Source organism: Promicromonospora sp. MEB111, assembly GCF_030209445.1.
Lineage (GTDB): Bacteria > Actinomycetota > Actinomycetes > Actinomycetales > Cellulomonadaceae > Promicromonospora.
In genome coordinates, this window is sequence record NZ_JARVSD010000013.1 from 1 (window position 1) to 227,756 (window position 227,756).

General features: G+C 73.3%; 204 protein-coding genes, 2 pseudogenes and 1 riboswitch (1 of these 207 running past the window's edge). Of the genes and pseudogenes, 78 read left to right on the plus strand and 128 right to left on the minus strand.

Annotated elements, in window-relative coordinates:
* From QRN56_RS16045 to QRN56_RS16070, 6 genes and pseudogenes are all read right to left on the minus strand, one after another.
* Nucleotides 1–379: pseudogene (locus QRN56_RS16045) on the minus strand (hypothetical protein); the annotation flags it as partial.
* A 315-nt stretch (nt 380–694) separates the two neighbouring features.
* Nucleotides 695–1,738 (minus strand): WxL protein peptidoglycan domain-containing protein, encoded by a 1,044-nt coding sequence (locus QRN56_RS16050; RefSeq protein ID WP_285104877.1) that lies wholly within the window; start codon nt 1,736–1,738, stop codon nt 695–697.
* An 87-nt stretch (nt 1,739–1,825) separates the two neighbouring features.
* Nucleotides 1,826–2,461: a hypothetical protein gene (locus tag QRN56_RS16055; protein WP_285104878.1), complete on the minus strand. Its 636-nt coding sequence runs from the start codon at nt 2,459–2,461 to the stop codon at nt 1,826–1,828.
* Between the two features lie 41 nt (nt 2,462–2,502).
* A complete protein-coding gene (locus QRN56_RS16060) occupies nt 2,503–4,464 on the minus strand; it encodes an Ig-like domain-containing protein (protein WP_285104879.1) in 1,962 nt (653 codons plus the stop codon).
* Nucleotides 4,461–6,773: a glycoside hydrolase family 127 protein gene (locus QRN56_RS16065; RefSeq protein ID WP_285104881.1), complete on the minus strand. Its 2,313-nt coding sequence runs from the start codon at nt 6,771–6,773 to the stop codon at nt 4,461–4,463. The genes QRN56_RS16060 and QRN56_RS16065 overlap by 4 nt, the downstream gene beginning before the upstream one ends.
* A gap of 14 nt (nt 6,774–6,787) precedes the next feature.
* Nucleotides 6,788–11,530 (minus strand): galactose-binding domain-containing protein, encoded by a 4,743-nt coding sequence (locus QRN56_RS16070; RefSeq protein WP_285104882.1) that lies wholly within the window; start codon nt 11,528–11,530, stop codon nt 6,788–6,790.
* A gap of 334 nt (nt 11,531–11,864) precedes the next feature.
* On the opposite strand from QRN56_RS16070, the gene QRN56_RS16075 reads away from it, so the two are divergent.
* Complete coding sequence (locus QRN56_RS16075) at nt 11,865–14,999, plus strand: family 43 glycosylhydrolase (RefSeq protein WP_285104884.1); 3,135 nt, start codon at nt 11,865–11,867, stop codon at nt 14,997–14,999.
* Nucleotides 15,000–15,375: 376 nt separating this feature from the next.
* Here the strand turns inward: QRN56_RS16075 and QRN56_RS16080 are convergent, their stop codons facing one another.
* The 4 genes from QRN56_RS16080 to QRN56_RS16095 all read right to left on the minus strand — a co-directional run bounded on the left by QRN56_RS16080 (nt 15,376) and on the right by QRN56_RS16095 (nt 20,642).
* Nucleotides 15,376–17,373: a glycoside hydrolase family 127 protein gene (locus QRN56_RS16080; protein WP_285104886.1), complete on the minus strand. Its 1,998-nt coding sequence runs from the start codon at nt 17,371–17,373 to the stop codon at nt 15,376–15,378.
* 48 nt (nt 17,374–17,421) lie between these two features.
* Nucleotides 17,422–18,315 (minus strand): carbohydrate ABC transporter permease, encoded by an 894-nt coding sequence (locus tag QRN56_RS16085; protein ID WP_285104888.1) that lies wholly within the window; start codon nt 18,313–18,315, stop codon nt 17,422–17,424.
* Nucleotide 18,316: 1 nt separating this feature from the next.
* Nucleotides 18,317–19,246, minus strand: coding sequence for a carbohydrate ABC transporter permease (locus tag QRN56_RS16090; protein WP_285104889.1), 930 nt, complete (start codon nt 19,244–19,246; stop codon nt 18,317–18,319).
* A 91-nt stretch (nt 19,247–19,337) separates the two neighbouring features.
* On the minus strand, nt 19,338–20,642 hold the full coding sequence (locus QRN56_RS16095; RefSeq protein WP_285104891.1) for an ABC transporter substrate-binding protein: 1,305 nt from the start codon (nt 20,640–20,642) through the stop codon (nt 19,338–19,340).
* Nucleotides 20,643–20,829: 187 nt separating this feature from the next.
* On the opposite strand from QRN56_RS16095, the gene QRN56_RS16100 reads away from it, so the two are divergent.
* The 3 genes from QRN56_RS16100 to QRN56_RS16110 all read left to right on the plus strand — a co-directional run bounded on the left by QRN56_RS16100 (nt 20,830) and on the right by QRN56_RS16110 (nt 23,649).
* Entirely contained in the window at nt 20,830–21,852 is a 1,023-nt protein-coding gene (locus QRN56_RS16100) for a LacI family DNA-binding transcriptional regulator (protein WP_285104893.1), read from the plus strand.
* Between the two features lie 27 nt (nt 21,853–21,879).
* Nucleotides 21,880–22,503: a trimeric intracellular cation channel family protein gene (locus QRN56_RS16105; protein WP_285104894.1), complete on the plus strand. Its 624-nt coding sequence runs from the start codon at nt 21,880–21,882 to the stop codon at nt 22,501–22,503.
* A gap of 90 nt (nt 22,504–22,593) precedes the next feature.
* Nucleotides 22,594–23,649, plus strand: coding sequence for a hypothetical protein (locus QRN56_RS16110; protein ID WP_285104896.1), 1,056 nt, complete (start codon nt 22,594–22,596; stop codon nt 23,647–23,649).
* Between the two features lie 19 nt (nt 23,650–23,668).
* Here QRN56_RS16110 and ggt read toward each other — a convergent pair whose 3' ends face one another.
* Nucleotides 23,669–25,531: a gamma-glutamyltransferase gene (ggt, locus tag QRN56_RS16115; protein WP_285104898.1), complete on the minus strand. Its 1,863-nt coding sequence runs from the start codon at nt 25,529–25,531 to the stop codon at nt 23,669–23,671.
* A 100-nt stretch (nt 25,532–25,631) separates the two neighbouring features.
* Nucleotides 25,632–26,492, minus strand: coding sequence for an HAD family hydrolase (locus tag QRN56_RS16120; protein ID WP_285104900.1), 861 nt, complete (start codon nt 26,490–26,492; stop codon nt 25,632–25,634).
* 69 nt (nt 26,493–26,561) lie between these two features.
* Here QRN56_RS16120 and QRN56_RS16125 point away from each other — a divergent pair, with 69 nt between their 5' ends.
* Nucleotides 26,562–26,972, plus strand: a complete 411-nt coding sequence (locus QRN56_RS16125; RefSeq protein WP_285104902.1) for a hypothetical protein — start codon at nt 26,562–26,564, stop codon at nt 26,970–26,972.
* Between the two features lie 23 nt (nt 26,973–26,995).
* On the opposite strand, the gene QRN56_RS16130 is transcribed toward QRN56_RS16125, so the two are convergent.
* The 3 genes from QRN56_RS16130 to QRN56_RS16140 all read right to left on the minus strand — a co-directional run bounded on the left by QRN56_RS16130 (nt 26,996) and on the right by QRN56_RS16140 (nt 30,422).
* Complete coding sequence (locus tag QRN56_RS16130) at nt 26,996–27,946, minus strand: DUF1177 domain-containing protein (protein ID WP_285104903.1); 951 nt, start codon at nt 27,944–27,946, stop codon at nt 26,996–26,998.
* Nucleotides 27,947–28,080: 134 nt separating this feature from the next.
* Nucleotides 28,081–28,782, minus strand: coding sequence for an AroM family protein (locus tag QRN56_RS16135; RefSeq protein ID WP_285104904.1), 702 nt, complete (start codon nt 28,780–28,782; stop codon nt 28,081–28,083).
* The gene (locus QRN56_RS16140; protein WP_285104906.1) at nt 28,779–30,422 is read right to left on the minus strand and encodes an OPT/YSL family transporter; all 1,644 of its coding nucleotides are present in this window, start codon (nt 30,420–30,422) and stop codon (nt 28,779–28,781) included. Before QRN56_RS16140 ends, QRN56_RS16135 begins: the two co-directional genes overlap by 4 nt.
* 176 nt (nt 30,423–30,598) lie before the next feature.
* Between QRN56_RS16140 and QRN56_RS16145 the strand changes: the two genes are divergently transcribed.
* On the plus strand, nt 30,599–31,471 hold the full coding sequence (locus QRN56_RS16145; RefSeq protein WP_285104907.1) for an IclR family transcriptional regulator: 873 nt from the start codon (nt 30,599–30,601) through the stop codon (nt 31,469–31,471).
* A gap of 46 nt (nt 31,472–31,517) precedes the next feature.
* Nucleotides 31,518–32,261, plus strand: a complete 744-nt coding sequence (gene pepE / locus QRN56_RS16150; protein WP_285104908.1) for a dipeptidase PepE — start codon at nt 31,518–31,520, stop codon at nt 32,259–32,261.
* A gap of 22 nt (nt 32,262–32,283) precedes the next feature.
* Here pepE and QRN56_RS16155 read toward each other — a convergent pair whose 3' ends face one another.
* From QRN56_RS16155 to QRN56_RS16175, 5 genes are all read right to left on the minus strand, one after another.
* On the minus strand, nt 32,284–33,339 hold the full coding sequence (locus QRN56_RS16155; protein ID WP_285104909.1) for a sulfate/molybdate ABC transporter ATP-binding protein: 1,056 nt from the start codon (nt 33,337–33,339) through the stop codon (nt 32,284–32,286).
* Complete coding sequence (locus QRN56_RS16160) at nt 33,336–34,127, minus strand: ABC transporter permease (protein WP_285104911.1); 792 nt, start codon at nt 34,125–34,127, stop codon at nt 33,336–33,338. Before QRN56_RS16160 ends, QRN56_RS16155 begins: the two co-directional genes overlap by 4 nt.
* Nucleotide 34,128: 1 nt before the next feature.
* Entirely contained in the window at nt 34,129–34,923 is a 795-nt protein-coding gene (gene modA / locus QRN56_RS16165; RefSeq protein WP_285104912.1) for a molybdate ABC transporter substrate-binding protein, read from the minus strand.
* A complete protein-coding gene (locus QRN56_RS16170; RefSeq protein WP_285104914.1) occupies nt 34,920–35,324 on the minus strand; it encodes a TOBE domain-containing protein in 405 nt (134 codons plus the stop codon). The genes modA and QRN56_RS16170 overlap by 4 nt, the downstream gene beginning before the upstream one ends.
* 82 nt (nt 35,325–35,406) lie before the next feature.
* Nucleotides 35,407–35,922, minus strand: a complete 516-nt coding sequence (locus QRN56_RS16175) for a CGNR zinc finger domain-containing protein (protein WP_285104915.1) — start codon at nt 35,920–35,922, stop codon at nt 35,407–35,409.
* An 84-nt stretch (nt 35,923–36,006) separates the two neighbouring features.
* Between QRN56_RS16175 and QRN56_RS16180 the strand changes: the two genes are divergently transcribed.
* Nucleotides 36,007–36,876 carry an alpha/beta fold hydrolase gene (locus QRN56_RS16180; RefSeq protein WP_285104917.1) on the plus strand — a complete coding sequence of 290 codons (870 nt, stop codon included), beginning with the start codon at nt 36,007–36,009 and terminating at the stop codon, nt 36,874–36,876.
* A gap of 30 nt (nt 36,877–36,906) precedes the next feature.
* Here the strand turns inward: QRN56_RS16180 and QRN56_RS16185 are convergent, their stop codons facing one another.
* Together QRN56_RS16185 and QRN56_RS16190 are read right to left on the minus strand one after the other, a co-directional pair.
* Nucleotides 36,907–37,752, minus strand: a complete 846-nt coding sequence (locus tag QRN56_RS16185) for an MBL fold metallo-hydrolase (protein WP_285104919.1) — start codon at nt 37,750–37,752, stop codon at nt 36,907–36,909.
* A gap of 178 nt (nt 37,753–37,930) precedes the next feature.
* A complete protein-coding gene (locus tag QRN56_RS16190; protein WP_350224578.1) occupies nt 37,931–38,962 on the minus strand; it encodes an oxidoreductase in 1,032 nt (343 codons plus the stop codon).
* 68 nt (nt 38,963–39,030) lie between these two features.
* Between QRN56_RS16190 and QRN56_RS16195 the strand changes: the two genes are divergently transcribed.
* Nucleotides 39,031–39,399: a MerR family transcriptional regulator gene (locus QRN56_RS16195; protein WP_285104920.1), complete on the plus strand. Its 369-nt coding sequence runs from the start codon at nt 39,031–39,033 to the stop codon at nt 39,397–39,399.
* Here QRN56_RS16195 and QRN56_RS16200 read toward each other — a convergent pair.
* Together QRN56_RS16200 and QRN56_RS16205 are read right to left on the minus strand one after the other, a co-directional pair.
* Nucleotides 39,396–40,352 carry an FAD-dependent oxidoreductase gene (locus QRN56_RS16200; RefSeq protein WP_285104922.1) on the minus strand — a complete coding sequence of 319 codons (957 nt, stop codon included), beginning with the start codon at nt 40,350–40,352 and terminating at the stop codon, nt 39,396–39,398. The genes QRN56_RS16195 and QRN56_RS16200 overlap by 4 nt on opposite strands.
* A gap of 345 nt (nt 40,353–40,697) precedes the next feature.
* Entirely contained in the window at nt 40,698–41,501 is an 804-nt protein-coding gene (locus QRN56_RS16205) for a maleylpyruvate isomerase family mycothiol-dependent enzyme (RefSeq protein ID WP_285104924.1), read from the minus strand.
* Between the two features lie 102 nt (nt 41,502–41,603).
* Here QRN56_RS16205 and QRN56_RS16210 point away from each other — a divergent pair, with 102 nt between their 5' ends.
* Nucleotides 41,604–41,762 (plus strand): hypothetical protein, encoded by a 159-nt coding sequence (locus tag QRN56_RS16210; RefSeq protein ID WP_285104926.1) that lies wholly within the window; start codon nt 41,604–41,606, stop codon nt 41,760–41,762.
* A gap of 98 nt (nt 41,763–41,860) precedes the next feature.
* Here the strand turns inward: QRN56_RS16210 and QRN56_RS16215 are convergent, their stop codons facing one another.
* From QRN56_RS16215 to QRN56_RS16225, 3 genes are all read right to left on the minus strand, one after another.
* Nucleotides 41,861–42,088 (minus strand): DUF5302 domain-containing protein, encoded by a 228-nt coding sequence (locus tag QRN56_RS16215; RefSeq protein ID WP_350224579.1) that lies wholly within the window; start codon nt 42,086–42,088, stop codon nt 41,861–41,863.
* A gap of 127 nt (nt 42,089–42,215) precedes the next feature.
* On the minus strand, nt 42,216–42,698 hold the full coding sequence (nrdR, locus tag QRN56_RS16220) for a transcriptional regulator NrdR (RefSeq protein WP_285104929.1): 483 nt from the start codon (nt 42,696–42,698) through the stop codon (nt 42,216–42,218).
* A gap of 162 nt (nt 42,699–42,860) precedes the next feature.
* Entirely contained in the window at nt 42,861–43,355 is a 495-nt protein-coding gene (locus QRN56_RS16225; protein ID WP_285104930.1) for a LysM peptidoglycan-binding domain-containing protein, read from the minus strand.
* 191 nt (nt 43,356–43,546) lie between these two features.
* Here QRN56_RS16225 and lexA point away from each other — a divergent pair, with 191 nt between their 5' ends.
* Nucleotides 43,547–44,362 (plus strand): transcriptional repressor LexA, encoded by an 816-nt coding sequence (gene lexA, locus QRN56_RS16230; protein WP_376770121.1) that lies wholly within the window; start codon nt 43,547–43,549, stop codon nt 44,360–44,362.
* Between the two features lie 86 nt (nt 44,363–44,448).
* On the opposite strand, the gene QRN56_RS16235 is transcribed toward lexA, so the two are convergent.
* The 9 genes from QRN56_RS16235 to QRN56_RS16275 form a co-directional block, all read right to left on the minus strand.
* Entirely contained in the window at nt 44,449–45,438 is a 990-nt protein-coding gene (locus QRN56_RS16235; RefSeq protein WP_285104931.1) for an L-lactate dehydrogenase, read from the minus strand.
* A 9-nt stretch (nt 45,439–45,447) separates the two neighbouring features.
* Complete coding sequence (locus QRN56_RS16240; protein ID WP_285104932.1) at nt 45,448–47,526, minus strand: ATP-dependent DNA helicase; 2,079 nt, start codon at nt 47,524–47,526, stop codon at nt 45,448–45,450.
* Between the two features lie 80 nt (nt 47,527–47,606).
* Complete coding sequence (locus tag QRN56_RS16245; protein ID WP_285104933.1) at nt 47,607–48,521, minus strand: carbohydrate ABC transporter permease; 915 nt, start codon at nt 48,519–48,521, stop codon at nt 47,607–47,609.
* 1 nt (nt 48,522) lies between these two features.
* Nucleotides 48,523–49,494 carry a carbohydrate ABC transporter permease gene (locus QRN56_RS16250; protein ID WP_285104934.1) on the minus strand — a complete coding sequence of 324 codons (972 nt, stop codon included), beginning with the start codon at nt 49,492–49,494 and terminating at the stop codon, nt 48,523–48,525.
* A gap of 7 nt (nt 49,495–49,501) precedes the next feature.
* On the minus strand, nt 49,502–50,875 hold the full coding sequence (locus QRN56_RS16255; RefSeq protein ID WP_285104936.1) for an ABC transporter substrate-binding protein: 1,374 nt from the start codon (nt 50,873–50,875) through the stop codon (nt 49,502–49,504).
* Between the two features lie 74 nt (nt 50,876–50,949).
* Complete coding sequence (locus QRN56_RS16260; protein ID WP_285104939.1) at nt 50,950–52,608, minus strand: glycoside hydrolase family 13 protein; 1,659 nt, start codon at nt 52,606–52,608, stop codon at nt 50,950–50,952.
* A gap of 53 nt (nt 52,609–52,661) precedes the next feature.
* On the minus strand, nt 52,662–53,681 hold the full coding sequence (locus QRN56_RS16265; protein WP_285104940.1) for a LacI family DNA-binding transcriptional regulator: 1,020 nt from the start codon (nt 53,679–53,681) through the stop codon (nt 52,662–52,664).
* 163 nt (nt 53,682–53,844) lie between these two features.
* Nucleotides 53,845–55,386, minus strand: coding sequence for a GTPase HflX (gene hflX / locus QRN56_RS16270; protein ID WP_285104942.1), 1,542 nt, complete (start codon nt 55,384–55,386; stop codon nt 53,845–53,847).
* A gap of 160 nt (nt 55,387–55,546) precedes the next feature.
* Nucleotides 55,547–56,131 (minus strand): GNAT family N-acetyltransferase, encoded by a 585-nt coding sequence (locus QRN56_RS16275; protein ID WP_285104945.1) that lies wholly within the window; start codon nt 56,129–56,131, stop codon nt 55,547–55,549.
* Between the two features lie 52 nt (nt 56,132–56,183).
* Between QRN56_RS16275 and QRN56_RS16280 the strand changes: the two genes are divergently transcribed.
* Nucleotides 56,184–56,783, plus strand: coding sequence for a class I SAM-dependent methyltransferase (locus QRN56_RS16280; RefSeq protein ID WP_285104947.1), 600 nt, complete (start codon nt 56,184–56,186; stop codon nt 56,781–56,783).
* A gap of 4 nt (nt 56,784–56,787) precedes the next feature.
* Here QRN56_RS16280 and dapF read toward each other — a convergent pair whose 3' ends face one another.
* Genes dapF through QRN56_RS16295 form a run of 3 tightly spaced genes read right to left on the minus strand, consistent with a single transcriptional unit; the run spans nt 56,788 to nt 59,369 of the window.
* Complete coding sequence (gene dapF, locus QRN56_RS16285) at nt 56,788–57,753, minus strand: diaminopimelate epimerase (RefSeq protein WP_285104948.1); 966 nt, start codon at nt 57,751–57,753, stop codon at nt 56,788–56,790.
* Nucleotides 57,750–58,742 carry a tRNA (adenosine(37)-N6)-dimethylallyltransferase MiaA gene (gene miaA, locus QRN56_RS16290; RefSeq protein ID WP_285104949.1) on the minus strand — a complete coding sequence of 331 codons (993 nt, stop codon included), beginning with the start codon at nt 58,740–58,742 and terminating at the stop codon, nt 57,750–57,752. The genes dapF and miaA overlap by 4 nt, the downstream gene beginning before the upstream one ends.
* A gap of 9 nt (nt 58,743–58,751) precedes the next feature.
* Nucleotides 58,752–59,369, minus strand: coding sequence for a hypothetical protein (locus QRN56_RS16295; RefSeq protein WP_285104950.1), 618 nt, complete (start codon nt 59,367–59,369; stop codon nt 58,752–58,754).
* Nucleotides 59,370–59,481: 112 nt separating this feature from the next.
* Between QRN56_RS16295 and QRN56_RS16300 the strand changes: the two genes are divergently transcribed.
* Together QRN56_RS16300 and QRN56_RS16305 are read left to right on the plus strand one after the other, a co-directional pair.
* Nucleotides 59,482–60,081 carry a type III secretion system chaperone family protein gene (locus QRN56_RS16300; protein WP_285104952.1) on the plus strand — a complete coding sequence of 200 codons (600 nt, stop codon included), beginning with the start codon at nt 59,482–59,484 and terminating at the stop codon, nt 60,079–60,081.
* Nucleotides 60,078–60,659 (plus strand): type III secretion system chaperone family protein, encoded by a 582-nt coding sequence (locus QRN56_RS16305; protein ID WP_285104954.1) that lies wholly within the window; start codon nt 60,078–60,080, stop codon nt 60,657–60,659. Before QRN56_RS16300 ends, QRN56_RS16305 begins: the two co-directional genes overlap by 4 nt.
* Before the next feature lie 21 nt (nt 60,660–60,680).
* On the opposite strand, the gene miaB is transcribed toward QRN56_RS16305, so the two are convergent.
* A complete protein-coding gene (gene miaB, locus QRN56_RS16310; RefSeq protein ID WP_285104956.1) occupies nt 60,681–62,342 on the minus strand; it encodes a tRNA (N6-isopentenyl adenosine(37)-C2)-methylthiotransferase MiaB in 1,662 nt (553 codons plus the stop codon).
* A gap of 137 nt (nt 62,343–62,479) precedes the next feature.
* Between miaB and QRN56_RS16315 the strand changes: the two genes are divergently transcribed.
* From QRN56_RS16315 to QRN56_RS16330, 4 genes are all read left to right on the plus strand, one after another.
* Nucleotides 62,480–63,295 (plus strand): amino acid ABC transporter ATP-binding protein, encoded by an 816-nt coding sequence (locus QRN56_RS16315; RefSeq protein WP_285104958.1) that lies wholly within the window; start codon nt 62,480–62,482, stop codon nt 63,293–63,295.
* A 62-nt stretch (nt 63,296–63,357) separates the two neighbouring features.
* Complete coding sequence (locus QRN56_RS16320) at nt 63,358–64,212, plus strand: glutamate ABC transporter substrate-binding protein (protein WP_285104959.1); 855 nt, start codon at nt 63,358–63,360, stop codon at nt 64,210–64,212.
* 141 nt (nt 64,213–64,353) lie between these two features.
* Nucleotides 64,354–65,043: an amino acid ABC transporter permease gene (locus tag QRN56_RS16325; protein ID WP_285105303.1), complete on the plus strand. Its 690-nt coding sequence runs from the start codon at nt 64,354–64,356 to the stop codon at nt 65,041–65,043.
* The gene (locus QRN56_RS16330) at nt 65,040–65,954 is read left to right on the plus strand and encodes an amino acid ABC transporter permease (protein WP_285104961.1); all 915 of its coding nucleotides are present in this window, start codon (nt 65,040–65,042) and stop codon (nt 65,952–65,954) included. The genes QRN56_RS16325 and QRN56_RS16330 overlap by 4 nt, the downstream gene beginning before the upstream one ends.
* Nucleotides 65,955–66,060: 106 nt before the next feature.
* On the opposite strand, the gene QRN56_RS16335 is transcribed toward QRN56_RS16330, so the two are convergent.
* The 3 genes from QRN56_RS16335 to QRN56_RS16345 all read right to left on the minus strand — a co-directional run bounded on the left by QRN56_RS16335 (nt 66,061) and on the right by QRN56_RS16345 (nt 68,466).
* Nucleotides 66,061–66,714, minus strand: a complete 654-nt coding sequence (locus QRN56_RS16335; protein ID WP_285104963.1) for a regulatory protein RecX — start codon at nt 66,712–66,714, stop codon at nt 66,061–66,063.
* Between the two features lie 34 nt (nt 66,715–66,748).
* Nucleotides 66,749–67,969 (minus strand): recombinase RecA, encoded by a 1,221-nt coding sequence (recA, locus tag QRN56_RS16340; RefSeq protein WP_285104965.1) that lies wholly within the window; start codon nt 67,967–67,969, stop codon nt 66,749–66,751.
* A gap of 260 nt (nt 67,970–68,229) precedes the next feature.
* Entirely contained in the window at nt 68,230–68,466 is a 237-nt protein-coding gene (locus QRN56_RS16345; RefSeq protein WP_285104967.1) for a DUF3046 domain-containing protein, read from the minus strand.
* Nucleotides 68,467–68,525: 59 nt separating this feature from the next.
* Between QRN56_RS16345 and QRN56_RS16350 the strand changes: the two genes are divergently transcribed.
* A complete protein-coding gene (locus QRN56_RS16350; protein ID WP_285104970.1) occupies nt 68,526–73,610 on the plus strand; it encodes an Lhr family helicase in 5,085 nt (1,694 codons plus the stop codon).
* Here the strand turns inward: QRN56_RS16350 and QRN56_RS16355 are convergent.
* A complete protein-coding gene (locus QRN56_RS16355; RefSeq protein WP_285104972.1) occupies nt 73,576–74,352 on the minus strand; it encodes a DUF998 domain-containing protein in 777 nt (258 codons plus the stop codon). The two genes, QRN56_RS16350 and QRN56_RS16355, sit on opposite strands and share 35 nt — an antisense overlap.
* A gap of 211 nt (nt 74,353–74,563) precedes the next feature.
* Here QRN56_RS16355 and QRN56_RS16360 point away from each other — a divergent pair, with 211 nt between their 5' ends.
* Complete coding sequence (locus QRN56_RS16360; protein WP_285104974.1) at nt 74,564–75,358, plus strand: DNA-formamidopyrimidine glycosylase family protein; 795 nt, start codon at nt 74,564–74,566, stop codon at nt 75,356–75,358.
* Nucleotides 75,359–75,496: 138 nt separating this feature from the next.
* Here QRN56_RS16360 and QRN56_RS16365 read toward each other — a convergent pair whose 3' ends face one another.
* From QRN56_RS16365 to pgsA, 3 genes are all read right to left on the minus strand, one after another.
* The gene (locus tag QRN56_RS16365) at nt 75,497–75,850 is read right to left on the minus strand and encodes a helix-turn-helix domain-containing protein (protein WP_182614568.1); all 354 of its coding nucleotides are present in this window, start codon (nt 75,848–75,850) and stop codon (nt 75,497–75,499) included.
* Between the two features lie 247 nt (nt 75,851–76,097).
* A complete protein-coding gene (locus tag QRN56_RS16370; protein ID WP_285104976.1) occupies nt 76,098–76,619 on the minus strand; it encodes a CinA family protein in 522 nt (173 codons plus the stop codon).
* Complete coding sequence (gene pgsA, locus QRN56_RS16375; protein WP_285104978.1) at nt 76,616–77,206, minus strand: CDP-diacylglycerol--glycerol-3-phosphate 3-phosphatidyltransferase; 591 nt, start codon at nt 77,204–77,206, stop codon at nt 76,616–76,618. The genes QRN56_RS16370 and pgsA overlap by 4 nt, the downstream gene beginning before the upstream one ends.
* Before the next feature lie 92 nt (nt 77,207–77,298).
* Here pgsA and QRN56_RS16380 point away from each other — a divergent pair, with 92 nt between their 5' ends.
* Nucleotides 77,299–78,564 carry a CapA family protein gene (locus QRN56_RS16380; protein WP_285104980.1) on the plus strand — a complete coding sequence of 422 codons (1,266 nt, stop codon included), beginning with the start codon at nt 77,299–77,301 and terminating at the stop codon, nt 78,562–78,564.
* A 21-nt stretch (nt 78,565–78,585) separates the two neighbouring features.
* On the opposite strand, the gene QRN56_RS16385 is transcribed toward QRN56_RS16380, so the two are convergent.
* Both QRN56_RS16385 and QRN56_RS16390 read right to left on the minus strand, forming a co-directional pair.
* Complete coding sequence (locus QRN56_RS16385) at nt 78,586–81,198, minus strand: FtsK/SpoIIIE family DNA translocase (protein ID WP_285104983.1); 2,613 nt, start codon at nt 81,196–81,198, stop codon at nt 78,586–78,588.
* A 263-nt stretch (nt 81,199–81,461) separates the two neighbouring features.
* Nucleotides 81,462–81,872 carry a hypothetical protein gene (locus QRN56_RS16390; protein WP_285104985.1) on the minus strand — a complete coding sequence of 137 codons (411 nt, stop codon included), beginning with the start codon at nt 81,870–81,872 and terminating at the stop codon, nt 81,462–81,464.
* 85 nt (nt 81,873–81,957) lie between these two features.
* Here QRN56_RS16390 and QRN56_RS16395 point away from each other — a divergent pair, with 85 nt between their 5' ends.
* From QRN56_RS16395 to QRN56_RS16405, 3 genes are all read left to right on the plus strand, one after another.
* Complete coding sequence (locus tag QRN56_RS16395; protein ID WP_285104987.1) at nt 81,958–82,545, plus strand: TetR/AcrR family transcriptional regulator; 588 nt, start codon at nt 81,958–81,960, stop codon at nt 82,543–82,545.
* Between the two features lie 64 nt (nt 82,546–82,609).
* Nucleotides 82,610–84,469: an HSP90 family protein gene (locus QRN56_RS16400; RefSeq protein ID WP_285104989.1), complete on the plus strand. Its 1,860-nt coding sequence runs from the start codon at nt 82,610–82,612 to the stop codon at nt 84,467–84,469.
* Complete coding sequence (locus QRN56_RS16405; protein WP_285104991.1) at nt 84,466–86,817, plus strand: hypothetical protein; 2,352 nt, start codon at nt 84,466–84,468, stop codon at nt 86,815–86,817. Before QRN56_RS16400 ends, QRN56_RS16405 begins: the two co-directional genes overlap by 4 nt.
* A gap of 80 nt (nt 86,818–86,897) precedes the next feature.
* On the opposite strand, the gene QRN56_RS16410 is transcribed toward QRN56_RS16405, so the two are convergent.
* The 4 genes from QRN56_RS16410 to dapA all read right to left on the minus strand — a co-directional run bounded on the left by QRN56_RS16410 (nt 86,898) and on the right by dapA (nt 91,267).
* Entirely contained in the window at nt 86,898–87,554 is a 657-nt protein-coding gene (locus tag QRN56_RS16410; RefSeq protein ID WP_285104993.1) for a DUF998 domain-containing protein, read from the minus strand.
* Nucleotides 87,555–87,653: 99 nt separating this feature from the next.
* Complete coding sequence (locus QRN56_RS16415; RefSeq protein ID WP_285104995.1) at nt 87,654–88,364, minus strand: DUF4328 domain-containing protein; 711 nt, start codon at nt 88,362–88,364, stop codon at nt 87,654–87,656.
* Between the two features lie 215 nt (nt 88,365–88,579).
* Complete coding sequence (locus QRN56_RS16420) at nt 88,580–90,265, minus strand: ribonuclease J (RefSeq protein WP_285104997.1); 1,686 nt, start codon at nt 90,263–90,265, stop codon at nt 88,580–88,582.
* A gap of 33 nt (nt 90,266–90,298) precedes the next feature.
* Nucleotides 90,299–91,267, minus strand: a complete 969-nt coding sequence (dapA, locus tag QRN56_RS16425; RefSeq protein WP_285104999.1) for a 4-hydroxy-tetrahydrodipicolinate synthase — start codon at nt 91,265–91,267, stop codon at nt 90,299–90,301.
* 109 nt (nt 91,268–91,376) lie between these two features.
* Between dapA and QRN56_RS16430 the strand changes: the two genes are divergently transcribed.
* From QRN56_RS16430 to QRN56_RS16460, 7 genes are all read left to right on the plus strand, one after another.
* Entirely contained in the window at nt 91,377–92,849 is a 1,473-nt protein-coding gene (locus QRN56_RS16430) for an NAD-dependent succinate-semialdehyde dehydrogenase (RefSeq protein ID WP_285105000.1), read from the plus strand.
* A gap of 127 nt (nt 92,850–92,976) precedes the next feature.
* Nucleotides 92,977–93,789 carry an AzlC family ABC transporter permease gene (locus tag QRN56_RS16435; RefSeq protein ID WP_285105003.1) on the plus strand — a complete coding sequence of 271 codons (813 nt, stop codon included), beginning with the start codon at nt 92,977–92,979 and terminating at the stop codon, nt 93,787–93,789.
* A complete protein-coding gene (locus QRN56_RS16440; protein WP_020016801.1) occupies nt 93,786–94,106 on the plus strand; it encodes an AzlD domain-containing protein in 321 nt (106 codons plus the stop codon). The genes QRN56_RS16435 and QRN56_RS16440 overlap by 4 nt, the downstream gene beginning before the upstream one ends.
* A gap of 123 nt (nt 94,107–94,229) precedes the next feature.
* A complete protein-coding gene (locus QRN56_RS16445) occupies nt 94,230–94,733 on the plus strand; it encodes a GNAT family N-acetyltransferase (RefSeq protein ID WP_285105005.1) in 504 nt (167 codons plus the stop codon).
* 103 nt (nt 94,734–94,836) lie between these two features.
* Nucleotides 94,837–95,304, plus strand: a complete 468-nt coding sequence (locus QRN56_RS16450) for a hypothetical protein (RefSeq protein WP_285105006.1) — start codon at nt 94,837–94,839, stop codon at nt 95,302–95,304.
* Between the two features lie 44 nt (nt 95,305–95,348).
* Entirely contained in the window at nt 95,349–95,897 is a 549-nt protein-coding gene (locus QRN56_RS16455; RefSeq protein ID WP_285105008.1) for a GNAT family N-acetyltransferase, read from the plus strand.
* Nucleotides 95,894–97,192, plus strand: coding sequence for an MFS transporter (locus QRN56_RS16460; RefSeq protein WP_285105010.1), 1,299 nt, complete (start codon nt 95,894–95,896; stop codon nt 97,190–97,192). The genes QRN56_RS16455 and QRN56_RS16460 overlap by 4 nt, the downstream gene beginning before the upstream one ends.
* 9 nt (nt 97,193–97,201) lie before the next feature.
* Here QRN56_RS16460 and QRN56_RS16465 read toward each other — a convergent pair whose 3' ends face one another.
* The 16 genes from QRN56_RS16465 to rimP form a co-directional block, all read right to left on the minus strand.
* On the minus strand, nt 97,202–97,645 hold the full coding sequence (locus tag QRN56_RS16465) for a tetratricopeptide repeat protein (RefSeq protein WP_285105305.1): 444 nt from the start codon (nt 97,643–97,645) through the stop codon (nt 97,202–97,204).
* A 101-nt stretch (nt 97,646–97,746) separates the two neighbouring features.
* On the minus strand, nt 97,747–98,520 hold the full coding sequence (gene dapB, locus QRN56_RS16470; RefSeq protein ID WP_285105011.1) for a 4-hydroxy-tetrahydrodipicolinate reductase: 774 nt from the start codon (nt 98,518–98,520) through the stop codon (nt 97,747–97,749).
* Nucleotides 98,521–98,609: 89 nt separating this feature from the next.
* Nucleotides 98,610–99,938 carry a M16 family metallopeptidase gene (locus QRN56_RS16475; protein ID WP_285105013.1) on the minus strand — a complete coding sequence of 443 codons (1,329 nt, stop codon included), beginning with the start codon at nt 99,936–99,938 and terminating at the stop codon, nt 98,610–98,612.
* Nucleotide 99,939: 1 nt separating this feature from the next.
* On the minus strand, nt 99,940–102,186 hold the full coding sequence (locus QRN56_RS16480) for a polyribonucleotide nucleotidyltransferase (RefSeq protein ID WP_285105015.1): 2,247 nt from the start codon (nt 102,184–102,186) through the stop codon (nt 99,940–99,942).
* Between the two features lie 222 nt (nt 102,187–102,408).
* Nucleotides 102,409–102,678, minus strand: a complete 270-nt coding sequence (gene rpsO, locus QRN56_RS16485; protein ID WP_020016810.1) for a 30S ribosomal protein S15 — start codon at nt 102,676–102,678, stop codon at nt 102,409–102,411.
* Between the two features lie 191 nt (nt 102,679–102,869).
* Nucleotides 102,870–104,795 carry a peroxidase family protein gene (locus QRN56_RS16490; protein WP_285105018.1) on the minus strand — a complete coding sequence of 642 codons (1,926 nt, stop codon included), beginning with the start codon at nt 104,793–104,795 and terminating at the stop codon, nt 102,870–102,872.
* A 117-nt stretch (nt 104,796–104,912) separates the two neighbouring features.
* Nucleotides 104,913–106,481, minus strand: a complete 1,569-nt coding sequence (locus QRN56_RS16495) for a DUF6297 family protein (RefSeq protein ID WP_285105020.1) — start codon at nt 106,479–106,481, stop codon at nt 104,913–104,915.
* Nucleotides 106,478–107,158 carry an ABC transporter ATP-binding protein gene (locus QRN56_RS16500; protein WP_285105022.1) on the minus strand — a complete coding sequence of 227 codons (681 nt, stop codon included), beginning with the start codon at nt 107,156–107,158 and terminating at the stop codon, nt 106,478–106,480. The genes QRN56_RS16495 and QRN56_RS16500 overlap by 4 nt, the downstream gene beginning before the upstream one ends.
* Before the next feature lie 47 nt (nt 107,159–107,205).
* Complete coding sequence (locus tag QRN56_RS16505) at nt 107,206–108,639, minus strand: ATP-binding protein (RefSeq protein ID WP_285105024.1); 1,434 nt, start codon at nt 108,637–108,639, stop codon at nt 107,206–107,208.
* A 68-nt stretch (nt 108,640–108,707) separates the two neighbouring features.
* The gene (locus QRN56_RS16510; RefSeq protein ID WP_285105025.1) at nt 108,708–109,727 is read right to left on the minus strand and encodes a bifunctional riboflavin kinase/FAD synthetase; all 1,020 of its coding nucleotides are present in this window, start codon (nt 109,725–109,727) and stop codon (nt 108,708–108,710) included.
* 114 nt (nt 109,728–109,841) lie between these two features.
* The gene (gene truB, locus QRN56_RS16515; RefSeq protein ID WP_285105028.1) at nt 109,842–110,921 is read right to left on the minus strand and encodes a tRNA pseudouridine(55) synthase TruB; all 1,080 of its coding nucleotides are present in this window, start codon (nt 110,919–110,921) and stop codon (nt 109,842–109,844) included.
* 147 nt (nt 110,922–111,068) lie between these two features.
* Nucleotides 111,069–111,509, minus strand: a complete 441-nt coding sequence (rbfA, locus tag QRN56_RS16520) for a 30S ribosome-binding factor RbfA (RefSeq protein ID WP_285105031.1) — start codon at nt 111,507–111,509, stop codon at nt 111,069–111,071.
* Between the two features lie 105 nt (nt 111,510–111,614).
* Nucleotides 111,615–114,587 (minus strand): translation initiation factor IF-2, encoded by a 2,973-nt coding sequence (gene infB, locus QRN56_RS16525; RefSeq protein ID WP_285105033.1) that lies wholly within the window; start codon nt 114,585–114,587, stop codon nt 111,615–111,617.
* 179 nt (nt 114,588–114,766) lie between these two features.
* Nucleotides 114,767–115,042 carry a YlxR family protein gene (locus QRN56_RS16530; RefSeq protein WP_350224580.1) on the minus strand — a complete coding sequence of 92 codons (276 nt, stop codon included), beginning with the start codon at nt 115,040–115,042 and terminating at the stop codon, nt 114,767–114,769.
* Between the two features lie 78 nt (nt 115,043–115,120).
* Nucleotides 115,121–116,170 (minus strand): transcription termination factor NusA, encoded by a 1,050-nt coding sequence (gene nusA / locus QRN56_RS16535; RefSeq protein ID WP_285105038.1) that lies wholly within the window; start codon nt 116,168–116,170, stop codon nt 115,121–115,123.
* Between the two features lies 1 nt (nt 116,171).
* Nucleotides 116,172–116,756, minus strand: a complete 585-nt coding sequence (gene rimP, locus QRN56_RS16540) for a ribosome maturation factor RimP (RefSeq protein ID WP_285105041.1) — start codon at nt 116,754–116,756, stop codon at nt 116,172–116,174.
* Between the two features lie 177 nt (nt 116,757–116,933).
* Here rimP and QRN56_RS16545 point away from each other — a divergent pair, with 177 nt between their 5' ends.
* The gene (locus QRN56_RS16545) at nt 116,934–118,013 is read left to right on the plus strand and encodes a DUF4439 domain-containing protein (RefSeq protein ID WP_285105043.1); all 1,080 of its coding nucleotides are present in this window, start codon (nt 116,934–116,936) and stop codon (nt 118,011–118,013) included.
* 22 nt (nt 118,014–118,035) lie between these two features.
* Here the strand turns inward: QRN56_RS16545 and QRN56_RS16550 are convergent, their stop codons facing one another.
* Nucleotides 118,036–119,862 (minus strand): proline--tRNA ligase, encoded by a 1,827-nt coding sequence (locus QRN56_RS16550; RefSeq protein WP_285105044.1) that lies wholly within the window; start codon nt 119,860–119,862, stop codon nt 118,036–118,038.
* Between the two features lie 93 nt (nt 119,863–119,955).
* Here QRN56_RS16550 and QRN56_RS16555 point away from each other — a divergent pair, with 93 nt between their 5' ends.
* Nucleotides 119,956–120,882 carry a DNA-formamidopyrimidine glycosylase family protein gene (locus QRN56_RS16555; protein ID WP_285105046.1) on the plus strand — a complete coding sequence of 309 codons (927 nt, stop codon included), beginning with the start codon at nt 119,956–119,958 and terminating at the stop codon, nt 120,880–120,882.
* A gap of 119 nt (nt 120,883–121,001) precedes the next feature.
* Here the strand turns inward: QRN56_RS16555 and QRN56_RS16560 are convergent, their stop codons facing one another.
* From QRN56_RS16560 to QRN56_RS16570, 3 genes are all read right to left on the minus strand, one after another.
* Nucleotides 121,002–121,964, minus strand: coding sequence for a GNAT family N-acetyltransferase (locus QRN56_RS16560; RefSeq protein WP_285105048.1), 963 nt, complete (start codon nt 121,962–121,964; stop codon nt 121,002–121,004).
* Between the two features lie 60 nt (nt 121,965–122,024).
* Nucleotides 122,025–123,167 carry a flavodoxin-dependent (E)-4-hydroxy-3-methylbut-2-enyl-diphosphate synthase gene (gene ispG / locus QRN56_RS16565; RefSeq protein WP_285105307.1) on the minus strand — a complete coding sequence of 381 codons (1,143 nt, stop codon included), beginning with the start codon at nt 123,165–123,167 and terminating at the stop codon, nt 122,025–122,027.
* A gap of 72 nt (nt 123,168–123,239) precedes the next feature.
* Nucleotides 123,240–124,562 (minus strand): M50 family metallopeptidase, encoded by a 1,323-nt coding sequence (locus QRN56_RS16570; RefSeq protein WP_285105051.1) that lies wholly within the window; start codon nt 124,560–124,562, stop codon nt 123,240–123,242.
* A 136-nt stretch (nt 124,563–124,698) separates the two neighbouring features.
* Between QRN56_RS16570 and QRN56_RS16575 the strand changes: the two genes are divergently transcribed.
* Entirely contained in the window at nt 124,699–127,005 is a 2,307-nt protein-coding gene (locus QRN56_RS16575; RefSeq protein WP_285105053.1) for a hypothetical protein, read from the plus strand.
* A gap of 48 nt (nt 127,006–127,053) precedes the next feature.
* On the plus strand, nt 127,054–128,463 hold the full coding sequence (locus tag QRN56_RS16580; RefSeq protein WP_285105055.1) for an aspartate aminotransferase family protein: 1,410 nt from the start codon (nt 127,054–127,056) through the stop codon (nt 128,461–128,463).
* A gap of 155 nt (nt 128,464–128,618) precedes the next feature.
* On the opposite strand, the gene QRN56_RS16585 is transcribed toward QRN56_RS16580, so the two are convergent.
* Entirely contained in the window at nt 128,619–129,617 is a 999-nt protein-coding gene (locus tag QRN56_RS16585) for an SDR family NAD(P)-dependent oxidoreductase (protein WP_285105057.1), read from the minus strand.
* Between the two features lie 34 nt (nt 129,618–129,651).
* Nucleotides 129,652–130,683: an aldo/keto reductase gene (locus tag QRN56_RS16590; RefSeq protein WP_285105058.1), complete on the minus strand. Its 1,032-nt coding sequence runs from the start codon at nt 130,681–130,683 to the stop codon at nt 129,652–129,654.
* 124 nt (nt 130,684–130,807) lie between these two features.
* On the opposite strand from QRN56_RS16590, the gene QRN56_RS16595 reads away from it, so the two are divergent.
* The 4 genes from QRN56_RS16595 (at nt 130,808) to thiD (ending at nt 134,080) form a co-directional block, all read left to right on the plus strand.
* On the plus strand, nt 130,808–131,392 hold the full coding sequence (locus QRN56_RS16595; RefSeq protein WP_285105061.1) for a TetR/AcrR family transcriptional regulator: 585 nt from the start codon (nt 130,808–130,810) through the stop codon (nt 131,390–131,392).
* A gap of 50 nt (nt 131,393–131,442) precedes the next feature.
* Nucleotides 131,443–131,540, plus strand: a riboswitch (TPP riboswitch).
* Nucleotides 131,530–132,369, plus strand: coding sequence for a hydroxyethylthiazole kinase (thiM, locus tag QRN56_RS16600; protein ID WP_285105063.1), 840 nt, complete (start codon nt 131,530–131,532; stop codon nt 132,367–132,369). (Overlaps the previous riboswitch by 11 nt.)
* Nucleotides 132,366–133,070 (plus strand): thiamine phosphate synthase, encoded by a 705-nt coding sequence (gene thiE, locus QRN56_RS16605; protein WP_285105066.1) that lies wholly within the window; start codon nt 132,366–132,368, stop codon nt 133,068–133,070. The genes thiM and thiE overlap by 4 nt, the downstream gene beginning before the upstream one ends.
* A 122-nt stretch (nt 133,071–133,192) precedes the next feature.
* Nucleotides 133,193–134,080, plus strand: coding sequence for a bifunctional hydroxymethylpyrimidine kinase/phosphomethylpyrimidine kinase (gene thiD / locus QRN56_RS16610; RefSeq protein ID WP_285105309.1), 888 nt, complete (start codon nt 133,193–133,195; stop codon nt 134,078–134,080).
* A 92-nt stretch (nt 134,081–134,172) separates the two neighbouring features.
* Here the strand turns inward: thiD and dxr are convergent, their stop codons facing one another.
* Together dxr and QRN56_RS16620 are read right to left on the minus strand one after the other, a co-directional pair.
* Nucleotides 134,173–135,342, minus strand: coding sequence for a 1-deoxy-D-xylulose-5-phosphate reductoisomerase (dxr, locus tag QRN56_RS16615; RefSeq protein WP_285105069.1), 1,170 nt, complete (start codon nt 135,340–135,342; stop codon nt 134,173–134,175).
* 37 nt (nt 135,343–135,379) lie between these two features.
* Complete coding sequence (locus QRN56_RS16620) at nt 135,380–137,176, minus strand: RyR domain-containing protein (protein ID WP_285105072.1); 1,797 nt, start codon at nt 137,174–137,176, stop codon at nt 135,380–135,382.
* Between the two features lie 153 nt (nt 137,177–137,329).
* Between QRN56_RS16620 and QRN56_RS16625 the strand changes: the two genes are divergently transcribed.
* Complete coding sequence (locus tag QRN56_RS16625) at nt 137,330–140,347, plus strand: TIR domain-containing protein (protein WP_285105075.1); 3,018 nt, start codon at nt 137,330–137,332, stop codon at nt 140,345–140,347.
* 85 nt (nt 140,348–140,432) lie between these two features.
* Here QRN56_RS16625 and QRN56_RS16630 read toward each other — a convergent pair whose 3' ends face one another.
* Nucleotides 140,433–141,107, minus strand: coding sequence for a hypothetical protein (locus QRN56_RS16630; RefSeq protein WP_285105076.1), 675 nt, complete (start codon nt 141,105–141,107; stop codon nt 140,433–140,435).
* Between the two features lie 127 nt (nt 141,108–141,234).
* Here QRN56_RS16630 and QRN56_RS16635 point away from each other — a divergent pair, with 127 nt between their 5' ends.
* Nucleotides 141,235–143,385, plus strand: coding sequence for a DEAD/DEAH box helicase (locus QRN56_RS16635; RefSeq protein WP_285105079.1), 2,151 nt, complete (start codon nt 141,235–141,237; stop codon nt 143,383–143,385).
* 43 nt (nt 143,386–143,428) lie between these two features.
* A complete protein-coding gene (locus QRN56_RS16640) occupies nt 143,429–144,703 on the plus strand; it encodes a DUF418 domain-containing protein (RefSeq protein ID WP_285105081.1) in 1,275 nt (424 codons plus the stop codon).
* Nucleotides 144,704–144,728: 25 nt separating this feature from the next.
* Here QRN56_RS16640 and QRN56_RS16645 read toward each other — a convergent pair whose 3' ends face one another.
* On the minus strand, nt 144,729–145,001 hold the full coding sequence (locus tag QRN56_RS16645; protein ID WP_285105083.1) for a thrombospondin type 3 repeat-containing protein: 273 nt from the start codon (nt 144,999–145,001) through the stop codon (nt 144,729–144,731).
* Between the two features lie 197 nt (nt 145,002–145,198).
* Here QRN56_RS16645 and QRN56_RS16650 point away from each other — a divergent pair, with 197 nt between their 5' ends.
* Nucleotides 145,199–146,599 carry a DUF8814 domain-containing protein gene (locus tag QRN56_RS16650; protein ID WP_285105086.1) on the plus strand — a complete coding sequence of 467 codons (1,401 nt, stop codon included), beginning with the start codon at nt 145,199–145,201 and terminating at the stop codon, nt 146,597–146,599.
* 29 nt (nt 146,600–146,628) lie between these two features.
* On the opposite strand, the gene QRN56_RS16655 is transcribed toward QRN56_RS16650, so the two are convergent.
* A complete protein-coding gene (locus tag QRN56_RS16655; RefSeq protein ID WP_285105088.1) occupies nt 146,629–147,915 on the minus strand; it encodes an MFS transporter in 1,287 nt (428 codons plus the stop codon).
* A gap of 60 nt (nt 147,916–147,975) precedes the next feature.
* Between QRN56_RS16655 and QRN56_RS16660 the strand changes: the two genes are divergently transcribed.
* Nucleotides 147,976–148,374 carry a MerR family transcriptional regulator gene (locus QRN56_RS16660; RefSeq protein ID WP_285105091.1) on the plus strand — a complete coding sequence of 133 codons (399 nt, stop codon included), beginning with the start codon at nt 147,976–147,978 and terminating at the stop codon, nt 148,372–148,374.
* Between the two features lie 54 nt (nt 148,375–148,428).
* Here the strand turns inward: QRN56_RS16660 and QRN56_RS16665 are convergent, their stop codons facing one another.
* From QRN56_RS16665 to rpsB, 7 genes are all read right to left on the minus strand, one after another.
* Complete coding sequence (locus QRN56_RS16665; protein ID WP_285105094.1) at nt 148,429–148,971, minus strand: DivIVA domain-containing protein; 543 nt, start codon at nt 148,969–148,971, stop codon at nt 148,429–148,431.
* Nucleotides 148,972–148,976: 5 nt separating this feature from the next.
* Entirely contained in the window at nt 148,977–150,137 is a 1,161-nt protein-coding gene (gene rlmN / locus QRN56_RS16670; protein ID WP_502928813.1) for a dual-specificity RNA methyltransferase RlmN, read from the minus strand.
* A complete protein-coding gene (locus tag QRN56_RS16675; RefSeq protein WP_285105095.1) occupies nt 150,137–150,973 on the minus strand; it encodes a phosphatidate cytidylyltransferase in 837 nt (278 codons plus the stop codon). The genes rlmN and QRN56_RS16675 overlap by 1 nt, the downstream gene beginning before the upstream one ends.
* Before the next feature lie 50 nt (nt 150,974–151,023).
* On the minus strand, nt 151,024–151,581 hold the full coding sequence (gene frr / locus QRN56_RS16680) for a ribosome recycling factor (RefSeq protein WP_285105098.1): 558 nt from the start codon (nt 151,579–151,581) through the stop codon (nt 151,024–151,026).
* A gap of 107 nt (nt 151,582–151,688) precedes the next feature.
* Nucleotides 151,689–152,444 (minus strand): UMP kinase, encoded by a 756-nt coding sequence (gene pyrH, locus QRN56_RS16685; protein WP_182614512.1) that lies wholly within the window; start codon nt 152,442–152,444, stop codon nt 151,689–151,691.
* Between the two features lie 289 nt (nt 152,445–152,733).
* Nucleotides 152,734–153,573, minus strand: a complete 840-nt coding sequence (gene tsf, locus QRN56_RS16690) for a translation elongation factor Ts (RefSeq protein WP_285105101.1) — start codon at nt 153,571–153,573, stop codon at nt 152,734–152,736.
* A 105-nt stretch (nt 153,574–153,678) separates the two neighbouring features.
* Complete coding sequence (gene rpsB / locus QRN56_RS16695) at nt 153,679–154,626, minus strand: 30S ribosomal protein S2 (protein WP_285105104.1); 948 nt, start codon at nt 154,624–154,626, stop codon at nt 153,679–153,681.
* 520 nt (nt 154,627–155,146) lie between these two features.
* On the opposite strand from rpsB, the gene QRN56_RS16700 reads away from it, so the two are divergent.
* Complete coding sequence (locus tag QRN56_RS16700; protein WP_285105107.1) at nt 155,147–155,812, plus strand: murein hydrolase activator EnvC family protein; 666 nt, start codon at nt 155,147–155,149, stop codon at nt 155,810–155,812.
* A gap of 7 nt (nt 155,813–155,819) precedes the next feature.
* Here QRN56_RS16700 and QRN56_RS16705 read toward each other — a convergent pair whose 3' ends face one another.
* Complete coding sequence (locus tag QRN56_RS16705; RefSeq protein WP_285105109.1) at nt 155,820–156,773, minus strand: tyrosine recombinase XerC; 954 nt, start codon at nt 156,771–156,773, stop codon at nt 155,820–155,822.
* Between the two features lie 152 nt (nt 156,774–156,925).
* Here QRN56_RS16705 and QRN56_RS16710 point away from each other — a divergent pair, with 152 nt between their 5' ends.
* Nucleotides 156,926–157,885, plus strand: a complete 960-nt coding sequence (locus tag QRN56_RS16710) for a quinone oxidoreductase family protein (protein WP_285105111.1) — start codon at nt 156,926–156,928, stop codon at nt 157,883–157,885.
* 111 nt (nt 157,886–157,996) lie between these two features.
* Here QRN56_RS16710 and dprA read toward each other — a convergent pair whose 3' ends face one another.
* The 17 genes from dprA to ftsY form a co-directional block, all read right to left on the minus strand.
* Entirely contained in the window at nt 157,997–159,283 is a 1,287-nt protein-coding gene (gene dprA / locus QRN56_RS16715; RefSeq protein WP_285105114.1) for a DNA-processing protein DprA, read from the minus strand.
* Entirely contained in the window at nt 159,276–160,823 is a 1,548-nt protein-coding gene (locus QRN56_RS16720) for a YifB family Mg chelatase-like AAA ATPase (RefSeq protein ID WP_285105118.1), read from the minus strand. Before QRN56_RS16720 ends, dprA begins: the two co-directional genes overlap by 8 nt.
* On the minus strand, nt 160,823–161,269 hold the full coding sequence (locus QRN56_RS16725; RefSeq protein ID WP_285105121.1) for a YraN family protein: 447 nt from the start codon (nt 161,267–161,269) through the stop codon (nt 160,823–160,825). Before QRN56_RS16725 ends, QRN56_RS16720 begins: the two co-directional genes overlap by 1 nt.
* Before the next feature lie 167 nt (nt 161,270–161,436).
* Nucleotides 161,437–161,736: a DUF2469 domain-containing protein gene (locus tag QRN56_RS16730; protein WP_020016858.1), complete on the minus strand. Its 300-nt coding sequence runs from the start codon at nt 161,734–161,736 to the stop codon at nt 161,437–161,439.
* Nucleotides 161,737–161,743: 7 nt separating this feature from the next.
* On the minus strand, nt 161,744–162,433 hold the full coding sequence (rnhB, locus tag QRN56_RS16735; RefSeq protein WP_285105123.1) for a ribonuclease HII: 690 nt from the start codon (nt 162,431–162,433) through the stop codon (nt 161,744–161,746).
* 3 nt (nt 162,434–162,436) lie between these two features.
* A complete protein-coding gene (gene lepB / locus QRN56_RS16740; RefSeq protein WP_350224582.1) occupies nt 162,437–163,105 on the minus strand; it encodes a signal peptidase I in 669 nt (222 codons plus the stop codon).
* Between the two features lie 317 nt (nt 163,106–163,422).
* Complete coding sequence (gene rplS / locus QRN56_RS16745) at nt 163,423–163,770, minus strand: 50S ribosomal protein L19 (RefSeq protein ID WP_182614504.1); 348 nt, start codon at nt 163,768–163,770, stop codon at nt 163,423–163,425.
* Nucleotides 163,771–164,008: 238 nt separating this feature from the next.
* Nucleotides 164,009–164,797, minus strand: a complete 789-nt coding sequence (trmD, locus tag QRN56_RS16750; protein ID WP_285105312.1) for a tRNA (guanosine(37)-N1)-methyltransferase TrmD — start codon at nt 164,795–164,797, stop codon at nt 164,009–164,011.
* Between the two features lies 1 nt (nt 164,798).
* Nucleotides 164,799–165,365 (minus strand): ribosome maturation factor RimM, encoded by a 567-nt coding sequence (gene rimM, locus QRN56_RS16755; protein WP_285105128.1) that lies wholly within the window; start codon nt 165,363–165,365, stop codon nt 164,799–164,801.
* A 79-nt stretch (nt 165,366–165,444) separates the two neighbouring features.
* On the minus strand, nt 165,445–165,684 hold the full coding sequence (locus QRN56_RS16760) for an RNA-binding protein (protein ID WP_020016864.1): 240 nt from the start codon (nt 165,682–165,684) through the stop codon (nt 165,445–165,447).
* Nucleotides 165,684–166,109: a 30S ribosomal protein S16 gene (gene rpsP / locus QRN56_RS16765; RefSeq protein ID WP_285105130.1), complete on the minus strand. Its 426-nt coding sequence runs from the start codon at nt 166,107–166,109 to the stop codon at nt 165,684–165,686. Before rpsP ends, QRN56_RS16760 begins: the two co-directional genes overlap by 1 nt.
* A gap of 178 nt (nt 166,110–166,287) precedes the next feature.
* Nucleotides 166,288–167,409, minus strand: coding sequence for an amidohydrolase family protein (locus QRN56_RS16770; RefSeq protein ID WP_285105132.1), 1,122 nt, complete (start codon nt 167,407–167,409; stop codon nt 166,288–166,290).
* A 157-nt stretch (nt 167,410–167,566) separates the two neighbouring features.
* Nucleotides 167,567–169,207 carry a signal recognition particle protein gene (gene ffh / locus QRN56_RS16775; protein WP_285105135.1) on the minus strand — a complete coding sequence of 547 codons (1,641 nt, stop codon included), beginning with the start codon at nt 169,205–169,207 and terminating at the stop codon, nt 167,567–167,569.
* A 34-nt stretch (nt 169,208–169,241) separates the two neighbouring features.
* The gene (locus QRN56_RS16780) at nt 169,242–171,047 is read right to left on the minus strand and encodes a [protein-PII] uridylyltransferase family protein (RefSeq protein WP_285105136.1); all 1,806 of its coding nucleotides are present in this window, start codon (nt 171,045–171,047) and stop codon (nt 169,242–169,244) included.
* Between the two features lie 21 nt (nt 171,048–171,068).
* Nucleotides 171,069–171,407 (minus strand): P-II family nitrogen regulator, encoded by a 339-nt coding sequence (locus QRN56_RS16785; protein ID WP_182614497.1) that lies wholly within the window; start codon nt 171,405–171,407, stop codon nt 171,069–171,071.
* Between the two features lie 42 nt (nt 171,408–171,449).
* On the minus strand, nt 171,450–172,748 hold the full coding sequence (locus tag QRN56_RS16790) for an ammonium transporter (RefSeq protein WP_285105138.1): 1,299 nt from the start codon (nt 172,746–172,748) through the stop codon (nt 171,450–171,452).
* Nucleotides 172,749–173,038: 290 nt separating this feature from the next.
* Nucleotides 173,039–174,214: a signal recognition particle-docking protein FtsY gene (gene ftsY / locus QRN56_RS16795; RefSeq protein WP_285105139.1), complete on the minus strand. Its 1,176-nt coding sequence runs from the start codon at nt 174,212–174,214 to the stop codon at nt 173,039–173,041.
* Between the two features lie 192 nt (nt 174,215–174,406).
* Between ftsY and QRN56_RS16800 the strand changes: the two genes are divergently transcribed.
* Genes QRN56_RS16800 through QRN56_RS16815 form a run of 4 tightly spaced genes read left to right on the plus strand, consistent with a single transcriptional unit; the run spans nt 174,407 to nt 178,345 of the window.
* Complete coding sequence (locus QRN56_RS16800; protein WP_285105141.1) at nt 174,407–175,456, plus strand: ABC transporter substrate-binding protein; 1,050 nt, start codon at nt 174,407–174,409, stop codon at nt 175,454–175,456.
* Nucleotides 175,453–176,472, plus strand: a complete 1,020-nt coding sequence (locus QRN56_RS16805; protein ID WP_285105142.1) for a FecCD family ABC transporter permease — start codon at nt 175,453–175,455, stop codon at nt 176,470–176,472. The genes QRN56_RS16800 and QRN56_RS16805 overlap by 4 nt, the downstream gene beginning before the upstream one ends.
* Nucleotides 176,469–177,536, plus strand: a complete 1,068-nt coding sequence (locus tag QRN56_RS16810; protein ID WP_285105144.1) for a FecCD family ABC transporter permease — start codon at nt 176,469–176,471, stop codon at nt 177,534–177,536. The genes QRN56_RS16805 and QRN56_RS16810 overlap by 4 nt, the downstream gene beginning before the upstream one ends.
* Entirely contained in the window at nt 177,536–178,345 is an 810-nt protein-coding gene (locus QRN56_RS16815; protein ID WP_285105145.1) for an ABC transporter ATP-binding protein, read from the plus strand. Before QRN56_RS16810 ends, QRN56_RS16815 begins: the two co-directional genes overlap by 1 nt.
* Nucleotides 178,346–178,368: 23 nt before the next feature.
* Here QRN56_RS16815 and QRN56_RS16820 read toward each other — a convergent pair whose 3' ends face one another.
* From QRN56_RS16820 to QRN56_RS16865, 10 genes are all read right to left on the minus strand, one after another.
* Entirely contained in the window at nt 178,369–178,848 is a 480-nt protein-coding gene (locus QRN56_RS16820; protein WP_285105146.1) for a hypothetical protein, read from the minus strand.
* A gap of 235 nt (nt 178,849–179,083) precedes the next feature.
* A complete protein-coding gene (smc, locus tag QRN56_RS16825; protein WP_285105148.1) occupies nt 179,084–182,914 on the minus strand; it encodes a chromosome segregation protein SMC in 3,831 nt (1,276 codons plus the stop codon).
* A 118-nt stretch (nt 182,915–183,032) separates the two neighbouring features.
* Nucleotides 183,033–183,506: a nucleoside-diphosphate kinase gene (gene ndk, locus QRN56_RS16830; protein WP_285105149.1), complete on the minus strand. Its 474-nt coding sequence runs from the start codon at nt 183,504–183,506 to the stop codon at nt 183,033–183,035.
* 87 nt (nt 183,507–183,593) lie between these two features.
* A complete protein-coding gene (locus tag QRN56_RS16835) occupies nt 183,594–184,034 on the minus strand; it encodes a DUF4233 domain-containing protein (protein ID WP_285105151.1) in 441 nt (146 codons plus the stop codon).
* A complete protein-coding gene (locus tag QRN56_RS16840; protein ID WP_285105153.1) occupies nt 184,031–185,728 on the minus strand; it encodes an MDR family MFS transporter in 1,698 nt (565 codons plus the stop codon). Before QRN56_RS16840 ends, QRN56_RS16835 begins: the two co-directional genes overlap by 4 nt.
* 41 nt (nt 185,729–185,769) lie before the next feature.
* On the minus strand, nt 185,770–186,468 hold the full coding sequence (locus QRN56_RS16845) for a TetR/AcrR family transcriptional regulator (RefSeq protein ID WP_285105155.1): 699 nt from the start codon (nt 186,466–186,468) through the stop codon (nt 185,770–185,772).
* Nucleotides 186,469–186,526: 58 nt separating this feature from the next.
* Nucleotides 186,527–187,264, minus strand: coding sequence for an HPr family phosphocarrier protein (locus QRN56_RS16850; RefSeq protein WP_285105156.1), 738 nt, complete (start codon nt 187,262–187,264; stop codon nt 186,527–186,529).
* Nucleotides 187,261–187,944 carry a dihydroxyacetone kinase subunit DhaL gene (gene dhaL / locus QRN56_RS16855; protein WP_285105158.1) on the minus strand — a complete coding sequence of 228 codons (684 nt, stop codon included), beginning with the start codon at nt 187,942–187,944 and terminating at the stop codon, nt 187,261–187,263. The genes QRN56_RS16850 and dhaL overlap by 4 nt, the downstream gene beginning before the upstream one ends.
* Nucleotides 187,945–187,964: 20 nt before the next feature.
* Nucleotides 187,965–188,960, minus strand: a complete 996-nt coding sequence (gene dhaK, locus QRN56_RS16860) for a dihydroxyacetone kinase subunit DhaK (protein WP_285105159.1) — start codon at nt 188,958–188,960, stop codon at nt 187,965–187,967.
* A 202-nt stretch (nt 188,961–189,162) separates the two neighbouring features.
* Nucleotides 189,163–190,434: a bifunctional folylpolyglutamate synthase/dihydrofolate synthase gene (locus QRN56_RS16865; RefSeq protein ID WP_502928814.1), complete on the minus strand. Its 1,272-nt coding sequence runs from the start codon at nt 190,432–190,434 to the stop codon at nt 189,163–189,165.
* A gap of 528 nt (nt 190,435–190,962) precedes the next feature.
* Between QRN56_RS16865 and QRN56_RS16870 the strand changes: the two genes are divergently transcribed.
* A complete protein-coding gene (locus QRN56_RS16870; protein WP_285105160.1) occupies nt 190,963–192,234 on the plus strand; it encodes a chymotrypsin family serine protease in 1,272 nt (423 codons plus the stop codon).
* A gap of 39 nt (nt 192,235–192,273) precedes the next feature.
* Here the strand turns inward: QRN56_RS16870 and ileS are convergent, their stop codons facing one another.
* Entirely contained in the window at nt 192,274–195,582 is a 3,309-nt protein-coding gene (gene ileS, locus QRN56_RS16875; protein ID WP_285105162.1) for an isoleucine--tRNA ligase, read from the minus strand.
* A 327-nt stretch (nt 195,583–195,909) separates the two neighbouring features.
* Here ileS and QRN56_RS16880 point away from each other — a divergent pair, with 327 nt between their 5' ends.
* From QRN56_RS16880 to QRN56_RS16890, 3 genes are all read left to right on the plus strand, one after another.
* The gene (locus QRN56_RS16880) at nt 195,910–196,524 is read left to right on the plus strand and encodes a SigE family RNA polymerase sigma factor (protein ID WP_285105163.1); all 615 of its coding nucleotides are present in this window, start codon (nt 195,910–195,912) and stop codon (nt 196,522–196,524) included.
* Complete coding sequence (locus tag QRN56_RS16885; protein WP_285105164.1) at nt 196,521–197,315, plus strand: hypothetical protein; 795 nt, start codon at nt 196,521–196,523, stop codon at nt 197,313–197,315. The genes QRN56_RS16880 and QRN56_RS16885 overlap by 4 nt, the downstream gene beginning before the upstream one ends.
* A gap of 139 nt (nt 197,316–197,454) precedes the next feature.
* Entirely contained in the window at nt 197,455–198,516 is a 1,062-nt protein-coding gene (locus tag QRN56_RS16890) for a type IV toxin-antitoxin system AbiEi family antitoxin domain-containing protein (RefSeq protein WP_285105166.1), read from the plus strand.
* Here the strand turns inward: QRN56_RS16890 and QRN56_RS16895 are convergent.
* On the minus strand, nt 198,513–199,922 hold the full coding sequence (locus QRN56_RS16895; protein WP_285105168.1) for an MFS transporter: 1,410 nt from the start codon (nt 199,920–199,922) through the stop codon (nt 198,513–198,515). The two genes, QRN56_RS16890 and QRN56_RS16895, sit on opposite strands and share 4 nt — an antisense overlap.
* A 225-nt stretch (nt 199,923–200,147) precedes the next feature.
* On the opposite strand from QRN56_RS16895, the gene QRN56_RS16900 reads away from it, so the two are divergent.
* Complete coding sequence (locus QRN56_RS16900) at nt 200,148–200,795, plus strand: FMN-dependent NADH-azoreductase (RefSeq protein ID WP_285105169.1); 648 nt, start codon at nt 200,148–200,150, stop codon at nt 200,793–200,795.
* Nucleotides 200,796–200,877: 82 nt separating this feature from the next.
* Nucleotides 200,878–201,330: a MarR family winged helix-turn-helix transcriptional regulator gene (locus QRN56_RS16905; protein ID WP_285105170.1), complete on the plus strand. Its 453-nt coding sequence runs from the start codon at nt 200,878–200,880 to the stop codon at nt 201,328–201,330.
* 3 nt (nt 201,331–201,333) lie between these two features.
* On the opposite strand, the gene QRN56_RS16910 is transcribed toward QRN56_RS16905, so the two are convergent.
* Both QRN56_RS16910 and QRN56_RS16915 read right to left on the minus strand, forming a co-directional pair.
* The gene (locus tag QRN56_RS16910) at nt 201,334–202,935 is read right to left on the minus strand and encodes a molybdopterin-dependent oxidoreductase (protein WP_285105172.1); all 1,602 of its coding nucleotides are present in this window, start codon (nt 202,933–202,935) and stop codon (nt 201,334–201,336) included.
* A 104-nt stretch (nt 202,936–203,039) separates the two neighbouring features.
* A complete protein-coding gene (locus QRN56_RS16915; RefSeq protein WP_285105173.1) occupies nt 203,040–203,843 on the minus strand; it encodes an SDR family oxidoreductase in 804 nt (267 codons plus the stop codon).
* A 294-nt stretch (nt 203,844–204,137) separates the two neighbouring features.
* Between QRN56_RS16915 and QRN56_RS16920 the strand changes: the two genes are divergently transcribed.
* The 12 genes and pseudogenes from QRN56_RS16920 to QRN56_RS16970 all read left to right on the plus strand — a co-directional run bounded on the left by QRN56_RS16920 (nt 204,138) and on the right by QRN56_RS16970 (nt 213,348).
* Nucleotides 204,138–205,172 carry a putative F420-0 ABC transporter substrate-binding protein gene (locus tag QRN56_RS16920; protein ID WP_285105175.1) on the plus strand — a complete coding sequence of 345 codons (1,035 nt, stop codon included), beginning with the start codon at nt 204,138–204,140 and terminating at the stop codon, nt 205,170–205,172.
* 56 nt (nt 205,173–205,228) lie between these two features.
* Nucleotides 205,229–206,260: a putative F420-0 ABC transporter permease subunit gene (locus tag QRN56_RS16925; protein ID WP_285105315.1), complete on the plus strand. Its 1,032-nt coding sequence runs from the start codon at nt 205,229–205,231 to the stop codon at nt 206,258–206,260.
* Nucleotides 206,261–206,340: 80 nt separating this feature from the next.
* On the plus strand, nt 206,341–207,126 hold the full coding sequence (locus QRN56_RS16930; RefSeq protein ID WP_285105317.1) for an ATP-binding cassette domain-containing protein: 786 nt from the start codon (nt 206,341–206,343) through the stop codon (nt 207,124–207,126).
* A gap of 58 nt (nt 207,127–207,184) precedes the next feature.
* Entirely contained in the window at nt 207,185–207,580 is a 396-nt protein-coding gene (locus tag QRN56_RS16935) for a PNPOx family protein (protein WP_285105177.1), read from the plus strand.
* A 91-nt stretch (nt 207,581–207,671) separates the two neighbouring features.
* The gene (locus QRN56_RS16940; protein ID WP_285105179.1) at nt 207,672–208,154 is read left to right on the plus strand and encodes a GNAT family N-acetyltransferase; all 483 of its coding nucleotides are present in this window, start codon (nt 207,672–207,674) and stop codon (nt 208,152–208,154) included.
* A gap of 19 nt (nt 208,155–208,173) precedes the next feature.
* Nucleotides 208,174–208,662, plus strand: coding sequence for a GNAT family N-acetyltransferase (locus QRN56_RS16945; RefSeq protein WP_285105181.1), 489 nt, complete (start codon nt 208,174–208,176; stop codon nt 208,660–208,662).
* 96 nt (nt 208,663–208,758) lie between these two features.
* A complete protein-coding gene (locus QRN56_RS16950) occupies nt 208,759–209,769 on the plus strand; it encodes a GNAT family N-acetyltransferase (RefSeq protein ID WP_285105183.1) in 1,011 nt (336 codons plus the stop codon).
* On the plus strand, nt 209,769–210,290 hold the full coding sequence (locus QRN56_RS16955; protein ID WP_285105185.1) for an alpha/beta fold hydrolase: 522 nt from the start codon (nt 209,769–209,771) through the stop codon (nt 210,288–210,290). The genes QRN56_RS16950 and QRN56_RS16955 overlap by 1 nt, the downstream gene beginning before the upstream one ends.
* A 117-nt stretch (nt 210,291–210,407) precedes the next feature.
* Nucleotides 210,408–211,022: pseudogene (locus QRN56_RS27700) on the plus strand (DUF8769 domain-containing protein); the annotation flags it as partial.
* Nucleotides 211,023–211,038: 16 nt separating this feature from the next.
* Nucleotides 211,039–212,013: a DUF8769 domain-containing protein gene (locus QRN56_RS16960; RefSeq protein ID WP_285105187.1), complete on the plus strand. Its 975-nt coding sequence runs from the start codon at nt 211,039–211,041 to the stop codon at nt 212,011–212,013.
* Nucleotides 212,014–212,122: 109 nt separating this feature from the next.
* Complete coding sequence (locus QRN56_RS16965) at nt 212,123–212,764, plus strand: ClpP family protease (RefSeq protein ID WP_285105189.1); 642 nt, start codon at nt 212,123–212,125, stop codon at nt 212,762–212,764.
* Nucleotides 212,761–213,348, plus strand: coding sequence for a ClpP family protease (locus QRN56_RS16970; RefSeq protein ID WP_285105191.1), 588 nt, complete (start codon nt 212,761–212,763; stop codon nt 213,346–213,348). Before QRN56_RS16965 ends, QRN56_RS16970 begins: the two co-directional genes overlap by 4 nt.
* Nucleotides 213,349–213,414: 66 nt before the next feature.
* On the opposite strand, the gene QRN56_RS16975 is transcribed toward QRN56_RS16970, so the two are convergent.
* Complete coding sequence (locus QRN56_RS16975; protein WP_285105193.1) at nt 213,415–213,789, minus strand: helix-turn-helix domain-containing protein; 375 nt, start codon at nt 213,787–213,789, stop codon at nt 213,415–213,417.
* Between the two features lie 99 nt (nt 213,790–213,888).
* Here QRN56_RS16975 and QRN56_RS16980 point away from each other — a divergent pair, with 99 nt between their 5' ends.
* Nucleotides 213,889–214,476 carry an HhH-GPD-type base excision DNA repair protein gene (locus tag QRN56_RS16980; protein ID WP_285105195.1) on the plus strand — a complete coding sequence of 196 codons (588 nt, stop codon included), beginning with the start codon at nt 213,889–213,891 and terminating at the stop codon, nt 214,474–214,476.
* Nucleotides 214,477–214,521: 45 nt separating this feature from the next.
* Here QRN56_RS16980 and QRN56_RS16985 read toward each other — a convergent pair whose 3' ends face one another.
* Nucleotides 214,522–215,598 carry a pentapeptide repeat-containing protein gene (locus tag QRN56_RS16985; RefSeq protein WP_285105197.1) on the minus strand — a complete coding sequence of 359 codons (1,077 nt, stop codon included), beginning with the start codon at nt 215,596–215,598 and terminating at the stop codon, nt 214,522–214,524.
* 190 nt (nt 215,599–215,788) lie between these two features.
* On the opposite strand from QRN56_RS16985, the gene QRN56_RS16990 reads away from it, so the two are divergent.
* The 4 genes from QRN56_RS16990 to QRN56_RS17005 all read left to right on the plus strand — a co-directional run bounded on the left by QRN56_RS16990 (nt 215,789) and on the right by QRN56_RS17005 (nt 218,635).
* A complete protein-coding gene (locus QRN56_RS16990) occupies nt 215,789–216,436 on the plus strand; it encodes a TetR/AcrR family transcriptional regulator (RefSeq protein WP_285105198.1) in 648 nt (215 codons plus the stop codon).
* 32 nt (nt 216,437–216,468) lie between these two features.
* The gene (locus tag QRN56_RS16995; protein ID WP_285105200.1) at nt 216,469–217,755 is read left to right on the plus strand and encodes a glycosyltransferase; all 1,287 of its coding nucleotides are present in this window, start codon (nt 216,469–216,471) and stop codon (nt 217,753–217,755) included.
* A gap of 236 nt (nt 217,756–217,991) precedes the next feature.
* Nucleotides 217,992–218,372, plus strand: a complete 381-nt coding sequence (locus QRN56_RS17000) for a helix-turn-helix domain-containing protein (RefSeq protein WP_285105201.1) — start codon at nt 217,992–217,994, stop codon at nt 218,370–218,372.
* A 53-nt stretch (nt 218,373–218,425) separates the two neighbouring features.
* Nucleotides 218,426–218,635, plus strand: coding sequence for a hypothetical protein (locus QRN56_RS17005; protein ID WP_285105203.1), 210 nt, complete (start codon nt 218,426–218,428; stop codon nt 218,633–218,635).
* Between the two features lie 68 nt (nt 218,636–218,703).
* Here QRN56_RS17005 and QRN56_RS17010 read toward each other — a convergent pair whose 3' ends face one another.
* The 3 genes from QRN56_RS17010 to QRN56_RS17020 are packed head-to-tail and all read right to left on the minus strand — an operon-like array spanning nt 218,704 to nt 221,190.
* Complete coding sequence (locus tag QRN56_RS17010; protein ID WP_285105204.1) at nt 218,704–219,597, minus strand: putative RNA methyltransferase; 894 nt, start codon at nt 219,595–219,597, stop codon at nt 218,704–218,706.
* A gap of 40 nt (nt 219,598–219,637) precedes the next feature.
* A complete protein-coding gene (locus tag QRN56_RS17015; protein WP_285105206.1) occupies nt 219,638–220,693 on the minus strand; it encodes a diaminopropionate ammonia-lyase in 1,056 nt (351 codons plus the stop codon).
* Between the two features lie 41 nt (nt 220,694–220,734).
* Complete coding sequence (locus tag QRN56_RS17020) at nt 220,735–221,190, minus strand: anthrone oxygenase family protein (protein ID WP_285105208.1); 456 nt, start codon at nt 221,188–221,190, stop codon at nt 220,735–220,737.
* 181 nt (nt 221,191–221,371) lie between these two features.
* On the opposite strand from QRN56_RS17020, the gene QRN56_RS17025 reads away from it, so the two are divergent.
* From QRN56_RS17025 to QRN56_RS17035, 3 genes are all read left to right on the plus strand, one after another.
* The gene (locus QRN56_RS17025; RefSeq protein ID WP_285105210.1) at nt 221,372–221,995 is read left to right on the plus strand and encodes a DUF4126 domain-containing protein; all 624 of its coding nucleotides are present in this window, start codon (nt 221,372–221,374) and stop codon (nt 221,993–221,995) included.
* The gene (locus tag QRN56_RS17030) at nt 221,979–223,082 is read left to right on the plus strand and encodes a winged helix DNA-binding domain-containing protein (RefSeq protein WP_285105212.1); all 1,104 of its coding nucleotides are present in this window, start codon (nt 221,979–221,981) and stop codon (nt 223,080–223,082) included. The genes QRN56_RS17025 and QRN56_RS17030 overlap by 17 nt, the downstream gene beginning before the upstream one ends.
* Nucleotides 223,083–223,155: 73 nt before the next feature.
* Nucleotides 223,156–223,839 (plus strand): SIMPL domain-containing protein, encoded by a 684-nt coding sequence (locus QRN56_RS17035; RefSeq protein WP_285105213.1) that lies wholly within the window; start codon nt 223,156–223,158, stop codon nt 223,837–223,839.
* On the opposite strand, the gene QRN56_RS17040 is transcribed toward QRN56_RS17035, so the two are convergent.
* Complete coding sequence (locus QRN56_RS17040; RefSeq protein WP_285105215.1) at nt 223,809–224,909, minus strand: P1 family peptidase; 1,101 nt, start codon at nt 224,907–224,909, stop codon at nt 223,809–223,811. The two genes, QRN56_RS17035 and QRN56_RS17040, sit on opposite strands and share 31 nt — an antisense overlap.
* A gap of 177 nt (nt 224,910–225,086) precedes the next feature.
* On the opposite strand from QRN56_RS17040, the gene QRN56_RS17045 reads away from it, so the two are divergent.
* Nucleotides 225,087–225,536: a TIGR03668 family PPOX class F420-dependent oxidoreductase gene (locus tag QRN56_RS17045; RefSeq protein ID WP_285105216.1), complete on the plus strand. Its 450-nt coding sequence runs from the start codon at nt 225,087–225,089 to the stop codon at nt 225,534–225,536.
* A 118-nt stretch (nt 225,537–225,654) separates the two neighbouring features.
* On the opposite strand, the gene QRN56_RS17050 is transcribed toward QRN56_RS17045, so the two are convergent.
* The gene (locus tag QRN56_RS17050; RefSeq protein ID WP_285105218.1) at nt 225,655–226,032 is read right to left on the minus strand and encodes a VOC family protein; all 378 of its coding nucleotides are present in this window, start codon (nt 226,030–226,032) and stop codon (nt 225,655–225,657) included.
* A gap of 92 nt (nt 226,033–226,124) precedes the next feature.
* Between QRN56_RS17050 and QRN56_RS17055 the strand changes: the two genes are divergently transcribed.
* Nucleotides 226,125–226,847: a TetR/AcrR family transcriptional regulator gene (locus QRN56_RS17055; protein WP_285105219.1), complete on the plus strand. Its 723-nt coding sequence runs from the start codon at nt 226,125–226,127 to the stop codon at nt 226,845–226,847.
* 52 nt (nt 226,848–226,899) lie between these two features.
* On the opposite strand, the gene QRN56_RS17060 is transcribed toward QRN56_RS17055, so the two are convergent.
* Both QRN56_RS17060 and QRN56_RS17065 read right to left on the minus strand, forming a co-directional pair.
* Nucleotides 226,900–227,484, minus strand: coding sequence for a 1-acyl-sn-glycerol-3-phosphate acyltransferase (locus QRN56_RS17060; protein WP_285105221.1), 585 nt, complete (start codon nt 227,482–227,484; stop codon nt 226,900–226,902).
* Nucleotides 227,485–227,599: 115 nt separating this feature from the next.
* A protein-coding gene (locus tag QRN56_RS17065; RefSeq protein ID WP_285105223.1) for an NAD(P)/FAD-dependent oxidoreductase crosses the window boundary here: on the minus strand, nt 227,600–227,756 show its end. Its footprint extends 1,100 nt past the window's final position; 157 of the gene's 1,257 nt are visible here — the last part of the coding sequence; its start codon lies beyond the right edge, outside the window — the gene reads right to left on this strand; it ends in the stop codon at nt 227,600–227,602.

The following is a 227,756-nucleotide window of genomic DNA, read 5'->3' on the forward strand; positions in this document are numbered from 1 at the left end:
ACAGGTGGGAGGTCTCGCGGACCAGGAGCGTGGCCCGCCACGACGACAACACCCCGGCCTGCAGGGCGGCGAAGGTGTGGGGCATCTGCGTGACCCACACCCGGGCCGTGCTCACGAACCCCGCACCGGCGTGCGGGCTCACCCGTAGCGCGGCACCGACCTGGTTCGGCACACCACGACCCTGCCGTTCGGTACGGATGCTCTGCCGGGCCTCCTCGGTCCGGGTCGCCTCGTCCAACGCGACCGTGAGCCGTGCTTGGGTCGCGGTGACCGTGTTCTTCACGGCCTCTAGCTCACCGAGCAGGTCGACCCACTCGGCCTGCACCGCACCGGAGACAAGAACACCGGGCCCGGTGTCAGTGGCACCGGGCAGGATCATGCCGGCCAGCAACTCCCGCACACCCGTGACATCAACGACCCCGCCGAGGGCGGGCGCACCGGACGCCCTGTCGCCATCGGGCAGCACCGAGCGAGCAGGCTGCTCGCCTGCCGCCGTCAGTACCTCACCCGTTCCCGTCATGCCATCAACATATGGCACACCCGTTCGCATCGCTCGCCGAACCGGCCCGATCTGCCGACAGCAGAATCGGCTGCATGTCTCGTGGACTGAACGTCAGCCCCGAACAGGCAGTCGTCTCGTCGATGCGAGCAGACGCTCGTCGCAGGCCCGGAACATCAGGAGCGCCCGGAGCCGTCAGCCGCGCGACGCGAGCACCTCCGCCCGGCCCTCCGCGCGGGCCCGCTCGATGAGCCGGTCCAGCCGCGACCGGCGCGCGCGGAGCGCCCGGCGCACCGCCCAGCCGACCAGCACCAGCGCGAGCAGCACCAGGGCGTGCAGCAGCGGCAGCGCCCAGGCGGTGTCCGTCAGGACGACATCGGCGGGCGCGGGCACGTCGCCGCCGGCCGCACCCTCGGCCACGGTGGCGCCGACGACGGCCTCGACGCCGAACGGCCCGAGCGGCCAGACCCCCGGCACCTCGACGCTGATCTCACGCCGTCCGCCGGGCAGCACCTCCAGCGCCTCGCCGCGCGGCGCGGACGCGTGGGGCCCGCCCAGCGCGCTGTCCGCGCCGACCAGCGCTGTGGTGTTCAGCGCGACCGTCCCGTCGTTCACGACGGCGTACCGCACCACGAGCGACCCGGGCTCGAACAGGCTCGGCCCGTGCAGGAAGGAGACCCCGAGCAGGTCGGCGTCCAGGGCGGCGACCACGTCCCCCGGTACCCGCAGGTTCACGCGGACGCCGACCCTCGACTCCACCTGCATCTCCCCGCCCGAGCGCACCGACGCCGCGACGCCGGCCGGGTGGTCGCCGGGCAGCGCGTCGGCCGGCGCCGCCACCTCGACCGACACCACCTCGGTCTCCCCCGGCCCCACCACGACCTCGTCGGGGACGGCGATCCACGCGCCGCCGTCGACCGGCTCGACCGCGGAGGGCCGCATGTCGAAGCTCCCGCGCTCGGTCAGGTAGCCGTCGTTGGCCGACAGCGCGAACGTCACCTCCTCCGCCGAGTGGTTGCTCACGGCCACGTGCTCCGTCGCCCGCGCGCCGGGGGCGAGCTCCAGGTCGACGACGCGGCGCCCGTCCGGCCCCGCGGCGTCGGCGGGCACGACGGACCAGGTGACCCGGCCGTCGTCGGCGGCGGCAGGAACGGGCGCGGCGAAAGCCGGCGCCGGCCAGGCGGCCGGCACGAGAATGGCGAGGGCGAGGATCGCCGCGACCTTCGTGGGGATGCGCATGCACGGATCTTCCTGGCTCGGTCGGTTCGGACGACGTGCCGGACGCACAGATCACCCGGGTGACCTGCGCGTCCGACACGTCGGGGATCAGCCCTCGAAGAGGGACAGGGTCAGCACGGAGGAGTAGTCGCCCGGGGCCACGTCCGCCGGGGTGCGCAGCGTGAGGTCCGCCGTGACGTCCCAGGGGCCGGCCTCGGAGCCCGCGGCCCACGTGGACAGCAGCAGCTCCTGCCCCTCCAGGCCGACGGCGGCGCCGCCCGACCCGTCCGGGAGCACGCTGGACACGGGCTCGCCCGCGGCCACGTCCCCCGACGGCGACGGCGTCAGCAGGCGCGGCGCCCACCCGAGGTACTCGGGCCCGATCGGGTCCCGGCCCTCCGCGGTGAACTCGCTCGCCTGGCCCACGACGGCCCAGTACGAGCCCTCGGGCACGTCCTCGGCGTCCCGGGTGTCGGCGACCGTGACCGTGGGCAGGGTGCCCAGGAACTGGCGCGCCTCGGCGTCGGAGCCCTCCTCGGCCAGGACGACGCCGTCGTTCGGCGCCACCGAGAGCGTCAGCGCGCCCGGGGTGTTGTCCTCGATGGACACGGACAGGTCGACGCCGGCCTCGTCGCCGTCGGCGGCCGTGGCCGTGCCGGCGGTGGCCGCGAGCGCGCCGACCGTCGCGACGGCCAGGCCCGCGGCGGCCGCCGCGATCCGCTGGGTGGTGCGGTGGTTCTTCATGTCGTCTCTTCTCTTTCGTGGCGGTTCCAGGTCAGGTGCGGTCAGGAGCAGGAGATGGCCGGGACGGTGAGGTCGTGGCGCACGGTGACCTCCTCGCCGTCGACCGTGCCGGTGGCGGTCACCGAGGCGGTGCCCTCGGGCACCGACGCGGCACGCGTGGCGAACGACTGGTACGCGGCATCGCCGGGCTCGACGCCTGCCATGGACCGCGTGCCGTGCTCGGTGGTGAGCACGACGTCGACCGGGACGTCCGAGCCGTTGACAACTCGGACGGCGACGTGCGCTTTGCCCGCCACGCAGCGGGCGGACGCCTCCGCCGTGACGGGCAGGTCCGCCCCGGCGGCCGGGAGCGTCAGCGAGCGGCGCTCCTCGGCGTTGCCCGCCGTGTCGGTGGCCGCGAACTCGATGACCTGCTCGGTCTCCGTCAGCGCGCGGGTGAACGGCCCGGTGTAGGTGCCCCAGAAGGTGCCGGGGCCCTCCCACTGGATGCGGTCGACGCCGGAGCCGGAGCCGGAGCCGTCGGTGGCTGCCAGCGTGATCTCGACGCTCGCGCCGAGGTTCTCCACGGACGCCGTGGTCACGGGCGCGGCCGAGTCGACGCGCAGCTCGCGCTCCGCCTCGCCGGTGTTGCCCGCCGCGTCGGTCGCCGTCGCGCGCACCGTGTGCGTGCCGTCCTCCAGCGTGAACGGCCCGGTGTACGGCTCCGGGTCGCCGCCGTCGAGCGCCACCTCGACGCGCGGGTCCGGGTCTCGGTTGTCGGTCGCCCGCACGGTGACCGTGACGGGCTCCAGGAACCAGCCCGACGGCGCGGCGGCCGGCGCGGTGGTCACCGTGACCGACGGCGGCGCCGTGTCCTCGGCCTCGTCGGGCTCCAGCACGAAGACCACGGCCTCGGCGGGCACGTCCGTGCCCTCGACCGCGCCCGCCACCAGGAACAGGCCGCCGGCCTCCGCGTAGTCGGCGGGGTCGACGTCGGCCCAGGCGACCGGGATGCGGCTGTCGCGCGACCCGTCCTCGTACTCCGCCGTGACGGCGGGCGGCAGCACGGGTGCGACGCCGGCGAGGGTCACCACGGCGACGTTGTCGACCCCGACCACGGCGCCGGGCGCGCCGTCGCGCACGTACACCGTGCCGGTCACGGGCTCCACCAGGTCGGGCGAGGTGCCCGTGACCTCGAACGAGCCGGGCTCGGCCACGGCGTCGGCCGTCACGTCCGCCCAGGTCACCGGGACGCGGACGACCCGGCCGTCCTCGTAGACCGCGTCGAGCCGGTCCGGCAGCTCGGGCAGCTCGCCCACCTGCGTGGGGATGTGCACCGGGGTGTGGTCGATCGGGCCGAACGGGTCCTCCGGCTCCGGCTCGACGGTGCCGCCGGTACCCCAGACCTCCCACTCGGAGACACCGACGGCCGAGTAGGAGTTCTCGGCCCCGCCCCGCAGGGCCTGGAACGTGGCCCGCAGCCGGGTGGTCTCCACGGGTTCGAAGCTGGTCTCGTTGACGCCGAGGCGGTCGGTCGGGAACCCGCTGGGTGCGGGCAGGTCGACGAACTCCCCGGCGTCCTCGTCCCAGTACTGGATGGTCCAGGAGGCGGGGACGCGCACGTTGTCACCGTTGGCGTCCGCGCCGTCGGACCAGAACCGCAGGGCCGACCGGTCGACGCGGACCGGTGCCTCCCACGTGTACTCGAGCCACTGGCTCGCCGGGCGCGGGTCCTCTCCCCAGGTCGCCCACGTGGCGTCGTGGGCGCCGCCCGTGCTGACACCCGCGCCGTCGTTCACCGCGGTGACGCGGTTCCAGGAGGCGGTGTAGCTGGCGGTGGGTACCGCCAGCGGTGCGACGTTGGCGGGTTCCGCGTCCGCGGCCGCGGCGGGCACCAGGCCCGTGGAGGCCGGTACGAGGCCCGCCAGGGCCAGGACGAGCACCCCGACGACGGCGGCGGCACGGCGCGCCCGAGCCCGGCGCCCCAGTGCCCAGCGCCCGGGGGCTGTGCGTGTGGTCGTCATGTCATGTCCGCCTTTCCCGCGGTGAGCAGGACGCGCTGGGCGTCCCGGCGGCTGAGCAGGCCGTCGGCGACGAACCGCTCCGTCGTGCGCTGCACCTGGGCGAGGAAGGCCGCCCGGGTGGCGAACCCGCCGTCGGCCCAGACCGCGTCGAGCAGGGTGGTGCCGTCGGGGCGCGCCGCGTTCGCGACCCCGCTGTCGAGGCCGGCGAACACGACGCGGGGCTCCGCGCGGCGCACGTACATGTGGTAGTTCGTGTGGTCGCCGGACCACGCGGGCTCCAGGACGCGGTCCCCGAGCCGGAAGTAGCCGTCGCCGGTCGCCTCGAACGCGCTGTCGAGCGTGCCGTCCAGGCCCATGTGCCCGTAGAGGGAGATGTCCAGGTAGCTCGTGGCGGCGTCGCGCACGAGCAGCACGGTGGGTCCCCACTCGATGCTCTGCACCGCCGGGTCGTCGATGGTCGGCACGGCCCGGACGCTGAACGGCATGTCGACGTCGACCACGTCGCCGGACGCCCAGGTGCGGGCGACGCTCACGTACGTGCCGGGGATGGCGTCCACGTCCTGGGCGACGCCGTTGACCTTGACGGCGAAGCCCTGGCGCACCCAGCCGGGCACGCGCAGGCGCAGGTCGAGCTCGCCCGTGCCCTCGATGGTCAGGCGGGTCGAACCCGCCTTCGGGTACTGCGTCTCCTGGACCACGCGCAGCCCGCGCTCGGGCCAGTCCAGCGTCGAGGCGAGGTAGAGGTTGACGTGCAGGGCGGCGCCGTCGGCGGACCGCAGGTACACGGTGTCGGCGTACTTGACGTGGTTCTCCAGCCCGGTGCCGCCGCAGCAGGTGCCGGTGTTCCCGTACTCGCGGCGGGTGCCGGGGTTCACGCCGTACATGTAGGTGACGTCGGGGCTGGTGTCCGACCGGGTGTTCCGCTTGGAGCCCACGATGTGGTTGAGCAGGCCGCGCTCGTAGAACTCCATGTACCTGGGGTCGAGCGTGTGCAGGTACAGCAGCCGCGACAGCTTGAGCATGTTGTACGTGCCGCACGTCTCGGCGTTGCGCGCGCCGATGTCGCCCGCGACGGTACCGGGCGGGCCGAACAGCTCGCCCTCCCCGTGGCCGCCGTGGGCGTAGGTACGACCGGGCACGACCATGCCCCAGAAGCCCGTGACGGCGTCCAGGTACCGCTCCTCGCCGGTGTGCTCGTAGGCCTTGAGGTAGCCGGGGAACTGCGGGATGTGCTGGTTGGCGTGCTTGCCGTTGAGCGTGTCCCGCCCCTCGGCGCAGGCGTCGACCAGCGGGGTCAGGTCGAACTTCCGGGCCGTGGCGAGGTACTTGTCCTCCCCCGTGATCGACGTGAGGTCGCAGAGCACCTCGTTCATGCCGCCGTACTCGCCGGCGATGTAGATGCCCCACATCCGTTCGAGCTGGTCGGCGGGCAGCGGGTCGAGGCGGCCGGAGACCCAGTCCGCCATGGCGGCCCAGATCTCCAGCGCCTGGTCGCTGGCGGCGAGCTGGTAGGCGTCCCGCAGGCCCGCCATGATCTTGTGGCACGTGTAGTAAGGCGCCCAGATCTCGCCGTACGGCGCGTAACCCTCCAGCCGGCTGAACTGCCACTCCCCGTACGCGGCGAGGAAGCCCGGGTGGGTGAACCGGCCCATGGCGGCGAGCGCGGCCTGGACCTCGCCCAGGCCGGCGACGACCTGGTCCACCTTGTCCTGGAACACCTGCTCCCCGGTGGACGCCCACGCGAGCGAGAGGGCGGACAGGAAGTGGCCGCCGTAGTGGCCCCGCAGCAGGTTGGCGGTCTGCACGTTGGCCCGGCCGGGGTAGTCGTCCGGACCCCAGGGCTGCTCGTTGGCGTGGCCGAAGCCCTCCCAGCCGCCCGGCGGGTTGGCGCCCCGGGTGTCCAGGCCCGCGTTGCGGCGGAAGACCGCCAGCACCCGGTCCACGGGATAGACCCGCAACAGGTGCAGCAGCTGGTCCTGCGACCGGGTGGCCACGCTGGGCGCGAGGCTCACGTCGGCCAGCGGGAACGGCGTGGCCAGCCAGCGGTCGGACGCCGGCGACCGGTCCAGCAGGCGCAGGTACCGGCGCGGCAGCCGGGCGGCGGCCGCGGCCAGGCCGGTCCCGGCGGGGCCGGCCCCCAGCGGGGCGGCCGCGGCCGCCCCGCCGGCGAGCCCGAGGGCGGCGACGCCCCCGGCGAGGCCGGCCGCCCCGAGACGGAGCAGGGACCGGCGGGAGACGGCCGACGTGCCTGGTGCGGCCCCCGCCGTGCCCGGCGCGGCGTCCGGCGTGCTCTTCGGTTCGCTGTGCATGGTGCTCCCTTCCGTCAGCCGCACGTGAGCGCGGGGTACTCGACGCTGATCTCGGAGGTGCGGCCGGCGCCGTCCGACGCCGTGACCGTGACCGTGCCCGCCGTGACCGACCCGGCCCGCGTGGCGAGCGACTGGTAGGCCGCGGCGCCCGGGGCGACGCCGGAGAACGACTTGTCGCCGAACGCGGTGGCGAACGCGATGTCGAGCGGGCCGTCCTCGTCGTTCACCGCCCGGACCGCGAGCGTGGCGCGGCCCGCGAGGCAGCGCGGCTCGGCGGTGGCGGTGACCACCGGCCCCTCGGCGGGGTCACCGAGCACGGTGAGCGTGAGCGTGGTCTGTGTGGTGCCCGCCTCGCTCACGTAGTCGGGCAGGATCAGCCGCCCGGTGATCACGTGCACGCCCGGCGTCTCGACCAGCGACTCGTCGAAGTCCCACTCGACGCCGATCGCCTGGTTGTCGCGCGACCCGTCGTTGTAGGACACGGCCACCCGGGTGGGCAGGTGCGGCAGCTCGCCCACCTGGACCTCCCGCTCGAACTGCTCCGCGCCCTGGATGGCGATGCCGTCCTGCGCCGTCTCGGGCCGCACGTACACCTGCGCCTGGGCGATCAGCCCGTGCTCGGCGTTGGTGCCGTAGACGGTGAACGGCTCGACGTTGGTCTCGGCGACCATCGCCGGGGTGATCTCCTGCCAGGTGAACGGCAGGGTGCCGCGCGTGCCGCCCGAGTAGACGACGTCGAGCGCGCCGGGCAGGTCGGGCACGACGCCGACGGTGGTCCGCATGACCACCGGGCTCGCGACCGTGTCCACCGTGTCGCCGTTGACCCGCCAGCGCAGCACACCCGTGCCCGCGCCGCCGGACTGCACGCCCGAGATCCGGATGCGCAGCGCGCTGGCCTCCACCGGCTCGAAGGCCAGGTGGTTGTAGGCGTTCCGGGCCAGGGCGCCGGCGTAGGCGGAGCCGTCGGCGAGCGTGACCGGCGTCCACGTGGTGCCGTCCGTCGTGTACTCGACCACGTAGGTGTCGGCCCGCGGGGTGCGGGTGCCACCGTTGTCGTCGTACCAGTAGATGTCCGTCGAGCTGACCAGCACCGGGGCGCTCCACGAGTACCGGATCCAGGCCGCCTGCGCGGGGCTGGTCCCGTTCTGCGCCTGGCCCCAGGTGCCCCAGCCGTTGCCCGCGCCGGGGTTGGAGCTCGCCGGCGTGGACTCCATGTTGACCCGGGCCGGGTTCTCCCACGACGCCGAACCGCTCGTCGTGATGGTGGCCAGGCGCCCGAACTCGGCGGTCGTCTCGCGCTCGGCCAGCGTCACCGTGACGTCGCGCGACGAGCTGAGCGCCCCGTCGGTCGCGGTGAAGCGGAACACGTACTCGCCCTCGGCGGTGCCGGTCACCCGGGTGGTGAGGGCGGCGTCGTCGGCGAAGATCACGCCCGCGCCCTCGGGCGCCGACACGGTCTCCCAGCCGTAGGACAGCTCGCCGTCCTCCGGCACGCCGTCGTCGGCGGCGGTGGCCACCAGCACGGTGGACAGGTTGCCGTCCGCGCCCTCGTCCGACGTCGCGGTGACCGTCGGCGGGTCGTTCTCCACCGGCGGCACGGGCCGTCCGGAGTCGAACACCTGGATCTCGGAGATCGCGGTCCAGCGGCCGGGCGCGTTCGTGAACGCGACCCGCACCCGGTCGGTGGTCGTCTCGGGGAACAGCGCCTCGTTCGCCTTCGGCCCGGGCACCTTGGGCGCCTTGGCCTGCTCGGGCACCGCCGTCCAGCCGCCGGAGCCGTCCGGCACCTGGATGGAGTAGCGGCGCGGCGGGGCATAGCCGCCGGTCTGCCGGTCGTCGACGAACCAGACCTTCACGTTGTCGACCGCCACCGGGTCGCCCAGGTCGAGCTCCACGTACCCGGTGTCACCGTCGGTGCCGTAGTTGCCCCAGTAGGGCTCGTTCACCGTGACGCCGTCGGTCACCGCGTCCAGGGACACGGGCCGCTCGGTGGTCGCGATGGCTCCCGGCGTGTAGTTCATCGAGCTGGTCGAGAACCCGGGGGTGTGGAAGGTGCGCCACGCGGCCGGGCGCGCGCCGTCCTGGGTCGCGGACGAGCTCAGGGTCGCGCCCTGGGCGAGGTTCTCGGCGTCCTGCGTGAGGTCGATGCCCGCGGTCCTCAGGTAGGAGACCACCCGCTCGTCCTCGATCGGGGTGTCGACGGCGGACGGCAGGTCGGTGCCCTCGTCGGCGACCACCGTGACGTCCAGGCCCTCGTCGGCCTCGACCACCTCGTTGGCGGCCGGGTCGTAGACGAAGCCGCCGATCCGGTCGGCCGCGGCCTTGCGCTCCCCGTCGACGAACAGCGAGTAGCCGGCGCCGAGCCCGTAGTGCGTGCCGTCCGGGTCCCAGACGATCGTGACGTCGTGCCCGTGGTAGCGCAGGTTGTTCACCATGAAGTGCTCGTAGCCGAGGTCGATCGGCGCGAGCTCGATCAGGTCGTCGGACCGGGGCTGGAGGCCGCCCATGTCCTCGACGAAGATGTAGCTCATGTTGCCGAGCATCACGTGGTTCGGGTTGTTGCGGTTGAAGGTCTGCGTGGCCGGGTTCCAGCCCGAGTAGTACTCGGCCTGGTTGGCCACCCGCGCGTCACCGTTCGGGTAGATGCTCCATGCCATCCAGTCGAGCAGCTTGGCCGCGTACTCGGGCGTGACGTACCGCTGCTCCGGGTCGTAGTCGCGCAGCGCGGCGCGCACGCCGCGGTACTGCACCGTGAAGTTGATGTTCGAGAAGTTGTTGGAGCCGCCGATCGCGAACTTCGACCGGTCGTACTGGTTGGCCGTGTAGAACGGGAAGACCGGGAAGTTGTCGCCGTAGCGCAGGAACCGGAACCCGTCGACGTAGGTCTCCCACTCGTCCGCGGGGATCAGGTTCTCCGCGTAGACGTCGTACAGGTTGGACTCCTTGGCCGGGATCAGGTCCCGCTCGCCCGCGGGCAGCGGGTTGGCGCTGCCGCCGGACGACGCCGCCGACGTCGCACCGTGCGACGTGCCCGCGAGGAACATCTGCGTCTCCTCGCTCCACAGGCGGTCGAGCACGGCCTCCTGGATGCGGTCGGCCTCGGCGGCCGTGCTGCTCACTCGCTCGGGGTCCGCCCCGGCGATCTCGTAGAGCTTGCTCGCGGCGTCGAAGGCACCCCAGACGTACGCCGACTCGGGCCGCTCGATGGTGCGCGCGCCCGGCGCCCCGCCGTTCGCCTTCGGGTAGCCGAAGCTGATCGCGTCAGCGTCGTTGCCCGGCATGTAGTTGGTGTCGTAGGCGATCAGCCCGTCGTCGTTGCCGTCGTAGTGCTCGAGCTGGCCCACGCCGTCCTGCTCGAAGTAGTAGGCGAACCGTTCGGCGACGTCGGCCCCGCCGCCGTGCACGTTGTAGGCCTCCAGCCCGGCCGTGCCGAGGTACTGGGAGTAGTGGTTGTTCCAGCTCGTGTGGCCCGGGCTGTCCAGGAACGCCGACGAGCCGGACAGCTCACCGACGTTCAGCACCTGGCCGTAGGCGAGGTACGGGTTGCGGATCCACTTGGTGTCCTGCAGGTGCATCGGCTGCGTGAGCACCACCGAGTTCTGGTAGAGGTTCACGCCCTCGATGGTGGTCGGGTACTGGTAGACGTACCCCGGCTCGTTCGCGTCCAGGCTGTTGTACCGCTCGCCCCACCAGCGGTACACGATCGCCTTCTCGATGGCCGGGTCCGGCACGTCGATGTACGGGATGTCGGCGGCCCAGCGCTCGTTGAACGCCGTCACGCCGGTACGGAACGCCTCGTCCGGGGTCAGGGCCGCGTACTCGCGCAGCTGCTCCTGCCCTGCGGGCAGGCTCGCCGAGTACAGGGACCCGACGACGGAGAGGTCCACCGTGCCGCCGGCCGGCACCGTGACCTCGCGGTCCAGGTTGGTGCCGTTACGCGCGAAGCCGTCGGCCTTGAGGCCCACGGTCACGGACGACCACGGGGTGTCGACCAGCCCGTTGTTGGCGCCGCTGGTCAGGGTGCGCGTGCCGGTCAGCTCGTCGTCGGCGTCCGCGGCGCCCCGGGCGGTCGGGGAGGCGGCCCGCACCGTGAAGGTGACGTCGGTGGCGCCCGGGTTGGTGAAGGTGAGCGCGGAGAGCGCGGTGTTGTCGTAGGTGATCAGCTTGCGCAGGTCCGCCGTCACGCCCGTGGACCCGATCGTGTACCGGGCCTTCGCGTGGCTCGGCGCGTTGAACCGGGCGCTGCCCACCTCGGCGACGGTCTGCCCGGGCACGGTGATCGTGTAGAAGGCGCCCAGGTCGTTGGGGCCGCCCGCGAAGGCGTTGCCGCCGAAGCCCATCGTGCTCCAGCTCGCACCGCCGGCGCCGCGCAGGTAGAGGGTGCGCCCGCGGGTCTGGAGCACGTTGTTGCCCGACGCGCCGGTCACGCCCAGCACCCGGTCGAGGTAGAAGTCGGTGCCGCCGGCCGCCACGTCGGCGTCGAAGATCGAGCGGTACATGCTGTCCGCGGTGTACGGGACACCGGGTTCCAGCGCGTCCTGCACCGCGTCCAGGTTGCGGTAGACCGGGTCGCCGATGTCCAGGGAGTCCGTCAGGCCGTCGGTGTAGACGCCGACGTCGTCCTCGTTCCCGGGGAGCACCGGGGACGCCGCGTGGACGGGTCCTGCATGCGCGGGCAGCGCCGCCACGCTCCCGCAGACGACCATCGCGGCCACGGCGGCGGCCGCGACCGCCCCTCTTCGTGTTCGTGCCGACATCACATGTCCTCTCCGTCGACTGCCAGGCACTCGGACGGACGAGGTGTGCCGCACGGGCGGAGGCCGCGCATCGCTGCGCTCCCCACCCTGGCTCGCGACGTGTCCGCCAGGTGGTGGTTCCCGCCGGCCCGCTCACCATCGAGGGGCCCGGCGCCGACCAGTGAAGCATCACCCCTCCGACTCCGGCAATGGTTTTCGGTGTTTTCGGTATGAGATCACCCATTGCGGCCTCATCCATACCGAAAAACACCGAAACCCATTGTTGGGCGCACGGCCGTGTGGCAGGGTCGGCGCGTCAGTGCGCCACGACGAAGTGCCACGACTGGAGGACGACATGAGACAGGTCCGAGCAGGACGGCCGGCCGCGGCCGGCACGCTGGTGGCGGTGCTCGCCGCCGCGCTCTCCGTACCGGCGGCGCCGGCTTCCGCCGCCGACTCGTACGAGTTCACGAGCACGCAGAACCCGATCCTGGCCGACGGGAGCTACTACTCCGCCGACCCCGCCCCGCTGGTCGTCCCGGCCGGCGCCCCCGGCAACGACACCGGGGCCGACCAGCTCTACGTCTACACGGGCCACGACGAGGCCGGCGAGACGCGCAACGACTTCATCATGAACGAGTGGGGCGCCTTCGTGACGGCCGACCCCGACGCGGGGCGGTGGACGCACCACCCGTCCCTGATGCGCCCCGAGGACGTCTTCGACTGGGCGAGCCCCGGCCGCGCGTATGCGGGCGAGGTGCAGGAGGGTCTCGACGGCCGCTACTACTGGTACGTCCCGGTCCACGAGGCGGCCAGCCCGTCGAGCGACAAGTTCGGCATCGGCGTCGCCGTGTCCGACTCCCCCACCGGCCCCTGGACCGACCATGCAGGCGGGCCGATCGTCTCGCAGCGCCTGCCCACGCCCAACACCATCCACAACATCGACCCGACCGTGCTGGTGGACGGCGCCGGCGCCGACGCCCGCGTGTTCATGTACTGGGGCAGCTTCGGCAACCTGCGGCGGGTCGAGCTGGCGCAGGACATGAGGACCCCCGTGGGCGACGTCCGGACCGTCACGGGCCTGACCGGGTTCTTCGAGGCGCCCTGGCTCTTCGAGCGGAACGGCACCTACTACCTGGCCTACGCGGGCAACAACGCCGGACCCACCAGCGCGTGCACCCCGGCGAACTACCACGCCTGCATCGCGTACGCGACGGCGCCGTCGGCCGAGGGGCCGTGGACCTACCGGGGCACCATCCTGCGGCCGGTCTCGTCCACGACGAGCCACCCGGGCATCGTGGAGCTCGACGGCCAGTGGTGGATCGCGTACCACACGGCCGACGCCGAGGGCGGCAACCACTTCCGCCGGTCGGTCGCGATCGACAAGGTCGAGTGGGACGACACGCAGGACCCGCCGCGGATGCTCCCGGTGACCACCACGCCGGTGCGGCAGCCGGACCGCACGCCGCGGGCGAACATCGCGCAGGAGGCCCGCGTCACCGTGTCCAACGACCCCGTGCCGACGCAGTACTGGGTCAAGGCCCTCAACGACGAGGTCGTGCGCCCCAACCCGCTGCCGCCGGACATGTGGGGCACGTGGACCGGCAACAACCCGCCGCAGCAGTGGGTGCAGTACACCTGGGACCAGCCGGTGCGCGTGTCCGGGTCGCAGATCGACTTCTGGAACGACCAGCCGCGGGGCTCGGGCGTCGGCGTGGCCGCGCCGGACGCGTGGCGCATCCAGTTCTGGGACGCCGACGACGGCTCCTGGGCGGACGTGCCCGGCGCCGACGGGTACCCGGCCGGCACCGCGGGCTTCCAGTCCACGTCGTTCGACCCGGTGACCACCACGCAGCTCCGGGCGGTGTTCGACGCGTCGACCAACGGTTCGACGTACTCCGCCGTCGCCGTCGAGGAGTGGGAGGTGCTCGCCGAGCAGGCCGAGACCGTGACGCCGCCGCGGCTGACCGTGGAGGTCGGCGAGACCGACCTGCCCGGCACGGTGCGCGCGGCCTACCCGGGTGGGGAGTCCCTGCAGGTTCCGGCCTACTGGGACGCGCTCACCGCCGACGACGTCGCCGAGCCCGGCTCGTTGACCGTCGAGGGTTCGGTGCTCGGTTACGCCGCGGGCCGCGTGACGGCGACCGTGACCGTCGTCGACCCCGGGGACACCTCGGGGGACGAGACCGCGCCCGAAGTGACCCTCACCCCGAGCGGCAGCACCGGCACGGGCGGCTGGTTCCGCTCGGCGGTGCGCGTCCGGGTCGCGGGCACCGACGACGGCGGCGGCCGGGTCACGCTCGCGACCTCGGTCGACGACGGCGAGCCCGTCGTCACCGACCCCGTCCGGTACACCGACGTCGAGGTCGGGGGCGACGGCGAGCACACGGTCACCGCGACGGCCACGGACCGCGCGGGCAACACGTCGGCCGAGGCCGCGCTGGACGTGCGGATCGACGCGACCGCGCCGCGGAGCACGGCGACCGTCGACGAGCAGGCCCGTTCCGTGGCGGTCACCGCCGCGGACGCCACGTCCGGCGTCGCGCGGATCGAGGTGGCGGTGGACGGCGGCGGGTTCGAGCCGTACTCCGGCGCGGTATCCGCTCCGGACGGGGACCGGCACGACGTGCGGTACCGGGCCGTGGACCGGGCCGGCAACGTCGAGACCGCCCGGACGGTCACGATCTCCGCGGACCTCAGCGGGCCGCTCACCGGCAACGTCGCGGCGCTGGCCACGCCGACGGCGTCGTACACGGCGGGCTGGAACTCGGTGCTCGCGCTCAACGACGGGCTCGACCCCGCGAGCCCGCCGCAGGCGCAGATCTGGGGCACGTGGTCGGGCGACCACCCGGCGACCCAGTGGGTGCAGTACACGTGGCCCCGGCCGATCCGGCTGACCGCCGCGGAGATCAAGTTCTGGGCCGACCAGCCGCAGGGCACCGGCGCGGGTGTGGGCGAGCCCGACTCCTGGGAGCTGTCCTACTGGGACGAGGCCGCACAGGACTGGGCGCCGGTGCCCGAACCGTCGGCGGCCGGCACGAGCACCGCGGCGTTCAACCGCATGACGTTCGGGCCGGTCACGACGTCACGCCTGCGGGCGACGGTCCACGCGAACGGCGACGGTACGCAGTACGCCGCCGTGGCCGCCACCGAGTGGCGGGTGCTCGCCGACGACCCGGGCACGGGCTCGCCCGCGTCTCCCGCCGTGACCGTCACGGCCGAGGTCCGCTGCCTCGCGGGTAGCGCGACCCTCGCCGTGCGCGCCGTGAACGACCACGACGGTCCCGTGGACGTCACGCTCACCACCCCGTACGGCACGCGCTCGTTCACGGACGTCGCGCCGGGGCGGGTCGCGTACCAGTCGTTCGCGGTCCGCGCGGCGCGAGCCGACGCGGGCGCCGCGGTGGTGCGGGTGACGGGCGAGGTCGACGGCGAGCGGGTGACCCGCGAGGTCGAGACGGAGTACCCGGCGGTGAGCTGCGGCGGCTGACCCGCCCGGGGGCCGGTGCGGCGTGTCCGCCGAGAGTGCGCTTCTACCCAGTCAATTGGCCCGGAAACCCTGGTTGATCTCGGCCCGATGACTGGGTAGAAAGCGCACTTCGCCGGCTCGGCTCGGAGGATGTAGATCCCAGAGATTGTTGCTCTGTGTCGACAACGCCTACGCAGCGCAACATGGTCGGCTCGCGAAGACGCTCCCCGCCGGGTCCTGCGCCCGACCGCGCCGGGCAGCGGCGCAACGGAAGTGCGCTTCCACCCAGTCACTGGGCCCGGATCCATGGCGTTTTCGGGCGCGATGACTGGGTAGAAGCGCACTTCGATGCGGTGCCGGACAGCAGCCGCGACGGGCGGGGCGCAGTCGGGTGCTGTCAGAGAGTCGGGAGCCAGACGCGCATCGTGGCCGGGCCGCGGTTGGCCCAGTCGTGGTACGCGACCAGCGGCACGTCGTGCAGCTCGGGGCGGGGCCGCGGTGCGACGTCGTCCGCCGCCGTGTAGGGCCAGCCGGCACCGTTGCTGTCACCAGCACCAGCACCAGCACCGTCACCAGCACCCAGTACGCCCGCGCGGACGTACACCGTGCCGTCCACCTCCCACGGCGGGACCGCGGTGTCGACCACGACGTCGTCCACGCCGCGACCGGTGCCGCCACGAGCACCAGCACCAGCACCCAGCTCGACCGCCGCCAGGTCCACCGACTCCAGGCAGAGCACCTCCGGGCCGCGCTGCACCGCGACGCAGCCGCGGACCGCGTCGATGTGCGGATCGGGCACGACGAACCGCGGGGCGGCGTCGATGTCGAGCACCACCACGCCGCCCGTCCGCGGGCCGGGCACCGCGACGAGCCCGGGACCCACCTCGCGGACGAGCCCGTCGTCCACCCGTACCCGGGCCGACGCCGACCACGCGGGCACCCGCAGGGTGAGCGTCCAGTCCCCCGCGGGCGCGGCCACGACGCGCACCTCGACGCGCCCGTCGGCCGGGTAGTCCGTGACGACGTCGAGCTCCACCCGCTCCCCCGACGGCAGCTCGGCCCGGATCTCGGCGGGGGCGTACTGGTGGAGCTGGACCCCGCCGTCGTCCACCGTGGCGACGTACGCCGCGAGGCTCGCGAACGTGCGCGCCACGTTGGGCGGGCAGCACGAGACCTCGAACCACGGGGCGCGCAGCGACGCCTCGGCGCGCTTGCTCACCACGTCCGTGTCCACGTGCTCGGCCGGGACGCGCTGGTGCAGGGTGTTCGCGTAGAAGAACGACTGACCGTCGTGGGCCGGCGAGGTCGCGACCACGTTGGTCAGGGCCCGCTCGATCGCGTCGGCGTACTCCACACCACCGCGGGCCAGCAGCAGGCGCCACGACACCATGACCGAGCCGACGCTCGCGCACGTCTCCGAGTACGCGCGGTCCGGGGGCAGCACCCAGTCGTCGCCGAACGCCTCGTCCTGGTGGTGCGAGCCCTGCCCGCCGGTCACGTACGTGCGGCGGGCCTGGGCGCGCGCCCACTGGCCGGCGACTGCGTCGAGCAGCTCGGTGTCGCCGGTCTCGACCGCCACGTCGACCGCGCCGGCGGCCAGGTAGTTGGCGCGGACGGCGTGCCCGTGCAGCACCTCGGACTGCCGCACCGGCACGACGTCCTGGTAGTAGGAGCGGCCGAACTCGATGTCGGCGAGCACGCCGTGCCCGTGCCGCTCGACGAACAGCGCCGCCTGCGCGAGGTACCGCGGCTCGCCGAGCGCCCGGCCGAGCTCGGCCAGGCCCACCTCGACCTCGGAGTGCCCGCAGATCCCCTGGTTGCCGTCCGCTCCGAACGTCGCGCACACGTGGTCGGCGCTGCGCCGGGCGACGTCGACCAGGAGGTCGTCGGCCCGGCCGGTACGCGCCCGCGCGGCCGCAGCCTGGAAGAGGTGGCCCTGGCAGTAGAGCTCGTGGCCCCACTCCAGGTCCGTGTAGCGCGGCTGCTGCCCGGGACGGCCGAACCGCGTGCCGAGGTAGCCGTCCGGCTCCTGGGCGGCGGACACCCGGAGCACGATCGCGTCGAACCGGCTCTGCAGGTCCTCGTCCGGCCGTCGCCCGAGCTCCCAGGCCATGGCCTCCAGCAGCTTGTACACCTCGGAGTCGCTGAACTCCCGGCCGCGCCGCTTCTCGGCCAGGCCGCCGGAGACCGCCAGGTCGAAGTTGCCCAGCCAGCCCTCGCGCTCGAGCCAGTGCTCGATGTGCGCGAGGGTGGCGGTCGCGTTCACCTCCTGGCGGCGGGCCCAGGGACCCCCGGTGATGCGCACCTGGTCGAGGCCGAGGGGGGTCAGGCGCCCGGTCGAGGGCACGACGGGCGCGGGCGTGGCGGCGCCACGGTGTCCGGTCGGGAAGAGCATGCGGAGACCTCCGGGAAGTGGTGGACGGGCTGAGCGGCGCACGGGCGGTCAGCCCTTGAGCGCGCCGGACATGAACCCGCGGACGTAGTGCCGCTGGAGCAGGAGGAACAGGACGACGCACGGCAGGGCCATGACGACGACGCCGGCCTCGGTGGCGCCGTAGTCGACGATGCCCATGACCTGCGCCCGGAGGTTCGCCACGGCGAGCGGGAGCGGGATCTTGGTGGAGTCCGAGATGAGGATGAGCGGCGCCACGAAGTCGTTCCACGCCGCCAGGAAGGCGAACAGGCCGACCGTGATGATCCCGGGCTTGACCGCCGGGAGCAGCACGGTGCGCAGCGCGCGGAACGACGAGCAGCCGTCCACGAGCGCGGCCTCGTCCAGCTCGCGCGGGACGGCGTCGAACGAGATGCGCATCATGAACGTCGCGAACGGGAGCTGGAACACCGTGAGCACGAGTGCCAGGCCGACCAGCGTGTTCTGCAGCCCGATCGCGTTGAGCATCACGTACAGCGGGATGAGCAGCGTGGCGTACGGGACCATGAGGATCGCGAGGGTGAGCAGGAACAGCACGTCGCGGCCCGGGAACTTGAACCGGGAGAACGCGTAGCCGCCCAGCACGGACGAGACGAGCGTGAACAGCACCGTCATCCCGGACACCAGCGTGGAGTTGAGGAGGTACTGGGGCAGCCCGGCCTGGTACTCCATGAGGGTGGCGTAGTTGCCCAGCCCCCAGCCGTCGACCTGGCTGCTGCCGGGCTGGGGCGCGACGGACGCGACCCCGGCCCAGATCAGCGGGAAGACGAAGACGAGCGCGAGGGCGCCGGTCAGCACCCAGTACGGGGTGCGCAGGGCGATCCCCGCGAGCCGGGCCCGGGGCGCGCGCGGCCGGCGCCGCACCTGCGGCCGGGGCGGGCTGGCGGGGAGTGCGGTCGTTGTCATGTCAGTCCTCCTGGCCTGCGCGCATGGCGCGCATCTGGGCCACGTTCACGACGACGAGCACGACCAGGACGACGATCGACAGCGCGGCGGCGACGCCGAGGTCGTTCTGGCCCTGGAAGGCCACGTTGTAGATGAGCTGGACGACCGTGAGCGTGCTGTTGTCCGGCCCGCCCTTGGTCAGGATGTAGAACTGGTCGAACGCCAGCAGCGAGCCGGTGACGCACAGCACCGTGCACAGCGCCAGCGACGGGCGCAGCAGCGGCAGGGTCACGCTCACGAAGGTCTGCCAGCGGTTGGCGCCGTCCATGCGAGCGGCCTCGATCACGTCGTGCGGGATGCCCTGCAGCCCCACCATGAGCAGCAGCATGTAGAAGCCGGCGAACCGCCAGACCACCAGGAACACGGTGGACCAGAGCGCGCTCTCGGGGGTGCCGAGGAACGACACCGGCCCGTCGGCCAGCCCCAGGCGCTGCAGCAGCGGGGACAGCGGGCCCACCTGGGGCGAGTACAGCGCGTAGAAGAGCAGCGACGCGGACGCGAGGCCGAGGGCGCTGGGCACCAGGATCGACGTGCGCAGCACCGCGGACCAGCGGCTCGACTCCTGCACCAGGAGCGCGAGCCCCAGGCCGAGCCCGATGAGCAGCACCGTGGCGATCACCGTGTACTTCAGCGTGAAGACCACCGAGTCCCAGAAGAACCGGTGCGTCAGCGCGTCCACGTAGTTCTGCGGGGCGTTGATCCCCTGGTTGCCGGCCAGGAGCGGCCAGTCGGAGAGCGACATCTGACCCACCAGCAGCACGGGCAGCACGAACAGGCCCACCACGAGCAGGGCGGTCGGCGCGGCGTAGGCCCAGCCGTGCAGGGCACGGCGGCGCGCGACGGCGACGACGGCGGGCCGGGTAGGCGGACGGGTGGAGGTTTTCGCGGGCACGGGAGGCTCCTTGTTCACACGGCGAGTTCACGGGCCGCGTGGTCCCGCCGCCCGGTGCGGCGGCGGGACCACGCTGACGTCGGCGGGGCGGCTACTGCCCCAGCACGGCGGTGATCTCCTCGTTGTCCGGCTCCACGGTGCCGCCGGGCCCGAACACCTCGTTGCGGATCATGGTCATCCACGGGCTGCCGGGGGCGTTGAACGCCTGCTGGAAGTTGATCGCCAGCGGGGTGCGGCCCTGCGCCGCGACCTCGTTGACGGCCAGGACCCGCGGGTCCTTCGACGAGTACTCGTTCTCCGCCAGGTCGGCGCGCGAGACCACGTCACCGTTCTTGGCGAGCACCTCGACCTGTGCCTCCTCCGACATCAGCCAGGACATGAAGTTCCAGGCCTGGTCGGCGTTCTCCGAGTCCTTGGAGATGCCGATGCCGTCGCCGCCCACGAAGGTGGACGCCCCGCCGTCGGGCCCCGGGATGGGGGCGACGCCCACCTCGCCCAGCGCCTCGTCCGCGGTGGCGAGCATGGTGGCCGGGAACGGCATCACACCCACCTCGCCCTCCAGGAACGGCCCGGTCCAGGTGGCGCCGGTCTCCTCCTTGGAGCCCTCGCCCACGGCGTCGGAGTCCACGAGGTCCTTCCAGACGCCGTACACCTCCTGGGCCGTCTCGCCCGCGAGGAGCGACTCCGTGCCCTCGGCGTTCATCACGTCCTCTCCCCCGGCCCAGATCTGGGGGAACCACGTGAACACGAGGCAGCCGCCGCAGTTGCCGCCGAAGTAGGTGCCGTTGACGTTGCCGCCCAGCTCGTCGACGGCCTTGGCCTGCTCGGAGAACTCGGCCAGCGTCGTCGGCCCCTGCTCGGGGTCCAGGCCGGCCTGCTCGTAGAGGTCCTTGTTGTAGAACATGACCGAGACGTCGAGCACGAACGGCAGCACGTGCTGCCGGCCGTCCAGCGTGCCCCCGGCCAGGTGCCCCTGGTTGATCTGGTCGGCGTGGTCGAGCTCTGCGATCGCGTCGGTCACGTCGGCGAACAGGCCCTGCTGCACCCAGTTGGGCACGTACACGATGTCGGCGGCGAACAGGTCGGGCAGGCCCCCGCTGCCCGCGGCGGCGCCGACCTTGGCCACGTAGTCGTCGTTCGGCACGACCGTGAGCTCGACCTGGTTCTCGTGCGACGCGTTGTACGCCTCGACCAGCAGGTTCGCCTGCTGCTCCAGCGGGGCGCGGGTCCAGAGCGTGAGCTCGGTGCCGTCGTCGACGCCCTCGGCCGAGACCTGTGCCTCCTGCGTGCCTCCGTCGCCGTCCGACGCGCTGCAGGCGGCGAGCGCCGTGCTCGCCAGGCCGGCCGCGAGGAACGAGGCCACGAGCCTCGCGCTCGCCCTGCGGTGGGTAGCCATCATCCGTCTCCTTGACTTCGTCGTCACTCGGCCGTTCGACGAGGATGAGATACCCGTTGCCGAAACCGTCCGAAAAGGCTTTCTGCGACTGTAGGGTGGGCGTGCCACCGCGTCAAGGACGAACCTTCGTCACGTTTGTGTTACACCTTTTCGGTACTGTTCGACATCGACACTCCAGGAGGAAGCCATGGCCTCGGGCGAAACGCCGCGCAACGCCACGCTGACCGACGTCGCCCGCCTCGCGGGCGTCTCGATCGCCACCGCGTCCAAGGCGATCAACGGTCGCGCCCAGGTGCGCGCCGAGACCCGCACCCGGGTGCTCGAGGCCGCCGAGCAGCTCTCGTTCGCGCCCAACGCGCTGGCGCGCGGGCTGCTCCAGGGCCGCACGGGAACGGTCGGCCTGCTCACGTCCGACCTGGAGGGCCGCTTCTCGATCCCCGTACTGATGGGCGCGGAGGACGCCTTCGGCGCCGGCCAGGTGTCGGTCTTCCTGTGCGACGCGCGGGGGGACGCGATCCGCGAGCAGCACCACATCCGCGCACTGCTGTCCCGCCGCGTCGAGGGGCTGATCGTCGTGGGCTCGCGCACCGACCCGCGCCCGCCGCTGGCCGGCGACCTGCCGGTGCCCGTGGTCTACGCGTACGCGCCGTCCGAGAACCCCGAGGACATCTCCATCACGGCCAACAACGTGGAGGCCGGCGGACTGGCGATCGACCACCTGATGGCGTGCGGACGCCGGAGGATCGCCCACGTGACGGGCGACGCCTCCTACGCGGCGGCGCAGGACCGCAGCCGCGGCGCGGAGCGCGCCATGGCGGAGGCCGGGCTGGAGCTCGTGGGCGGCCGCACGTTCTTCGGGTCGTGGAGCGAGGGCTGGGGCCGTGGGGTGGCGGCCATGATCCTGGACCAGTACCCGGACGTCGACGGCTTCTTCTGCGGCAGCGACCAGATCGCCCGGGGCGTGCTCGACACGCTGCGCGAGTCGGGCCGCGACGTGCCCCGGGACATCTCCGTGATCGGGTTCGACAACTGGGCCGTGCTCACCACGAACACCCGGCCGCAGCTGACGAGCGTCGACATGAACCTGGAGCAGGTGGGCCGCGTGGCCGCGCGGCGGCTGTTCGAGGCGATCGAGGGACAGGCGGCCTCGGGCATCGAGGAGCTACCGTGCCGCATAGTGACCCGGGAGTCGTCGGTCCCGGTCCCGTGACCTCGCCGCCGCCGGAAGGAACCTGACGTGGAGTGGACGCAGCTCGCCGGGGACCTCCTGGGCGTCTTCTTCTTCGCCGTGTCGGGCTCGCTGCTCGCCGCCCAGCGGCAGTTCGACATCGTCGGGTCGCTGCTGCTCGGCACCTGCGTGGGCCTGGGCGGCGGCATCCTGCGCGACGTGATCCTCGACGTCGGCGTGCCCCGGGCCTTCGACTCGCCCGTCTACCTGGTCCCGCCCGTGGTCGCCGCGGTGGTCGTGTACTTCTTCGCACACGTCGTGCGGCGCTTCCACGACCTGCTGATCACCTTCGACGCCGCCGGCATGGCCCTCTTCGCGGTCACCGGCACGCTCGTCTCGCTCGCCGCGGGGATGAACCCGGTGGCGTCCGCGATCCTCGGCCTGGTGACGGCGGTGGGCGGCGGCGTCATCCGCGACGTCATCGCCAACGACGTGCCGCAGATCTTCCGCGCCCGGGGCCTGTACGCCATCCCGGCGCTGCTCGGGGCCGCGCTGACCAGCGCGCTGGTGTGGGCGGGCTGGTTCAACCTCGGCACGGGCTCGGCCGTCGCCGCGCTGGTGTTCGCGCTGCGGATGGTCTCCCTGCGCTACCGCTGGCAGGCGCCGCCGGCGGGCAGCCCCGGCACCGCCTGAGCCCGGCCGGCCTCTGCCCACCGGCCCGCACCGTACGGAAGGATGCACCGTGACGACGGCGCGACCCGTGCCGGGTCGAGGGGAGACGGCATGACGAACGATCGCACGACCGGGACGGGCGGCCTGGCGGGCCGCGGCCACCTGCTGCGGCTCGGGGCGCCGCGCGACACGGCGGCGGTGCGGCACCTGGTGACGTTCCTCGTGGCGAGCGTCGTGACCGTGCTCGCCACCCGGGCGTACCTGGCGGCGACGGGCTACCCGCAGATCGGCGGGGGCGGGCTGCACCTCGCCCACGTGCTGTGGGGCGGGCTCCTCATGGCCCTGGCGATGATGCTCCTGCTGTCGTACGTCGGCCCGGTACCGCGCTCGCTCGGCGCCCTGCTCGGCGGCGTGGGCTTCGGGCTGTTCATCGACGAGGTCGGCAAGTTCGTCACCTCCGACAACGACTACTTCTACGCCCCCACGGCCGCGATCATCTACTTCGTCACGGTGGTGCTCGTGCTGGTCGTCGAGGGCCTGCACGGCCGCCGGGCGCACCACCCGGCCGAGTACCTCGCCGTGGCCGCCGACCGGCTCGCCGCCGGCCTGGCCGGCGGGTTCACGCCCGCGGCCCGGGAGGAGGCGCGCGGGCTCGCCGCGAAGGGCGCCGGGGAGCCCGGCGCCCGCCTGGTCGCCGACCTGGTCGAGACCGTGCCCGCCGACGACGCAGACGTGCCCGACCCGGTCCGCGCCGGGGTGCGGGGCGTGGTCCGGTGGCTGGACGCGCTGGTGGACCGGGCGTGGGCCGCGTGGCTGATCATCGTGCTGCTCCTGCTGGTCGGCGCGGCGGAGGCGACCGTCGGCGTGCGCGTCCTGGCCGGGCAGGTGCCCGGCGTGCCGGCGTGGACGGGCGCCGCGATCCTCGCGGCCGTGGGCGTGTCGGTCGTGCTGCTGGGCGTCGGCGTGGTGGTGGGCCGCCGCAACCACCTCCAGGGCGCCGTCTGGGTGCGCCGCGCAGTGCTCGTGAGCCTGTTGTTCACGCAGCTCCTGGTGTTCCGGGCCGTGCGGTGGACGGCGGCGTTCGGCCTGGTCCTGGACGTGCTGGCGTTCGTTGCGCTGGAGGTCCTGCTCCGCGAGGAGCGCGGGGTGCGGGCCCGCACGGCGTGACCCGCACCCCCCGCTCACGTCACTGCCCGGCGGGCCGCACCACGCGGGCCGAGCCGCCGCCGAGCCGCACCGGCTCCGCCACGGCGGTCAGCAGCCCGTCCGGGCCGATCTCGATGGCGGTCGCCGCCCCGATGGCGTTCGCGGTCGGCACGAGCGTGTGCCCGTACGCGGTCAGGGCGGTGCCGTAGGCGTCGACGAACGCCTGCTCGGCCGTCGTCCGCGTGCCGTTCTGCGGCGCCGCCCGCGGCGCGGCGATCGCCTCCTGGACGGTCATGCCGAGATCGATCCGGTTGACCAGCATCTGGGAGACCGCCGAGATGATGTTCGACCCGCCCGGCGACCCCAGTGCGAGCACGGGGCTCCCGTCCTGCAGCACGATCGTGGGCGCCATGGACGAGCGCGGGCGCTTGCCGGCCTCGATCCGGTTCGGGTCGTCGGCGTCGTACTCGATGCTGAAGTCGGTGAGCTCGTTGTTCAGCAGGAACCCGCGCCCGGGCACCACGACACCCGACCCGCCGATCTGCTCGATCGTCAGGGTGTACTCGACCACGTCGCCCCACTTGTCCACGGCCGTCAGGTTCGTGGTCGACGTGCTCTCGGTGTCCTCGGGCACGGTGCCGGGCGAGGCCGTCCCGTCGCACACGCCGTCGTACGAGCGGGCATCACCCGGGGCGGCCGGCTTGGGCGCCGCGGCCCGGGGGTCGAGCAGGCAGGCGCGCTCCCGCGCGTACGTGTCGTCGAGCAGCCCGGCGACCGGCACGTCGACGAAGTCGCCGTCGCCCAGGTACGCGGCCCGGTCGGCGAACGCCAGCGCGCTCGCCTCGAAGAAGTGGTGCCGTACGGCGGCGTCGTCCAGTGGCGCCAGGTCGAACTGCTCCAGGATGTTCAGCGCCTCGCCCACGGTGGTCCCGCCCGATGCCGGCGGCGCCATCCCGTAGACGTCGTACCCGCGGTAGGAGAAGACGGTCGGGTCACGGTCCACGACCTCGTAGGCCGCGAGGTCCTCCGCCGTCATCGAGCCGGCGGGCACCGGGAGGTCGGTGCCCTCGGCGACCGGCGGGGCCTGCACGGCGCCGGCGATCTCCTGCGCGAGCGCCCCCTCGTAGAACGCGTCGACGCCCCCGGCGGCGATCGTCCGGTAGGTCGCGGCGAGGTCCGGGTTGCGGAACACCGAGCCCACGGCCGGCGCCGCGCCGCCCGGCAGGAACAGGTCGCTCGTGGAGGTGATCGCCTCGAACCGCTCCTGGTTGGCCACGGTCTGGTCGTGGAACAGCTTGTCCACGACGAAGCCCCGCTCCGCGACCGCCGTCGCCGGACGCAGCGCCTGGGCCAGCGTCGTGGTGCCCCACCGCTCCAGCGCACGGTCCCAGGTGGCGGGCGTCCCGGGGACGCCGACGCTGACGCCGCCGGTGACCAGGTCCGGGTAGAACGGGTACGGCTCCCCCGTGGCCGGGTCCACGAAGACGTCGGGCCCGACGCCGGCCGGCGCCGTCTCGCGCCCGTCGATGGTCTCGACCCTGCCGGTGCCGGCGTCGTAGTGCACAAAGAATCCACCGCCGCCGATCCCCGCGCTGTACGGGTCGGTCACGCCGATCGCCGCGGCCATCGCGACCGCGGCGTCGGTGGCGTTGCCGCCCTGGCGCAGCACCTTCAGGCCCACCTCGGAGACGACCGGGTCCAGCGAGCTGACCGCGCCGCCGTAGCCGACCGACGTCGGCACGCGGGGTGGTTCCTGCTGCCCGCCCGCGGCTGCGGGCCCCGCCGGGCCCGCGAGCCCGGCAGGGTCCGCGGCACCGGCCGGGCTCGCGGCGAGCGCCCCGGACAGCGCGAGGGCGAGCGCCCCCGTGACCGCTGAGGAACGAACGACGAGTCTCTTGCGCATAGGGATACGTCCTCCTGAGGAATCCACGTGGCCCGCGACGGGATGGCACAACTCAGACGCACGAACCATCCACAACGGTGCATACCGGAAGGACCATATTTCACCTCAGGGTGCTCAGGACCGCCACCACGCCGTGCTCCTCGATCGGTCCGGTGACCTCGTCCGCGGCATCGATGACGGCGGCCGGCGCGTGCCCCATCGCCACGCCGCGCGCGGCCCAGGTGATCATCTCCAGGTCGTTGACCCCGTCCCCCACCGCGAGGGTCGAGGCCGGATCCACCCCGACCCGCTCGCGGATGCGTTCCAGCGCCGTCGCCTTGCTCAGGGACCGCGGCGTGACGTCGACCCAGTCGGGTCCGGCGGGGGTCGCCGTGACCCCCAGCTCGCGCAGCGGCTCCAGCAGGGTCAGCACACCGTCCCCGCGCAGGATCACGCGGGCGGACGGCACGTTCCACAGCTCCGTGTCCGCGACCCGGCGCTGCTCGCCGTTGACCAGGCCGCGCTCGAAGACGCGGTTGACCCGGTACCCCCAGCCCACCTCCTCCACCCCGACCTGCACCGCGGGCAGGGCGGCGCGCGCGAGGCGGACCACCGGCCCGACGTCGAACGAGTGCATCGTCTCGATCCGGTAGCCGCTGGGCAGGGTGGTGTCGACACGCGCGACCACCGCCCCGTTGGACGCGACGGCCCAGCCCTGGTCGATGCCGAGCTGGCCCGCGACGGGGAGGACCCCCACCAGCGACCGGCCCGAGGCGAGGACCACGTGGTGGCCCGACCTCCGCACCTCCCGGACGGCCCCGACCGTCACGGCCGGGACGATCCCGTCGGGCCCCAGGAGCGTTCCGTCGATGTCGAGAGCGACCAGGGTGCGGGTCACGGTGCTCTCGTGGGGAGCGGCCACAGGGGCCGTCCGCAGGTCGGTGATGGAGGACGACGTCACGGTGCCGGTCGGGTGTGTCATGTACCTCAGACGCGCGCCGCGCCGGGATGTCACAGCACTTCTGTGACCAGTTGTTGGCAGAGTGAAGAGATGACGACACGGAGACCTTCTCTCGCCCTCACCACGCTCGCCCTCGTCGTGCTGACCGTCGCGGCCTGGTGGATCTTCCTGGGCCGGGACACCGTCCGGGACGTCGACCCCGCGACGGGGGCCGTCACCGGACCGTACGAGGCCCCCCAGGTGGTCGCCTGCGCGCTCGTGCTCGTCGCACTGGTGGTGGTCGGCGCGCTGACCGTACCCGCGTGGGTCGCGGTGCTCGCGGTGGCCCTGCCGTTCACGGTCGCGTGGACGGTGCAGGCGGCGTCGGACGACGACTCCGGGCTCTGGGCCGTCGGCGCGCTGCTGGTGCTGGTGGGCACCCTCGCCGGCGGCGCGGTCGTCGCCGCCGTCACGCGGGCCGTGCCACGCGGCCGGGCGTCCCGGGGCGCGACCGCGCCCTAGGCCGGTCGCGCGCCGCGCCTGCGTCAGACGACGGCCGCGGCGCCCACCGTCCGCAGCCCGGCCATGCTCCCGTACAGCTCCTGCAGCCGAGCCACCTCGTCGGCGTCGGCGAACTGCGCGATCCCGCGCCCGAAGTCCTTGGCGGTCTCGATCGCGAAGCGGACGGCGGTCTCGACGTCGTGCAGGTCGGTGGCGCCCGTGGCGGAGCCCGCCACGGCCGTCTCGGTGACGATCGCCAGGCCGACGACCGGCACCGCGGTGGCCGTGGCGGGCTGCACGATCGAGTTCACGTGGAACAGGCCGTTCCCGTAGGGCGTGATGTCCTGCATCGTGATCGGCATGACAGCCGGTGCACGGCCGGTGGTGCGGCTCGCGACGTCGAGCAGCGTCTCGGAGACCCGCACGATCCAGCCGTCGACGATCGTGGGCGTGATCGCGATGCCCTTGTGGTTGCAGACGCGGTTGCCCTTGGTGGTGTCGATGGACAGGATCGCGTCCATCTCGTCCAGCACCTCGTGCCGGTTGCTCGTCTCCTGGTCCACGGCCGAGCTCATGAACGGCACCGGGTCGTGCGGCTGGGTGGGCGCGTCCGGGTCCACGTGCGTCGCGACGATCACGTCGCCGGGCAGGTGCTCGCCGCGGGTCCGCATCGCGGTCAGCTTGGCGGCGACGGTGAGCGCGGTCAGGGCGCCGTCGCCGTCGCTCACGAACCCGATCTGCTCAGGACGCGCGCCCAGGCCGCCGAGGCGGCCGAGCACGCCGAGCGTCGGGGCGCCGCCGCCGGCGCGCTTGCCGTCGGTCCCCGGGATCACGACGCGGACGAAGTCGGTGGTGCCACCGGGCCCGTCCACGACCTCGACCTCGATGGTGTCGGGCGCTGCCCCGAGGCTCGCGAGGTGCTCGGCCACGGCGGCGCCGCGCACGGCAGGGTCGTCGAGCAGGTCGAAGACGGCGATGAGATGGCTCCAGGACATGGGTGTGCCTCCTAGTGGGGTGGTTGGTCCGGGTGTGGGGGGTGGGTGCGCGGGGCCGGGTCAGTCCGGCACGGGCCGGCCGAGCGCCGCGCCCGCCGCGGCGAGGACCGCGTCGACCACGGGGACATCGAGCCTCATGCGCCGAGCACCTCCGCGGCCAGCCGCGCGGCGACCGACCGGGCGACCACGACGGGCAGGCCGCTCGCCTCGGCCACGACGTCGCGCATCGCGGCGGTGTAGCCGAAGCAGTCCAGCGCGATCACCTCCGCGCCGTCGTCGGCCAGCCGTACGGCGGCCGCGCGCAGCGCGGGCTCGCCCTCGGTGTACGGCGAGCTCGCCGCCACGGTGACGCGGGTACCCGCTCCCAGGACCCGGGAGAACTTGCGGACGGTGTCCTGCGCCTGCTCCGCGAGGGGCGCGACGACGCCCACCGTGCCGCCGTCGCCCGCGAACGCCGCGACGGCGTGCGCGATGATGCGGTCCGGCACGAACAGCGGCTTGCTGTGCGCGAGGGCCGGGAACGGCCCGGTGCAGGCCAGGAGCACCGCGTCGACCTCGCGCTCCAGGTCGGCGATCAGGGCGGGCAGCCGCCGCAGCACGGCGGCCTCGCCGATGACGGCGGACCCTCCGCCGGCGAGCCGGGTGGTCAGCACGTGGTCGCCGGGCTCGGGCGCGAAGGACGCGACCTGCTCCGGGGAGCATCCGTCGAGCACGCCGCGCTCGACGAGCGTGACGCCGGGCAGCAGCGGGGCGAGCTCGGGTGTCAGGTCGACGCGGGGCGTCTGCCCGATGGTGACGACGCCGAGCCGGGTCGGCCGTGCGGGGCGCGCCGTCATCGCCAGATCATCCTTCCGACCGAGTACAGGGAGTCGCCGGCGATCAGCCCCGCCCCGACCAGCGCGGTCTCGCGCTCGCCCTCCTCGCCGCGCACGCGGCGCCACACCAGGCGGGCGACGAGGGCGACGAGCACGAGCCAGCCGGCGTTCGGCGTGGCCACCAGCAGGCCGGTGGCCAGGAGCACCCCGAGCTGGCGGCTTGGTCCGCCGACGAGCTGCACGACGGCGCCGGGAACGGCCCAGACGAGCAGGTTGACGAGCACGGCGGGGTCGGTGATCCCGGCCTGGATGGTGTCCACGTAGACCTTCGCGGTGGGCGGCACCTGGCCGCTCTCGAACAGGCTGGGCCAGACCAGCGCGACGATGCCGATGGCCACGACGAAGCCGAGGATCGACGCCTTGAGCTGCTCGCGGCGGCCGTCCAGCTCGAACGCCGTGTACGGGCGGCGGTCGCGGCGCAGCAGCCAGCCCGCCTTGAAGTCGTAGCCCATGTCGGCGAACGCGGGGCCCGTCGAGGCGCAGTAACCCACCAGGAGGGCGAGCGGGACCGTCGGGAACTGCAGCACCAGGCCGAGGATCAGGAAGATCAGCGTCACGGCGAAGGCCGGGAACCAGCCGGCGTGCATGGCGGCCAGGCCCACGATGAGCTCGTGCACGATGGCGGCCACGGCCGCAAAGAGCGCGAACCCGAGGATGCCCCACCACGGCAGCTCGACCCAGACGCCACCGGCGATCGCCAGCACGACGGCGCCCAGGAGGAACATCACGAACCCGGACCCGAGCGCACTGCGCAGCGTGCGCTCGCTCACCGTCGGCACCAGCGACGGGTCGTCCTTGGCGGCCTCCTGGAGCGCGGCCTCCTTCTCCACGGCCCGTCGGGACGGCCGGCCGAAGAGCATGACGCCGATCTGGGCGAGCGCCACGAGGCCCGCGCCGATCATCACTCCGTGCGGCACGTAGAAGGCGTTGAGGTCCAGGCCGGTCAGCGCCGGCACGTACTGCGCCACCAGCAGGCCGACGGCGAACATCAGCAGCGCCCAGACGTTGCCGATCATCGCGATGCCGGCCGCGGACATCGGCAGGCCGAGGAACGACGCGCCGAACCCGACGATCCCGCCGCCCACGAGCAGGGCCGCCTGCTTGCCGCCCCGGTCCCCGGCGCGGATCGTCTCCGCTGCGGCAACGCCCGGCGGCCAGGCCGCGTCGGCGGGCAGGAACCGCGAGCCGTACGCGCGGTAGAGCACGTACACGTCGATCGCCAGGCCGAGGCTCGCGCCGAGCAGCATCGGCCACACCAGGTCGGGCCGCCCGAACAGGAACGGGATGGCCATCGGCGTCAGCAGCGAGTTGGCCGCGGCGAAGGTCGCACCCGAGATCGCCGACTGCACCAGGTTCTGGCGGTTCACGTCGCGCATCCGGTGCAGCCCGGCGAACCCGATGCGGCCGATCAGCATCGCGACGACGGCGCCGATGACGCTGGTGTTCGGGGAGACGCCGAGCGTCGTGATCATGTGGATGCCGATGACCGCGCCGACGACGCTCATCGCGAGGGTGATGATCGCCGTGCGCGGCTCGAACGCCCGCGGGTGCCGCGCCGTCGCCGCGGCCTGCGCGGGATCGCTGACGGGTGAAGCTGCCATGGGGTGAGCCCCTTCGAGGAGTGGTGCTGCGGACGGCGCGGTGGCCGCCCGGTGGAGGACGTTGCCGAGCACCGTGCGCCACGACGGCCCCCACCGACAACCAGGTCCCACTATCTGGGAGTTACATTCATATTTCGGGCCGTCGGTTACGATGCGGTCGACCGAGAGGAGCGACCGTGCCACCAGCAGAGACACCCGATCCCGCGACGTCCGGACCGACACCACCGGCGCCGGAGAGCAGCTCCCCGCTGCAGACCGTCGACCGCGCTCTCCAGGTGCTGCTCTCGTACAGCGAGACGCGCACGGAATGGGGCGTCTTCGAGCTGGCGGAGGAGTTCGGCATCACCAAGTCGACCAGCCAGCGCCTGCTCGCCGCGCTGGCGGCGCAGGGCTTCCTGGCCGCCGACCCCTACACGCGCCGCTACCGGCTCGGCCCCGCGATGTGGCGCATGGCCGCGCTCTGGGAGCGCGGCGGCGGGCTCGCCCGGCTCGCCGAGCAGGTCCTGGCGGAGCTCGCCGCGACGACCGGCCGCACGGCCTCCTTCACGATCCCGGACGGGTTCCACGTGCGCTGCATCGCCGCCGTCGACGGCGAGCACGGGCCCGTCCGCTCGCACCCCCTGGTCGGCGACCTCTACCCGGCCCACGCGGGCGCGACGTCGCGCGCCTACTTCGCGTTCCTCGACCCGCTCGCGCGGCGGAACATGCTCAGCGGGCGGCCGTTCGCCCGATACACCGAGCTCACCGAGGTGGACGAGGCCGGCCTGGACCGCCTCTTCGACGAGACCTACCGCGCCGGCTGGGCCTGGTCGGACGGCGAGTACGACTCGACGACCCGCGCCATCGCGGCGCCCGTGCTGATCGGCTCCAACCCGGTCGGATCGATCTCCGTGGTCGAGCCCAAGGTGTTCGAGTACGACGACGACCTGCGCGAGCAGGTGCCCGCGCTGCTCGACGCCGCGAAGCAGCTCGCCGGCCTGTTGCACCGCCCGCCCACCCCGGCCCAGCGCGACTGGCGGCGCGGCCGGTCGCGCACCGCGCGCCCCTGAGCCCGACGACTGCCAGAGAACCCCACCACCACGAGGTAGGACACCCATGCGACTGCTGCTCCTGTCGAACTCCACGAACCACTCCGCCGGCTACCTCGAGCACGCGCTCGACACCGTGCTGACCTTTCTCGACGGCGCCGCCCTCACGTTCGTCCCCTACGCCCTGGCGGACCACGACGCCTACACCGCGAAGGTCGCGGCGGCGCTGACGCCGCACGGCACGCGCGTGACCGGGCTGCACGAGGCCGCCGACCCGCGGGCCGAGATCGAGCGGGCCGAGGCCGTGTTCGTGGGCGGCGGCAACACGTTCCGCCTGCTCGACACCCTGCAGCGCCTCCACGTGCTGGCCCCGCTCGCGGCCCGGGTCCGCGCGGGCCTGCCCTACATGGGCGCGAGCGCGGGCACCAACATCGCCGGGCCGACCATCCGCACCACGAACGACATGCCGATCACGCAGCCTGCGTCGTTCGAGGCCCTGGGCCTCGTGCCGTTCCAGCTCAACCCGCACTTCCTCGACGCCGACCCGGGCAGCACGCACCGCGGCGAGACCCGCGAGCAGCGGCTGGCGGAGTTCCTGGAGGTCAACGACGTACCCGTGCTCGGCCTGCGGGAGGGCACCTGGCTCTCGGTCCAGGATGATGCCGCCCGCATCGGCGGGACCGCCGTCGGCGCCGCGGCGCCGGGCCCCGCCGTGGTGTTCACGCGCGGCGCCGCACCCCGCGAGGTGAGCGGGGACGTGAGCGAGCTGCTCGGCACCACGCCCCGGTTCGACGCGCCCACGGCGGCCTGACCGCGGCGCGGGCCGGCGGCCGTCAGGTGGCGTAGACCGCGATCTCGGTCGCCTTGACCACGAAGTAGGCCGCTGACCCCGGGGCGAGGTCGAGCTCGGCGGCCGCCTGGGGCGTGACGTCGGCGCTGAGCTCCTCGGTGCGCACCCGGATCTGGCCGCCCTGCGGCTCCAGGTGGGTGATCGTCACCCGGAGCGCGTTGCGCGGGCTGCCGCCGGGATCGTCGAGGAACACGGACACGGCGCGGGGCGGGAACACCGCCACCGCGGGGTCGCCCGTACGGGGCACGGGACCGTCGGGCCGCCCCTCGATCCGGAGGCCGGCCGGGGTCAGCACGGCGCCGTCCCGCCAGGTCCCGGTGATCATGTTCAGCCCGGCGATCTGCGCGGTGAACCGGCTGCGGGGCTGGGCGAGCACCTGGGCGGTCTCCCCCTGGTCGACGATCCTGCCGTCCTCGATGACGGCGACCTCGTCGGCGAGCAGCAGGGCGTCCAGGGCGTCGTGGGTGACCAGCAGGACGGTGCGGTCGGCCAGCACCCGGCGCAGGGTCTGGCGCAGGGCCGGGGTCACGGCGACGTCGAGGGCGGCCATCGGCTCGTCCAGCAGCAGCAGCCGCGGGTCGGCGGCCAGGGCCCGGGCCACGGCCGCGCGCTGCGCCTGCCCGCCGGACACCTGGGCGGGGCGCCGGTCGGCCAGCTCGGCGATGCCGACCTCGCCCAGCCAGCGGCGGGCGACCGTCCGGGACCCGGCCCGGCCCGCGCCGCGGCTGCGCGGTCCGAACGCGACGTTGTCCAGCAGGCTCAGGTGCGGGAAGAGCAGGGGCTCCTGCGCGAGCAGCGAGACCTGCCGGTCGTACGGGGCGACCAGGACGTCCCGCTCGTCGTGACCGGTGACGGTCAGGGGACGCCCGTCCAGCACGACCCGGCCGGTGTCGGGGCGCAGCAGCCCGGCGGCCACGGCCAGGGCGGTGGACTTCCCGGCGCCGTTCGGGCCCAGCAGCGCGAGGGTCCGGCCGGGGGCGATGTCGAAGGTGAGGTCGACGCCCCGGTCGGCCACGGCGGCGTCGTAGTGGAACGTCACAGGCTGCTCCTGCCCTGCCGGGCGAACCCGATGACCAGGATCGCGACCACCACGAGGACCAGCGAGAGGGCCACAGCCGCCTGGGCGTCGGTCTCCCGGCGCAGGTAGATCTCCAGCGGGAGGGTGCGGGTGACGCCCTGCAGGCTGCCGGCGAAGGTGATGGTGGCCCCGAACTCGCCCAGCGACCGGGCGAACGCCAGCACGGCGCCCGAGACCAGGCCGGGCAGCACGAGCGGCAGCGTGACGCGCCGGAACACGGTGGTCGGACGGGCGCCCAGCGTCGCGGCCACGACCTCGTACCTCTGCCCGGCGGTGCGCAGCGCACCCTCGAGGCTGACCACGAGAAAGGGTAGGGCGACGAACGTCTGCGCCAGCACGACCGCGGTGGTGGAGAACGCGACCTGGATACCGAGCACCTCGAACGTCTCGCCGAGCAGCCCGCGCCGCCCGAACGTGTACAGCAGCGCGATGCCGCCGACCACGGGCGGCAGCACCAGGGGCAGCAGCACGAGGGACCGCAGCACGCCCTGCCCGCGAAAGGTCGTGCGGGCCAGGACCAGCGCCATGGGAACGCCGAACAGAACGCACAGCAGGGTGCTGGTGCCGGAGGTGCGCAGGCTCAGCAGCAGCGCCTCGACGGAGGCCGGCGAGACGAGCAGGTCGAGGAACCGGCTCCACGGCGTGCGCAGCACGATCGCCGCCAGCGGGAGCAGCACGAAGGCCGCTCCCGCCGCGGCGGGGACGAAGATCCAGGCCGGGACGCCGACCCGGCCGGACGGGGCCGCCATGTCACGGGGCCGGCGCGAACCCAGCGTCCCGCAGGACGGTCTGCCCGCCCTCGGCCAGGACAAGGTCGACGAACTCCTGGGCCAGGTCGGCGTTCGCACTGTCGGCGACGGGCGCGATCGGGTAGACGTTCACCGCGGCGGCCGCCTCGGGGAACTCGATGCCCTCGACCTCGTCGCCCGCGCCGATCACGTCGGTCACGTACACCAGTCCGGCGTCGGCCTCACCGGTGGTGACCTTGGCGAGCACGTCGGTCACCGACTGCTCCTCGCTCACCGGGGCGAGCTCCACGCCCGCCGACTCGGTGACCTTCCGGGTGGCGGCGCCGCACGGCACCTCCGGGGCGCAGACGACGAGGTTGAGGTCACCGGCCAGGTCGTCGAGGTCCGCGACCCCGGCGGGGTTGCCCGGGGGCACCGCGATCTCCAGGGTGTTGGACGCGAACGCGACCGGCTCGGCGCCCTCCAGCCCGTCCGCGGTCAGCTTCTCCATGTTGGCCTCGTCCGCCGAGGCGAAGACGTCGGCCGGGGCACCCTCCTGGATCTGCGCCACCAGGTCCGAGGAGCCCGCGAAGCTGAACTCGACCTGCACACCCGCGTGCGCCTGCTCGAACTCCTCGCCGATCTGCTCGAACGTCGCGGTCAGCGACGCCGCCGCGTACACGGTCAGGGTCGTCTCCTCGGCAGCGGCAGCGGCACCGTCCGTCGCGCCGGTGTCACCCGACCCGCCGGACCCGCAGCCGGCCACCGCGGCGGCCAGCACCAGCGCGGCGGTCGTGATCGAGAGCGTTCGCCTCATGACTCTCCCTTGGCCGTCTCCACGATCACCGTCGTGGACTTGATGACGGCCACCGCGACCGAGCCCAGCTCCAGGCCCAGGTCGCGTACCGCCTCGCTGCTCATGAGGGACACCACGCGAAACGGCCCGCACTGGAGCTCGACCTGGGCCATCACCGCATCCGTCCGGATGTCGGTGACCAGGCCCACGAACCGGTTGCGCGCCGAGCTCGCGGTCCCGCCGGGCGGGCCGGGCAGGGTGGCCTGCTGGCGCGCGACCAGGGCCACCTCGTACCCGTCCACGACCTTGCGGCCCGACTCGTCGTTGGTCGCGGTCAGCAGGCCCTTGTCGACCCACCGGCGCACGGTGTCGTCGCTCACCCCCAGGTAGGTGGCGGCATCCCGGATCCTCATGTGCGGCACGCGGTCGATCCTAGTGCCGAGAAGTCGGACGCGGGAACACCCTCCGGTCACGATCTGCGGAGGACAGCCGGGCCTGCCAACCCTACTGCTCGGCGACGCGCGTGCGCTGGTAGTGGCGCCGAGCCTTGAACCGGTTGCCACAGAGGGCCATCGAGCACCAGCGAGCGGTGTTCGCGTTGCTGCGGTCGAGCAGGAAACGGCGGCACTCGGGATTCGCGCACGGCCGCAGCCGGCCCGGGTCGCGCTCTCCGATCGCCACCCAGGCGAGCAGCGCGCGTGCCGCGAGCCGCTCCTCCGCGGACGCCTGCAGCTCCCAGCGGACCGCGCCGTCGCGCACCCGGGGACGCAGCACGATCCGCTCGACGTCCTCCGCCAGCGCCTGCGGGCCGGAGCCGTCACGGACGGCGCGCTCGACCACGTCCCGGACGCGCCGGAGCGCCACGGTCTCCTCGGCGGACCCGGCCCCGTCGCGCGCCGTGGCCCAGCTCATCGCGGCCCGCGGGTCCGCGAGCTCGTCGACCCGCTCGCCGTCGACCACGGGTGTCGTGTTCAGCAGGTCCAGCAGCAGGTTCTCGTCGTCCCGGGTGACCAGGTCCATCCCTAACCTCCTTAGTCAGTGTTGACAGGTTAGCACCCGCGATGCTGTCATAACCAGACAACACCGACTGAGAGGGTTAGCACCATGGCGGCCATCCACCACCGGTTCACCGACGTCGACGGTCACCGGATCTTCTACCGCGAGGCCGGACCGGCGGACGCACCCACGGTCGTCCTGCTGCACGGGTACCCGACGAGCTCGCACATGTTCCGCGCCCTGATCCCCCGGCTCGCCGAGGACTACCACGTCGTGGCGCCCGACCACCTCGGCTTCGGACTGTCGGACGCACCTGGCGTCGACGAGTTCGACTACACGTTCGACGCGCTCGCGCGGATCACGGCCGGGCTGCTGTCGAACCTGGGTGTCACCCGGTACGCGATCTACGTCCAGGACTACGGCGCGCCGATCGGCTGGCGTCTCGCACTGGCCGACCCGACCGCGATCACGGCGATCATCAGCCAGAACGGCAACGCCTACGAGGAGGGGTTCGTCGAGAGCTTCTGGACGGACGTGTGGGCGTGGGGGCAGGAGCAGAACGAGCGGACGGAGCCCGGCGTGCGCTTCGCGCTCAGCCGGGAGGCGATCCGGTGGCAGTACCTGCACGGCGTGCCCGACCCCACGCTGGTGGATCCCGGCACCTGGGAGCACGACCTCGCGCTGGTGTCCCGCCCGGGCAACGACCTGGTCCAGCTCCAGCTCTTCCGCGACTACACCACGAACCGGCCGCTGTACCCCGAGGTGCAGAAGTACTTCCGCGACTCCCAGGTCCCGCTGCTGGCCGTGTGGGGACGGAACGACGAGATCTTCGGCCCCGCCGGCGCCCGGGCCTTCGCCAGGGACCTGCCCGGCGCACGGATCGCCCTGCTGGACGGCGGGCACTTCCTGCTCGAGTCCGCCCTCGACGAGACCTCCGCCCTGATCCGCGAGTTCCTCGGGACGGCTCTGGCCCGGTAACGCCCGGCCGGCCGGGGTCGGGCGAGCGGCTCACGCCATGGCCGCTCGCGCGCTGCTCCACAGGGCGCCGGGATTCGCACGGCGCGGATGGAGCGAGAGCATGCGGTCGTACACATCCTCCGGGGTGCGGGACACCTCGACGACGGCGTCGAAGGCGCGCAGGTACTCCGCGGTCTGCGCCAGGACCGCCGGACGGTCCGGTGCGTCCGGCTTCTTGTGGCCCGCGACGACTGCCACCGGATCGAGCCCGGCCAGTCGTTCCGCGGCCCGGGCCCACTGCTCGCGCGTGGCGGCGGTGGTCTCGGCGGTGTGCAGGTGCGTGTCGTTGTAGGCCACGTCCCCGGCCACGACGAGGCGGAGGTCGGGCACCCACAGCGCGGTCGTGTCCCGGGTGTCCGTGAAGCCCGTCTCGACGACCTCCAGCCGGTGCCCCTCGAGCGTGAGGTGGTCGCCGTCGAGAGCAGTCGGGTAGGCGATCTGCGGGATCTGGCCCGGGAAGAGCCTCCCCCAGGCTCCGTCGCGCGCCTCCGCCCGGCCTCGGCCGAGCGCCTCCCTGGCCGTCCCCGCGGAGGCGACCGCCCGGGCGCCCGGGAAGGCGTCCAGGAGCTGCCGGAGCCCGAAGAAGTGGTCACCGTGCCCGTGGGTGACGAAGACATGGGTCAGGTCACGGCCGAAGGACCTGACCCACTCGACCAGCTCGGCGTTCTGGTCGACGGAGAGATACGTGTCGACCAGGACGGCGTCGTGGTCGCCGAGGATCAGCGTGGCGGAGTTCGCGACCCACCGGAGGTCCTCGGGACCGTGCGGCAGGTCCCGCGTGAGCCCCGGCCGCGTCGCGGTGCGCACGGCGTAGTCGAGGCCGGTTCCACCTGACATCCCGGTTCCCTCCGTCGGGTGCGGACGACCGATACCCCCAGCATCGGCGCACGGGTCCGACGGCGCATCCCCGCCGCCTTCCCACCCGAGGTGGGCCGGGCGAGAGCGCCCGATCCCACGGGCGGTGCGGTCCAGCCGGCCGCACCGCCCCGTGGCTCAGGTCGCCGGGGTTCGCCGGTCAGACGTCCGGCCACCGGATGCCGGTGATCTCCTCGGAGCGCTCCCAGAGCCGCTGCCCGAGGGCAGGGTCCTGTGCGTCGGGCGAGAGCGTCGCACGATGCGGGTATCCGGAGCGTCCGCCCCTGCCGTCCGGGCCGACGTAGGCGCCGGCCTCCAGACCGGTCTCGGTCGCGGCGAAGAGCTGCGGGAGCGCCCCCATCTCCGCGCCCTGCCCGAAGAGGTTGCCGGACAGACGCATGGCCACACCCGCCGGCCCGCTTCCCTTCCGCTGCATGGGCGTGTTGCTGTACCCCGGGTGGGCGAGAACGCTCGTGATCGGCCGCGGCGACGTGCGCTCGCGTCGAGCAAGTTCTACTCCGAAGACGGCATTGGCCAGCTTGGATGCCGAGTAGGCGGCGAGCGGCGTGTAGGGCCGACGCACCCAGGCGAGGTCGTCCAGGTCGAGCGTGCCCCGCTCGTGCATGTACGAGGTCACGGTGACGACCCTGGGCGCGGACGCGCGCCGCAACGCCGGCTCCAGCAGCGCCGTCAGTGCGAAGTGGCCGAAGTGGTTGGCCATCAGGTGCGTCTCCGAGCCCTGCGGCGTGACGGCGTGCCCGGCCGACGCGATCCCTGCGTTGTTGATGAGGATGTCGACGGCGGCCTCCTCGGCGATCCGGTCGGCGGCCCGTCGGATCGAGCCCAGGTCCAGGAGATCGACCTGGCGCACCTCGACCTGCGCGCCGGGATGCGCGTGACGCAACGACGACGCGACCGCCTCTCCACGCGCGACGTCGCGCACCGCCAGCAGCACCCGGCCTCCGCGCGCGGCCAGCTCCTGCGCCGTGACCAGACCCAGTCCGCTGGTGGCCCCGGTGACCACGAACGTCCGCCCTTCCTGGCTCGGCATCCGGTCAGCCGTCCAGCCGGGTACTTCCGACCTGCTGCATCTCGTCATAGGACTCATGACGTCGTCATCCTCATCGTCGTCGTGACATGCGGCCGGGATCGACCGACCGCTCAGGAACTGGAAAACCGTAAACATTCTCATTAATGTCAGGGTCAAGCAGCAGGGGGCGGCACGATCGTCCAGGTCATGACAGAACAGGCGAGGTGCTGGTGAAGATCGGAGAACTGGCTGCCCGGACAGGGGTGACCCCACGGCTGCTGCGCTACTACGAGCAGGTCGGCATCCTGCACCCGTTCAGGTCGAGCAACGGGTACAGGACGTACGGGGAACCCGCCGTCGAACGCGTGCTGCAGATCCGCGAGCTCCTGGAAGCCGGGTTCACGACCGAGATGATCCGGGAGGTCCTGCCGTGCCTGGCGGACTCGGATCACCGGGCCCTCGGCGACTGCCCGGTCGTCGCGGACCTGGACGGACTCCGGCACCAGCTGGGCAGCATCGAACGGCGCATCGACACGCTGCAGCGCAACCGCCAGGCGATCAAGGCCTACCTGCGCGCGTGGGAAGACGCCGGCGCCTAGCCCCGGAGGAGATCTCCGAGGAGGGTCGCGACCCGCTCGGCGGTGCCCCACGACAGCGTCACGCCGGCCCCGCCGTGGCCGTACGCGGCCACCACGGGAACCGCGTGGCCCGGCACGGCCTCGATGCGGAGCGTCGGCCGCGCGGGCCGGAGCCCGGCGGCGTGCCCGAGGACCGGCAGCCCTGCGAGCTCGGGGACCAGCCGCGTCGCCCGGGCGAGCATCGCGGCCGCCACGTCGGCGTGGACGGTGGCGTCGGACGAGCCCTCGACGGCGACCCCGCCGACCACGACGTCGGCGTTCCGGGGAAAGACGTACGTGAGCCCGTCCGGGTTGTCGTCGTCGGTGATCCAGTCGGTGAGGCCCGGGTTCGCCAGCCGCACGACCTGCCCGCGCACCGGGACCACGGAGCTGTCGTCACCCAGGAGCTCGCCGGAGCGGAGCCCGGCGGCGACCACCACCGCGTCGGCGGAACCGGTCAGCTCCGCGACGGCGGTGACCGTCCGGCGCTCGAACGCGACCCCGAGACTCTCGAGCCGCCGCACGAGCCAGGGCAGGTACTCCGGGACCGTGATGAACGGGACGGCGACCCGGACACCGGACAGGACCCCCGGAGGGAGCAGGTCCGGCGGCACCGCGGCCGCGTCGGGGAACAGGCGCGCCCAGGAACGGTCCGGGTCCGCCGTCCGCTCCAGGACGGTTCCCGGGCGCCGCGCCACCCCGGCCTCCGGCACGGGGAGCAGCTCCTCGAACCTGGCGAGGGAGCGTTCGAGCAGCAGGTCCGCGGCAGCAGACTGCTCGCTCCGGTACGGGAACCACAGCGCGGCGGACACCGCGGAGACGGTGTCGGCCGTGTCCGCGTCGGCCACGACCCGCACCTGGTGACCCGCCCGCGCGAGCTCGTGCGCGGCCGAGAGCCCGACGACTCCCGCGCCGACGACGATCACCTGAGGCATTCCGGTCTCCTTCTCTTCCCGCGAGCCTTCCCCGCAGGACGACGAGGGCCGCCGACCAGGTCTGACAACCGGTCGGCGGCCTCGGTCGAGCAGACTCAGCCGGACTTGCGGGCGGAACGTCTCCTGTGGCGGAGGAGTTCGCTTCGCGGACCCGCGCAGCACGGTCTGTTGTTGTTGCTTGCTGGCCCGGCGACCTGCAGAAACCGCAATGTTCCGCGGTTCCTCGCCTGGACGAGGCAACTGTCGCATGCCCACCGATCGAGGGCAACCATGGGCACCGGCGGGCAGCGCCGGCCGCTGCGCTCATCGCTGTCGCAGCCCTGTTCGGCCGTGGGCTGCTCGTCGTCAGTCGGCGATGTGGGCGGTGTTCTCGAGCCAGTGCCGGACGAGGTCGGCGTCGCCGTCGACCCTGACGCCGGTGGTCTCGACGTCGGTGAGCGGGATCCGCCGCGTCAGGGTGAGCAGCAGCGATCCCGCGGTGCCCGTCACCGTCACGTCGGCCCGCCCGGTTCCGGCCCTCCAGGCCGCCCCGTCGGGGCGCCGCTCCACGAACCAGGCACCCGCGCCGTCGGCGGTGTCGGTGGCCAGCCACTGCAGGGTCTGCCCGGTGCCCCGGATCGCGTGGGCAGACCCGGGCCGCTGCGTCTCCCACGTGGGCGAGGTGAGCATCGCGAGGTGATGGCTGACGAGCTCGGTCGCGACGTCGGCGTCGATGTCGTCCGCCCGTCCCGCCGCGTTCGCCGCGTCGAAGCCGTGGACGACCGTCTCGTTGAGGACGTTGGACAACCAGAACCGTGCTCCGGACCGGTCGTCGCCCGCGGCGTTGAGCACCGGCACGTCCAGCGCGCCGTCCGAGAACGCGTTCGCCACCCGGTCCGCCGATCCCGACAGCCACGTCACCCACTGGCCGGGGTCGGCGGGAGCGGCGGCTGTCCCGGTGGGCAGCTGCGCGAAGTCGGTGACGCGATCCTCGATGATCTGCGCGGTCCAGTGCTGGGTCTGGCCCACGTGCTCGACCAGGTCGGCGATCGTCCACTCCGGGGTGGTCGGCACGACGGCGACAGGCCCGGCCGCGGCAGCGGACTCCCCCAGACGTCGCGTGTGCTCGATGATCGCTCGCCGGGCGTGCTCCGCCTTCAGCTCGGACACTGGACTTCCTTCCCACGGGTTCGTCGTGCAGTCCCACGACAATGACCGCGCCCGGGCACTCGCGCCACCAGATTCGTCCTGAACCGAACGTACGCTGCGCCGGTGGCAGCGGGCGCGCGCGACGGTCGGACGAACGAAGTAACCCACGGGCCACCTGAGGCCACGCTGAACGTCAAGCGCCGCTTCGACCCGGAGAACGTCTTCCGCGCGATCGCCCTGCCGGAGCCGTCGACGCCGCTCCCGACCGGGACGGATCGCTGAGCTCTTCTTCGGGCACCGGTTCCTCTCGGAACCGCACAGGCACGACGAAGGCCGCTGACCTGGTCGTTCACCAGGTCAGCGGCCTCTACCACCGAGGATCAGCCGGACTTGCGGCGGAACATCTTCTGCACGGGGCCGGTCGTCTCCGAACCGTGCACCGAGCCCGTGTTCACGTCGCCCGCGGCGGAACGGCCGCGTGCGGCGTTCTTCCGGTCCAGCGCTTCCTTGAACCGTGCCTTCGCGTCCACGCTCGGCGCGGTCGCGGCCTTGGGCGCCTCAGCGTCCTGAGCCACTGCCTCCTCGGCACCAGGCTTCTCGTCCGTCACACCGATCACCTCCTCCTGTTTCGGGGGTCCCTCGATCGGGTCCGTCGTCGGCCCCAGCCTGCCCCACCGCGCGCCGGGGTGCCAATCGCTTTTCGTACCCTCGCCGGCGAGCGGCCCGTCCGGGCCGCTACGCCTGCGCGGCGGCGCGCTCCGCCGCGCGCTCGGCGCGCTCCGCGCGCAGGGAGGTGATGGCGCTCTCGAAGTCCTCGAGCGAGTCGAACGACTGGTAGACGCTCGCGAACCGGAGGTACGCCACCTCGTCGAGCTCGCGCAGGGGGCCCAGGATCGCGAGGCCCACCTCGTACGCGTCGATCTCCGCGCTGCCGTTGCTGCGCAGGGTCTCCTCGACCCGCTGGGCCAGGATCGCCAGGTCGTCGTCGCTGACGGGTCGGCCCTGGCACGCCTTGCGCACGCCCGCGGCGACCTTGTCACGGCTGAACGGCTCGGTGGCGCCGGACCGCTTGACCACCGACAGGCTGGCCGTCTCGACGGTGGTGAACCGCCGGTTGCAGTTCGGGCACTGCCGCCTGCGCCGGATCGACAGGCCGTCGTCGGCGGTCCGTGAGTCCACCACGCGCGAGTCGGCGTGGCGACAGAACGGGCAGTGCATGCTCACTCCTGCGTGGTCGGCCACGGACCGGAGACATCCGGTCGCGCCCCGACCGTAAGCGGGCAAACCACCCCCATGCAACATCGCCGCAACATTTGACGGCGAATCGTGGCCTCCGTCCACTTCTGCGGCCCGTCCGGCCCCTTCCGCGGGGCCCTCCGGTCACTCCTTCGGGAGGAGCAGCAGCTCGCCGACCCGCACGGTGCCCGACGTCATCTCGTTGAGGTCCTGCAGCCGCGCGACCGCCTGCCGCACGTCCTCCCCGGGCCTCGCGACCTGCTCGGCGAAGCCCCAGAGCGTCTCCCCCGGCTGCACCGCGTGCACCCGGACCTCCGTGGGCTCGCCCGGCGAGCTGGCGACGGCGGTCGCTCCCCACGTCGCCATCGGCGCGACCACGAGCATCACCAGCAGCACCAGCACGACCCGGCCGCGCCGCGTGAGCCGCAGCCCCGCGAGCCCGAGCCGGTCGGCGAACGTGCGCGGCCCGCGCACCGGGTACGAGTGGCCGGCCGGACGGGGCCGGGGCGGTGCGGACGCCCGGCTCGGCGGGTACGCCGGGCGCGGCTGATACGCCCGCGCCGCGCTCGACCCGGGCACCGACGCGTACGCCGGTCCGTACGCCGGGGTGTACTGCCGCAGCGGGATCACGTCCCCCATGGCCCCTCCTCGAAAGGTGACTCGAACTCTTGTCCGTCATACACACGTTCGTCGAACGCTCGTACCATTGTGTAGCACGGGACACCGTAGAAGTCGAGACACGCTCGAACATTCGTTTGAGCCGAGCACATTTGTGATCTAGAGTGGGCAGCGCACAGGAGAACATTTGTCGGAACGGGAGGGGCACGGGCATGACGGGACGGGACGGGACCAGCGACACGAGAGCCGTCGACACGGCACTCTCGGGCGTCGCCACGCTGGACGCGCCGGGCGACGGGGCGGTCGCCGACGTGCACGCGATCTCGCCGGCGGACCGCCTCACCGAGCGGCAGCGCCTTGTGCTGGACACGATTCGGCAGTCGTTCGAGACACGCGGCTACCCGCCGTCGATGCGCGAGATCGGCGAGGCCGTCGGGCTGGCCAGCCCGTCGAGCGTCAAGCACCAGCTCCAGATGCTGGAGAAGAAGGGCTTCCTGCGCCGCGACCCGAACCGGCCGCGCGCCATGGAGCTCGTCGAGCCCCTGGCCGAGCAGGTCGAGAAGCCGACGCGCGGCGAGATCCACTGGCCCGAGCCGCGGCGTAGCGGCCAGGTGCACTGGGGCGGCTCGGTTCCGGACGACGCGAGCACGCCGCCGCCGTCGTACGTGCCGCTCGTCGGCCGCATCGCGGCCGGTGGCCCGATCCTCGCCGAGCAGGTCGTCGAGGACGTGTTCCCGCTCCCCCGTCAGCTCGTCGGTGACGGCGAGCTGTTCCTCCTCAAGGTCGCGGGCGACTCCATGGTCGACGCCGCGATCTGCGACGGGGACTGGGTCGTCGTGCGCCGCCAGAACGTGGCCGAGCAGGGCGAGATCGTCGCCGCCATGATCGACGGCGAGGCCACGGTCAAGACGTTCAAGCAGACCGACGGGCACGTGCTGCTGCTGCCGCAGAACCCGGCCTACGAGCCCATCCCGGGTGACGAGGCGCAGATCCTGGGCCGCGTCGTCGCGGTGCTGCGCAGCCTCTGACCTGAGGCACCAGGGGTCCCGACAGGCCCGGCCACCGGCTCACGGTGGCCGGGCCTGTCGCGTTGCCGGCCCAGCGGCCCGGCCCCCTAGAACCCGAAGCGCTTCTGCACCGCGCGCACACTGTCGGCCGAGGCGCGCAGCCCGGCCAGCTCGTCGTCCGACATCGGCACCCGCACGGTGTCCGTGACGCCCCGCCGGTCCACCAGGGACGGCACGGACAGGCACACGTCGCTGATGCCGTGGTAGTCGTCCAGCAGCGAGGACACGGGCATGATCCGGCGCTCGTCCTTCAGCACCGCCTCGATGATGCGGGTCGCGGCCAGGCCCACGGCGTAGTTGGTGGCGCCCTTGCCCGCGATGATCCGGTAGGCGGAGTCGACCACCTCGTGGTGCACCTCCGCGCGCACCGCGGCGTCCAGGGGCGCGGCGCCGCCGACCGGCACCCAGTCGAGCAGCGGCACGCCGCCGATCGAGGCGGAGCTCCACAGCGCGATCTCCGAGTCGCCGTGCTCCCCGGCGATGTAGGCGTGCACGTTCCCGACGGCCACCCCGCACCGTTCCGCGAGCACCACGCGGAGCCGCGACGAGTCGAGCACGGTGCCGCTGCCGAAGAGCCGCTCGCGCGCCAGGCCCGAGATCTTGAGGGCCGCGTACGTCACCACGTCCACGGGGTTGGTCACCATCAGGTAGGTCGCGTCCGGCGCCACCTCGACCAGGCCGGGCAGGATCGTGCGCATCAGCCCGATCGTCGCCTCGGCGAGGTCGACGCGGCTCTGGCCGGGCTTCTGCTTGGCGCCCGCCGTGACCACCACGACGTCGGCCCCCTCGCACACCGCCGGGTCGTCCGAGCCGATGACGTGCGCCTGGGACGTGAACATCAGCCCGTGCTGCAGGTCCAGCACCTCGGCGTCGACCTTTTGCCGGTCGATGTCGAGCAGGGCGATGGTGCGGGCCGAGCCGCGGGTCAGCGCCGCGAAGGCGAGCGTCGATCCCACGGCCCCCGCACCCACGACGGCGATCTTGGTGGTGCGGGATCCGGCGGGCTGGGCTGCGGAGACGTCCGAGGGGGCTGCCATGCCCTCAGGCTATGTGTCGAGCCTGGCGAGCGCGGCGCGGACCAGCTTCGGGTCGGTGGTCGGCCAGAACCCGGGCATCGACCGGGTGAGGAACGACGCGTACCGCGCCGTCGCGAGCCGGGGGTCGAGGACCGCCACCACGCCTCGGTCGTCCATGCTGCGCACCAGGCGGCCCGCGCCCTGCGCGAGCAGCAGCGCCGCGTGCTGCGCGGACACCGCCATGAACCCGTTGCCGCCCGCCTGCTCGACGGCGCGGGCGCGCGCCGCCTTGACCGGGTCGTCCGGGCGCGGGAACGGGATGCGGTCGATGAGCACGAGCTGGTTGGACGGCCCCGGCACGTCGACGCCCTGCCACAGGGACAGCGTGCCGAACAGGCACGTGGCCGGGTCCTCGGCGAACTCCCGCACGAGGGTGGGAAGCTGGTCGTCGCCCTGCGCCAGGATCGGGAAGTCCAGCCGCTCCCGCATCGCCTCCGCCGCCGCGTTCGCCGCGCGCCGGGACGAGAACAGCCCGAGCGTGCGGCCACCGGCGGCCGTGATGAGCTCGGCGATCTCGTCGAGCTGTGCCTCCGTGGTCGGCTCGCGGCCGGGGGCGGGCAGGTGCCGCGCGATGTAGAGGATGCCCTGGCGCGGGTAGTCGAACGGGCTGCCGGCGTCGAGGCCCTGCCACGGCGGGGCGTCCTCGCCCTTGAGCCCGAGCGTGCCGGCGACGGCGTCGAACGTGCCGCCGAGCGCCAGGGTCGCCGAGGTGAACACGCCCGTCGACTCGCCCAGCAGGTGCGTGCGGATCAGGCCGGCCACGTGCAGCGGCGCGGCGTGCAGCCGCGTCACGTTGTCGCCGAACCCGCCCCAGCCGTTGTCCGGGCGCGAGCACCACAGCACGTCCGCCGTCGTGTCCTGCGCCGCCATGCGCTCGGCCGTCTCGAAGAGCTGGAGCATGGCGCCCTGCGCCATCTTGAGCCCTGGGTCGGGCTGACCTGCGTCCTTGCCCTTGGCGCCCTTGCCGCCGGCGTCGGGCTTGAGGGTGCTCAGTACCTCGCGCGCGGCGTCGCGCACCGCGCCGACCGCCACGCGCAGCTCGTCCGGCAACCCGCTCGGGAACCGCTCGGCCGGCGCGGTGACCAGCAGGGTGCCGAGGCTCTGTGCCGCCGCGTCGAGGGTGTCGGTGTTGGTGCCCGCGTGCCGCCGGGCCAGTCGGGCCGCACTCTCCACCGACGCCATGGACAGGTCCACGGTGGCCGACGACGTCACGCGGTCGGTGAGCTCGTGCGCCTCGTCGACCACCACGACGTCGTGCTCCGGGAGCACGCCCGGGCTGCCCGTGGCCGCGATGCCGAGCATCGCGTGGTTGGTAACCACCACGTCCGCCTCGCGGGCGGCTGCCCGCGCCTTGTCCGGGAAGCACTCGGCGAGCATGGGGCACTTGCCGCCCAGGCACTCCATCGCCGTGACGGACACCTGGCGCCAGGCTCGCTCCGGCACGCCGGGCACGAGGTCGTCGCGGTCGCCCGTCTCGGTCTCGCCCGCCCACTCGTGCAGGCGCCGGACATGGTCGGCGAGCGAGGCGCCGTCGTCCCGCCTGCGGCTGCGGGCGGCACCCCCGGCCGCCTCCTCCGTCTTGGGGTGGTCCTCCCCGCCGGGCAGATCGAAGAGCGTGGTCTCGTCCTCCGGGTAGCCGCCGCCCACCTTGTGCACGCACAGGTAGTTGTGCCAGCCCTTGAGCAGCGCGACGCGCGGCTCGCGCGGCAGCCGCGGCGCCACGGCCTTCGCCACGAGCGGCAGGTCACGCGTGATGACCTGGCGCTGCAGGGCCAGCGTCGCGGTCGAGATGATGACCTTGCTCTGGGCGGCCACCGCGTGACGGACGGCGGGCACCAGGTACCCGAGCGACTTGCCCGTACCCGTGCCCGCCTGCACCAGCAGGTGCTCGCCCTCGTCGATCGCCTCGCCGACCGCGACGGCCATGCGGTGCTGGCCCTCTCTGCGCCCGCCACCGAGCTGTCCGACGGCGAGGTCGAGCAGCTCCTCCACCTCGGGAATCTCGGCGGAATCGGTGCTTGCGGCGGGTGCGTCGGGAAGGCTGGTCACACGCTCGATCCTAGGCCGGACCACCGACATCCACCCTGCCTCGTCCACAGGCCCGGGCACCCGCCGGACGCCGTCCCCAGCTACCCCTTCACGGCCCCGCCCAGACCCGCGCCGCTGAGGAACAGCCGCTGGAACGCGAGGAACAGCGCGATGGGCAGCACCGTCGAGATCGCGAGCGCCGCGAGGAACACGTCGAGCTCCAGGTAGGGCGCGATCGCGGGCAGGCGGACGGACAGCGGCTGGTTGTCCGGGTCGGGCAGCACCAGCAGCGGCCAGAGGTAGTCCTTCCAGGCGGCGATCACGGCGAAGACCGAGACGACGCCGAGGATGGGCTTGGACATCGGCAGCACGACGGACCAGAGCAGCCGGAAGGGCCCGGCGCCATCGACCCGTGCGGCCTCGAAGACCTCGCGGGGCAGGCCGTCGAAGAACCGCTTGACGAGCAGCACGTTGAACGCGCTGGCGCCCATCGGCAGCCAGACCGCCCAGAAGGTGTTGAGCAGGCTGATGTGCAGCAGCGGTACGTCGAGGATCGTGAGGTACAGCGGGACGAGCAGCACGACCGCCGGCACGAAGAGCGTCGCCAGCACCAGGCCGAAGATCAGGTTGCCGTACCGCGGACGCAGCACGGACAGCACGTAGCCGCCCGTGGTCGCGACCAGGAGCTGGAAGAACCAGGCCCCCACCGCGAGGATCAGCGTGTTGACGAAGTAGTGGTCGATCTCGGCGCGGCCCCACGCGGTGGTGAGGTTGGCCCAGTCGATGCCGTTGGGGAAGAGGCCGAGCGGCTGGCGCAGGGTGTCCTGCGTGGGGGTGACGGCGGCCTTGGCGAGCCAGAGGATCGGCCCGAGCCCGGCGAGGACCAGGGTGACCAGGAGGCCGCCCTGGAGCACGCCGAGCGAGCCGCGTACGCTCGCCCGGCGCCGGTCGTGGGACGAGACGATGCCCCGCTCGGCGACGGCGGGTCCGGCGCCCGGCCGGTTGTTTCCTGCCATGTCAGCTGCTCCAGGGTCGGGTCACGCGGAAGTAGATCGCGGACAGGACGGCGAGGACGCCGGCGAGCATGAGGCTCAGGGCGGTCGCGGCCCCGTAGTTGCCGCCGAGGCTGCTGCCGAACGCGTAGTCGTAGATCAGCATGAGGATGGTGAGGGTCGCGTTGTTGGGGCCGCCGCCGGTGAACAGGAACGGCTCCAGGAAAACCTGGGAGGTGCCGATGACCTGCAGGATCAGCGTGATGAACAGGACGCCGCGCAGCTGCGGCAGGGTCACGTGCCAGATCTTGCGCCACACGCCCGCGCCGTCCACCTCGGCCGCCTCGTAGAGCTCGGTCCGTACTCCGACCAGGGCGGCGAGATAGATGATGACGGTCCCGCCGGCCGCGGCCCAGGTGGCCTCCAGCACCAGGGACGGCATGGCGCTGGACGCGTCCTGCAACCAGGGGAACGGCCCGAGGCCCACCCAGCCGGCGATGGTGTTGAACACGCCGGTGGGCGAGGCGTCGTAGAAGAACTTCCACAGCAGCACGGCCACGACGGGCGGCACGACCACGGGCAGGTACGCGAGCGCCGAGAACAGGCCGCGCATGCGGCGCACCTCGCTCATCAGCACGGCGGCGGCCAGCGGCAGCGGGTAGCCGAACACCAGCGCGAGCACCGCGAACCACAGGGTGTTCGCCACGGCCTTGCCGAGCAACGGGTCCTGCAGCACGAACACGAAGTTGTCGAGCCCCACGAACTCGGGGGTCGAGATGAGGTTGGTCTGCTGGACGCTCATGACGAGCGCCCGGCCGATCGGGAACCAGGAGAAGACCCCGAACACGAGGATCATCGGCAGTGCGATGACCAGGGTGCTCAGGCCGCCGTCGCGCAGCCAGTCCCGGGGCGTGCGGCGGGCACGCCGGCGGGGTCCGGACGACGACGGCGGGGCTGCCGCCGTCGTCGTCCGGAGCGGGCTGGACAGTGTGGTCATCGGCAGGTCAGCTGCGGTCGAGCAGTCCCTGGACCTGGGTCTGGGCGTCGGCGAGGAGTGCGTCGATGTCCGCGTTCTCGTCCGTCAGCACCGCCTGGACCACCGGGTCGAGCGCCGCGTACACGTCCTGGGTGGCGACGGCGGGCTCGGGGATGACGGGCTGGTCGAACATCTGGTTCGTCATCGGCGCGAAGTTCTCCAGCGGGACGTTGACCAGGTCCTTGATCCACGCCTGCTGCTGCTCGTAGGTCTCGCGGTCGAAGATCGGCAGTGCCGGCGCACCCACGGGCTGGTCGGTCTCGGCGGCGACCTCGGCCTCGGCGACGGCCTGCTCCTGGTCGGTCAGCTTGGAGATGTAGTAGAAGTCGATCCACTTCACGGCCGCCGCCTGCTCGGCCTCGGACGCCGCGGAGCTCACCGCGGCGAGCGTGCCGCCGCCGAGCGTGCCGGCGTCGTCGCCCTCCAGGGGCAGCACCGTGACGCCGTACTCGTCCGGGTTCATCTGGTTCTGGGTGAACAGGTTGGGGTAGTTGGCGCCGCCCGAGACGTACATGCCGATCTTGCCGGCGGCGAAGTCCTGGTTGATGGTGCCCCAGTCGTACAGGAAGCTGGAGCCCATGGAGTTGTCCTCCCAGCGCATCTCGCGGAGCATCTCCAGCGCCGCGACCGTGGCGTCGTTGTCGACGGTCGCGGTGGTCTCCTCGCCCTCGCCCTCGGTCATGCGGCCGCCCAGCGCGTAGGTCTCCGTGGTGAGGATCCAGCCGCCGGTGTTGCTCTGCGTCATGTGGGCGTAGCCGGCCTGGCCGGTCTTGTCCGAGATCGCCTTGGCGGCCTCGCGGACCTCGTCCCAGGTGGCCGGGGGGTTGTCCGGGTCGAGGCCGGCCTCCTCGAAGAGCGCCCGGTTGTAGTGCAGGCCCTGGTTGTAGGCGGCGATCGGCACGGCCCACATGTTGCCCTCGGCGTCCTGGCCCGCAGCGGCGATGGTGGGGTTGAACTGGTCCGCGTACGGGAGCTCGGCCACGAGCTCGCTGACGTCGGCGATCTGTCCGCGCTCGATGAGGGCCCGGCCGTCCGTGAACGGGATCGGGAAGACGTCGGGCAGCGTGCCGCCCGCGAGCTCGGCGGCGAACGTGGTGCCGGACCAGGTGAACTCCTTGGTCTCCACCTGGATGTCCGGGTTGGCCTCCTCGAACTGCGCGATGCGCTCGTCGAACGCGTCGATCGCGGCCTGCTCGAGGCCCGCGTCGATGGAGACCTCGATGGTCACGGGGCCCTCGGGCTCGTCGGCGGCGTCCGAGGACGAACCGCAGGCGGTGAGGGTTCCCGCGAGCGACAGGACACCCACCAGGGCGAACGCCGCGCGCTTCTGTGCTGACTTCATTGTCACTCCTTGGTCGTGTGCCGCTGGGTCGGCACGTCTGGGGGTAGAGCTGGTTCTCGGCCGGTCGCCGAGGATCAGGACGGCAGGCCGAGCCAGACAGCGATGTCCGGTCCGACGACGCCGTCGACGGGGCCGCTCGCCAGGAGCACCGTGGCCCCGGCGGGCAGGGGGACGGGGTTGTTCCCGAGGTTGGCGACGCAGGCGAAGCCGGCGCCGCGGGTGAAGGCGAGGACGTCGTCCCCGCCGAGGTCGAGCCACGCGAACTCGTCGGCGTGCAGTGCGGGGAGGCCACGGCGCAGGTGCAGCGCCTGGCGGTACAGGCTCAGCATCGAGCTCGGGTCGGCGTCCTGCGCCTCGACCGAGAGGTCGGCCCAGCCGGCCGGCTGGGGCAGCCAGGGCGCCGAGCCGCCGTCGGGCCCGAAGCCCAGGCTTGCGCCCGTGCGCGTCCACGGCAGGGGGACGCGGCAGCCGTCGCGGCCCGGGTCCACCCCCTCGGAGCGGAAGTGCATGGGGTCCTGGATCAGCTCGCGCGGCACCTCGGCCTCGGGCAGGCCGAGCTCGTCGCCCTGGTAGACGTACAGGGCGCCCGGCAGCGCGGCGACCAGCAGGGACGCGGCCCGCGCGCGGCGGGTGCCGAGGTCCGGGTCGGACGGCGTGCCGAACCGCTTGGCGGCGAAGTCGAAGGACGAGTCCTCGCGGCCGTACCGGGTCACGGGCCGCGTGACGTCGTGGTTGGAGAGCACCCACGTGGCCGGCGCGCCGACCGGGGCGTGCGCCTCGAGCGTGGTCCGGATCGACTCACGCAGCTCCTTGGCGTCCCAGGGACGCGCCATGAAGTCGAAGTTGAACGCCGTGTGCATCTCGTCCGGGCGCAGGTACTGCGCGAACCGCTCCTGGTCCGCGAGCCACACCTCGCCGACCAGCACGCGCGGCTCCGCGTAGTCGTCCGCGACGCTGCGCCAGCCGCGGTAGACGTCGTGGATCTCGTCGCGGTCCAGGTGCGGGTGCTCCCCCGGGCCGGGGGTCGCGGGCACCTCGCGCAGCTCCGGGTCCTTGATGATGAGCGCCGCCGAGTCGATCCGGATGCCGGCCGCGCCGCGGTCGAACCAGAACCGCAGCACGTCCTCGTGCTCCTGCCGCACGTCGGGGTGGTTCCAGTTGACGTCCGGCTGCTCGGGGGTGAACAGGTGCAGGTACCACTGGCCGGGCGTGCCGTCCGGGTTCGTGGTGCGGGTCCAGGTGTCGCCCTGGAAGCTGGAGACCCAGCCGGTGGGCATCTGCTCGCCGCCCGGGCCCTTGCCGTCGTGGAACCAGAACCGCTCGCGCTCCGGCGACCCTGGCCCGGCGGCGAGCGCCGCCTGGAACCACTCGTGCTCCGACGAGATGTGGTTGGGCACCACGTCGACGATCGTCCGGATGCCCAGCTCGCGGGCCTCGGCGATCAGCGCCTCGGCGTCCGCCAGCGTGCCGAACGCCGGGTCGATCGTGCGGTAGTCGCGCACGTCGTAGCCGCCGTCCGCCAGGGGCGAGGCGTACCAGGGCGTGTACCAGATCGCGTCGACGCCGAGGTCGCGCAGGTACCCGAGCCGGGAGCGGACGCCGGCGAGGTCCCCGGTGCCGTCACCGTTCCCGTCCGCGAAGCTGCGGGGGTAGATCTGGTAGATCACGGCGCTGCGCCACCACTCGCTGGAGGCTGGGCGCGGTTCGAGGAGCGCGTCGGACGTCGTCGTCATGCCGTGAACCGTAATTCACGTGACAACGACCGCGCAAGAACTCGACAAGAAGTTTATCGTTTCGCGACAACCTTCGTCGCGGCGGTGGAGGCGCGCACCACGAGCTCCGGCTCGAAGAGCAGCTCGTCGCGCGGCACGTCGTTGCCGGCGATGAGCCCGGCCAGCAGGTCGACGGCGGCCCGGCCCATCGGCTCGATGGGCTGGCGCACGGTGGTCAGCGCCGGGTCGGTGGAGTTCATCAGCGCGGAGTCGTCGAAGCCCACGACCGACACGTCGGCCGGGCAGGACAGCCCGGCCCGGCGCACCGCCCGGATCGCGCCGAGGGCCAGCGGGTCGCTGGCGCAGACGATCGCCGTGGCACCGGCCTCGATGAGCCGGTTGGCCGCGGCCTGGCCGCTCTCCAGGGAGTACTGCGAGTGCACGACCAGGCCCGGGTCGAGCTCCAGGCCCTGCCGCTGCGCGAACCGCTGGGCGGCGGCGAGCTTGCGCTCCGACGGCACGTGGTCGGCCGGGCCGAGCAGCAGGCCCACGCGCCGGTGCCCCAGCGAGGTGACGTGACCCATCGCCTGCTCCATCGCCACGAGGTCGTCGCAGGCCACACGGGGGAACGCCAGGTCCTCGATCGAGGCGTTCATCAGCACCACCGGCAGCCCCAGGTCCTCCAGCCGCCGGTAGTGCGCGTGGTCGGCCTCCCGCTCGGCGTAGAAGCCCCCCGCGAAGATCACGCCCGAGACCTGCTGCTGGAGCAGCAGGTCGATGTACTCGGCCTCGGTGACGCCGCCTGCCGTCCGGGTGCACAGCACCGGGGTGAACCCCTGCTGGGCGAGCGCCCCGCCGATCACCTCGGCGAACGCGGGGAAGATCGGGTTGACGAGCTCCGGCAGGACCAGCCCGACGAGCTTGCCGCGGCTGCCCCGCAGCTTGGTGGGCCGCTCGTAGCCCAGCACGTCGAGGGCCGTGAGCACGGCGTCCCGCGTGCCCTGGGACACCCCCGGCTTCCCGTTGAGCACGCGACTGACCGTCGCCTCGCTCACGCCTACCTTCTTCGCAACATCCGCCAGCCGTCTCGACATGACATCGATCCTAGCCACGACGAACGCAAATCGCTTGCAGTGGTTGCGCGGCACTGCAAGCCGCTTGCGTAGTCCGTCACGTGCCGGGACCAGGTCCCGGAAACGTGTCAGACGCCCAGGTCCCCGGAGGGAACTGGGCGTCTGACAGGTGCGGCGGGACGGGTCAGTGCGCCACGGCGACCTGACGCAGCTCGGTGGCGAGCTGCTCGTCCACCCGGCCGCGCAGGTGCGTGCCGGCGGCGACGTGCTCGGTGAGCTCGATGTCGCCGTGCTCGTGCACCCGGTGCACCAGGTCGCCCCGCTCGTACGGGACCACCAGGTCGACGTGCACACCCGGGCGCGGCAGCTCGGCCGCGATCCGGGCACGCAGCTCGGCGATCCCCTCGCCGGAGTGCGCGGACACGACGGCGGTGTGCCGCTCGCGCCGCTGGATCCGGCCGACGACCGTCGGGTCGGCGACGTCGGCCTTGTTCAGCACCACGATCTCGTGGACGTCCTCGAAGGCCGGGATCTCGGACAGCACCTCGCGGACCGCCGCGATCTGTCCCTCCGGGTCCGGGTGGGACGCGTCGACCACGTGCAGCAGGATGTCGGCGTCGCCGACCTCCTCCAGCGTGGACCGGAACGCCTCCACCAGCTGGTGTGGCAGGTGCCGCACGAACCCGACGGTGTCGGTGAACGTGTAGACGCGGCCGTCCTCGGTCTTCGTGCGCCGGACCGTCGGGTCCAGCGTGGCGAACAGCGCGTTCTGGACCAGCACGCCCGCTCCGGTCAGCGCGTTGAGCAGCGACGACTTGCCGGCGTTGGTGTAGCCGGCGATCGCCACCGCGGGGATCGCGTTGCGCTTGCGGCTCAGCCGCTTGGTCTCGCGGGCCGGCTTCATCGCGGCGATCTCGCGCCGCAGCTTGGCCATCCGGTCGCGGATGCGCCGCCGGTCCAGCTCGATCTTGGTCTCACCGGGACCGCGCGAGCCCATGCCGGCGCCCGCGCCGCCCACCTGGCCACCTGCCTGGCGGGACATCGACTCGCCCCAGCCGCGCAGGCGCGGCAGGAGGTACTCGAGCTGGGCGAGCTCGACCTGGGCCTTTCCCTCACGGGACTTCGCGTGCTGCGCGAAGATGTCCAGGATCAGGGCCGTACGGTCGACGACCTTGACCTTCACCACGTCCTCCAGCGCACGGCGCTGGGACGGGGCGAGCTCGCTGTCGACGATCACCGTGTCGGCGCCGGTCGCCAGGACCACCTGGGCCAGCTCCAGTGCCTTGCCGGAGCCGAGGTACGTGCCGGGGTCGGGCTTCTGCCGGCGCTGCAGCAGGCCGTCCAGCACCTGCGAGCCGGCCGTCTCGGCCAGCGCGGCGAGCTCGCGCAGCGAGATCTCCGCGTCGCGGGCCGCGTCCTCGCCGCCCGAGAACAGGCCGACGAGCACCACCTTCTCCAGGCGCAGCTGCCGGTACTCGACCTCGGTGACGTCCTCGAGCTCGGTCGACAGGCCGGCCACGCGGCGCAGCGCGGTGCGCTCCTCGAGGTCCAGCTGGTCGCCGTCGGCCACGGTGTGCACCGTTCCGCCGTCGGCACGTGCGGTCCCCGCCCGAGCGAGAACCCGTGCCACGACATCGTTCGCGATCGCCTGGGCGTCTGCCTGGGCCGCGCGGAGTTCGGGCGTCTCCTCTGCGGGGAGCTCGGGCTCTGTCGGGGTGTGGGTCATGTACTACCTAACTCTCGATGGATCTTGCTCTCGTAGAACAAGGATCCCACGCCCGAAAGTCCCGCGGCCATGTCTTTCCACAGCTTCCCACAGGGACTTCCCGCGCGATCGTCCGGCGGGTCCTCCGCGGGATCGTCGCGCGGGACGCCGCCGGGCGCCGTCAGAAGTCCCGGCGCATCACGCGGCGCCGCTTGGTCGGCCGGCTGACCTCCGTCAGCCCCGCCGCCGCGAACGGTCCGGGCGTGCCCACGTTGACCTCGCCCCAGGAGATCTCCTGTCCCGGGTCCGGGGCGATCGGGTAGCCCTCGACCGCCCGCGCGCCCCGCTCCCGTGCGTGCTCGACGGCGGCGGCCGCGAGCTCGTACATCAGGCCCTGCTTGCGGTACCCCACGCGCACGGCGAAGCATGTGACGGCCCACACGCCGGCGTCGTCCTTGTCCTCGTGCCGGCCCGCCCACGGGACCTGGCTGCCGCGGTACCGGACGAACTCCGTGCGGGGCGCCACCGCGACCCAGCCTGCCGGCTCGCCGTCGACGTAGGCGAGCAGGGCGCCCGACGTTGGCGCCCCCGGCGGCGGGTCGAGCTGCTCGCGCAGCGTGTGGGCGCGCTCCTCGACGGGCATGTACCACCAGGCGCGGTCACCCAGCCGGATGCGCTGGCACTGGCAGTGGTGGGCGCCGCCGCGCGTGCCGAACACGATCTGCACGTCGTCCCACCGCTCCACGGTGGCCTCGGCGATCTCCATGCCCGCAGGCTGGCACCGGTCGCCACGGGCGGCAACCGCCTAGGATCGTCCGGTGTCCAGCGACCACTACTTCACCGCGCAACCCGCCTCGGACGACGAGCGCCGCACCCGGACCGTCCGCCTCGCCGGGCGCGAGCTGGAGGTCGAGGTGGCGGCCGGCGTCTTCTCCCCCGGCGGGCTCGACAAGGGGACGGCCGTGCTGCTGGACCACGTGCCCGCGCCCCCGGCCACGGGCGACCTGCTCGACCTCGGCTGCGGGTGGGGCCCCATCACGATCAGCCTGGCGCTGGCGGCGCCGGAGGCCACGGTCTGGGCGGTCGACGTCAACGAGCGGGCGCTCGACCTGGTGCGGCGCAACGCCGAGCGGCTCGGCCTGGAGAACGTCCGGGCGGCCCTGCCCGACGAGGTGCCCGACGACGTCCGGTTCGCCGCCTGCTGGTCCAACCCGCCCATCCGCGTGGGCAAGCAGGCGCTGCACGACCTCCTGACGCGCTGGCTGCCCCGGCTGGAGCCGGACGCGGCGGCCTGGCTCGTGGTGCAGAAGAACCTGGGCTCCGACTCGCTCGCCCGCTGGATCACCGAGGCGCTCGGTCTCCCGGTCGAGCGGACGACGTCGTCCAAGGGCTTCCGCGTGCTGCGGGTGACCCGCTGACCTGTCAGAGCGTGACCCGGCCCGAGTAGACCAGCTCGGCCGGGCCCGCGAGCTCGACGTTGCCGCCCGGCAGCACGCGCACGCGCACCTCGCCGCCCGGCACCTCGACGAACCACGTGTCGGGGGCGCCGTCGCCGGACGAGCCGCCCTGCCAGGTCCGCACCGCGAGCGCCGCGGCGCAGGCGCCCGTGCCGCACGACGGTGTCTCCCCCACCCCGCGCTCGTGCACCCGCATGCGCAGGCGCCCGACGACGCCGTCGGGCCCCTCCTCCTCGCCGAGCGGCACGACGAGCTCGACGTTGGTGCCGTGCGGCGGCACGGGCGCGACCTCGGGGGCGTGGAAGAGCTCGAGCGCGGCGAGCTCCTCGACGCTCGCGAGGGCGACGACGGTGTGGGGGTTGCCGAGGTCGACGCTCAGCGCGGGCCGGGGCGCGGTCCAGCCGCGCACCGCGACCGCGGCGTCGTAGCCGTCGGCCGCCGCGGACTCGCCGCCGGGCAGGAACCAGCGGCCCATGTCGACGGCGTACCAGCCGTTCGCCTCCTTGGTCACGCGCTTGACGCCGGCGCGCGTGCCGAGGCTGAGCGGGCCGGCGGACAGGTCGGCGAGCCCCTCCTGCTCGGCGAACGCGGCGAAGACGCGCACGCCGTTGCCGCACATCTCGGCCACGGAGCCGTCGGCGTTGCGGTAGTCCATGAACCACTCCGCCGTCGGGTCCTGCGCCAGGGCCGCCTGGGCGGCCTCCTCGCCCGCGCTCGCCAGGGCCGCGGTCGGCGCGAGCCGGATCACGCCGTCGCCGCCGATCCCGGCGCGGCGGTCGGCGAGCCGGCGGACGTCGGCCGGCGTCAGGTCGAGCAGGCCCTGGGGGTCCGCGATCAGCACGAAGTCGTTCTGCGTGCCGTGGCCCTTGGTGAAGGCGAGGGTCCCGGGGGTCGGGGTGGAGGGCACGGGGCTGGTCGCGGGCTGCGTCATGACCCCAGGCTACGGCGCACCGGCTCGGTCCCGGCAACCGCCAAGGTCCCGGCGTCGGCGGCGGCCACGACCGCGAGCGCGTCGTCCAGCAGGTGGGGCGAGGCGGCATCGAGCCAGTGCACGCGCGGGTCGCGGCCGAACCAGCCCATCTGCTTGCGCGCGAGGCGCCGTGTGTTCGCGGTGACGGCCTCCCTGGCCTCGGCCTCGGTGGACTCGCCGCGCCACCAGGCGAGCACCTCGGAGTAGCCGACGGCGCGCGCTGCGGTGACGCCGAGCCCGCTCCCGGTGCCGCCCTGCTCGGGGCTCGCCAGGCCGCGCACCTCGTCGACGAGACCACCGTCCCACATCCGGTCCACGCGGCTCCCGACCCGCGCGTCGAGCACCTCCCGCGGGCAGTCCAGCCCGATCTGCACCGCGGGGCGCACGTACTCCTGGCGCGGCAGGTTGGCCGTGTACGGCAGGCCGGTGATCTCGATGACCTCCAGCGCGCGCACGATGCGGCGGGTGTTGTGCGGCCCGATGCTCTCGGCGGCCTGCGGGTCCAGCCGCGCGAGCTCCGCGTGCAGGGCGCGACGACCCTCGGTCTCGGCCCGTGCCTCCAGCCGTTCCCGGACGGCCGGGTCCGTCCCGGGGAAGTCCATGTGGTCCAGCAGCGCGCGCACGTACAGGCCCGACCCGCCGACGACGAGGGCGCGCGCGCCCCGGCCGGCGATCGCGTCCAGGTCGGCACGCGCGGCCTCCTGGTAGCGCGCCACGGACGCGTCCTGCGTGGGGTCCAGCACGTCGAGCTGGTGGTGCACGATGCCGCGCCGCTCGGCCGGCGGGACCTTGGCCGTGCCGACGTCCATGCCGCGGTAGAGCTGGTAGGCGTCGGCGTTGACGATCTCGCTCGCCACGGCGCCCGGCGCGTCGCCCAGCGCCTGGGCCAGGTCGAGCGCCAGGTCCGACTTCCCGGTGGCGGTAGGCCCCACGACGGCGACGACGATCACCCCGACACCTTAGGCCAGGACGGTCACGCGGTACTCGGGCGGCAGGTGGTCGTGCGACTGCGCGAAGACCTGGACCTGCGGCGTCCACCCGTCGGCGCCCGCCGCGCGCAGGGCGGCCCGGACGCCGTCGGTCAGCGTCCCGGGGTCGCTGTCGAGGCCGCCCGGCACTCCCCCGCCCGCGACGACCAGGCCGGCGGCGTCCCGCAGCAGCGGGTCGGGTCCGGCGAGCGGTCCGGGCCAGGACGGCGGGACCTCCAGCACCTCGACCTCGGCGACCCGGTCGCCCAGCACGTCCGCGAGCGCCAGCAGCGCCACCGAGGCACCGGTCCCCGCGACCGGACGGATCTCGTCCCTCCAGGACCAGGCCGCGCCGGAGTGCCGTCCCGCACCAGGCGGGGAGCCGGGCAGCCAGCGGTCATCGATGCCGGAGCCCGCCAGGGACGGGCGCATCCGGCCGTGCCGCAGGGCGCGGCCGTGCGCCAGGACCAGCGGCACGCGGCCGCCGTCGGTGAGCCCGGCCAGCGCGGCCGCCACGGCGGCGCGGACGCCCGCGAGCGGGTCCGTCCGCAGGCCAGGGGCCATCCCCGGGACGAGCAGCGGGGTGGCGGGCAGGATCACGGCGTGCACGATGGATGAAAGTAGCACCGGGCGCGGCGCCTGGCCGTTCCTGGGCGATTCCACCCGGCTTTCCGGACGAAGGGCGCAGCGGGAGGAGGGGTCTGGCAGGTACTGTGGTCAGGTGAGGTTCTTCGGGTCACGACGCCGGAACACGGCGGGCGACGGCGACCGTGCGGCCACCGGCCCGCAACAGCCCGAGCCCAGGGAACTCGACGACGACGAGCTGCGGGCGCAGGTGGAGGGTGTGCTGCTCCGCGAGCTGACGGGCGGCCTCGACGATCCTTCCTCCGTTCCCGAGCCGCTCACGCGCGACCGCGTGGTGGAGTGGCTGGGCGAGAACGGGTTCAGCTATTTCGTGGACTCGGAGGGCGACGTCGGCGGGCTGTGGCACGGCTGGCTGTTCTACTTCCTCATGGTCGGCGAGAGCTCCGAGGTGCTCCAGGTGCGCGGGCAGTGGCACCGCGACCTGACCATCGAGCGGCTCGAGGAGATCCTCGAGCTCTGCAACGAGTGGAACGCCGAGCGCATCTGGCCCAAGACGTACGTCCGCGTGCGCGACAACGGGGCCGTGCTGGTCTACACCGAGGTGACGGTCGACCTGGAGCACGGCGTCACCGAGGACCAGCTCGACCAGCTGCTGCAGTGCGGGCTGACCACCGGCTCCATGTTCTTCGAACATCTCGACGAGACGTTCCCCGACCCGCTCAGGTCCGCGCCATGAGCCCGGCCCGGAACGGCGGCGGCGCAGGGCGCTGGCTCGCGCGCCTGCTCAACCCGCGCCCTCCGGCGGCCCGGCGCCCCGCGGGAGCGCAGGTCCGCACGCTCGCGAACGCCCCGGTCGAGAAGCCGCGGCCGCTCACCACGCAGCGCGTGGGCGACGACCTGTCGCGCCGCGGCTACCGCTTCCGCATTGACGACGACGGCGACGTGACCGGCACCTGGGACGGCAACCGGTTCTGGTTCCTGCTGCTCGGTGAGCACGACGAGATCCTGCAGGTGCGGGGCCGCTGGGCGGGCGCGCTGCCCGCGGCCGCGCGCCTGGCCGTGCTCCAGGCCGCGAACGACTGGAACCGCGAGCGCATCTGGCCCAAGGTCTACACCCGGGAGGAGGGCGCGGGGCTCGCCCTGTACGCCGAGGTCTCGGTGGACTTCGAGCACGGCGCCACCGAGGAGCAGCTCGCCCAGACGGTGTCGTGCGGGCTGGTCACCGCGAGCCAGTTCTTCTCGACGGTGGCCTCGCTCGCCCCGCCGCCCGACGCCGAGCCGGACGAGGCCGGCCCGGACAGCGCGGCGGGCTAGGAACCGACCCGCCGCACCGCGTCAGCGGCGCAGGGTGGGCAGGCCCAGCGAGACCGGGCCCGACGGCGCCGGCGTGCCGTGCGGGTGCTCGTCCTCGCCTCCGCCGAGCCGCGCCTTCTCCCGCGCGGCCCAGGCGTCGCCCGACCGCGTGCGGCGCACCACGAGGCCCGCGGCGTCGGCGGGCTCGGCGATCAGGTGGTGCGGCGCCGCCTTCGTGACGGACACGGTCACCGTGTCGCCGGGGCGCGGCACACCCGCGGGCACGACGTCGGCCAGGCGCGGGTCGTCGAGGTCGGCCGGCGCCCGGGTGAGGTCCACGCCGGGCAGGGGCACGGCGTCGGGCACCGGGGTGAGGCCGAAGTGGACCAGGCGGTTGTCCGCCGCGCGGCCCGACAGGCGGTGCGTGGCGCCGTCCTTGCGGCCGGATCCCTCGGCGACGAGCACCTCGAGGGTGCGTCCCACCTGCTTGTCGGCCTCCTCGGCCCCGATGCGCTCCTGCAGGGCGAGCAGGCGCTCGAACCGCTCCTGCACGACCGCCTTGGGGAGCTGGTCCTCCATCGTCGCGGCGGGCGTGCCCGGGCGCGGCGAGTACTGGAAGATGAAGGCCGAGCTGAACCGGGACGCCTCGACCACGCGCATGGTCTCGGCGAAGTCCTCCTCGGTCTCGCCCGGGAAGCCCACGATGATGTCGGTGGTGATCGACGCGTCGGGCATCGCGGCGCGGACCCGGTCGAGGATGCCGAGGAACTTCTCCGAGCGGTACGAGCGGCGCATCGCGCGCAGGATCCGGTCGGAGCCGGACTGCAGCGGCATGTGCAGCTGCGGCATGACGTTCGGGGTCTCGGCCATGGCGGCGATCACGTCGTCGGTGAACGCAGCCGGGTGCGGGGACGTGAACCGCACCCGCTCCAGGCCCTCGATCCGACCGCAGGCGCGCAGCAGCTTGGCGAACGCGCCGCGGTCGCCGAACTCGACGCCGTAGCTGTTCACGTTCTGGCCCAGCAGCGTCACCTCGATGGCCCCGGCGGCCACGAGCGCCTCGACCTCCGCGAGGATCTCCCCCGGCCGGCGGTCGCGCTCCTTGCCGCGCAGGTGCGGCACGATGCAGAAGGTGCAGGTGTTGTTGCAGCCCACCGAGATGCTGACCCAGCCCGCGTAGACCGACTCGCGCTTGGTCGGCAGCGTGGACGGGAAGACCTGCAGCGACTCGGCGATCTCGACCTGGGCCGCCTCGTTGTGCCGGGCACGCTCCAGCAGCACCGGCAGGGCGTCGAGGTTGTGCGTGCCGAACACGACGTCGACCCACGGGGCCTTGGCGACGATGTCACCGCGGTCCTTCTGGGCCAGGCAGCCGCCGACGGCGATCTGCATGCCCGGGCGCGTGGCCTTGATGCCCGCGAGCTGGCCGAGGTTCCCGTACAGCTTGTTGGCGGCGTTCTCGCGCACGGCGCACGTGTTGATCACGACGACGTCGGCGGCGTTCGCGGCCTCGTCCTGGCTGGACGCGCGCGTGTAGCCGGCCTGTTCGAGCATGCCGGCCATGTGCTCGGAGTCGTGCACGTTCATCTGGCACCCGAGCGTGCGGACCAGGTAGGTGCGGGGCTGCTCGGACGCGGCGTCACCGACGGCGGTGTCGGCCGAGGCGGCGTGGAGCGGGGCTGTGGGCAGGGCGGTCGTGGACATCGCCTCGATTTTACGACCCCTTTCGAGCCGCGCCGAACGGTGAGTTCGGGCGCAATGCGGGCATCTGTTACCGAAACGTTGTGCCGGGATGACCCGTCGACTTGGTCCTTGAAACATCGGATCGTTAGGTTCAAGGGATGGACCAGACCACCTCGACCACCGGCCAACCGGCGGCCGACAGCACCGCGGACGCTCCGTCGTCGGACCGTGCCCTCGGGGCGCCCCTCGTCGAGCTGAAGCGCGTGAACAAGCACTTCGGCGCGCTGCACGTGCTGCAGGACATCGACCTCACCGTCCGCAAGGGCGAGGTGCTGGTCGTGATCGGCCCGTCCGGCTCCGGCAAGTCCACGCTGTGCCGGGCGATCAACCGCCTGGAGACCATCGACGACGGCACCATCACCGTCGACGGCAAGGAGCTGCCCGAGGAGGGCAAGGCCCTGGCGCAGCTGCGTGCCGAGGTCGGCATGGTCTTCCAGTCGTTCAACCTGTTCGCGCACAAGACCGTGCTCGACAACGTCACGCTCGGGCCGCGCAAGGTCCGCGGGCTGTCCAAGAAGGCCGCGGAGGAGCAGGCCCGTGCCCTGCTCGACCGCGTGGGCGTCGGCAACCAGGCGGGCAAGATGCCCGCCCAGCTGTCGGGCGGCCAGCAGCAGCGCGTCGCGATCGCACGCGCCCTGGCGATGCAGCCGAAGGTGATGCTGTTCGACGAGCCGACCTCGGCCCTCGACCCCGAGATGATCAACGAGGTGCTCGACGCCATGGTGGCGCTCGCCCGGGACGGGATGACGATGATCGTCGTCACGCACGAGATGGGCTTCGCCCGCACGGCGGCCGACCGGGTCGTCTTCATGGCGGACGGCCAGATCGTCGAGGAGGCCGCCCCCGAGGAGTTCTTCACCGCGCCCAAGAGCGAGCGCGCACGGGACTTCCTCTCCAAGATCCTGACCCACTGATCTTCCGACCGATCCCACCCCCTCGGGGCCCCGACCGGGTCCCGGACTACCGAAGGGCAATCATGCGCAAGCACACCATGGGCCTCCTGGCGATGGCGGCTGCCTCGACACTCGCGCTTTCCGCGTGTGGCGGCGGCGAGGTCGGCGAGCCGACCGGCGGCGACGACACCGCCGCGGGCGGCGGCGACACCATCCGCATCGGTATCAAGTACGACCAGCCGGGACTCGGCCTGCAGGAAGGCGACACGTTCACGGGCTTCGACACCGACGTCGCCCGCTACGTCGCCGACAAGCTGGGCTACTCCGAGGACCAGATCGAGTTCGTCGAGACCATCTCGGCCAACCGCGAGACGGCGCTGCAGAACGGCGACGTCGACATGATCTTCGCGACCTACTCGATCAACGACGACCGCAAGGAGCTCATCGACTTCGCGGGCCCGTACTTCGTCGCCGGTCAGGACCTGCTGGTCGCGGCCGACAACACCGACATCACCGGCCCGGAGACCCTCGAGGGCAAGAAGCTCTGCTCGGTCACCGGATCGACCTCCGCCGAGAACATCAAGACCCAGTACTCCGAGGGCGTGCAGCTCGTGGAGCGCGGCGGCTACGCCGAGTGCGCCACCGCTCTCGCGTCGGGCGCCGTCGACGCCGTGACCACGGACGACATCATCCTCGCCGGCCTGGCCGCGACCGAGGAGAACGCCGGCAAGTTCAAGGTCGTCGGCGCGCCCTTCTCCGAGGAGCGCTACGGCGTCGGCCTCCCGAAGGGCTCCGACCAGTGCGAGGACATCAACGCCGCGATCACCGAGATGATCGAGGACGGCACCTGGGACGAGCTGGTGGCCGCCAACACCGAGGGCGCCGACTACACGCCGAACGCGGACCTGAACCCGCCGACGCCGGACGCCTGCGCGTGACCCCGCGGTACCCCGCCTGACCACAGTGCCTGACGCCGGACCGACTGCCTCCCTCGGGGCGCGGTCGGGCCGGCGTCAGCCACGTCCGGCGTCGTCGACAGGTGTCGCACGACGCCCCTGACCTATCCCTGAAAGGTGACCGTGGACGACTTCTTCTCCGGGTTCGCCGAGCTCTTCGCTCAGTACGACGTCCTGGCTGCGTTCTGGGTCAACATCCAGCTCACGTTCTGGGCCGCGCTGCTGTCCCTGGTCCTCGGTACCGTGCTCGCCCTGATGCGCATCTCCCCGATCGCATCGCTCCAGTGGGCAGGCACCGCCTACGTGACGATCTTCCGGAACACACCGCTGACGATCATCCTCACGTTCATGTACCTCGTGGTGTTCTCGCAGCTCGGGATCACGCTCACCGACGACCTGAACTCCACGTTCTTCTGGTTCGCGGTGATCGGCCTCTCCGTCTACCACGCGGCCTTTGTCTGCGAGGCCATCCGATCCGGCGTCAACACGGTCCCGGTGGGACAGGCCGAGGCCGCCCGGGCGATCGGGCTCTCGTTCCTGCCGGCAGCACGCCTGGTGATCCTGCCGCAGGCGTTCCGCGGTGCCATCGCGCCGCTGGGCAACACGCTCATCGCGCTGCTGAAGAACTCGACCGTCGCCGTGGCGGCCTCGGTCGCCACCGAGACGTCGTCACTGATGAGGACCATGATCGAGTTCCGGCCCGACCTGATGGTCGCCATCTTCCTGCTCTTCGCCGTCGGCTACGTGATCCTGGTGATCCCGATCGGCCTGGGCACCACCTGGCTGTCCCAGCGACTGGCGGTGAAGCGATGAGCGCCTCCGTCCTGTTCGACGCCCAGGGACCCCGGGGCCGGGCGCTGTCCGTGGCCGGCAACATCGCGGCGGCCGTGGCGATCGTCGCCGGGCTCGGCTGGGTAGCCGTGGCCCTGTACGACAAGGGCCAGTTCGAGTCGACGCTCTGGGAGAACGCCGTCTCCGCGGAGGCCTGGCAGTACTACTACCTGCCCGGCCTGCAGAACACCCTGCGCTCGGCAGCGTTCGCCACCGTGGGCGCGGTCCTGTTCGGCCTCGTCCTCGGCGTCGGCCGGCTGGCGCACAACCGAGTCGTCCGGTGGGTGTCCGGCGTGGTCGTGGAGTTCTTCCGCGCCGTGCCGGTGCTGCTGATGATGATCTTCTTCTACATGTTCTTCTCGGCACAGGCGCAGTGGATCGCCGACCGGCCGTTCGCCGCGGTGGTCCTGGCGCTCGTCCTGTACAACGGCTCGGTCATCGCGGAGCTGGTCCGGGCCGGGGTCGGGAACCTTCCGAAGGGCCAGGGCGAGGCCGGTCTGGCGATCGGTCTGACGCCCTCGCAGACGCTCCGCTCGATCCAGCTGCCGCAGGCGCTCGTCGCCATGCTCCCCGCGATGGTCTCGCAGCTCGTCGTGGTGCTCAAGGACTCGGCGCTCGGGCAGATCATCCTGTACTCCGAGCTGCTCCGGTCCGCGCAGATCCTGTCGTCGAAGGAGCAGAACCCCCTGCAGACGCTGGCCGTGGTGGCGGTCGTGTTCATCGTGATCAACTGGATGCTGACCACCGTCGCGCACCGTCTCGCGAAGCTGCTCTCCGGTCGTACCGCGGGGTCCACGGCCGAGGGGCCAGGGATCGGCAACCCCACGATCGTGCCTGGCGGTCCCGTGGGCGGCGGAGCGGGCCCCGGCGCGGGTGCGGGTGCTGCCGTCTAGCGCGCTGCCATCCCTCAGGTCGCCGGAGGCGCCCCAGCACCTGCTGGGGCGCCTCCGGCGTTACCGGCCCGGACGTCGTTGCGGCACCGGACCGGGCATCGCTGCTTCAGTCCTCGGCGTAGCCCAGGTCGTCCGTCTCCTCGCCCTCGGCGGCCAGCGCGTCCCGGACCAGCTCGAAGGCCAGGCCGGGGGCGTAGCCCTTGCGCGCGAGCGAGCCGACGGCACGGCGCACCCGCACCTGCCGGTCAAGGCCGCGCGTGCGGGTGACGAGCTTGCCGGCGAGCCGCGCGCCCGCCGCCCGCTCGTCGTCCGGGTCGAGCTGGTCGAGAGCCTCGACGGCCGTGTCCTCGTCGATGCCGCGCCGGCGCAGCTCCGCGGCGATGCCGCGCCGGGCCAGGCCCCGCTCGGCGTGCCGGGTGCGCACGATCGTCTCCGCGTAGGTCGCGTCGTCCACCAGGCCCACCTCGCCGAACCGGTCGAGCACCTGCACGACGACGTCCTCCGGGTACCCCTTGCGGGCCAGGGACTGCTCGAGCTCACGACGGGACTTCTGCGCCGCCGTCAGGATCCGGAGGACCACCTCACGAGCCTTCTCCACGGCGTCGTCCCGGCTGATCTCGCCGGCCTCCAGGCGCTCCGCGACCGTCTTCCGGGGGGCCCGCTCGCCGCCGCGCCCGGCGTTGCGGCGCCCGCGACCGCCCGCCCGACGGTCGTCCCGGTCACCCTCCGAAAAGGCCGGATGGCCCCGACGCTTCCCCACGCCGGGACCATCCGCTGGATCACCGTACTGCACGTCAGAACGGAGCCTTCTCGGCGGCCGCCTCCGCCTTGGCCGCGGTCTTCGAAGCCGTCGTCTTGACGGCGGTCTTCGCGCGCGTCGCCGTCGTCTTCGTGGCCTTGGCCGTGGTGGTCGTCCGCGAGGACGAGCTGGCCGCCGCGACCGTGCCCGTGGGCGGGGCGGTCTCGGTCGCCGAGGGGGCGGGAGCACCCGCGGCCGGGTCCGCCGGGGCGTCGACCTTCGGTCCCACGCCCAGCTTCTCCTTGACCCGCTTCTCGATGTCGTTGGCGAGGTCGGGGTTGTCGCGCAGGAAGGACCGCGCGTTCTCCTTGCCCTGGCCGAGCTGGTCGCCCTCATAGGTGAACCACGAGCCGGACTTGCGCACGAAACCGTGCTCCACGCCCATGTCGATGAGCCCACCCTCGCGGGAGATGCCGTGGCCGTACAGGATGTCGAACTCCGCCTGCTTGAAGGGCGGCGCCATCTTGTTCTTGACGACCTTCACGCGGGTGCGGTTACCGACCGCGTCCGTACCCTCCTTGAGGGTCTCGATGCGGCGGATGTCGAGCCGGACCGACGCGTAGAACTTCAGCGCCTTTCCACCGGTGGTGGTCTCGGGCGAGCCGAAGAACACGCCGATCTTCTCGCGCAGCTGGTTGATGAAGATCGCGGTGGTGCCGGACGCGCTGAGCGCGCCGGTGATCTTGCGCAGGGCCTGCGACATGAGGCGGGCCTGGAGACCCACGTGGCTGTCGCCCATCTCGCCCTCGATCTCGGCCTTCGGCGTCAGGGCCGCGACGGAGTCGATGACGATGATGTCGAGCGCACCGGAGCGGATCAGCATGTCCGTGATCTCCAGCGCCTGCTCGCCGGTGTCCGGCTGCGAGACCAGGAGGGCGTCGGTGTCGACACCGAGCTTCTTGGCGTACTCCGGGTCCAGCGCGTGCTCGGCGTCGATGAACGCCGCGATGCCGCCCAGTCGCTGGGCGTTGGCCACCGCGTGCAGCGCGATGGTCGTCTTGCCCGAGGACTCGGGGCCGTACACCTCGACGATGCGGCCGCGCGGGAGGCCGCCGATGCCGAGCGCCACGTCGAGGGCGATCGAACCGGTGGGAACCACCTCGATGGGCGCGCGGGTCTCGTCGCCGAGGCGCATGACCGAGCCCTTGCCGAAACTACGGTCGATCTGTGCGAGTGCGGCCTCGAGGGCCTTGTCGCGGTCTGCTGGTGCGGGCATGTGCAACACCTTCGGTCTCTGGGCGCTCTGTGCGCCGACATGGATGGCTCGGTACGTCGTTGCCGACCGTACGCGGAGCCACTGACACGGACGCCTGCTCCGGCCGCCGCCTGTGGACGACGTTCCGAAATCCGTGCCTGTGGTCAAAGTCTAGCCGAACGCGTGTTCGAGGCAAGGCAGGACACACCGGTGTGTCGCAGGACATCTCGCCGAGGCGGGCACGGCGGTCGGAAACGTCGCTCGGCGCGGTCGGGACGCCCTCAGCGACGGGGCGGCGGGGCCTGCCGGTACTTGTCGGTGCCCCACCGGTCGGCGTCGGGCACGTCCAGCGCGTCGCACAGCGCGTGCCACACGTCGCGCGGCTCGTCGCCGTCCGCCAGGGCGACCGCCGGGGTGCGCCCGTCGAGCGCGGGCAGCACCTGCTCGCGCGCCAGCGCACGTCCGTAGGCGGGGCCGAACACCTCGTCGACCAGCTGCCAGAAGTCCCGTTCACGCACCCGTCAACCCTACGACGCCCCGGCACCTCCCCCGGCCCGTGTCAGTGGTCGGGGACAGAATGGGGACCATGCCCTCGCCCGACGACCCGCTCTCCCGGTTCGGCCCGGCCACCCGTACCTGGTTCACGGGTGCGTTCGCCCAGCCCACCGCCGCCCAGGCCGGCGCGTGGGACGCCGTGGCGCGCGACCAGCACGCCCTCGTGGTCGCGCCGACCGGGTCGGGCAAGACGCTCGCGGCGTTCCTCTGGTCGATCGACCGGATCATGTCCGCACCGCTGCCCCAGGAGCGGGCGCGCCGCTGCCGCGTGCTGTACGTGTCGCCCCTCAAGGCCCTGGCCGCGGACGTGCAGCGCAACCTGCGCTCCCCGCTGACGGGCATCCGGCAGGCCGCGGCGCGCGACGGCATCGAGGTGCCCGACGTCACCGTCGGCATGCGCACGGGTGACACGCCCCCGAGCGAACGGCGCTCGTTCGCCACGCGCCCCCCGGACATCCTGGTCACCACGCCGGAGTCCCTCTTCCTCATCCTCACCTCGTCGGCCCGCGCCGGGCTCGCGGGCGTCGAGACCGTGGTGCTCGACGAGATCCACGCCGTCGCGGGGACCAAGCGCGGCGCCCACCTGGCCCTGAGCCTGGAGCGCCTCGACGCCCTGCTCGACCGGCCCGCCCAGCGGATCGGCCTGTCCGCCACGGTGCGCCCGGTCGAGGCCGTCTCCCGGTTCCTCGGCGGCGGCCGCTCCGACGAGTCGGCGCGCGAGGTCGTCGTCGTGCAGCCTCCGTCGCACAAGGAGTGGGCCATCGACGTCGTCGTGCCCGTCCCGGACCTCGCGGACCTGGGCAGCGCGCCCAGCGCCGGCGTGCCGGACCCGGGCCGCACCGACGGGGCCGGCCCCGGCACGGGCGACGACGAGATCGACCTCTCGGGCGAGGCGACCCAGCCCCTGCGCAGGGCCTCGGTCTGGCCGCACGTCGAGGAGCGCGTGGTCGACCTCGTGGCCGACCACACCTCCACCATCGTCTTCACCAACAACCGGCGCGGCGCCGAGCGGCTGACCGCGCGGATGAACGAGGTCTGGGCCCAGCGCCAGGGCCTCGACGTCGCCGACCCGGCCGGCACGTGGGCCGCGCTCGTGCCGGGCCAGTCGGGCACGGCCGCGGGGATCCCCCGGCCCGTGCCCGGGGAGCGCGGCATGCCCGAGGCGGTCCCCGGACAACCGGCCGGACCGGACGGGACCGGACGGGCCGAGACGGTGCTCGCGCGCGCCCACCACGGGTCGATGAGCCGGGCGGAACGCACCCGCACCGAGACCGAGCTCAAGGAGGGCCGCCTGCCCGCCGTGGTCGCGACGTCCTCCCTGGAGCTCGGCATCGACATGGGCGCCGTGGACCTCGTGGTGCAGGTGGGCGCGCCGCCGTCGGTCGCGAGCGGGCTGCAGCGCATCGGCCGCGCGGGCCACCAGGTGGGCGCGGTCTCCAAGGGCGTGGTGTTCCCGATGTTCCGGGGCGACCTGGTGCCGGCCACCGTCATCGCGCAGCGCATGCGGACGGGCGCCATCGAGCACATGCACGTGCCGGCCAACCCGCTCGACGTCCTGGCGCAGCAGGTGGTCGCGGCGCTGGCCGTGGACGACTGGGACGAGGCCGAGCTGCTCGCCCTCGTCCGCCGGGCCGCGCCGTTCGCGCACCTCGGCGACGCCACCTGGCGCGCCGTGCTCGACATGCTCGCCGGGCGTTACCCCAGCGAGGACTTCGCCGAGCTGCGGGCCCGCATCACCTGGGACCGCGCCACCGGTTTGCTGCGCGGCAGGCCCGGCGCGCTGGGCCTGGCCGCCACGAGCGGCGGCACCATCCCCGACAAGGGCGCCTACGGCGTCTTCCTCGCCACCGACGCGGCGGACGGCGGCGTGCTGGCCGACGGCACCACCGGCGGCGCGAGCGGCGCCAGGGCCCGCGGGGGCCGGCGCGTCGGCGAGCTCGACGAGGAGATGGTCTACGAGTCCCGGGTGGGCGACACGTTCACGCTGGGGTCGAGCACCTGGCGCATCGAGGAGATCACCACCGACCGGGTGCTGGTCACACCGGCGCCCGGCCTGCCGGGTCGCCTCCCCTTCTGGAAGGGCGACGCCCCCGGCCGCCCGGCCGAGCTCGGGCGCGCGGTCGGCGCGTTCGTCCGCGAGGCCGACGCCGCCCTGGCCGCCGACGTCGACGCCGGGCGCAAGCACCTGCGCGAGGCCGGGCTCGACGACTGGGCGGCGGACAACCTCGCCGCCTACCTCACCGAGCAGCGGCTGGGCACGGGCCGCGTGCCCGACGACCGGACGGTCGTGGTCGAGCGGTTCCGGGACGAGCTGGGCGACTGGCGCGTGGTGATCCACTCGCCGCTCGGGGCGCGCGTGCACGCGCCGTGGGCCCTCGTGATCAGCGCGCGGCTGAGGGCCCGGTTCGGCCTGGACGTCGCCGCCATGCACTCGGACGACGGGATCGTGCTGCGGCTGCCCGACTCGGGCGGCGGCTGGGACGGCGACCCGTGGGACGCGGACGACGGCGCGCCGGGCGCCACGACCCTCGACGGGACCGACGCCCAGGCCGGCTACGGGGCACTCGACGGCGAGGCGCACCCGCAGCACGTCCCGGGCCGGGTCACCCTCGAGGACCTGCTGCTGGACCCGGACGAGGTGCTGGGCGCCGTCCGGGACGAGCTGGGCTCCTCGGTCATGTTCGCCGCGCGGTTCCGGGAGGCGGCCGCACGCGCCCTCCTGCTGCCGCGACGCCGGCCGGACAAGCGCCAGCCCCTGTGGCAGCAGCGCCAGCGGTCGGCCCAGCTCCTGGAGGTGGCCAGCCAGTTCCCGGACTTCCCGATCGTGCTGGAGGCCGCCCGCGAGTGCCTCCAGGACGACTTCGACGTGGCAGCCCTGGCCGACCTCATGCGCGAGATCGGCCAGGGCGGCGTCCGGGTCGTCGAGGTCACGACCCCCACGCCGTCGCCGTTCGCCCAGTCGCTCCTGTTCGGCTATACGGCGCAGTTCCTGTACGACGGCGACGCGCCCCTGGCCGAGCGCCGCGCGGCGGCCCTGTCGCTGGACCCGGAGCTGCTCGCCGAGCTGCTCGGGGAGCAGGGCTCGGCCGACCTCGCGGACCTGCTCGACCCCGGGGCCGTGGAGCGCACCGAGGCCGAGCTCGCCGGGCTCGCCCCCGACCGGCAGGCTCGCGACGCCGAAGGGCTGTGGGACCTGCTGCGGCGCACGGGGCCGCACCCGCTGGACGCCCTGGAGGCGCGCACCCGTGAGGACGCCCGCCACGCCGTGGGCCGCTGGCTCGAGGAGCTGGAGTCCACACGCCGCGTGATCCGGGTCCGGTTCGCCGGCCTGGAGCAGTGGGCGGTCGCGGAGGACGCCGGCCGCCTTCGGGACGCGCTCGGCGTGGCGCTCCCGGTGGGCATCCCCGAGACGTTCACCGAGCTGGTGCCCGACCCGCTCGGCGACCTGCTGCGCCGCCACGCGCGCACCCACGGGCCGTTCGGCGCGCAGGCGCCGGCCCAACGGTTCGGGCTGGGCGTCGCGGTCGTCGCCCAGGGCCTGGCCCGGCTGGAGGCGGACGGCGCGCTCGCCCGTGGGCGGCTGCGGCCGGGCGCGCTCGGCGGCACGGGCGACGAGTGGTGCGACCCCGGCGTGCTGCGCCTGCTGCGCCGGCGCTCCCTGGCGGTCCTGCGGGCCGAGGTGGAGCCCGTGGAGCAGGAGGCCCTCGGCGCCTTCCTGCCGCGCTGGCAGAACGTCTCCACGGGCCTGCTGCGCGGGGCCGACGGGCTGGTGCAGGCGATCGAGCAGCTCGCGGGCGCGGCGGTCCCGGCGTCGGCCCTGGAGACCCTGGTGCTGCCCGCCCGGGTGACCGACTACTCCCCCGCCCTGCTCGACGAGCTGACGGTGACGGGCGAGGTGCTGTGGGCGGGACACTCCCGCCTGCCCGGGTCGGGCGGCGGGGACGGGCTGGTCTCCCTCCACCTGGCCGACGGAGCCCCGCTCACGCTGTCCCCGCTCGCACCGGTCGAGGAGGAGAGCCCGCTCGACTCCGACCTGCACCGCGCGGTGCTGGACCTGCTGACGGGCTCGGGCGGGTTCTTCCTGCCCCGCGTCGCCGAGCTCACCTCCGCCGAGCCGGACGCCGTGCTGGAGGTGCTCTGGGACCTGGTCTGGGCCGGCCAGGTCACCAACGACGGACTGGGCGCGCTGCGCGAGCGGGTCAGCGGCGGCGGCGCCCACCGCGCGCCCCGCACCGCCGCCCGCGCCCGTCCGGTGCGGCGGTCCCGGTTCGCCGTGTCCCCCGGCCGCCCCACCTCGGCCCTCCGGTCCGGCGCCTCGGCCGTGGGCGGTGGCGGCCGCTGGGCGGCCCTGCCGATGCGCGAGGCGGACCCCACGCTGCACGCCCACGCCCTGACCCAGGTGCTGCTCGAACGGCACGGGGTGCTGACCCGGTCCGCCGCGGCCGCGGAGGGGGTCGGGACGGGCTACCGCGACGTGTATCGCGTGCTGTCCGGCCTGGAGGAGCGCGGTGCGGTGCGCCGCGGGTACTTCGTGGAGCACCTCGGCGGGTCGCAGTTCGCCCTGCCCGGCGCCGTCGACCGGCTGCGGGTGGACGCGGCCGACCGCACGCGGATCGTCGAGGCGGAGCGGGAGGACGCGGAGCGGACGGCGGCGGTCGCGGCCCCCACCGGCGCGGCCAGCACCAGCGGCGTCGTCGTGCTGGCCGCGATGGACCCCGCCAACCCGTACGGCGCGGCGCTCGCCTGGCCGGCCGGCCCGGCGGCGGACGCCGGAGCGGCGTCCGACGGCACACCCGGCAGCAGGTCCGCCCACCGGCCCGGCCGCAAGGCCGGGGCCGTCGTGGTGCTCACCCACGGCGACCTGGCCCTGTTCGTGGAGCGGGGCGGGCGCACGGTGCTGTCGTTCACCGAGAATCCCGCCCGGCTCGCGACCGCGGCCGCCGCACTGGCCAGGACGGTCCGGGAGGGCCGGCTCGGGCGGCTGGTGGTCCAGCGGGTCGACGGCGTGCCCGCGCTGGAGGCCGCACGGCACCATCCGACGGCGCGCGCGCTGGTCGAGGCGGGCTTCGCGATCACTCCGCGCGGTCTGCGGATCTCGGTCCGCTGAACGCCAGGGCCGGGCCGGCGCCGTCGAGCGGCCCGATGGCGTCGAGCGGCCCGGTCTCGTCCAGCGCCGCGTCCGGGCCCTCGCGGTCGATGGTCGCGCCCAGCAGGAACAGGTAGCCGATCATGATCACGAACCCCACCCGCTCGATGAGGCCGAAGGCGGCGATGCCGGAGTCGGCGAAGAAGACGAGCGACAGGTGGATCACCAGGAACAGCCCGACCATCACGCCGAGCGCACCGGCCGCCGACCGCAGGGTCCGCGGGAAGGTCGAGCGCGGCCGCGTGATCGACCGCTCCAGGCTCAGCCCGACCACCGGGAGCACGCAGAAGGCCGTGGCGGCGCTCACCCGGTGGATCACGGCGGACAGCGACGCGTCCGTCCCGGGCGGGTCCGTGGGGAACGCTCCGACCAGGACCATCGCGACGGCGTAGACGATCATCGCGCCCGCGGGCACCAGGCCGGCGGCGAGGCCGGTGCGGTACATCCGCACGGTGAGGATGAGGCCGAGGACGGCGAGCACCACCCCGCCGGCGAGGATCATCTCGCCGCCGCCGGGCACGAAGGCGTACCAGCTGATCGGGTCGAGCACCGGGTCGACGACCGACGCGCCCAGCACGTGGGCGGCGATCATCGGCAGCAGAGCGGTCGCGCCGAACCAGCTCACGGTACGGGTGTTGCGGGGGTCTGGGGAGGCCATCGACTGGTCTGGGCGTTCGCCCAGGTCAGCGGTTACAACGGTCATGGGACAAGAGTTGCCGAGCGAGCGCCGGAAAGCCATCGGGTTTACCCCCGGTCACGCCCTGACCCGCACTCGGGGCCATCCCTGACCGGCCCTCGGCGGCCCGGCGGCTGGGTTCCGGCGCAACCCAGATCACATGGGTGATATGCCGGTTGTGCCGCCTTCCCCGGCCGACCGCGCACTACGCTGAAGCCCCACGACGAGGGGAGCGTCCGTGCCCGAGGGGGATGTCCTGCGCCTCACCGCGGAGCGCCTCACCGCGGCGCTGCGAGGTCTGCCGCTCGTCCGCGCGGAGCTGCGCTGGCCCAGCGCGGGCGCCGCCAACCTGACCGGAGCCACCGCGCTGGAGACCAGCGCGTACGGCAAGCACCTGCTCACCCGGCTCGACGACGGCCGCACCCTGCACACGCACCTGCGCATGGAGGGGCTCTGGAAGGTGCACCGGACGGGCTCGCGCGACGCCTCGGCCCGCAATCCCGCCATCCGCGCCGTGCTCGCCACGGACGCCTGGACCGCCACCGGCTGGCACCTCGGCATGCTCGACCTGCTGCGCACGCACGACGAGAGCCGCATCCTCAACGGCCTGGGCCCGGACGTGCTCGGCGCCGACTTTCCCACCACCGGGCTGGCGGACGGCGTGGCGCGGCTCGCCCGCGAGCCCGAGAGGCCACTGTGCGCCGCCCTGCTGGACCAGCGCACGGTCGCGGGCATCGGCACCATCTGGATGGCCGAGTCGCTCTTCGCGCGGCGGCTGTGGCCGTGGCGGCCCGCCGGCACGCTGCCCGACGGCGAACGCGCGGTGCTGCTGCGCACGGCGCGCCGGCTCATGGAGCGCAGCGTCACCGTCGGACGGGCGCGCGGCCTGGGGGCCGTCGAGATGCACGTGCACGGACGGGCGGGCCGGCCGTGCCACCGGTGCGGCACGCCGGTGGCCGTCGGCACGGCGAACGAGAAGCCCTACGAGCGCCCGGTCTTCTGGTGCCCCACGTGCCAGGCCGGTCCGGCCTAGGACGACGCCCGCACGGCCGGGCCGGCGCGGCCGGGCCGGCCGGCGTGGCCCAGGGTGCGAACGCACCGGAGCGGGGCACCACCTGGGTGGTGCCCCGCTCCGGTCCTGCCCTGCTGCGACTCTCGCCCAGCCGGCCTGTCAGCCGACCGGTGCCAGGTCGGACGGGTCGACCTCCCGCCGCGCTGCGGTCCGGTCGCCTCCCCTGGCCAGCAGCCCGGCGACGAAGTCCGCCGGGATCGTGTCGGGAATCTGGAATCCTTCGGCCACCGCGACGCGGTCGCTCACCTCACGCAGCACCAAGGACAGCGGCACGTCGAGCGCCTCGCAGATGGAACCGAGAAGCTCGGACGACGCCTCCTTCTGCCCGCGCTCCACCTCACTGAGGTAACCCAGCGACACCCGCGCCGCCGACGACACCTCGCGGAGGGTGCGCCCCTGACGCTGCCGCGTGTCTCGCAGCACGTCTCCGATTTCTCGCCGTAGTACGACCATCTCGCGCCCCCTTTCAGTGCCTGTCCCTGACCTCACGCCCTGCCCTGCCTGGACCGGACGCGCCTTGCGTGTGGTACGGCCTCCGTGCGCGGAGGTCGTTCTACCGTACCCCGCGCTCGAAGAGTTCTTACGCCGGCCCCGAGTGGTCGGCCTGTTCGTGATCACACCGGGACCAACGCCGTGGGTATGAGCCTTGTTCCCGAAGTGTTCCCGCGTCAAGCCCTGTGCAAGATTAAGCCAAGAAGTTTCACTTGTCTGTAACTTCAGGGAACAGATCTGGGTACGAGTCGGTTTTTTCACCCGACGCCTCGCTGACGAGCAGCGACGCGAGCTCGATGACCCCGCGCGCCGCGTCGCCGATGATCTGCGGCCGGTCGCCCGTCAGCTCCAGCCGGTGCACCTCGGACGCGACCGGGGTGCTCACTGCGACGAAGACCACCCCCGGCGGCTGGCCGTCCTGCGGGTCCGGGCCCGCGACCCCGGTCGTGGCGAGGCCCACGTCGGCCCCCGTCGCCCGGCGCACGCCGGCCGCCATCTGGGCGGCGACGGCCTCGTCCACGGCGCCGCGCTCGGCGAGCAGGTCCGCGTCCACGCCGAGCAGCCCGGCCTTCAGGTCGGTGGCGTAGGCGACGATGCCGCCGCGCAGCACCTTCGACGCACCCGGCACCGACACGAGCGTCGCCGTGACCAGCCCGCCCGTCAGCGACTCGGCCACCCCGATGGTCCAGCCGCGGGCGGCAGCCGCCTCCAGCAGGCGCGGCGCCGTCATGCCTGCGGCGTCCGGGCCCGGGCGTCGCGCCGGATCTTCCAGCCCTGGTACACGTACTCGACGCCGGTCACGACCGTCACGACGAACGCCGCCATGAGCACGACCCAGGCGATCACCGTGAGCCAGTCGAGGCCCTCGCGCGGCAGCAGGAACAGCGAGATCGCCACGGTCTGCAGCACGGTCTTGAGCTTGCCGCCGCGCGACGCGGGCATGACCTCGTACTTGAGCATGCCCATCCGCATGAACGTGATGCCCAGCTCACGCACCAGGATCACCACCGGGATCCACCAGGGCAGCTCGCCGAGCGGGATCCAGAGCAGGATCAGGGCCGCGCCCACGAGCAGCTTGTCCGCGATCGGGTCGAGCAGCTTGCCCAGGTCGGTGATGAGGCCGCGCGACCGCGCGAGGTAGCCGTCGACCTTGTCCGACACCGCCGCGACCACGAAGATCGCCGTGGCCACGAGCCGCCACGTCGTGTCGTCCCCGCCCTCGACGAGAAGTGCCCAGGCGAAGAACGGGACCATGGCGATGCGAATCATCGTGACGATGTTCGCAATGTTCCAGGGCGACGGAGCGTCGTTGACCATTGCTCAAGCCTAGCCGCGGTTCACCCGCACCCCGGACCGACCGCCGGCGGCGTCCGGTCGCTCCCCTTCCCGGCCTGCCATAACATCCGGGAGTGGTCAACGTCCGCCCGCTGCGGTTCCTCGCGTCCGCCGCGGTGACCTGCGCCCTCGCGGCCACGTCGGCGGGCTGCACGCCCGCCCCCGGTGTGCCGGTGCCCACCAGCGGCACGCCGGCGTCGTCCTCCCCGGCCGCGCCTCCGACCTCCGCCGCGCCCTCCCCGTCGCCCACGCCGCAGGACGTCGAGCTCATGCTGCTCGCCGCGGGCGACGTCCTGACCCACGAACCGGTCAACGACTCGGCGACCGGGCCGGACGGGTTCGACTACACGCCGCTGCTGGCAGGCATCGACCCGTGGGTCGCCCGCGCCGACCTGGCCCTGTGCCACCTGGAGGTGCCGGTCGCGCCACCGGGCACGCAGCCGGCCGGCTACCCCGTGTTCCGCGCGCCCCAGGAGATCGTCCGCGACCTGGGCGAGCAGGGCTGGGACGGCTGCTCGACGGCGTCCAACCACGCGGCCGACTCCGGGTACGACGGCATCGCCGCGACGCTCGGGGCGCTCGACCGGGCCGGGATGGGCCACGCCGGGACGGCGCGCAACAAGCGCGAGTCCCGCAGCCCTCAGCTCTACGAGCTGCGACGGGAGGGCCGGACCGCCACGGTCGCCCACCTGTCGGCGGCCTACGGACTGAACGGGCTGGAGCCGCCCCACGGCTCCTGGTCGGTGGACCTCATCGACGCCGGGCGGATCGTCGAGCAGGCCAGGGCGGCGCGCGCCGCCGGAGCGGACCTGGTGGTGGTCAGCCTGCACGACGGCACGGAGTACGTCACCGAGCCCACCGACCACCAGAAGGAGACCGCCAAGGCCCTGGCCAGGTCCCGCCAGGTGGACCTCGTGATCGGGCACCACGCCCACGTGCCGCAGCCGCTGGAGCACCTGCGCGGCGGCCCGGGCGGCGACGGCATGTGGGTGGCCTACGGCCTCGGCAACCTCCTGTCCAACCAGGGGACTCAGTGCTGCGTGGCGGCGTCCGCCGTCGGCCTGCTGCTGGTCGCGGACGTCGTCCAGCCGCCTGGCGGGCCCGCCCGGGTCACGGACGCGCGCTGGGCGGCGACCACCGTGGACCGCGCCGCCGGGCACCGGCTGCACTGGACCCGCGACGCGCTGGCGCACCCGGAGCGCGGGCAGCTCGGCACGGGCGAGCTCACCGACCGCCTCCGGATCGCCCAGGACGCCGCCGGGGACGTGGCGGACGAGCAGCGCCGGCCGCCCCGGGGGCACGCGGGCAAGCCGCCCGTGGTGGTCCGGCGCACCGGCTGAGAGGTCAGCGCACAGGCCGAGTCAGCGCACCGGCTCGGCGTCGTCGTGGTAGTCCCGGGCGACCGGCGGCATGTGCCCGTCCGTCCCGTCGGCGTACTGGTCGGCGGAACCGTACGACCCGCCGTCGTCCGGCTCGGCGTCGTCGGAGGACGCCTGGTCGAAGACCTGGGCCGGCTGCTCGCCGCGGATCAGCGCGAGCGCGGAGGGCAGGTCGTCGGCGGCCACGAGCACGTCGCGCGCCTTGGAGCCCTCCGAGGGCCCCACGATCTCCCGCGACTCCAGCAGGTCCATGAGGCGCCCCGCCTTGGCGAAGCCCACGCGGAGCTTGCGCTGGAGCATGGACGTGGACCCGAACTGGGTGGTGACGACCAGCTCGGTGGCCTGCAGCAGCAGGTCGAGGTCGTCGCCGATGTCCTCGTCGACCTGCTTCTTGGCCGCGGCGGGCGCGGCCACGTCCTCGCGGTAGATCGGCTTGAGCTGACCCTTGACGTGCTCGACGACCTGGTGCACCTCGGACTCGGTGACCCAGGCGCCCTGGACGCGCATCGGCTTGGCCGCGCCCATGGGCAGGAACAGGGCGTCACCCTGGCCGATGAGCTTCTCGGCGCCGGGCTGGTCCAGGACCACGCGCGAGTCGGCGAGCGACGACGTGGCGAAGGCGAGCCGCGAGGGCACGTTCGCCTTGATCAGGCCGGTCACGACGTCGACGGACGGGCGCTGCGTGGCCAGCACGAGGTGGATGCCCGCCGCGCGGGCGAGCTGCGTGATGCGCTGGATCGAGGCCTCGACGTCGCGCGGGGCGACCATCATGAGGTCCGCGAGCTCGTCGACCACCACGAGCAGGTACGGGTACGGCGCGATCTTGCGCTCGGAACCCGGCAGGGGCTTGACCTTGCCGGCGCGGACGGCGACGTTGAAGTCGTCGACGTGCTTGTAGCCGAAGGTCGCCAGGTCGTCGTACCGGGCGTCCATCTCGCGCACCACCCAGTCGAGGGCCTCGGCGGCCTTCTTGGGGCTGGTGATGATCGGCGTGATCAGGTGCGGGATGCCCTCGTAGATCGTGAGCTCGACGCGCTTGGGGTCCACGAGGATCAGGCGCACCTGCTCGGGCGTGGACCGCATGAGGATCGAGGTGATCATCGAGTTGATGAAGCTCGACTTGCCGGCGCCGGTGGCGCCCGCCACGAGGATGTGCGGCATCTTGGCGAGGTTGGCCACCACGTAGCCGCCCTCGACGTCCTTGCCCACGCCCATGACCATCGGGTGCTCGGTGCGCCGCGCCGCGCCGGAGCGCAGCACGTCGCCCAGCACGACGGTCTCGCGGTCGGAGTTCGGGATCTCGATGCCGATGGCGGACTTGCCCGGGATGGGCGACAGGATGCGCACGTCCGCGCTCGCCACCGCGTACGCGATGTTGTTGGACAGCGACGTGATGCGCTCGACCTTGGTCTTGGCGCCCACCTCGACCTCGTACCGCGTGACCGTCGGGCCGCGGCTGAAGCCGGTGACCTTCGCGTCCACGCCGAACTGCTCGAACACGCCCGTCAGCGACTCGACGACCCGGTCGTTCGCGGCCGAGCGCGCCTTGTGCGGCGGACCCTGCACGAGGACGTCCTCGTCCGGCAGCAGGTAGACGGTGTCGCCCTCCAGCATGGGCTGCACGCCCCGGGGCATCGGCTCGGCGTCGCGCGGCGGCCTGGGTCCGTCCTTCTTCGCCGACGCCGGCTCGCCGTCCGGCCCGAGGACACCCGGGCCGATGGCGGGGGCGCCGGTGACCTTGCCGGCGGACTGGCCGGTCGGGATGCGCTGGGTCGTGGCCTTGCCGGCCTTGCCGGCACGCTGCTCGACCTCGGCGGCCTTCTCGAAGGCCTCGTCGCCGACGAAGCCGGCCAGGCGCTCCTTCTCCGCGGCGATCTCCTGCTTGGTGCGGCGCTTGCGGCGCTTGGGCTCCGGCGTGCCGTCGTGGGCGGAGACGCCGTCGGCCAGGGCGAGCCCGTCCTCGCCCGTGTCGTCCGCCTCGCGGTGGTTGCCCGTGAGGCGGTCGTACAGGCCGCGCAGGCGGGCGGGGATCCGGTGCACCGGCGTGGCGGTGACGATGAGGATGCCGAAGAACCCGGCCAGCACGTAGAGCGGGATGGCGAACCACTGGGTCAGCCCGGTGACGACCGGGGTGGCGAAAAGGAACCCGATCACACCACCGGCGTCCTGCACCGGGGTGAAGCCGTCCGCGGGCGACGGCAGGCCGGCGCTGATGTGCACCAGCGAGCACGTGGCGACGACCAGGAAGCTGAGCCCGATCGCCACCCGGCCGTTCTGCTGGGTGCGCTCCGGATGGCGCATGACGCGGAAGGCGAGCCACATGAGCAGCACGGGGAGGGCCACGCCCGCGACGCCGAGCGTGCCCGCGACCACCGCGTGCACGCCGTCGCCGAAGGGGCCGTCGATCCCCCACCACTCACGCGCCGCGACGATGACCGCCACGGCGAGAAGTGCGAAGCCGACGCCGTCGCGCCGGTGGTCCGGTTCCAGTTCCTGCCCTCCCTGCCCTTCCGCGTTCTGCGAGCCCGTGCCGGACCCCTCCGGCGCCGTCCGCGGTCCGGCGGCGCGGGTAGCGCCACCGACCGCGTGCGCCATGCCCATCCAGAGGCCGCGGACCGCCCGGACCGGCCACGGCGGGCGGGACGGTGCGGGCGCAGCCTTGGCCGCCGGGCGGGTAGCCCCCCGACGCTGTGTCGATCGCCTCGACGCTGCGGCCCGGGGCTTGGCGCTCTTCGCGCCCTGCCCGGAGCTCTTCCCGGAACCTCGCCGGGCCGACGTGCGGGTCGCCATGATGTCGTCACCGTAACCGGCGGCGGCGGCCCGGCCCGGGAACCCTCGCGGTGTGTCCTGGACCCCGCTCAGGCCAGGAGCAGGCCGATCGCGAGCATCACCACGCCCGCGCCCAGGGCCACCGCGCCGACAGGCAGGAGCACGACGGCGCGGTTGGGCGAGGTGCGCCCCTGCCCGATCGCGGAGAGGAAGAACCCCGCGGGCAGGAGGATCGCGGCGCACAGCACCCCGGTGGCGGCGAGCCAGCGAGCGAACCCGGTCAGGTCCGTCGCCTCCGTGAGCAGCAGGCAGAGCAGACCGAGGATCACCAGCACACCCGCGTGCGCGTGGCCGGCCCGGAAGAAGCTCTTCTGCAGGTCGGTGGTGGGGAGCCGGCCGCCGAAGACCTTGAGCAGGAAGAAGCCGCCGGACTCGATCCCGACGACGGTCAGCAGCACGATGCCCGCGGTGATGCGGGCCGGGTCCGAGAGCTCGAGCACGACGTCCTCCTGGGGTGCGAATGTTTTGTAACAGTGTTATCAAACATCGTTCGCAAACTGGCGTCAAGGCTTCTAGACTCGCGACATGGCCCGACCCCGACTGCACGACGACGCCCTGCGCACCCGGCTCCTTGAGGTCACCTCCCGGGTGGTCTCGTCCGACGGCGAGGACGCGGTCACCGTGCGCAAGGTCGCCGCCGAGGCCGGGACCAGCGCGTCGGCGGTCTACGCCCTGCTCGGCTCGCGTGAGGCGCTGGTCGGGGCGGTCTCCGAGGAGGGGTTCCGGCGGTTCGCCGAGCGCCTGGCCGCCGTCGGGCAGGGCGACGACCCGGCGGCGGACCTGCGCGACCTCGGCCGCACCTACCGGCGGTTCGCCCTGGCGGACCCGCACTTCTACCGTGTCATGTTCTACCGCGGGGTGACGCCGGCCGACAGTGAACCGGAGGCCGCCGTCGACAGCCCGACGTTCCGCGTGCTGCACGACGCCGTCGCCCGGGTCCTGCGCGGGGCGCCGCCCGAGCACGTGCTGAGTGCCGCCGTGGGGCTGTGGGGTCTGGTGCACGGGCTGGTGTCGCTCGAGCTCGCCGGGCTGCTGCCGGGCGACGAGGCGGCACGGGAGGCCGCGTTCGACCGCGCTGCGGGGACGGTCGGGTCAGCACTGCTGCGGGGCTGACGGCGGACTACGTGCCGGACTTTCGTGGGGAGTGTCAGAGTGCGCCACTAGCATCGCGCCCACCATGACGACGCAAGAGACCCCGACGGATTCACCGCACACGTTCCAGGTCGACCTTCGTGGGTTGGTGGACCTGTTGTCCCAGCACCTGTACGCCAGCCCCCGCGTCTACGTGCGCGAGCTGCTCCAGAACGGCGTCGACGCGATCACCGCGCGGCGCGCCCTCGACCCCGCCGCCCCCGGCACGGTGCGCATCCGGGCGACCGGCACCGACCTGCGGGTCACCGACTCCGGGATCGGCCTGACCGAGCCGGAGGTGCACCAGCTCCTGGCCACGATCGGGCGCAGCTCCAAGCGCGACGGCCTCCAGGAGGCCCGCAAGGAGTTCCTCGGCCAGTTCGGCATCGGCCTGCTGGCCTGCTTCGTGGTGGCGGAGACCATCCGGGTGGTCAGCCGCTCGGCCCGGACGCCCGACGCCCTGCCGGTCGAGTGGGTGGCGCGCGGCGACGGCTCGTACACGGTGCGCACCCTCGACGTCGCCGAGCACCCGGAGCCCGGCACGACGGTCCACCTCGTGACCCGGCACGGCAGCGAGCAGTGGTTCGAGGCCGACACCGTGGCCGACCTCGCCGCCGACTTCGGCGCGCTCCTGCCGTACGACGTCCGCGTGGGCGACGAGCCGATCACCGGGCAGCGGCCGCCGTGGGAGTCCGAGCACCCCAGCCCGACGGCACGGGCCGCCGCGCTGTCCGCCTACTGCCAGGACACGTTCGGCTTCGCGCCCCTCGACTCGGTCGAGCTCGACCTGCCGCTGGTCGGCATCCGCGGGGTCGCCTACGTGCTGCCCGGCGTCGTCAGCCCCGCGCAGCGCGGCGGGCACCGCGTGCACCTCAAGGGCATGCTGCTCACCGACCGCGCCGAGACCCTGCTGCCCGACTGGGCGTTCTTCGTGCGGTGCGTGCTGGACACCGACACGCTGCGCCCCACGGCCAGCCGCGAGCAGCTCTACGAGGACGAGACGCTGGCCGCCGTCCGCGACGCGCTGGGCGACCGGGTCCGTGGCTGGCTCGCGCAGCTCGCGACCACCTCGCCGGAGCGCCTGCGGCGCTTCCTGTCGGTGCACCACCTGGGGGTCAAGGCGCTCGCCCTGCACGACGACGACGTGCTGCGCACCATGCTCCCCTGGCTACCCTTCGAGACGTCGGAGGGCGAGCTGACGCTCGACGACCTCGCCCGCCGGCACCGGACCGTGCACTTCACGCGCACGGTCGACGAGTTCCGGCAGGTCTCGGCCATCGCCGCGGCGCAGGGCATGGCCGTGGTCAACGGCGGGTACACCTACGACGCCGCGCTGGTCGAGGCGCTCCCGCTGGCCCGGCCCGACGTCACCGTCGAGGAGCTGGACGCGTCGGTCGTGACGGCGCACCTCGACCATGTGGACCCGGCCGCCGAGCTCGCGCTGGCCCCGTTCCTCGCCACCGCCCGGGTGCGCCTGGACCCGCTGGACTGCGACGTCGCCGTGCGGGCGTTCCACCCGGCGTCCCTGGCCGCGATCCACCTGGACGACCGGTCCGCCCGGCACGAGCGCGCCCGCGCCGAGGCCGAGAGCCAGGCCGACGACCTGTGGGCCGGCATCCTCGGCTCCCTGCGGGACGAGGCGCCCCGCGCCCGGCTCGTGCTGAACCACCTCAACCCGCTGGTGCGCCGCATCGCGGCGCTGCCCGACCCCGACCTGGCCGGCGTGGCCGTCGAGGCCCTCTACGGGCAGTCGCTGCTCCAGGCCCGCCGCCCCCTGCGCCCGGTGGACCAGGCGCTCGTCAACCGCGCGTTCGGGGAGCTGCTGGAGTGGGCCGCGCCCGCCGTGCCACCAGCCCGCGACGACCGGCCGGAGGGCCGGCCCGACACCCAGGAGACCGACCGATGACCGAGATCACCGACCTCGCGACGCTCCAGGAGGCGATCTGGGAGAACAACCAGCGCCCCCACGGCACGTCGCAGGCCGCGGCGGCGGAGAACATCCTCGCCCAGGCCGAGCTCCTCGGGCCCGAGGCCGAGATCAAGGCGGTCTTCCACCTGATCAGCGCCTACGAGTTCAGCGCGGACCGGCACAAGGTGCTGGTCCCGTTCGCCCGCGCCCTGCGGCTGTGGGACCAGGACCCGAGCGTGTTCGACCACGCCGGCACCCACGCGCTGTTCTGGGACTTCAAGTGGGTGACGACGGGCATGCTCGACCTGCCCCGGGTGCCGCTCGCCGCCATCGAGAACTGGCTCACGGAGATGGACCGCCGCTATCGGCTGGCCGGGCACACCGACCGGGCCGTGCGGATGTCCGAGTTCTACATCGCCGACCACGTGGGCGACACCGAGCGGGCGCGGCGGGCGTTCGACGGCTGGCTCGCCGCCGAGCGCGGCGAGATGGCCGACTGCCACGCCTGCGAGACCGCACGGCAGGGCGAGTTCTACTGCGACGAGGGTGACGACGCCAAGGCGGTCCAGCACTGGCAGCCCGTGCTCGACGGCCGTCTGACCTGCGCCGAGGAGCCGCACCGTGCGCTGGCACGCTCGCTGCTGCCCCTGGTCCGGCTGGGCCGCCTCGACGAGGCCCGGGCCAACCACATGCGCGGCTACCCCATGGTCAAGGGCTCGGAGAGCCTGATGCACTCGGTGGCCAAGCACATCGAGTTCTGCGCGCTGACCGGCAACGAGGCGCGCGCGCTCGAGCTCCTCGCCGACACGCCCGGCTACTTCCAGGCCGACGGCGAGCCCGAGCCCCGCATGGGCTTCTACGCCGTGACCGCGCTGCTCATGGACCGTCTGGTCGCCCTCGGCCGCGGCGACCTGCGGGTCACCGGTCCCGCCGGACGCGCGTGGACCGCCGCCGAGCTGGCCGGGCACGCCCGGACGGAGGCGCTGACGCTGGCCGGCCAGTTCGACGCCCGCAACGGCACGACGGCGGTGAGCGGGCGCGTGCGGGCCGGCCTGGACGCGCAGCCGCTGCTGGACCGGCTGCCGCTGGGCCTGCGCGCGGTGCTCCCGGCGGCCGGGGCAGGCGCGTCCCTGGCCGGCGTGGTGCCGGAGCCCGGCGTGGCGCAGGGCAGCGTCGGCACGCCGGAAGGCCCGACCGGCGCCGCGTCGGCGGATGCCGACGACGTGGCGGAGACCGAGGGTGACGGTGGTGCCGGCGAGATGCCCGCCGCCGTCCGCGCGGCGCTCGACCGGTACGACAAGGCCCGGGAGAACGAGGACCTGGCCGGCATGCGAGCGGGCATGTCGGAGGCGATCGACCAGGCCGGCGACGCCGCGGCGCCGGGGTGGCGCGCGGGCGCGCACCTGCAGCTCTCGGAGGTGCTGGCCGCCGAGGAGGACCTGCCCGGCGCCGTGCACCACGCGTACGAGGCCGTGGCCTGGGCCGACCTCGCCGACCGGGACGTCGCGGTCGTGGCCAGGACCCGGCTCGGCGCCCACCTGATGGCCGGGCACCGGCTCGACGAGGCGGCACCGGTGCTGGAGCAGGCCCTGACCGACCTGGACCCCTCCCCCGAGGTGCACGGCGAGGGCACCCTCGTGCAGGTCCGCTGGTGGCTCGGCGACTGCGCTGCCGCCCGCCACGAACCCGCGGAGGCCGCCAAGCACTGGCTCGCCGCCGCGCAGGTGGCGCAGCACTGGCCGGAGCAGGACGACCACGCGATGCTCGCCACCCTCGCCGCCGAGGCCCTGGAACGGGCCGGGGAGAACCTGTCGGCGGAGCTGGCGTACGAGCGGGCGGCGGACCTGTGGGCCGAGACCGGCGACGCGCTGCGCCAGGTGCGCACCACCCGCGCGTGGGCGTGGGCCGTCCGCGGCCGCGACGTCGCCGAGGCGGGCCGGATCATGACCGGCGCGACCCGGGTGTGCGAGGCCGCGCTCGCCGACTCGACCGACCCCGACGAGCTCGCCGAGCTGCGGCTTCAGCTGCCCGAGACGCTCGAGCAGCACGCCCGGGTCATCGCCGACGAGGACGTGGAGACCGGCCGCTTCGGCGGGCTCTACGACGGCGCCCTGGCGGAGGCGTACGCGCTGGCCAGCCGCGCCGAGTCCCTCCTGCGGGAGTCCGACGACGTCGCCCGCTGGTGCCGCGGCGCCCTCCTGGCCGCGGAGCTCGCGGTCGAGTCCGGCAGCACCGCGAGCGGCTTAGAGCTGGTCGCGGCCGTGGAGGCGAGGATCGAGGGCGACGAGGAGCTGCGCGGGTTCGGCGGCCACGCGAGCTGGATCCGCGACCAGGTCACCAGCTGACCCGCTCATGTCGTGACCGGCCAGGCCCACCGGGTCGGCCGGTCACGACGGTCGGCACTGCCGGTGGACCCAGCTGCCGGTCAGCGACGCGCCACGTCCGGGTGGGGCACCGTCCGGTACAGCTGCACGGAGGCCAGCAGGAGCCAGGCGAACCCGGCCACCACGGCCAGCCACAGCCCGCCCATGCCCGCGGTACCCAGCGCGACGCCGCCCGCGAAGCCCACGAGGACCACGACGCCCGCCACCCGGGACCAGACCGCGGCACGTCCCTCGCCCCGCCGGGCGAACCACCCGCCGAGCAGCAGCGCCGCCACCCCGAGCGAGACGAACCCGACGCCGCCGAACGCGAGGTGCAGGATGCCGGAGGTGCCCGGCGTCGTGGCGCCGTCCTGGCCGGGCGGGAACCCGGGCATCGGATCCGGCGGGAAGACCGCGCTCGCGATCATCGCGGCGCCGTAGATCCCCACGGCGATCCCCGTGCCACGGGCGTGCGCCCGCACCATGCCCACGCCCGCGACCAGCACCATGAGGCCGCTCAGCGCCAGGTTGGTGACCTGCATCCAGCCGAGCTCGCCCAGCATGAGCGCGCTGAGCGGGTGCCGTGTGAAGTCGAAGCCGTCCCGGGTCAGCGCCAGGGTCAGCCCGACCACCAGGTAGAACGGCCCCGCCACCACGCCCCAGCCGAGCATCGACCGCGTCACCGCGGCCGCCGTGTCGAACTCCGTCTCCTGTGCCATCTCGTCCTCGCAGGATCACCGCGCCGGCCCGATGCCGACGTCCTTCCCAGGTAGACGGCCGGCGCGCCAAGACTGAGCGCCCCGCCCGAACCCGAAGCGCTATACGTGTCCCTGCGCCGCCGCGACGTGCGCCCGCTGAGCCACGGTGAGCTCCCGGACGATCCGGAGCCAGCAGACGAAGGCGATCAGCAGCGTGACCGCCGTGATCACCTCGAATCCGGGCAGCAGCGCGCCGTCATCACCACGGAGCGTCACTTGCGTGCTCTGGTAGCTGAAGAAGTTCGCGATCAGCCAGGTCGACCACCAACCAGCGAGGCCGGACGACTCGCGAATGGTGCTCCGTCGGATATCTCGGACCACCTGGTAGGGGAACCACAAAGACACGATCGGGACCACCCAGCCGAGCCACACCCACACGGGGCCGCGCTGGTGGTGGTAATAGGGCTTCACGACGACCGCGAACTTGCGGCTCTCGTTGAGCCACAGGCAGGAGACGATGAAGGCCGCGAGCATCACCGCCGCGAGCAGTCCCGATACGGCGTCGTACGCCGTGTAGACGTCCATCGGGTCGGCGGCGCCCGTGTATGCCTCCGCTGCGTCGAACGAAAGCACGGTCGCGAGGAGCTGGCCGGCCAGGAAGACCGACGAGAGCACGACCACCGCGGTGGCGAGGCCCTCGGGAACCCGCAGCCTCCGCGCCTGGTTCAGGCTCTGGTAGGCGTCGTACAACGGTGTGGCACTCGGCATCACCGCGCCGTGCGGCGTGGCGTCCTCGGGAGGTGGGGCGTACGGGTCGAAGGACTGCGTCATGGGTGGTGCCTCTCGGATGCGTCACGAAACACCCGAACGCTAGCTGCGTACCACCAAGGCGCTGAGCGAAAAAGCGGGTGATCTTCGGGCATCTCGCCCTGGCCCGCGGACAAGAGAACGGGCGGGGTAACGCTGAGCTCGCATAGCTAGCTCAGCGTTACCCCGCCCGAGGAGTGCTGCCTACCCAGCCGGCCCGAGGGCCGACCGGGTCCCGATCACGCTTCGACGACCACCGGGACGATCATCGGCTTGCGGCGCAGCCGCGTCGCCACATAGCGCCCGATGGTGCGGCGCATGATCTGCTGCAGCTGGTGCGTGTCCGTGGCCCCGCCCGCGATCGCGTTCTCCAGCGCCGCGGTGACCTCCGGCATCACCTTGTCGAACACCGAGGCATCCTCGGCCATACCTCGCGCCAGCACCTGCGGCGGTGCCAGCACCTTACCCGTCGCCGTGTCGATCACGGCGAAGACTGAGACGAAACCCTCCTCGCCCAGGATCACGCGGTCCTTGAGCTCGGCGTCGGTGATCTCGCCGACCGAGGAGCCGTCGACGTACACGTACCCGCAGGGCACGGCGCCGACCACGGAGGCCTTGCCGTCCACGAGGTCCACGACCACGCCGTCCTCGGCGAGCACCACACGGTCGGCCGGCACGCCGGTCCGGACCGCGAGCGCCCCGTTGGCCACGAGGTGGCGCACCTCGCCGTGCACCGGCATGACGTTCTTGGGCTTGAGGATGTTGTAGCAGTACATGAGCTCGCCGGCCGAGGCGTGCCCGGAGACGTGCACCTTGGCGTTGCCGCCGTGCACGACACGCGCGCCGAGGCGGGTCAGCCCGTTGATGATGCGGAACACGGCGTTCTCGTTGCCCGGGATCAGCGACGAGGCCAGGATCACGGTGTCGCCGTACTCGACCTGCACCTTGTGGTCGCCGTTGGCCATGCGCGAGAGCGCCGCCATCGGCTCGCCCTGCGAACCGGTGGACATGTAGACGATCTGGTCGTCGGGCACCGAGTCGGCCTTCTTCAGGTCGATCAGCACGCCCGGCGGCACGTCGAGGTAGCCCAGGTCGGCGGCGATGCCCATGTTGCGCACCATGGAGCGCCCCACGAGGGCGACGCGGCGGCCGTGGGCGTGCGCGGCGCGCAGCACCTGCTGCACGCGGTGCACGTGGGAGGAGAACGACGCGACGATGATGCGCTTGTCGGCGTGCGCGAACACGTTGTCGAGCACGGGGCCGATCTCGGCCTCGGGCGTCACGAAGCCCGGCACCTCGGCGTTGGTGGAGTCCACCATGAAGAGGTCCACGCCCTTCTCGCCGAGGCGGGCGAAGGCGCGCAGGTCCGTGATGCGACCGTCGAGCGGCAGCTGGTCCATCTTGAAGTCACCGGTGTGCAGCACGGTGCCGGCGGCGGTGGTGACCGCCACGGCGAGCGCGTCCGGGATGGAGTGGTTGACCGCGACGAACTCGCAGTCGAAGACGCCGAGCTTCTCGCGCTGCCCTTCCTTCACCTCGAGGGTGTAGGGCTTGATGCGGTGCTCCTTGAGCTTCGCCTCGATGAACGCGAGCGTCAGGCGCGACCCCACCAGCGGGATGTCCTTGCGCAGGCGCAGCAGGTACGGCACGGCACCGATGTGGTCCTCGTGGCCGTGCGTCAGCACGATCGCCTCGATGTCGTCGAGACGGTCCTTGATGTAGTCGAAGTCCGGCAGGATCAGGTCCACGCCGGGCTGGTTGTCCTCGGGGAACAACACTCCGCAGTCGATGATCAGCAGCCGTCCGGCATGCTCCAGGACCGCCATGTTGCGTCCCACCTCGCCCAGGCCGCCGAGGGCGACCACACGCAGACCGCCTTCGGGCAGTGCTGGGGGCAGGGACAGTTCGGGGTGAGGATGACTCACGTGGCCTCCAAGGCCTCGTTCCAACAGAAAGTTTCAGTGCCCGGCGGAGCTCGCCTGAGCGAGCTCGTTCACCTCGGGCTGGTGTGCGGTGTCGCCGGCGCGCAGCAGGCCGGCCTCGGCCAGCACCGCGCGCAGTGCGGCGACCTCGTCGTCCGTCGCGGCGACGTTCGGCAGACGCAGGAAGCGGTTGTCCGTGACGCCGAGGATCTCGACCGCCGCCTTGGCCATCACGGCCTGGGCGCCCGTGCCGTTCAGCGCGTCGATCACACCGGTCGTGGTGCGGAAGACCTCGATCGCCCCGGCGATGTCGCCGGCGTCGAACCGGCGGACCGTCTCCGCGAAGTGAGCGCCGACCACGTGGGCCGACACGGACACGATACCCGCACCGCCGACACTCAGGAACGGCAGCAGCAGGCCGTCGTCGCCGGAGTACCACGCCAGGCCGGTCTCACCGATGAGCTTGCTCGCCGCGTAGACGTCGCCGGTGGCGTCCTTGTTCGCGACGATCCGGGGGTGCCGGGCCAGGCGCCGGTAGGTCTCGGGCGCGATGCGCACCACGGTGCGGCCGGGCACGTCGTACAGCATCACGGGCAGGTCGGTCGCGTCGGCGACGGCCACGAAGTGCTGGTAGAGCCCCTCCTGGCTGGGCCGCGAGTAGTACGGCGAGACGACGAGCAGGCCGTCCGCACCCGACTCCGCGGCCTGCTCGGCCATGCGGATCGCGTGCACGGTGTCGTTCGAGCCGGCGCCCGCCACGACCGCGGCACGGTCGCCCACGGCCTCCACGACGGCGGCGACGAGCTCCTCCTTCTCGGGGGTGTGCGTCACGGGCGACTCGCCGGTGGTGCCGGACAGGACGATGCCGTCGTTGCCGTCGTCCACGAGCTTCTTCGCCAGCTTGACCGCTGCCTTCAGGTCCACGGCGCCCTCGGGCGTCATCGGGGTGACCATGGCAGTCAGGACCGCGCCGAACGGGCGCGCGGGATCAGTGGGAAGAACCATGGCCCTACCGTACCGTTCTCCGCCCCGTCACCGGGCTTGTGGCCGCCGACCCGCCGGGCCGTTCCACGCGGGGTCCCGACGCGCTTGCGCCGACATGGATACTCGGAATATGACGGCGACGACGCTCTCCCCCGCCCTCGTGGCGCACCTGCCCACCGGACTGCTCATCGACGGGCACTGGGGCCCCGCGTCCGGCCGCGCCACGTTCGAGGTCACCGACCCGGCGACGGCCCAGCCCATCTTCGACGTCTCCGACGCCACCCCCGAGGACGCCGTGCGCGCCCTCGACGCCGCCCACGCCGCGGCCCCCGCCTGGCGCGCCGTGGCCCCGCGCGAACGCTCCGAGCTGCTGCGCGCCGTCTTCGAGCGCCTGGTGGCCCGCGCCGACGACATCGCCGCGCTCATCACCGCCGAGGCGGGCAAGCCGCTGGCCGAGGCGCGCGCCGAGGTGGTCTACGGCGCCGAGTTCCTGCGCTGGTTCGCCGAGCAGGCGGTGCGCGCCGACGGCCTGGTGCGCACGGCGCCGTCGGGCGGGAACAAGCAGTACGTGAGCCGCCGGCCCGTGGGGCCGTCGCTGCTCATCACGCCCTGGAACTTCCCCATCGCCATGGCGACCCGCAAGATCGCGCCCGCGCTCGCGGCGGGCTGCACCGTGGTGGTCAAGCCGTCCGAGCTCACCCCGATGACGACCCTGCTGGTGGCGGAGATCATCCGCTCCGAGGCCGAGCGGCGCGGGCTGCCGACGGGCATCGTCAACGTGGTGCCGACCACGCAGGCCGGCGCGGTCACCGAGCCCCTGTTCGACGACCCCCGCCTGCGCAAGGTCTCGTTCACCGGCTCCACCCGCGTGGGGCAGGTGCTGCTGGCCCAGGCCTCGAAGAACGTGCTGCGCAGCTCCATGGAGCTGGGCGGCAACGCACCCTTCGTCGTGTTCGAGGACGCCGACCTCGACGCCGCCGTGCAGGGCGCGCTGATCGCCAAGCTGCGCAACGCGGGCCAGTCCTGCGTCGCGGCCAACCGGTTCCTGGTGCACGACGCCGTCGCGCGCACCTTCGCGGACAAGCTCGCCACCGCGGTGGGCGAGCTCGTGACCGCCCCAGGCACGCAGCCCGGCGCGCAGGTGGGCCCGCTCATCAACGAGGCCGCCGTCGAGAAGGTCTCGGGCCTCGTGGACGACGCCGCCGCGCACGGCGCCCAGGTGCTCACCGGCGGCTCCCGCCTGGAACGCCCCGGCCACTTCTTCGAGCCGACGGTGCTCACCGGCGTCAGCGGCGACGCGCGGGTCGTCACCGAGGAGATCTTCGGCCCGGTGGCCCCGATCGTGGCCTTCGGGTCCGACGACGAGGCGTACGAGCTGGCCAACGGCACCCCGTTCGGCCTGGCCGCCTACGCGTACACGACGTCGCTCGCGCGGGCCCAGCGCGCCATGGACGAGATCGAGGCCGGGATGATCGGTATCAACCGCGGCCTGGTGTCCGACGCGAGCGCCCCGTTCGGCGGCGTCAAGGCCTCCGGCCTGGGCCGCGAGGGCGCCGAGGCGGGTATGGAGGAGTACCAGGAGACGGTGTACGTGGCGCTGTAGCGGGCGGCGCACCGCCCTGTGCGGGCAGCGCACGACCCCGCGCGGCCGGCGTCGCGGCCCGGGGGCGGTGGCGTCCGGCCCGCGGGCGCCGTGCCGGGCCGGTCCGGTGACCACGTAGCCTCACCACGTGAAGGTCCTTCCCACCGACCCGGCGGCCCGGGCCGCCGTCCGCCAGGGCGTGAGCGTCTCCGTGGCGACCGGCCTGTACGGCATCTCGTTCGGCGCCCTGTCCGTCGCGGCAGGCGTCGGCCTCGGCCCGACCATGGCCCTGAGCCTGCTCATGTTCTCCGGCGGCTCGCAGTTCGCCCTCGTCGGCGTGATCGGCGCGGCGGGCACGCCCGTGGCCGCGATCGCCACCGCCACGCTCCTCGGCCTGCGCAACACCCTGTACGGCGCGGTGGTCTCGCCGCTGCTCCAGGTGCGCGGCTGGCGCCGGCTCGCGGCCGCGCAGGTCACCATCGACGAGTCGACGGCGGTCGCCGTGGCCCAGCCGGACCACGCCACGTCCCGGATCGGTTTCTGGGTCACGGGCATCGGCGTCTACGTGCTCTGGAACGCGTTCGTGCTGCTCGGTGCGCTGGCCGGCGACGCCCTGGGCGACCCGCGGGCCTGGGGGCTGGACGCCGCGGCTGCCGCCGCGTTCCTCGCCCTGGTCTGGCCCCGGCTGGCGCCGCGCCGCGCACAGCTCGTGGCCGGGCTCGCCGTCGTCGCCACCACGGCGCTCATCCCGTTCGTGCCGCCGGGCATCCCCGTGCTGGCGGCGGCCGCCGTCGCGATCGTCGTGGGGCTGGTCGCACCGGCGGCGCCGACGTCGGTGGCGCCGCAGGCCGACGGTGCGCCGTCCGCCGTGCCCGGCGACGCGTTCGCCGACGACGTGCCCGCCGACGAGGCGTCGACCGACAGCCCCGAGAACGAGACCGACCGGGAGCCCGCCCGATGACCACCGCCGCCCTCTGGACCACCGTGCTCGTGGCCTCGCTGGCCTGCTTCGCGCTCAAGCTCGGCGGGCACCTCGTGCCGCGCTCCTGGCTCGCCTCGGAACGCGTCTCCCGCGTCACCACGCTCGTCACGGTGGCGCTGCTGGTCTCGCTCGTCGTGGTCCAGGGCTTCGCCGACGGCCGCACGCTCGTCGTCGACGCCCGGGTGCCCGCGCTCGCGGTCGCAGCCCTGGCCCTCGCCCTGCGCGCCCCGTTCATCCTGGTGGTGGTCCTGGCGGCGGCCACGGCCGCGGGCCTCCGCGCCCTCGGCTGGGGCTGACCGCCCCGGGCCACGGCCCGGCCCACCGGTGTTGACCACAGTGGTTCCTGCCACGGGCAGGCCGGCTCCGGCAACAGCTGCTGTGGTCGACGCCGCCCCCACGGCGGGCGCTAGGGTTCTGTGATGGCCCTGTTCCGCGAGACCGCAGACGTGTCCGTCCGCCCCGCCGTCGCCGGTGACGAGTCGGCGGTGACCGACGTGCAGGTCGCGTCCTGGCGTGCAACCGGCGTGCTGGGCGAGGGGGTGCTCGAGGCGCTCGACGTGCCCGCCATGCGCGAGCGCTGGGCCTCGGCGATCACCGCGCCGCCCGGGCCGGGGTTCGCCGTCCTCGTGGCGCTCGCCGGGCCCAAGGTGGTCGGGTTCGCCGCCGTCTCCCCCGGCCAGGTGCTCTCGCTCGAGGTGCTGCCCGAGGCGCAGCGCGGCGGGCACGGCTCGCGACTGCTGGCCGCCGCCGTCGACCGGCTCCGCGCGGACGGTTCCGACACCGTCACCACGTGGGCACTGGTCGACGACACGGCTCGCGCCGCCTTCCTGAAGGCCAGCGGCCTCGGCGAGGACGGCCGCAGCCGTACGCTCGCGACGGGCGTGCGCGAGGTCGTCGAGCACCGCTGGTCCGCCCAGATCTGACGTCGTCCCGGCACGCGGCCCGTCCCGCCGTGTTCGGCAGGCGAACTCCAGGTTTCACGCCCGCGTGACAGTCCCGTGACACGGCCTTGCGACCATCGGCGGCATGGGGATTCGCACGGAGTACTTCGCAGCTCCCACCGACGAGGTGGCGGCGACGGCGCTCCACGCGCCCGGCGGGCCGTCCGAGCCCGACCTGCGCACCGACCAGCCGCGGTTCGACTCCGTCGCGGTGCCGGCCGTGGACCCGTTCGTGATGCTCGGCGGGCTGGCCGGTGTACTGTCCGGCCGCCCGTACGCGGAGGTCACGGCGCACCCGCGCCACGGTGCGCTCGTCGGCAGCGGCGGCGAGGAGGGGCCGTGGATCGTGACGGTCGCCCAGACCCTCGTGGACGACCTCGCCTCCGCCGGCCCGACCCGGCTCGCCGAGGCCGCCCGTGAGTGGTCCGGCACGACGACACACGCAGTGTCCCCGCAGGCCCTCGTCACGGCGCTGCTCTCCCTCGGGGCGCTCGCCGCCCGCGCGGCCGACGAGCGGCTCGGGATGTACTGCTGGACGAGCCTCACCGACTGACCGACTGACCGAAGGAGCACCGCCGCGCCGGGTACCGTCGCACCGTGACCGACTCCCTCGACACCCGCCCCGTCGTCGTCCGGCGGCTCGGGCCGGACTCCCCCACCGCCGGACTGGTCGCCCTGCTGACCGCCTACCACCTGCGCACGGAGGAGGAGAAGGGCGTGCCCGTCACGGACAAGGCAGCCCTGCCCGCCCGCTACCGGGCGGAGATCGACGACCCCCGCACCGCTTTCGCCGACGACGTCGTGCTGCTGGCGCACAACGGCGACGCCGCCGTCGGCTGTCTCGTGGTCACCACGTCCTCCGACGGGCGCGCCGAGCTGAAGCGGCTCTGGACCGACCCCGGGCTGCGGGGCCGCGGTGTGGCCTCGCGGCTCGTCGGCGCGGCGCTGGACCACGCGGCCGACGCCGGCCTCGGCACGGTCGCGCTCTCCGTCTGGCGGTGGCGGGTCGGCGCCATCGGCCTGTACGAGAGGCTGGGCTTCGCCGTCGTCGAGCCGTGGGACGAGCGGGAGGATCTCGTCTGCATGGAACGCAGCGTGGAAACATGGCGCGACCCGGGCCGCCGAGGTGCTTCACTTTCCCGGTGAACCGCACCCGCAACCCGCTCTGGCGGACCTTCGTCGAGCTCCGTGGCAACCCTCGCGCCTGTGTGTGGACCGAGCCGCTGTGGGGGCTGTCCATGGCCCTGGTGCTGCCCTACGCGTCGGTGTTCATGCTGGCCCTGGGCCTGCACGACGAGCAGATCGGCCTGCTCGCGACCATCGCCATGATCTCCCAGGTCGGCTTCGGGCTGGCGGGCGGCATCATCACCGACCGGCTCGGGCGGCGAGCCACGACGGCGTGGTTCGACGTGATCGCCTGGGTGATCCCGTGCCTGCTGTGGGCGTTCGCCGAGAACTTCTGGTTCTTCCTCGCGGCGTCGCTGGTGAACGGCGCCCTGCAGGTGACGCAGAACTCGTGGGACTGCCTCATGGTCGAGGACGCCGAGCGGGGCCAGATCACCCGGATCTACTCGCTGGTCAAGGTCGCGGCCGACTGCTCGGCGCTGTTCGCGCCGCTGGCCGCCCTGCTGGTCGCCCAGCTCGGGCTCGAGCCCGCCGTCCGCATCCTCTACATCAACGCCGCGATCGTGATGACGGTGAAGATCGTCTGGCTCTACCTGTGGTCGAAGGAGACCCGGCAGGGCGAGGTCCGCAGGGCCGCCACCCGCGGGCACAGCGTGTGGCGCCTCCTGGCCGGGTACCGCGGGGTGCTCGGGCTGCTGCTGCGCTCGCGCGGGTCGCTCCTGGCGCTGGCCGTGGCCGCGCTGACGGCGGCGGTCACGCTCGTCAACGGCACGTTCTGGCAGGTGGTGGCGAGCCAGCACCTGAACGTGCCGGACGCGCTGCTGCCCTTCTTCCCGATGGTCCGCTCGGTGCTGTCGGTGGTCTTCTTCTTCACGCTCATCCCGCTGCTGACCACCGCCGTGGACCTCCGGCGCGCCACGCTGCTGGGGTTCGGGGTGCACCTCGCCGGGCAGGTCGTGCTGGTCGCGATCCCCGCGTCCGGTGGGGCGGCGACGGCGTCGACGTACGCGTTCCTCGGCCTGTGCCTCCTGCTGGACAGCTTCGGCGCGGGCATGCTGTTCATGCTCTCGGAGTCCCTCGTGGCGCTGCACGTGGACGAGGCCGAGCGGTCACGCGTGATGGCGATCCAGCGCACGTGCATCATGCTCGCCGCGGCGCCGTTCGGCTGGATCTCCGGCTGGCTCTCCGGGATCGACCGCACCTACCCGTTCATGCTCACGTCGGTGCTGCTCGTCGCCGGGCTCGTGCTCGTGGCGGTGCGCTGGGTGCCGACGCACCCGGGGGTGGAGGCCGCACCGGCGTCCGAGGCCGCCTGACGCCGGACGTCAGGCGGTGCGGAACAGGCGCGACGCGCGCCGCAGCGCCTCACGGGCGCGGCGGCGGTCGCCCGACGCGTCGTAGGCGAAGGCCAGGTGGTACCAGGCGCGCCAGCTCTCGGGCGACGCCTCGACGGCCGCGCGGTACGGCCCGAAGGCCTCGTCGGCCGCGGACCGGTCGATGCGCCCGCCGGGCGAGCGCGGGAGGTCGTCCACGGGGAGGTCGCCCTCGGCGAACAGCGTGTCCGCCATGCGCTGGACGGTCGCCGCGAGCCAGTACTCGCGCGCGATCAGCCCGATGACCAGCAGCGGGATGATCAGTACGCCCAGGCCGATGGCGATCAGGACCGGCTCGCCCGTGCGCATCATCGAGACGCCGCGGCCCGCGATCTGCCACACGTACAGCGCGAGCAGCGCCGTCACGGCGATGGCCCCGGGCAGTCCCCGGGGCAGCCTCCGGCGCGACGGCGACGACGGCGTCGGCTGCGACGACGGCGGCGTCGGCTGCGACGATGGCGGCGTCGGCTCGCCCGAGCGCTCCGGCACGGGCTCGCTCACGACAGGTCCAGCACGTTCTCGAGGCCCACGGTCAGCCCGGGGCGGGACACCACGGAACGGATCGCGAGCAGCACGCCCGGCATGAACGAGGCCCGGTCGAACGAGTCCTGCCGGATCACGAGCTGCTCCCCCTCGTTGCCGAACAGGATCTCCTCGTGCGCCACGAGCCCGCGCAGCCGCACGGCGTGCACGCGCACCCCGTCGATGTCGGCGCCCCGGGCCTCCCAGCCCGTCTCGGTCGCGTCCGGCGACGGGCCGCGGCCGGCCTCGGCACGCGCCCGGGCGATCGCGGCGGCGGTGTGCCGGGCGGTGCCCGACGGCGCGTCCACCTTGTTCGGGTGGTGCAGCTCGACGACCTCGGCCGACTCGAAGTAGCGCGCCGCCTTCGCGGCGAACGTCATGGCCAGCACCGCAGAGAGGCCGAAGTTCGGGGCGATGAGCACGCCGAGCGCGCTCGTGCTGCCCCGGCCCCCGGGCGACAGCTCCGCGAGGTGCGCCGAGACCCGCGCGCGGGCGGCGTCGTCCCATCCCGTGGTGCCGACCACGGCGTGCGCGCCGGCGTCGAGCACCGCGTGCACGTTGGCCTCGGTGACCGCCGGCACGGTGAAGTCCACCGCGACGTCGGCCCCGGCGAGGGTCTCGGCGGAGACGGTGTCGCCGCGCCCGAGCCGGGCGACGAGCTGGAGCCCGTCGGCAGCCTCGACCGCGGCGCAGGCCTGCGTGCCCATGCGCCCGGTCGCCCCGAGCACGGCCACCTTGATGTCACTCACGATCTACACCCTAGTTCCTCGGTGAGTGCTGGATCTTCGCCCTTTTTCGTGTGCCAGAAGGGCGAAGATCCCGCACTCAGCGGTGCGGTTCAGTTGTCGAACGGGCCCACGCGGACCACCGAGCGCGGCCGCGCCGCGAGGTCCTGCGCCAGGTCCTGCACATCGGCGGCCGTGACCGCCTGGATGCGCTCGAGCGACTCGGCCAGCGACAGCAGGTCGCCGTACACGAGCTCGGCCTTGCCCAGGCGGCTCATCCGCGACCCGGAGTCCTCCAGGCCGAGCACCGTGCCGCCGGAGAGCTGCCCCACGGACCGCTTGAGCTCGGCCTCGGTGATGCCGTCGTGCGCGAGCTTCTCGAGCTCCTCGACCAGCAGCTCGGTGACCTGGTCCGCCTTGGCGGACGCGCAGCCCGCGTACAGGCCGAACGTGCCGAGGCCGCCGTGCGCCGAGGCGAACGAGTACGTCGAGTACGCCAGGCCACGCTTCTCGCGGATCTCCTGGAACAGCCGCGACGACATGCCGCCGCCGAGCACCGCGTTCAGCACGGACAGCGCGAACCGCCGGTCGTCCGTGGCCGAGATGCCGGTGGAGCCCACGATGATGTTTGCCTGCTCGACGGCGCGCTTCACGGTCAGCTCGGCGCCCATCTCGGGTACACCGGCCCGGTCCTCCGTGGAAGGGCGGCGGTCGCGCGGCCGCGTCGCGGCGTCGAGCTCCCAGCCGCCGTCGGCCAGGGCCTGGGTCACCTGCTGCACGAGCTTGTCGTGGTCGATGCCGCCCGCCGCCGTGACGACCAGGGTCTCCGGCCGGTAGTTCCAGCGGTAGTGGTCCCAGACGGCGTCACGCGGGACGGCGTTGATCGTCTCCGGCGTGCCGCCGATGGGGCGGCCCAGCGCGTGGTCGCCCAGGACGACGGCGGAGAACTGCTCGTGCACGACGTCGGTCGGGTCGTCGTCGTTCATCGCGAGCTCTTCGAGGATGACGCCGCGCTCGGTCTCGAGCTCGTCGGTGTCCAGCCGCGCGGAGGTGACCATGTCGGAGATGACGTCGACCGCCATCGGCAGGTCGGAGTCCAGCACCCGCGCGTAGTAGCAGGTGTGCTCCTTGCCGGTGGCCGCGTTGGCCTCACCGCCGACGGCGTCGAACGCCTCGGCGATGTCCATCGCGGACCGGCGTGCCGTGCCCTTGAAGAGCAGGTGCTCCAGGAAGTGCGTCGAGCCGAAGTGGCCGTCGGTCTCGTCCCGCGAGCCGACGCCGATCCAGGCGCCCACCGTGGCCGAGCGCTGGCCCGGCATGTTCTCGGTGAGCACACGGACACCGCCGGGCAGGACGGAGCGACGGATCGTCGCGCCGTCCTGCCCGGCGGTCAGCTCGGCACCGGGCTCGCCCGTGGGTACGAGCGGCAGGTGCCACGTCATGTCAGGCTTCCGCGGGTGCAGCAGCCTCGGCGGCCGGCTCGGCGGCGTCGGCCTTGGCCGACTCCTCCTCGTCGGTGACGGCGACCAGCGAGAGCTTGCCGCGCGGGTCGATCTCGCCGATCTCGACCTGGACCTTCTGGCCGATGGACAGCACGTCGTCGACGTTCTCGACGCGCTTGCCACCCACGAGCTTGCGGATCTGGCTGATGTGCAGCAGACCGTCCTTGCCCGGGGACAGCGAGATGAAGGCGCCGAACGACGTCGTCTTGACGACGGTGCCGACGAACCGCTCGCCCACCTCGGGGACGTGCGGGTTGGCGATCGCGTTGATCGCCGCGCGGGCGGCCTCGGCCGAGGGGCCGTCGGTGGCACCGATGTACACGGTGCCGTCGTCCTCGATGGAGATGTCCGCGCCCGTCTCCTCCTGGATCTGGTTGATCATCTTGCCCTTGGGCCCGATGACCTCGCCGATCTTGTCGGTCGGGACCTTCACCGTGATGACGCGCGGGGCGTTCGGGGACATCTCGTCCGGGACGTCGATCGCCTCGGCGAGGACCTCCAGGATCGTGAGGCGGGCGTCGCGCGCCTGGCCCAGGGCGGCCGCGAGGACCGACGCCGGGATGCCGTCGAGCTTGGTGTCGAGCTGGATGGCGGTGACGAACTCCTTGGTGCCGGCGACCTTGAAGTCCATGTCGCCGAACGCGTCCTCGGCGCCCAGGATGTCCGTCATCGCGGCGTAGCGGGTCTCGCCGTCCACGGTGTCGGACACGAGGCCCATGGCGATGCCGGCGACCGGGGCGCGCAGCGGCACACCGGCGTTCAGCAGCGACAGCGTGCTCGCGCACACCGAGCCCATGGAGGTCGAACCGTTCGAGCCGAGGGCCTCGGACACCTGGCGGATCGCGTAGGGGAACTCCTCGCGGCTCGGCAGGACCGGCACCAGGGCACGCTCGGCGAGCGCGCCGTGGCCGATCTCGCGGCGCTTCGGGCTGCCCACGCGGCCCGTCTCACCGGTCGAGTACGGCGGGAAGTTGTAGTTGTGCATGTAGCGCTTGCGCGTCTCCGGACCGAGCGAGTCGATCTGCTGCTCCATGCGGAGCATGTTCAGCGTGGTGACACCCAGGATCTGGGTCTCGCCGCGCTCGAAGATGGCGGAGCCGTGCACGCGGGGCAGCACCTCGACCTCGGCCGAGAGGGTGCGGATGTCCGCGAGGCCACGGCCGTCGATGCGCACGCCGTCGGTCAGCACGCGCTGGCGCACGAGCTGCTTCTGGAGCGAGCGGAACGCGGCCGACAGCTCCTTCTCGCGGCCCTCGAACTGGCCGTCGAGCTGCTCGTGGACGGTCGCCTTGATGCCGTCGAGCGTGTTCTCACGCTGCTGCTTGTCGGCGATGGTCAGCGCGTCGCGCGTCGGCGCGGCCACAGCCGCCTCGACGGCGGAGTACGCGTCGGCCTGGTAGTCCGGGAAGAGCGGGAACTCCTGCGTCTCCTTGGCGGACTGGCCGGCGAGCGCGGCCTGCGCGTCGCACAGGGCCTTGATGAACGGCTTGGCCGCCTCGATGCCCTCGGCGACGACCTCCTCGGTCGGCGCGGCGACGCCCTCGTTCTTGATGAGGGTCCACGCGTCGTCCGTGGCCTCGGCCTCGATCATGGCGATCGCGACGTCGTCACCGACGACGCGACCGGCCACGACCATGTCGAAGACCGCGCGCTCCTTGTCGGAGTACTTGGGGAACGCGACCCACTGGCCGTCGATCAGCGCGATGCGGACGGCGCCGACCGGGCCGTCGAACGGCAGGCCGGAGATCTGGGTCGACGCCGACGCGGCGTTGATGGCCAGCGTGTCGTAGGCGTCGTCCGGGTGGATCGCCATGACGGTGATGACCACCTGGACCTCGTTGCGCAGGCCCTTGACGAACAGGGGGCGCAGCGGGCGGTCGATCAGACGGCAGGCCAGGATGGCCTCGGTCGAGGGACGGCCCTCGCGGCGGAAGAACGAGCCGGGGATACGGCCCGCGGCGTACATCCGCTCCTCGACGTCCACCGTCAGCGGGAAGAAGTCGAACTGGTCCTTGGGGTGCTTGCCGGCCGCGGTGGTCGACAGCAGCATGGTCTCGCCGTCGAGGTACGCGGCGACGGAGCCGGCGGCCTGCTTGGCGAGGCGTCCGGTCTCGAACCGGACGGTGCGGGTGCCGAAGCGACCGTTGTCGATCACGGCCTCGGCGAACTGGATCTCGGGACCCTCCACGGGTGCCCTCCTTCTCTCGGTGTTCTCTTGGAACGCCCCCGTGCCCGACGGTCATCGATCGAGGCCCACCGAGCCGCCGCTCGCGTAGAGCGGAAGAGACTCGGGAAGCCACTACCGAGGACCGGACGAGGTCACGGGCGGCGCGGTTGAGTTGTCGTACTACAGCATCTCACCAGACCAGCCCGGCCCCCGCGACGGGGGCCGGGCTGGTGGGAAGCATGATCAGCGACGCAGGCCGAGCTTGTCGACCAGGGCGCGGTAGCGCTCGATGTCGATCCCCTTGAGGTAACCCTGGAGACGACGGCGCTGACCCACGAGGAGCAGCAGACCACGACGGCTGTGGTGGTCGTGCTTGTGCTCCTTCAGGTGCTCGGTGAGGTCCTTGATGCGCTGCGTGAGGAGCGCGATCTGCACCTCCGGCGAACCCGAGTCGCCCGGCTTGGTTCCGTACTCGGAAATGATCTGCTGCTTGGTGGCAGTGTCGAGCGGCATGGCTCTCCTTCGGTGTTGTTGCGCGGTGCTCCGGGACTCATTCACCGGGGCGCTCTGGATCCGCGGCCGTTCTGACGGCGGTACCACATTACCAGTGCTGAGCGCCCCCGCCCGACTCGGGCCCCGAGACCTCCACCACGTGTCAGACGTCCAGGTCACCCGGGTGACCTGGACGTCTGACACGGACGAGCTCACGCGCCGTCGTGGCCCGCGTAGCCGTCGCCGTTGCGGCGGAAGAGCGGGAGCCCCGCGTCGTCCTGCCCGATCGGGAAGACCCCCGCAAAGGCCAGGAGGTCCGAGATCGTCGTGATGAGACGACGGTCCTCGAACCGGACCCCGTACGCCGGCGTCCAGTCGCGACCGGGGCGCCGCAGGAACGACTCGTCGTCCAGCCGCAGCAGGTAGACGAACGTCTCCGCCAGGATCCGGCTGCCCACCTCGCCCAGGAAGTTGCCGTTGCCCTGGACCTCGGCCTCCTTGAGCACGTAGTACCAGAGCGGCGTGCCGTCCAGGGCGTCGAGCGCCGCCACCACCTCGGGTGACGCGTTCTGCCGCAGCTGCGTGGGCGTGAGCGGGCGGGCGCGCAGCTCCTTGGCCACGGCCTCCCCCGTCGGGATCGCCAGCATGTAGCCACGCAGCAGGTTGCGCTGCGCGAGCTGCTTGAGGAGCGCCTTGATCGGCTCGGCGGCCGTGTTGCCCTCGTTCAGCAGGTGGCCCAGCCCGTCCGCGAGGAACGGGTCGATCTTGCGGGCCATGCGGAACGCCAGGGGGTCACCCTTGTCGGTCAGCCGGGGCCACTCGACGGGCCAGTTCGACGGCAGCACCGGCGACGGGTTCGCAGGGTTCGGCGACAGCCCGCCGTTGCCGGTGAACTGGAACAGCTGGTCCAGCCTGGCCACCCCGCCCGGGCCGTTCCCCGTGAAGTTGACGTTGAAGTCGTAGGCGCCGCGCACCATCGAGTGCCCGAACCGGAACGCCGCAACCGCGAACTCCAGCGGCATCGACACCCGTCGCGCGGGACGGAACAGCGTGGGCCCCGTGGCCAGGACCGAGTCCAGCACACCGGGCTTGGTCAGCGTGCGCAGGTAGTCGTTCACCACCAGCCACTGGTAGTGGAACCGGACGAGCTGTTGCGCCCGGTCGAACAGCTCGCGCTGGGTCGTGGCAGACCACGGCTCGTGCTCTGCCACCCAGTCCACGACGGCGTTGTGGAACCGGATCATGGCCACGTGGAACTGCGCCACGATCAGGTTCTCGTCGTTCCGGCTGTCCGGGATGAGCGGCATGCGCTCGCTGCCCGCCTCGGTGCTCCGCGGCAGGTCGCGCTGCGGGTCGTCGCCAGGGGCCACGAGCGAGAACGGTCCGAACGGCTCGGTGCCGATCCGGCCGAGCCGCAGCTTGGCCGAGTCCGGTACGTAGGCCGCCTCGCTGCGCGTGGTGCCGCGGTCCTTCTCGCCCGCGAACCGCGGCCCCGAGCCGTACAGGCTGTCCAGGTCGAGCAGCGGGACGCGCCCGTTGTGCAGGCTGCGGCGCACCACGTCCGGCGTGAACACGCGGAAGGGGTCGTTCACGATGTCACCCAGCGCCTGGTCGCCGCGCGGGCCGCTGTCGTCGTCCGGACCGTTCGTGTTGAGCGTGATGTCGTGGTCGATGAACTGGCCCCAGTACGTGTAGATGCTGGGGATCGTGGAGTCGCGCGGCGGCGCGGCCGGCGCCGGCGGCGCTCCCGGGGCCGGGGCCGGCGCCGGAGCCGGCGCCTCGATCATGCCGGCGCCGAGCCGCATGAGGGCGTCCCGGGTGCCGGCCACGCGGTCGCCCACGGGCAGGTGCGCGTCCGGGAACTCGCGGGCGAGGTCGCGCAGCAGGTAGTCGAACGACGTCGTCGCGTCGAACCGGTGCTCCCGCAGGTCGCGACGGACTGCCGCCTCCGTGCGCGGCATGAGGGTGGCCGTGCTGTCTCGCGGGTCCTCCGGAGCGTCCGGGTCGGCGGGTACGAACACGCCGCCGTGGCCGATCCGTCGGACCGTGCGGCCGGCCGGCGTCTGCGCCAGGTCGACCGCCTCGTGCGGTGAGTGGTTCGGGTCGCCCTGCGGCGGCGCCTGGGTGGGCTGGACCATGGGTCTCTCCTTGCTGGGGGTGACGGCCTTCCACCAGAGACGGAGTGACGCGGGTCACAGCCACGTACACCCCGGCACGTGAATGCTCGCTGGCCTGGGCGAACGGCCGGCGCGATGTCAGCGCGCCGCGCGCCAGACCGCCGCGGCGGCCGCCACCACCTGCGCGACGACGAGCGCCGGCGTCACGCCCGTCACGACGGACAGCGCGAGCGGGAGGGTGCCCAGCAGCGCCACGTCCGGCCCCTTGAGCTGGTGCAGCACCAGCCCCGTGGGGAGTGCGCCCGCCGCGGTGGCGATCATCGGCACGTCCCAGGGCACCGGCCCGCGGTAGGCCGCCCGGACGGCGGCGGCCCCGAGGACGACGGCGGCGGGCGCGGCCACCGCGAGCCACGACCCGCCCCCGCTCACGACGGCCACGAGCAAGAGCACGGCGGCCGCGGCGAGCACCGGCCACACCGTGCGGACGGCGCGGGTGGCCCGGGCGCCCAGCGGCACCAGGGCGTCCAGCCGCGGGTTCTCCCCGGCCGCGCGCGGCCCGCCGGCGCCCGCGAGCGCCCCCGCGTACCCCACGCCGGCCAGCACGGCCCAGAGCCCGATCCCGTCGGCGAGCGCGGGTACCTGCACGGCCACGGCACCGGCGGATGCCAGCGCGAGCAGCGCGGCGAGGGCGGCCGGCGAGCGCAGCAGGAGCGTGGCGTCCGCCGCGAGCAGGGCGCCCGCCGGGCCGCGCGCGGTGCCGGGCAGCCAGGCGAAGGTGCGCGCCGCCGTCGGCCCGCTGCCCAGGGCGCGGCTCACGCCGCCGCCGTCGAGCGACAGGAGGGCGGCGGAGGCCTGCATCGCCGCCGACGCGCGGGCGCGCAGCTCGCCGGCCCGGAGCCGGTCCAGGCCGCGCACCCAGACCACGAGGGTGCCGACGCCGGCGGCGGCCAGCGCCGCGGGCACGCCCCACGGCACGGTCCAGGCGCCCCATGCGGGCGCCCAGAGCGCGAGGCCGAGGCCGGCCACCGGTACGGCGGCGAGCAGCAGGTCGAGCACCCGTCCCGGCAGGCTGCCCGACGTCGCCCCGCTCACCTGGAGCGCGCCGGTACCCGCGACGACGAGCAGCCCGAGGGCTGCGCCGAACGCCGCGTCCAGGCCGATCCCCGCGAGGCCGACACCGGCCAGCACCGCGGGCGCGCCGCCCACGACGAGGCCCGCGCCGACCCCGGCGAGCAGCGCGCGGACCACCGAGGGTGAGGTGAGCCCCGCCCGGTCGGCGGGCGTCGGCGCCCACCAGCGCACGCCGGCCGCGGGCAGGCCCCCGGGGCCGAGCCGCAGCGCCACGGCCGTCCCGGCCACCGCCGCGAGCGCGAGCACGAGGGCCTGGATCAGGCCGGGCCCGAGTCCGAACGCGGTCGCGTCGGAGCCGAGCAGCTCCCGCACCGGGCCGCCGAACCCCCACAGGTACAGGACGACCAGGGCGAGCGAGATCGCCACCTCGGCGACGTCCAGCGCCACCCGGCCGGGTTCGGCCGGGAGGTTGTGCGCCCGCACGCGCGCGGTCAGCCGGCGCAGCTCGGCGCCGGTGAGGCTCTCGTCGTCGGTCGCGGCGAGCCGCGGGAGCCCATCCGCACGAGCGGCGGTCCCGGAGCGTGCGGCCGTCCCGGAGGAGGCGGCGGTGCCGGCGTCGGGCGCCTCGCCCGTCACCGGAAGCCCGCCAGCACGCCCGGCGCCTCGGCGGGCTCCAGCAGCACGACGTCGTCGTCGGACAGGAGCACCGCGCTCGCGCCGGTCGCGGCCAGGAGCCGGTCGTCGTGCGTCGCGAACAGGACCGCCGTTCCGGCCTCCGCCTCGGCGCGCAGCGTGTCGCCCAGCCGGGCCCGCATCGCGGTGTCGAGGCGCTGCTCCGGCTCGTCGAGCACGAGCAGGTCACGCGGTCGCACCAGGGCGCTCGCCAGCAGGAACCGGCGCCGCTGCCCCGACGAGAGGGTGTGCGGCATGGCGCTCGCGCGCTCCGTGATGCCCACGTGGTCGAGCACCCGGTCGGTGACGGCGCCGGCGTCCGGCACGCCGTGGCCGCGCGCGGTGAGCACGAGGTGCTCGCGGACGGTCACGCCGGGAAAGAACGCGTCGTCGTCCAGCACGCCCGCGACGCGGGCGCGGAACCGCCGCTCCCGCTCGTCCACGGCCCGGCCGAACGCGCCCACCGTCCCGGACAGCGGCTCCTGCAGGCCGAGCACGGTGCGCAGCAGGGTGGACTTGCCGGTGCCGTTGGCGCCGATCACGGCGACGATGTCGCCGGCCCCCAGCGTGAGGCTCACGGGCGCGCAGACGGCGTTGCCGCCGTACCCGACCACCAGGTCGGACAGCTCGAGGTACGTCATGTCCACCTCAACGCGCGAGCGGCCGGAAGATCTCCCGCCGTCGGGCCTCACCTCCAGGCCGCGACGATCTCCTCCGGTCCCCAGTGCGCCGCCAGCGGAAGACCGGCGTCGAAACCGCTCCGGGCCACGGCGACCAGGGGCGTGTCCTCGTCGGTTCCCGGCACGACACCGCGTGCGCGGGCGAGCTCGTCCAGCTCGTGCCGTCCGAAGGTGTCGGCCTCGTACCACTTCACGGAACCGATGAACTCGACCCGTCGTGCAGTCGGAGCACGGTCGGCACCGACCAGGTCCACCTCCGGGTTGTTCTGCCTGTTCCACCATCCGCCGACAGCCTCGACGTCCGGCCATCCGGAGCCGAGCAGGATCCGCATCAGCGACTCCCGGACGAGCGGCTCCACCGCCCTGCCACGCCACGTGCTCCACGATCGCTCGATGCGGTCGAGGGCCAGGTCCCCACGCCCCCGCTCGACGAGTGGGATGGCGCGGCGCAGGAAGGCGAGCCAGAAACGCAGGTAGGGATCCCCGAGGCGGTACCGCTTGTTCTTCGTGTCCGACGACGTCGACAGCGGGAGGTCGGTCTCGACGATCCGCTTGGCCTCCAGCGTTCTGAGCAGGGGGTTCAGGGTGCCGGCCGGCAAGGTTCCCGAGCTCCCTGCCGCGGCGGCGATGGCCGAGAACGTCCGCTCGCCGTCGCCCACGGCCTCCAGGATCGCCCTGCTGCGCGAGGACTCCGGGAACTCGCCGAGCAGCGAGAGCTCGCCGGCGACGAGAAGCGGCGAGAGCGGGTCGCCGAGCGCGCCGCGGAGGAACTCGACCCGTGGCTGGCCGGATGCCCAGGTCCGGACGATCTCGGGGAATCCACCGGTGATCAGGTGCGCGTCGATCGCGTCGGCGGCGCTCAGGCCTGCCATCGCCTGGACGTCTGCCGGATTCAGTGGCGCGATGTCGATCTTGGTCGCACGCCCGAAGAAGGGTCGGCCGTAGGTCTGCAGCGCCTCCATGACCGACAGGTCGCTGCCGATGAGGAGGAGCAGCACGGGCTTCTGCGACAAGTGCTGGTCCCAGACCGTCTGGAGTGCCCCCTCGAACTCCGAGTCCTGCTCGACCAGCCAGGGCACCTCGTCGAGGACGACGACTGTCGGCCTGTCGCCCGGCAGTACCTCGGCGAGCGCGCGGAGCGTGCCGTTCCAGTCCGGTGGGCTCAGGTGCGCGAAGATCTCAGGCACGCGCAGGCTCGACTGGGTGAGCGTGGCGAGGAACTCTCGCCGCTCGGCCATTGCGTTGCGCCCCCGCGTCGCCTGGAACACGAGATAGTCACGTCCGCTGCGATCACAGAACTCCTGCGCCAGACGCGACTTGCCGACGCGCCGCCGGCCGGTCATGATCAGCGCCTTGCCTCGCGTGGTGCCCGTCCCTGCCTCGACACCGTCCAGCAGACCCGCGAGCTGGCGCAGGTCCGAGTCGCGTCCGCGAAACTCCATGCCGCCTCCGCAAACTAAGATCGGATCTTACTAAGATTGAATCTTAGTTTACGGAGACCGCATCCGCCCTACGGCCGCAGGATCTTGCGGGCCCGCGCCACGTCGTCGTTCATCTGGGCGATCAGCGGCTCCATGCCGTCGAACCGCAGCGTGGGACGCAGGTGCGCCACGAACTCGAGCACGACCGTCTGGTCGTACAGGTCGAGGTCGGTCCGGTCGAGCACGTAGGCCTCGACGCGGCGCTCCACGCCGTCGAACGTCGGGTTGGTGCCGACGGAGATCGCGGCGGGCAGGATCTCCTCCTGCCCGAGGCCCGCGCCGGAGGCGGTCGCCCGGTCGTGCTCGGGCCCGGCGAGGCTCGCGCACGTCGCGGCCGTGCCGCGGCGCAGCCAGCCCGCGTAGACGCCGTCCGCCGGGACCAGGCCGGTGATGTCGCCGAGGTTGGCGGTCGGGAAGCCCATCTCGCGGCCCCGCGCGTCGCCGTGCACCACGGTGCCGCGCACGAGGTGCGGGCGGCCGAGCACGTCGGCGGCCTGGTCGACGTCGCCCTCGGCGAGCAGCGCGCGCACCGCCGTCGACGACCACCGCTGGTGCCCGTCACCCTCGCCGGCCGAGTCACCCACGTCCTCGATGGCCACGACCTCGAACCCGTGCTGCCCGCCGAGCTCCACCATGGTGGCCAGCGTGCCCGCGTTCTGCTTGCCGAAGCGCACGTCGTGCCCCACCACCACGGTGCGGGCGCGCAGGCCGTCGACCAGATAGCGGGACACGAACTCCTCGGGCGTCTGGGCGGCGAAGTCGAGGGTGTAGTTCACCAGCAGGGTCGCGTCGAGGCCGGTGCGCTCCATGAGCGCGAGGCGGTCCTCCAGGCCCGTGATCAGCTCCGGGGCCGAGTCGGGCCGGTGCACCGCGGAAGGGTGCGGATGGAACGTCACGGCGACGGCGCTGGCCGCGTCGCTCCGGGCGAGCCGGAGGATGCGGTCGAGCACCGCCTGGTGGCCGCGGTGGACGCCGTCGAAGTTGCCGATCGTCACCACTGATGGCCCGAATCCCGGGGGAACCTGTTCCAGGTCCGTCCACAGCTGCACGCGGGTTGCTCCTCATGAATCGGGTGGCGCAGGCGCTAGGGCCGCTCGCGCGACATCCGCACCGGTCGTCAAGCGTAGCCCGACCGGGGCCGTGCCCGGCGCGCGCCGGCCCGGTCAGGGCGCGGGTTCGAGCACCAGGACCGGCTTGGCGAGGCTCTCGCCGCGGCGCCGCGTGTCCTCCAGCAGCGCCACGAGCGTGCCCGACGGCGACAGCGCGGCCACGACCTCGGCGCGCCCCGACGGCTCGACCCACTGGCCGTAGCCGAGCGCGCGCACCTCGGCCTCGTCGAGCTCGCGCACCGGGAACGTGCCGCGCGCGGCCTCGGCGAGCGGGAGCGTGGCCAGCGTGCCGTCGGCGTCGGCCTGCGCCTCCAGCTCCTCCAGCGTGCGGGCGCCGGCCAGGGGGTAGCCACCCACGCGGGTGCGGCGCAGCGCGGTCAGGTGGCCGCCGGTGCCGAGCACCGCGCCGAGGTCGCGGGCCAGGGCGCGCACGTAGGTGCCGGACGAGACGGTGACGCGCACGTCGACGTCGACCACAGGCACCTCCCGGGTGGGGCCGGCGCCGGGTTCGGCGGCCGTGGGGGCGACACCCGGCTCCGCGGAGGGGTCCGCGGACGCGGGGTCGTCCACGGCGGTGTCCCCCAGGTCGCCGTCGGGCACCACGGCGGTGGCCGCCCGGACGTCCAGGACCTCGAACCGGGAGACGGTGACCGGCCGTGCCTGGAGCGCGACCTCCTCCCCGGCGCGAACCCGCGCGTAGGCGCGCTTGCCGTCCACCTTGATCGCGGACACGGACGTGGGCACCTGCAGGATGTCGCCCGTGAGATCGGCGACCGCGGCGTCCAGCGCCGCCCGGTCCACGCGCCCGACGGCGTCCTGACCGGCCACGGCGGCGACCGTGCCCTCGGCGTCGTCCGTGGTCGTGGCCACGCCCAGCCGGATCGTGGCGTCGTAGTCCTTGTCGGCGCCGACCACGTACGTGAGCAGGCGCGTCGCCTTGCCGATCCCGAGCACGAGCACGCCGGTCGCCATCGGGTCGAGCGTGCCGGCGTGGCCGACCTTGCGGGTCCCGGCCAGGCGCCGCATCCGCCCGACGACGTCGTGGCTGGTCCAGCCCTGCGGCTTGTCGACCACGACGAACCCGTCGGCGGCCGTGGGACGGCGCGCGGGAGCCTGCGAGGTGGGAGAGGTCATGGGTCCCAGTATCGCGCGGCTCAGGAGTGCCGCGCGGCGTCGAGGTCGGCCTTGGTCAGGACGACGCCGCCTGGCCCGACCGGAGCGTGAATGTCCCGGTCAGGCGGCAGGCGGCGGCGATGTCACGCGCGAGCGTGGGGTCGGAGGTCACTCGGCCTCGGCGTCGTCCTCGCGCGGCTTCTTGTAGGGGTCCTCGTCGCCCGCGTACCGGGCACCGGCACGCAGCGCCTCGAGCTCGGCGTCACGCTTGCGGGCCTCGATCAGTGCGGCGTCGAGGTTCGCGGCCGTGTCGGGCACGGAGTCGAGGTGGAACTCGAGGGTCGGCGTCAGGCGGATACCCGTCTGCTTGCCCACCTCCGAGCGGATCAGGCCGGTGGCGCTCTTCAGCGCCGCGGCCGTGCCCTCGCGGTCCTCGTCCGAGCCGTAGACCGTGTAGAACACCGAGGCGTTCTGCAGGTCGCCGGTGACCCGGACGTCCGTGACCGTCACGAAACCGAGCCGCGGATCCTTGATCCGCGTGTCGATCATCTGCGCGACGATCACCTTGATGCGGTCGGCGAGCTTACGAGCCCGCGGGTTGTCGACCATGGTCCAGTCCTTTCCGACGTCGCTGAGTCAGCATGCTGGTCCGCCCGGACCCCGGGAACTCCCGGGATCTGGACGGACCAGCATGCTGACTCGGCGACAGTGGTGTCAGTCGCGCGGCTTCTCGCGCATCTCGAAGGTCTCGATGATGTCGCCCTCGGTGACGTCGTTGAACGACCCGAGACCGATACCGCACTCGAAGCCCTCGCGGACCTCGGTGACGTCGTCCTTCTCGCGACGCAGCGACTCGATCGTGAGGTTGTCCCCCACCACGGTGCCGTTGCGGAGCACACGCGCCTTCGAGTTGCGTCGGATGGTGCCCGAGCGGATCACCGAACCGGCGATGTTGCCGAACTTCGAGGAGCGGAAGACCTGACGGATCTCCGCGGTCCCGAGCTGGACCTCCTCGTACTCCGGCTTGAGCATGCCCTTGAGGGCCGCCTCGACGTCCTCGATCGCCTGGTAGATGACCGAGTAGAACTTGACGTCGACGCCCTCGCGCTCCGCCAGCTCCTCGACGCGCTCGCCGTACTTCACGTTGAAGCCGATGATCACGGCGCTGTCGACGGTGGCCAGGTTGACGTCGTTCTGCGTGATCGCACCCACACCACGGTGGATGACGCGCAGCTCGACCTCCTCGCCCACGTCGATCTTGAGCAGCGCGTCCTCCAGTGCCTCGACGGCACCGGACACGTCACCCTTGAGGATGAGGTTGAGGCTCTCGACCTTGCCCTTCTTGAGCTCGGTGTCGAAGTCCTCGAGGCTGATCCGCTTGCGGCGCTTGGCCAGCGTCGCGGCGCGCTCGGCCGCCTCACGCTTCTCGGCGATCTGACGTGCCGTGCGGTCGTCCGGCGCCACGAGGAACGTGTCGCCGGCGCTCGGGACGCTGGTGAGACCCAGCACCTGGACCGGACGGGCCGGCGTCGCGGCGTCGACCGCGTTGCCGTGCTCGTCGAACATCGCACGCACACGGCCGTGGGCCGTGCCGGCGACGATCGAGTCGCCGACGTGCAGCGTGCCGGACTGGACCAGCACCGTGGCCACGGGGCCGCGACCCTTGTCGAGGTTGGCCTCGATCGCGACGCCGCGCGCGTCCTTGGACGGGTTGGCGCGCAGGTCGAGGGCCGCGTCGGCGGTCAGCAGGACGGCCTCGATGAGGTCGTCGATGCCGATCCCCGGCTTGGCCGCGACGTCGACGAACATCGTGTCGCCGCCGTACTCCTCGGCCACCAGGTTGTACTCGGTGAGCTGCTGACGCACCTTCGCCGGGTTGGCGCCCTCGACGTCGATCTTGTTGACGGCGACGACGATCGGCACGCCGGCGGCCTGCGCGTGGTTCACGGCCTCGACCGTCTGCGGCATCACGCCGTCGTCGGCCGCGACCACGAGGATCGCGATGTCCGTGACCTGGGCACCACGGGCACGCATGGCGGTGAACGCCTCGTGACCCGGGGTGTCGATGAACGTGATGGCGCGCTCGACGCCCTCGTGCTCGTGCGTGATCTGGTAGGCACCGATGTGCTGCGTGATGCCACCGTGCTCGCCCGCCACCACGTCCGACTTGCGGATGGCGTCGAGCAGCTTGGTCTTACCGTGGTCGACGTGACCCATGACGGTCACGACCGGCGGACGGGCGGCCAGGTCGTCGTCGGACTCCCCTGCCTCCTCGGCCTCCAGGTCGATGTCGAACGACCCGAGCAGCTCGCGGTCCTCCTCCTCGGCCGAGACCATCTCGATCTGGTAGCCGAGCTCGTTCGCGAGCGTGCCGAACGTGTCCTCGTCGAGCGACTGGGTGGCCGTGGCCATCTCGCCCAGGTGGAACAGGACGGTCACGAGCGCCGCGGGGTTCGCGTCGATCTTGTCGGCGAAGTCGTTCAGCGACGCACCGTGGCGCAGGCGCACGACCGTGCTGCCGTTGCCGCGGGGAACCTGCACGCCGCCGAGCGACGGGGCCTGCATCGCCTCGAACTCCTGGCGCTTCGCCCGGCGCGACTTACGACCGCGGACCGGCTTGCCGCCGGCGCGCCCGAAGGCACCCTGCGTCGCACCGCGACCACCGGCACCCCGGCGCGGGCCGCCGAAGCCGCCGCCGCCACCACCGGGACGACCCGGAGCACCGGCACCGCCGGCGCCACCAGGACCGGGACGGCCACCGCCGCCGCCACCGGGGCGACCACGGCCACCACCCGGCGCCGGGCGGTCGCCCGGACGCGGCATGTTGGTCTTGCCCGGCATCATGCCGGGGTTCGGACGCGGGCCACCGCCACCGGTGCCACCGGGACGGGGCGCCGAGGGACGCGGGCCACCGGGACGGGGGCCGCCCGGGCGCTCGCCGGCCGACTCCGTGCGCTCGGGGCGCTGCCCCGGGCGGGGCATGCCCTGGCTCGTCGCGAACGGGTTGTTGCCCGGGCGCGGGTTACCGCCACCGGGACGCTCGCCGGCACCGGCCGCCGGGCGGCCACCACGGCCGCCACCGGGACGGGGCATGCCCTGGCTGGTCGCGAACGGGTTGTTGCCCGGGCGCGGGTTGCCACCGCCCGGACGGCCACCACGGCCGCCGTCGCGACCACCCGGACGCGCACCCGAGGGCGTCGCGGCGGGCTTGGGCGCACCAGGCTTGGGTGCCGCGGCGGCCGGCTTCGGCGCGCCGGGCTTGGGCGCCGCGGCGGCCGGCGTGGCCGACGCCGCGGGGGCCACAGGGGTCTGCTCGGCTGCCGGAGCCGGGGCGGGAGCCTCCGGCGCAGGGGTCGGTGCCGGGGCGGGCGCAGGTGCGGGTGCCGCCTCGGAACGGGGGGCCGGTGCGGGCGCCGGGGCAGGAGCCGCCTCGGCGGGCTTCCGGGCCGCGGGCTTCGCGGCCGGCTTCGGCGCGCTCTTCACGGCCGGCTTCGCCGCAGCGCCCTTGTCGGACGCGCCGGCGGCGCCACCGACCGGGAACTTGTCGCGCATCGCTCGCTCGACGGGGGCCTCAAGGGTCGAGGAGGCCGAGCGGACGAACTCGCCCGCGGCCTTCAGCTCGCCCATCAGGGTCTTGCTCTCCACTCCGAGCTGCTTAGCCAGCTCGTGAACGCGGATCTTTGCCACATCTCTCCTGTCTCGGTCCATCCCGGGACAGGGAGGACCACCTTTAGGACTGCGTACTCATCGCTGGGGACTCATCGGGTGCCCATCGGCTTCTGACCCGCTTCCTTGTCGACGAACTTCATGATTCGGCCGGGCGCGGTGTGACGCCCGGTCGGGACGGTCTTGCGGTCGGCATCCCCTCACCGGCCGAGGTGTGCTCGTACCCCGCCGAGGTCGAGGGGTCCGTCGGCGCGCAGTGCGCGGGGGACGGCCCTGCGGCGCTCGGCGAGCTCCAGGCACTGCGGCTCCGGGTGAACCCAGGCACCGCGACCCGGCAGACAGGCACGGACATCGACCACGATGCGCCGTGGCTCTGCCACGTCGACACCGTGCGTCGGAGAATCCAGCACCAGACGCAGGAGTGCAGACCGCTGGTCGCGCCCCCGGCACCCGACACACGTACGCACCGGGCCCATGACAGGCGGAACGGGGTGTGTCGAAAGACGGGCGCGTGGCCCAGACTCGGACAGTCTACCGCGCCGACCCACCGGGCGTTACCGACCGCTCTGCGCGTCGGCGGCGGCGCCACCTGCGTCGGCGTCCGCCGCCTCGTCCGAGCGGATGTCGATCCGCCAGCCCGTCAGCTTCGCGGCGAGCCGGGCGTTCTGGCCCTCCTTGCCGATCGCGAGGGAGAGCTGGTAGTCGGGGACGATCGCCCGCGCGGCACGCGCATCGGCGTCGACCACTGTGACCGACGACACACGGGCCGGCGACAGCGCGCTGGCCACGAAGGACGCGGGGTCGTCACTGTGGTCGACGATGTCGATCTTCTCGCCGTGCAGCTCGGCCATCACGGCGCGGACACGCGCGCCCATCGGGCCGATGCACGCGCCCTTGGCGTTGAGCCCGGACACACGCGAGCGCACGGCCATCTTGGTGCGGTGCCCCGCCTCGCGGGCGATGGCTGTGATCTCCACCGAGCCGTCCGCGATCTCCGGGACCTCGAGCTCGAAGAGCTTGCGCACCAGGTTCGGGTGCGTACGGCTCAACGTGATCTGGGGGCCCTTCATTCCGCGGCTGACCTCGACCACGTAGGCGCGCAGGCGCTCGCCGTGCACGTACTCCTCGGTGGGCACCTGCTCGTGCGGCGGCAGCACCGCCTCCGTCCCGCCCACGTCCACCAGCACCATGCGCGGGTCGCGGCCCTGCTGGATGACGCCGGCCAGGACCTCGCCCTCCTTGCCGCGGAAGGTGCCGAGCACCTGGTCGTCCTCGGCGTCGCGCAGCCGCTGGACGATCACCTGGCGGGCCGTCGCGGTCGCGATGCGGCCGAAGTCCTGCGGCGTGTCGTCGAACTCGGGCCCGAGCTCCACGACGGGGCGCGCGTCCGGATCCTCAGGGTCCGCGGCGACGGGCAGCTCCTCGCGCGCCCACACCGTCACGTGGCCCGACGCGCGGTCCACCTCGACCCGGGCCCGGTTGTAGGCGTCCGGGGTGCGGTGGTAGGCCGAGAGGAGCGCCTGCTCGATGGCCGCGACGAGGACGTCCAGGCTGAGGTCCCTCTCGCGCTCCAGCATCCGGAGCGTGCTCATGTCGATGTCCATGTCAGCCTTCCTCGTTGCGGCCGGGGTGACCCTCGGTCGTGTTGTCCGTAGCGGCACCGTCCGAGTCCTCGTCGGTGTCTTCACCTGCACTCTCGCCCAGTTCCGAATCCTCGGCATCCTGGGCGTCCTCGAGCCGTCGCAGCTCGACCTCGACCTTGCCCCGCGCGACGTCGCCGAGCGGGACGTGCCGGTCGTCGTCGAGCACCAGCACGGCGTCGTCGAGCACGTCGGTCAGCCGGCCCTCGACCCGGCCGCCGTCGGTGAGCTTGAGCGTCACCATCCGCGTGCGGGCACGCTTGAAGTGGCGCAGCTCGGTCAGCGGCCGGGAGGTGCCCGGCGTCGAGATCTCGAGCGTGTAGGCACCGGCGACGACGTCGTCCGTGTCCAGCGCCGCGGAGATCGCGCGCGACACGTCGCCGAGGACGTCGGAGTCCAGGCTGCCCACGGCGTCGTCCGGCAGGTCGACGGTGACCCGGACCACGGACTTGCTGCCCGCCCGGGTGGCGCTCACCTCCTCGAGGTAGAGCCCGGCGGCCTCGACCACCGGCCCCACCACCTCGCGGACCGCATCCGCCTGCTGTGTCATCGACTGCCTCCCGTCGGCTCCCCCGGGCGGGGGCACGGTTCGAGCCGGAACGGTTCGACCGATGTGCTGTTGTTGTCTGCGTCAAGCCTAACGAAGCGTCGGACCTCGGCACTTCGCGAAGAACGTGATGTCCGTGACCCGACCGCAACCGGTCGGGCACGAACGGGGTTCCAGAACATGGCATCATCGGCCCCGATGAACCCCTACGGCCGCACGGCCCGCTCCCGACGCCGGTCAGGCCTGACTGCGCTGGCCCTGACCTGCGCGATCATTCTCTCAGGTTGCGGGCTGCGGCTGGAGACGCCGCCGCCGACGGAGCCCGTGCCCGACGCGGCGGAGGTCCTGCGGCGCACCGCCGTGGCCGACGCGCTGCTGGTGGCCGACCAGGCCTCGACCGCCGCGACGTCGGACGGGATCAGGGCCGACGTGGAGGCCGAGCTCACCGTCATCGCCGAGACCGCGACCGCGCAGGCGGAAGAGCTCGGCGGCGAGTACGACTCCGGCCTCGGCGACATCGTGGCCGAGGACTCCGGCTCCTCGCCCTCCGCCACCACCCAGGAGCCCACGCCCCGGGCCGTCGTCGTGTCGCTGGGCGACGCCGCGACGCGTACCCGGGCGGCGGCCGACCAGGCACCGTCCGGGCCGCTGGGCCGGCTGCTCGCCTCGATCTCCACGTCGCAGACGCAGCACGCCAGGACCCTCGCGCAGCTCACCGGGGCCGACGGCCCGGCGCTGCCCCCCACCGAGATCCCCGAGCCCGCCGACGCCGCCCCGGAGCCCAGCGAGGGCGACGAGGGCTCGGCGACGCCCGCGTCGGCCAAGGAGGAGGAGACCGCCGTGCTGCCCACCGGGCTCGCGGCCGAGGACCTGAGCGCCCTGATCCTGGCCGAGGACACGGCGGCCTACGCGCTCGAGGTGCGGGCGGCGCAGGCCGACGAGCCGGTCCGCACCCAGGCGCACGAGCGCGCCGTGGTGCACCGCGCCCGGGCCCAGGACTGGGCCGTCGCCGCCGGGACGGACGGCACCGACCAGGACCCGCGGCGCGTCGCCTATGCGGTGCCCGGAACCGACATCACCACGACGGACCTCGCCCGCGACCTCGAGAACGGCCTGGCGCAGAACTACGCCTCGCTGGTCGGCATCGCCGAACCGGGCACGCGCGCCGTGCTGGTCGCGCTCCTGACGGACTCCACGCTCGCCGGCGCCCGGTGGGGCGCTCCGGCAGTCCCGTTCCCGGGAATGCCGGAGCTCGCCTGACGGTCGGCCCCGACCTCGGCTTTCAGCCGAGCAGGGCCTCGACGCGCTCGACCACGGCGTCCACGATGCCGGCCACGGGGAACTGCTCCGCCTCGCCCGCGCGCGGCCGGACCTCGACCACGCCGTCGGCCAGGCTCTTGCCCACGGTGACCACGAGCGGGGCGCCGAGCAGCTCGGCGTCCTTGAACTTCACGCCCGGTGTCACCTTGCCGGCCCGGTCGTCGTAGAGCACCTCGACGCCGCGGGCGGCCAGCTCCTCGGCGATCTTCGCGGCGGCCTCGAACACCGCAGCGTCCTTGCTAGCCGCCACCAGGTGCACGTGCACCGGCGCGACGTGCGCCGGCCATGCCAGGCCGCGCTCGTCGTGGTTGGCCTCGGCCAGCGCGGCCAGCGCCCGCGTGACGCCGACGCCGTACGAGCCCATGGTCACCACGGCCTGCTTGCCGTTCTCGTCGAGCACGACCAGGCCGAGGGCCTCGGCGTACTTGCGGCCGAGCTGGAAGATGTGGCCCATCTCGATGCCGCGCGCGAGCTCCAGCGGGCCGGAGCCGTCGGGCGCCGGGTCGCCGGGTCGCACCTCGGCGGCCTCGACGGTGCCGTCGGCGGTGAAGTCACGGCCGGCCACCAGGTCGAACACGTGCTTGCCGGGCTCGTTGGCACCCGTGATCCAGCGGGTGCCGGACACCACGCGGGGATCGAGGAGGTAACGGATGGCGGGGACCTTCTCGCCGTCGGCGCCCTCGACCTGCTCGCCCTGGGGGCCGAGCGCCTGCGGGCCGATGTAGCCCTTGACCAGCTGGGGGAACTTCTTGAAGTCCTCCTCGGTGGCGGCCTCGGGCTCGGCCGGGGTGAGCGCGGCCTCGATGCGCTTGAGGTCGACCTCGCGGTCGCCGGGCAGGCCGACGACGACCAGCTCGCGGGTCCCGTCGGGCTGCACCAGCGCGAGCACCACGTTCTTCAGGGTGTCTGCGGCGGTCCAGGCCCGGTCGGGGCGGGGGAACTTCGCGTTCGCGACGTCGACCAGCGTGGCGATCGTCGGGGTGTCCGGCGTGTCCTCGACGTGAGCCGCGGGGGCGTCGTCGTACGGGATCGCCTCGGGGACGGGCGTGACCACGGCCTCCACGTTGGCGGCGTAGCCGCCGGGCGAGCGCACGAAGGTGTCCTCGCCGATCGGCGAGGGCGAGAGAAACTCCTCGGAGCGGGAGCCGCCCATGGCGCCCGACATCGCGGAGACGATCACGTACTCCAGGCCGAGGCGCGTGAAGATCTTCTCGTACGCCTCGCGGTGCTTCTGGTAGCTGACGTCCAGGCCCTCGTCCTTGACGTCGAAGGAGTACGAGTCCTTCATGATGAACTCGCGCCCGCGGATCAGGCCGGCCCGGGGGCGCGCCTCGTCGCGGTACTTGGTCTGGATCTGGAAGAGCGTGACCGGCAGGTCCTTGTACGACGAGTACAGGTCCTTGACCAGGAGCGCGAACATCTCCTCGTGCGTGGGCGCGAGCAGGTAGTCGGCGTCCTTGCGGTCCTTGAGCCGGAACAGGCCGGCGCCGTACTCCTCCCAGCGGCCCGTCGCCTCATAGGGCTCCCGCGGCAGCAGCGCCGGGAAGTGCACCTCCTGGCCGCCGATCGCGACCATCTCCTCGCGGACGATCGCCTCGATCTTGGCCAGCACCCGCAGGCCGAGCGGCAGCCACGAGTAGATGCCCGGGGCGGCCCGGCGGATGTACCCGGCCCGCACGAGGAGCTTGTGGCTGGCGACCTCGGCCTCGGCCGGGTCCTCGCGCAGGGTACGGACGAAGAGGGACGACATGCGCAGCACGTCGCCCTGAGTGAGGCGTGCGGAAGACATGGGGCACAGCCTATCCGCGCGGAGCCCCACGGCTCGCCTGGAATTGGTGGTGCTTACCTTGCCGTGTCCCGGGAAGTTGCGGAGGATGAGGCCATGCCTGAGCTGCCCGAGGTCGCCGCGCTCGCCGACTTCCTGCGCGCGCGGACGACGGGGCGCACCGTCGCCGCGGTGGAGGTCGGCTCGATCGCGGCGCTCAAGACGTTCGACCCGCCGCCATCGGCGCTCACCGGGGGCCGGGTCGTGGACGTGGCCAGGCATGGCAAGTGGCTGGACCTTGCCGTCTCCCCCGCCGCTGACGATGCCGCGCCCGACGGCGCCCCGCTCCACCTGGTCTTCCACCTCTCCCGGGGCGGCTGGGTGCGCTGGTCGGACGCCCTGTCGACCAAGCCCGTCCGGCCGTCGCTCGGCGGTTCCAGCCGGGGCGCGATCCTGGCGCTGCGCGTGCGGCTCGACGACGGCTCCGGGTTCGACCTGACCGAGGCCGGGACCCGCAAGCGGCTCGCGGTGCACGTGGTCCGCGACCCGGCTGACGTCGAGATGATCGCCTCCCTGGGTGTGGAGCCGCTCGCGCCCGAGTTCACCACCGAGGTGCTGGCCGGGCTGCTCGCGGCGAAGAACCAGCAGGTCAAGGGCCTGCTGCGCGACCAGCGGGCCATCGCCGGCATCGGCAACGCCTACAGCGACGAGATCCTGCTCGTCGGCCGGTTCAGCCCGTACAAGCTGACCGGGACGTTCACGCCCGAGGAGACCGCCCGGCTGCACACCGCGATCGGCGACGTGCTCGCCGAGGCGATCGAGGCGGCGTCGGGCAAGCCGGCCAAGGAGCTCAAGGACGCCAAGCGCGCCGGGATGCGGGTGCACGGGCGCACCGGCGAGCCGTGCCCCGGCTGGAACGGCGTCCCGTGCGGCGACACGGTGCACGAGGTGTCGTTCGCCGACCGGTCGATGCAGTACTGCCCGACGTGCCAGACGGGCGGCAAGCCGCTGGCGGACCGCCGGATGTCCAAGCTGCTGCGCTGACCGGCGTCGCTGGCCGTGGGCCGGGCCGCCATTCCCCTTCGAGGCCTAAGTTTCTTCGCTTTGCGGCGCTCGAAAGCGAAGAAACTTAGGCCTCGAAGGGGAGGGTCAGAGGCGAACAGTCAGAACAGGACCGTCGCGAACGTGCCCACCTGTTCGAAGCCGACCCGCCGGTATGCCGCCATGGCCCGCTCGTTGTAGGCGTTCACGTAGAGCGAGACGACCGGCGCGACCGACGCGCGGGTCGCGTCGACCACCGCCGCCATGCCCGACTCCGACCAGCCGCGACCGCGGAACGCCGGCTCCACCCAGACGCCCTGCACCTGGGCGACCCCGCCGGCCACCGCGCCGAGCTCGGCCTTGAAGGCCACGGCGGGCCGCCCGGCGACGTCGGGCACGAGGCGGACGAACGACCGCCCCTCCGCGATGAGCGACTTCACGCGCTCCGCGTAGGCGGAGCCGCCGGAGGCGACCGGCGAGTAGCCGACCTCCTCGGTGAACATGCGCACGCAGGCGGGCAGGACGAGGTCCAGCTCGGCCAGGACCGACCGGCGGACCGTGGGCTCGGGCGGCACCGAGGGCGCCGTCCCGATGGCCATCGACGGCTGGTCGGCCCGGATGTCCCGGGCCGCCGGCCAGTGCGGGGACAGCCGCTCCCAGAGCGCGAGCGCGGCCCGCTGCTCCCCCACGATCGACGAGGACCGCCGTCCGTACACGCGCGCGACCGCCGTGAAGGCGGCGATCGCCTCGGCGCGCCGGGCCGGGTCCGTGATCGGGACCACGGGCACCAGGTTGGCGCCGGACCAGCACACCGCCTCGAGCGGGCCGACGGCGGGGAACCCCCACGCCTGGCCCGCGGCGGCACCGAACCCCGAGCGCGCCGCGATCTCCAGGCGCGCGGTGGCGAGCACCGACGCGACGGGGTCGACGGCGCAGACCGCGAGCGCCGCCGCCAGGTCCCCGCGGGTCAGCGCCCGGGCGAGGACCTCGCCGCGGTCGAGCTGCGAACGAATGTCCTGTTCGCCCGGTTCGAACGGGCCGTCAGGGCGCGCCCCGGCCGGAACCGGGGTGCGCCACCGAGACATGCCTTGCTCCGTTCGAGTCCGACCCTTCAGTATCGCCCGAGTCCGAGATCCTGCTCCGGCTCAGCCGACAGAGACGACCGGCGAACCGGCCTGTGCCTCATTCTCCGGCGTGGGCATCTCGTCCGCGATCCGCATCGCCTCTTCGATGAGGGTCTCGACGATCATCGCCTCGGGAACGGTCTTGATGACCTCGCCCTTGACGAAGATCTGGCCCTTGCCGTTGCCCGACGCCACGCCGAGGTCGGCCTCGCGGGCCTCGCCCGGGCCGTTGACGACGCAGCCCATGACGGCGACGCGCAGCGGGACGGTCATGCCCTCCAGGCCCGCCGTGACCTTCTCGGCGAGCGTGTACACGTCCACCTGGGCGCGGCCGCAGGACGGGCAGGAGACGATCTCGAGCTTGCGCGGGCGCAGGTTGAGGGCCTGCAGGATCTGGTTGCCGACCTTGACCTCCTCGACCGGCGGGGCCGAGAGGGAGACGCGGATCGTGTCGCCGATGCCCTTGCTGAGCAGGGCGCCGAACGCGGTGGCCGACTTGATGGTGCCCTGGAACGCCGGGCCGGCCTCGGTGACGCCGAGGTGCAGCGGCCAGTCGCCCCGCTCGGAGAGCAGCTCGTAGGCGCGCACCATCACGACGGGGTCGTTGTGCTTGACCGAGATCTTGAAGTCGTGGAAGTCGTGCTCCTCGAAGAGGCTGGCCTCCCACACGGCGGACTCCACGAGGGCCTCCGGGGTGGGCTTGCCGTACTTCTCCAGGATGCGCTTGTCGAGCGAGCCCGCGTTGACGCCGATGCGCAGCGAGACCCCGGCGTCCTTGGCCGCCTGGGCGATCTGCTTGACCTGGTCGTCGAACTTGCGGATGTTGCCCGGGTTCACGCGGACGGCGGCGCAGCCGGCGTCGATCGCGGCGTACACGTACTTGGGCTGGAAGTGGATGTCCGCGATCACGGGGATCTGGGACTTCTTCGCGATGATCGGCAGCGCCTCGGCGTCGTCGGCGCTCGGCACGGCGACGCGCACGATGTCGCAGCCTGCCGTGGTGAGCTCCGCGATCTGCTGGAGGGTCGCGTTGATGTCGGTGGTGGGCGTGGTGGTCATGGACTGCACGCTGATGGGAGCGTCACCACCCACCTCCACCTTGCCGACCTTGATCTTGCGGGTCTTGCGGCGAGGGGCGAGGACCGGCGGGGGTGCTGCTGGCATGCCGAGGCTGATTGCGGTCACAGGATCAGTATCCACGCTTCAGAAGGTGCAAAACGCACTTGGTGTCTGGCATCACGTGATCCGCACGGGATCCACCAGGTCGGCCACGACGAGGACGCCGCCCACGCCGAGCAGGATCAGGAACACCACGTACGCCACGGGGGTCATGCGGGCGACGTCGGCGGGGCCGGGCAGCACCGCCGCCCCGCGCACCCGGGCGACCGTGCGCTTGCCGCCCTCGTAGAGGGCGTTGACCAGGTGCCCGCCGTCGAGCGGCAGCAGCGGGATGAGGTTGAAGACGAACAGCGCGATGTTGAGGCTCGCGAGCAGGCTCAGGTAGATCATCACGCGGTCGAGGATCGCCTCGTCCAGCGCCATGATCTCGCCGCTGATCCGGGCCACGCCCACCATCGACTGCACCGAGTCCTGCGAGCGCTCCTCGTCGGTGAAGGCCTGGGTGGCCGCGTCGGCCACGCGGACCGGCAGGGTCGCCACCATGGTCGCCGTCTGCCAGGTCATGTTGCCCACCTCGGGCAGCACGCGCGACAGCGGCTGGCGCTCCCGGACCTGGAGCGGGGAGAAGCCCACGAAGCCGCCCGGCTCGACGACCGGCTCGCCGTCGGCGCCCAGGACCGCGACGCCCTGCTCGTCCACGACCGGGCGCTCGGTGGGGGCGGGGGTGACCTCGAGCGTGACGCGCTCGCCGTCGCGCAGCACCACGACCTCGGACTCCTGCCCCGCGGAGTCGTTGATGAGGCCGACCAGCTGCTGCCAGCCGGTCACCTCGGCGCCACCGAAGGAGACGACCTCGTCGCCGGGCTGGAGGCCCGCCGCGGCGGCGGGAGCGGCGGGCTGGCCCTCGCAGTCGTCGCCCGTGGCGGTGGACGTCACCGACGCGGGGACGCACTCGGAGAGCTGGGCGACCGTGGTGGAGACGGCGGGCAGGCCGTAGCCGATCAGGATGATCGCCATGAGGAACGTGGCGATCACGAGGTTCATGAACGGTCCGCCGAACATGACGACGAGCTTCTTGGGCGTCGAGAGGTTGTAGAAGGCGCGGTGCTCCTCGCCGGGCCGCACCTCGGCGACCGACGCGTCGCGCGCGTCGGCGACGAGCTCGTTCCAGAAGCCCTTGCCGCGCCGGGTCCCGGCGGGGGCGGGCGGCATCATGCCGACCAACCGCACGAACCCGCCGAGCGGGATCGCCTTGATGCCGTATTCCGTCTCGCCCTTGGTGCGCGACCAGAGGGTGGGCCCGAATCCCACCATGTACTGGCTCACGCGCACACCGAACTTCTTGGCCGGGATCATGTGCCCCAGCTCGTGCAGACCGACCGAGACCAGGACGCCCACCAGCAGGACGAGCACACCAACGATGTGCGGAACGATGCTCACGGCACCGAGACTACGACACCTTGCTGACAGCCCGGCGGGAAGTGCACGGCTCCCCCGCGACGACCACCCGACGTTCACCATGTCAAGCACATGGTGATTCGTTGAAACATTGGTTACTGGTCATTAACCTGTGGACATGTCGGTTTCGTCCGTCCCTGGGTTCCGGGAGCTGCACGCGCACGGCCCGTCCTCCCTCGCGGAGAGCCTGACCTCGATGTTCCAGACCGAGGCCTGGTCCGCGGCCGACGGCGACTCGCGCGTGGCGCGCCAGCTGCGCGAGATCGGCGTGGACGTCAGCGCGATCTGGGCGGCCTCGCGCTGGAACATGGGCGACGACGGCGACGCGCCCAACCGCCGCCACCCCGTGCCCGGCGACCCACGCGGCCCGGAGACCGCCGCCGCGCTGCGCGCCGTCGTCGACAGGCCGCGGGCCGCCGCGCTGCTCGGCGTGTACCTGTGGTCCCAGGCGAGCGACGCCCTGCAGTACACCTTCCGGCACGGCCGCATCATCGTGCCGCTGCGGGCCTTCGTCGAGACCTGGGAGACGTACCGCGACCGCGCGCCCGACGACGTCTGCCGCGCCGAGGGCGACGCCGTCGCCGTGCTGCTGCGCACGCTGATCACCCAGATGCACACGGCGGCCGCCCGCAGCGCGGGCGACCTGCTGCGCGTGGCCGACGCCGCCGGGCGGGCCGGCGAACGGTGCGGGGAGCTCCTGCAGGCCGCCCGGGCGATCCCCGACCCGACGTCGCCGTTCCGCCGCGCCCTGGTACCCCAGGCCGTGACCCGCGTCCGGTACTTCCGCGCCCTGGCCGAGGCCGCGCGGGCGGCGTCCGACGCCATGGCCGGCGAACCCGACCGGCTGGGCCCCGCGCTGGACGGCCTGCGCGCCGCCGAGACCGACCGGCACCTCAACTACATCCTGGCCAGCGAGCTGCGCTCCTACCGCATGCACCTGACCGAGCTGCACCGCAACCTCGACTCGACCTGGCTCACGCTCGACCGGCTGCGGACCGTCTACATCTATCCGTTCGGGCTGCGGGACGTGCGGCCGGCCGCCGCCGTCACCGCCATCCGCCGCCTCGCGCACCGGGACGAGCACCCGGAGCTGCTGGGCGTCCAGGCCTTCGCGGTGCGCGGCCGCCTCAAGATGGACGACGTCTGGGCGAGCGTCGACCGGGCCGCCCGCCCCTACGGCGGCGCGTCGCTGTCGATGCCGAACGTGCGCCTGGAGCAGCCCGACGGGACGTTCATCGCGGAGCTGTCCTGCGACGTGCGGTTCACCGAGTTCGGCAACCACTACGTGCGGTTCCGGTACTCGTCGCGCGACCAGTCGCCGCAGCAGGTCCGCGACGCCCGGTTCCGCCTGTCCAACCTGCACGCCGACATCCGGGTGCGGTGGATCGCGCTGGACGGCTCGCCCGTCGACGTCGACCCCGGTGGCGCCCTGCCGCCGGAACGCCTCTTCGACCTGGCCGACCTGCTCCAGCGCGCGACGGCGGACCTGGTGCGCAAGGGCACCGAGATCGCCCAGGGGCGCGCCCACGTGGTCACCACCGTCTACGAGGCGAGCCGCGGGCGCGGCCCGGCCGCGCCGCCGGAACGCCGGACGCCGGTGACGATGGGCGACGAGATGCTGGCCGCGTTCGGCTCGCAGGTGCTGCTGCAGCCCGTGTCCTACGGCACGGCCACGCTGTGCGACTGGACCCTGCGCCAGCGCAACCCCGTGCTCCTGGAGGGGGTGCGGCACCTGGGCGACGTCGTGGCGGTGGCCACCAACTCGACCACGGTCGCGCTGGTGGGCACCGCGCACTTCAAGATCTCCCAGTACGGGTCGCTCGCCGAGTTCGTGGCCAGCCTCAACGGGCTCTTCAGCGCCTGGAACGCCACCCTGGCCGACCACCTGCGGATCGTCGCGACCATGCTCGCCGACCACGACGTGAACAACGGCGCGGACCTCGCCGACCGCAAGGAACGGCTCACGCGCGAGCAGCTCCGGCTGCACGAGTTCGCCTCGGAGGTCCGCACGACCCTGACCACCATCACCTCCCCCACGTTCCTCGCCTCCGCGCTGGAGTCGCGGATGCTCAACCAGCTCCTGCACGCGTCGCGGTTCGAGCAGCAGGCCGCCGTCGTCACCGAACGGCTCCGCGAGCTGCTGCAGGAACCCATCGCGGCCCGGCTCGCGGCCCTCGAACGGCTGCACGGCGACCGCGAGCGCGCGGCGGAGGCCCGGCGCGAGCGGTCCCGCCGCCGGCTGATGGACGGCACGCTGTCGGCCATCACCGTCTTCGCCGGCGTGTACGCCCTGATCGGCACGGTCCAAGTGGCGCTGGACGCGTCGCTGATCGGCCCGATCCAGGCGGTCACGGCCACCGCGCTGGTCACCGTGGGGGCGCTGGTGACGGGGTGGGCGGTCTTCAACTGGACGAGCCGCCGCTGACCCACCCGGCTTAGCCTGGTCGGGAAGCCGCGACGACGGGGGACGACGATGACCGAGAACGCTGCCCCCGCCCCCGGCGGGGCCAACCGCACGCCGCGCGGAACCCCGCGGGACGACGCCGCCCGTCGTCACCTCTGGGGGCACTTCACGCGGCAGTCCGCCTGGGACGCCGGGGTGCCCACGCTGGTGCGCGGCGAGGGCCATCACGTCTGGGACGCGGCCGGACGCCGGTACATCGACGGGCTCTCGGGGCTGTTCGTGGTCCAGGCCGGGCACGGCCGCAAGGTGCTCGCCGAGGCGGCGGCCCGGCAGGCGGGCGAGCTCGCCTACTTCCCGCTGTGGTCGTTCGCGCACCCGCCGGCCATCGACCTGGCGGAGCGGCTGGCCGACCTCGCCCCGGGCGACCTGAACCGCGTGTTCTTCACCACCGGCGGCTCCGAGGCCGTGGAGACGGCGTTCAAGCTGGCCAAGCAGTACTGGAAGCTGCAGGGCCGGCCCGGCAAGTACAAGGTGATCTCGCGGACCATCGCCTACCACGGCACCACCCACGGCGCGCTCTCCGTGACGGGCCTGCCGGGCCTCAAGGAGCCGTTCGAGCCCTTGGTCCCGGGCGCATTCAAGGTGCCGAACACGAACATCTACCGGGCGTCCGAGGACCTGCGCGACGACCCCAAGGCGTTCGGCCGGTGGGCCGCCGACCAGATCGAGGTGCTCATCGAGGCGGAGGGGCCCGACTCGGTGGCGGCCGTCTTCCTCGAGCCCGTGCAGAACGCCGGCGGCTGCTTCCCGCCCCCGCCCGGGTACTTCGAGCGGGTGCGCGAGATCTGCGACCGGCACGACGTGCTGCTGGTCTCCGACGAGGTGATCTGCGCGTTCGGCCGGATCGGGTCGATCTTCGCGTGCGACGACTTCGGCTACGTGCCGGACATGATCACGTGCGCCAAGGGCATGGCGTCCGGCTACTCCCCCATCGGCGCGTGCCTCGTCTCCGACCGCGTGTTCGAGCCGTTCGCCCACGGGTCGACGACCTTCGCGCACGGGTACACGTTCGGCGGGCACCCGGTCTCGGCGGCCGTGGCCCTGGCGAACCTCGACCTCTTCGAGGAGGAGGACCTGACCGGGCGGGTCAAGGAGAACGCGCCCGCCTTCCGGGCCACCCTGGAGCGGCTGCACGACCTGCCGATCGTGGGCGACGTGCGCGGCGCCGGGTACTTCTACGGGATCGAGCTCGTCCGGGACAAGGCCACGCGCGAGACCTTCTCCGGCGACGAGGCCGAACGCCTGCTGCGCGGGTTCCTGACGCCGGCCCTGTTCGAGGCCGGGCTGTACTGCCGCGCCGACGACCGCGGGGACCCGGTGGTGCAGCTCGCGCCGCCACTCACGATCGGGCAGGCGGAGTTCGACGAGATCGAGCAGATCCTGCGGGGCGTGCTGAGCGAGGCGTGGACGCGGCTCTGACGCGTTGCTCGGCCGCGCACGAGGTGCGCTTCTACCCAGTCATCGGGCCCGGAACTGGGGTGTTTCCGGGCCCCATAACTAGGTAGAAGCGCACCTTCGACTGCGGCTGGGGAGTGCGGCCGGGTGAGCGCTACCCCGGTTCGCCCCCGTGGCGGTCACGCCGCGAGCAGGCGCTCCGTCAGGTCCCACAGCCTGCGGGCCGAGTCCGGGTCGATCGAGTGCGGCACGACGTCGGCCGGGACGTCGTCGGCGTCCGCCCCCGTGAGGTCGACCGGACGGGGGTCCTCGTCCAGCGGCGAGACGTCGCTGTTGTTGAGGTAGACGCCGCCGACGTCGGCGAGCAGGGGGCTGGTGGCGGCGAACACGATCGTCGCGGCGCCCTGCTCCGGGGTCTTCTTGCCGTGCTCCGGGTCGATGACCGGGTTGCCGGCGTCGTCGATCAGGCGCATCGCGCGCTGGGCCTCCAGGCCCACCGAGCGGTTGAAGGCCGTGGCCGGCACGATGCCGGGGTGCGGCGCGTAGGCGCGGATCCCGTCGCCCGCCCAGCGCCGGTCGAGCTCGACCGTGAACAGCACGTTCGCCGTCTTCGACTGGGCGTACGCGAGCCCCGGGTCGTAGCCGCCGGCGGTGAAGTTCGGGTCGTCCCACAGGATGTCGGACATCCGCTGGGCGCCGGACGTGGTGGTGACCACGCGGGCGCCGTCCGCGGCCCGGAGCGCCGGGTGGAGACCCAGGGTGAGCTGGACGTGGCCGAGGTGGTTGGTGGCGAGCTGCGCCTCGTAGCCGCGGGCGTCCCGCTCGATCCGCGGCGGGGCCGGGTAGCCCGCGTTGTTGATCAGCACGTGCAGCGGTCGCCCGGAGCCCAGGTAGCGCTCGACGAACGCGTCGATCGACGTCGGGTCCAGCAGTTCGAGCCGGCCGACCTCGACCCGTTCGATGCCGGCGACGGCGGCGGCCGCGCGCTTCGGGTCGCGCGAGGCGACCGTGACCGAGGCGCCTGCCCCGGCCAGCGCCCGCGTGGCCACCAGGCCGAGACCCGAGTGACCGCCCGTGACGATCACGTTCCTGCCGGTCAGGTCGGCGCCCGCGAGGACGTCGTCGACCGTGGAGGCGGCGGTGAAGCCGGTACCGAGGGGGTGCTGGCGATGGGACATGGCGGTTCCTCTCACGCGGTGGAGCGGGGCCGGGTCAGGCCGCGGCCGCACGCTGCTCGGCGGGCCGACGGCGCAGGGTGGGCTGCTGGATGGCCGGCGGGTCGTAGGCCATGTCGAGGCGGCCGATGTCGGTGCCGGGCGGCACGATGGCGTCGATCCGGTCGAGGATCTCGTCGCTCAGACTGACCTCGGCGCCCGCGAGCGCGCTGTCGAGGTGCTCCATGGTGCGCGGGCCGATGATCGCGGACGTGACACCGGGGTGGGCGATGGCGAACGCCATCGCGAGGTGGTTCAGCGGGATCCCGGCGTCCTGCGCGACGGGGATGAGCTGCTCGACGACGTCGAGGCGCCGCTCGTCCTGGAGGTGCGCGAACCCGTACTGCGCCCGATGGGCGTCGCTGGCGCGGCCCTTGCGGTACCGGCCGGTGAGCATCCCTCCGGCCAGCGGGCTCCAGACCAGGGTGCCCATGCCGTACTGCTGGGCGACCGGCAGGACGTCGCGCTCGATGCCGCGGTTGAGGATCGAGTACGGCGGCTGCTCGGTGCGGAACCGCTCCAGTCCGCGCCGCTCGGCCACCCACTGTGCCTGGACGATGTCGGCGGCGGGCATCGTGGACGAGCCGATGGCCCGCACCTTGCCGGAGTTGACCAGGTAGGTCAGCGCGGCGAGCGTGTCCTCGACGTCGGTGTCCGGGTCGGGCCGGTGGATCTGGTACAGGTCGATGTGGTCGGTGCCCAGGCGGCGCAGCGAGTTCTCCACCTCGGCGATGATCCAGCGCCGCGAGTTGCCGCGGTGGTTGGGGTCGTCGCTCATCGGCAGGTGCACCTTGGTGGCCAGCACGACGTCGTCGCGGCGGCCCTTGAGCGCCTTGCCCACGATCTCCTCGGACTCACCGCGGGAGTACGCGTCGGCCGTGTCGATGAAGTTGATCCCCGCGTCGAGGGCCTTGTGGATGATCTTGACCGACTCGTCGTGGTCGGGGTTGCCGATCGCTCCGAACATCATCGCGCCGAGCGCGTAGGGGCTGACCTTGATGCCGGTCCGGCCGAGGCTGCGGTACTGCATGGGGCCCTCCTGGGGTCGAGAGGTCTGGTGGGCGTCACCGCGATGCCGTAGTCTTGAGCTAAGCGGAACGATCTTCCAGAACTATATGGAAAGCCATTCCGGTTAGCAAGAGATCGGGAGCGAAGTGATCCAGGACACAGAGCAGCGGCCGCTGCGCCGCGACGCGCAGCGCAACATCGACGCGCTGCTCGACGCCGCCAAGCAGGTCTTCGGCACGTCGGGCGTCGACGCGCCCGCCAAGGAGATCGCCGACCTGGCCGGCGTCGGGGTCGGCACGCTCTACCGCCACTTCCCCAAGCGGTCGGACCTGGTCAAGGCCGTGTTCCAGGCGGAGGTCGACGCCACCGCCGACACCGCCCCGACGCTGGCGGCCGAGCACCCGCCGGTCGTCGCGCTCGAGAAGTGGCTCCACCGCTACACCCAGTTCCTCGTGACCAAGCGCGGGCTCGCCTCGGCGCTGCACTCGGGCGACCCGGCGTTCGACGCCCTGCCCGCCTACTTCATCGGGCGGCTCGGCCCCGCCCTCGGCTCGCTGCTCGACGCCGCCGTCGCGGACGGCGCCGTCCGCGACGTCGTCAGCCCCCAGGACCTCCTGTACGCCGTGTCCAAGCTGTCGCTGCCCATGGAGGACGAGGAGCCGGACCACGGCCGGCGCATGCTCGACCTGCTCGTCGACGGGCTGCAGTACCGGGCCGGGACCGGCTCCTGAGCACTCGCCCGCGGTTCCGGGCACCGGCACCAGGCGTATAAGGTCGGCACCCATATGGCGCGGGGCGCCGGGCAGCAGCCCGGCTGAGATGTACCCGTGGAACCTGATCTAGGTAGTGCTAGCGAAGGGAACGCCTCATGGGCTCCGTCCTGCCCGACGCCGTCGCGTCGGTCGTCACCGCGGTGCGTGCCACCGCACCCCTGGTGCACTGCGTCACCAACGTCGTGGTCACCAACTTCACGGCCAACGTGCTGCTCGCCGCCGGCGCGGCACCGGCCATGGTCGCCGACCCCGAGGAGGCACCGGTCCTGGCCGGCGTCGCCGGCGGCCTGCTGATCAACCTCGGCACCGTCGAGGGCGGCCAGGCCGACGGCATGCGCGCCGCCGTCGACGGCGCCACCGCCGCAGGCGTGCCCTGGGTGCTCGACCCCGTGGCCATCGGCGCGCTGCCGCTGCGCACCCGCCTCGCGGCCGAGCTCTTCGCGCGTGGCCCCGCCGTCGTCCGCGGCAACGCGTCCGAGATCCAGGCGCTCGCCGGCGGCGCGGGCGGCCGCGGCGTCGACTCCCTCGACACGCCCGACGGCGTGCGGGACGTCGCGCTCGGCCTGGCCCGGGCCTCCGGCGCCGTGATCGCCGTCAGCGGCGCGTCCGACCTGATCACCGACGGCGAGCGGGTGGTGCGCGTCCAGGCGGGCACGTCCCTGATGACGCGCGTGACCGGCGTCGGGTGCTCGCTCGGCGCGCTGGTCGCCGCGTGTGCCGCCGCCACCGAGGACCGCCTGCTCGCCGCGACCACCGCGACGGCCTGGCTGTGTGTCGCCGCCGACCGCACCACGTCGACCACGCCCGGCAGCTTCGCCGTCGAGCTGGTCGACCGCGTGTTCGACGTCGACGCCGAGGCCGTCGGTCTCGGCGCCCGCCTCGTGGACGAGCCCGCCACCGCGGCCGGGCGCGAGCCCGCGCGAGCCGAGGCATGAGCGCCCGGATCCGCCTCGACCCGTCCGTCTACCTCGTCACCGACACCCAGCAGTGCGGCGGCCCCGCCGGGGTCGTCGCCACCGTGGGCGCGGCGGTCGACGGCGGCGTGACCGCCGTCCAGCTCCGGGACCCGGACGCCACCACCCGCGAGCTGGTGGACCTCGGCCGCGCCCTGGTCGCCCTGCTGCGGCCGCTGGGGGTACCGCTCGTGGTCGACGACCGGGTCGACGTGGCGCTCGCGGTCGACGCCGACGGCGCCCACGTGGGCCAGCGTGACCTCGACCCCGTCTCGGCGCGACGGCTGCTCGGCCCGGAGCGGCACCTCGGGCTGAGCGTCAGCACGCCGGACGAGGCGCGGGCCGTCGCCGAGCTGCCGCCCGGCACCGTCGACCTGCTCGGCGTGGGCCCGGTGCGGCCCACCCTGACCAAGACCGACGCCCGGCCGGCGATCGGGTTCGCCCGGCTGAGCGTCGTCACGGCCGCCGCGTCGCTGCCGTGCGTGGCGATCGGCGGGCTGCGGGCGGACGACGTCGCCGCGCTGCACGGCGCCGGTGCGACCGGCAGCGCCGTCGTCTCCGCCGTCTGCGGCAGGCCGGACCCGGCCGGAGCGGCCCGGGAGATCGCGCTGGCCTGGGCGACGGCGCGGGCCGAGGGTCGCTCCGGCGCGCGCTCGCGCGCCACGACGGGTCGCTCCTCGTGAGCGCGCCCGCACGGGACGCGGCGCAGGTCGCCGACGTCGGCCGCCCCACCGAGGCGCGTCCCGCCGCAGCCGCCGCTCGCGACGACGCCGCCCCGCGCGTCCGCCCGCCCGGCCACCCCGTCGTGGCGCTGACGATCGCGGGGTCGGATCCGTCCGGCGGCGCCGGGATCCAGGCCGACCTGAAGACGTTCGCGGCGCTCGGCGGCTACGGCTGCGCGGTACTGACGGGTCTGACGGCGCAGTCCACGACCGGGGTGACCCGAGTGCACCCGGTGCCCGCCGACATGGTCCGCGCGCAGCTCGACACGCTGTTCGCCGACGTCGCCGTGGACGCGGTCAAGATCGGCATGACCACGGACGCCGCCGTCGCCCGGGCGGTCGCCGCGGTTCTGCGCGACCTGCGGGCCGCGGGACGCGCGCCGTTCGTGGTGCTCGACCCGGTGATGGTCGCGACGTCGGGCGACCGGCTGCTCGCGCCCGACGCCGAGGCGGTGCTCCGCGACGAGCTGCTCCCCCTGGCCGACCTGGTGACGCCGAACCTGCCCGAGGCCGCCGTGCTGCTGGGCACCGAGCCGGCCCGGGACGGCGGCGAGGCGGCCGACCAGGCGCGGGCGCTGCGGGCGCTCGGCACGGGGTTCGCCCTGGTCAAGGGCGGGCATCTCGACTCGGCGGAGTCCGTCGACCACCTCGCGGGCCCCGGTGTGGGCGGGGACGGTGTCGGCGGGGACGGCGTCGTCGCCCTGGTCGCACCCCGGATCCCCACGCGGAACACCCACGGCACGGGCTGCACGCTCAGCTCGGCCTGCGCCGTCCTGCGCCCCGTGCACGACGGGTGGGAGCCCGCCGTCCGGGCCGCCAAGGAGTACCTGACCGGGGCCCTGCGCGCGGCGGACGCCCTCGTCGTGGGCGGAACGGGGACGGCATCAGGACCGTGGCAGGGACACGGCCCGGTCGACCACGGATTCGCGACCCGCGCACCGGCGATCCGACTCGCCCGACCAACCGACTGACTCGCCCGCCGGAGGATGCCGAGTCAGTCGGCTGGTCCGACCAACCGACTGACTCGGCCAAACCGGCCGGGCGAGTCAGCGAGTTGGGTCCGCTATGCCGACTTGAGGAACTCCGCCGCCCGGGCCCGGGCCCAGGCGTCGGCCTCCAGCACGCCCTCGACCGACCCCGCGTCGCCGGCCTCGGTCGAAGTGTGCGCCTCCACCACGGCGGCCACGGTGTCGACGATGTCGAGGAACCCGATGGTGCCGTCGTGGAAGGCGTCCACGCACACCTCGTTCGCGGCGTTGTAGACGGCGGGGTGCGTCCCGCCGGCCTCGCCCACCTGCCGCGCCAGGCGGACGGCGGGGAAGGCGTCGTCGTCCAGGGGCAGGAACTCCCAGCTCGCGGCCTGCGTCCAGTCGATGCCGACGTCGACGTCGGGCAGCCGGTCCGGCCACGACAGGCCGAGCGCGATCGGCACGAGCATCCGCGGCGGCCCGGCCTGCGCGATGGTGGAGCCGTCGACGAACTCGACCATGGAGTGGATCATCTGCTGCGGGTGCACCACCACGTCGATGGCGCTGAACGGCAGGTCGAACAGCAGGTGCGCCTCGATGACCTCCAGACCCTTGTTGACCAGGGTCGCGGAGTTGGTGGTGACCACGCGGCCCATCGCGAAGTTGGGGTGCCGCAGGGCCTGGGCGGGCGTCACGTCGCGCAGCTCGGCCCGCGAACGGCCGCGGAACGGCCCGCCGCTCGCGGTCACCACGAGCTTGCGGACCTCGGCGGGGGTGCCCGAGCGCAGCGACTGCGCGATCGCGGAGTGCTCCGAGTCGACCGGCACGATCTGGCCTTCGTGCCGCACGGCGGCCTTGACCAGCGCGCCGCCCACCACGAGCGACTCCTTGTTCGCGAGCGCCAGCGTCGAGCCGGCGCCCAGCGCGGCGAGGGTGGGGCGCAGCCCGACGGACCCGGTGATGCCGTTGAGCACCACGTCGCTCCCCCGGCCGGCCAGCTCGGTGGCGGCCTCGGGCCCGGCAAGCACCTCGACGCCGTCGGCGCCGGCCTCGCTCAGCAGGGTGGTCAGCGCGGGGCGCGCGGCGGCGTCAGCCACCGCGACGGCGCGGACGCCGAGCGTGGCCGCCTGCCGGGCGAGCAGGGGTAGGTCCGAGCCGCCCGCGGACAGCGCGTCGACACGGAACCGGTCGGGGTTGCGCCCGATGACGTCGACGGCCTGCGTGCCGATGGAACCGGTGGAGCCGAGAAGGGTGACGCTTCGCATGGGCCCATCCTGTCAGCCCGGACAGGCCCGGCCGACGTCAGCCCTCGCCCGGCTGCTCCGCACGGCCCCGGCCGAACATCCGCCAGCCCCGGACCACGCCCCGCGGGTCGGGTACGGGGGCGTCCGCGGCCTCCCAGCCGGCGTCGTCGTCGAGCGGGACCACCCGCAGGCCGAAGTCGGCCAGGATCACCGGGATGGCGCGGATCGCGGCGCGGTCCTTCTCCCGGTCGGGCTCGGAGAGGTCGGCCCAGGGCCGCAGGTCGGGGTGCAGGCGGCGGGCGTCGTCGCGCTCGGACCCGTAGGTCCAGCCGGCGGCGACCTTCTCGGCCATCCAGCGGTCGTGCTCGTCCACGGCCCGTGCGTCCACCACCGGCTCCGGGATCCGGCCGTGCTCGGCGTCGCCCGCCGGGACGACGGTGCAGCCCATCTGCCGCAACCGGTCAGGGATGGCGCGCACCTGCGCCCGGTTCGCGGCCCGCAGGTCCTCGGACAGCTCGGACCAGGAGACCATCGCGGGCGTGCTCTGCCACGCGACGCCGCGGGCGCGCTGGTTGCGCAGGTAGGTGAGGTGGGCGGACACGGCCATCAGGTCGTAGACGTCGTCGTGCACCAGGGCGCCGGGCGCTGTGGCCCGGCGCAGGAGCGTCCCGGGCTCGACGATGTCGAGGCGGCCGGCCAGGTCGTCGAGGATGGCGCCGTCGTGGGCGCCGAAGAGCCCGCCCAGCCCGGCGAGCCGGTTGAGGCGGAGCACGACGGCGCCCTCGCTCGCGCGCCAGAGCTCGCTGTCGTGCAGCGCCTCCCGGAGCGCGTCGCCGTCGTCGTCGTGGCACACGTAGACGCGCTGGGGGCTGCCGACCGCGCGGACCTCGGCGAACGTGTCCACGGGGACGAGCTGGCATGCCGCTCGAACGCTGGGCCAGCGGGCGCGCAGCGCCTCGGCGGCCTCCCACGCGCCCGGCCCGACCAGGGTCACGGTGAGCGGTTCGCCGCCGTTGGCGATCTCGACGCTGCGCAGGCGCGCGAACGCCACGACCAGCGCCCGGCCGAACGTGCCGTGCCCGACGACGGAGATGTGCGGCGCGGCGCCCCGCGCGAGGACCCGGTCGCGCCGGACCAGGGAGCGGGCGACGAGCTCGCCCAGCGTGAAGAAGTCCACGCCCGGCTGCGGGTGGCTCAGGTGCCGGGCCTGCAGGGCGAGCGCGAGCTCCGGATCGCTGACGTGGGCGTTCAGGCGCAGGCCGGGCAGGTCGGCGGCCCGGTCCGCGCGGTTGGCCACGGCCACGGTGAGCACGTTGACGCCGGGCTCGTCGTCCTCGGCCTCGCAGGCGTAGAGGACGGCGGCGCCGGACATGCCCGCGTTGCGCAGGGACTCGGCGTCGCCGGTCGCGGTGCGGGCGACGACGGCGCCGCGGGCCGCGAGCGCCTCGGCGATGAGGTCCGCCACGGGTGTGCGGCCGACGACGATCGCGTGCCCCCGCATCCGGCGGGTGCGCATGAGCACGAACTGGTCGGCGAACAGCGACCGCACCGCCTCGAAGACGGCGTAGCCGGTGGCGACCGGGGCGAGGAAGCGGGCGGCCTGGAGCTGCCAAGGCAGGTCGCCGCCCTGGTTCGTGGCCTCGGCGCCGAGCACGAAGAGCTGGACGGAGTAGTAGACGAGGTCCCAGGCGCTGGTGCCCCACTCGAAGTCGGGCGAGGTGCGGTAGAGCCAGAAGCCCCACAGGCCCAGGCCGAACGCGACGCCGAACAGCGCCGTGAAGCCGGCGCGGACCCAGGACCGGCGCACGCGCAGGCGCCGTGGCCCGTCGCGGGGGACGACCAGCTCAGGAGCCATCTCAGACCTTCCTCGTCGGATCGCACGATCCATTCCTAACCGTGCATTTCACCACGAAGGTGACTACCGTCATGACCTGCGGCGACACTACACACCAGGGGTATGTTTCTCCCGGTCCGCACACATTCGCCGAGGAAAGGCTGCGGGAGCAGGATGACCGACCGGATTGTCCGCTCCCTGCTCACGACCAACCGTGCGCACGCGGCGCCACGGACCGACGGGTACGACGCCTTCCTGTCGTACAGCCGGGACTCCGACGGCGAGTTCGCCCCCGAGTTCCACGCGCAGCTCCTCGACTTCGACAAGCGCGACGGCGTGCCGGACCTGAACGTCTTCCTGGACCGGACCGGCCTGGCGAACAACCCGAGCCTGTGGGACGCGATCGAGCGCAAGCTCGAACGGTCCGACTACCTGATCCTGTTCGCCTCGGAGGGCGCCGCCAGCTCGAAGTACGTGGCCAAGGAGGTCGCCTGGTGGCTCGACCACCGCGGCCCGGAGACCCTGCTGGTGGCGCTGACCAGCGGCAAGATCGTCTGGGACCAGACGGCGAACGAGATCGACGCGATCAGCACCACGGCGCTGCCGGCCCCGCTGGTCGAGCGGATCGACCACGAGCCCAAGTGGACCGACCTGACGAGGCTGCGACAGCGCCGGCGCTGGCGGCACCACCAGGACCTGGCGGGGGTGCTCGCGGAGCTGGTCGCCCCGCTGCGCGGCCCCGACGTCAGCACCGAGGAGATCCTCAGCGCCCACATCGCCCGGCAGAGCTCGGCCGGGATGCGCAACCGCCTGGTGAACATGGCCCTGGGGGTCATGCTCGCCCTGTCCGTCGGTGCGTTCGCGTTCGCGGAGCGGGAGGCGGACCGCGCGAACGACGCGGTGAACGCCAACGCCGCCCACCTCCTGGGCGCGACGTCGCACGTGGTGCAGCAGGACGATCCCGCCACGGCGCAGCTCCTGGCGGTCGAGGCGGTGCGGCGGCTGCGGGACGGGCAGACGAGGACGGCGCTGTTCAACGCGGTGACGGCCAACGAGCCGGCCGACCCCTACCTGCTGCGCACCGTCGACGTGCCCGAGGAGACCGGGCTGGCGGACGTCGCGCCGACCGGCACCGGCGTCGTCGGCCGGACCGAGACCGGCGACCTGGTGCGCTGGAACCCCGACGACGGTGCCCCCACGGTGCTGCGCGGCGACCGCACCCCCTTCGGCGCGGTGAGCGGGTCCGGGGGCGGGTCCGGGCGCACCGGCCCCGTCGTGGCCGGCAGCGCCGACGGCTCGGTGGTCGCCGCGGTCGATGACCTGGGCGTGACCGTGGGCCGGTTCGGGCCGCTGCCCGCCGGGAGCACCAGCCGGCAGACGCACCTCGACCTGCCGGGCACGACGGCGGTGGCCGTCACGCCCGACGGCGGCACCCTGCTCATCGCGTGGCAGGACGCCGCGACGGGACGGAACCGGATCGGCAGCGTCAACCTGGCCGGGCGCGACCTCGCCGTCCTGGAGTCCGACGACGGTCCCCGGCGCCCGCACGAGCAGCGGCTGGCGTTCCGCACCAAGGCGGAGACGGACCTGGCGGTCACCTCCCTCGCCGTCGGCTCCAGCCGCACCCTCGCCGTGGCCGACGCGACTGCCGGGACCCTGGAGATCCGCAGCCTCGACTCCCTGGAGCTGACCGGAGCCGGGCCCGTGGAGCTGCCCGAGGGCGGCGTGCCGTCGCCGTCCCTCCGGGACTGGGCGACGCTGAGCTCCGACGGCGACGCCACCACCGTGACCCTGCACCACTGGGCGGACGGCTCCGTGCGGACGGCGGACTGCCCGGTCCCGCGCGTCTGGTCGAACCCCGAGGTGGTGGCGATCGACGACGCCACCACGCGCACGCTGGTCGCCACGGACGACGGGCTGGTGGCGTGCGAGATCGGCGCCGGTACCGACGTACACCGCACCTGGCACCTGTCGGGCGTCCGACGGCCCGGGTCGCCCGTCCTGGTCGGGGTCGACCGGGTCGCGGCGGCGTCGGACGGTCGGATCGCGCTGTGGAGCACCGCTGACACCCACGGGGACGTGCCCCTGCCGAGCGCGGCGGGCGCGGCGGCGGGCGCGGCGCACCCCGGTGGGCCGACCGCCGTCCTGGCCACGTACCGGGCCGGGCCCACGCAGCCGGCCAGCACCGCGGCGTCCTGGTCGGACGGCACCGTCATGATCCACGGCCTCGGCACGGTGGACCTACCTGCGGGCAGCCCGGACGCCGGGCGCCCGCTGCTGCCGGTCTGGCTCGACGAGAGCAGGCTCCTGCTCGTGACCCCCGACGGCGACGCCTACCGGACCCAGGGCGGCACGACCGCGGGGTACGAGGCCGGGTTCCGCGACCTCGTCGCGCCAGGCCTGGACGGGGGCGCCCCGGCCTGCGCCACGATCGTGAGCGCCCAGCGCACGCGGGACGACATCGTGCTGGTCGATGCGTGCTCCGGGCTGCACCTGCTCGACGTCGGGCTCCAGGAGCGGGCGCTGTACGTGCCCGGGCCGATCGGCAGCACGCCGCGGCTCGCGTCCCAGTGGGCGGAACCCGGCCGCGTGGCGGTCGCCGACGACGGGAGCAGCGTCGCCGTCGCACCCCGTGACTTCTCGCTCCGGGTGGCCGACCTGGAGGCCGCGGCCCGCGGCGAGAGCGACGTCTGGACGGTGCGCGGCAGCAGCGTGGACCAGGTGCACGTGATCGGCGAGCGCAGCAGCCCCGAGGACACCGCGCTGCCCGAGCAGCTCGTCACGCTGGGTCTGGACTCGAAGGTGCGCCTGCGTACGGTCTCCGGGCCGGGCGACCCCGAGAGCCTCGACCTCATCGGCACCTACGGCGACGTGCTGGCGGTGCTGCCCGGGCCGGACCTCGTGGCCCGCGACCAGGGCTCGGCGCTGGCGTTCTTCGACATCGGCACCGGCCAGAAGGTCGGTGCGCTCGCGACCCGCCTCTACGCGCCGGGCGGCACCGTCGCGCCGAGCGACGTGTACGCCGGCGACGGCCAGCTCCTGGTGGTCCAGGACCACGGCGTCACCACGGGATGGACCTTCTCGGACGACCAGATGATCGCCCGGGCCTGCGCCATGGCGGGCCGCGCGCCGACGGCTGCGGACATGCCGGAGGGCGTGACCCTCACGGACACCCCGGCCTGCACCCCCTGAGTCCAAAAAATTGAGTGCTGGATATTCGCCCGTCTGGCACACAGAAAAGGGCGAATATCCAGCACTCAACGAAGCGGGGTCCGGGTCAGGACTCCAGGCGCTTGGCCTCCGTCTCGGCCTCGTCGGCCTCGTCGTCACGGCCCTCCTTGCGCAGCGCGCTCGTGAGCGAGCGCATCGAGGTGGCGGCGTCGGACTTGGCGAGGTCGGACGACGTCCCGCGCAGCTTGGCCCACAGGCCCATCGCCTCCTCGGCGACCTCCAGCACCTGCGAGCGCTCCTTGCCGCCGAGCGCCGACGTCGTCACCGTCTCCAGCGCGTGCTCCAGGGCGACCCGCTGCTTGCCCGGGTCGTCGTCGTCCAGGCTCTTGAAGAGGCCCACGGCCTCGCCGACGAGTGCCGAGGTCGACTTCTCCTGGTCCTTGGCCGCCGCCTGGCTGCCGAACGACAGCAGCGCCACGGCCAGCCGCGACACCGTGCTGCCGGCCTCGCCGGGCAGCTTCTCCGCGCCCGAGGCCACCAGCTGGTGCAGCCGGGCAGCCGCGCGCGTCTCGATGTTGTCCGCGCGCTCCGGCTCACCGTCCTGCCCCGGCGCGGCGGCCGGCTCCGCCCCTGCGACCGGAGCCGGGCTCGCGGCCGGCTGCGGGCTCGCGTCGCGCTCCGCGACGTCCGACGCCGCCTGCGGCGACGTCCCCGGTGCCGGCTCCCCTGTCGCGGCGGCCTGCGCCACCTCTGCCTGCTCCGGCAGTGCGTCCGTGCTCACTCGTTCCTCCTGTTTTTGGTGCGACGAAACTACCAGAATGGGTGTTCGGTCCGGTATGTAAGAAACGTCGGTCCACCGCGCGCGTCGGGGCCCTCGGGACGACCCGCACGCAGTACCGTCGTCGGCCATGAAGACCTGGTCCCGCGGTGACGCCCGCGACCTGCTCGAGCACGCCGGAACCCGCCACGACCTGGGCTCCCGTACCCTCAGCCAGCGCCGCGGCGCCCCCGCACGCGTGCGCGCGGCCTACCGCGCGGCACGCGACGCGCGCGTGCTGGACGAGCTGTCCGAGGTGCCCCTCGACCGGATCCGCGAGGTGGGCACGGGCCGCCTGCGCCTCGGCCCCGTGGAGCAGGCGGGGTTCCGCACCGTCGGCCAGGTGCGGGCGGCCGCCCCGGAGGAGCTCACGGCGATCCCGGGCGTCGGTGCCCGCACGGCGGAGGCGCTGCGCGCGGCGGCCCAGCAGGTCTTCAGCGCCGTGGACGCCGGGCTCGCCTTCCGGCTGGACCACGCCCCCGCCGACCCGCTCGCCACGCGCCTGGTGCGCGCGCTGCACGACCACCTGCACGTCCAGCGCTTCTTCGAGACCTGGCAGGACCGGCTCGACGTCGACGTGCGGGAGCTCGCCCGCCTGGCCGAGGCGGGTGCCCTGCGCGCCACGTTCGTGCGGCGGTTCTTCGCCGGCCGTGCGCGCACCGACCGCGCCGACGCCGCGCTGACCGACCTGCGCACGCTGGCCGACGACCTCGACGCCTCGGGGATCACCGACGACCTGCGCCGGCTGGACGAGGTGCTGACCAGCACGTCCGACGCCGACGTCTGGAGCGACTACGAGGCGCGGGCCGCCGCCTACATCACGGCGCTGGGCGACCTGGTCGACCTCGGCATCGATGTGGCCGCCGCCGAGGGCTTCCTGCCCGAGGACGTCGTGGGCGAGGTCGCGGCGCAGGACCTGGACACCTCGCTGCTGACGGTCTCGCTGCGCAGCTACCAGGCGTTCGGCGCCCGGTACGCGCTCGCCCAGCGGCGCACGATCCTCGGCGACGAGATGGGCCTGGGCAAGACCGTCCAGGCCATCGCGGTGATGGCCCACCTCGCCGCGAAGGGGGGCACGCACTTCCTCGTGGTGTGTCCGGCGAGCGTCGCGGCGAACTGGGCCCGCGAGGTCGCGGCGCACTCGAAGCTCTCGGTCCGCGTGCTGCACGGCGACGACCGCGAGGCGGGCATCAAGGAGTGGGCGGCCGACGGCGGCGTCGGCGTCGCCACCTTCCCCCAGCTCGGCCACCTGCGGGCCGGCGACCTGCCGCGCCCCGCCCTGCTGGTGGTGGACGAGGCGCACTACGTGAAGAACCCGGAGGCGCAGCGCTCCGAGCGCACGGCGGACTGGGCCCGCGCGGCCGAGCGCGTGCTGTTCATGTCTGGCACGCCCATGGAGAACACCGTGGACGAGTTCCGCAGCCTGGTGGGCTACCTCAAGCCCGAGGTCGCCGACGACATCGACCCGGCGGCGGGCCTCGCGGGCGCCGCGGCCTTCCGCCGGTCGGTCGCGACGGTGTACCTGCGGCGCAACCAGGAGGACGTGCTCACCGAGCTGCCCGAGCTGGTCCAGGTGGACGAGTGGGAGCGGTTCGGCAAGCACGACGGCGCCGCCTACCGCCACGCCGTGCTCAAGCGTTCGTTCGCGGACATGCGCCGGGCCGCGTTCGTCGAGGCCCCCGAGCCGACGGCGAAGCTGGTCCGGCTTCGCGAGATCGTCGACGAGGCGGTGGAGAACAAGCGCAAGGTGGTGGTCTTCTCCTACTTCCGCGACGTCATCGAGCGGGTGCTCGCCGAGCTGGGCCCGCTCGCCGTCGGACCCATCACCGGATCCGTGCCGGCGGCCCGCCGCCAGGAGCTGGTCGACGAGTTCACGCAGGCGGCGGAGCCCAGGGTGCTGGTGAGCCAGATCGAGGCCGGCGGCGTGGGGCTCAACATCCAGGCCGCGTCGGTGGTGATCCTGTGCGAGCCCCAGGTCAAGCCGACGGTGGAGGCGCAGGCCATCGCCCGCGCGCACCGGATGGGCCAGGTCCGTACCGTGCAGGTGCACCGGCTGCTCATCGAGGACAGCGTGGACGAGCGGCTCCTGGACATCCTCGGCACCAAGGCCGAGCTGTTCGCGGAGTACGCCGGGCGCGCCACCGTGGCCGCGACGCCCGGGGCGCCGGACGTCGCGGACGCGGAGGTGGCGCGCCGGATCGTCGAGGAGGAGCGGGCCCGGCTGGGCGAGCCCGCGGCCTAGCGCTTTCCTCGCGGACCCGGCCCCGGGCTGCTGAGATGGGTGCATGACGACCGCAGCCCTCACCCGAGGACCAGTCCAGGCCGCCGAACGTTCGCCCGCACCCGATCTGGCGCGGGGCTTCATGCTCCTGCTCATCGCCGTCGCGAACACGCCGTACTACCTGTGGGGCAGCACGATGAGCGCGGGTGCGTCGCACCCGGTGGACGGGTCCCCGGTCGACAAGGTCGCCGACTTCCTGATCATCGTCCTCGTGGACCTGCGGACCTACCCCATGTTCGCGTTCCTGTTCGGTTACGGCATGATGCAGCTCTACAACCGGCAGGTGGCCTCGGGCACCCCGGAGCGAGCGGCCCGCAAGCTCCTCCAGCGGCGCAACTGGCTGCTGCTCGCGTTCGGGTTCGTGCACGCGGCGCTGCTCTGGATGGGCGACGTGCTCGGGGCCTACGGCCTGGCGGGCCTGCTCATGGTGTGGCTGTTCTTCCAGGTCAAGGACCGCACGCTGCTCGTCTGGACGTCGGTGTTCGGCGTCCTGCTGACCGTCGGCACGGCCTTCGCCGTGGTCGGTGCCTGGTTCGTGGCGCAGCTTCCCGCGGACGACCCGACGGCCCGCAGCATCGCCGCCGACCTCGCGCCGTCGAGCGAGTCGATGGCCACGACGTCGTACCTCGCCTCGATCGGCGAGCGGCTGACCTACTGGACGCTCGGGACGTTCCTCCAGGGCCTGCTCGTCCTGGTGGTCCCGATGATGCTCCTGCTCGCGTTCTGGGCCGGACGCCGCCGCATCCTGGAGCACCCGGGCGAGCACCTGACCCTGCTGCGGCGGGTCGCCGTCATCGGCATCACCGTCGGCTGGCTCGGGCCGCTGCCCTCCGCGCTCGACCACGTGGGCGCCATCGACGTGCCCGACCACGCCGCGTGGGTGTTCTACCCGGTCCAGTTCCTCACCGGGTTCTTCGGCGGGCTGGGCTACGTCGCGTTGTTCGGCCTGATCGGGCACCGCGTCGCCCAGCGGCGGACCGGGACGCCGTCGCGCAACCTCTTCCTCACCGACGGGCCGTTCGCGGGTGCCGTGCAGGCGGTCGGCAAGCGGTCGCTGACGTCCTACCTGCTGCAGTCCGTGATGTGCGCGCCGGTCCTGGCCGCGTGGGGCCTCGGGCTGGGCCAGTACCTGACCTCGTGGAGCATGCTGCTGTTCGCCGTGGTCGTGTGGGGACTCACGGTCGCGTTCGCCGTCTGGCAGGAACGCGCGGGCCGTCGCGGCCCGGCCGAGGTGCTGCTGCGCCGGCTGGTCTACGGCCGCCCGGCCGCGGCCCGGTAGAGGTGCGCCGGGCCGACGGCGGGGGTCAGGCCGGGAACGAGTCCACGGGCTCGTCGACGCCGTCGCCGTCGGTGTCCACCGAGATCGTCGACGTGCCGCCGGCGGTCTCCACCACGACGTCGGGCACGCCGTCGCCGTCCGTGTCGTGCAGCTCGACGTCGGGCACGCCGTCGCCGTCGTAGTCCTCGTACTGGGCGTCCACCACGCCGTCGCCGTCGGTGTCTGCGACCTCGACGTCCGGGATGCCGTCGCCGTCGAGGTCGTACTTGCCGGGCTTGTCGGCCAGGAACTCGGACACGTCGTTCTCCTTGCTGGTCTGGGGTCACCGCCATTCCGGTGCCACCGCTGGGTGCTCCTCCGATCATGCCTCACGCGGGCGGTGTCCCGGGCGCCCGACGGGTGCGGGACACTCCGCCGCCGGACAGGTTTCCGATCGACCGAGATTTCACCCGTTTCCCCTCGCGGGTGAAATAGTCCTTCGCCTACATTCAGCACATGCTGATCCAGGTACGCAGTCCCCGACGCCGCGCCGCGCTCCTGGCGGCCACCACCTGCGCCCTCCTGATCGTCTCGGGCACGGCCATCGCCGCCGTCACCCCGGGTACCGGGTCCGGGGGCGACGCCGCCCGCGCGTGGTCCGTCGACCTCGCCGACGTCGGCGCGGACGACGCCGGGGTGCGCACCTCCGGCGAGGGGCTGCGGCTCGACACGGCGGGCTCGGCCGGGGCGGCGGGCGGCGCCGCGGGCGCCGGGAGCGGAGCGACGGACGCCGGGAGCGGAGCGACGGACGCCGGGAGCGGAGCCGCGGACGGGGCGGACGCCGAAGGCACGACGAGCGTCGAGTCCGGCGCCGGTCCCGGCTCGACCGCGGACCGCGAGGCGTCCGGCCAGCTCGTCGCCGAGCCGGTGGAGCTCGACTCCCCCGCGAGCGGCGTCACGGCCGACGTCCACGCGTCGGCCCCGGCCGGCACCTCCGTGCTGGTCGACGTCCGGGGCCGGTACGCCGACGAGGGTCCCGACTCCTGGACCGAGTGGGTCCCGGCCAGCACACCGCTGCCGGTGGCAGCGCGGACCGTGCAGGCCCGCGTCACGCTCGTGGGCGACGGCGCCGTCAGCCCGGTCGTGCGGGAGGTGACGCTCACGCCCCAGACCCCGCGGTCCCGCTCCCTCCAGGAGGTCGAGGCCCGGCCGACGTCGGGCGAGCGGGCGTACACCGTGTACGCGACCCGCGAGGGCCTCGTGGGCGGCACCACCGCCAACGGGCACGTCATCACGTCGCGCGACCACTTCGTCGCCCTGCCGTCCCGGCGCGGGCTGTCGTCGAACAACTCGGGCAGCTACTCGGTGCGGGTCTGCGCCGCGAGCACGGGCCGCTGCGCGTACGCCCCGGTGTGGGACGTCGGCCCGTGGAACACCACCGACGACCACTGGAACGCGTCCGGCACGCGCCAGTCCTGGGCAGACCTGCCGCAGGGCAAGCCGCAGGCGCAGGCCGCCTACCAGGACGGCTACAACGGCGGGCTCGACGGCTTCGGTCGCCGGGTGGCCAACCCGGCCGGGATCGACCTCGCGGACGGCACGTTCTGGGACGGCCTGGGGCTGACCGACAACGCCTGGACCACCGTCACCTACCTGTGGACCGGCTCCGGCCCCAAGGGCGTCGTGCGCACCAGCGGCGGGCCGCTCACGGTCCGTTCCGGGCCCGGCACCGGCAACGCCGCCGTCGGGCAGGCCGGGAACCACGCGAACGTCGTGATCGAGTGCACCGCCACCGGAACCACGGTGACCGGCTACTACGGCACCTCCGACGTGTGGAACCGGATCGGGCCGGGCAACTGGATCTCGGACGCGTACGTCAACACGGGTTCGAGCGGCCCGGTGGCCCCGGCCTGCTGACCAAGCCCCCGACGTGTGGCGGTGGGCGGTCAGGCGCGGCGGACCGAGACCGCCAGGCCCACCGCCGCCACGCCGACCACCCCGGCCGCCAGCAGCGGCACCGCCGCCACCCCGGACCCCGCCACCACGAACGAGGCGAGCGCCGCCCCGACGGCGATCCCGCCGTTGAACAGCACCGGGATCAGTGCCCCCGCGAACGAGCGGCGCTCCGGCCCGGCCAGCCGCAGGATCAGCGTCTGCGCGAACGGCGGCATGGCGCCCGAGACCACGCCCCACGCGACGACGACGGCGATCCCGACCACGGGGCCGGTGTCCACGGCCCCGAGACCGAGCACCGTCAGCGCGGTCGCGGCCACGCTGACCACGAGCGCCGGGCCGCTCCGGTCGCCGAGTCGGCCCGCCAGCGCGACGCCGATCGCCGACGCGAGCCCGAACACCAGCAGCAGGGTGCTCATCCCGCCCGGCAGCGACTGCGCGGGTGCCTCGGCCAGCCGGGTGATGTACGTGTACGCGCCGTAGTGGCCCACGAGGACCAGCGCGACCAGGCCGGTCACGGTCAGCAGTCGCGCCGTTCCGCGCCGCGGCGCGCCGACGGTGCCCACCCCGCCCCCCGCTCCGGCGATGGCCGGACCGTCCGGGCCGGCCGCCCGGGCCACGACCAGCCGGACCGCGACCGCGGCCAGCAGGCTCAGGGCAGCGAGGGCCCAGAACGCGGCGCGCCAGCCTGCGGCGTCGGCCACGAGCCGGGCCAGCGGCGTGCCCACCACCATCCCGAGGGTCGCCCCGCCGAGCACGACGGCGATGGCCCGGCCCAGCAGGCGGTCGGTGACCAGGTCGGCCACGTGCGCGTTGGTCGTCGCCCACAGCAGGCCGACGGCGGCCGCACCCAGCACCCGCGCGCCGACCGCCACCTGGAACGTCGGGGCGAGCGCCGTGAGCGCGGACGACAGCCCGAGCACGGCCAGTCCCCCGGCGATCACCGCGCGGCGGTCCCACCGGCGCGTGAGCCGCACCAGCGGAAAGCTCAGCACCACGACGACGGCCGCCCACATCGAGACGAGCAGGCCGGTGCTGGACTCCGCGACGCCGAGTCCGGTGCTCATCTGCTGGAGCACCGCCGTGGGCAGCATCTCGGCGGTGACCATGAACAGCGTGCCCGCGCCGAGCACCAGCAGCGACGGCCAAGGCAGTCCGTCGGCGGGCGGTGCGGGGGTGGCCGAGCTCGGCGACGGGGTGGCCGGCGGAGTCGCCGGAAGGTTCGCCGGAACGGTGTCGGTGCTGGTCCGGGCGGCTGGGGTGGTGCCTGTCGTGTCCATGCCAGCCACGCTAAAGTTTGACACTGGTGTCAATGTCAAGGCCATGCCCGGAGGTGGATCATGAGGATCGGTGAGCTCGCCACGCGGACGGGGGTCACGACCCGTCTCATCAGGTACTACGAGCAGCAGGACCTGCTCGAGGCGGACCGGGCGGCCAACGGCTACCGCACCTACACGGAGGCGCACGTGGAGCGGGTGTCCCGTGTCGCCGGGCTGGTCCAGGCCGGCATTCCCACGCGACTGGTCAAGATCCTCCTCGACGCGGAGGACGCCGCGGAGCGCGAGGACCCGACCTGCCCGCGGGAGGTGGCCCAGCAGCTCGCCACGGAGCTGGTGGGGGTCCAGGCGCGCATCGACTGCCTCACGCGGAGCCGCGACTCGATCCGCAGGTTCCTGACCGCGACGCAGCACGAGGTGCTGCTGCGGGAGGCGCAAGAGCCCGCGACCGCCGTCGTCTGACCTGCGAACAGGTCGGAGAGCGGCGGTCGCGGGCTCTGTGCCGCGGCTCGGGGGTCACTCGACCCCGAGCAGCACCTCCACCGCACGGCTCAGGAACGCGTCGACCGAGGCCTCGTCGTAGGCCTCCGGCCCACGGGCCCGGCCGAACGTCGCCGACCGGATGTCGCCGGCCGTCAGCGGCTCCTGCCGGTCGAAGTAGCCGATCAGCCGGTCGCACAGGTCGTCGACGTCGTCCTTGTCGTAACCCTGCGAACCGCGGTCGGCGGGCGCGAACTTCTCGCCGTCGGGCCGGCCGAGCCGCCCGTACAGCGAACGCGCTCGCTCGGCGAGCGCGTTCATCCAGGCCTGCTGACCGTGCGCCGACGCGTACTCCGCACGCTGCCGCGCGATGAACGCCGCCTCGAGCCGGTCGAGCGCCGCGTCGACCTCGTGGGTGTTGTACCCGCCACGCGTCAGGTCGAACGTCGAGGCCTGGATGTCGGCACTCGTCAGCCGTTCGGCCGTGCGCCCCTCGTACGCCTGCCGGGCATGCTCGAAGAACTCGTCGACCTCGTCCTTGTCGTACCCGGTGCGCATCTTGGGAACGCTGTTGAACATCCCACTCACTCGTCGTCCTCCTCAGCCGCCAGCTGCCCGCAGGCACCGTCGATGTCGCTGCCGCGGGTGTCACGGATCGTGGTCGGGATCCCGTGCCCGCGCAATCGTGCCACAAACTCGTCCTCGACCTCACGGTCGCTTGCGGTCCAGATCGAGCCCGGGGTCGGGTTGAGCGGGATCGGGTTCACGTGCACCCAGCCGCGACCGCGCGAGTTGAGCTTCTCGCCCAGCAGGTCGGCCCGCCAGGCGTGGTCGTTCATGTCCTTGATGAGGGCGTACTCGATGGAGACGCGACGCCCGGTCACCTCGAAGTAGTTCCGCGCGGCGTCCAGCGTCTCGTCGACGCTCCAGCGCGTGTTGATCGGCACGAGCTCGGAGCGCAGGTCGTCGTCGGGGGCGTGCAGCGACAGCGCGAGGGTCACCGGGATGCCCTCCTTGGTCAGCTTCTGCATGGCCGGGACCAGGCCCACCGTGGAGACCGTGATGTTGCGGGCCGACATGCCGAGCCCCTCGGGCTGCGGCGCCACCAGCGTGCGCACCGTCTCGATGACCGCCTTGTAGTTGGCCAGCGGCTCGCCCATGCCCATGAACACCAGGTTGTTCAGCCGGGTGACGCCGCCGGGGATCTCGCCGTCCGCCAGCGAGCGGAACGCCGCGCGCACCTGCTCCAGGATCTCCGCCGTGGACAGGTTGCGCGTGAGACCGAGCTGGCCGGTCGCGCAGAACGGGCAGGCCATGCCGCAGCCGGCCTGGCTGGAGACGCACAGCGTGGTCCGGTTCGGGTACCGCATGAGGACCGACTCGACCTTGGCGTCGTCGAACAGGTGCCACAGCGTCTTGACCGTGGTGCCGCCGTCGGCCTCCAGCTTGCGCGTGGGGCGGATGAGCTGGGGGAACATCGTGGCCGCGAGGGCCTCCCGGGACTTCGCCGGGAGGTCCGTCATCTGCGCGGCGTCGCTCGTGTAGTGCGTGAAGTAGTGCGTGGCGAGCTGCTTGGCCCGGAAGGCGGGCTCCCCCGCCTCGACCACCGACGCCACGCGCTCCTCGGGCGTGAGGTCGGCGAAGTGCCTCGGCGGCTTGCCGCGGCGCCTCGGCGCCATCTGCAGCGGGATCGCCGGGGTCTCGTCCGACGGACGCACGACAGGCTGGGCAAGGGGAGTTTTCATCAGGCAACCACCGAGAGCACGAGATAGACGAAGGGCGCTGTGATGACCAGCGAGTCGAGGCGGTCCAGCACGCCCCCGTGCCCCGGGAGCAATGAGCCCATGTCCTTCAATTCTAGGTCACGCTTGAGGAGCGACTCGGCGAGATCGCCGACCGTGGCAGTGACGGCGGTCATGACGCCGAGCGCGATTCCGAGGATCGGGCTCTCGCCCAGTCCGTACACCGCCCCGATCACACCCACCGCCGTGGCCAGCACGATCGAGCCGGCCAGGCCCTCCCACGACTTCTTGGGGCTCACGGTCGGCGCCAGCGGGTGGCGGCCCAGCATGACGCCGGCGATGTAGCCGCCGGTGTCGTTGGCGACCGCCAGGAGGATGAACAGCGCGACGCGGATCTCGCCGTCGGGCTGCGCCAGCATGAGGACCACGAAACCGGCCAGGAACGGGAGGTAGGACGCGGCGAAGACCGCGGCCGCCGAGTCCCGCACCGCGCTGAGCCCGGAGCCGTCGAGCGCCCGCCACACCACGGTCGCGGCCACGGTCAGCACGAAGGCGACGAACAGCGCCTCCGGCCCGCCCCGGTAGGCGGAGACGATCATGCCGGCGGTCCCGACGAACAGCGGGACCATCGGCAGCCGCAGGTCGCGGCGCGCGAACGCCTGCCGCAGCTCCCAGAGCCCCGCCCACAGCAGGACGACCACGAACGCGACGAACGGCTCGGGTCGCCAGTACAGCGACGCGCCGACGATGCCGAGCAGGCCGACGCCCACGAGGATGGCGGCGGGCAGGTTACGGCCCGCACGCGACTTCTTCGCGGCGGGTACGGGTTCGGGGCTCACGGCAGTGTGCGCGTTGTCTCGCTCTGTTGTGTCTCGAGGCGGTGCGGGCATCAGACCTCGAGCAGCTCGCTCTCCTTGCCGGAGAGCAGCTGGTCGATGATCTCGACGTGGCTCTTGGTCAGCTTGTCCAGCTCCTTCTCCGCGCGCACCACCTCGTCCTCGCCGGCCTCGCCGTCCTTGACGATGCGGTCCAGCGTCTCCTTCGCCTTGCGGCGGATGTTGCGCACCGAGACCCGCGAGTCCTCGGCCTTCTGCTTGGCAAGCTTGACGTAGTCGCGGCGGCGCTCCTCCGTCAGGGAGGGCAGCACGATGCGGATGGCGTTGCCGTCCGTCGCCGGGTTCACGCCCAGGTCGGAGTCGCGCAGCGCCTTCTCGACGGCGGGCACCGAGCTCTTGTCGAACGGCGCGACCAGCACGGTCCGCGCGTCCGGGATGTTGAAGGACGCGAGCTGCTGCAGCGGCGTGGGCGCGCCGTAGTAGTCGACGGTGATCTTGCTGAACATGCCGGCGTTGGCGCGGCCGGTGCGGATGCCCGCGAAGTCCTCCTTGGCGACCTCGATCGCCTTCTCCATCTTTTCCTCGGCTTCGAGGAGGGTCTCGTCGATCACCACTGCTCCTGTCGTTGGTCTACGGGTGGTGCCGGGGCCACTCTACGGACACTTTGCCCGGCTACCGAAAGGTTCGCGCGTTACCCGGCCAGCCCGGGCCGCACGGTTCAGCGCGTCGTGATCAGCGTGCCGATGGGCTCGCCGGCCAGCGCGCGGGTGACGTTGCCCTCGCCCTCCATGCCGAAGACCCGCATCTGGACGTCGTTGTCGCGGCACATCGCCAGCGCCGTGTCGTCCATGACGCCGAGCCTGTTCACGAGGGCGTCGGTGTAGGTCAGGTGGTCCAGCTTCTTCGCGTCCGGGTTGCGGCGCGGGTCGGAGTCGTACACGCCGTCGACCCCGTTCTTGCCCATGACGACCTGCTCGCAGCCTGTCTCCAGGGCGCGCTGCACCGCCACGGTGTCGGTCGAGAAGTACGGCATGCCCGCGCCCGCACCGAAGATGACCACGCGGCCCTTCTCCAGGTGCCGGATCGCGCGCAGGGGGATGTACGGCTCGGCGACCTGGCCCATCGTGATGGCGGTCTGCACGCGCGTCTTGACGCCGGCCTGCTCCAGGAAGTCCTGCAGGGCGAGGCAGTTCATGACCGTGCCGAGCATGCCCATGTAGTCCGCGCGGGCGCGGTCCATGCCGGCCACGCTCAGCTCGGCACCGCGGAAGAAGTTCCCGCCACCGACGACGATCGCCACCTGTACGCCGTCGCGCACGGCCACACCGATCTCCTTCGCGATGCGGCGGACGACGTCGGCGTCCAGCCCCACGCTCCCGCCGCCGAACGCCTCACCCGACAGCTTCAGGAGCACACGCCGGGCCGGCTTGCCCTCCTCGTCCACCGCGAAGTTCTGGGTCGCCTCGTCACTCACTGGTCAGTCACCCTTCGATCGTCACTGCCGGGACACCGCCCTCCCGGAATACTGCGCCCGACTCGCGGGCGACGCACCTCTGCGCCACGCAGAGGCCTCCGGGCCGACCTCGAGACCCCTGGTGCGAAGTGGAGCCCGCCCCGCTCTACCCCACACCAAAAGTATCGAAGCCGTGCCCCGCTCCTGGTGGAGCGTGGCGTGCGAGCCGGCGCCGTCCGTCGGACGCAGCCGGCCGCGTATGCGTCGGCCCGGCCCGCGCCGAAGCGCGGACCGGGCCGAACGAGCTGCGTCAGGAACCGACGCGGAAACGCACGAACGCGGTCAGGGCACCGTTCACCGAGGCGACGTGCTTGCCGACCGTGGTCTTCGGGTCCTTCGCCAGCGGCTGGTCGATCAGGACGACCTCCTTGAAGAAGCCGTTCAGGCGACCCTCGACGATCTTGGGCAGCGCCGCCTCCGGCTTGCCCTCGTTCTTCGAGGTCTCCAGAGCGATCTCGCGCTCCTTCTCGACGACGTCCGCCGGGACGTCCTCACGCGTGAGGTACTTCGGGGCCATCGCGGCGACGTGCTGCGCGATGTCCTTGGCGACGGCCTCGCCGGCCTCGTCGGTGACGACGAGGACACCGATCGACGGCGGCAGGTCCTTGGCCGTCTTGTGCAGGTAGGTCGTGACCTTCGGGCCCTCGACGCGCGCGACGCGGCGCAGGACGAGCTTCTCGCCCAGCGTGGCGCCCTGTGCGGCGATGAGCTCGGCGACGGTGCCCTCACCGGCGGGGGCGGCGGCAGCCGCGACCTCGTCGGCGGCACCGGCGGCCGCGGTGGCCTCCAGGACGGCCTCGGCCAGCGAGATGAACTTCTCGTTCTTGACGACGAAGTCCGTCTCGGCGTTCAGCTCGATCATGGTGGCGACCTGGCCGGCCGCGGTGTCCTCGACCTTGACGGCGACGAGACCCTCGGACGTGGCGTTGCCCTCGCGCTTGGCGGCGCGGGCCAGGCCCTTGGTCCGGATGATCTCGATGGCCTTCTCGGCGTCGCCGTCGGCCGCGTCCAGGGCCTTCTTGACGTCGAGCATGCCGGCGCCGGTCCGCTCACGCAGCGCCTTGATGTCAGCGGCGGTGTAGTTCGCCATTGTTCTGGTCCTCCGTGCAGTCGTGTTGTTCGTGGGAGGTCGTGCGACCCGAGGAACGGTGCGCCGACCGGGCCGACACGAGGTCGACCCGGTCAGCGCGACGCGTCACTTCTCGGTGTCGGCCTCGGGTGCGGCGGCCGGAGCAGCCTCGGCGGCCTCGGCGGCCTCCACGACCTCGGCGGGAGCGGCCGGGGTGGCGGCGGCAGCGGCCTCGGCGGCCGCCTCCTCGACGGTGCCCTCGGCGGTCGCGGCCGGGGACTCGACCGTGGCCTCGGTGGTGTCACCGGCCAGGAGCTCGCGCTCCCACTCGGCCAGCGGCTCAGCGGCGGGCTCGGTCTCGGCACCGGTCTTGCTGCCACCCGAGTGGCGCTGCATGAGGCCCTCGGCGGCGGCGTCCGCGATCACGCGGGTGAGCAGCGTGACGGAACGGATCGCGTCGTCGTTGCCCGGGATCGCGTAGTCGACCATGTCGGGGTCGCAGTTGGTGTCGAGGATCGCCACGACGGGGATGCCCAGCTTGCGGGCCTCGTCCACCGCGAGGTGCTCCTTGTTGGTGTCGACGATCCAGACGGCCGAGGGAACCTTGGCCATGTCACGGATGCCGCCGAGGGTGCGCGCGAGCTTGTCCTTCTCGCGGCGCAGCACCAGGAGCTCCTTCTTCGTGAGGCCCGAGGCGGCCACGTCGTCGAAGTCGATCTCCTCGAGCTCCTTGAGGCGCTGGAGACGCTTGTGCACGGTGGTGAAGTTCGTGAGCATGCCGCCGAGCCAGCGGTGGTTCACGTAGGGCATCCCGACGCGGGCGGCCTGCTCGGCCACCGGCTCCTGGGCCTGCTTCTTGGTGCCGACGAAGAGGATGGAGCCGCCGTGGGCGACCGTCTCCTTGACGAAGTCGTAGGCGCTGTCGATGAAGTGCAGCGACTGCTGCAGGTCGACGATGTAGATGCCGTTGCGCTCCGTGAAGATGAAGCGCTTCATCTTCGGGTTCCAACGGCGGGTCTGGTGTCCGAAGTGGACACCGCTCTCGAGGAGCTGGCGCATGGACACGACGGCCATGACACGTCCTTTCGGTGCGGTCCGGGATCGACCCGGGGTTCCGCACGCATTTCAGGTGGCACCAGGACTGACGGCCCGGGCCACGGTTCGGTTGGCGGCACCCTCTCCTGACGGTGCCCCTGGCGCCACGTCGTGCCCGACGCCGCCCCCGAGGGGCGGACCACTGCCGGACGCGACTCGATGTGACGCGCGATGTCGACCAGGTGTTCTCCCTGCCAGGCAAGCAGTCAGCGGAGCTGGACGTCTGCCGGACGGGCAGCACATGCCGGTCGCGGGTTGAAGTCTACCCGACCGGCCCCCGCGGCGAGGACCCGCACGAAGCGCCCCGGCTGTGACGTCGCACGCCCCCGCGTGAGGGCTCGTCCGGGCCGTTCTCCGCAGCTCGTGAGCGCGCCCGGGAGACCCTCGCGACGGTGGCAGCAGGGAACGAGCGCGACCACAGGAGGGTCCGGGACGGGTTCGTGCACAGGCGGACCGCTCGACGCCGACGGCGACGGGATCGCGGCGTGATGCTCGGGGCATGACGACTCCTCGCGCTCCCCACCGTGCGGCCCACCGGTGGACGACCGCCGCGCTCCTGTCCATGCTGCTCGCCGTCGCGCTCGCCGCCCTGGTGCCGCCCCCGCCGGCCGCCGCCCTGCGCTCCGGGCCGGACATCGCCGTCCGAGCGGGTCTCGATGCCCGGCTCGCGCCTGGTGCGTCGGACGGCGGTGCGGGCGGCGGTGCGGCGGACCCCAGGACCGGCTACGTGCCGCCCGTCGCGGGCGTGGACCCGCCGTCCGGCGTGGAGCGCCTGTTCGACCCGCCCGCCGAGAAGTGGGGCGCGGGGCATCGCGGCGTCGACCTGACCGCGCCGCCCGGTGCGCACGTGGTCTCCCCCGGCCCGGGTGTGGTGACGTTCGCGGGACAGGTCGCGCGACGCGGGGTCGTGGTGGTTACCCACCCGGACGGCCTGCGCAGCAGCCTGGAGCCCGTGGCCGCCTCCGTGCCGGTCGGCACCGCGGTCGCTGCGGGGACGGCGATCGGCGTCGTCGAGGGGAGCGAGGGCACGGACGAGCCGGGCGCGACGCCGAACCACTGCGCGCCCCGGTCCTGCGTGCACTGGGGCGTACGGCGGGGCGAGCGCTACATCGATCCGCTGTCCCTGCTGGACCGCCCGCCGATCGTCCTGCTCCCGGAGCGTTGACCCTGGCTCAGGCGCGCGGGAACGCCTGGGCGTAGACACTGCGCAGCCGCTCCGCGTCCACGTGGGTGTAGCGCTGGGTGGTCGCGAGGTTGGCGTGACCCAGTACCTCCTGCACGGCACGCAGGTCGGAGCCGCCCTGCAGCAGGTGCGTCGCGGCGGAGTGGCGCAGCGCGTGCGGGGCGACGTCGTCGACGCCGGCCTGGGCGGCGAGCCGGTGCACGGCCTCGCGCACCTGGCGCTGGCCCCAGCGTCCGCCGCGCTCCCCCACGAGGAAGGCGTCGCCGGTGGCGGCGGTCATGAACGCGGGCCGGCCGTCGGTCAGCCAGGCGTCGACGGACCGCGCGGCCGGGATGCCGAACGGGACGACCCGCTCCTTGCCGCCCTTGCCGAGCACCCGCACGAGCCGGTCCCGCGCGTCCACGTGTCCCACGTCGACCGACACCAGCTCGCCCACGCGGATCCCCGCGCCGTACAGCAGCTCCGCGGCGACCCACGACCGCAGGGCCGCCGGCCGGGAGGCCTCGTCGGCCTCGTCCGCGGCGGCCCTGGCGCCGTCCAGCAGGCGGCCGGCCGCGTCCACGTCGAGCACCGTGGGCAGCGTGCGCGGCACCTTGGGGCTCGCGAGCCGCGCCGAAGGGTCGACGGGAACGAGACCGGCGCGGTGCGCCCAGCGCAGGAACGCCCGGGCCGAGGCGCCGCGGCGGGCGAGCGTGGCGCGCGCGAGCCCGCGGTCGGACTGGGACGCGAGCCACCCACGCAGCAGCGTCAGGTCGATCTCGTCGAGGCTCGTGCTCCCGTGCCGCATCGCGTACCGCAGCAGGTCGGTCACGTCCGCCACGTAGGCACGCCGCGTGTGGGCGGAGTGCCCGCGCTGCGCGTGGAGGTAGCTGGCGAAGCGGGACACGGCGTCGGACAACTGCTCGGGCAGCCGAGGCAAGCCGGACAGGTCGGTAAGGTCCACGTTTGCCAGTGTGCAGCCGGACCGCCACGGGGTGAAGCAGGCGCGCCGCCGTTGCGCGGCCCGGGTGCGTCGCCCGGTGTGTCGCCGCCTCGGGTCGCTCTGCCACACTGGCCGGTCGGACAGTGCAGCCGGACGAGTGCAGGAGGACCGCGATGATGCGTGCCGTACAGGTGACCGAGTTCGGTGGCCCCGAGATGCTCAGGACCGTCGAGGTGCCGGAGCCGACCGCGGGGCCGGGGCAGGTGCTGATCGAGGTGTCGCGCATCGGCATCAACTACGCCGACACGCACCAGGTCGAGAACTCCTACCAGACGCCGACCACGCTGCCGTTCGTCCCCGGGAGCGAGGTCGTCGGGCACACGCCGGACGGACGGCGGGTCGCCGCACTGCTGACCGGCGGGGGCGGGTACGCCGAACGGGCCGTGGCCGACGCCGCCATGACCTTTCCCGTGCCCGACGACGTCGACGACCTCACCGCGCTGTCCATGCTGGTGCAGGGCACGACCGCCTGGGTCCTGCTGCGCAAGAGCGCACACCTCGAACCGGGCGAGTCCGTGGTGGTGCACGCGGCCGCGGGCGGCGTCGGTACGATCGCCGTGCAGCTGGCCAAGGCCTGGGGCGCCGGCCGGGTCATCGCCACGGCGAGCACGACCGACAAGCGCATGCTGACCCTCGGCCTCGGCGCGGATGTCGCCGTCGACTCCCGCGCGGACGACATGAGGACGGCGCTGCTCGACGCCAACGGAGGGCGCGTCGACATCGTGCTCGACATGGTCGGCGGCACCACGACCGACCAGAGCCTGGCAGCGCTCGCGCCCTTCGGCCGGCTCGTCTTCTACGGCATGGCGGGCCGGGAGCAGCCCAGGCCCGTCGAGCTGCGCAACCTGCTCGGCCACAGCAGCACGGTCGCGGGCATGTGGCTGCCGCACGTCTTCCGGCTGCCCGGCAACCTCTACGCCCGGGCGCTGTCCGAGCTGTTCGATCTCGCCCGGAGCGGCGAGATCCGCGCTGTCGCGGGCGGCGAGCACCCGCTGTCCGACGCCCGCGGCGCGCACGAGGCCCTGCGCTCACGTGGCACCGTCGGCAAGCTCCTGCTCGACCCGACCGCCTGACTGGCCGCCCGGAGTCGCTGGGGCCGCCGGCCCGGCCCAGGCAGCCCGGCCCAGGCAGCCCGGCCAGGCGGCCCGGCCAGGCGGCCCCGCAGGCGGTCCGACGCACCTGGGTCACCGCCTGCGCCAGCCCCCGTCCCGCTGCTCGGCCAGCCCCATCAGCTCCAGCAGCCCGAGCGCCCCGGTCGTGTCGGCGAGCGCGAGCCCGGCGGTGCGGGCGATCGACCGCTCGTGGGCCGGCTTGCGCACCGGTAGGGCGTCCAGCACCGCCTTGCCCGCCGCGTCGAGGTCGTCGCCCGGCCGCGTCTCGCCCTGCCGTCGCGGCGCGGTCTCGCCGAGGTCCCCGACGAGCTCGGCGGCCTCGGCGGCGTCCGTGACGCAGACGGCCGCGCCGCGGCGCAGCAGCTCGTGGCAGCCGCTGGAGGCCATGGACGTGACCGGCCCCGGCACCGCCCCGAGCGGACGCAGCAGCGACACAGCGTGGTTGGCCGTGGACAGCGCGCCGGAGCGCAGGGCCGCCTCGACCACCACCGTTCCCGCCGTGAACGCGGCGATCAGGCGGTTGCGCTTGAGGAACCGCTGCTTGCCCGGCACGGAGCCCGGCGGCACCTCGCTCACCACGGCGCCCTGCGCGGCGGTCCGCCGCAGCAGGTCGGTGTTGCTCGCAGGGTAGAGCCGATCGACCCCGCCCGCGAGGAACGCCACCGTCCGTGCCCCGGAGACCAGGGCTCCTCGGTGCGCCTCCGCGTCGATCCCGTGGGCGCCGCCGGAGACCACGGTGAACCCGCGGTCGGCCAGCCCGCACGCCAGGTCCCGCGTCACGCGGACGCCGTAACCGGTGCAGGCACGCGAGCCCACCAGCGACACGGAGCGCGCCGCCAGCCCGGCCAGGTCGGGATCACCCCGCACCCAGAGCGCCAGCGGTGCGGTGGAGCCGAGCCCCGCGAACGACGTGGGCCAGCCCGGGTGGTCCGGCGTCAGGAAGGTGCCGCCGTACCGGTCGAGCACGACGAGCTCGCCCTCGGGATCGAGCCGGTCGAGCCGGGGTGCCCAGCGCCGCACGGCGGCGACGACCAGCCCGGCGGCGCGCGTCCCGGACGTGTCCGGCCCTTCGGCGACCGCCCCGAGCACGTGGCCGGGGGCATCGGCGCGACCACCCGGACCCTGGACCGCAACCGGCATCCCGCCGATCCGCCGGAGGACGTCGCCGGCCCGGTCGGGCGCCCGGGCAGCGTCAAGCAGCCAGTCGAGCGCGTCCACAGGGCCGAGGTGCTCCACCAGCGCGCCCGCCACCGGGTCTCCCGGCTCGGCGATGCGGCTCCACGCGGCCCGCGCCAGCACCGGGTCGGCCGGGTCGAACCGGAGCCGCGCACGGGGCTGCTCGAAGAGTGGCTCAGCCACGGTCGCCTCCCGTGCGCAGCAGCAGCGCGTTCCCGACGTCGGACACGGTGGGCGCGTCCCGCCCGGCGAGGTCGGCGATGGTCCAGGCGATCCGTAGGACCCGGTCCACCCCGCGCAGGCTCAGCTTCCCGTCGGTCATCGCCCGCTCGATCGGCGTGAGCAGGCCGGGGTGCGGCCGGAGCAGGTCACGCAGGAACCGCCCCGGCATCTCGGCGTTGGTGGACCAGGGTGTGTCGGCCAGCCGGGCGCGGGCGGCCTGCCGCGCGGCGAGCACCCGGGCGGCCACGACGGACGTCGGCTCGGACGTGCCCTCCACGCGCTCGACCCGGTCCACCGGCTGCACCTCGACCTGCACGTCCACCCGGTCCAGCAGCGGCCCGGAGAGCCGTGCGAAGTAGCGGCGCCGTGTGGTCGGCGAGCACGAGCAGTCCAAGCCCTTGCCGATGGCCAGCCCGCAGGGGCACGGGTTGGCGGCCAGGACGAGCTGGAACCGCGCCGGGTAGCGCGCCGAGCCGCCCGACCGGTGGATCACCAGCTCGCCCTGCTCCAGCGGCTGCCGGAGCGTCTCCAGCACCCGGGCGCCGAACTCGGGGGCCTCGTCCAGGAACAGGATCCCGCGGTGCGCCAGCGAGACGGCCCCCGGTCGCGGGATGCCGGACCCGCCGCCCACCACCGCCGCCTGGGTCGCGGTGTGGTGCGGGTCCTCGTACGGGGGCCGGCGGATCAGACCCCTGCCCGGGTCGAACGTGCCGGCCACGGAGTGCACCGCGGTGACCTCGACGGCCTCGCGGTCGGTCAGGTCGGGCAGGATGCCCGGCAGCCGGGAGGCCAGCATCGTCTTGCCGGCACCCGGCGGTCCGACGAGCAGCAGGTGGTGCCCGCCGGCGGCCGCGACCTCCAGCGCCCTGCGCGGTTGCTCCTGCCCCACGACGTCGGCCAGGTCGCCGGGCAGCCGCGCCGAGAGCGCCGAGCGGACCGGCCGCACCGCGACGACCTCGCGCACCAGCTCCGGCGGGCCGCCGTGCAGCGCCACCACCTCGGCCAGACTCGCGGCACCGACGACCCGGGCCCCCGGGACCAGCCGTGCCTCGTCGGCGTCACCGGCCGCCACCACGACGTCCGGATAGCCCGCGTCCACGGCCGCGGCGACGGTCGGCAGCACCCCGCGGACCGGCTGGATGCGCCCGTCGAGGCCGAGCTCGCCCAGGTGCACCACACGGTCCAGGCCGGGCCGGCGCATTCCCGGGGACGCCGGCCCGTCGGTGCCCGCGAGGATCGCCACCGCGATCGCCAGGTCGTACGCGCTGCCCTGCTTGCGCAGCGACGCGGGCGACAGGTTCACGGTGATCTTCTTGACCGGCCACGGCAGCCCCGTGGACGTCACCGCGGCCCGCACCCGGTCGCGGGACTCGCTCAGCGCGGTGTCGGGCAGCCCCACCAGCGTGAATCCCGGGACGGACGCCGCCAGGTGCGCCTGCACCTCCACCACGTGCCCCCGCATCCCGACGAGCGACACCGCCCGCGTGGTCGCGATCCCCATCACGCCACCGACTCGAGGTGCTCGACGACGGCAGGCCCCTGCCGCTGCAGCGTCACCGCGACCACGTCGATGCGGATCGAGCCGAAGCGGGTACGCACATCGGGCAGCACCGGTACCGGACTGTCCGGTGTCGCCTCCTCCTGCAGCCGCGCCGCGGCGAGGCGGTCATCGGCGAGCCGTTCCCGGAAGACGGTGAGCCACTGCCCCGTCAGCCGCTTGATCCGGGTCAGCTTGCGTGGCGTGACCGCCTCCGCCGGATGCCCGTACCCCAGGCCCGACCTGGTCTTGACCTCCACCACCACGAGCACGTCGCCGTCGAGCGCGACGATGTCGAGCTCGCCCTCCGTGCCGCGCCAGTTGGTGTCGAGCACCTGCCAGCCGCGCGCCTCCACGTGCCGCACCGCGACCCGCTCGCCGTACCGGCCCACGCCGTCCTTCTTCGCCATCGCGTCCACCTCCGTGACCAGCCTTGGTCACGCAGGGGCCGTCCGACGGCGTCCGCGGGGTCACCTGTGCACGGATCGATGATCCACAGGGTCGGCGTCGCGCTCGAACCGCTGGAACCTCGTCATGAGGGTCTGTGCCACCCCACGGGAAATCTCCGCGGGAAGCGTCAGAGCGCGAGCTCGGCCTTGGCCAGCTCCTCGACGTTCACGTCCTTGAACGTCACCACGCGCACCGACTTCACGAACCGCGCCGAGCGGTAGACGTCCCACACCCAGGCGTCGCCGAGCCTCAGCTCGAAGTACACCTCGCCCGCCGCGGACCGCACCTGCAGGTCCACCTGGTTGGCGAGGTAGAACCGGCGTTCGGTCTCCACCACATAGGCGAACAGGCCCACCACGTCGCGGTACTCGCGATAGAGCGCTAGCTCCATCTCCGTCTCGTAGTTCTCGAGGTCTTCAGCGCTCACAGCGACATCATCCCACCGACGCCGCAGTTCCGGGCAGGTTCCAGGATCTGCGGTGGTGTGGCGTCGGCCCGTGCAGCCCGAGGGCGTCCATGTGGGCCTTCGCGCTGTAGCCCTTGTTCTGGTCCCACGCGTACTCCGGGTGCCGCTGCGCCAGCTCGACGAGGATCGCGTCGCGCTCCACCTTGGCCAGCACGCTCGCCGCCGCCACGGACGTGCAGCTCATGTCGGCCTTGATCAGCGTCCGCACGGCGGGCTCCGGCACGTCGTCCTCGGGGGCGTCCGCCGCGGCGAACAGGTCGAGCGCGGGCGTGGAGAGCCAGTTGTGCTTGCCGTCCAGCACGACGACGTCGACGTCGCCGCACACCTGGCGCACCTGGGCCAGCGCGCGCCGGCCCGCCATCCGGAGCGCGGCGATGATCCCGTGCTCGTCGATCTCGGCCGGGCCCGCGTGCCCCACACCCCACGCGACGGCCCAGCGCCGCACGGCGGGCGCGATGGCCTCGCGCGCGCCGGGCGTGAGCAGCTTCGAGTCGGCGACGCCCTTGGGACCGGTGCGCGTCGCCGCGTCGACCACGACGACGCCCACGCTGACGGGACCCGCGAGGGCCCCGCGCCCCACCTCGTCCATACCCGCGACGAGACGAGCGCCCGAGGCGAGGAGCGCCCTCTCCTGCCGCAGCGTGGGCACCTTGCGCACCGCCTACTTCTCCGCGGGAGGCGCGTCCGGGACGCCGCTGAAGACGTCGCTCGGGTTGCTGTGCCAGTTCAGGCGGTCCAGCGGCCAGACGGTCGCGAACGCCGTGCCCACCACGTTGTCGATCGGCACGAACCCGCCGCCCGGCTTGCCGCGGTTGTAGCGCGAGTCCTGCGAGTTCTGCCGGTTGTCGCCCATGACCCAGAGCATGTCGTCAGGCACGGTGACCTCGAACGGGTCCTGGCTGGGGATCGATCCCGGCTTGATGTACGTCTCGTCGATCGGGGTGCCGTTCACCGACACCCGGCCCTCGGCGTCGCAGCAGACCACCGTGTCGCCGGGCAGGCCGATCAGGCGCTTGATGAGGTGGTCGCCGCTGTCCTGCGGCAGCAGGCCGACCGTCGTCAGGAACCCCACGGCGGCATTGCCCAATGGCCCACGGTCCGGAGCCGGGTACGGCGGCAGCCAGTCGCCCGGGTCCACGAAGACGACGATGTCCCCGTGCTCCAGGTCGAACGGGCCGGGCGTCAGCCGCGAGGCCATGACCCGGTCCCCCCTGGTCAGGGTGTCCTCCATGGAGGCGCTCGGGATGTAGAACGGCTGCACCAGCAGCGTCTTGATCAGCCACGACAGGACCAGCGCGCTGACGACGATGATCCCGACTTCCCTGAGCATCGCGAGGACGCCCGACTGCTGCCGGCGCGGCTCACGACCGTGCGCGGCTCCACCCTGACGATGCGCGCCGCTGTTTCCCCACGGATCCTCTGCGCTCAAGGGCGTCCCATCGATAGGGGTGGGCGGTGCCACCCGGTCGAAACTCGTCACGAGCCTAACTCTGTCACCTTGGAGTGCCCCCGGCGAAATGGTCGGGCGGGCGAACATCAAGCCTGCCGGATATCCGCACAGACCGGACCTCATACAACACCGGCCGCCGCCCTCGGAAGTGGAGGACGACGGCCGGTGTCAGTGCAGCGCCGGGGCGCTCAGAACGCTCAGTTCTCGCGCTTCTCGCGGATCTTCGCCTTCTTGCCGCGCAGCTCGCGCAGGTAGTACAGCTTGGCGCGGCGGACGTCACCGCGGGTGACGACCTCGACGGACTCGATGGTCGGCGCGTGCAGCGGGAACTTGCGCTCCACGCCCACACCGAAGCTGACCTTGCGGACCGCGAACGTCTCGCCGATGCCGCCGCCGTGGCGGGAGATGACGACGCCCTGGAACGCCTGGACGCGGGAGCGGTTGCCCTCGACGACCTTGACGTTGACCTTGACGGTGTCACCGGCACGGAAGTCCGGGATGTCGGACCGCAGCTGGGCTGCGTCGATGATGTCGAGCTTCTGCATCGTTCTCTCCGGGCCTGCCACAGGTCAGGCGCGAATCTCGTGGGCCCTGCCCCGGCCGGACGGCCGTCAGGGTCCCGAAAGGGTGTGGATGGCGGTGCGGCTTGACCCGGTCGGGGGCGGTTGCCCGCCCCGGTCGTCCCCTGTGGCAGAGACCTGACCGGCGACGCACCAACGGCTTATTCTGCCATACGGAGCCGCCGAACGGTGCCCGAGCAGGTGTGACGTCACGCCCCCGGGCTCAGCCCCGCACCAACCCGTCGCCGTCCGGCCCCGGCACCCAGCCCAGCTCCGCGAGCAGCTTCAGGTCGTGCTTGTCCAGCCCCGCGACGTCCAGGGCCTCGATCATGTCCGGCCGCCGCGCCGCCGTCCGCTCCAGTGCCTGGTCCCGGCGCCAGCGCTCGATCTTCGCGTGGTGCCCCGACAGCAGCACCTCGGGGATCTCGAGGTCCGCCCACGACGGCGGCTTCGTGTACACGGGGTACTCCAGCAGCCCCGCGGCCCCGTGCGACTCCTCGACCAGCGAGTCCGGGTTGCCGACCATGCCGGGGATCAGCCGGGCCACGGCCTCGATCATGACGAGCGAGGCCACCTCGCCGCCGTTGAGCACGTAGTCGCCGATCGACAGCTCGTGCACGGTGACGCCGGCGGACCGGTAGTGCTCGGCCACGCGCGCGTCGATGCCCTCGTAGCGCCCGCAGGCGAACACGAGCTGCTCGGCCGACGCGAGGCTCTCGGCGTGCCGCTGGGTGAACACCTCGCCCGACGGCGTGGGCACGATCAGGTGCGCGCGCGCCGTGCCGGCGCCCAGGACGTCGTCGATCGCCTGACCCCACACGTCCGGGCGCATGACCATGCCCGCTCCCCCGCCGAACGGCGTGTCGTCGACGGTGCGGTGCCGGTCGGTGGTCCAGTCACGCAGGTCGTGCACGCGCAGGTCCAGCAGGCCGCGCTGGCGCGCCTTGCCCACGAGCGACAGGTCCAGCACGGACAGGTAGTCCGGGAAGATCGAGACGACGTCGACGCGCACGTCAGTCGTCCTCACGCTCGACATCGTCGGCACGGTCGACGACGGCGGCGTCCGCGTCGCGGGCCAGCAGCCCGCCGGGCGGGGTGAGCACCACGCGGCCGCCCGCGACGTCGACCACCGGCACGATGGCCAGGACGAACGGCACCAGCGTGCGGGCCGTGCCGCCGTCGGGCAGCGACTCCTCGATGAGCAGCGCCTCGTGGGCCGGCTGGTACTCCAGCGTGATCACCTTGCCGACCACCGTGCCGTCGGCGAGCTCGACCCGCAGGCCCGCGAGCTCGTGCGGGTACCAGGCGTCCTCCTCGTCGGAGACGTCCGCCTCGACGACGAGCTCGGTGCCGCGCAGCTCCTCCGCCGCGTTCCGGTCGGCGACCTCGGCGAACGTGACCAGCCACCGCCCCTGGTGCTCGCGCGCCCGCGTCACGGTGAGCGGCCCGGCGTCGGCCGGGACGGTCTCGAGCCGCTCGCCGATCGCGAGCCGGGTCTCCGGATCGTCCGTGCGCAGGTCGAGGGCCACCTCGCCCTTGAGCCCGTGCGCCTTGCCGACGCGAGCCACGGTCAGCTGCATGTCTCTCCTCGAAGAATGAAAGAGCGAGGCCCGGTCCGCGTTCGGACCGGGCCTCGTCGTCGTGCTGGGTGCTGAAGGTTCAGCGCCGGTCGACGTCCACGACGTCGACCCGCACCGGGCCCTCGGTGGCGAGCGCACCGATCACGGTGCGCAGGGCGCGCGCCGTGCGACCACCGCGACCGATGACTCGGCCGAGGTCGTCGGGGTGCACGCGGACCTCGAGCAGGTCACCACGGCGGAGCGTCTTCGCGGACACGCGGACGTCGTCCGGGTTGTCCACGATGCCGCGCACCAGGTGCTCGAGGGCCTCCGAGAGCATCAGGCCTCGTCGCCCTCGGCCGGCGCAGCCGGAGCCTCGGCGGCGGCAGCAGCAGCCTTCTCGGCGGCCTTGGCCTTGGCCTTCTCGGCGTCAGCGTTCACGGCCTCGATGGCGGAGGAGGCGTCGGCCTTCTCGCCCTTGACGCGCAGGGTGCCCTCGGCGCCCGGCAGGCCCTTGAACTTCTGCCAGTCACCGGTCACCTTGAGCAGAGCGGCGACCTGCTCGGTCGGCTGCGCGCCGACACCGAGCCAGTACTGCGCGCGCTCCGACTTGATCTCGATGAGCGACGGCTCCTCGGTCGGGTGGTACTTGCCGATCTCCTCGATCACGCGACCGTCGCGCTTGGTGCGCGAGTCGGCGATGACGACACGGTAGTACGGGGCCCGGATCTTGCCGAGGCGCTTGAGACGAATCTTGACAGCCACGAAGTGGTCTCTCCTGGTTCTGATGGGATGGTCCGAGCACCGCGACGTGGGGTGAAGCAGTGTGTGGGACCGGGACACGGCCTGACCAGGTGAGAGGGGTCCGGGCACGCCGAGTACGTGGATATTGTGCCAGACGGCGCGCGGCCCCACCAACCACGGGTGCGTCACACGGCCGCGGTCAGCGAGCGGTCGGGTAGACCGTGCCCCGCAGCACGACGGCGGTGGGGTGCCGGAGCACCTCGATGTCCTCGCGCGGGTCCGCCGGGTAGACCACGAGGTCCGCGCTGGACCCCTCCACCACGGCCCCGAAGCCCAGGTAGTCACGGGCGCGCCAGGACGCCATCGCCACGACCTCCGCCGCGGGGATGCCCGCCGCGACCAGCTCGGCGCACTCGTCGGCGATGCGGCCGTGCGAGATGGTCCCGCCCGCGTCGGTGCCGACCAGGAGCTGTACGCCGGCCTCGTGCAGGTCGCGGACCTGCTGGTACCGGCGCGCGTACATGGCCCGCATCCGCTCCGCGTAGACCGGGTACTTGCCGTCGGCCTGCGCCGCGATGCTCTCGAACTGCCCGATCTGCAGCAGCGTGGGCGTGACCGCGACACCCCGCTCGGCCGCCACCGCCATGTGCTCGGCCGTCATGCCGGTGCCGTGCTCGATGCAGTCCACCCCGGCCGCCAGCAGGCCGTCGATCGTCTCTTCCCCGAAGGCGTGCACGGTCACCCGGGCCGCCTCGGCGTGCGCCACGGCGACGGCCTGGCGCAGCACGTCGTCGGGCCACAGGGGCCGCAGGTCGCCGTCGGCCCCGAGCGTGCGGTCGATCCAGTCCCCCACGAGCTTGACCCAGCCGTCGCCGCGCCGGGCCTGCGTGCGCACCTCGTCCGGGAGCAGCTCCGGCGACTCCAGCTCCAGCCCGTAGTCGCGCAGGTAGCGCTTGGGTCGCGCCAGGTGCATGCCCGCCCGCAGCAGGTGCGGCAGGTCGCCGCGCTGGTGCACCCACGCGGTGTCCAGCGGCGAGCCGGCGTCGCGGATCAGCAGCACGCCGGAGTCGCGGTCCGCCACCGCCTGCTTCTCGGCCTCCTCCGGGGACACGGCGCCCTCGGCCGCGAGCCCGATGTGGCAGTGCACGTCGACCAGGCCGGGCAGCGCCCAGCCCTCCAGCACCCGCATGTTGGTGCCCTGCGCCGACGGCCGGGTCAGGCTGACGCGGCCGCCGCGGACCCACAGCTCCTCGGCCTCACGGTCGTCACCGAGCAGGATGCGCCCACGGATCGCCGCGGTCGGACCTTCCAGCGCAGACATGCGGCTCCTTCGCTCTCCCCGTCACCCTGTGGACCTGTCCCCTGCCACGCCTCGGGCACCCTGCCCGCCCCGGCGTCGTCGCCGGCCTCAGCCCTCAACCCCCTGCCGGCACCAGCAGCCGGCACCGCGGTCCGGCCACCGGCCGGACCGCTCCGTCTCACCGGCCCAGGAACTTCTCCAGGCCCGGCGGCAGCTCGATGTTGTTCAGGTCCGGCGCCTCGTCGCTCGGCTTCGGGCCCACCCCGAAGGCCGACCCGGCGGGTGCGGCCGGCTTGGCGGCCGGGCCTCCGCCCAGGGCGCGCTGCATGGCGTCCTTCTCCTGCTGGGCGCGCTTGGCCGGGTTCCCGGACTTGCCCTTCTTGCCCTTCTTGGGCGGCTGGGTCTTGCCCCGCGACTTCTTGCCCATGCCCATGCCGGGGCCGCCGGGCATGGCGGGCATCCCGCCCGGCCCCATGCCGCCGCCCTTGGCCATCTGGCGCATCATCTTCTGGGCGTTGTCGAACCGCTCCAGGAGCTGGTTGATGGCCGTGGTCGTGGTGCCGGCGCCCTTGGCGATGCGGGCGCGGCGCGAGCCGTTGATGATCTTCGGGTTGTCGCGCTCCGCCGGCGTCATCGAGTGGATGATCGCCTCGATGCGACCCACCTCACGCTCGTCGAACTGGTCGAGCTGGTCGCGCATCTGGGCCATGCCCGGCAGCATGCCGAGCATCTTCTTCATCGAGCCCATGTTCTTCAGCTGCTGCATCTGCACCAGGAAGTCCGCGAGCGTGAAGTCCTGGCCGCTGGCGAGCTTGCCCGCCATCTTCTCGGCCTGCTCGGCGTCGAACGTCTTCTCCGCCTGCTCGATCAGGGTGAGCACGTCACCCATGTCGAGGATGCGGCTCGCCATGCGGTCGGGGTGGAAGACCTCGAAGTCCGTCAGCTTCTCGCCGGTGGACGCGAACATGATGGGCCGGCCGGTCACCTTGGCGACCGAGAGGGCGGCACCACCGCGGGCGTCGCCGTCCAGCTTCGAGAGCACCACACCGGTGAAGTCGACGCCGTCGGCGAAGGCCTTGGCGGTGTTCACCGCGTCCTGGCCGATCATCGCGTCGATGACGAACAGGACCTCGTCCGGGTCGACCGCGGCACGGATGTCCGCGGCCTGCTTCATCAGCACCTCGTCGATGCCGAGGCGGCCCGCGGTGTCCACGATCACGACGTCGTGCTGGCGCTCCCTGGCGTACGCGACACCGTCGCGCGCGACGCCGACCGGGTCGCCGATCAGGGGCGCGTCGGCCGCCGGGTCGTCGGCCTCGGAGGTGTTGCCCGGGTGCGGCGCGAACACCGGCACGCCGGCACGCTCGGCCACCACGGAGAGCTGCGTCACCGCGTTGGGGCGCTGCAGGTCGGCGGCGACCAGCAGGGGCGTGTGGCCCTGGCCCTTGAGCGCGTGCGCAAGCTTGCCCGCCAGCGTGGTCTTACCGGCACCCTGCAGACCCGCGAGCATGATCACCGTGGGCGGCGTCTTGGCCAGCGTCAGTGGGCGCGTGGCCCCGCCGAGGATGTCGACGAGCTCCTCGTTGACGATCTTGACGACCTGCTGGGCGGGGTTCAGCGCACCGGAGACCTCGGACGACAGCGCGCGCTCGCGCACCGCCGCGGTGAACTCGCGCACCACGGGCACCGCGACGTCCGCGTCGAGCAGGGCGCGGCGGATCTCCCGCACGGTCGCGTCGATGTCCGCCTCGGAGAGACGGCCCCGCGTGCGCAGGTTCTTGAACGTCGAGGTAAGCCGGTCGGACAGGGAGTTGAACACGGACACAGCCTAATGGAGTCCTGTCGCCAGGGGTTCATCCGGGCAGCAGGGCCCGGGCCCGTTCGGTGAGCCCGTCCACGAGCTGCGAGCGCCAGCCCGTCCACGCCTTGGGCCCCAGGGACGTGGTGTCCGCCTCGGTCAGCGAGCGCAGCACGTCGAGGAGGTCCCGCCGGTGGTCGACGGCCGCCAGCAGGGTCGCCAGCGTGGCGGGGTCGTCGGGGTCGGCACGGGTGGCCAGGTCGGCGAGCGTGAGGTGGTGGCGCACGAGCCGGGTGACGTCGTCGACCACGTCGGGGGCGAAGCCCGCGCGGGTCAGGATGCCCGGGACCAGCCGGGCCCCCTCGACCGAGTGGTCGGCCGCGCCGCGCACCTTGCCGATGTCGTGCAGGAGCGCGGCCAGCAGCAGGAGGTCACCGGAGCGCTGCCCCGCGACGGTCGAGGGGTCGGGCAGCCGACGTCGCAGCCGGGCCGCCACGGCGGCCGTCTCGACGAGGTGCCGGTCCACGGTGTGCCGGTGGATCGCCGCGCGCTGGGGCCGGTTGCGCACGTCGGCCCACTCGGGGATCCAGGAGGTGACGACCCCGGCGAGGTCGAGCGCCTCCCAGACCGGCACCTGGGCCTGCCCGGCGGCGAGCAGCGCGAGCAGGCTCTCGCGTGCGGCCGGGGGCCAGGGTTCGGGCAGGGGCGGCGACTTCTCCAGGCTCCGGATCGTCACCGGGGAGAGCACGAGCCCGGTCCGCGCGGCGGTCGCCGCGGCGCGCAGGGGCAGCAGCGGGTCCGACGCCGGACGGGTGCCGACGCCGAGCACGAGCTCGCCGTCGTGCTCGACCAGGCCGTCGCCCACGGAGCGCAGGCGGGGCGGCGTGCGCCGTCCGCGCACCATGATCGGCTTGCCCACGCCGACGGGCCGGGACAGTGCCTGGCGGGCGTGGCGGATGGTGGTGTCGAGCGCGTAGGAGATCACGCGGCCGGACTCGGCGAGGCTGGCCAGCAGCTCGTCGCCGTCGTCGTACCCGGTGCGTTCGGCGACGTCCTCGAGGTCGGCCAGCAGGAGGCGGCTGCTGCGCCGCCGGGTGACCACCTGGAGGGTGTCGCGCACGTCGAGCAGGTGCGTGTAGGCGGTGTCCACCGCCCCGTGGGGGCGGTCGGTGAGCCAGGTGGCGGCGAGCGCGGAGAGCAGCACGGCGTCCCGCATGCCGCCGCGGGCCTCCTTGAGGTCCGGCTCGATGAGGTAGGCGAGCTCGCCCGCTCGCTGTGCCCGGTCACGGGTGGACGAGATGAGCTCGGGCAGGCGGCGGCGCGCCGCGGCGCGCCAGTCGGTCAGCACGGCCGACGCCGCGCGGTGGACGAGCACGGCGTCGCCGGCCACCGCGCGCACGCTCAGCCAGCCGATCACCGCCGGGAGGTCGCTCGCCGCGACCTGCCGGGACTGGCTCAGGGACCGCACCGCGTGGTCGATGTCCACGCCCGAGTCCCACAGCGGGTACCAGAGCTTCTCGGCCACGCGCCGCAGCTCGTCGGGGCCGTGCGTGCGGCCGTCGTGCACGAGCACGAGGTCGAGGTCGCTGAGCGGGCCGAGCTCGCCCCGGCCCAGGCTGCCGACGGCCGCCAGGGCGATGCCCGCTGGGTCGACGTCCTTCGTCGCCTCGGCGAACAGGTCGCCGAGGCGTTCGGTGACCCGCTGTCCGACGGCGGACCGCCGGGCCAGGCCGGACCTGCCCGGACCGGTGAGGCCCGTGGCGATGGAGAGGAGCTCATCGCGGAGGCCCCGCACCCCGACCGGGGGGTGCGGGGCCTCCGCCTGCTCCCGGGTGCCCTCGGGCACCGGGTCACTTGTCATGCGTCGTCAGGCACTCCCGGATCAGAGCGCGGCGTCGCCGTGCTCGCCGGTGCGCACCCGGGCCACGTCCTCGACCGGCACGACCCACACCTTGCCGTCGCCGATCTTGCCGGTCTGGGCCGCCCCGACGATCGCGTCGGTCACCGCCGTGACGTCCTCGTCCGTGACGAGCACCTCGATGCGGACCTTCGGCACCAGGTCCACGGTGTACTCGGCACCGCGGTAGACCTCGGTGTGACCCTTCTGTCGGCCGTAACCGCTGGCCTCGCTCACGGTCATACCGCGCACCCCCGCACCCTCCAACGCCGTCTTCACGTCGTCGAGGCGGTGGGGCTGGATGACACCCGTGACAAGCTTCATGCGCTGCCTCCTAAGCAGTCGGGTTGCTGCACCGTAGTACGGTCAGCGCACCTCGGTGATGGTGGAACCGGAGTTCTCGTACGCCGTCTCGCCGTGGACCGCCAGGTCGATACCGCTGACCTCGGCCTCCTCGGAGACGCGCCAGCCCAGGGTCGCCTTGAGCGCCAGCCCGATGATGTACGTCAGCACGAAGCTGTACACCACGGCCACCAGTGCGGCGACGATCTGGGTGAGCAGCTGCGTGACGCCGCCACCGTAGAAGAGGCCGTTGAGCGAGCCCTCGAAGTAGAACGAGTCGTAGCGGCCGTTCGTGGCGAAGAACCCGATCAGGATGGTGCCGACCAGGCCACCGACGAGGTGCACGCCGACCACGTCGAGCGAGTCGTCGTAGCCGAACTTGTACTTGAGGCCCACGGCGAGCGAGCACAGGACACCGGCGACGAGGCCGATGACGATGGCGCCCCACGAGTCCACCGTGCCGGCGGCCGGGGTGATCGCGACCAGGCCGGCGACGACACCGGAGGCGGCACCCAGCGAGGTGGCGGAGCCGTCACGGAACTTCTCGGTGGTCATCCAGGCGAGCATCGCGACGGCCGTGGCGACCAGCGTGTTGACCCAGGCGCGACCTGCGGTGCCGTCCGCGGCGAGCTCGGAGCCCGCGTTGAAGCCGAACCAGCCGAACCACAGGAGACCGGCGCCGAGCATGACGAACGGCAGGTTGTGCGGACGCATGGCCTCGGTGCCGAAGCCCTTGCGCTTGCCGATCACGAGGGCCAGGGCCAGGGCCGCGGCACCCGCGTTGATGTGGACGACGGTGCCACCGGCGAAGTCGATCGGCAGCGAGAGGGCCGAGGCGAGCCAGCCGTCGGCGCCGAACATGCCGCCACCCCAGACCCAGTGGGCCAGCGGCGCGTAGACGACGGTGACCCAGATGGCGCTGAAGACGATCCAGGTGCCGAACTTGACGCGGTCGGCGATCGCGCCGGAGATGAGGGCCACCGTGATGATGGCGAACGTGGCCTGGAACCCGGCGAACACGAGGGCCGGGATGCCCATCGCGGTCGTGGGGCTCGCGGCGTTGTCCACCGTGAGGCCGATCAGACCGGCCGGGTTGCCGATGAAGCCGCCGAGGTCGGGGCCGAAGGCCAGACCGTAGCCGTAGACGACCCAGATGAGCCCGGCGACGCCGATCGAGGCGAAGCTCATCATCATCATGTTGAGGACACTCTTGCCCCGCACCATGCCGCCGTAGAAGAACGCCAGACCCGGCGTCATCAGCAGCACGAGCGAGGAGGCGGTGATCAGCCAGGCGGTGTTGCCCGTATCGAGCTCGAATTCCATCGCGGAAAATGCCTCTCTCCCCGGACCGGTCCTGGTGACTCGGCCCACCGCGACTAACCGTCGCGGGATACCGTTACGCGGGGCCCGCATCGAGGTTACGGATGCGTGACGCAGGCGGGGAGCATGTAAACGTCTTATTTCGAGTCCCACTTGGGCGAATTTTCCGACCCAACCGTGATCGCCCGGTTATTTCGTGGCTATCCGCTCGTAACTTGGCGCTTACACGTACTTCTCACATGGTGGACGGCGACCATTGCCGTGCCATTCCCGGGGGTATTCCTGACCCGAGGTCAGCCCAGGATCCCGTCCACGAACTCCTCGACGTCGAACGGCGCCAGGTCGTCCGGACCCTCGCCCAGGCCGATGAGCTTGACCGGCACGCCGAGCTCCCGCTGCACCTGGACCACGATGCCGCCCTTGGCGGTCCCGTCGAGCTTCGTCAGGACGATGCCGGTCACGCCGGCGACCTCCGCGAAGACCCGCGCCTGGGAGAGCCCGTTCTGCCCGGTGGTCGCGTCCAGCACCAGCAGCACCTCGCTCGGCGCGGCGACCTTGCTGGCCACGCGCACGATCTTGCCGAGCTCGTCCATGAGGCCGGCCTTGTTCTGCAGGCGCCCCGCCGTGTCCACGAGCACGACGTCCGTCTTCTCGTCGCGTCCGCGTGCGACCGCCTCGAAGGCCACCGACGCCGGGTCGGCGCCCTCGCGGTCCGAGCGCACCGTCTCCACGCCCACCCGGTTGCCCCAGGTGGTGAGCTGGTCCGCCGCGGCGGCGCGGAACGTGTCGGCGGCGCCGAGCACCACGCTGCGGCCGTCCGCCACCAGCACGCGGGCCAGCTTGCCGACCGTCGTGGTCTTGCCCGTACCGTTCACGCCCACCACGAGGGTCACCGCGGGCAGGTGCGTGCCGTCCTCGGCGGTGGTCGGCTCGGTGCGCAGCGTGCGGTCCAGCTCGGGCTGCAGGAGCGTCACGAGCTCGGAGCGCAGCAGGTCGCGCACCGCCGCCGGCTCCCGCACGCCCAGCACGCGGACCTTGGTCCGCAGCGCGTCGAGCAGCTCCGTGGTGGGGCCGGCGCCGACGTCCGCGAGGAGCAGCTCCTCCTCGATCTCGTCCCAGTCGTTCTCCGTGAGCGAGTCCCGGGACAGGACCGAGAGCAGCCGGGCGCCGAGCGGCGAGCCGGACCGCGCGAGCCGGTCGCGCAGCCGCACCAGGCGGCCCGCGGTCGGGGCGGGACGTTCCAGGACGGGCGCGGCCTGCGGTGCCGCCGCCTCAGGCTCCGTCGCGGGTTCGGCGGTGGCCGGCTCCGCCGTGGCGGACGGCGCCGTCGTGGGCTCGGCCGTCGTCGCGGCGTCGTCCTGGTCCTGGGTACGCCTGCGCCGTCGGGCGACCAGGACGCCGGCGAGGCCGCCACCACCCGCGAGGACGACGACGGCGGAGATGATCTCGATCCAGGGAAGCTCGTTCACGCCCCAGATTCTTTCATCTCGCGGAGGCCGCCGTGGGAGCCCGGGAGCCCGGCGCGGCCGTCAGGCGGAGTTAGGGTCCCCTAATCTCCGCGTGTAGTGTGACCTCGCCGAGAGAGCCCGAGCGCGACGACCGCGCCGCCTCAGACCCGCGGCCGTGCAGCATCCTTCGTCCGAGAACCCTGAGGAACAACCATGCCCCGCGCAGTCTTCGCGTCCGTCGCCGCCGTCGTCCTGGGCGCCACCCTGCTCACCGGCTGCGGTGCGACCGCCGAGTCCGGCACCGGCGACAACAAGTCCAACGTCGCCACCGGCCAGGAGGGGTTCGACGACGTCCGGGAGCTCGCGGCCCAGCTCGGCACCGACGCCGCCCCCGGCGAGTTCCCGCGCACCGTGCGCAACCTCGTGGCCAACGAGGAGGTGGGCGAGACCGAGATCCCGGCGAAGCCCGAGCGCGTGATCGTGCTCGACACCGGTGAGCTCGACAACATGATCTCCCTCGGCATCGAGCCGGTCGGCATCGCCCACCCCGCGGACGCGGCGATGGCACCCGACTACCTGGACGTCGGCGACGCCGTGGACCTCGGCGCCTACGACGCCCTGGACCTGGAGCAGATCAAGAACCTCGAGCCCGACCTGATCCTCGGCACGTCGCTGCGGATCGACGACGACGGCCTCAAGAGCAAGCTCCAGGACATCGCGCCGACCGTGCTGTCGCCGCGCCCCGGCGTGCTGTGGAAGGAGAACTTCCTGCTCAACGCCGCAGCCGTGGGCGAGGAGGAGCGCGCCCAGGAGCTGCTGGACGCCTACGAACAGCGTGCCGACGAGGTGGGTGCCGAGGTCGTGGAGGCGAACGGCGGCGAGGCCCCGACCGTCTCCATGCTGCGGTTCATGGCCGGGCAGATCCGCCTGTACGCCAACGACTCGTTCGTCGGCATCATCCTCGCCGACGCCGGCCTGCCCCGGCCCGAGACCGAGGACATCGCCGACCTCGCCGTCGAGATCTCCGCGGAGGAGATCACCCTCGCCGAGGGCGACTGGCTGCTCTGGGGCACCTACGGGAAGCCCGACGCCACCGAGCAGGCGGCGGTCGTCGACGGCCCCCTGTGGGACCAGGTGCCCGCGGTCGCGGACGGCGGCGTCGTCCGCGAGGTGCCGGACGAGACGTGGTACCTGGGTCTGGGCGTGACGGGGGCCGGGCTGGTGCTCGACGACCTGGAGACCATCGCCGCCGACCAGCGGTGAGCACGTCCCGAACCACGACGCGCAGCGGGACCGCGGTCACCGCGATCCTGCTGACCGCGCTCGTGCTGCTCGTCGTCGCGGCGCTGGCCGGCATCACGGTGGGTGCCCGCGTGCTCTCGCCGGCCGAGACGGTCGCGGGGCTCCTGGGCCACGACGGCGTCGCCGCGACCGTCATCTGGGAGCTGCGGCTGCCCCGGACCCTGCTCGGCCTGCTCGTCGGCGTCGCCCTCGGAGTGGCCGGGGTGCTCGCGCAGGCGGTCACCCGCAACCCGCTGGCCGACCCGGGCCTGCTCGGGATCTCCGCCGGCGGCGCCGTCGCGGTGGTCGCCGGCAGCGTGTTCCTCGGCCTCGGCGCGGGCACGCCCCGCGTGCTGCTCGCCCTCGCGGGCGCGGCGCTGGCGACGGCCGCCGTGTACCTGTTCGCGAGCCGGTCGCCCGAAGGGCTCACCCCCGTGAACATGACCCTGGCCGGGATGGCCATGACGGCCTTCCTCGGCGCCGCCGTCTCGGCGACCGTGCTGCTCAGCGCCTCGACGATGGACCAGTACCGGTTCTGGGTGGTGGGGTCGCTGAACCTGCCCGACCCCGCCGTGCTGCTGCCGGCCCTCGTGCCGGCCGTGGTCGGCGGAGTCCTGGCGGTGGTCGTCTCCGGGTCGCTCAACGCGCTCGCCCTCGGCGACGACACGGCGGCGGCGCTCGGCGTCCCCGTGGTGCGGACCCGGCTGCTGGCGGGGGTGGCCGTGGTGCTGCTGTCGGGCACCGCGGTGGCGCTGGCCGGCCCGATCGCCTTCGTCGGCCTGGTCATCCCGCACGTCGCCAGGGCCCTGGTCGGCACCGACGTGCGCCGGGTGCTCGCGCTCTCGGCGGTGCTGGGGCCGCTGCTGCTGGTCACGGCCGACGTCGTCGGCCGGCTCGTGGCGCGTCCGGCGGAGGTCCAGGTGGGCGTGGTCACGGCGCTGCTCGGCACGCCCTTCTTCATCTGGCTGACGCGACGCGCAAAGGAGCGTGCCCGATGACCGCCGCGACCCGTACCGGCACAGCCACCAACCCTGTGCGCCGCCTGCTGCCCCGCCCCCGGCCGCGCGGGCGGGTGGTCGCCGCCGTGCTGGGGGCCCTGCTGGTCCTGCTGCTCGTGTCCGTGCTCGCCCTGAGCCTGGGCGACCAGGCCACGGCGCCCGCCGCCCTGTGGCAGGCGCTGCGCGGGCACGGACCGGAGAACACGGTCTACGCCGTGCACGAGGTCCGGCTCCCCCGCGTGGTCCTCGCGCTGGCCGTCGGCGCAGCCTTCGGCGTGGCCGGCGGGCTGAGCCAGAGCGTGCTGCGCAACCCGCTGGCCAGCCCCGACGTGCTGGGCATCAGCGCGGGCGCCTCGGTCGCGGTGGTGGGCGTCATCGCCGTCGGTTCCCTGGGCGGCCCGGTGGGCATCGTGCCGATCCCCGTCGCCGCCCTCGCGGGCGGCCTCGCCGCGGCGGGGCTGATCGCGCTGCTCGCCCGCGACGGCGCCCTGCGGGGTCGCCGCATCCTGCTGGTCGGCATCGCGCTGTCCGCCGCGCTGACCGCCCTGACGCAGTTCCTGCTGACCCGCATCGACGTCTACGACGCGCAGCGCTCCGCGGCCTGGCTCACCGGCAGCCTCAACGCGCGCGGCTGGGGCGAGGCGACGCCCGTCCTGGTGGGGCTGGCCGTGCTGCTGCCCGCGGCGCTCGTGCTGGCCCGCACCAACCGCGCGCTGCTGTTCGAGGACGAGGTCGTGGCCGGCTGGGGCGTGCGCCCGGGCCGGGCCCGCGCCGCCCTGCTGGTGATCGCGGTGTGCCTCGCGGCGCTCGCCACGTCGGCCGCCGGACCCGTCGCCTTCGTGGCCCTGGTCGCCGGGCAGGTGGCGCGCCGGGTGGCCGGCGTGCCCGACATCCCGCCGGTCCTGGCGGGGGCGGCCGGCGCCGTGCTCGTGCTGGTCGCGGACACCGTGGCGCGCACGGCGCTGCCCGCACAGCTCCCCGTCGGCGTCCTGACCGGTCTGGTCGGCGCGCCCTACCTGCTGTACCTGCTGCAGCGCCGCCGCTCGACGAGAGGGACCCCCTGATGCCCATCACCGCCACGTCCGCGGCCCGCCTGCGGGCGGATGCCGTCACGCTGGGCTACGGCGACCGGACCGTCGTGCGGGAGCTCTCGCTCGACGTCCCCGACCAGCAGGTGACCGTCGTCGTGGGCCCCAACGCCTGTGGCAAGTCCACCCTGCTGCGCGGCCTCGCCCGCCTCGTGCCGACCACCGGCGGCTCCGTGCTGCTGGACGGCAAGGCCATCTCCGAGCGCCCCACCCGGGAGGTGGCGCGCGTCCTGGGCATGCTGCCCCAGTCGCCCGTGCCGCCCGAGGGGATCACCGTGCGCGACCTGGTCTCCCGGGGGCGCCACCCGCACCAGAGCTGGTGGCACCAGTGGGGCGAGGGCGACACCGAGGCCGTCGAGGGCGCGCTGCGCGCCACGGGCACCGCCGAGCTCGCCGCGCGCGACGTCGACGAGCTGTCCGGCGGGCAGCGCCAGCGGGCCTGGATCGCGATGGCCGTGGCGCAGGAGACCGACCTGCTCCTGCTGGACGAGCCGACCACGTACCTCGACATGGCCCACCAGCTCGATGTCCTGGAGCTGGTCGCCGCGCTCAACCGGGACCACCGCAGGACGGTCGTCATGGTGCTGCACGACCTCAACCTCGCCTGCCGCTACGCGCACCACATCGTGGCCATGCGCGACGGCGAGATCGTCGCCGAGGGCCCGCCCGGCGAGGTGGTGACCCCGGAGCTGCTGCGCGAGGTGTTCTCCGTCGAGGCGACGATCCTCACCGACCCGCGCACCGGGACGCCCGTGATCGTGCCGCACCGCACCGTGCAGGACTGAGGGGCCGCGGCCCCCGGACGCGCCTAGCTCGCGGCCTGGGCCGGGCCCGGGTCGGCGGCCGGCGGCTCCTGCGCGACCTTCTGCTGCGTGACCCTCTGCGCGGAGCGGACCGGCCGCACCGCCCGCAGCTGGCCGGGCACGAGGTTAGCCGGCTTGAGCGGCACGGTGCCCAGCGGCACGTGCAGCGTCTTCTGCGCCTGGTCCCGCGCGCGGTTCAGGACGTCGGTCAGCTCCTCGGCGTCGACGTAGCCCGGCTTGGACTCGATCGTCGCGGCGAAGAACTCGGACATGCCCATGTCCACGGGCGAGGTGTCCGGCTTGACCACGCGCGGCTTGCCGACCCACACGGACGGCGCGCCCACGGCATGGGTCGCGACGGCGGACGCGCCATGACGGCGACCGTCCTTGCGCCGCTGGGCGTCACCGCGCAGGCGAGCGAGGCCCGAACGGAACCATTGAAGGAACGAGAACTCCTCGGTGTTGCTGCTCGAGGGCGCGTCCATCTGACTGGCGACGACGAAGACACCAACGGCCAACACCAAGCACACCACGAGCAGAATGACCGACCACCACATGGGCCTATTGTGTCGTGTCTTGTCCGGTCCCGCCGCGCGGACGGCCGCGACACGCCGTGTGACACGCGCCGTTCCGCCAGGAGAAATCCCTCACACCTGGAGGTTCCCGGCGTCGAGGTGCGAAAAATCACCCTCTACGCCGGGATGCCGCCAAGCGGCAGCACTAGGCGGTGACCGACTCGCGGTCGCCCATGCGCTGGCTGATCAGCGTCGTGACGCCGTCGCCCCGCATGGTCACGCCGTAGAGGGCGTCGGCCACCTCCATCGTGCGCTTCTGGTGCGTGATCACGATGAGCTGGCTGTCCTTCTGCAGCTCCTTGAAGATCTCGATGAGGCGGCCGAGGTTCACGTCGTCGAGCGCGGCCTCGACCTCGTCCATGATGTAGAACGGGCTGGGCCGCGCCTTGAAGATCGAGACGAGGAACGCGACGGCCGCCAGCGACCGCTCGCCGCCGGAGAGCAGCGACAGCCGCTTGACCTTCTTGCCCGCCGGGCGCGCCTCGACCTCGATGCCGGTGGTCAGCAGGTTGTCCGGCTCGGTGAGCGTCAGCTTGCCCTCACCGCCGGGGAACAGACGGGGGAAGATCTCGAGGAACTTCGCCGCGGTGTCCTGGAAGGCCTCGGCGAAGACCTGCTGCACGCGCTCGTCGATGTCGTCGACGATCTGCAGCAGGTCCTCGCGCGACTTCTTCAGGTCCGCGAGCTGGTCCACGAGGAACTGGTGCCGCTCCTCCAGGGCCGCGAACTCCTCCAGCGCCAGCGGGTTCACCGCGCCGATGCGGGAGAGCGCCCGCTCGGCCTTGGCCAGCCGGGCCTCCTGCTCCTCGCGCACGTACGGGACGGTCCGGTCCGGCTTCGGCGGTCCGGGGACGTCCTCGACGGGGGCCTCCATGACCTCGCCCTCGACCGGGGCCTCCTCCGGCTCGGCGCCGGCCGCCGCGACGATCACCGCGGTGGCCGCGGGGTCGTCGGGCCGGATCCCGGCCTCGTGCAGGGCGCGGGTCCGCGCGATGAGGGCGTCCTCGCGCGCGGCCGCCCCGCGGGGCAGCGCCGGGTCCCCCTCGTAGCGGATGGGGTTGCCCTCCTCGTCCCGCTCGACCACGGCGCGGCGCTTGCGCCCGCGCACCGCCACGTCGCCGTCGAACACCGGGACGGGCTGGTGCGGGCCGAACTCCTCGACGAGCACGTCGGGGTCCGTGCCCAGCTCCTCGGTGGCGCGCGTCTGGAGCTGCTCCAGGCGCAGGAGCTGCTGTGCCCGGGCGACCTCGTCGCGGTGGGCGACGTCGGTCAGCTCGCGCAGCTCGGCCGTCAGCGACTCCACGCTCCCCCGCACGGCGACGAGCTGCTCCGACCCGGCGGCGCGCGCCTCCTCGGCGGCCGCCTTGTCGGCGGCGGCCCGGTCCAGCGACCGCGCGATGGACTCCAGCGCCACGGCGACGGCCTGCTGCACCAGCACCGCGCGCGACGCGTCCCGGCGCCGCAGCTCCTCGCGCTCGGCGGCGCGGGCGCGGGCCTCGCGCTCCTGCTCGGCCGCCGCCGCCAGCGCCTGGGCACGGCCGGACACGGCGCGGGCGCGCTCCTCCGCGGTGCGCAGCGCCAGGCGCGCCTCGGTCTCACGGGCACGCGCGGCCGAGGCGGCCGCGGCGGCCTCGTCGCGCTCCGTCTGCAGCTCGTCGACCGAGCCCTCGTCGTCGGCGGGCTCCTCCTCGGCGATCGTCATGCGCTCGACGAGCGCCTCGAGCTCCATCTCGTCCTCGGCACGGCGGGACTGCGCCTGGTCCAGCGCGGCCCGGTGCCGGTCGGCCTCGGCCCGGGCGGCACGCGCGGCGGCACCGAGCGACCCGAGCTGCTCGGCGGCGGCCGCGCGGGCGGCGTCGGCCTCCCCGAGCCGGGCGAGCGTCTCGTCGTAGCGCTCCTGGGCCGCCGCGCGCTCGGCGCGGGCCCGCTCCAGGTGCGCCGACCCGTCGGTGTCGCGCGCGGCGGCCTCGTCCCGGGCCGCCTTGGCCTCGTCCAGCGCGGACTGCAGGTGCAGCACGCTCGGCGCGGCGGCCGACCCGCCCCAGGCGCGGGTCGCGCCCAGCAGGTCGCCGGCCCGGGTCACGGCGACCACCGGCTGGTCCCGGACCAGCGCGCGGGCGCGGGCGAGGTCGTCCACGACCACGACGTCGCGCAGGATCGTCCGCAGCGCGGCCGCCGCCGGACCCGCGACCTGGACCACGTCGGTGGCCCAGCGGGCGCCGGCGGGCAGGTCGACGGCGGGGCGCTCGACCGCGGGAGCCGTCCGGTCCGAGCCCACGACCAGGCTGGCCCGGCCCGCGTCCTCGTCCCGCAGCAGGCGCAGCGCGTCGACGGCCTCGTCCACGCCGGCCACGGCCACGGCGTCGGCCACCGGACCGAGCGCGGCGGCGACCGCGTCCTCGAATCCCGCCTCGATGCCCAGCAGCGCCGCCACCGAGCCCAGGACGCCGGGCTGGTGGGCGGCGAGCAGCGTGCCCGCGCCGTCCTTGCGGTCCAGGCTCAGCTCCAACGCCTCGACCCTGGCGGCCGCGGAGCTGCGGTCCCGCTGCGCCGTCGTCACCTGCTCCTGGAGGTGCCGCACCTCGGCCTTGGCCAGCTCCAGCACCTCGGACGCCGCCTCGTGCGCGACGTCGAGCCCCTCCTCGCCGCCCTCGACCCCGCCGACCTCGGTCTCCAGCGCCGAGAGCTCGCGCGAGGACTCCTCGACGCGCTGCTCGGCCTCCAGCAGGGCGTCGCGCAGCCGGTCGAGCTCCGACTGGGCGGCCTCGACCCGGCTGCGGCGCGCGGCGACCTGGCCCGCGAGGCGCGCGAGGCCCTCGCGGCGGTCCGCGGCGGCGCGCAGGAGGGCGGCGTGCGAACGCTCGGCGGCCTGGGCGGCCGCCTCGGCCTCCGCCCGGACGTCGACGGCGGACTCGACGGTCTCGCGCGCGATGGCGACCTCGGTGGCCAGCTCCTCCTCGCTCGCGCGGGAGCGGGCGGCCTGGGCCTCCAGGTCGTCGGGGTCCTGACCCTGGTGCGTCGGCTCGGCTGTGCCGAGCAGCCGGGCGCGCTCCCCCGCCAGCGACTGCAGGCTGCGCAGTCGCTCCCGGGTCTGGGACAGCGCGAAGACGGTGTCGCCGGCCTGGCTGACCTGCTGCGACTCGGCCGACGTCGCCGCCTCGAGGCGGGCCAGCAGGCCGCGCGCCTCGGTCAGCGCCGCCTCGGTCTCGGCCTGCCGCTGCTTGAGCGACCGCTCGTCCGCGCTCTCCTGCTCGAGCTGCGCGGTGAGCTGGGCCAGGTCGTCGGCCAGCAGGCGCGACTTCGCGTCGCGCAGGTCGCGCTGCACGGTCTGTGCCTTGCGGGCCGCCTCGGCCTGCCGGCCGAGCGGCCCGAGCTGGCGCCGCAGCTCGGCCGTCAGGTCACCCAGGCGGGCCAGGTTGCCCTGCATCGCGTCGAGCTTGCGGAGCGCCTTCTCCTTGCGCTTGCGGTGCTTGAGGACGCCCGCGGCCTCCTCGATGAAGCCGCGGCGCTCCTCGGGGGTCGCGCGCAGCACGGCGTCGAGCTGGCCCTGGCCCACGACGACGTGCATCTCCCGGCCGATGCCGGAGTCGCTCAGGAGCTCCTGGATGTCCAGCAGGCGGCAGCTGCTGCCGTTGATCGCGTACTCGGAACCGCCACTGCGGAACAGCGTGCGGGAGATCGTGACCTCGGTGTAGTCGATCGGCAGCGCGCCGTCGGTGTTGTCGATCGTCAGCGCCACCTCGGCGCGGCCCAGGGGCGCGCGGCCGGACGTGCCCGCGAAGATGACGTCGTCCATCTTGCCGCCGCGCAGCGACTTGGCACCTTGCTCGCCCATGACCCAGGAGAGCGCGTCGACCACGTTGGACTTGCCGGAGCCGTTCGGGCCCACCACGCAGGTGATGCCCGGCTCGAGCTCGAGGGTGGTCGCCGACGCGAAGGACTTGAAGCCCCGGAGCGTGAGCGTCTTGAGGTGCACGCGGTGAGCCTAACTGTGAACGCGGTCTGAACGTCGGACGTACCGCCGGGATACGCCGAAGCGGCACCCGGATGGTTCGGCAGGGTGCCGCTTCGACGGACGTGCGGTGCGGGGCCGGTCAGCCCAGCTCGGGGAACCAGAGGGAGATCTCGCGCGCCGCCGACTCCGCGGAGTCGGAGCCGTGCACGAGGTTCTGCTGCACCTTGGTGCCCCAGTCGCGGCCCAGGTCGCCGCGGATCGTGCCGGGGGCGGCGTCGGTCGGGTTGGTGGCCCCGGCCAGGGAACGGAAGCCGGGGATCACGCCCTGGCCCTCGGCCACGACGGCCAGGACCGGGCCCGACATCATGAACTCGACCAGCGGGGCGTAGAACGGCTTGCCCTCGTGCTCGGCGTAGTGCGCGGCCAGCAGCTCGGTCGTGGCGTCCTTCAGCTGCACGGCGCGGAGCGTGTAGCCCTTGGCCTCGATGCGGCGCAGGATCTCGCCGGACAGGCCGCGGCGCACGCCGTCCGGCTTGACGAGGACGAGGGTGCGCTCGGCCACGGGCTGCGTCGAGGCCTCCGTGGGCAGGGTCTTCTCTGCGACGTCGGTCATGGCCCAACCATATCGGGACCGCGCGCCCTTCCCGAACGTGTCAGACGCTCAGGTCACCGGGGTGACCTGAGCGTCTGACACCTGCCGTCAGGGCGTGTTCGGAGCCGTCTCGGGGTGCGCGGCGTCGTACTCCGCCCGCTCCCGGTCCACGCGCGCGCCGAGCCGCAGCGCGTAGAACCACAGCACCACGAAGATCCCGCCGACGAAGTACATCATCGGCAGCAGCAGCCCCATGGCGAGCACCGGCAGCTGGGCAAGGGTGCCCGCCGCCCGGCCCGTCGTCGTGCCCTGGGCCCGCGACAGGATCACGAGCACCACGCACAGCACCCCGCCCAGCGCCCAGATCGCGGCGCCCGACTCGATGCGCAGCGGCCCGCGCCCGAACTCCGAGTCGCGCAGGGCCCACACCACCAGGGTCGCGAACAGCACGAGGAACACCTCGAGCAGCAGCGTGGTGGACGTGAACTGCACCAGCGCGGACTTCTTGGGCTTGATGCGGTCGCCGGGGGCGGGTCGGTCCTTGCTCACCGGTTCAGGATATCCGTCCCCGTGCGGTCTCCGTCCCGGCCCGCGTCCCGGCCGGCGTCGTGCACGGCGTCGCCGTCCAGGACGGCGACCGCGGCGCCCGCGGCGGCAGGCTCCGTCGCGCCCTCCATGACGGCCTCACCGCGAGCGACCATGCCGGCCTGGTCGGACAGCTTGACCTCCTTGAGGAACAGCGCGAGCACGAGGCCGACGACGACCAGCGGCACGAGGTACCAGAACGCCGGGGCGAGCGAGTCCGCGAAGGCGTCGACCACGCCGCTGCGCAGCGGCTCGGGGAGCTGCTGGACGATCTGCGGCGTCAGGCCGGAGCCACCGCCCGCGGGGGCGGCGCCCTCCGGGAGCCCCGCGAAGAGCTCCCCCAGGTTGTCCGTCAGGCGCGAGGTGAACACCGTGGTGAACGCCGCGGTACCCACCGCGGCGCCGATCTCCCGGAAGAAGTTGTTCGACGACGTCGCGGTGCCCAGCTCGTGCGGGTCCACCGAGTTCTGCACCGCGAGCACGATGGTCTGCATGATCAGGCCCATGCCGGCGCCGAGCACGAAGATCATGGCGCCGAACAGCCACAGCGACATACCACCCTCGAGCCGGGTCAGCCAGATCATGCCGAGGATCGTGATCGCGAGGCCGGCCACCGGGAACATCTTGTAGCGGCCCGTCTTCGAGATCGCGAAGCCGGAGACGATCGACGTCAGCATCACGCCGGCCATCATCGGGAGCATCAGCAGGCCGGACTCCGTGACGCCCGCCCCGGCGGACATCTGCAGGAACGTCGGGAGCATCGCCATGGCGGAGAACATGCCCATGCCGAGCACCAGGCCGATGAGCGTGGTGATGGTGAACGTGCGGTTCTTGAACAGCCGCAGCGGGATGAGCGGCTCCGCCACGCGGTTCTCGATGAAGATGAAGAGACCCACGAGCACCACGGTGGCGAGCAGCAGGCCGAGCAGCGTCGGGTCGGACCAGTCGTAGCCGTCGTTGCCGAGCGACTCCCAGCTCGTCAGGAGCACGATGCCCGTGGTGCCGAGCGCCATGGTGAGGATGCCGCCCCAGTCGGTGGGCCGGCTCGAGCGGTGCGAGGGCAGCTTGAGCGCGAAGTAGGCGATGAACCACGCGGCGATGCCGATCGGCACGTTGATCCAGAAGGTCCAGCGCCAGCCGGGACCGTCGGTGAGCCAGCCGCCGAGCAGCGGGCCGGCGACGGCGGAGATGCCGAACAGGGCGCCCATCGGGCCCATGTACTTGCCGCGGTCGGACGCCGGGATGATGTCGGCGATGATCGCCTGCGACAGGATCATCAGGCCACCGCCGCCCAGGCCCTGCACGGCGCGCCAGGCCACGAGGGCCTCGAACGACTGCGCCATGCCGCCGCCGAGCGACGCGACGACGAACAGGCCGACCGCCACGAGGAACGGCCAGCGCCGGCCGTAGAGGTCGCCGAACTTGCCGTAGAGCGGCATCGCGATGGCGATCGCCAGGATGTAGGCGGTGATGACCCAGCCCTGGTGCTCCACGCCGTTCAGCTCGCCCACGATGGTGGGCATGGCGGTGCCGACGATGGTCTGGTCCAGCGAGGACAGGAACATGGAGGCCATCAGGGCCCCGAAGATCAGCCAGATCGTGCGCTGGTTGAGTACTACCAGCGGCTTGTCGGGCGCCGTGGTCACGGCGTGGCTCATGGAGGTGCCTTTCTGGGGGTCAGGTCGAGCGAGGAGGGGGTTCAGGAGACGAGGTCGGCCGAGACGAGGTCGACGAGCTGCGCGACGGCAGCGGGCAAGTGGTCGGCCGGGTTGCCGGTGTAGCCGGCGTGCTCCCAGGCGACGAGCGCGGTGCGCAGCATGAGCAGGACGAGCATCGTGAGCAGCTCGGCGTCCGTGGTGAACGGGGAGGTCGCGCGGCGGGCCTCGAAGAGCTCGCCGAGCCGGCTCTTGTGCCGGTCCATCCAGACCACGTGGCGGCGCAGCAGGGCCGGCTCCTGCTGCATGAGGTCCATGGCCCGCATGACGCGGTCGTGGGCCTCGCCGGCCGGCGCGAGCAGGGCCGCGACCACGACCTGGAGGTCGGACAGCAGGCGGCCCGTCGGGCCGCCCTCGACGAAGGTGCGGATGACGTCCTCCGGCAGGCCGGTGTCCTCCGCGCCGAGCACCGCGTCGTCCTTGGACTCGAAGTAGTTGAAGAACGTGCGGGGCGAGACGCCTGCCTCCGCGCTGATCATCTCGACCGTCACGGCGTCGAGGCCGTGCTCGGCGACGAGGTTCTGGGCCGCGTCGATCAGGGCCGCGCGCCGCGCGCGCTTCTTGCGCTCGCGCAGGCCCTGCTCGGCGGGCGAGCCCTCCAGCGCGGACACGAGCTCGCGCAGGTCCGGGCTGGATCCGGGCTCAGCGGGCGCGACGGTCTCGCGCGACGAGGTGGGGGCCATGCGTCAATTCTTGCACCCCGCGCAAAAATTCATCAACTGCAAAAAGATGAGACCGCGCTCACACCTCGCCGAACCCGGACTCGATCATCTCCACGACGGTCGCCACGGCCTCCGTGGCGCCGTCGCCGGTGGCCTCCACGCGCAGCTCACGCCCCCGCGTGGCGCCCAGCGCCATGAGCTGGAGCACGCTGGAGGCGTCCACGCCGTCGATGGTCACGCTCGCACCCAGCTCGGCAACCTTGCGCGACACCAGCGCCGCCGGGCGGGCGTGCAGGCCCAGCGGGTTGCGGACGGTCACGGTGCGCGCGCCCTCGGGCTCCCCGGCCGACGGCGGCTCGGCCGCCCCGGGCGACTGCGCGGCCTCGATCGTCGCGAACATCCCGATCGCCGCGTTCGCCGACGCCAGCACGGCGTCCCGGTCCGCCCCGCCGTGCGCCGTCACGGCCGCGGCCACCGCGCCCTCGACGAACGGCGCGCGCGCCAGCACCGCGTGCTCGGCCAGCGTGTCGTCCAGCTCCAGGGCCGCCTCGACCGTCAGCACCGAGGACCCGAGGTCCCCGAGCACGACGACGCCGCCTCCGGCGGCACCGGCGCCCGCACCGGCGTCGGCCAGGACGGCGAGGACCTCTTCCAGGGTCTGCTGGATCGCGTCGAGCGAGGTGCCCAGCCCGCCGTCGGGCCCGCCTCCCACGCCGCGGACCAGGACGTCGGGCGCCATCTGCCCGGCGAGCTCCGCCGCCCCGCGGGCCAGCTCGGCGGAGTGCGAGACGAGGACCAGCGCGACCCGCGCCGTCATGCCGCGCCGCGGGGGTCGGCGGACTCGGGACCGGCGAGGGCGGCGGCCAGCGCCGCGCCCAGGACCAGTGCGGTGGAGCGCGCGCCCGGGTCCTCGTGACCGGCGCTGCGCTCACCGAGGTACGAGGCTCGGCCCTTGGTCGCGACCATCGGGATGGTGCCCGTCGCCGCCTTGTCGGCCGCCTCGGCCGCCGCGCGCAGCACGTCCACCTCGGAGCCGCCGTCGCCCGACGCGGCCTCGGCCGCGTCGACCGCCGCCTGCCACGCGTCGACCATCGTCTTCTCCCCCACCGTCGCCTTGCCGCGCGAGGACACGCCCTCGAGCGCGGCCTCCAGCACCGCGACGACGGCCGGCGGGTCGATCTGCGGGCGGCCCGAGACCTTCGCAGCGCGCAGGTACGCCGTGCCGTACAGCGGGCCGGACGCGCCGCCCACCGTGGACATCAGCGTGGTCGCCACGAGCTTGAGCACGTCACCGACGGTCCGCTCGTCCGCGGCGCCGGGCTGGGCCGCCGGGTCGTCGAGCCGCGCCACCACCGCGTGGAAGCCGCGATGCATGTTCTCGCCGTGGTCGCCGTCGCCGATCTGCCGGTCGAGCTCCGTGAGCTCGTCCTTCGCGTCCGCGATCGCGTCCGCCGTGCGGCGCACCCATCGCTCCGCCCAGTCCGCGTCCAGCGCCATGTCCCGGAACCCTTCTTGTCTCACCACCGGAGTGCTGCAGTGTTCACCGGCGCGTCCCAGAGGGCCTCCAGCTCGTCGTCCAGCCGGAGGACGGTGACCGATGCCCCCTGCATCTCGAGGGACGTCACGTAGTTGCCCACCAGCGACCGGGAGACCGTGACGCCGCGCTCCTCGAGAAGGCGCCGCGCTCGACCATAGACCACGTAGAGCTCGGAGAGCGGGGTGCCGCCCATACCGTTGACGAACAGCAACACTCGGTCGCCGCCGTCCAGGGCCAGGTCGTCGGCCACGGGGGTCAGGAGCATCTCCGTGACCTGGTCGGCGCCGACCGCGGGCACACGGTGGCGGCCGGGCTCGCCGTGGATGCCGATGCCCACCTCGATCTCGTCGTCGCCCAGGTCGAAGCTGGGCCGGCCCACGTGCGGCACGGTGGGCGCGGCCAGGGCGACGCCCATGGTCCGGACGTTCGCGATCACACGCTCGGCGACGGCCTTCACGCCGGCGAGGTCGACGCCGCGGGCCGCGGCGGCACCCGCGATCTTCTCGACGGCCACCGTTCCCGCCACCCCGCGCCGGCCGGCGGTGTAGAGCGAGTCCTCGACGGCGACGTCGTCGTTCACGAGCACGGAGGCGACCTCGACGCCCTCGGCCTCGGCGAGCTCGACCGCGGTCTCGAAGTTCAGCACGTCGCCCGTGTAGTTCTTGACGATCGTGAGCACCCCGGCACCGCCGTCCGCCGCCTGGATCGCGGGCTGGATCTGGTCCGGCGTCGGCGAGGTGAACACGGCGCCCGGGACGGCGGCGTCGAGCATGCCGTCCCCGACGAAGCCCGCGTGCAGGGGCTCGTGCCCCGACCCGCCACCGCTGACCAGGCCAACCTTTCCGGTGACCGCGCCTCCGGCGCGGCTGACGTAGACGGGCGACGTACTGACCTGCACCAGCTCGGCGTGCGCGAGCGCGAAGCCGGCCAGGGAGTCGGCGACGGCGTCCGCGGGATCGTTCAGCAGCTTCTTCACGGCGACCTCCTCGCGGGACTGTGCGGCCCGGCGACGGCGCCGGGCCCGCGAACACGTCCCCTGGGGTTCATGTAACACCACGCCGGCCCGGGTCGTACAGGAGAGGCGGTGCCGGGCGGAGAGGTCACCCGGGTGACCTCTCCGCCCGGCACCGGTTCTCGGACGCGGCCGGCGTCCGTGCCGAGGCGCGGCCGCCGCGTGCTCAGACGCGGCCGACCAGCATGCGGGCGTCCGCGACGGTGACCACGGAACCGGTCACGAGCACGCCCGTGCCGGCGGCGGCGCCCGCCCTCTCGTCGGCCTCCGCCAGGTCGGCCGCGACCTGGAGCGCCTCGTCGAGCCGGTCGGCCACGTGCACGCGGTCCTCGCCGAAGACCTCACGGGCCACCTCGGCGAGGTCCTCCGGCTCGGCGGACCGGTCCGAGGAGTTCCGGGTGACCACGATCTCCGCGATCGTCGGCTCCAGGACGGACAGGAAGCCCTCCGAGTCCTTGTCCGCCATGACCGCGACGACGGCCACGACCCGCTCCAGGTTGAACGACTCCCCGAGCGCCTCCACCAGGGCCTCGGCGCCGGCAGGGTTGTGCGCGACGTCGACCAGCACCGTGGGGCTGGAGCGCACCAGCTCGAGGCGACCCGGCGCGTCGACGTCGGCGAACGCCGCCTCGACGACCTCCGCGCCGAGCGCCCGACCACCGCTGAGCAGCGCCTCCGTGGCCGCGAGCGCCAGCAGGGCGTTGTGGGCCTGGTGCGCCCCGTGCAGGGGCAGGAAGATCTCGGTGTAGACACCGGCGGGGGTGCGCAGGTCGACGAGCTGGCCGCCGACGGCGATGCGCCGGTCGGCGACGGCGAGGTCGATGCCCTCGCGGATCAGGTGGGCGTTGACGGTCCGGGCGCGCGCCAGGATGGGCTCGAGAGCGGCGTCGGGCTGCTCCGCGATGACGGCGACGGCGTCCTTCTTGATGATGCCCGACTTCTCGGTGGCGATCTCCTCGATCGTGGAGCCGAGCCACCGCTCGTGGTCCATGGCGACGGGCGTGATGACGGCGACCTCGCCGTCGACCACGTTCGTGGAGTCCCAGGTGCCGCCCATGCCGACCTCGATGATCGCGATGTCGACGGGCGCGTCGGCGAACGCGGCGAAGGCCATGACGGTGAGCACCTCGAAGAAGCTCAGGCGCGGCCCGCCCTTCTCCTGGGACTCGCGGTCGGCGACGCCGATATAGGGCGCGACGTCCTCGAACACCTCGACGAACCGCTCGGGCGTGAGCGGCTCGCCGTCCACGGCGATGCGCTCGGTGACGCTGGTGAGGTGCGGGGACGTGAACCGGCCGGTGCGCAGCCCGTGCTCGCGCACGAGGCGCTCGACCATGCGGGCCGTGGAGGACTTGCCGTTGGTCCCCGTGATGTGGACGGTCCGGTAGGCGCGGTGCGGGTCGCCGAGCAGCTCCAGGACCCGCTCGACGCGGGCCATGGTGGGGTCGATGTCGTGCTCGGGGGCGCGCGACAGGATCTCCTTGTAGACCGCGTTCAGCGCCTCTTGGATCGCGGGGTCGGTGTTCTCGGCGCCACGGCTGGTACCGCGTCGGTTCTTCCGCGGGTTCTTCTGGGAGTCGTCCACCCTCAGAGGATAGTTTCCGCCGACGAGCTCTCGACCGTGACGTTGGTCGCGTGCCTTCCGACACTGGGCACCCCGTCACGCCCGGCGAGCAGGTCTCCCCGGGAGGGGTAACGCTGGGCGAGCACTGCTACGTCAGCGTTACCTCGCCCCCTGCGTCGTCGTCCCGCCACCGAGCAGCTGACCGGCTGACCTGCGTTCAGCAGGACGTCCAGGACCGCCTGGGCCCGCGAGACGGTCGCGTGCCGCCTGCTGAACGCAGGTCAGCCCGGCGATCGCACCGGGCGAACCACACGCCTGTGTTGCGGCATTTCACCCTGTCGAGAACGATGACATCGCGGCGTCGGACGTGATGCGCAAGGTTCGTCGAGGGGGAACCACAGCATGGGACGAAAGAGCACGGTGCACCGCACGATCGTCGTCGGGGTCGCGGCAGCGGCGCTCGCCGCGTCGGCGGTGGTCTCGGTTCCGGCGACGGCCGGCGGTCTCGGCCAGGGGGCGGAGCAGGCCGAGCTGACCCGGGCGGAGACCGGTTCGGAGCGCGTCGCCCTCGAGTCCGCCGTGGACCACACCGCGCACGCCGCCACGGCGCTGGCCGGCACTCCCGGCTATGCCGGTGTCGCGGTCGACTACGACGCCGCGCGGGTGACCGTCTCGTGGAAGGGCGACGTGCCGACGTCGGTCGGCGCGCTGGAGGAGCGGGTCCCCGCGGGGGTGACCGTCGACGTCGCGCGGGCCGAGCTGAGCGAGGCGGACCTGCACGGCGCGAGCACCCGGCTGCTGGACAGCCAGCGGGCGGCGCACGGCCCGGACGCCGTGGTCGCGGCGATGCCGGCCGGTGACTACGCCGGTCTGGTCGTCGAGGTCAGCCGGGACTCGGGCGCCGCCCGGACGGACGGCCTGGCCGAGAACCTGGCCGCCGCCGCCGGCGTCCCCGTCCGGGTCGAGCTCGTCGACGACGGCGTCCAGCCCACCGCCGTCAGCCGCCGCAACGACGCCGCGCCGTGGAGCGCCGGCAGCGCGATGGCCACCAGCAGCGGCTCCGACTACTGCACCACCGGCTTCTCGATCGTCACCGCCGCCGGCAACCACAAGATCGTCAGCGCGGCGCACTGCAACGCGGGGATCGGCTCCCTGGTGCGCGACGGCGAGGGCCAGCAGCTGGGCAAGGTCACCAACCGCGCCCTCGAGATCGACGCCGAGCTCATCGACCCGGTCGGCGAGCCCGAGACGTCGGGCTCGGTGTTCGGCGGGCCCTGGAACGCGTCGAGCGTCAACGCGCGCTACAGGTTCCCCGTCGTCGGGGTGCAGCAGCCCGCCGTGGGCCAGAACATCTGCTCCTCGGGGGCTGTCACGGGTGAGCACTGCGGGGCCGAGGTCCGCGCCGTCGACGTCGCGTGGAGCTGCGGCAAGAAGACCTGCCACGGCTTCCGGGCCAGCCGGGACGACGGCGGCGTGGTCGTGGGCGGCGGCGACAGCGGCGGGCCGATGTACGCCGTCATCGACGGCAAGGCGTACGCCCGCGGCATGATCGACGGCGGCTCCAACCGCCGCAGCTGCGGCAGCACCTCGGTGACCACGCAGTGCTTCTCGTACGTCTACGGCATCCCCATGGTGGACATCCTCGACAAGTGGGACGCCCGCATCGACAGCTGACGCCGCCCGCGGTCCGCGGGCGGCGTCAGACGAGCGGGATCAGGCCTTGGCGACCGCCACCGCGCGCTCCGGCCCGGCGCTGACGGTGAGCGACTCCGCCAGCGTCTCGCGGGAGACCAGGTCGCGGTGCGCCTCGACGGCGGCGACCCACTCGGCGGGGACCGTGAGGCCCAGCGTGATGCGGTCGGCGACCTGCAGGCCCGCGGCCTTGCGCGCGTCCTGCACGTCCCGCACCACGTCGCGGGCGTAACCCTCCGCCAGCAGCGCGTCGTCGAGCTCGAGGTCGAGCACCACGAACCCGCCGCCGGCCAGCACGCTCGCCGCCGTGGTGGGCTCGGCGGCGTCGGCCCCGGCGGTGTCGCCGGCGACGACGGTCGTCAGCTCGTACTCGCTCTCGAGCAGCTCGACGTCGCCGTCCGCCGTCGCGACCACCACGGCGCCCGAACCGGACACGGACCAGGCCCCGGACTTCGCCGCCTTGATCACGGCCTGCACGCCCCGGCCCAGGCGCGGCCCGGCCGCGCGCGCGTTGACCGCGAGCCGCTCGGTGACGCCGAACGACGCCGCGACCTCGGGCGAGAACGCGACGAGGCGCACCTCCTTGACGTTCAGCTCCGTCTCCAGCAGCCCGGTGAACGGCGCGACGCCGTCCGGGTCCGCGACGGCCACGACGAGCGACCGCAGCGGCTGCCGCACGCGCAGCTTGTTCGCCTTGCGCAGCGCCAACGTCTGCGACACCACGGCCCGCGCGGACTCGACGGCGGCGACGAGCGCGTCGTCGGCCACCAGGACCTCGCCCTCGCGCGAGCCGGGCGCCAGCGACGGCCAGTCCGTCAGGTGCACGGAACGCTCGCCGGTCAGGCCGCGCCAGACCTCCTCCGTGAGCAGCGGCGCCAGCGGCGCCATCACCCGGCACAGCACCTCGAGCGCCGTCGACAGGGTGTCGAACGCGTCGGCGTCCTCGGCCCAGAACCGGTCGCGCTGCGTGCGCACGTACCAGTTGGTCAGCGCGTCCAGGTACTGGCGCACCGAGTCGCAGGCACCCGCGATGTCGTACGCGTCGAGCTGCTCGGTCACGTCGGCGAGCAGGCCACGTGTGCGCGCGAGCAGGTAGCGGTCCATGACGGGCAGGCCGGCCACGCGCTCCGGCGTCAGCGGCTGGGCGGAGTAGCCCGCGCCGCCCTGCGCGGCGTTGGCGTACAGCGTGAAGAAGTAGTACGTGCTCCACAGCGGCAGCAGCACCTGGCGGACGGCGTCGCGGATGCCGTCCTCCGTGACGATGAGGTTGCCGCCGCGCAGGATCGGCGAGGCCATGAGGAACCAGCGCATCGCGTCGGAGCCGTCGCGGTCGAAGACCTCGTTGACGTCCGGGTAGTTCTTCAGCGACTTGCTCATCTTGCGGCCGTCGGAGCCCAGCACGATGCCGTGCGAGACCGCCGTCTTGAACGCGGGCCGGTCGAACAGCGCCGTGGACAGCACGTGCATCATGTAGAACCAGCCGCGGGTCTGGCCGATGTACTCCACGATGAAGTCGCCCGGGAAGTGGTGCTCGAACCAGTCCGCGTTCTCGAACGGGTAGTGCACCTGGCCGTACGGCATGGAGCCGGAGTCGAACCAGACGTCCAGCACGTCCTCGACGCGGCGCATCGTGGACTGCCCCGTCGGGTCGTCCGGGTTGGGCCGGGTCAGGTCGTCGACGAACGGCCGGTGCAGGTTCGGCTGGCCGTCCTGGTCCAGCGGCAGCCGCCCGAAGTCCTTCTCCAGGTCCTCGAACGACCCGTAGACGTCGATCCGCGGGTACGCCGGGTTGTCCGACTTCCAGACCGGCACGGGCGAGCCCCAGAACCGGTTGCGCGTGATCGACCAGTCGCGGGCGTTCTCCAGCCACTTGCCGAACTGGCCGTCCTTGATGTGGTCGGGCACCCAGGTGATCTCCTGGTTCAGCTCGCCCATGCGGTCCTTGAACTTCGTCACCTCGACGAACCACGAGGACACGCCCATGTAGATCAGCGGGTTGCGGCAGCGCCAGCAGTGCGGGTAGGAGTGCGCGTACTGCTCGCGGCGCAGCAGCACGGTGCCCGGCGTCGTCCGCCCGGCCTCGTCGTCGCCCGCACCACGCGTGCGCGCCTTGAGGTGGTCGATGATCGGGGCGTTCGCCGCGAAGACCTGCAGGCCCGCGTACTCCTCGACCGGGTAGATGAACGCGCCGTCGGCACCCACGGGGATCACCGGCTCCACGCCCTCGCGGTCGCTGACCTGCTTGTCCTCCTCACCGAACGCGCCGGCGTTGTGCACCAGGCCGGTGCCGTCGGTCGTGTTGACGAAGTCGGCCTCGACCACGCGGTGCGCACCCGGGTGGCCCTCGAAGTAGGCGAACGGCGGCGCGTAGGCCGCGCCCAGCAGGTCGCTCCCCTTGAGGCGCCCGACGACGGTCGGCTCCTCGGCACCTTCGTCCGTGAGCTCCCGGGCGTACGCCGCCACGCGCGCGTCGGCCAGCACGTACCGCTGCGGCGTACCGGTGAACGACGACTCGACGATCGCGTAGTCGACGTCCGGCCCCACCATGACCAGCAGGTTGGACGGCAGGGTCCACGGCGTCGTGGTCCAGATGAGCAGGTGGTCGTCCACCTGCAGCGTGTCCGCGCCGGACGGCACCTCGGTCACGCGGAAGCCGACCGTGACGGCCGGGTCCTGGCGCTGCTGGTAGACGTCGTCGTCCATGCGCAGCTCGTGGTTGCTCAGCGGCGTCTGGTCGTTCCAGCAGTAGGGCAGCACGCGGAAGCCCTCGTAGATCAGGCCCTTGTCGAACAGCGACTTGAAGGCCCAGATGACGCTCTCCATGAACGTCGGGTTCAGGGTCTTGTAGTCGTTCTCGAAGTCCACCCAGCGCGCCTGGCGCGTCACGTACGTGCGCCACTCGTCGGTGTACTTGAGCACGCTGGAGCGGCAGGCCTCGTTGAACTTGTCGATGCCCAGCTCGACGATCTCTTCCTTGGTCTTGATACCGAGCTGGCTCATGGCCTCCAGCTCCGCCGGCAGACCGTGCGTGTCCCAGCCGAAGCGGCGCTCGACGCGCTGCCCGCGCATCGTGCGGTAGCGCGGCACGACGTCCTTCGCGTAGCCGGTCAGCAGGTGGCCGTAGTGCGGCAGGCCGTTGGCGAACGGCGGGCCGTCGTAGAAGACGAACTCGTTGCTGCCGTTCTCGCCGGCCGGGCGGGCGTCGACCGACGCGCGGAAGGTGTCGTCCTGCTCCCAGTACGCGAGGATGTCGCGCTCGAGGTCGGGCAGGCTCGGTGATGCGGGGACGGCGCCCTCGGCGTCGCTGGGACGGTGCAGCGGATAGGCCATGATTCTTCTGGCTCCTGGCGGGTACTCGGTTCGGCAGCAGGTGGACTTCTGTGGTGCTCTGCTGCGAGGACGCCGCACCTGGGTGCGCCGCGGTACCACCCCGCTTGCCGTCCGCTGGCGCGGCCGGCCGCTCGTTGACGGCTGTGACGGGCCTACCCGTCCGGTTCTACTGGGGTTCCCCGCTGCCTGACGGCGGTGGGTGACCTGTTCTTCCGGAGGCTCACCGGTGATGGCCGGGTCGATGCCTGTGGGGCAATCGTACCGAACCCCGGCAACCGGAAAGATCCCGCGTGCAACCTGATCGGACCCGGGACACGTCCAGGGGGCATGAGCACAATCAGCGAAGCGACCGGTCCGCCGGTCCGCACGTCCCGGCCGGCCGAGCCGGTGGCGAGCCCGGACGCCACGTCCGGATTCTCGGTGGTCCGCACCGGCGCGTCCGCCGAGGAGCAGTTCCGGCTCTTCGCCGTCGAGCACACCGCGGCGCTGCACCGCATCGCCTACCTGCTGTGCGGTGACGACCACCGCGCGCACGACCTCACCCAGATCGCCTTGGAGCGCACCTACCGCCGCTGGTCCCGGATCGACGGCAACCCGTTCGCCTACGCCCGGAAGGTGCTGGCCACCGCCCGCATCGACGGGTGGCGGCGCACCCGCCGCGAGGTGCTCCAGCCGCCGGAGAACGTGGCCGTCGCGCAGGAGGCCCGGCAGGACGCCGTCGGCGACGGCGGCGCCCAGGTCGCGGAGCGGGAGCGCCTCGTGCGGGCGCTCCGGCAGCTCGGGCCGGGCCAGCGGCGGGTCGTGGTGCTCCGGCACCTGCTCGACCGGTCGGAGGCCGACGTCGCCGAGGAGCTCGGCGTCAGCGTCGGCAACGTGAAGTCCCAGGGCGCACGCGGCCTCGCCCGCCTGCGCGCACTGCTCTCGGAAGGACAGGACGCATGACCAGCAACGACCACACCCCCGAGCCGGCCGACGACGGCTGGCTGGCGCACGTGCGCGAGGTGAGCGGCGGTGTCACGCCGCCGACCCCGGGGAACCCGCACGACATGGCCCGCGTCGCCGTGCGCCGCACGCGCACCCGCCGGGCGGTCCTCGTGACCGGTGGCGGGGTGACGGCGGTGGCGGCCTTCGCGGGCGCCGCGTTCGCCCTCGGCGGCCCGACGACGGCCGGCGTGCTGCTGCCGGGCGCGGCGCCGTCGGCGTCGGCGTCGGCGGACCCGTCGTCCAGCGTCTCGGAGGAGGAGGTCCGGGACGCGGCGAAGGACGCGCTGGGGTCGGCGGCGGACGTGCCGGCCGATTGGCACACGCACGAGCTGGCGGGCCTGACCTACGCCCTGCCGCCCGAGATCGTGACCAGCGGCCCGGTCGTGGACGAGCCCGGCGTGACCTCGGACATGTGGCACAGCAGCGTGGACCCCGACGCCCCGCCGTTCCTCCGGATGGCCTACTACGACGAGGGCTCCTCGACCCCGGCGTGGCCGGGCATCGCCGACCGGACCGGCGGCGAGCCGTTCGACCTGCCGGGGGCAGAGCGCGCCGAGGCGTTCGACGTAGCCGCCGAGGTCTATGGCCTGCCCGCCGGCACCGAGGTCCCCGACGATCAGAAGGGCCCGACGATGCTGGTCCTCGAGCCGGCCACCGGCGAGGGCGCCTACGTCATCACGCTGAACCTCCCCCACGAGACGGCCGAGGCTTTCGTCGGGTCATTCCTCCCGACCCTGTCGCTCGACTGACCCCACCCTCAACCACCCGGTGTTGACCACAGCAGTTGCTGCCAGAGGGAGGGCAAATCTGGCAGCAACTGCTGTGGTCAACACCGGAGCTTGTGGATAGCAACAGTGAGCAATCGGCATCATCAGGTGTAATCGTGGGGTGCCCTCCAAGGAAGCCGTCCCGACGCAGCTTCTCGAGCTCGCGCGGCGGCAGGGCGGGCTCGTGTCCGCCGAGCAGTGCGAGGCCGCCGGCGTCGGGCCGTCGCGGCGACGGAATCTCGTCGCCGGGGGCGCTTGGCGCCGGGTGGCCCGCGGCGTCTTCGACACCGGCACCGTGCTGGCTGACCTGCACCCTTACGACATCGCCCGGTTACGCGCGGTCTGGTCGACGCTCCTGGCCAACCGGCGAGCGATCGCCGTCGGCGCCTGCGCCCTCATGCTGCACGGGGTCCAGGGGCTGCCCCGACACCTCGTCCCCGAGTCGGCGCTGCCGCGCGGCGCGGCAGGCAGGGCACGCGACGGGACCACCCTGCGGCAGTACGTGACCCGGGCCGAGACGGTCCGGATCCACGGTCGCGAGGTGGTCGAGCCGGAGCTCGCCCTGGTCCAGGCACTGCCTACCCTGAGCAGGGACGACGCCGTGGCGAGCCTCGACAGCGCCCTGCACCGGGGCCTGATCGAGCCGACGCAGCTGGTGACGATCCGCCGTCGGCTCCGACGCCGACGGAACTCGCTCAAGGTGATCCCCTGGCTCGCCCTCGCGGACGGCCGCGCCGAGTCACCGCCCGAGAGCCACGCCCGCCTGCGGCTGCACGATGCCGGGATCGCGCCCGACGACCTGCAACGGGACCTCTTCGACGCCGCGGGCCGGTTTCTCGGCAGGGCCGACATGGTCTGGTACCTGGGCGGCGGTCGCTGGCTGATCGTGGAGATCGACTCGCAGGAGTTCCACGGCACGGACCGGCAGGTGGAGCATGACGTGGTGCGCCAGAACGGGCTGCTCGGCGAGGGCCGGAACATCATCCTGCGCTTCTTCCCGACCCACCTGACCACGGGCGACATCGTCGACCGGGTCGCCGAGATCCTGACCCGCGAGACGTGGCGCCCCCACGGCCCCCTCCCGCCCCCGTTGACCACAGCGGTTCCTGCCAGCCGGTCGCCGTTCCTGGCAGCAACTGCTGTGGTCGACGACTTGGCAGGAACTGCTGGGGTCAACGGCTAGATGGCGCGCGGCGTGGCGGGATCGGCGTCAACTGCGGTGGCGGGCGGCGCCTCGCGGTAGCGGCGGCTCAGGAGGCGGTAGTACCTGCTCGACAGCGCGTAGCCCGTCAGGGCGAGGCCGAGCACCGCGACGAGCACGAACACGAGTGCGATCCCCCGGGCGTCGCCCGTGCCGAACCAGTCGCCGATCCAGCGGGCACCCGTGCCGCCGTCGCGCATGAACGGGATGAAGAAGAACTGGGTGAGCGGACTGATCAGGAACGCCGTGAGCGGCGAGGCGGCCTGCTCCACCGACTGCGCGAACCCGAACACCCGGCCCTGCCGCTCGTACGGCACGACCTTCTGCAGCACCGTCTGCTCGGAGGCCTCGACGTACGGCATGGCCATCATGTAGACCGCCAGTCCGGCCACGAGCCAGACCACCGAGGCCTGCATCGGGAAGACGACGGTGACGGCCCACAGGCCCAGGTTGACCAGCAGGATGGTGCGCACCGGGTTGGACCCGAGGCCCGTGCGGGCGATGAGCAGGCCGGCCACGATCATCAGGGCGCTCAGCGCACCCCAGACCAGGCCCCACGCCTGCACGGACATCATCGACAGCCCGTACGCGTCCATGAGCGCCATGAACGCACCGCCCAGCAGGTTGTTCAGCGCGGTGAACGCGATCAGCGCCCACATCCCGGGGATGCGGCCGACCACCCGCATCGTGCCCCGCAGGTCGACCCTCCGGGGCTCGCCCTCCGCCGCGGCGTGCGACAGCGACTCGGGAACCTTGACGAAGTGCAGGTGCACGAGTGCGACCACGAGCACGCCGAGGGCGAGGACCAGGCACGTCCGCATGCCGTCGAGCGCCACGAGCAGGCCGCTGATCACCGACGTGACGAGGAACGAGATGCCCAGGACCGTGCCGACCAGACCGTTCGCGCGGTCCCGGAGGCTGTCGTCGAAGAGGGCCGTGACCACCGTCGGGAGCGCGATGGAGCGCAGGTTGCCCGCGATCACCCCGCACATGAGGAGCACGATCAGGACCCAGAGGCGGACGCTGCCCGGGTCGGTCCACTCCTCGGCCGGCGTGAGCAGGTACATGGCCAGGCAGACCGCGTAGAACGCGAACGACACCAGGGCCGAGGCCTGCATCACCAACTTCTTGCGGTGGTGGTCCACCAGGCTGCCGAACCACACGCCGGTGCCGACCATCGCGACGAGGAACAGGCCGGCGATGACGCCCGTCGCGAAGACCGACCGGGTCTCCAGGAACACGAAGAACGTGACGGCGAACCACACCGTGTAGTTGATGACGCCTACGAGCAGCACGTTCACCAACAGCTGGGCGAAGGTTCGCACGGTCGGGTCGGCCAGCCGAAGGCGCGGGGCGACGTCGGCGGCGGACTGCGGTTCGTGACTCATGGGACAACTCCAGTACCTCAACGAAGGTTGAGGTCAAGACCTGCGCTCGCACCTCATCGTTCTCCTGGTCGACGGCGCGGGCCACCGGAAGTCATCGGCGACCGCACCCGAGGCGCCACGGAGTGATCCAGATCACATGTTCTTCGGAAATACTATGTGGTTCACGAATGATTGATCCTGGAGGCCGCATCGGCCGGACACGACACCTCCAGGAGGAACCCGACCATGGCAACACTGCTGCACATCGACGCGAGCATCCAGGGCGACAACTCGGTCAGCAGGCAGCTCACCGCACGGGCCGCGAGCGCCTGGCACGCCGCGCACCCGGGCGGCACGGTGACCTACCGCGACCTCGGCGCCCACCCGGTGCCGCACTTCGACGCCGCCGCCAACGTCAGCCGCGGCCTGCCGGCCGACCAGCACACCCCCGAGCAGGCCGAGTCGTGGGCCCGCATCTCGGAGCTCGTGGGCGAGGTCGCCGCCGCCGACACCGTGCTGCTCGGCCTGCCGATCTACAACTACGGGGCGCCGAGCACGGTGAAGTCCTGGGTGGACCACCTGATGGCGCCCGGGCTGTCCATCGACCCCGAGACCGGGAAGGGCCTGCTCGGCGGGCGCGACTTCGTCGTGGTGGTCTCCCGCGGCGGCGGGTACGGCGAGGGCGCCCCGCGGCAGGGCTGGGACCACGCGACGGCGTGGCTGCCGCACGGTGTGGCGATGGTGGGGCTGGAGCCGCGCTTCATCACCACCGAGCTGACGCTCGCGGGGACCAACCCCGCGATGGCCGGGCTGGTGCCGCTGGCCGAGGAGAGCCGCCGGCAGGCCGAGGCCGCCATCGACGACCTGTGGGCGCCCGCGGTCGCCACCGCCTGAGCGCCCGCTCACGGCGTAATTCCCCACGTCGCGACCCCGTGCTCCCGTAGAGTTGCGGGGTCGCGACGACGAAGGAGATGCCGTGGAGGAGCCGCCGGTACTGGCGCAGTCGGTACGCCGATCGGGCGCGCTCATCGACTACCTGGCCCGCCACCTGCGCCGGCGCAGCGAGTCCGCGCTCGCGCCCCTCGGCCTGCGCACCCGCCACCTCGTGGCCCTGACGGTGCTCCGCGACCGGGCCGAGATCACGCAGCAGGACCTGGCCGCCGCGCTCGTGCTGGACAGCACGAACATCGTGGGGCTGCTCAACGAGCTGGAGGGCAAGCACCTGGTCGAGCGGCGGCGTTCGCCGCAGGACCGGCGCCGGCACGTGGTCTCCCTGACCGACGACGGCGTGACGCTGCTCTGCCAGGCGGAGGCCGCGCTCGCGGCCGTCGAGGACGAGGTCTTCGAGACCCTCCGGCCGGAGCAGCGCGACCAGCTCCACGGGCTGCTCGTGGCGGCGACGTCGTCGGCGTCGGCGCCGTTCTGCTGACGGTCAGCCCACCGAAACCGTCACCGTGTGCCAGCCCGTCGCGCCGTCGGGGGCGGGCGGCGCCTCGGCCTCCGTCTGGACCAGGCCGTCGGCGTCCGTGGCGCGCACCGCCAGCGTGTGGTTGCCCGCGGCCAGGTCGATCGACGCGTGCCACTGGCGCCACGTGTCGGGACCCACCGTCTCGGCGAGCTCGGCGGTGACCCAGTCGCCGTCGTCGGCCCGGACCTCCACCTTGCCGATGCCCGTGTGCTGCGCCCAGGCGACGCCGGCCACGGTCACCGCGCCGGCGGGCGCGGAACCGCGCGGCACGTCGATGCGCGACTCGATCTTGATCGGTCCCAGCGCGGACCAGCCGCGCGGTGTCCAGTAGCCCTGGTCGGCGTCGAAGGTGGTGACCTCCAGCGACGTGACCCACTTGGTGGCCGACACGTACCCGTACAGGCCGGGCACCACGAGCCGCGCGGGGAAGCCGTGCTCCACGGGCAGCGGCTCGCCGTTCATGCCGATCGCGAGCAGGCTGTCGCGGTCGGGGTCCTGCAGCACCTCCAGCGGCGTGCCGGCGGTGAAGCCGTCGGTGCTCCGGGAGAGCACCATGTCGGCGCCCGCCCGCGGCTTGGCGCGCTCCAGCAGCGCGCGGATCGGGTAGCCGAGCCAGAGCGCGTTGCCGATGAGGTCGCCGCCCACGGTGTTGCTCACGCAGGCCAGCGTCACGTGGTGCTCCTCCAGCGGGAGCGCGAGGAGCTCGTCCCAGGTGATCGTGAACGGCTCCTCCACCAGGCCGTGGACCTCCAGCGACCAGTCCTCGGGGTTGACCTGCGGCACGATCAGCGCCGTGTCGATGCGGTAGAAGTCCGGGTTCGGCGTGACGTACGGGGTGAGGCCGTCGAGCTTCAGGTCAGCCCCTGCGGGCACCGGGGGCGCCGTCGTGCGGGCCGTGGGCAGGCGCAGCTTGTCGCGGACGGCGCTCACCGCCGTCGAACCCGCCGAGAGCACGCGCGAACCCACCAGCGCCAGCGCGGCCACGCCCACGGTGATGCCGGAGACGGTCAGGAAGCCGCGGCGGTCCACCCCGCCGTCCGGCGCAGCGCTGCCCGAGCCCCCGCTGCCCGACGCCGCGCGCCGGGACGGCACCGGTCGCAGCCGCGCCACGGCCGCGCGCAGCAGGAGGACCGCGGCACCCAACCCGACGATGCTGGGCAGCGCCCACAGCGGCGTCGCGTCCGGGCGCAGCACCGCGACCATGGCCCCGACCACGCCGACGGCGCCCATCAGCAGCGCGCCGAACGGCGGCCGGCGCAGCTCCAGCCAGCCCGCGAGCGCCGCGCCCACGGCGAGGACCACGCCCATCGTCCCGAGCAGGACCGCCTTGTCGTTGGTGCCGAACCACTGCACGGCGAAGTCCTTGAGCCATCCGGGCACCGCGTCGACCACGGCGGCGCCGCCCGCGAAGAGCGTGCTCGCGCCGGGTGCGACGACGGCGGCGACGAGCTCCGCGACGGCGAGTCCCGCACCCCCGGCGAGCACGCCCGCCAGCGCGGCCCAGCCCGTGTCTCCCGGGCTGCGGTCGGCCTGCGCGGCCGCCGGGCTCTCGGTTGCCTGAGTCATGAGCTCAGCCTGGCACGGGTTCCTGCGGGAACCGAGCCCTGACGCGGATCATGACGATCCCGTAAGGACTTGCCCGCGCCGGCCAGGGGACGCGGCGGCGGCGCTCAGATCCCGGTGTTGCGCACGATCTTCGAGTTGTGCGCCTGCGCCCGGGGCCGCACCGTGACCAGGTCGATGTTGACGTGGTCGGGGCGGGACAGGGTCCAGGCGATCGTGTCGGCGATGTCGTCGGCCACCAGCGGCGTGTAGCCCTCGTAGACGGCGGCGGCCTTCGCGGCGTCGCCGCCGAACCGGACCAGCGAGAACTCCTCGGTCGCCACGGCGCCGGGGGCCACCTCGATGACGCGCACCGGCTCGCCCGCGATCTCCCAGCGCAGCGTCTGGGACAGCATGTGCTCGGCGTGCTTGGCGCCCGTGTACCCGGCGCCGCCCTCGTAGGCGCCCTGGGCGGCGGTCGAGGTCACGTTCACGACGTCGGCCACGCCCTTCGCGGCGCCCGCCTCGCGCAGGAGGGGCAGCACCGCCTTGGTCACGCGCAGCGTGCCCAGCACGTTGATCTCGTACATCTGCCGCCAGCCGTCGATGTCGGCGGCCTCCACGCGGTCCAGCCCGAGCGCACCGCCCGCGTTGTTCACGACGGCGTCGAGCCCGCCGGTCGCGGCGAGGTGCTCCGCGAGCGCGGCGACGGCGACGTCGTCGGTCAGGTCGACGGCGTAGACCTCGCAGCCGGTCTCCGCCGCGAGCGCCTCGAGGCGGTCCGCGCGCCGGGCCGCGGCCACGACGTCCCACCCGTCGGCACGCAGCCGGCGGGCGGTCGCGGCACCGATGCCCGACGACGCACCGGTCACCAGGGCGCGTCGGGTCGGCTTGGTCTCGGAACCGGTCTGCGGGGCGGTGCTGTCGCTCATGGCCGCACCCTAACGTCGGCGGCCGCTCGCCGTCGGCCGGGTCCGTGTCCGTCCGCGGCACGGACGCCGTCGGGCCAGGTGGGGCGCCCGACGGCGGTTCGACGCCGAGAGCGAAAGCGCCCGGAACGCGCAGATCGGCCGGTGTAATGTGGCGGCCGGGTCGCGGGCCACGCTTTGGCCCGCCGATGCGGCTCTCGTCGTGAGCCGCTTCCCCGCCCGGACGCGAGATGGCGCGTCGCTGCTCACCCATGGCTTCCTGGCCGTGGGCTGTTCGTCGACCCTTGGAGCCATCGCGTGAACCCCCGCCCTGCCCGTGCGTCTCGTGCGTCCCGCCCGTCCGCACGGACCGTCGCCCTGCCCGCCCTCGCCGCCGCGGCGGCCCTCGCCCTCGCCGCCTGCTCGACCACCGCGTCCGGCGCGGCGGACGCCGAGGGCGCGTCCCCGGCGTCGGCCGGGTTTCCGGTCACCCTCGACAACTGCGGGTTCGAGACCGAGGTCACCGCGCCGCCCGAGCGGGTGGTGACCATCAAGTCGTCGACCACGGAGATGCTGCTGGCGCTCGGCCTCGGCGACCGGATCGTCGGCTCGGCGTTCCTCGACGGGCCGGTGCCGGACTCGCTGGAGACCGTCCCCGCCGTGGACGAGCCGTTCGCCGACGAGGCCCCCGGCTCCGAGGCCACCCTGGAGCTGGAGCCCGACCTGGTCTACGCCGGCTGGGAGTCCAACCTGACGGCGGAGACCGCGGGCGACCGCGAGACCCTCGCCAGGCTCGGCGTCGCCACGTACGTCTCCCCCGCCGCCTGCAAGGAGGACGGGTACATGCCGGACCCGCTCACGTTCGACACGGTGTTCGCGGAGATCGAGGAGGTCGGCTCCCTGTTCGACGCCGGCGACGCCGCGGCCGCGCTCGTCGAGGAGCAGCGGGCGGCGCTGGACGCGATCGAGCCCGACGGCCGCGGCCTGACGGCGCTGTGGTGGTCCTCGGGCGACGACACCCCGTACGTCGGCGCGGGCATCGGCGCACCCCAGATGATCATGGAGGCCGCCGGACTGACCAACGTCGCGGCCGACGTCCACGACACGTGGACGTCGCTCGGCTGGGAGAACGTGGTCGAGGCCGATCCCGACGTGATCGTGCTGGTCGACGCCGCGTGGAACCCGGCGGACGCCAAGATCGAGGCGCTGGAGTCGAACCCCGCCACCCGCGAGATGTCGGCGGTCAAGGAGGAGCGGTACGTCGTGCTGCCCTTCCCGGCGACCGAGGCCGGCGTGCGGAACGTCGACGCCGTCGCCTCGGTGGTGGACCAGCTGGCGGACCTCGACCGGTGAGCGGCTCCGTGCCGGGCGTGGCCGGCCGATCGAGCGCGCCGAGCGCCCGGCCGGGCGTGCCGGGCGTCTCCTCGCGGTCCGCAGGCTGGCTGGCGCTGCCCGTCGCGGCGCTCGTCCTCGTGCTGAGCGTCGGCGTGGCGGTGACGATCGGGCCGGCGGACCTGGCCCTGTCCGAGGTGGGCCGGTCGCTCGCCACGCATCTCGGGCTCGGCGGGCCGCTCGGGCTGGAGCCGCTCTCCGCGCTGCGCGACGGCATGGTGTGGCAGCTGCGGATGCCCCGCATCCTCACCGCGGCGGCCGTCGGCGCGGGCCTGGCGGTCTGCGGCGCGGTGATGCAGTCGCTCACGCGCAACCCCCTTGCCGACCCGTACCTGCTGGGGCTCTCCTCGGGCGCGTCCCTGGGCGCCGTCCTGGTGCTGCTCGCGGGCGTCCCGCTGCTGCTCCCGGTCGCGGCGTTCGCCGGGGCGGTCGGCGCGCTCGCCCTGGCGCTCACGCTGGCCGGTGCGCTCGGCACGATCACACCGACACGCACGGTCCTGGCGGGGCTGGCGATCAGCCAGCTCTGCGCGGCGGCCGTGTCGTTCGTGATCTTCTGGTCGGCCAAGGGCGACGCGTTCCGCGAGGTGCTGTCGTGGCTGATGGGCTCGGTCGCGTCCGCGACCTGGACGTCGGTGGCGATCGCCGGCGGCGCCGTCCTGGTGCTCGGCACGCTGCTCGCGCTGACCGGGTCCGTGCTGGACGCGTTCACGTTCGGCGACACCGCGGCCGCCGCCCTGGGCGTGCCCGTGAACCGGGCCCGGTGGATCCTGCTGATCGGCGTGGCGCTGCTGACCGGGGCCCTCGTGTCGCAGAGCGGGTCCATCGGGTTCGTCGGGCTCATCCTGCCGCACGCGGTGCGGCTGTTCACGGGCGCGCGGCACCGCCTGCTGCTGCCCCTGTCCGCGCTGGCCGGGGCGTCGTTCCTGGTCTGGGCCGACACGCTGGCCCGCACGGTGTTCGAGCCGCGCGAGCTGCCGGTCGGCATCGTCACCGCGGCGATCGGCGCCCCGGTCTTCGCGTTCCTCCTGTGGAAGGGAAACCAGCGGTGAGTGCCGGACAGCTGTGGGTCTCCAGCGCCCCCGACCACCACATACCCGGCACTCGACGGTCGGGGCTTGCGGCCGAGGGGGTGTTCTGGGAGATCTCGTCACGGGCGATCCTGGACGACGTCGGGGTGGTCGCCCCGGCGGGCGCCGTCACCGGGCTGCTCGGCCCGAACGGGTCCGGCAAGTCGACCCTGCTGCGGGTGCTGGCCGGGGTGCAGCGGGCGGGGCGGGCGCCGTCGTCCGCGACCCGGGACGAGGCCGGACCGGCCACCACGTTCGACGGCGCCGACCTGGCCGCGCTGCCCCGGCGCGAGCGCGCCCGCGTGCTCGCCCTCGTGGAGCAGGACGCGACGACCGACCTGCCGCTGACCGTGCTGGACGCCGTGCTGCTGGGCCGCATCCCCCACCGCTCGCTGCTGGCGGGCGACTCCGACGCGGACCGTGCGGCCGCGCGGTCGGCCCTCGACGCCGCGGGCGCCAAGGAGCTCGCGGACCGCGAGGTCGGCACGCTGTCGGGCGGCGAGCGCCAGCGGGTGCACATGGCCCGCGCCCTGGCGCAGCAGCCCCGCCTGCTGCTGCTCGACGAGCCGACCAACCATCTGGACATCTCCGCGCAGCTGCACGCCATGCGGGTGCTGCGCGACCTCGCGGCGGACGGCGTGACCGTCGTCGCCGCGCTGCACGACCTGAACCTCGCCGCCGCGACCTGCGACCACCTGGTGGTGCTCGACCACGGCCGCGTGGTCGCGGCGGGCCCCGTCGGCGAGGTGCTGGTCCCGGAGGTGCTGGAGCCGGTCTACGGCGTCCGCGTGGACGTGCTGCGCCACCCCCGGACGGGCCGGCCGGTGCTCTCCTTCGAGCGCGACTGACGCATCGGGCGGCGTCCTGGGGCTGACGGATGCGCGGACCTGTTCCATGATGGGAGCCATGGCCGCACCAGAGTTCGTCGTCCAGGCAGGCAAGGTTCTCAACCCGTGGGTGCTCCGCGTCGCCGGACGCATCCCGCCGTGGGTGGTGCTGCACCACGTGGGCCGCCGGTCCGGGGTGGAGTACCGCACTCCCCTGGTCGCGTTCGCGGCCCGGCCCGAGGAGGAGGTCCTGGCGGTGCTGCCGCTGCCGTGGGGCTCGGGCACGGACTGGGCCCGCAACACGATGAGCGCGGGCAACGTGCGGCTGACGCGCGGCGGGGCCGACTTCGTGGTCAAGGACGTGCGGCTCGTGCCCGCGTACGAGGCGGTCGGCTGGCTCGGGGCGGTGCCGTCGCGGCTCCTGTCGGCGGTCGGCATCGAGGAGTGCCTGGTGGGGACCCTGCACAAGGGCTGACGCCCAGGTCAGGCCCGGTTTCCGGTCGGGGAACGGCCGGGTGGTGGCCGCGTGTCGTCGGGCACCCCGGCGCGGGAGTATGTTTCGCGTCGTGATCTTGCGCACAGCCACGCTGTCCGACGCCGCCGCGGTCGCCCAGGTGCACCACACCACCTGGGTCACGACCTACGGGGCGATCCTCCCGCCCGAGTTCTGGGCCACGGCCACGCTCGAGCGCCGCATCACGACGTGGGAGCGGTGGCTGTCGAACGGCGCGGCACCCGTGGTCGCCGATGCCGACGGCGAGGTGGTCGGCATCGCGATGGCCGGCGACGCCGTCGAGCAGGAGGACGTGCTGCCCGTGCGCGCCCGGCAGCTCTACCTGCTCTACGTCCTGGCGGCGTACCACGGGACCGGCGTCGGGCAGGCGCTGCTGGACGCCGTGGTGCCGCCCGGGACCCCGGCCCAGCTCTGGGTCGCGGAGGACAACCCGCGGGCGCGCCGCTTCTACGAGCGCAACGGCTTTGCCATGGAGGGTGCCCGGGTGGTCGACACGAGCACCGCTGACCTGGCCGAGGTCCGGATGGTCAGGTAGTCGGGTTACCGTTCCCCCCATGTCAGACTTCCACGTCCGCGCCTCGACCCCCGACGACGCCGTCGGCATCGCCGCCGTGCACTGGACCACCCGGCGCGCCATGTTCGAGGACCTCCTGCCGCCCGAGCACTGGAAGACCGAGACCCTCGGCACCCGCACCGAGGGCTGGATGCGGATCCTCGCCGCCGGCAACAAGGCCCTCGTCGCCGAGGTGGGCGACAAGATCGTCGGCTTCGCGATGAAGAACCCGTCCGGCCCGCACCTCGGGCAGCCGCCGGCCAAGCCGATCGAGCTGCACGAGCTGTACGTGGACCCGGCCTTCCACGGCACCAACGTGGGCCACGCGCTGCTGGAGAACATCCTCCCGCCCGGCACGTCGGCCCAGGTCTGGACGTTCGCCTCCAACCCGCGGGCGCGCAAGTTCCTGCAACGGGCCGGCTTCCTGCCCGACGGCGTCACCGCGACGGACCCGGACACGGACCTGCTGGAGGTCCGGCTGGTCCGCTGACCCGCGGCGGCTGGTGTGGTCGGCAGCTCGTGGGGTGGTCGGCCCGGGCGGCGGAATGTGCTCGATCCGGGGCGGGCCGCGTGTCAGGATTCCTGGATGACCAGCGCCTACAGCGTCGAGCTGTTCGATGATCCGGCGACCGTCCTGGACGTCGCGGGCGACCTGCTGGCCGCCCAGCCCGTGGTCTGGAGCGTCGTCGCGTCGGTGACGCGTCAGGCCGCCCGGTCGTTCACCCCCGGCGGGCCGCGCCCGGAGCACCCGATGTGGTGGGCGGTCGTGCGGGAGCACGACGCCGTCGTCGGCGTGTCGATGCGCACCATGCCGCACCCGCCGCACACCGTCTGGGTGCCCGACCTGCCCGAGGATGCCGCGCGGCTGCTCGCCCGCGCCGCCCTGGACCGGACCGCCCGCGCCGGCGACGCCCCGCTGACCTCGGCGAACGGCCCCGTGACCGCCGTCCGCGCGTTCACCGACGAGGTGCGGCGGACGACGGGCGGCACCGTGCGCGCGGACCGGCCGGAGCGGCTGTGGGAGGCGACGCGGATCGTCCGGCCCACCCCGCCGCCGTCGGGCCGCGCCCGGCTCGCCACGCTCGCCGACCTGGACGTGGTCACCGCGTGGTTCGACGTGTTCCACACGGAGGCCGACGCCCAGGCGGGTCGAGCGCCCGACGAGGACGCGGAGCCGCTGCGGATCGGCGGCGCCCGGGAGCGGATCGAGGAGGGCGCCGTCTGGCTCTGGGACGTCGGCGGCGAGGTGGTCCAGCTGACCGGCGCCCGGCCGCCGTCGTACGGCGTGGTGCGGATCGGCCCGGTCTACACCCCGCGCGAGCACCGGGGGCGCGGTTATGCCCGGGCGCTCGTGGCCGACGTCGCGCAGCGCGTGCTCGACGACGGCCACCGGGTCTGCCTCTACACCGACAAGGGCAACCCGGTGTCCAACCGCGTATACGCGGTCATCGGCTTCGAGCCGGTGCTCGACCAGGTCAACCTCGTCGTGGACCCGGTCGTGCGGCCGGGCCGAGCGGTACCGTCCACGCCGGAGACCACGCCGGACACCACGCGGGAACGGACGCCGCCGTCCGTTCCCGCGACAAAGGAGAGCTGATGGGACGCAGGGCGATCATCTTCCACGGGACCAACGCCGACCCGGCGTGGATCTGGTACCCGTGGCTCGCGGACCGGCTCCGGCAGCGCGGGTACGACGTCGAGACGCCGCACCACCCCGGCACCAACGTCGAGCCGGTCGCGACGTTCCTGCCCACGGTGCTGGCCGCGCACACGTTCGACGAGGACACCGTGCTCGTGGGGCACTCCGGCGGGGCCGCCCTGCTCCTGGCGCTGCTGGAGCACCTCGACGTGACCGTGGCGCAGGCGGTGCTGGTGGGCGGCTACTCGACCAACCCGAACCCCGGCCCGGAGCCGGTGCTGCAGGAGTCCTACGACTGGGACGCGATCCGCGCGCACGCCCGGGACCTGGTGTTCCTCAACTCCGTGACCGACGAGTTCGGCTGCGACGCCGAGCAGGGCCGCGCGATGTTCGACAAGCTCGGCGGCACGCTCGTGGTGCGCGACGACGGCCACTTCACGGAGGACACGCTGGAGATCGTGGACCGGCTGATCCCCTGACCGGGACGTGTGAGAGCGTGGGCGCCGCCCGACCGCCCGCCTGACCCGAGCGCCGACCCGAGCACTGGCCCGAACACTCACCGACCGCTCACCGACGAGGACGAGGTACCTGCGACGATGCGACCTGCCCGGCTCACTCCCGAGGCCCGTGACCTGACCGCGCGCTCCCTGGACTGGATGGACGGGCAGTGGGACCCGGAGGCCGGGCTGCTCCGCGCGCCCGAGGAGCCGGGCGGCGGGGGCGGCGCGCCCGTGGGGCACATGGTGCGCGAGACCGGCTGGTACGCCCTGGGCCTGCTCGTGCGGAACCTGCCCGCCCGGGACGACGCGGAGGCCGATGCCGACCGCGCCCGGCACGCCCTGGGCCGCGTGCTGGACCACCAGCTCGACGCCCCGGGGATGCCGTTCCACGGCACGTGGCTGCGCAGCCCGCACGAGGCGCGCCCGACGGCGCAGTCCGTCGCGTGGCGCGACTACGACCCGAACTGGCGCGAGTTCATCGGCACGACCCTGGTGATCGTGGCCAACGAGTTCCCCGAGGCCCTGGCGGGTGACCTGGGCCCGCGGGTGGAGGCCGCGCTGCGGCGGGCCGTCGAGGGGTCGCTCGCGCGCGGCGTCGGCGCGCACTACACCAACATCGCGCTGCTGGCTGCGTTCCTGCTGCAGGACGCCGCCGTCCGGCTGGGCGAACCCGCCTGGGAGGCCCCGGCCCAGCGGCTCGCCGAGCAGGTGCTGGCCCGGTTCCCGGGTGGACGGGACGTTCGACGAGTACAACTCGCCCACGTACTACGGCATCGACCTGTATGCGCTGGCGCTGTGGCGCCGGTACGCGCACCAGCCCCTGCTGCGGGCCGCGGGCGCCGAGATGGAGGTGGGCCTGTGGCAGGACACCGCGCGGCACTATCACGCGGGGCTGCGCAACCTTGCGGGCCCGTACGACCGCAGCTACGGCATGGACCTGCGGCACTACGCCTCCGGTGTCGGGCTGTGGATCTGGCTGGCGGTCGGCCGCGACCTGGCCCCCTTCCCGGAGACGGACCGGCCGTTCCGGCACGCGTGGGACCTCGCGCTCGGGCCCGTGGTCGCGGTCCTGGGTGCCGAGGTGCCCGACGACGCCCTGGCGCACCTGACCGGGTTCCGCGGCGAGCGGCAGGTGGACCAGGTGATCGCGCGCGACCCGCTCCGGGTCGCCACGTCGTGGGTCGGCGAGCGCCTGCTGGTGGGGGCCGAGGACGTCGCGGGCGAGCGCGGCGACCTGGCCGACCAGTTCCACCCGGCGACGGTGCACTGGCTGGTCGACGGCGGGAGCGGGGACGGCGCGGACGTGCGGGTGGACGATGGCGCCGACGTCGGCTGGATCCGGCTGGTCAGCGACCTGGCCGTCGACGCCCGGGCCGAGGGGCCTTCGCTGACACTGACCTGCGCGCGGCACGACGGCGGGGACCTCGCGTTCGCGTTCCACGTCAGGATGCCGGACGTCGACCCGGCCGCCGGACGCACGGGGCCCGAGGACGCCGCCGGCGACGTCCCCTTCGCCGATCTGACGACCGAGCGCTGGGCGCTGCCCGGTCTGGAGGTCTCGCTGGACACGGCCGCCGAGCTGGTTACCGTCGAGCCCGACGCCACCGACGGCACCTGGCGGCTGCGCTACGTGGCCCGCGAGGTCCCCGCCGGCAGCCCGGTCCGGTTCGGGATCGACCTGCGCGTCGCCGGGCCTCGCTGACCGGACGGGGCCGCCTGGGCCGGGGCGCCGACAGCCTCGCTGCTCAGAGCAGTGCTGCTGACGGCAGATCCACCTCCCCGGGCCCCTCCCCGGGAGGCACGGTGAGGTCATGACCGAATCACCGCAGCCCCCGCAGTTCGGCGAGCGCTCCCGGCGCGACCTGTTCGAGCGGCGTGTCCTGGTCCTGGACGGACCGCTCGACGACGACAACGGCACGCTCCTGATGACGCAGCTCATCACGCTGGCGACGGAGGATCCGTCGTCGGACATCGACCTCTGGATCCACTCGCCGGGCGGATCGGTGCCGGCGATGCTCGCCATCCGCGACATCATGCGCACCATCCCCAACGACGTCTCCACGCTCGTGCTGGGCATCGCCTACAGCGCGGGCCAGTTCCTGCTCTCGGCGGGTGCGCCCGGCAAGCGGCGCGCGCTGCCCAACGCCCGGGTGCTGATGCACCAGGGGTCCGCGGGGATCGCGGGTACCGCCGTCGACATCGAGCTGCAGGCCGACGACCTGCGGCACACCCGCGACACCGTGCTGCGGCTGATCTCGGAGGACACCAGGCAACCGGTCGAGCGGATCTTCGACGACTCGCTGCACGACCACTGGTACACGGCGCAGGAGGCCCGTGAGTTCGGGTTCATCGACACGATCGTGGGCGGCTTCGACGGCATCCGACCGCGGGAGCGCGCACGGACGGGATTCGCCGCGACCGCAGGGACAAGCGCCGAGGGGGACGCCCGATGAGCACCTACACCATCCCGAACGTCATCGCGGCGCACCCGCGGGGCGAGCGGATCATGGACGTCTACTCGCAGCTCCTCAGCGAGCGGATCATCTACCTCGGCACGGCGATCGACGCCGGCGTGGCCAACGCGCTGATCGCCCAGCTCATCCACCTGGAGTCGAGCAGCCCGGACAGCGACATCCAGCTCTACATCAACTGCGAGGGCGGCGACCCGAGCGCTGGCATGGCCATCTACGACACCATGCGCTACATCCGCCCTCAGGTGTCGACGACCGTCGTGGGGCAGGCCGTCGCCGTCGGCGCCGTGCTGCTCGCGGCCGGGGCCGAGGGCAAGCGGGCCGCGCTGCCGCACGCCCGCGTCATCCTGCACCAGCCCGCGGCGCAGGGCCGCGGGGCGATCCCGGACCTGATCCTCCAGGCCGACGAGGTGGTCCGGATCCGTGCCGACATGGAGGAGGCGCTCTCCCGGCACACCGGGCGGGGCGTCGACACGCTGCGCGCCGACACCGACCGGGACCGCATCTTCACGGCCGGCGCCGCGCTGGAGTACGGGCTGCTGGACCACGTGATCGAGCAGCGCTGACCTCGCCGCGGTCCGGGCCTGGTCGCGGTGGCGATCGGGCCCGGCCGCCGACCCGGCTGGCGGAGCCTACGCCGCCAGCGCGAAGGCCGCCCGGCAGGTCGGTCCCCGCAGGGTGGCCCGCACGGTGACCAGGCGGTCGGCGACGGCGCTGACCAGGTCGACCAGCGTGACGTCCAGCGCGCCCGTGATCGCCGCGATCATCTCGCTCGACGGCTCCTTGACCCCGCGCTCGATCTCCGAGAGGTACTGCGGCGAGATCCCGGCCCGGCGCGCGGTCTGGTCGAGGGTCTCGCCGCGCACGTGCCGCAGGTGCCGCAGCCGTTCGCCGAGCATGTGCCGCCACAGCGGCTCGCGTCCCGTCCGGGTCAACGGCGGCGGGGTGCCGGCGTCCTGGGGCGTCTCGTCGCGCGCCGGGGGCGGAGGCGGTGGGGTGTCGGCCATGCGTCCGAGGGTAGGGCCGACGGCGTGACCGGGTCGGGCGTTCTGCTGAGAGCAGCGGCCGACCGGGACGTCCCATGCGCCATCGGGCACTATGGAGGCATGGCTACCGAGCTCTGGATCACCGGCGACCCCGACACCGACCGGCTGCTGAGCGACGACCCGTTCGCGCTGCTGGTCGGGATGCTGCTGGATCAGCAGTTCCCGATGGAGCACGCGTTCGCCGGCCCCGGCAAGATCCGCGACCGCATGGGCTCGTTCGACGTCCGCGCCATCGCCGAGGCGGACCCGGACGAGTTCGTGACGATGGCGACCACTCCCCCGGCCATCCACCGCTACGGGCGGTCGATGGCGGGCCGCGTGCTGGAGCTCGCCCACACCGTCGTCGACGAGTACGACGGCGACGCCGCCCGCATCTGGACCGCGCCCGGCGCCGACGGCGGCGCCCCGACCGGCCGCGAGGTGCTCAAGCGGCTCAACGCCCTGCCGGGCTACGGCGAGCGCAAGGCCAAGATCTTCCTCGCCCTGCTCGGCAAGCAGCGCGGCGTCCGGCCGGAGGGCTGGCGCGAGGCCGCGGGCGAGTTCGGCGAGGACGGCTCGCGCCGCTCGATCGCCGATGTGACCAGCGCGGAGACGCTGCAGGAGGTCCGCGCGTTCAAGAAGGCGCAGAAGGCGGCGGCCAAGGCCTGACCCCACGCACCGCGGCCCGGGCCACGCCCGGACCGCGGTGCACCGTCACAGGCTCTCGGCCGCGGCGATGTCCTCGCGCGTCCAGTCGGGCAGCAGGTCGTCGTAGAACTCGGCGACCTCCTGAGCCGGGGTGTCCTCCGGCGTCTTCCCCGAGAACCCGGACTCGCACCCGGGGGCCGGCATCTTCCAGACACCTCCTGCCACGAGCTGCGCGCCCACCTGCGGGAACCGGTCGAAGTCGCACCGCTGCCCGTAGTCCCCGCACTGGACGCGGCCGCCGTCGCCCAGCTCGGCGTAGGACGCCACCTGCTGCACGTCTCCGCCCCGGCGCGCCTGGGCGAAACCCGACGCGCAGTCGATCGACGTCCAGCCGTCGGTGGACTCCTCGCCGGCGGCACCGGTCCGCAGGCCCGTCATCGACACCCCGGCCAGGGCGAACGTCGCCCGCGCCTCCTGGCCGGGCTCGACCTGGACGCCGTCGAGGCTGGTGTCCTCGAACGACGAGCTGCCCGACGGCGACCGGAACACCGACCCGAACAGCACCGCCCCGTCGAAGTCCGAACCGTCGAGGTTTCCGCCGATCTCGGCCGACGGCGCGAAGAGGTTGAGGGCCGAGACGTCCGCCAGCGACCCGTCGACCAGCAGGGCGCCCGTGAGGTTCGCGCCGTCCAGCCGCGCGCCGGTGAGGTCCGCCCCCGTGAAATCGGCGCAGGTCTCCACCCGGTCCCTCGTCCAGCCACCGGCGGCGTCGTAGTGGACCGGGCACCCGAGATCCATCCCGGAGAGGTCGGCACCCCGCAGGTTCATCCCGCGGAACGGCTTGACCCCCTCGGGTGCGTCCCGGATCGTCTCGCGGATGAACGTCACGTTGGCCAGCACCTGGTCCCGTTCGGCCCGCTCGGCCTCGACCGCCTGCGTCCGGCTCTCCCGCTCGTCGTCGATCCACGCCTGGTAGCCGGCCAGCAGCACGCCCACCACGAGGCTGGAGACGACGCCGATCGCCACGTCGATCAGCCACCGGCGGTCAGGTCGTTCCCGGGTCTGCGGGGTGTCCGACGGCGGTTCGGCCGGACCGGGCGAGGGCTCTGGCCGCGGCGGAGCCTCCTCGAGAAGTGCGTTCATTGCGCGTGCAGTCTCCAGTCAATTCGAACAAAGCGGACACAGCATGCCGAAGGGGCTGGGCCTGCGCAAGGTAAGTCGGACGCGTCGGGGTGCGGCGCGATCCACCGTCAGGACGGCGCTTGACTCCTGCACGTCCGGCGTAAACACTGTGACAGATATCGTCACAGTGTCGCAGCCTCAGGGAGAAGCAATGGTCGACAGCACCAGGCGCCAGGACGCGCTCCTCGACGCCGCCGTCGGGCTGCTCCTCAGCCGGGGCTACGACAAGCTGACCATGGTCGACGTCGCCGAGGCGGCCGACCTCAGCCGGACCATCGTGTACCGGCACTTCGCCTCGAAGCGGGAGCTGGTGGACGCGGTGGCGGAACGCGCCCTGTCCGACTACGCCGTCCGCTGGCGCCGGGGTCTGCACGACGAGCCGAGGCCGGGAACGCCCGCGAGCATCTACCGGGCAGGGTTCCGCGTGGTGGCCCGCGACCCGTTGCTCACCGCGATCGCCACCCGTGACCGCGACGTCTTCGGCCGGTACCTGCGCGACCCCCAGGCGACCATGCCCGGCCCGGCGGGTCCGGGGTTCCTCGGCGACTTCCTCGCCCTGCAGCAGCGGGCCGGCGTGATCCGCGACGGCGTGGACCTCGCGTCCGTCGCCATCGTCCTGGAGGCCCTCACAGCCGCGATCATGACCGCGATCCAGGAGCACCAGGACCGGCCGGAGAGCCCGTCACCCGAGGCGTTGATCGACACGGTCACCGAGATGATCGACCGGATGCTGACGCCGGACGAGCCGGACACCGCGGCCGCCATGGCACTTCTCGACGGCCTGCTGAACCAGCGCTAGCTCGTCATATCCACCTTCGACGAAGGGCGAACATGCAGATCACGATCCTCACCGCCGGCTCGCGCGGCGACGTCGAGCCGTTGCTCGGCCTGGCGGTGGCGCTCCGCGACCAGGGCCACCACCCGACCGTCGTCGGCTCGCCGGACTTCGCGGAGCTCGCCGCGTCCTACGGCACCGACTTCGAGCCGTTCGGCCCGGTCCTGCCCACGTACGCGGACAACCCGGAGCTCGTCGAGCTGGTCGAGTCGGGCAACATGGTGCGCTTCATGGCCTACGGCGCCAAGACGCGCAAGCAGATGCTGCCGCAGATCATCGACGACATCTGGCGCGCCACGAAGCACAGCGAGGCCATGCTCTACAAGGGACCGACCACGCTGTACGGGTACAGCGTGGCGGAGAAGCTCGGCATCCCGTGCGCCGACCTGCAGTTCTTCCCGGTCACCCCCACCCGTGAGTTCCCGACGTTCTTTCTCGGCGACGGCCGCAGCCACGGCGCCCTCCTGGACCGGGCGGGCTGGTGGGGCACCGACCAGATGATCTGGCGCACGATGCAGCAGCCCGGGGTGAACCGGCAGCGGCGCGAGGTGCTCGGCCTGCCGCCGCTGCGCACCAACGCGCGCGTGCTCCAGGACCGGCAGGGTATGCCGCTCTACTACGCGTACAGCCCGCTCGTCCTGCCCCGCCCGGCCGACTGGCACCCCCGGATCCACGTCACCGGGTACCTGCCCACCAGTGCCCCGGCCGGCTGGGAGCCGCCCCCGGACCTCGCCCGGTTCCTCGACGCGGGCGACCCGCCGGTGTCGTTCGGCCTCGGCAGCGTGCCGACGGCGCAGCCCGGCCGGCTGGTCGACGCGTTCCTGGAGGCCCTCGACCGCACCGGGCGCCGAGGCATCCTCATCGGCGGCTGGGCGGACCTCGGCCGGGACCGCGAGCTCCCGGACCATGTGCTGCGTATCGAGTCCGCCCCGTACGACTGGCTGTTCCCGCGCCTCGCGGCGGCGATCCACCACGGGGGCGCCGGCACGACGGCGGCGGGCCTGCGCGCCGGGATCCCCACGATCCTGACGCCGGTGGCGGTGGACCAGTTCAGCTGGGGCCGGCGCGTGGCCGAGCTCGGCGTCGGCCCGGAGCCCATCCCGGTCAAGGTGCTCGACGCCGACCGCCTCACCGCCGCCCTGACCCAGGCGACGTCCGACGAGGGGATGCGCGAGCGGGCCGCCCGCCTGGGCGAACGGCTGCGCCAGGAGGACGGCATCGGGCGGACGGCGGAGCTGTTCACGAACTACCTGCGCACCGCCAAGGCCCCGGCGGCCCACTGAACCCACCTACCGGATCCGCTGCGGCGCTCACCGAGGTGTCGGCGTCCTCGAACCCGGGCTGGTACGCAGGGTCGTCGTCCTCGAACGTCGCGGCGGGGCGCAGCTGGTACTTCGCGCTGAGGCAGACCCAGCCCCGCTCGGCCAGGCGACGAGGCACCCCGCTTCGGTCGGTACCGGACGGCGTGGCGCGATACAGTTGGGGCAGATGCGTCAGTTGGAGCAGATAGGAGCAGGTGATGAGCGACCTTCTCGCGCGTGACACCGCAGCGCTGCACCACGCCCTGGAACAGGGCGGGGACAACGTCCGCGTGCTCATGTCCCGGTCGACGGCCGAGCTCCTGGCCCAGCTCATGGACGCGCGCGCTCAGGGCCGCCTCGTCATCGCCCAGACCAAGAGCGAGGTGACGCCTGCTCAGGCCGCCACCATGCTCGGAATGTCCCGCTCGCACATCCGCCGGCTGATGGACCAGGGCGCACTCGAGTTCCGCATGGTCGGCGCCCACCACCGCATCTCGATCGCTTCGATCGACGCGTTCCGAGCCGCGGAGCGCACGCGCCGGGGCCCGGCCCTGGCCGAGCTGGCCGACCTCCAGAACGAACTGGGCCTGACCGAGTGAGTCACGGTGAGTTCGCGACGCGTCCGATCCGGATCGTCCTCGCCGATGCGAACGTGCTTTACTCGCGAGTCCTTCGCGACTACCTGCTGTACGCGGCGGACCTGGAACTGCTCTCCGTCACCAACGGGATGCGCGCTGTCCACGGCACCGCGGTCGCTCGCCTGCCCGGCGCAACCGACGCGTCGACCCTCGCCGCGCTACGACGAGCCGGAGCACCTGCCACCGCCGAGCTCATGTCGCGGCTCCTCGAACCCGGCGCCTGACCGAGCCTGTCTCTCTCCAAGGGGTCGCAACCACCAGATCCCAGTGGCGATATCGGGCGCTACCGGAGTCAGCGGCGGCGGTAGGCCGTGGCCAGGACCGAGACCATGACCTCCGACGGCAGGGTGTCCTCGTCGTTCAGGTCCGCCTCCGTCACGTGGCGCGCGCTCGGCGTCATGAGCACCAGGTCGACCGCCTCCTGCCGGGTCAGGGGCGTCGTGTACTCGACGTGCTCCGTGCGCGCGGCCTCGAAGTACGGGTCCAGCGCCTGGTGCAGGCGCTCCTCCTTGGCCGGGTCGACGGACACCATCCCGGCGACCTGACGGCGCAGCTCGGCCAGGTGCCCGCCGAACGGCCGCACGACGACCAGCACCCCGCCCGGCCGCAGCACGCGGTGGAACTCGGCCGGGTTGCGCGGGGCGAACACGTCCAGCACCACGTCCACCTGCTCCGACCCGATCGGGAACGGCCGGAAGACGTCCCAGGTCGCGGCCGCCGCGCGGTCGTGCGCCCTGGCCGCCGTCCGCAGGGCGTGCGCGGAGGTGTCCAGGCCCAGGCCGACGGAGCCGGGCAGCGCGTCCAGCACGCCCGCGAGGTAGTAGCCGGTGCCGCACCCGACGTCGACGACGGTGGCGGGCCGCCCCGTTCCGGCCGCGGCGTCGGCCCCGCTACCGGGGCGGGCGCCGAGGTCCGCCTCGCCCGCCAGGTCCGCGACGGCGTCGCGGACGGCCGCGTAGCGGCCCGCGGCGAGGAAGTCGCGGCGGGCACGCGCCATCGGTCCGTCGTCGCCGCTGGTCGCCCGCGTGCCGGTCAGCAGGCTGACGTAGCCGTGCCGGGCGACGTCGAAGCTGTGCCGGTGCGGGCAGCGCAGCGCACCGGGCGCGGGCGCGAGCTCCGCGCCGCACGACGGGCAGCGCAGCAGCGGGAGGATCGGGTCGAGGGCGACGGGGACGGCAACGGGCACGAGCGGGCTCCTGGCAGTGATGAGGGTGGGCGGTGCCGCGTCAGACGCGGTCCTCCGGGACCGGGTTCGCCGCCCGGCCCTCGGTCGACAGGAGCAGCACGACGGCGTCCGGCCGCAACCCGATCGCCTCCCGCCACCCCGGCTGACCCAGCACGAGGCGTGCGGCGGCAAGCGTCGCGGCGCCGCACGGTCCCGCGTCGACGCCGAAGCGCGCCAGGTCGTCGACGGCGGCGGCCGCCTGGTCGTCGGAGACGGTCACGGCGCCGTCGAGCCCGTCCCGCAGGACGGGCCACGCGAGCGCGGACACGGTGGGGCAGCAGAGTCCGGTCATGATCGTGTCCCCCACCGGCACGGTGACGGGCCGGCCGGCGCGCAGGGACGCGACCAGCCCCGCGGCACGGTCGGGCTCGACGGCGAGCAGCGTCCCGCCGTCGGCCCCCGGGGCGCGGTAGTGGCTCACCACGGCCTGCGCGAACGAGCCGACGCCGACCGGCACGACCACCAGGTCCGGCCGCGCGACGCCGAGGGCCGCGAGCTGCTCGTCCGCCTCGAGGCACAGCGTGGCGTAGCCGTCGACGATCCACTGCGGAATGTCCGTGTACCCGGGCCAGGAGGTGTCCTGCACCAGGACCGCCGTCGGGTCGGCGGCGGCGTCGGCCGCGGCGCGGGCCACGACGTCGTCGTAGTCGCCCTCGGACTCGACCGTCCGCGCGCCCTCGGCCGCGATCGCCTTCTTGGCGGCCCGCGTGATGCCCGGCGGGTAGTAGATCGTCGCGGCGGCGCCGATCAGGGCGGCCACGTGGGCGACGGCGCGGCCGTGGTTCCCGTCGGTGGCGGCGTACAGGCGGACGCCGGTGCCGCGGACGGCGTCGCGCACCGCGTCCAGCGAGGTGGTCGCCAGGCCGAACCGCTCCCCCAGCGCGCGGGCGATCGCGTACGACGCGCCGAGCACCTTGAAGGCCGGCAGGCCGAGCCGGCTCGACTCCTCCTTGACCACCACCCGGCCGACCCCGAGCTCCGCGGCGAGCCGCGGCACGTCGCGCAACGGCGTGGGCGCGTATCCGGGCAGGGTGCGATGGAAGTCGATGGCGGGCACGCTGACGATTGTCCCCGACACCCGGCCGGGAGACCGACCCGTCAGAGCAGCCCGACCGCCGCGAGCGCCGTCGCCGCGACCCCCGCGAGCGTGCGCACGTGGTTCCACGCGGTCCAGGGCCGCCAGTAGGCGCGCCAGCCTGCGGCCTTGTCGTGGGCGGCCAGCAGCCGGTTGTTGAGCGGCACGTTCAGGGCCATCGTCACGCCGAAGGTGCCGACCAGGTAGACCGCGGCGGCCGCGAGGATCCAGACGCCGCCGTCGTGCCCGTCGACGAGGCCCCAGATGCCGGTGGCCGCCGGGACGAGGAGCGCGCCGAAGAAGACGCTCATGAACGCGGGCAGCGGCGCGGTCTCGTTGATGCCGTTCATCGCCGCCCCGGCGGCCTCGTCGGAGGCGCGGGCGAGGCCGCTCATGACGAACGACGAGAACCCGAAGAACACGCCGGCCGACAGGCCGAGCAGGACCACCGATGCGACGGCGAAGATCGTCCAGATCATCCGGGCCTCCAGGTCAGCGCAGCGGTGCGGCGGTCTGCGACAACTCTTCCACGAAGGGGCCCGCGCGTTCCAGGCCTTCGCCGAGAGAAGAAACGGCGCCGATGACACTCGGGTAACAGATCGGGCACACCGGACACGTTTCGCCCACGGAGTGTCGGTGTGCCGTGGAACACTTCGAGTCATGCTCGAAATTGCCACCGGTAGCGGGCTCGCCTTGTCGGCGGGTCTCAACGCATGGATCCCGCTCATCTTCCTCGGCGCGCTCTCGCGCTTCACGGACCTCGTGGAGCTGCCGAGCACGTGGGCGTGGCTGGAGAACGGCTGGGTGATGGCGATCCTGGTCGTGCTGCTGGTGCTCGAGTTCGCCGCGGACAAGATCCCGGTGCTCGACTCGATCAACGACGTGGTGCAGACAGTCATCCGGCCCACCGCGGGCGGCATCGCCTTCGGCGCCGGCTCGATGTCGGAGACGGCGACGGTCACGGACCCTGGTGCGTTCGTGCAGTCGGGCCAGTGGATCCCGATCGTCGCGGGTGTGGTGCTCGCCCTCGGCACGCACGCGGCGAAGGCCGGCGGGCGCGTGGTCGCCAACACGGTCTCGGGCGGCACGGCGGCGCCCGTGGTCAGCGCGGCGGAGGATGCGACGAGCATCGGTGTCTCGTTCCTGGCCGTCCTGGCCCCGCTCGCGATCATCCCGGTGCTGATCCTGTTCGTGGTCGGGGTGATCATGCTGATCCGGAGCCTGGCCAAGCACCGACGCGCCCGAGCGGCGGGACATGGCGGCGGGGATGCCTACTACGTCTGACGTCCAGGAGATCCAGCGGGCCCGGCTCACCTCGGTCGGCCTGGGCACGCCGGACCCCACGCTGTCCGCCGACGACGGCGCGGTGGCCCGCGTCGTCGCCCGGCTCGGCGCCGTCCAGTCGCAGGAGCTGCACTCCTCCGCGTGGGGCGTGGCGCAGCGGCTGGCCGCGCCGGCCACGCTGGAACAGGTGCAGGCCGCCCTCGCCGACGGGTCGATCCTTCGCACCCACATCCTGCGGCCCACCTGGCACTACGTGGTCCCCGAGCACCTGGCGCCGCTCATGGCGGCCACAGCACCACGGGTCCGCAGGGTGATGGCCTCCACGGAGCGGTCCTACGAGTTCGACCACTCGCTGCTCCCCCGCCGGCACGCCGTCCTCGCCGATGCGCTGGCGGACGGCCCGCTCACGCGCAAGGAGCTCGGCGTCGCGCTCGCCGAGGACGAGGGCGCCCCGCTCGACGCCTGGCACCTGGGCCAGGTCATGATGCACGCGGAGCTGGACCTGATCGTGGCGAGCGGCCCGATGCGGGGCAAGCAGGCCACCTACCGGCTGCTGCCGGAGCAGAGGAGCTGGGACGAGGACGAGGCCCGCGTCCACCTGGCGCGCGCGTACGTGCGGGGCCACGGCCCGTGCCGCGCGGAGGACGTCGCCTGGTGGGGCACCCTGACCAGGACCGCGGCCCGCGCCGCGGTGGCCGACGCCGGGCTGACCCGCCACGAGGTGGCCGGCCTGACCCTCTGGACCGACGGCGACCTGCCCGACCCGGCCCCGGTGGGCACCGCCCGGCTGCTCTCGGTGTACGACGAGTTCTTCTGCCACGACTTCAAGAGCTGGCCACCCCTGACCAGCGACGGCATGCCGAGCCGCTGGCTGTACACCGGGCTGGTGGCCGTGGACGGGCTGATCGCGGGCGGGTGGTCACGGGTCCTCAAGGCCCAGACCGTGGAGATCACCGTCGAGCTCACGGACGAGCCCTCCGCAGAGGTGTGGGCGGCCATCGAGGCCGAGGCCGCGCGCTACGGGGCGTTCTGCGGCCTCGAACCGACGCTGGTCCGCGGCACGGTGGGCAAGGGCACGATCGGCTGACGTCTCGCCGGGCAGCACGCCGCCCGGCGCGGCGGGGTGGCGTGGTCCGCGGCATCGTGGGCAGACTCCGCACATGACTCGCATCGCCGTCGAAGGCCAGGCCAAGCGCACCCATCCCGCCGAGCGCGGGACCGTCAACCTGCACGTCGCGTTCTCGGGCACGCTCCGGAACGACGTCGTGGAGCGGGTGGCCCGCACCCACACGATCCTCGTGGACCAGGCCAAGGCGCACGTCGCGGCAGGCGCGGCCGAGAAGTGGGACTCCGCCTCGGTGCACTCGTACGTCTACGACGACCGGGTCAAGAACTCGGAGACGGGCGGCAAGCAGCGGATCCGGCGGTTCCGGGCCTCGGCGCGCCTGTCGGTCACGTTCCGCGACTTCGAGGTCCTGTCCACCTGGCTCGCCGACATCATGGACGTCGAGGGCGTCGAGATCGACTGGCTGAACTGGACCCTGACCGACGAGACCCGCAAGGCGCTGCAGGCCGAGGCCCGTGTCGAGGCCGCCGGGGAGACCGTGGTACGGGCCCAGTCGTACGCCGACGCCCTGGGCCTCGGCCCGGTCGCCCCCGTCGCGATCTACGAGGCGGGCCTGCGGGGCGGCAACGACGGTGGTGGCACCCCGATGTACGCGATGCGGGCCGGGGCGATGGCCGCCGCCGGCGGCGGCGCACAGGTCGAGCTGCAGCCGCGGGACATCGACGTCGAGATCACGCTGTCCGCCGACTACGAGACGGGCCCCGTCGTCGAGGGCTGAGGCAGTACGCCGGCGGCGCGCAGCCGGTCGAGCACCAGGGCGTGGGGCACCGCGGTCGCCGTACCGCGGTGCCCCACGGTCGTGGTCGCCATGAACAGCGAGTTGAGCAGAGCCTCCTCGACCGCGTCCATCGTCGCGGCGAAGACCGGGTCCAGGTCGGCGTCGTCCACGCTGCCCGACGCCGGGGCTCCCGGCGTGCTGAACGCCAGGGCGTAGTCGCCGCTGCCGCCCGCGAAGTCGGAGCCCACGCGTGCCATCGCGAACACGGCCCGCCGCGCGACGCGGCCGAGCTGCCGCGCGTCGAGCGGCGCGTCGGTGGCGACCACGATCATGCAGGAGTTGCCCTCGGGCTGGAGCGCGGCGACGTCGGGGGCGCCGGGGGCGGGCGGAGCTGCCGCGGCCGGCGCTCCGCCGTCGTCCGCCCTGATCGGGACGCCCCGCACCGTGAGCGTGCCCGAGAAGTTGGACTGCACCAGCACGCCCACCGTCCAGCCGCCGACCACCCGCGACGACGTGCCGATCCCGCCCTTGAACCCGAGCGCCATGGTGCCCGTGCCGGCGCCGACGCAGCCCTCGCCGGGCAGGCCGGACGTCGCGCCGTCGAGGGCGGCGAGCACGTGCGCCTCGGTGATCGGCCGGGCCCGGATGTCGCTGAGCCGGCCGTCGTTGGTCTCGCCCACCACCGGGTTGAGCGTGCGCGTCTCCTCGTGGCCCGGTCCGGCGAGCACGTGCGTGACCAGGGCGTCCGCGGCGCGGAACGCGCTGAGGGTGGCGGTCAGCAGGATTGGCGTCTCGACGGCGCCCAGCTCGGCGACCTGGGTGGCACCGATCAGCTTGCCGAACCCGTTGCCCACGAACAGCCCGCACGGCAGGCTGCTCCGGCCCTGCTCCAGGGCGTCCGGGACGATCGCCGTGACCCCGGTGTGGAGACGCGGCGGGTCCACGATGGTGGTGTGCCCCACCCGCACGCCGGGCACGTCGGTGATCGCGTTGAGCGGCCCGGTGCTCACCGGCCCGACCACGATCCCGAGGTCGCGCACCCGCCGGGGCTGCCGGCTGTGGTTCGTCATGCCCACAGCGTCTCTCGCCAGTGCTTGCACGGCACATCGGCGACCTCCCTCTCATGCGTGAGGGAAGGCTGTCAGCCCTGGTGAGCGCTCGCTGGCCGTGCCGGCATGCGTTGCCCATACGCAACATCCCGGCAGGCACGGCCGGAGCCGGCTCCCGCGGCGGGGCAGAATGACGACGTGCGCCTGGATGCCGACGCCTGCCGTTCCCGGTTCGCCGCGGCCCGGCACGCCTACCTCGCCACGGCCGACGCCCACGGCGTGCCGCAGCTCGTGCCGATCACGTTCGCCCTGGTCAGCGCAGCGCACGGTCCGGCGGCAGAAGCGCCGGCCCACGAGATCGTCGTCGCCGTCGACCACAAACCGAAGACCACACGCGACCTGAAGCGCCTGCGCAACATCACGGAGAACCCGAAGGTCGCCGTGCTCGCGGACCGGTACGACGACGACTGGACCCACCTCTGGTGGGTGCGGGCCGACGGCGAGGCCGTGGTGGAGCACGACGGCGAACCCCGCGCGGCGGCGCTGGACGCGCTCGCCGCGCGGTACCCGCAGTACCGCGAGCGCCGGCCGGACGGGCCGGTGATCCGGGTGCGAGTGACCCGCTGGTCGGGCTGGGCGCACGGCTGAACCGGCGCCCGGACCCGACCGACCCGCTTCGAGGCCCGGCTTTTCTTCGCTTTGACGCTGCTCAAAGCGAAGAAAAGTCGGGCCTCGAAGGGATGGGCAGTTCCCGGTCAGGCCGGACTCAGACCCACTGGACGAGCTGCCACACGATCCCGTTGGGGTCGGCGAACTGGCAGTACCGCTCGCCCCAGGGCTCGGTCTCGGGCGGCGTGACGACTTCCGCCCCGGCGGCGGAGATGCGGGCGAACTCGGTGTCGAGGTCGTCCACGACGAACGCGATCAGCAGACCCTGGCCCGCGGGGCCGGCGATCCGCTCGGGCTTGAACGTGCCGAGGCCGACACGCAGGAACACGATGTTGACGCCGGCCGAGTCGTGCTGCAGGGACACGAAGCCGTCGTCCGACATGGCCTCGGTGAAGCCGAGGTGCCGCTTCGCGAACTCGGCTGACGCGGCGACGTCGGGCACGTTGAGGGACAGGGCTGTACCGGTGATCTTCAAGCTGACTCCTCGCATCTCATAACCTTGTACGGCGTACAACGTAAGATGGTTGCAGAATGTTCCCGGCCCGTCACCCCGATCCTGGAGACCCGATGCCCCGCGAGCTGATCGACCTGCTCTGGCGCGATCACCCGGCCGCGCCGCAGGGCGGCGCGCGGGGGCCGCGGGCCGCCGTCACGACGGGCGCGGTGGTCGACGCCGCGGCCACGGTGGCGGACGCCGAGGGCCTCGCCGCTGTCACCGTCCGACGGCTCGGCGACGTGCTGGGCGTCTCGGCCATGTCGGTCTACACGCACGTCAACAGCCGCGACGACCTGCTGGTGCTGATGGCCGACGCCGCGTTCGCGCGCATGCCGCGGCCCGGGTACGGGACGGCGGGCTGGCGCACCCGGGTGCGGCGGGTCGCCGAGGCGAACCTCGCGCTCCTGAACGAGCACCCGTGGCTGCTGGAGATCGACGACGACCGCACGGCGTTCGGACCGGGCACCATCGCCAAGTACGACCACGAGCTGCACGCGCTGGACCCGCTGCCGCTGGACGACGTCGGCCGGGACGCCGCGCTCACGTTCGTGCTCGACTTCGTCCGCGCGGCCGCCCGTGCCCAGCGGCCCGACCCCCGGGCCGACGAGATGCCGGCGCTCTGGGGGCGGTGGTCCGGACGGCTCGCGGAGTACCTCGGCGACGCCCACCAGCTCGCCCAGCGGGTCGGGAGCGCGGCGGGCGAGGCGATGAACGCCCCGTCCAGCCCGTCCCACGCCTGGAGCTACGGCCTGGAGCGGATCCTGGACTCACTCACCGCGCCCGGCGATCGTTGAGCGCTTCGCGGCCGGATCAGCGCACAAAGCCGGCACTCAACGGGTCCGGGGGTCAGGCCGTGTCCTCCGAGCGGAGGCGGGGTTCCGTGCGGTTGGCGGGCTTGACGCCCGACTTGTCCTTGTAGAACGCGCGGATCACGTCCATGTCCGCGCTCACGTCGCCCGTCAGCTCGATGCTCGGCCCGAGGCCGGCGACCTTGGCGACGCTGTCGACGTAGCCGAGCGTGACCGGGAAGCCCGCCTTGAGCGCGATGCGGTAGAACCCCGACTTCCAGTAGCCCGACCCGGCGCCGCGCGTGCCCTCCGGCGTCACGACCAGGTGGAACTCCTCGCCCCGCCCGACGGCGGCCAGGATCTCGTCGACGATGCTGGCCGGGTCCTTGCGGTCGACGGGGATGCCGCCGAGCGACCGCATGATGCCGGCCATCGGCCCCTTGAACCAGGAGTCCTTGATGAGGAACCGGATCTTGAGGTCCATGTCGAACGCGATGGCCAGCATGAGGAAGAAGTCCGTGTTGGACGTGTGCGGCGCGCCGATGAAGACGGTCGGCCTGGTCGGGGCGGGTTCCGAACGCATCCGGTAGCCGGTGCCGGCCCAGATCAGTCGTGCAACGGCCCGGCGGATGGTGCGTGACATCGTCGTCCTCGAGTCAGGGTGGATCGGATGGAACCTCAGACGGCGCTGGGTCTCAGGGGTCTGAAGTCTGACAGACCTACCGCAAACCCAACGATCGCGACCGCCCGACCGTTCCTCACCGCCGCAGCAGCGGCCGCACGCTGTGCGCCGCCAGGCGCAGCAGGCCCCGGGACCCCGCCGACTGCTCGTCGAACAGCATGAGCGCCACGTGCGCCATGGCCTCGTCGGACGCCGCCACGGCGCGCGTCGCGATCCCCGCCCACGTCTTCGAG

Excerpts from the sequence above, each read along its gene's own strand:
- QRN56_RS16370 (WP_285104976.1), bottom strand. The coding sequence starts at position 76,619 with ATGACGGCGCCGCGCCTGCTGGAGGCGGCTGCCGCCCGCGGCTGGACC.
- QRN56_RS16355 (WP_285104972.1), bottom strand. The coding sequence starts at position 74,352 with ATGACCGTTGTAACCGCTGACCTGGGCGAACGCCCAGACCAGTCGATG.
- QRN56_RS16130 (WP_285104903.1), bottom strand. The coding sequence starts at position 27,946 with ATGTCCTGGAGCCATCTCATCGCCGTCTTCGACCTGCTCGACGACCCT.
- miaB (WP_285104956.1), bottom strand. The coding sequence starts at position 62,342 with ATGTCCACGACCGCCCTGCCCACAGCCCCGCTCCACGCCGCCTCGGCC.
- QRN56_RS16100 (WP_285104893.1), top strand. The coding sequence starts at position 20,830 with ATGGCCTCGGGCGAAACGCCGCGCAACGCCACGCTGACCGACGTCGCC.
- QRN56_RS16865 (WP_502928814.1), bottom strand. The coding sequence starts at position 190,434 with ATGGCCCGCGTCGAGCGGGTCCTGGAGCTGCTCGGCGACCCGCACCGC.
- QRN56_RS16185 (WP_285104919.1), bottom strand. The coding sequence starts at position 37,752 with ATGTCAGGTGGAACCGGCCTCGACTACGCCGTGCGCACCGCGACGCGG.
- QRN56_RS16410 (WP_285104993.1), bottom strand. The coding sequence starts at position 87,554 with ATGGCACAGGAGACGGAGTTCGACACGGCGGCCGCGGTGACGCGGTCG.
- rimM (WP_285105128.1), bottom strand. The coding sequence starts at position 165,365 with ATGCAGCTGACCGTGGCTCGCGTCGGCAAGGCGCACGGGCTCAAGGGC.
- QRN56_RS16770 (WP_285105132.1), bottom strand. The coding sequence starts at position 167,409 with ATGTCTGCGCTGGAAGGTCCGACCGCGGCGATCCGTGGGCGCATCCTG.
- QRN56_RS16450 (WP_285105006.1), top strand. The coding sequence starts at position 94,837 with ATGGGGATTCGCACGGAGTACTTCGCAGCTCCCACCGACGAGGTGGCG.
- QRN56_RS16490 (WP_285105018.1), bottom strand. The coding sequence starts at position 104,795 with ATGGTCCAGCCCACCCAGGCGCCGCCGCAGGGCGACCCGAACCACTCA.
- QRN56_RS16135 (WP_285104904.1), bottom strand. The coding sequence starts at position 28,782 with ATGACGGCGCGCCCCGCACGGCCGACCCGGCTCGGCGTCGTCACCATC.
- QRN56_RS16160 (WP_285104911.1), bottom strand. The coding sequence starts at position 34,127 with ATGGCGGCCCCGTCCGGCCGGGTCGGCGTCCCGGCCTGGATCTTCGTC.
- dapF (WP_285104948.1), bottom strand. The coding sequence starts at position 57,753 with ATGACGCAGCCCGCGACCAGCCCCGTGCCCTCCACCCCGACCCCCGGG.
- QRN56_RS16530 (WP_350224580.1), bottom strand. The coding sequence starts at position 115,042 with ATGGGCCCGGTGCGTACGTGTGTCGGGTGCCGGGGGCGCGACCAGCGG.
- QRN56_RS16650 (WP_285105086.1), top strand. The coding sequence starts at position 145,199 with ATGCTGATCCAGGTACGCAGTCCCCGACGCCGCGCCGCGCTCCTGGCG.
- dxr (WP_285105069.1), bottom strand. The coding sequence starts at position 135,342 with ATGCGAAGCGTCACCCTTCTCGGCTCCACCGGTTCCATCGGCACGCAG.
- QRN56_RS16330 (WP_285104961.1), top strand. The coding sequence starts at position 65,040 with ATGAGCGCCTCCGTCCTGTTCGACGCCCAGGGACCCCGGGGCCGGGCG.
- QRN56_RS16880 (WP_285105163.1), top strand. The coding sequence starts at position 195,910 with ATGAGCACAATCAGCGAAGCGACCGGTCCGCCGGTCCGCACGTCCCGG.
- thiM (WP_285105063.1), top strand. The coding sequence starts at position 131,530 with ATGGGCTCCGTCCTGCCCGACGCCGTCGCGTCGGTCGTCACCGCGGTG.
- QRN56_RS16635 (WP_285105079.1), top strand. The coding sequence starts at position 141,235 with ATGAAGACCTGGTCCCGCGGTGACGCCCGCGACCTGCTCGAGCACGCC.
- QRN56_RS16785 (WP_182614497.1), bottom strand. The coding sequence starts at position 171,407 with ATGAAGCTTGTCACGGGTGTCATCCAGCCCCACCGCCTCGACGACGTG.
- QRN56_RS16895 (WP_285105168.1), bottom strand. The coding sequence starts at position 199,922 with ATGAGTCACGAACCGCAGTCCGCCGCCGACGTCGCCCCGCGCCTTCGG.
- QRN56_RS16395 (WP_285104987.1), top strand. The coding sequence starts at position 81,958 with ATGGCCCGACCCCGACTGCACGACGACGCCCTGCGCACCCGGCTCCTT.
- QRN56_RS16885 (WP_285105164.1), top strand. The coding sequence starts at position 196,521 with ATGACCAGCAACGACCACACCCCCGAGCCGGCCGACGACGGCTGGCTG.
- QRN56_RS16725 (WP_285105121.1), bottom strand. The coding sequence starts at position 161,269 with ATGGCGAAGAAGGACGGCGTGGGCCGGTACGGCGAGCGGGTCGCGGTG.
- QRN56_RS16700 (WP_285105107.1), top strand. The coding sequence starts at position 155,147 with ATGACGACTCCTCGCGCTCCCCACCGTGCGGCCCACCGGTGGACGACC.
- QRN56_RS16190 (WP_350224578.1), bottom strand. The coding sequence starts at position 38,962 with ATGAGAATGTTTACGGTTTTCCAGTTCCTGAGCGGTCGGTCGATCCCG.
- QRN56_RS17000 (WP_285105201.1), top strand. The coding sequence starts at position 217,992 with ATGAGCGACCTTCTCGCGCGTGACACCGCAGCGCTGCACCACGCCCTG.
- QRN56_RS16845 (WP_285105155.1), bottom strand. The coding sequence starts at position 186,468 with ATGGCCCCCACCTCGTCGCGCGAGACCGTCGCGCCCGCTGAGCCCGGA.
- QRN56_RS16180 (WP_285104917.1), top strand. The coding sequence starts at position 36,007 with ATGGCGGCCATCCACCACCGGTTCACCGACGTCGACGGTCACCGGATC.
- pgsA (WP_285104978.1), bottom strand. The coding sequence starts at position 77,206 with ATGGTCAACGACGCTCCGTCGCCCTGGAACATTGCGAACATCGTCACG.
- QRN56_RS16475 (WP_285105013.1), bottom strand. The coding sequence starts at position 99,938 with ATGACGTGGCACCTGCCGCTCGTACCCACGGGCGAGCCCGGTGCCGAG.
- QRN56_RS16080 (WP_285104886.1), bottom strand. The coding sequence starts at position 17,373 with ATGCTCTTCCCGACCGGACACCGTGGCGCCGCCACGCCCGCGCCCGTC.
- pepE (WP_285104908.1), top strand. The coding sequence starts at position 31,518 with ATGCGACTGCTGCTCCTGTCGAACTCCACGAACCACTCCGCCGGCTAC.
- QRN56_RS16660 (WP_285105091.1), top strand. The coding sequence starts at position 147,976 with ATGAGGATCGGTGAGCTCGCCACGCGGACGGGGGTCACGACCCGTCTC.
- hflX (WP_285104942.1), bottom strand. The coding sequence starts at position 55,386 with ATGACCCACACCCCGACAGAGCCCGAGCTCCCCGCAGAGGAGACGCCC.
- QRN56_RS16625 (WP_285105075.1), top strand. The coding sequence starts at position 137,330 with ATGACCGACCGGATTGTCCGCTCCCTGCTCACGACCAACCGTGCGCAC.
- QRN56_RS16235 (WP_285104931.1), bottom strand. The coding sequence starts at position 45,438 with ATGGCAGCCCCCTCGGACGTCTCCGCAGCCCAGCCCGCCGGATCCCGC.
- QRN56_RS16275 (WP_285104945.1), bottom strand. The coding sequence starts at position 56,131 with ATGGAGATCGCCGAGGCCACCGTGGAGCGGTGGGACGACGTGCAGATC.
- QRN56_RS16440 (WP_020016801.1), top strand. The coding sequence starts at position 93,786 with ATGACCACCGCCGCCCTCTGGACCACCGTGCTCGTGGCCTCGCTGGCC.
- recA (WP_285104965.1), bottom strand. The coding sequence starts at position 67,969 with ATGCCCGCACCAGCAGACCGCGACAAGGCCCTCGAGGCCGCACTCGCA.
- QRN56_RS16800 (WP_285105141.1), top strand. The coding sequence starts at position 174,407 with ATGCCCCGCGCAGTCTTCGCGTCCGTCGCCGCCGTCGTCCTGGGCGCC.
- QRN56_RS16810 (WP_285105144.1), top strand. The coding sequence starts at position 176,469 with ATGACCGCCGCGACCCGTACCGGCACAGCCACCAACCCTGTGCGCCGC.
- modA (WP_285104912.1), bottom strand. The coding sequence starts at position 34,923 with ATGAGGCGAACGCTCTCGATCACGACCGCCGCGCTGGTGCTGGCCGCC.
- QRN56_RS17020 (WP_285105208.1), bottom strand. The coding sequence starts at position 221,190 with ATGATCTGGACGATCTTCGCCGTCGCATCGGTGGTCCTGCTCGGCCTG.
- QRN56_RS16710 (WP_285105111.1), top strand. The coding sequence starts at position 156,926 with ATGATGCGTGCCGTACAGGTGACCGAGTTCGGTGGCCCCGAGATGCTC.
- rlmN (WP_502928813.1), bottom strand. The coding sequence starts at position 150,137 with ATGAAAACTCCCCTTGCCCAGCCTGTCGTGCGTCCGTCGGACGAGACC.
- QRN56_RS16140 (WP_285104906.1), bottom strand. The coding sequence starts at position 30,422 with ATGGCAGCTTCACCCGTCAGCGATCCCGCGCAGGCCGCGGCGACGGCG.
- QRN56_RS17060 (WP_285105221.1), bottom strand. The coding sequence starts at position 227,484 with ATGTCACGCACCATCCGCCGGGCCGTTGCACGACTGATCTGGGCCGGC.
- QRN56_RS16820 (WP_285105146.1), bottom strand. The coding sequence starts at position 178,848 with ATGGACGCGCCCTCGAGCAGCAACACCGAGGAGTTCTCGTTCCTTCAA.
- QRN56_RS16910 (WP_285105172.1), bottom strand. The coding sequence starts at position 202,935 with ATGACTCAGGCAACCGAGAGCCCGGCGGCCGCGCAGGCCGACCGCAGC.
- QRN56_RS16575 (WP_285105053.1), top strand. The coding sequence starts at position 124,699 with ATGTCGGTTTCGTCCGTCCCTGGGTTCCGGGAGCTGCACGCGCACGGC.
- QRN56_RS16065 (WP_285104881.1), bottom strand. The coding sequence starts at position 6,773 with ATGCACAGCGAACCGAAGAGCACGCCGGACGCCGCGCCGGGCACGGCG.
- QRN56_RS16315 (WP_285104958.1), top strand. The coding sequence starts at position 62,480 with ATGGACCAGACCACCTCGACCACCGGCCAACCGGCGGCCGACAGCACC.
- QRN56_RS16900 (WP_285105169.1), top strand. The coding sequence starts at position 200,148 with ATGGCAACACTGCTGCACATCGACGCGAGCATCCAGGGCGACAACTCG.
- QRN56_RS16125 (WP_285104902.1), top strand. The coding sequence starts at position 26,562 with ATGACGACACGGAGACCTTCTCTCGCCCTCACCACGCTCGCCCTCGTC.
- QRN56_RS16260 (WP_285104939.1), bottom strand. The coding sequence starts at position 52,608 with ATGACGACGACGTCCGACGCGCTCCTCGAACCGCGCCCAGCCTCCAGC.
- ndk (WP_285105149.1), bottom strand. The coding sequence starts at position 183,506 with ATGACCGACGTCGCAGAGAAGACCCTGCCCACGGAGGCCTCGACGCAG.
- QRN56_RS16790 (WP_285105138.1), bottom strand. The coding sequence starts at position 172,748 with ATGGAATTCGAGCTCGATACGGGCAACACCGCCTGGCTGATCACCGCC.
- QRN56_RS16975 (WP_285105193.1), bottom strand. The coding sequence starts at position 213,789 with ATGGCCGACACCCCACCGCCTCCGCCCCCGGCGCGCGACGAGACGCCC.
- QRN56_RS16870 (WP_285105160.1), top strand. The coding sequence starts at position 190,963 with ATGGGACGAAAGAGCACGGTGCACCGCACGATCGTCGTCGGGGTCGCG.
- QRN56_RS16430 (WP_285105000.1), top strand. The coding sequence starts at position 91,377 with ATGACGGCGACGACGCTCTCCCCCGCCCTCGTGGCGCACCTGCCCACC.
- ispG (WP_285105307.1), bottom strand. The coding sequence starts at position 123,167 with ATGCCAGCAGCACCCCCGCCGGTCCTCGCCCCTCGCCGCAAGACCCGC.
- QRN56_RS16555 (WP_285105046.1), top strand. The coding sequence starts at position 119,956 with ATGCCTGAGCTGCCCGAGGTCGCCGCGCTCGCCGACTTCCTGCGCGCG.
- QRN56_RS16255 (WP_285104936.1), bottom strand. The coding sequence starts at position 50,875 with ATGAAGTCAGCACAGAAGCGCGCGGCGTTCGCCCTGGTGGGTGTCCTG.
- QRN56_RS16175 (WP_285104915.1), bottom strand. The coding sequence starts at position 35,922 with ATGGACCTGGTCACCCGGGACGACGAGAACCTGCTGCTGGACCTGCTG.
- lexA (WP_376770121.1), top strand. The coding sequence starts at position 43,547 with ATGACGGGACGGGACGGGACCAGCGACACGAGAGCCGTCGACACGGCA.
- QRN56_RS16250 (WP_285104934.1), bottom strand. The coding sequence starts at position 49,494 with ATGACCACACTGTCCAGCCCGCTCCGGACGACGACGGCGGCAGCCCCG.
- QRN56_RS16110 (WP_285104896.1), top strand. The coding sequence starts at position 22,594 with ATGACGAACGATCGCACGACCGGGACGGGCGGCCTGGCGGGCCGCGGC.
- QRN56_RS17040 (WP_285105215.1), bottom strand. The coding sequence starts at position 224,909 with ATGACGAACCACAGCCGGCAGCCCCGGCGGGTGCGCGACCTCGGGATC.
- rimP (WP_285105041.1), bottom strand. The coding sequence starts at position 116,756 with ATGACACAGCAGGCGGATGCGGTCCGCGAGGTGGTGGGGCCGGTGGTC.
- QRN56_RS16060 (WP_285104879.1), bottom strand. The coding sequence starts at position 4,464 with ATGACGACCACACGCACAGCCCCCGGGCGCTGGGCACTGGGGCGCCGG.
- ggt (WP_285104898.1), bottom strand. The coding sequence starts at position 25,531 with ATGCGCAAGAGACTCGTCGTTCGTTCCTCAGCGGTCACGGGGGCGCTC.
- nrdR (WP_285104929.1), bottom strand. The coding sequence starts at position 42,698 with ATGCACTGCCCGTTCTGTCGCCACGCCGACTCGCGCGTGGTGGACTCA.
- QRN56_RS16200 (WP_285104922.1), bottom strand. The coding sequence starts at position 40,352 with ATGCCTCAGGTGATCGTCGTCGGCGCGGGAGTCGTCGGGCTCTCGGCC.
- QRN56_RS16550 (WP_285105044.1), bottom strand. The coding sequence starts at position 119,862 with ATGTCTTCCGCACGCCTCACTCAGGGCGACGTGCTGCGCATGTCGTCC.
- QRN56_RS16980 (WP_285105195.1), top strand. The coding sequence starts at position 213,889 with ATGGCTACCGAGCTCTGGATCACCGGCGACCCCGACACCGACCGGCTG.
- QRN56_RS16245 (WP_285104933.1), bottom strand. The coding sequence starts at position 48,521 with ATGGCAGGAAACAACCGGCCGGGCGCCGGACCCGCCGTCGCCGAGCGG.
- QRN56_RS16055 (WP_285104878.1), bottom strand. The coding sequence starts at position 2,461 with ATGAAGAACCACCGCACCACCCAGCGGATCGCGGCGGCCGCCGCGGGC.
- QRN56_RS16320 (WP_285104959.1), top strand. The coding sequence starts at position 63,358 with ATGCGCAAGCACACCATGGGCCTCCTGGCGATGGCGGCTGCCTCGACA.
- QRN56_RS16915 (WP_285105173.1), bottom strand. The coding sequence starts at position 203,843 with ATGAGCGACAGCACCGCCCCGCAGACCGGTTCCGAGACCAAGCCGACC.
- QRN56_RS16815 (WP_285105145.1), top strand. The coding sequence starts at position 177,536 with ATGCCCATCACCGCCACGTCCGCGGCCCGCCTGCGGGCGGATGCCGTC.
- QRN56_RS16780 (WP_285105136.1), bottom strand. The coding sequence starts at position 171,047 with ATGACAAGTGACCCGGTGCCCGAGGGCACCCGGGAGCAGGCGGAGGCC.
- QRN56_RS16415 (WP_285104995.1), bottom strand. The coding sequence starts at position 88,364 with ATGACGCAGTCCTTCGACCCGTACGCCCCACCTCCCGAGGACGCCACG.
- QRN56_RS16760 (WP_020016864.1), bottom strand. The coding sequence starts at position 165,684 with ATGCTCTCGGAGGCCCTCGAGCACCTGGTGCGCGGCATCGTGGACAAC.
- QRN56_RS16620 (WP_285105072.1), bottom strand. The coding sequence starts at position 137,176 with ATGGCTCCTGAGCTGGTCGTCCCCCGCGACGGGCCACGGCGCCTGCGC.
- nusA (WP_285105038.1), bottom strand. The coding sequence starts at position 116,170 with ATGGACATCGACATGAGCACGCTCCGGATGCTGGAGCGCGAGAGGGAC.
- QRN56_RS16970 (WP_285105191.1), top strand. The coding sequence starts at position 212,761 with ATGAGCACCTACACCATCCCGAACGTCATCGCGGCGCACCCGCGGGGC.
- dapA (WP_285104999.1), bottom strand. The coding sequence starts at position 91,267 with ATGGTTCTTCCCACTGATCCCGCGCGCCCGTTCGGCGCGGTCCTGACT.
- rpsB (WP_285105104.1), bottom strand. The coding sequence starts at position 154,626 with ATGGCCGTCGTGTCCATGCGCCAGCTCCTCGAGAGCGGTGTCCACTTC.
- QRN56_RS16385 (WP_285104983.1), bottom strand. The coding sequence starts at position 81,198 with ATGGCGCACGCGGTCGGTGGCGCTACCCGCGCCGCCGGACCGCGGACG.
- QRN56_RS16720 (WP_285105118.1), bottom strand. The coding sequence starts at position 160,823 with ATGGGGATCGCGACCACGCGGGCGGTGTCGCTCGTCGGGATGCGGGGG.
- lepB (WP_350224582.1), bottom strand. The coding sequence starts at position 163,105 with ATGCTCAGGGAAGTCGGGATCATCGTCGTCAGCGCGCTGGTCCTGTCG.
- QRN56_RS16840 (WP_285105153.1), bottom strand. The coding sequence starts at position 185,728 with ATGAGCCACGCCGTGACCACGGCGCCCGACAAGCCGCTGGTAGTACTC.
- QRN56_RS16950 (WP_285105183.1), top strand. The coding sequence starts at position 208,759 with ATGACCAGCGCCTACAGCGTCGAGCTGTTCGATGATCCGGCGACCGTC.
- QRN56_RS16990 (WP_285105198.1), top strand. The coding sequence starts at position 215,789 with ATGGTCGACAGCACCAGGCGCCAGGACGCGCTCCTCGACGCCGCCGTC.
- QRN56_RS16305 (WP_285104954.1), top strand. The coding sequence starts at position 60,078 with ATGAGCCCGGCCCGGAACGGCGGCGGCGCAGGGCGCTGGCTCGCGCGC.
- QRN56_RS16095 (WP_285104891.1), bottom strand. The coding sequence starts at position 20,642 with ATGGCTACCCACCGCAGGGCGAGCGCGAGGCTCGTGGCCTCGTTCCTC.
- QRN56_RS16505 (WP_285105024.1), bottom strand. The coding sequence starts at position 108,639 with ATGGAGTTTCGCGGACGCGACTCGGACCTGCGCCAGCTCGCGGGTCTG.
- QRN56_RS16955 (WP_285105185.1), top strand. The coding sequence starts at position 209,769 with ATGGGACGCAGGGCGATCATCTTCCACGGGACCAACGCCGACCCGGCG.
- QRN56_RS16965 (WP_285105189.1), top strand. The coding sequence starts at position 212,123 with ATGACCGAATCACCGCAGCCCCCGCAGTTCGGCGAGCGCTCCCGGCGC.
- rpsO (WP_020016810.1), bottom strand. The coding sequence starts at position 102,678 with ATGCCGCTCGACACTGCCACCAAGCAGCAGATCATTTCCGAGTACGGA.
- QRN56_RS16070 (WP_285104882.1), bottom strand. The coding sequence starts at position 11,530 with ATGTCGGCACGAACACGAAGAGGGGCGGTCGCGGCCGCCGCCGTGGCC.
- QRN56_RS17035 (WP_285105213.1), top strand. The coding sequence starts at position 223,156 with ATGACTCGCATCGCCGTCGAAGGCCAGGCCAAGCGCACCCATCCCGCC.
- QRN56_RS16400 (WP_285104989.1), top strand. The coding sequence starts at position 82,610 with ATGACGACGCAAGAGACCCCGACGGATTCACCGCACACGTTCCAGGTC.
- QRN56_RS16225 (WP_285104930.1), bottom strand. The coding sequence starts at position 43,355 with ATGGGGGACGTGATCCCGCTGCGGCAGTACACCCCGGCGTACGGACCG.
- QRN56_RS16365 (WP_182614568.1), bottom strand. The coding sequence starts at position 75,850 with ATGGTCGTACTACGGCGAGAAATCGGAGACGTGCTGCGAGACACGCGG.
- dhaL (WP_285105158.1), bottom strand. The coding sequence starts at position 187,944 with ATGGCGCTGGACGCGGACTGGGCGGAGCGATGGGTGCGCCGCACGGCG.
- QRN56_RS16665 (WP_285105094.1), bottom strand. The coding sequence starts at position 148,971 with ATGTTCAACAGCGTTCCCAAGATGCGCACCGGGTACGACAAGGACGAG.
- QRN56_RS16050 (WP_285104877.1), bottom strand. The coding sequence starts at position 1,738 with ATGCGCATCCCCACGAAGGTCGCGGCGATCCTCGCCCTCGCCATTCTC.
- QRN56_RS17055 (WP_285105219.1), top strand. The coding sequence starts at position 226,125 with ATGCCCCGCGAGCTGATCGACCTGCTCTGGCGCGATCACCCGGCCGCG.
- tsf (WP_285105101.1), bottom strand. The coding sequence starts at position 153,573 with ATGGCGAACTACACCGCCGCTGACATCAAGGCGCTGCGTGAGCGGACC.
- truB (WP_285105028.1), bottom strand. The coding sequence starts at position 110,921 with ATGACCTCTCCCACCTCGCAGGCTCCCGCGCGCCGTCCCACGGCCGCC.
- QRN56_RS16995 (WP_285105200.1), top strand. The coding sequence starts at position 216,469 with ATGCAGATCACGATCCTCACCGCCGGCTCGCGCGGCGACGTCGAGCCG.
- QRN56_RS16500 (WP_285105022.1), bottom strand. The coding sequence starts at position 107,158 with ATGACGTACCTCGAGCTGTCCGACCTGGTGGTCGGGTACGGCGGCAAC.
- QRN56_RS16545 (WP_285105043.1), top strand. The coding sequence starts at position 116,934 with ATGGCATCATCGGCCCCGATGAACCCCTACGGCCGCACGGCCCGCTCC.
- QRN56_RS16075 (WP_285104884.1), top strand. The coding sequence starts at position 11,865 with ATGAGACAGGTCCGAGCAGGACGGCCGGCCGCGGCCGGCACGCTGGTG.
- ileS (WP_285105162.1), bottom strand. The coding sequence starts at position 195,582 with ATGGCCTATCCGCTGCACCGTCCCAGCGACGCCGAGGGCGCCGTCCCC.
- QRN56_RS16590 (WP_285105058.1), bottom strand. The coding sequence starts at position 130,683 with ATGCAGTACCGCAGCCTCGGCCGGACCGGCATCAAGGTCAGCCCCTAC.
- QRN56_RS16120 (WP_285104900.1), bottom strand. The coding sequence starts at position 26,492 with ATGACACACCCGACCGGCACCGTGACGTCGTCCTCCATCACCGACCTG.
- rbfA (WP_285105031.1), bottom strand. The coding sequence starts at position 111,509 with ATGGTCGACAACCCGCGGGCTCGTAAGCTCGCCGACCGCATCAAGGTG.
- QRN56_RS17030 (WP_285105212.1), top strand. The coding sequence starts at position 221,979 with ATGCCTACTACGTCTGACGTCCAGGAGATCCAGCGGGCCCGGCTCACC.
- thiE (WP_285105066.1), top strand. The coding sequence starts at position 132,366 with ATGAGCGCCCGGATCCGCCTCGACCCGTCCGTCTACCTCGTCACCGAC.
- QRN56_RS16640 (WP_285105081.1), top strand. The coding sequence starts at position 143,429 with ATGACGACCGCAGCCCTCACCCGAGGACCAGTCCAGGCCGCCGAACGT.
- QRN56_RS16580 (WP_285105055.1), top strand. The coding sequence starts at position 127,054 with ATGACCGAGAACGCTGCCCCCGCCCCCGGCGGGGCCAACCGCACGCCG.
- QRN56_RS16085 (WP_285104888.1), bottom strand. The coding sequence starts at position 18,315 with ATGACAACGACCGCACTCCCCGCCAGCCCGCCCCGGCCGCAGGTGCGG.
- QRN56_RS16265 (WP_285104940.1), bottom strand. The coding sequence starts at position 53,681 with ATGTCGAGACGGCTGGCGGATGTTGCGAAGAAGGTAGGCGTGAGCGAG.
- QRN56_RS16445 (WP_285105005.1), top strand. The coding sequence starts at position 94,230 with ATGGCCCTGTTCCGCGAGACCGCAGACGTGTCCGTCCGCCCCGCCGTC.
- QRN56_RS17025 (WP_285105210.1), top strand. The coding sequence starts at position 221,372 with ATGCTCGAAATTGCCACCGGTAGCGGGCTCGCCTTGTCGGCGGGTCTC.
- QRN56_RS16585 (WP_285105057.1), bottom strand. The coding sequence starts at position 129,617 with ATGTCCCATCGCCAGCACCCCCTCGGTACCGGCTTCACCGCCGCCTCC.
- QRN56_RS16655 (WP_285105088.1), bottom strand. The coding sequence starts at position 147,915 with ATGGACACGACAGGCACCACCCCAGCCGCCCGGACCAGCACCGACACC.
- QRN56_RS16405 (WP_285104991.1), top strand. The coding sequence starts at position 84,466 with ATGACCGAGATCACCGACCTCGCGACGCTCCAGGAGGCGATCTGGGAG.
- QRN56_RS16985 (WP_285105197.1), bottom strand. The coding sequence starts at position 215,598 with ATGAACGCACTTCTCGAGGAGGCTCCGCCGCGGCCAGAGCCCTCGCCC.
- rplS (WP_182614504.1), bottom strand. The coding sequence starts at position 163,770 with ATGCAGAAGCTCGACATCATCGACGCAGCCCAGCTGCGGTCCGACATC.
- QRN56_RS16935 (WP_285105177.1), top strand. The coding sequence starts at position 207,185 with ATGGCCGCACCAGAGTTCGTCGTCCAGGCAGGCAAGGTTCTCAACCCG.
- QRN56_RS16350 (WP_285104970.1), top strand. The coding sequence starts at position 68,526 with ATGGGGACCATGCCCTCGCCCGACGACCCGCTCTCCCGGTTCGGCCCG.
- QRN56_RS16850 (WP_285105156.1), bottom strand. The coding sequence starts at position 187,264 with ATGACGGCGCGGGTCGCGCTGGTCCTCGTCTCGCACTCCGCCGAGCTG.
- QRN56_RS16945 (WP_285105181.1), top strand. The coding sequence starts at position 208,174 with ATGTCAGACTTCCACGTCCGCGCCTCGACCCCCGACGACGCCGTCGGC.
- QRN56_RS16560 (WP_285105048.1), bottom strand. The coding sequence starts at position 121,964 with ATGTCTCGGTGGCGCACCCCGGTTCCGGCCGGGGCGCGCCCTGACGGC.